Genomic DNA, 230,686 nt, shown 5'->3' with positions numbered 1-230,686 from the left:
GGACAGTCAGTAGTCCAACGTTTACGATTATGAAACAATACGAAGGTAACTATCCTTTTAACCATTTAGATGTTTATCGACTAGCGGGAAGTGATGAGGATCTCGGTTGGGATGAAATCTTTTATGGAGATGCAATTACTGTTGTTGAATGGGCACATTTAATAGAAGAGGATTTACCGGCAGAGCGATTAGAAATTCGAATAACCCGAGATGGAGAAAATCGTCGAACGATTACGCTTTTGCCAAAAGGAAAACGATATGAAAAATTGTGTGGGGAGCTACAAATATGATTTGGCTAGGAATCGATACTTCAAATACACCGCTTTCTGTAGCGATTGTGAAAGATGGTCAAGTACTAACTGAGGAAAATACATCTATACCGGTAAACCATTCATTGCGTGCGATGCCTGCAATTGAAGAGGTCATTAAAAAGGCGAAGTTGACTCCTGCAGATATTGATGCGATTGCGGTTTCTGAAGGCCCTGGTTCATACACAGGCGTGCGAATCGGTGTAACCATCGCAAAAACGCTTGCGTGGACATTGAAAAAGCCGCTTGTCGGTGTTTCAAGCATGAAAGTGCTTGCGATGAATGGCCTTTTCTTTAATGGTCTGATTTGCCCAATTGTAGATGCCAGAAGAAAAAATATTTATACGGGTGTTTATCAATCTAAGAACGACACGCTTACTTCTGTTATTGAAGATGGCCACTATTCTTTAGAGGATTTATTAGAAAAACTTCAAACTTATGATAAGCCGATTTTATTTATTGGGAAAGATGTCGCGATGCATGAAGAGCAATTAGTTGAAAGTTTGCGGGAGCGGGCAGTGATCGCGCCGTTTTCATTTAATCTTCCGCGCGCATCTTCTGTAATTTATACTGCACAACAAGTGGGTATTCAAGAGGACGTGCATCATTTTGTTCCTGAGTATCACCGAATTGCAGAAGCTGAGGCAAATTGGTTGAAGGCGCAAGGGAAGGATTAAGACAATGAACGACGTGATTAATTTTAGAGTGATGACAGAGCAGGATATTCCGGACGTCGTCAAAATCGAAGAAGAAGCATTTGCAACACCTTGGACAGCAGAGATTTTTGAGCACGAAATGAATGGGAACAATTACGCACATTATATCGTGGCCACGGACGGTGATGAGGTTATTGGGCATTGTGGCATGTGGATTGTGCTGGATGAGTGTCATATTACGAATATTGCAGTGTTAAAGCGTTACCGAGGCAATGGGATTGGAGAACAATTGTTGCGTGAGGGCATTAAGCTTTGTCGTGATCTGGACGTTCGACTCATGACATTAGAAGTTCGTGTCAGCAATAAAGTTGCCCAGAATATGTATCGAAAACTTGGATTTCAAGATGGCGGAATTCGAAAAAACTATTATACGGACGATCGTGAAGATGCGCTCGTCATGTGGGTGGAGTTATAATGAAAAAAGATCAATATATATTAGGCATTGAAACAAGTTGTGATGAAACTGCTGCTTCTATTGTTAAAAACGGCATTGAAATTGTATCTAATGTCGTTGCGTCACAAATTGAGAGTCAAAAGAGGTTTGGTGGTGTCGTACCGGAAATTGCTTCTCGTCATCACGTAGAGCAGATTACGATTGTGATTGAGGAAGCTTTGCAACAGGCGAACTTGAAACCGAGTGAGTTAGATGCAGTTGCGGTGACAGAGGGTCCTGGGTTGGTTGGAGCGCTTCTTATCGGCATTAACGCAGCGAAGGCATTTGCATTTGCCCATCAGTTGCCGATTATTGGCGTGCATCATATCGCCGGGCATATTTATGCGAACCAACTTGTCCAACGTATGGAGTTTCCCCTACTGGCACTGATTGTATCTGGTGGGCATACAGAGCTTGTCTTAATGAGAGAGCATGGTTCATTCGAGTTAATTGGTGAAACACGTGATGATGCAGCTGGAGAAGCTTATGATAAGGTTGCGCGGGTGTTAAACCTTCCGTATCCAGGTGGTCCAGAGATCGACCGTTTGGCAGCTGAGAGCGACGGTGAGATTGAGTTTCCAAGAGCTTGGCTAGAGCCGGATTCTTACGATTTTAGTTTTAGTGGATTAAAATCTGCAGTCATTAATTATAAACATAATCTAGAGCAGCGCGGGGGCACTGTTAATCCTGCGCATATGGCAGCTGGTTTTCAAAATAGTGTCGTGGATGTATTAACGACTAAAACAAAAAAAGCAGCAGAACAATACCAAGTAAGACAAGTGATTGCTGCTGGCGGTGTAGCGGCGAATAAACAGTTACGCGCATCGCTGACAGAAACTTTTTTAGAATTGAACATTCCATTTTATGTACCGCCAATTTATCTCTGTACAGACAACGCTGCTATGATTGCAGCAGCAGGCGCGTCTATGTATGAAAATGGTGTTCGAAGTAATTTATCAATGAATGGAAGACCGGGAATGGAGCTTGTTTCTTGGTCAAAATAAACGAACGCGGCAGTTGTTAAATTTAGACAACTTCCGCGTTTTTAATATTTCTTACAATGGAATTGTCAAGAGGAACATTCGTACTTATGCACATTTTGTGGATAAGTTGTTGATAAAAATCTGATAACTTAATTTATGCACGGTTATAAATGGATAACTTTGTGTATAACTCTATGTGTTTTTGTGGATAGTGTGGGTAACATCGTGGATTTACCGTAATTACACTATTCTCTGTGTGGATAAGATTGTGGAGATTTAATGCGCACAAATTGTATAAGATCTACGAATTTCGACAAAAAAAGATAAATCGTTCACTAAAAATGTTTTTAGTGAACGATTGAATTTCAAGAGAAATTTTCGAGTTGTTCCTGAAGATCTAGCCAATTCTCAGCTTCGCTATCATGCTTTTCCTGTAATGCATCAATTTCGGCTTGAATTTCCATTAATTTTACATGGTCATCAGCGTATACTGGGTTTGAAAGCTCGGTTTCAAACGCGGAGATTTTTTCATCAAGGGAAGCGATTGTTTTTTCGGCCTCTTCAATGGCTCTTGTGATTCTTCTAAGTTGTCTCTTTTCTTCTCGATCAAGTTCTTCCCGTACTTGCTTAACTGTGTTTGATTTATCGTCAAGTTGGCGTTTTTTTTCTTCCTGAATTTCAGCAAGTTCTTGCTTTTTTTCAACGAAATAGTCGTAGTCCCCTAAATATTCAACGGCACCATTTACGTTAAGGTCAATCACTTTTGTTGCGATTCGGTTAATGAAATAACGGTCATGGGAAACAAATAGGATGGTTCCAGGAAAATCATCGAGCGCATTTTCTAGGATTTCTTTACTGTCTAAGTCTAAATGGTTGGTCGGCTCGTCTAAAATGAGTGTATTGGATTGTTGAAGCATCAATTTAGCAAGGGCTAGTCTTGCTTTTTCGCCGCCCGATAAAGTGGAAACATGTTTATTCACATCGTCCCCTGAAAATAGGAAACGACCGAGTATGCCGCGAATGTCTTTTTCATTCATCATCGGCCAGTCACGCCACAGCTCTTCTAATACGGTACTATTGCCCGTAAGTGATGCTTGTTCCTGGTCGTAATAGCCAAATTGTACATTGGTTCCGTACCGTATTTCACCGGCAAGAGGTTGCTGTTTTTTAACGATTGTTTTGAGTAATGTTGATTTCCCAACACCATTTGGTCCGATGATCGCAATACGTTCCCCACGATACACGTGGATATCTAGATTTTTCGATACGGCTCCTTCCTCATAACCAACGGCGAGATTGTCAATGGCCAACACATCATTGCCGCTTTGACGCCCAATTGGAAAGGTAAAGCTTGCCGACTTTTCATCTCCATCGGGGGACTCCATCCATTCAGTTCGCTCTAACATTTTCCGTCTACTTTGTGCCATTTTGGATGTAGATGCACGAGCGATGTTTTTCTGGATAAAATCCTCCATCCTAGCTCTTTCACTCATTTCTCTTTCATATTGCTTCATGTCACGTTCGTAATTGCGTGCTTTTTCAATGAGATAGGCACTGTAATTGCCGTGATATTTGGTCATTTTTGTTCTAGAAATTTCGTATACAATTGTAACAATTTCGTCGAGAAAGTATCTATCGTGTGAAACGACAAGGAGGGCACCTTCGTACCCGACTAAGTATTTTTCTAACCAACTAAGTGTTTCGATATCTAAATGGTTTGTAGGCTCGTCCAGTATTAATAAATCCGGCTTACTGAGAAGCATTTTTGCTAGGGCTAATCTTGTCTTTTGCCCGCCTGATAAAGTATTGACACTTTTGTCAAAGTCATCTTGATAAAAACGCATCCCGTGTAAAACAGAGCGTGTATCAGATTCGTACTGATAACCATTGGCATTTTTAAACTCTGTTTGTAAGGCATCATATTCGTTTGTGACACGCGTAAATTCATCATGATTGGAGTAAACCGCAGGATTCGCCATGGTTTCTTCAAGCGCACGAATGCGTTTTTCCATTTCTTGAAGCGGCTTGAAAACAGTCATCATTTCTTCCCAAATCGTTAAGGGGGAATCGATACCAGAATGCTGCTCTAGATAACCAATTCGTGTATCTTTTGGGACGATAATATCCCCTGTATCGGCACTCATTTCACCCGCAATAATTTTTAATAGGGTAGACTTTCCTGCCCCGTTTCTGCCGACGAGTGCGATGCGATCGCGGCTTCGAACTTCTAATTGGATATTTTCTATTATATTCAATCCTGAAAAGGACTTCGTTAAACCATTCACTTGTAAAACGATCATTTTATTTACACCTCTATTCAATTATAGTCTAATTGAATCGCAAGTGGCGTGCAATGCGCAACTTTACAATAATCGACATATCTTGTACGATAGAATTGGTGAGAAGTACGTCGAGGAGGTTTAGCATGATAGATGAGACATGGAAAATCCCACAAGCGACTACAAGAAGATTGCCCCTTTATTATCGATTTTTACAAAACTTCGCGAATGCTAATAAGACGCGTATATCTTCTAGCGAATTAAGCGAGGCAATGAAAATTGATGCGGCGACAATTCGAAGAGATTTTTCGCATTTTGGCGCGCTCGGTCGTAAAGGGTATGGATATGACGTGCAATATTTACTTGATTTTTTTCGTAAAACGTTAGATCAAGACGAAGTAACAGATGTTGCGCTTATCGGGGTTGGTAGTTTAGGAACCGCTTTCTTAAAGTATAATTTTCACAAAAACCATAATACACGTATCGTCATAGCGTTCGATCCGAGAACACCCAAAGAGGGGATGATAAACAGTGGAATTCCTGTGTATCATTCGGACCAGATGACAGAAAAAATAAAGGAACAAGGCATTGAACTTGCCATACTCACTGTTCCTGCTGATGTTGCTCAATATGTGACAAATGACCTTGTAGATGTTGGGATTAAAGGAATTCTGAATTTTTCTCCAGTACGTCTGTCAGCGCCTGATTCTGTTCGAGTACATACGATTGATTTATCAGTTGAATTGCAAACACTTGTTTATTTTATGAAAAACGACGTCAAACAGTCACAATTGTAATGGCTTACACATAGCATCCGAAGTATTTTTCATGTAGTATAGAGAATACAGTATAGTTCGAAAAATGTTCTTTCAAACTAGGAGGTGTCGTCATGATAGGAGTACCAAGTTTAATCCTTATCGGAGTTGTTGCGCTACTTATATTTGGACCTAAAAAGTTACCTGAAATTGGAAAAGCATTTGGTTCATCTTTACGTGAATTTAAAAACGCGACAAAAGGACTTACCGATGACGAGGAGCCGAAAAACAATAAAGATGATAAGAAGTAAATAAGGATGTTAGTCCGATGTCAAATGAAAAACAATTAACGATCATTGAACATATAGATGAGCTGAGAAAACGGCTGATGGTCATCGTCGTTTTCTTTGTTATTGCATTAGTAGGCGGTTTTTTTATTGCCAAACCGCTTATCCACTATCTTCAGTATACTGAAGAAGCAAAAAGCTTAACGTTAAACGCATTTAATGTCACAGATCCGATTTTGATTTATTTAAAAGTCATTGTGATTGTCTCGTTTATCCTGATTTCACCAGTTTTATCGTATCAGTTATGGTCATTTGTGAGTCCAGGACTTCATGAGACAGAGCGTAAAGTGACATTGAGTTATATTCCCTTTGGATTTTTACTATTTCTTGGCGGAATTTCATTTTCATACTATATACTCTTTCCTTACATAATGAAGTTCACGATGGCTTTAGCGAATGAACTTGAAATCACACAAACGCTAGGGATTAATGAATATTTTAATTTTCTTATTCAAATTACAATTCCTTTTGGCTTGATCTTTCAAATGCCTATACTTACTTTATTTTTAACACGATTAGGTATTTTAAATCCTTCGATTCTCGTTAAGGTTAGAAAGTATGCGTTTTTCGTATTATTTATCATAGCGGCTATTATTACACCGCCAGATTTATTTTCACATTTATTTGTGACAGTACCCTTATTTTTACTGTATGAAATTAGCATACTTATTTCTCGAATGGGGTATCGAAAATATTTGAAGGCTGAACAACAGCGTCAAATTGAAGAAATGAATGAATAAAAAAACTTCCTTCCCAATGATTGAGAAGGAAGTTTTTTATTGGGAAAATCTTTTTTGAAAAAGAAGATTCAGCAACTGTTGATTTCCGTTCCGGGTGGACGCTTTCCGTGGGGCGGGCGGTGAGCCTCCTCCATCGCTGGCGCTCCTTCGGGGGTCTCACCTGTCCCGCTAATTCCACAGGAGTCGCCACCCTCCACTCCAATCAACGAAGACGCCTGTATTTTAATGAATGAAAACAAATTTCTACTTCATTAAATGAGTAATGAAGTAATTGACTTAACTCATTTTATTGGAAAAAGCTAATAATAACAGATTGTTGTAGTTTTTGAAGTTCCATAATTTTGTCTTGGTTGAGTTGGATAATCACGACGAATCCGTTCATCATGAAGTGCCCGATAATCGGCGCAAGTAATCGCTTTGTTTTGTAATAAACAAATGAGAACACAAGTGCAGGTGCCATATAAATAAGCGTATGTTCTAATTCGTTGTGGACAACCGCAAAGACAAGGGCGCTAATAATTGCAGCGATAATAAAGTTTGTTTTTTGATATAGTCCGCCGAATAATACACGTCTGAAAATCAATTCTTCTAAAAGTGGTGCAAAGATGACCATTGAGATGATAATAATGGGTGATACTTTTGCAATATCTGAAAGTAGTGCGGTATTATCGGAACCTGGTTCGATTCCAAATAGTGTCATTTCAATGATGCCCGCGAGCATTTGTCCAAATAGCGCAAGGAAGAAACTAATGATTCCCCAAACAATCGTCATCCCAATTGAAGCAGGTTTTCCATCAAAGATTTTAAAGAAATTCTTTTTGCGGAAGAAGAGTAAGTAAAAAACAATGGCGGCTAATAAGTTCGTTGTGAATAAAGACCAGGCAAAAGCATGGTATTTTGCTTCTTGTGCAGAAAGGGCCGCATCGCCATTAAAATATTGCGTTAATGGACTTGCAAGCACGACACTTGCCAATTGCATAATAATATATGTCAAAATTAAATACAGATAAATTTTCCAGTTTTTCAAGTTGAAACATCCTTTCGATCATCACTCTCGTTATTTTATCCTTTTTATAGCAGGGAAGCAAAGAGGAGGATAGTTTTGTTGATTTAAAATTTGTAATAAAAACTTTTTGAATTTGAATGGACGCCTTTTACTTGCAAAATTCTTAGATGTTTATTATGATGATTATTGTGTTAGCACTCGAGTTGACTGAGTGCTAAAATATTAATTATCATTTTGAGGAGGTTGTTTCACTTGTTGAAACCATTAGGTGACCGTATCGTAATTGAATTGGTTGAGGCTGAAGAAAAAACGTCAAGTGGGATTGTATTACCAGATTCTGCTAAAGAGAAACCGCAGGAAGGGAAAGTAGTCGCTGCAGGTACAGGACGCGTACTAGAGAACGGCCAGCGTATCGACTTAGAAGTAAAAGAAGGCGATCGGATTATCTTCTCAAAGTATTCCGGCACTGAAGTAAAATATGAAGGAAACGAATATTTAATTCTACGTGAAACTGACGTTTTAGCAATTATTGGCTAATTTTTATTCGAAAACCACACGTATAAACTCAGGAGGGAATTATATAAATGGCTAAAGAAATTAAATTTAACGAAGATGCACGTAGCGCAATGCAACGTGGTGTTGATACATTAGCGAATACAGTAAAAGTAACACTTGGACCAAAAGGACGTAACGTTGTTCTTGAGAAAGCGTTTGGTTCTCCATTAATTACAAATGATGGCGTAACGATTGCTCGTGAAATCGAGCTTGAAGATAAATTTGAAGATATGGGTGCAAAGCTTGTTTCTGAAGTTGCATCTAAAACAAACGAAATTGCTGGTGATGGAACGACAACAGCTACAGTTCTAGCGCAAGCAATGATTAGCGAAGGACTTAAAAACGTAACTGCAGGGGCAAACCCAGTAGGTATCCGTAAAGGAATTGAAAAAGCAGTTGCAGCAGCAATTGAAGAGCTAACTGTAATTTCTAAACCAATTGAAGAAAAAGAGTCAATTGCACAAGTTGCAGCGATTTCTTCAGGTGATGAAGAAGTAGGTACGTTAATTGCAGATGCAATGGAGCGTGTTGGCAACGACGGTGTTATCACAATTGAAGAATCAAAAGGCTTCACAACTGAGCTAGACGTTGTTGAAGGTATGGAGTTTGACCGTGGTTATGCATCAGCATACATGGCAACGGATACAGACAAAATGGAAGCTGTATTGGACAACCCTTACATTTTAATTACAGATAAGAAGATTACAAACATCCAAGAAATCTTACCAGTTCTTGAGCAAGTTGTTCAACAAGGTAAGCCAATCTTACTAATCGCTGAAGACGTTGAAGGTGAAGCGCTTGCAACACTTGTTGTAAACAAACTTCGCGGAACGTTTAACGCAGTAGCGGTTAAAGCACCTGGATTCGGTGACCGTCGTAAAGCAATGCTTGAAGACATCGCTATCCTAACAGGTGGAGAAGTGATTACTGAAGATTTAGGTTTAGATCTAAAGGAAACACAAATTACACAACTTGGAACAGCGGCGAAAGTAGTTGTGACAAAAGACCATACAACAATTGTTGAAGGTGCTGGAGACGCAGCTCAAATCGAAGGCCGTGTGAACCAAATCCGTACACAACTTGAAGATACAACTTCTGAGTTCGACAAGGAAAAACTTCAAGAGCGTCTTGCAAAACTAGCAGGTGGAGTAGCAGTAATTAAAGTAGGTGCAGCAACTGAAACTGAGTTGAAAGAGCGTAAACTTCGTATCGAAGACGCATTAAACTCAACACGTGCAGCGGTAGAAGAAGGAATCGTTTCAGGTGGAGGTACAGCGCTAATCAACGTTTACAAGAAAGTTGAAGAGCTTAACGAAACTGAAACTGGTGACGTAGCTACAGGTGTAAATATCGTTCTACGTGCACTAGAAGAGCCAGTTCGTCAAATTGCGAACAACGCTGGCCTTGAAGGTTCAATCGTTGTAGACCGTCTAAAGCGCGAAGAAATCGGCATTGGTTTCGATGCAGCTGAAGGCGACTGGGTAAATATGATGGAAGCTGGTATCGTGGATCCAACAAAAGTTACACGTTCAGCACTACAAAACGCAGCATCTGTTGCATCTATGTTCTTGACGACAGAAGCAGTTGTCGCAAACCTGCCTGAAGAAAACGCAGGCGGCGGAATGCCAGATATGGGCGGCATGGGCGGCATGCCAGGAATGATGTAAGGAAAACTCTAAACCCCTGTTTTACCAAGGGTTAGAGCGTACTTCATCATACAGTGGTCACTTCTATTGTTCATGATCCTACGACATTTAAATTAAAAAGGCCTTTCATCAATTCATTGAATTGGTGAAAGGCCTTTTTGCATTCCCTGTATTGTTTTATTCAATAGTGGCAGCACAGTTGGTCCACCTATTATCGAACAATCACGAGCTTGTTATAAATGTTTCTTTATTTGTGTTAACACTGCTGAAGCGAGTTCATTTGTATCTTTAAAGTTTCTTGAATCGATTGGCTCAGCGTAATGGACATGAACTTTTGCTGGTGTACATTTGCCCTTTTTCCCGATTAATTTATAGGAATCCTTTAAGGTTACAGGAATGACTTTGACCCCTGATTTAATCGCAATTCGTAAACTACCTGGCTTAAAGTCTCCCATCTCAGGACCTTTACTTCTTGTCCCCTCTGGAAAAACTGCTATTGAATTACCTGCTTTTAAACCTACGATTGCTTGGTTAATGGCCTTTAGGGAACTACGAGCGTTTTCCCGGTTGATAAATACACATCCTCGTTCTTTCATCCAATAGCCCAACATCGGAATTTTCTCCATTTCTTTTTTAGCTACAAAAGCCATTGTTTGAGGAGCTGTTGAATACAAAATGGGAATGTCCATATTCCCTTGATGATTGCTAACATATAATACTGGTTCATCTAAAGGAATATTTTCTGTACCTGTTACGGTCAGTTCTGCACCCGAGATTTTAATTAGGTTTTTGGTGCACTTTAAAATGATTTTATCCATCAGTTTTAGTTTATCTTTGTTCAACCCTGCTTTGTTTAATCTATTTATCGTAAATGATTTGTTTGCTTTACTTAAAATATACCCCCAAAGGTAGCCTTGAAATAATAGTGTACGCATGATTAATCCTCTTCTCAATCATATTTTATATCGTAATTATAGAGGATAGATGCAACTTAAATAAGTTATAAATGTCACTTGTTTTAGCTTGCAACTGTCATATTAGGAGGTTTGGTATGTGTACTGATAGGTTACTCCCAAAGCTACTTGACTAAAATTGAAATGATTCGTATAATCAAAAAGACTGATTAGTCGGAAGAGAAACAATTTAAAGTAAAGTGGAGTCAGGATGACCAGTACAGAATGCTTTGTTGAGGCATCAGTAAAAAGTCTGAAACGGGTGAGAATCGCTAAATGCAGCCGTCAAGACTTTTTCAGAAATAGTAATCATGCAACACGGGAGAGAATGGCATCTTTGGGGGAAGAGGCTTATTCCTTCGATAGGCACAGTGGCTGTGTAATCATTCTGAGAACCAAATTCAAAGGGGGAGAATTGGGGATTTTTAAAAATTTCAAGGGGTTTGGACGTACTTAGAAGCAAGCATTTTTAAAACATATCACCTTAGAAAAATAGAGAGATCAACAGAATTTAAAGACTCTTTTTACATAAAGAGTTTTCTTTTAGCCAAAAATAACTAACCAGTTAGTACTTATTCAGTTCCACGCCAAATTAAATTCAAGGACAAGCGATCAAAAATACGGAGTGGGGAAATGACGCATGAGGTATGAAATTTAAGGAACGAAGGGGATGTGTTCATTTGGAAGAGGAAAAATATATTATGACGGACGAGCCTTGTGAAACGATTGACATTAAAAAACTACCAAAATTAGATGATAAAACAAAATCTAGTGTGAGAACAGAATTTATAACTGGATTATCGCTATCAATCGTTTACTTTATCTTTATTCTTTCCGTTCCGGCATTAAACTGGTTTAAACCAGATTGGGCATTTGCAAGAATGTTAGGCGGCATGTCTTATAGCTGGTTTTTAACGACGATTGTTGCGATGGCAATGGCTTTTATAATTGCTTATCTTCACACGAAGCTTTATGAAAGATGGGAAATGAAAAGTTTACAAGCAAAACTGAAGGAGAAGAAGGAAAAGAGTATACAAGTCAGTCCTGTGTTAAAGAAGGAAGAAGTGGTAAGTGAGCAAGTCAGTAAGGAGGAATCGGTTCTATGATGCAACTATTATTGGATCCGAAATACCTTTTTACAATCCTATTATTGGGGACGATTGTCTATATTACGTACTTATCAAAAAAGAACGAAAGTGCGAGTGACTTCTTTGTTGGTGGTCGGGGGTTTGGCTGGTTTACAAATGGTTCGGCAATCGGTGGGGATTATTTAAGTGCCGCAACCTTTCTAGGGTTGGCAGGATTAACTTTTGCCATCGGTTATGATGGCGCTTTTTATACGTTTAGCTTTACGATTGGATTAACACTTTTGGCACTTTTTATTGCGGGGCCGTTACGAAAATTCGGTGCCTATACGGTTGCCGATTTTGTTGCATATCGTTTTCATAGTAAAAGAGCAAGAGTTGTAGCTGTCATCGTTGTTCTTGCCATATCAGGATTTTATGCAGCTCCCCAATTACTAGGGGCTGCTCAAATTTTAAGCATGTTTTTCGGGACATCCTATGAATTTGGCATCATTTTTACGAGTGTTGTTATGATTTTCTATGTCGGGGTTGGTGGTATGAAGGGGACAACCATTAACCAGGCGTTGGAGCTTTGGATTCGTTTCTTTGCTTTTGTTCTTATGGTAGCCGCCGCGATTTACGGAGGATTTCATTACCAGAAGATCTTAACTGCAATTAGTGAGTTCAGTGGTACTGTATTTGGTACAGGAGCTTATACAACGGATGGAAAAGATATCGCATTTGACGGTGAAACATGGGCAAAAGCTGGGGCATTCAATCCAAACTTTTGGCATTCCGCTTCGATGTTAATCGGACTATCGTTAGGTACACTCGGGCTTCCGCACATATTGCTTCGTTTTTACACGAATCCAGATGCGAAGGCTGCTCGAAAGTCGGCTGTAATGGCAATTGGGATTGCTAGTTTATTTTTCGCCTTTGCCATTTATCTTGGTGTTGTTGGACGGGCAATCTTTTTGGATGGAAATGCTAGTCCTGAGGTCATGCAAAACCTAGTTACCGGCGGGGACAATATGGTCATCCCATCGATTGCAACTGCTTTAGGTGGTAAATGGATGCTCGGGTTTGTCATTGCTGGTGCCTTTGCTGCAGTATTTTCAAACTTATCCGGGTTATTCATTGCCAGTTCAGGGGCAATCGCTCACGATTTATATGCAAAGTTTTCAAGAAAAGAATTATCACAGAAACAACGAGTGTTTGCTGCAAAACTATCAATTGTTTTCCTAGGTGTTTTTTACGGAGTGCTTGGTTTATTGGTCAAAGAGGCATCGATTGGACATCTTGTTGCCCTCGCCTTTACTGTTGGGGCAAGCACATTCGCACCTATTTTCATCCTCGGCATTTGGTGGCGCGGAATTACTGAAAAGGGCGCGATTGCGGGTCTAATTGTCGGATTTGCCGTTTCCATGTTTATGATTTTCTTTTCTTCGGTGTTACCGGAAGCATTACAGTTTAGGGTGCCGGGCATTATTACCGTACCAATTGGCTTCTTAACTGTTTATCTAGTTTCTATAATAGACGGTAAAGTACCAACAGACGTGAATGCCTTTATGCGTAAGGTTCATGCAAGTGAGGAATCTGCATAAATTTATTAAAGCAATTCGACCTTGATGTTAAGGTTGGATTGCTTTTTAATCTGTCAAAATTTGAAAGAATATGTCTGGAATTCTCTGAATATAGTGCAAAAGTGTTTGACAAGAATGCGCTTGCTATGCTTCAATCTAATATAGGTTAACTAAACTGATTAGCAGGTTAACGTATATTAAGTGAGGGTGGTCTAGGTGAAAAAGTTTACAGCTTATGATATTGCACAAATTGCTATGTTGGCTTGTTTTATTATTCTTGCTGGATACTTTAAAATTCCAACGGGGATTCCTGGGTCTGAATTTCAATTATCTGCACCCGTTGCAATTGCAATTGCGGCAGTATTTGGTTTTAAGCGTTATTTTCTTGCAGGTATGATTGCAAGTGTCCTTTTACTTTTACTTGGCATTCATACATTTATCAATGCTGAAATATCACTCATTTTTCGACTGACTGTTGGGTTGATCATTTTATTTTGTGGGACATCAATTCCTGTACTTATGCTTGCGGGGCCAATTGGGACAGCAGTAGCACGTATTGGGTTGGCTTTTACTTTAGATATTCCAATTTTACCGCTTCTCATTCCAGTCATTCCAGGAATGATTATTACGGCTTTATGTGTATGGCCGATAACGAAAATGATGCGGACCATTCATGAGAAAGTAGGTGCCAGAAACAGTGTACCCCGAGTATTTTAGTGTTCGTATGCGTGCAGCTGAAGGGAAAGCCCATGAGTTAGGTGGGAAGCATATATCTGGCGGTGAGCGGTTGTGCGATCATTCTCAGTTGGGAGCGATCGCTACGGAATTATTAGCGAAAGCATCTAATCATACTAGAGGAAGCGCTGATTTTATCCAACTTGTTGTTGAAAAAGTGCCGAGTGAACAACTTCAATTTATTCCTCCGTTAGACGTTTCGGCAATTGAAGTGGCGACGGTTCAAGAAGGGCATGACAAGGCGAAAGACCAATTGGCTGCCGCGGGTGTTTCAGAGCGAGCGATTGAACATGCTTTTTTTATATTAAATCATGAACGAAATCTTCGCGGGGCGGCAATTGTGAATTGCGAGACGGGTGAACGATTAGATGACCGGGAACAGAAAGGGGTCCGTGTGTCACGCATGGATTGGAACGATGGTGGACAAGTAGAGGATTCTGTTCGAGTTCGAGAGGCATTGGCTTTGGCGACGAAAGTAGCGCATTCCCCTTATACCGTTGCGGAACTTTGTTGGTCTGATGATCCGGATTATGTAACGGGGTATGTGAGTAGCCAACAATTAGGATATGTTAGGATTTCACCTTTGAAAAAGATGGGATGTGAAAGTGGGGGGCGTGTGTTTTTTGTTCATAACGACGTAGATATAGATTCGTATATGAACTTTTTAGAAAGGAAACCTGTGTTTATTCAAGGAGGAGATAGCGAATGAATGATTGGTTTCAACGTCAACTGCAAGCGATAGAAGCAGAAGGGTTAACAAGAAATTTGCGTTCATTGTCAACGGGAAATGATACGGAAGTGATGATAGAGGGAAACAAGTATGTATTGTTTTCATCGAATAATTATTTAGGACTCGCAACAGATTCGCGCTTAAAAGAAAGGGCGATGAATGGAATTTCTCTTTACGGGACGGGTAGTGGCGGTGCTCGACTGACGACTGGCAATATGGTGATTCATGAGCAATTGGAGCGTGAAATTGCCGAGTTAAAAGGGACGGAAGCGTCGATTGTTTTTAGCAGTGGTTATTTGGCGAACGTCGGATTCATTTCGAGTGTTATGGGAGAAGGAGACATTATTTTCTCGGATGCGTGGAATCATGCAAGTATTATAGATGGGTGCCGGTTAAGCAAGGCGAAAACGATCCGATACGCACATGCAGATATGTTAGATTTAGAAGAAAAGTTACGGGCATGGCAAGGGGAGGGGAAAAAGCTCATTGTAACGGATGGGGTTTTTAGCATGGACGGAGATATTGCGCCACTTCCTGAAATCGTCGCACTTGCTAAGAAGTACAATGCTTACATAATGGTTGATGACGCGCATGCAACAGGGGTATTGGGTGAATGTGGCGGTGGAACGATTGATTATTTCGGCTTGCAACATGAGGTTGATTTTATCGTAGGAACGTTAAGTAAAGCGGTCGGAACAGAAGGCGGATTTGTGGCCGGCTCCTCTCTTGCGATTCAATATTTACGAAATCGTGCCAGAACGTTTATTTTTCAAACCGCTTTATCACCAGGTGTGATTGAAGCTGCGCGAGAAGGGATTCGCCTCATTCAACATGAACCAGAAAGGCGTCAACGGCTGTTAAAGAATGCGCATTTCTTATATACGAACTTAGCGCGTCAGGGATTTACGATAAGTCCCTCAAATACTCCTATCATTTCGCTCCTAATTGGCGATGCAAATCAAGCCGTCGAGTTTTCCGAGCAACTGATGGAGGAAGGTATCTACATCCCCGCAATCCGTCCACCTACTGTGCCACAAGGTTCAAGTCGCCTGCGCATAACTGTCATGGCGACACATACAGAGGAACAGCTACGAATGGTTGTGGATCATGTGAGTGAGATTGGTCGCAGGATGGGTGTGATTAAAAGCTTTGTTAATCAGACTTAAATATCGTTGGGCATTGCTGAAGACTTTTTGTAAGAACTATACTTACAAAAGGTCTTTTTTAGTGCATTCTAATCTCTTCTGGAATGTTCATATATAAGGTAACTTCGTTGATTGGAGTGGAGGGCGGCTCCACGGAAAGCGTCCGCCCGGAACGGAAATCAACATTGTTTGTGATTTAATAAAGTTGATTAATCTTAAAATCACTCCTGAACGTGATATAATTCACAAAAAATTCCTTGGGATAAGTTATAATAAATATATAAGTTTAAACGATTGCCTGAAGGTATATAGGAAATGAGATGGGAAAACGATCTGGTTAATTTAAATTGATATGAGGTGAAGTCATGTTAAATATGCAATTTGATATCAAAAGAATGAGTGCATTAAAAGAAATCCTCTTATATATACGTGATGGTGGCTCGTTGGAAGCATTCCAAATCCACTATGAACAACATTTTAACGATGTGCGCCCGCTTGACCTATTGCTCATGCAGTTGGAATTAATCAATGGCGACTACGGTGTGACGATGGAGGACATTAAGAAGTTTTCAAGTATGCATGCCCAGTTATCTAGTCAATCATTGAATGAAAAGGACATATTGCCCGCCAATCATCCCGTTCAAATTTTTAAAGCGGAAAACACTGCTTTTCAAGTTGTTTTAAATCAGATTCAACAACTGTTGCAATTGCTTGAAGAGGACTCTGACCAAGCAATAGGTGATGAATTAACAGAGCACATTTTTCATTTAGGGGAATTCCACAATCATTATAATCGCAAAGAAAAGCTCTTCTTTCCGATTATGGAGCGATATGGCCACATTGCGCCCGCTCGAACAGTATGGCGGAAAGATGACCGCATTCGTGCCTTATACCAGGCGCTGAAAAAACAAATTGTTCGAGTTCCACTAGACGTTGAGCGTGTTCGAATGAGATATACCGCGTTTGAAAAAGAATTTAAAGAAATGATTTTTCAAGAAGAGGCGATTATTTTACCAATTCTTCAAAAGGTCTTTAGCGAGGCGGATTGGTTAGCGGTTGCCAATGAGAGTGATGCATTTGGCTATGCGCTCATTGATGGACCGGAAGAAAAATGTGCGCCTACATTTGAAGAGCAGACAAATGATACGCCACCTGCTGAAAATCTTGTGATGGGTGGCGGCGGATATTTAACGACAAAAGAAGCCCAGTTGATTTTGAACAACTTGCCACTGGAAATTACTTTTGTGGATAAAAATGATCTATTTAAGTACTTCAACGACATAACAGATGCTTCGGAAATGATGCTTGTACGGACGCCAAGTTCGATTGGCCGAAACGTAGCCAATTGTCACCCACCTAAGAGTTTGATGAAGGTCATGACAATCATACGTGACTTGAAAACAGGCCGGCGAACTTCTGAAAGTATGTGGTTTAAAATGAAGGGGAAATACATTCATATTACGTACAAATCCCTCTTTAATGATAAAGGTGAGTTTTTAGGAATTTTAGAATACGTCCAAGACATTCAACCTTTCTTTGAACTACCGAGCGAAGTCAAGATGGGACTAAGTGAACTTGAGAAATGAATCGGAAAGCCTCCACGAAAATCATACGTGGAGGTTTTCTTGGCTCTATATAACTTTCGCTTTCCGATAGGTTTCATACACTTCAATTACTACAGTCACGATGATCGTTATAACAATCGTCCATACAGCCCAATTCATAAAGTTATTCACTGAGGATAAACTAATCTCAAGTAAAGTAACCATATAAGGTGCAACTGCCTCGTTGATGAGGTTAGGGTTGCTTGCGATCACAATAAACGCAACGACACTGAACACTTTTATAACTGCATTAATTGTGACGAGCTTCATTGTCCATTGTTTTGTTTTCCATTTATAAATTCCAAGTCCGATTTCAAGGAGCGCAAATGGTAAAATGATTGGCCAATAGGAAAGTAAGACGGTTTGATCGAAAATTGGCATGATCATTTGCAAATCATGTCCATCTGTCGAACGATAAATTCCTGCCAGGCGGTCTGCATTGAAATAAAAACCGACCCAAATTGCTGTCCAAATAAAGCCAAAAACAACTTCGCCTTTTGATATGATTTTTTTCTTTGGAATAAGATTGACCTGTTTCAAATCTTCCGGTGTCCATATCGTTCCAAGTTTTGAATCGATGTTGCCGGCAAGGCCAAATCGTTCGATGGCAATAAAGACAAGTGTGACCCAAAAAAATGTATGGATGAGCGCTTGTATGATATTGGCGATAATCATTCCCAAACCTTTGATCATAACAGAGAGAATGCTTTGTTCTCCTGAAAAAAGGACGATGCTTTCAACCACGTAGACTAAAATGGTAATAAAAATAACCCAAGGAACGATAATTTTCATTGTTCGCATATAAGCATCATATACTTTGGGACCGATCAAAAATTTTGGTGTGTCACGGTAACTTGCCGCAAGCTGTGCGGGGTCGCCGAGTTTTGAAAGAGCCTCCATGACCTCTTTTTCAGTATAATCGTCTGGCAACATATCCTCGATAATCGTGTGTAGTTCAAGGGCAATATCATCCCTCGATTTTTCGGGTAATCTTCTTGTTACCTCATATGCATAAGCTTCAATCAGATTCATGATGTTCATCTCCTTCCAATAATGTTGTTAATTCTACTGTCATCGTTTTCCATTCGGTTTTTAGTTGCTCATAAAGTTCAATCCCATATTCATTCATAACGTAATATTTGCGGGGTCTGCTTTCCGAGGTATCCCAGCTACTCGTTAGGAGTTTCTGTTTCTCCAGTCGGCGAAGCAATGGGTATAACGTGCTTTGTTCAATCGTGACGCCTGCCTTTTCAAGACGTTGTACCAATGAATAACCATATTGTGGGACTCGTAATTGACTTAATACGGCTAAAGTTAAAGTCCCTCTTCTTAATTCAGTTGTGAAAGATTCTACTAATGACATGATCATCATCTCACTTTCTTATACTATGTATGATACAGTAATGTGTTTTAGGTAACAATATAATAAATCCAACATGATTGGATAAAAGCATATATTTTAGAAGATGCTGTGGATAATAAAACAATCATAGGGCAAAATATAACGAATAAATTAGATTGGAGGAAGAGGCATGAAATATAAAAAAGTCATCTTACCGTTTATGTCTGTTATGTTGTCGGCAGGCTTTCTTTTCGGTTGTAATGGCGTTGACGAAGACGAACCGGATCCAACGGAAGAACCGTCTGAACAGCGAGAAGATAACAGTCAATAAATTAGGGAGCGCATTGTTTTAAGCCGCTTTGGAAATAAAAGACAAGTATCATCTAAAGTAAATGGTACACATTATGAGGTGTAAGTGAAAAATCACTTAACAAAATTAAATGGAGTGGTGACAATGCCGAACAACAACCAGAACCAAAAAAATCAACGCAATCAACAACAGAATCAAAGAAATCGGAACCAAGAAGCACAGTATCAGAACAACACTGAATTTGGTGAAGGTTTTAACGCACAAGAATTCCAACAAAACAACCAACAACAAAATCAACAAAAAAATCGCAAACGCAATAAATAATGAATAAGAAAACCTGTGCCAACAGCTATTGTTGTGGCACAGGTTTCTTTTTCAATCGATTGTTGTTACTTTCTATCCCAAAAACGCATTTGTCCAATCGCAGCGACAAAGTCTTCACCAAAGTTCGGATTATCTTTTGCAAAAACAACCCCAGCTAAGTTATTTCTATCTGTGGCATGAATATGAGACTGACCATTTGAGCCGACACCAATTGGTTTGTAGTGCTTATAAGCTACATTTATATAATTCATAATGTCGGAGTTGAATCTTTCCATATTTTTAGCGCTTCCACCAACGACATAGATAGAGTCGAGTAGATAAGGGCTTGTTGTGAGAAATGTTTCATCAACTTTTAGTTTTGTACCATCATCACCTGTGACGGTACCAAGCGTGGCACCAACGATGACAACAAATACGCCATATTTCTTAAGGGTGTTAAGCGTATTGGTTACTTCGCTTCCATTAAAACCATCCCCGACGAGGACCCCTACTTTTAATGAATAAGCATACTTTGGGGTACTTGCCTGGCTAAGAGAAGGATAGCTGGTCGACACAGGGACGTGATCTCCAGTTGGACGATTAACCCCAATGTTATCTGCTACGATGGTAGCCATTTCTTTATCTACATTCACTAATAGATCAACGTTTTGCTGTCGGACCGACTCACTCTTACAACTTCCAATCTGATAGCTAAGCGCTTCAATCATATGCTGTTTCTCGATAGGTGTTAAACTATTCCAGAAAATTCTTGGCTGTGTAAAGTAATCATAAAATTTTTCGGGTACCTCGCGCGTAACATGCCCCTCCACTTTTGTAGGATAATGCTTATATCCTCCTTCTTCAGGTGGCGTTGTGTAAGGCGTATTGTTTGTTAGTGAGTTTCTATGATAACTCGTTTCGTCTACATCGATACGGTACTGCATATATCCTTTTCTCTGATTATTGTGGAATGGACAGAGTGGCCGGTTAATCGGTAACTGGTCATAGTTTTTACTGCCTAAACGGTGGTATTGTGCCGATCGGTAGGCAAGTAACCTACCTTGTAAAACAGGGTCGTTGGAAAAATCAATGCCGGGAACAATATTTCCCGGGTTGAATGCAGCCTGTTCAAGCTCCGCGAATTCATTGTCCACATTTCGATTTAACGTCATTTTGCCGATAATCTCGGCAGGGATTAGCTCTTCTGGCCAAAACTTTGTGGAATCTAGAATATCAAAATCATATTTATGTTCATCTTCCATTGGAATCATTTGAACGCCTAATTCATATTCAGGGTAGGCGCCCATATTAATCGCTTCTCTAAGGTCTCGCCTATGGAAATCTGGATCAATACCGCCAATTTTTTGCGCTTCATCCATCAGCAAAGAGTGCGATCCAAGAACAGGTTTCCATATAAATCTGACAAAAGTTGCGACGCCTTCCTCATTTACAAACAGGTACGTATTAACTGAAAACGACGGCATCATTCTATAACTTCTAATAAGACCCCAATCTGACATCACCCATAATGTCATATGAAGTGCTTCTGGGTTATTTGCGACATAATCCCAAAAAGTATCATGGGCGCCCGAAGCTTGCGGCATACCTGTACGGGGTTCCGGCTGATACGCATGTATGACATCAAGGAATTTCATTGCATCCTGGTTAATCAAAACAGGAAACGAAATCAACGTCATATCATAGTTTCCTTCATCTGTATAAAACTTAATCCCTAAACAGCGCAAATCTCTTGCTGTATCTTTGGATCCTTTGCTTCCTTGTACAGTTGAAAATCTGACAAATAGCGGCGTTTTTTTACCAGCCTCTTGTAAAAATCCGGCTTTCGTAAATTGTTTCATTGACTTGTAACATTCAAATTCTCCATGAGCCCCATACCCTCTCGCATGAACTTTTCTCTCAGGGATTTCTTCACGTACAAATGAAGTTATTTTCTCGAAAAAATGAACATCTTCCATTAGGCCTGGTCCGCGTTTTCCGGCCGTTAAAATCCTTTCATCATCTGAGATTTTTCTTGATACATTAGATGTCATCGGTTTCCCGGCATTTCTCACACGGAATTCGTCTAGTTGCTGTTGTTTTCTATTTTTGTTGTGATTTGATGAAGTATTCTCACTCATGTAAGCACCTCCATTAATTTTCAGCACCTTTTCATTTTATGATTGATTTATTTCATTCATGACAGAAAATAAAAAGGCTTCATCCCTGCGGTAAGCGGATGAAGCCTTTTGGTAGGGTTATTCATTGTAAACGATGGTGTACGCCGGAAGTTGGTCTGTTTGATTGTCTGATGAAAAGATGAATGTCCATGGCATCGTAGTTCTTTCAGGAACTTGTAAGGGGAGCGTAAACAGGCCAGTCATCGCTTGCTTGTCTTTTAAATAGTCAATCGCTATGTTTGCTAACTTGAGGGGCGTGTCTTCGACATTGTGAAGGAGCACAGTTACTAATCGCTCCTCTTTGTAATTGACTGCCTCCCATAGAAAGGAAAAATGGATGCCGTCTTTGAAATGCAGCGATTGAAAAAGATGGGTAATTTTTTCTCTATCAGCGGGTGCAATTGTTTGGTCCCATGCAGGTTGAAAAAATAATGTTTGCATTGTCAATTCCCCCTCGTAGGTAGGTGAAAGTAGTTCCTATTATAACAGGGACGATAGAAGATTTCTTTTAATGCTGTGTCAAAATATGATATGGTGAATTGTCGAAGATGAAAGATAGAAGGGTGAAGAATGTGCTAGAAGTATCAGAGGGTAAATTAATGCAATACATTATGCATGGAATAGATGATACGCTTATTTTAGGTGATGAAGTGTTCACTGAACCAGAAGTATTGATGGAGGCGGCTTTTACACAGTTAGCGTTTAGTAAAGTGCATTTTGATCAGCAATACGAATTTTTTCATGAGACGGATCTTGATTTACATGAAATCTATACCTATGCGAAGACGATTTTTCAAGAGGAAAGTAATTTCCTAGAGCAATCGCAGCATATCGCGACGCATTTGCATAGTGTATCGACCCATCCAAATATTAAGAGCGGGGATTTATTTATTGGGTTATTTAATAATATTTTAATGGGAACGGAGACGAAAAAAGTCCTCTCCATTGTCAAAATTGATGATAAAGAAATCTTTTTAGATGTAAAAAGTGAACAAAATAAAATGATTGTAAACGGTATTGATGGTATTAATGTAAGGAAAATTAATAATGCGGCTGTCATTGTCGATATGGGGCCTGATGAAGAGCCAGCTATTTTTATTCGAACGAGAAGGAAAGAAGATATTGTTTATTGGCAAGAGCGTTTTTTGAAAATTAAAGTCGCGGATGAAGCGTATGAAAAAACAGATTTGGCCTTACAGGAAGTTAAAAAAATCATTCTAAAAGAAGAAAATTTCACGAATACGGAGAAGTTAGGTTTATTAAACAAAACATTGGACTACTTTAGAAGTGAAGAGGAATTTCAAGTCGATGACTACATTGACACTGTTTTTGAAGCACCAGATGAAGTTCAAAGGGACTTGATTGTGAATTCGGTCAAGCCGTATGAAACGATTATTTCGGAAAGCGCCATTGAAAATGCCGAGAAAAAATTCAAGCGGAAAATAAAACTGGATGACAATATTGAAATTGTCGTTAATGTCCGTGATATTGAGCAAGTCGATGAACTCATTGAAGCGGGGTATGATGAGGCGACAGGTCGGAATTATTATAAGATATATTTTGAAGAAGAGGATTAATAAACGGTTGTATGGAAAGGCGTTCGAACACTTAAGTTTCGGACGTTTTTTATTTGACATTAATACCATTAGGGGTATATAATCGTAATAGATTGGAGCGGTTAGTAGCCGTGCTTTTTACAGGTTATCCTATCTTGTAGGGTTACCTTTTTTCGACAAAAATATAAACAAATATAACTTTGGAGGGATTAGCATGAAGGAAATTTCTACAAAAGAAGTATTGGAAAAACTAAATAATGGTGAAAAATTGAATATGATCGACGTGCGGGAAGCAGATGAAGTTGCACACGGAATGGTACCGGGCGCTAAGCATATTCCACTCGGTGACATACCAAATCGTTTGGATGAAATAGATAAGGATCATCAATATGTGATGATTTGCCGTTCTGGTGGCAGAAGCGGGAATGCGTGTAACTTTTTAAGTGAACAAGGTTACGACGTGATGAATATGACTGGCGGTATGTTGGACTGGGAAGGCGAAGTAGAAAAATAAGATTTAAAATAAAAGAAGCTCGCTTTGTGCGAGCTTCTTTTATTGAGTAATTACATACTTCCTTGCCGTTTTTGGAAGAGGAAGTTTCTTTGGGTCCAATTGGATTCGGTCATTAAAAAAGTTAATGGCGACCTGATTGAACTCTTTATCCTTTTCAATATTGCACACATGTCCGCATTGATCAATTACATGGATACTTGCACTTTTGTCCTTCACTGTATCTTCAAGAACAGGCCCAATAAACATATAATCTTGACTTCCCATAATATACATCTTTGGGATGACATGCTTTTCGGTATCTATTTTTGGATAAATCGCAGGAACTGTGGAGGCAAATTGATACCACCGAATAAACTCTTTTTGACGAAGTTTTTTCGCTTCTCGAATGAATAGATTTCTAGAGTGTTCATGATGCTTCTTTGGCATTAGAATCCAAGCAAACAGTTTGTACAGCCACATATATGGAACGAAATTTTTAATCAAATCTCCAGTTTTTAGAAGGGTGCGTGCAAGTTTTGTAAACCGAATAATTGCGCCGCCCAACACCATGCTTTTAATTCTGTGAGGGGCGTGTATGTGTAAGCTATGCAAAACAACAGATCCCAAACTAATTCCCGCAAAATGGGCTTTTTTAATGGAAAGATGATCTAATACGTTAACGACATCTCCTGCTAATCCTTCAGAAGTGTAATGAAGAATCTCAGGTTTATAATCAACAGAACCGCCGTGACCTTTTAAATCGATAAACAATAGATTGAAGTGCCGTTTAAAATCTTTAATTTGTTTGTACCAAATATTTGAATTTCCGCCGAGTCCGTGAAGAAAGACAACCCACTCATGTGATGGGCTTAAAACATGCGTTTTGTAATGTAGCAAATCAAACCCTCCGTTCGATACGTTTGCAGTCATCTACTCTAGACTTCATGGGAAAGAAACCTGACCAGCAGTGTATCATTTATCTTACAAACTCATAAATTATTATTCTTAAAATAATATTGTACCACAAGCTTTATCTGTTGATTTATTAAAGTTGTGTCAATTTAGACACTTTGGGACACTTTAGTGCCAGTCACTCAAACATTCCAGTTAATGAAAACAAACGTGAATGTTGTGAAATTCACGTTTGTTTGAGTGACTGGCACCACTTTATTCCACTTTATTTTATTTTACGCATCATATCAAATGGTTTAACAGGTGCATCTACTTTCATTTTCACCGTCATAAGCGCATTCGGGGCACGGTCGATTGGGTTTCCTTCTTCATCCCATAGTGACTCGATTGTTTGGTTTAGATGTGTGAAGCCAGGACCGTAAAATTCGATTTCGTCTCCTACACTAAAATGATTGCGCTGTTGAATCGTTGCGATTTGTGTTTCTTCGTCATAGTCTAACACTTGGCCAATAAAGGAATAGGCAGGGATTTTTCGACGAGCGCCAAATAATTGCTCATTTTCAGTTGGCGTTCCGTAATAAAATCCGACTGATAATTCGCGTTGCGCCACTTTCCATAGTTCATCTTCCCACTCTTGTTGGAACTCATAGTTATCCGGGTCATTACAATACGCATCAATCGCTTGACGATAAACATTGGAAACCGTGGATACATAATGTATCGATTTCATTCGCCCTTCAATTTTTAAACTATCTACGCCGTTTTCGACCAAATCTGGAATATGGCGAATCATAGACATGTCCACTGCACTCATCGAAAAGTCTTCAACGGGTTCACCTGCAAGGACGGATTTGCGTTCGTCTGGTAGAGGCATTTCAAATAATCCGTATTTCCAACGACAGGATTGTGAGCAGCCGCCGCGATTCGCATCACGGTTAGACATATGGTTGGATAATGTACAACGACCTGAATAGGAAATACACATCGCTCCGTGAATAAATGCTTCAATTTCTACATCTGTTTTTTGTTGGATTTTTTTAATTTCTTCCATCCCGACTTCTCTTGCCAACACGACACGCTCTAATCCTTCAGCTTGCCAGAAATTCAGTGTTTCGTAATTTGTTGCAGAAGCTTGTGTGGATAAGTGAATCGGTAAACCAGGCGCTTCAGTTGCACAAATTTCGATTAAGGCTGGGTCAGACACAATGACGGCGGAAATGCCGATGTCTCTGAGCGTTTGAAAGAATTCACCCGCACCGTCCGCATCTCCTTCATGCGTCACCATATTTGCCGCAACATACACTTTTGCATTGTGTGATTTGGCAAATGCGACACCTTCGCGCATTTCATCATACGTAAAGTTGCCTGCACGGGTTCTAAGTCCGTACTGATTTCCACCAATATAAACCGCATCTGCACCGTACCTTATGGCAGTTTTTAACTTTTCAAGTGTGCCAGCAGGTGCTAACACTTCCGGTTTTTTCGTAATTTTTCTCATTATGGTTCCCCTAACTATTTTACGTCGTTTGGATCTTTTAATAAAAATCCTTCATCTAGTGTTCTTTCCTTTGGATGTAAAGCGATAATTTGTTCGTTTAAGCTTTCTTGTAAGGCGGTTGTCCAGTCACTAGCTACGATTGCTCGTTTTGCTTCAATAAACAGTCGAGCGATTTCAACAAAATCGTTCCCACGTGTAAAGATGCCATCTAATTTCCAATGTGTCAGTCCCGCTTCAACTAATGCATCTAAATGGGGGAACAGATTGATATCATTTGTGGCAAAAACATGCGTGCCGTTTGTATCCTCGAAAATTGAGTAATGGGTATCAGGTTTTTTAGGTTCAGACAGGAAAAGTTCCTCCGTAGGTCCAGTTTCTTTCGTGAAATTAAAATAGTTCTCAATAAGCGGTCGTTTGGAGTGGTGAATACATGTTGCACCATATACCAATAGTTCAACGGGAACCGTTACTTGGGAACGGATTGATTTTAATTCCTCAAATGTAATTTCCCTTGCTAGAATAGCACCGACTGCACCACGTTTTGCCCAAAAGTTAACTTGTTTCGCACTGGTGACCAATGTTTGGGCATCGTAAACGTAGGGAATTTCGATGTCATGTTTTTTTAATAAATGAATTACACCCGGGTCACCAACCGTAATGGCATCGACGCCAATCTGTTGTAAAAACTCCAGATACGGAATGACTTCTTCAATCTGTTCATTATGCATAATTGCATTTACCGCTACACAAACGCGTTTATTGTGTATATGTGCAAACGATGTAATTTCTTTAATTTCATCTAGGGAAAATGCGGTAGGTAAGCGTAACCCAAATTGTTCTTCCCCAATATATAATGTATCAACCCCGGCATTGACCAACGCTTTCGCTTGATCAACCGACTCTGCAGTTGCAGTAAGTTCAATCATTCACAAACCTCTTTTCAATGAGTCTTTAAATTTGATAGAAATGATTTTAACATAAAAAAAGGATTGGCTACTGTGAGAAATGTCACGGTTTATTGTCAAAATGGTCGTGTTTAGCACACAATTCAAGGCTTAGGTTCCAGTCACTAAAACAATCACGTTAAATCAAAAAACATGAATATTACAATATCCATGTTTTTTTGAGTGAATGGCACCAAAAAAACAAAAAATATTTCCGTTGTGCGCATAACCTCTGCGGGCTTACTTTACTTGCGTATTCTATAGAAAGGAGAATTGTTGTGTTTTTTCTCTTTAATGATTGTGTAGGGAGGTGGAATGGACATGTTATTTTTTGAAGATGAAATAGAGAAGGTGCGTAAGATAGTTGGATCGACAGGAAGGAGTACGATGGACCGGCAAGATCCACGAATCAATGGCGAATTACAGTGGGAACTGAATGCCAGAAAGAGGGAGGCAAGGAACCTACGAGAACGGAGAAGTCGTTTGTTAAAAGGATATGATTGATAATGGAAAAGAAGTGTTGGAGTGTAAGCTTTAACCTTTGGTATGTTTTTGCACCACAAAACTCAATAATTGCGACTGAATTGTGCCGTGTACAGGCACGCGTTTTTTGATTTGCAGAAACAAAAACAAAATCCAGCATCTATTCTTGATGCTGGATTTGTAAGTATTGACCTAACGCTAGTTTACGATCATATTCAATGAAGGTGACACCGGGAATTGAAATTTCCAGATCAAGTGGTTCAATCCCTGCGGCTTGCCAAGCCTCCATTAAGTTATGCTTCTGCTCCGAGTCGTTTAAGAAAGCTATTCCGCAATCTCCGCCACCTGCTCCAGACAATTTGCCACTCCCGAACTTTTCAGCAATCTGACATAAATTAGTGAGTTCCGCTGTTTCAATTGGTACACCTGCATCCTCACCGAGACGTTTCAGCAATAGACGGTTTTCCTTTATCGCTGCTAACACGTCTTGTTGATGATCTGTTTTGATTCCCTGAATGAAACGGGTGACAGCAGCATGGCTTTCCTCTAAAAAGCGCGCATACATAAGCGGACTTTCCAGTTGAAAGGTCTGTATTTTATTGACCATTGGCCCGGTTGCAGCTGACTCTTTTGTCCAGCCGACAGACATGGAGAACGCTTCGGAAGGATTCAGCCGCTCAATCATAAGATCCGGCCAATGCTGCTCGACTAATGACGTGAATGGCTCGTCATGTTCCAATTTCTCCTTTAACCAATCGCTATTAAAAGTACAATAGGCGAGGAGTCCGCCATAAACGGCCGCGGCAATATCTGCTCCCGATCCATTTTGTTGTGTTAAGAAATGGGCAATCACAGCTAATTTAAAAATTTTATCCTGCGATATGTCATCCTCATCGTTAAGATGGAATTTTATCATTGCGGTCACAACCGCTACTGTGATTGCTGCACTTGAACCAAGCCCATATTTTACCCCTGAGTCTTTATCATCAAGTTCACTTAAGGTGGTTATCGAGCACTTCTGAATGGGCACATTCTTTTCGCGAAGAAAGCGAGTCGCAACAACCAGCGCATTTTGAATGAAGCGAAGCCGATGATCCTTCGTGCTCAATAGACATTCAGAATCATCACCCCATGTAATCTCTTTTAGCCCAAACGCTGGTATGGAGAGGGCGTTTTTCGTCCCATCCTCAATCCTGACAGTCACATAACGGGTAATGGCACCCACAACCGCTAGTTGTCCAGGTTCTAATACTGCATATTCTCCAGCAATCATCATTTTACCTGGAACTTTTATCCGGTAACTTGAAACAGTCATATCTATCCACCTTTATCTTCAATCGTTATTTTGCCAAGTAGGATACCCCAGGGCCGGGCTGGCAAACATATATTTTTTGAACTTCTTTAAGGGTAAGAAGCGTTTGCTCAACAACTTCTTTATCTCTTTGCTGACATAAAACAAATACATTTGGCCCTGCATCCATTGTAAAATATGCCGGAATCCCAGAATCCCTCAGTTTTCGTACTTGATTCATGACGGAGATGGTGCCTGGTTCCCAGTACCAATGAGGAGGATTTGCGCCCAAGGTAGTTGCGTGCATTTTTAACGCATTGGATTCGGTTACTTGACCAAGTTGTTCAAAATCCTTATGACGAAGCGCATCTTTTAGTGTCGCAAGATCCTTCCCGGCCTCTTTCACCCATAGTTCGTAATAGGGGGAAGTGTCAACTGTAAGTTTCATTCCCGCACGGCTTGAAAGGGACTTTTCTTCGGCAGATAATTGGATGGCAAGAATGCTTAAATCCCAATAGTCTTCGTTTTCAAGCTGTCTAGCATAACAATCAGAACCATCTTCTAAATCTCCTTTTGTCCATTCAACAAAACCGCCATAAATGGAACGACAGGCAGAACCTGACCCAATTCGTGCCACTTGCGTCAGTTTCTTCTGATCGATATCTAAATCAATTGCTCGTACAGCAGCGGATGCAAGTGCTGCATATCCAGAAGCCGAGGAAGCAAATCCAGCGGCGGTTGGCACGTGGTTAACTGACTGGACCATTGCATACCGCTCCACTCCTGCCATTTTTCGTATTTGGTTTAAGTAATTAGAAACCTTATTCGTTTCGGCTTCATCCGCAATATTGTTGTTAAAGATAAAAACATCTTTTTTTAATTTCCCACAAAACTGTACAGAAGTTTCTGTGTAAAATTTGTCTAGTGTGACCGAAAGACTGGAATTCATCGGTAGAAATAATTCTTCATCCCGTTTCCCCCAATATTTAATTAAGGCGATGTTCGCATGCGCCTTAGCAGTCACCTGTTCAAACTTTCTATGTTCAGGCATGTCATCTTTCCTTTCAAAATTAAAGATTTGCAAGCAGTGAAATAATCCACGGTGCAGAATAAAGTGTCATAAATTGTACCCCGTAATTGACCCCTGTACGATGTAGTGTTCCCGCAACAAATCCAACAAGAAAAACACCGGCCACATTCATCCAACCGCCATCCATAAAGGCGAGAAGGAGGACTAAACTAAAGAATAAACCGAGCATCGCTTCGTGTGGAATCCGTTTGAAAACAAAAATACAAATTTGCCTAGAATATTTGATCGTAAGGAAATAAGTAATGGCCAGGGCAACGATTGCACCAACTAAAGTAGCCGAAATAAAGTCACCATTTGAAAGAATATGGTGGAGATTATGATCGATGGTGAAAACGGGTGGTGCGTTAAATAAAGGATTACCAGGGCCCATTGCCGTCGGAGACAATGGAATTCCAAGCGCAATGAGTGGGATCAACACACCCGAAATATAAGTGGCATTTGCCAATGCATCCATAGAGGCAATGGCAAGAGACGCTTTCTTTACCGGGTCCTTTATTCTACTCGTAAACACTTCCCCGAGAAATGTCGTTAAACCGACAGGGCTCAGAATAAACGCAATGGAGCCAATCGCTGAGGATAAAGAACTGAATCCAATCTCCTTCTTAGTTAAAATGGTAAATGGATTTGCTTTTATTCCATCTATCTTCTCTTGTTTAAAATAGATGTCTTTTTTCCCAAATCGTTCTAATCGATCTCTTTTTTCCTTGTTTAACAATCCAAACAAAGTTACGATCATTGGACCAATTGTAATGCCGAGGAAGAAAGAAATAAATACATTCGTTCCCGCTGGTACTACGCCAGTATCCCAATAGAGATGGCGTAACCCTTCGATTAAAAGTGCGAAGGGGAGAATCGATACTAGTGCTACCCAGCGATTTTTACTTATGAGTGCTAGTATAATCGCGCCAGCAAAAAACAATGAGCTCCCGTATTCCTTAATGACATCAGCGAACGGGATGAGTGCATGAGCAAATAATAAACTCACAGGCACAGAAACGAGTGTCCCAATGACAGAACCCGAAGCCATTTTTCGAATCGTTACATCCGTTAGGCCATGTTTTTTTAAGATAAGTGCATGCTCTACTTGCGGGGTCGCCATGACGCCCCCGGGAATTCCAGCTAGAGCGACAGGAATGGAATCTGTCAATTTACTAGAAACAATGGCAGACATAAAGAAAGTAAGGACAAGGATTGGCTCTAGTCCGGATAATACTAGGACCAATATGACTGGGGCAATGGTTGCCGTCTCATCCGTTCCAGGCGCAACGCCAATAATCGTATAAATAATCGCCGCGAGCATTGCGATACCAACCATTTGCAAAAGTAAGGTTATATCCATATTATTTCTCCTCCTTTGTCCCATTAAAAGTTCGTTTCGGCTGTATGATTATACTCGTAATTAAAAAGCCAATCAAGGCTCCGAACAAACCAAAAAATAATGGTTTAGGGGGTTCACTTGGGGCAATAAAATAACCGCTGAGTGTCGTGACGGAACAGATTAGTAATGCTAAAAGCAAATCCTTTATATGAACGAGATCTTCCCATACCTCAATATTTTCTTTTTCATGATCTTGGGTATTTTGATGTCCTTTTTTATGATGACTCATAAAATGACACATCCTTTCTATGATATATCCTATTGTAAATGAAATTGAGAATCATTCTCAAGAGGGAAGATATGTGTAGTTTACATGAAAGGCATCAAAAAAACTTGACGTACATCAAGTTTGAAAAAAGAATCATCCATTTTGGAGGAATGAATGATTCGCCATAAATGTAAAACGTATTGTCTATTCTATTAAATCATTTACCTAAGATTCAATTGTAAAGCACCACGTTTGATGTGCGCCTGCAGAAGCTAGCGCACTTGAAATTTCTTCCGCTTTCTCCTTTGAGTCCGTCAAAGCAAGCATACAGCCCCCATCACCGCCACCTGTTAATTTGGCCCCAAGCGCTCCCGCTTTTTTCGCAGTATGGACAAGTTGATTCAACCCATCATCACTCACGCCAATTCGAATCAATTCAGAATGATTTTTATTAAGGAGTTTGCCGAGTTCCAGTATATCCCCTTTGGCCATGGCAGATTTAGCGGCAAAAGCAATTTCTTTCATTCTTCTCAATGAGTTTTCCTTTAAAACTTCATCTTTATCGTATAGCGCTCTGACCCGACTCACTGTTTTTTGCGTATTACCAATCCTTCCTGAATCAGCAATTACAAAATGGAGAGGGGAAGTGACTTCGAGACGAACAATGTCTCCGTTTTGAAACCAGATGGGTGTATCGCTCATCGCTGTAGCCATATCGATGCCACTTGGATTCCCGTGAGCATACACTTCAGCAGTATGTACAAAGGCTGCCAGTGTCTCGTCATCTAACTTCGTTTCGAAAAAGGAAAATAATCCTCTGACAATCGCGACAGCAATCGCCGCACTAGATCCAAGACCTTTCCCAATAGGAATTTGGGAATGAATCGTTATCTTTAGTTTGTCACAAGGACGATTTAAATCGCTCAAAACTTGTTGGATACAGGCGCTGATTCCTTTTAATTTTGTAGGAATCTGTTCCAACGGTCCGGTATAAAACGTAGATTCTACGATGATGTCACTTGTTATTTCTTCAATGATAGCCTCCACTTTGAGTGGAAATGGCAGCGCAATAGCCGGATTTCCATAAACAACTGCATGTTCTCCGGTCAAAATGATTTTACTATGTGAGAAACCACTTGTATTTCTTTTTGATGCTAAAAAATCTTCCAACTACAATCACCTTTTCTTTGCTTCAGCCGTCAGCAAATTTAATAAATTGATTTTAACTGAAGTAGTATATATAGATTACCCAAATTTAGACTTGATGTATATCAAGAATCCGTGAAATTTATACCTTTTCAAAAAAAGTTTCATCCTTTTCTAAAACGAACTTCTCTCTAGATAATGAACAACCCAATCAATGAACAAAAGCTGGGATTTTCGGCGAAAACATATGACGTTGATTTTGAGTGCTTGGTTCCAATGCAATTTTGTATTGTTTTAGAGGTGAGTTAATTTTTGTATATTCAGAATAACATTGACATTCAGTTAAAAGATATGTAAAGTATTCATTACCAACTTAATAAGCAACTTTCTTATCCAGAGAGGTGGAGGGACTGGCCCTTTGAAGCCTCAGCAACAGACTTTTAAAGTACTGTGCTAATTCCAGTAGCGTACAGCTTGGAGATAAGAAGAGTGAAACATTGATACCATCAACCTCTTCTTATCAAAAGAAGGGGTTTTATTTTTGGTAAATATAAAAAGCACGACTTATTAAAGAGGAGGAAATGAAATGAAACGCAGTTTGGAGCAAAGGTTAAAAGACGGTCCGGTAATTGTAGGAGAAGGGTATTTATTTGAATTAGAGCGAAGAGGTTATTTACAAGCAGGTTCATTTGTGCCCGAGGTTGCGCTAGATAATCCCGATGCGCTGAAACAGACTTATAGGGATTTTATGAATGCTGGCTCAGATGTTGTGTTGGCATTTACGTATAATGCCCACAGAGAAAAAATGCGTATTATTGGGAAAGAGGAATTATTGGAACCATTGAATAGAAATGCGATTCGTTTGGCGAAAGAAGTTGCCAAAGAACATCCGACAGAGGAAGCGTTGGTAGCGGGGAATATTTCAAATACGAATATTTTTGACCCAGAAGATCCGGCATCAAAAGACCAAGTGAGAAGCATGTTCGCTGAAATGGTAAAATGGTGTAAGGAAGAGGAAGTTGACTTCATTAATGGTGAGACGTTTTATTACCATGAAGAAGCTGTGATTGCTTTAGAGGAGATTTTAAAGCATGATTTACCTGCAGTCATCACGTTAGGATTGATGGGAGAAAATATTTTAAGAGATGGCTATACGGTGGAGGAATCTTGTAGAATCCTTTCTGAAAAAGGTGCGCTAGTTGTAGGGATGAACTGTTTCCGTGGTCCGGATACGATGCAACCATACCTTGAAAAAATCCGACAAAACGTGGAAGGCTATGTTGGGGCATTGCCAATCCCTTACCGTACGACAGAAGAAAATCCTACATTTTTCAATTTACCAGATGCAGGTTGCAGTTGTGAACTCCCATTAGAAACAACATTCCCAACTGCGCTAGACCCGCTTTATCATAACCGTTATGAATTAGCTGAGTGGGCAAAAGCGGCAAAAGAAATTGGTGTAAATTATATTGGGTTATGCTGTGGTGCCTCCCCGGCAATGTTGCGCGCTGTAGCGGAAGCGGTCGGCGTGGAAACAATCAACTCAAGATACTCCCCAGATATGGAGAAACATTTCCTATTCGGTGAAGATGAAACACTGAAAAAGCATAATTTGGAGTATCGCGTAAAGGCTTAAGAGAGGGTAGTTACCTATCCATGATTTATGCTGCAATACAGAGTTCTTATCGATATAAGTAATCAACAGAATATGCTACTATAATGACAAGCGACCAAGCCCATGCTCCTTACGAGGACAGGGCTCTTTTTTATTGATAAAAGTGCTAGGTTCCCATTGAATATCGAACTGTTCTAAAACCTAGCCATAAGTTTATAGAGAAAGGAGATGAGATGATGCAACCTTTTAGTCTAGCGGTTCTCGATTCACTAGTAGATCAAATCGCTGTATTGGATCACGAAGGGGTTATTATTGCCCAGAATCAATCGTGGGTTAGTTTCTCCAATGAAAATGGCGGTGATTTACGCAAGACTGGGGTAGGCGTTAATTACATTGCTGTTTGTCCTCAAGAGATTCAAAACGGCATTATAATATGCAAATGAGAAAGAATTATTTCGAAAAGCAGATCAGGCTTTGTATAGAGCAAAAAAGGATGGCAGAAACTGCGTGCGCTTTTAAATTCCGGTAATCTTCTCAGAAAAAATCACTCTGTTGTAAAACAGTCACAATTAGACTGTTTTTTTGTGCGAAGATGATATATAATAATCCCATCTATATTCGTGAATAGGTTTAATTGTAACGTTGAAAGGTTATTTTTATGTTCATTTTCACCCTAAAAGCGAATTAGTTTACAGTTTTAATTATTTATGTTCGTTATTATGGCGAAGGAAGAGGGATTGTTATATGGGTAGATTAGAGAATAAATGGATGCGTGCTGTACTGCCTGCGTTATTGATTCACTGTAGTATTGGTACAGTTTACTGCTGGTCGTTGTTTAAGAATGACATTGCTTCCTACATTGGAAAACCTATTGGTGAAGTGGAATGGGCATTTAGTTTAGCGATTTTCGTTCTGGGCATGTCCGCCGCTTTTGGTGGAAGATTCGTGGAAAAAGACATTCATAAGTCATCTCTGCTTGCGGCGCTATTTTTTGTCGTTGGAATGGCCGGAACAGGTTTCTTTATTTATCAAAAGTCACTGATTGGTATTTATATTTCCTACGGGATTGTGATGGGCATTGGTCTGGGGATTGGTTATTTAACGCCGGTGAAAACGTTAATGCTTTGGTTTTGGAAGCAAAAAGGGTTGGCAACGGGATTTGCGGTTGCAGGTTTCGGCTTAGCAAAAGTCATTGCAAGCCCACTCATGGAATACCTCCTTGGTGAAAGAAACAATGAGGGGATGTTAGTACATACAGCGAACGTCTATACCATGTTTTACATGTTAGCGGGTATCTATTTAGTAATGATGGTGATTGGGCATGTGTTGCTAAAGAAACCTGCTGGGTTTGAAGAAGAAAATGTACAAAGCCAAAGTTTTAGTTATAAAAAGGTGTTAACTAATAAAACATTTATTGGTATTTGGCTCATGTTCTACATAAACATTACATGTGGATTGGCGTTAATTTCACAAGAAAAAGGGATTTTAGCGTTCATTGGATTCGGGGCGATTGGCTTAGTAAGTTCATTAACAGCTGTTTTCAATGCAGGTGGACGGTTGATGTTCTCTTCATTAGGTGACCGATTACAAGATCGTAATACAGTGTATAAAATGATCTTTATATCATCGATTGCCGCCTTGTTCGCAACAATTGTGCTTGATGGGATTCAGCAGTCTAGTGCAATTCTGATTATCCTCTTACTTTGTGTTGTCAATGCAGGTTACGGCGGAGGTTTTTCATCATTGCCACCACTCTTGTCGGACCGTTTCAGTTTAAATAGTATTTCGACTGTGCATGGATTGGCTTTATCTGCTTGGGCAATCGCAGGACTATCAGGCAATCAGCTCAGCGCTCTTATTCTCGAAAAGACACACTCGTATGATGTCGTGTTGTATGTCATTATGGCCCTCTTCACAGTCGCTACTTTCATAAGTATGTTTGTCGTGAAGCCGGATAAAGTGTTTTTGGAAAGTGAAGAAGTAGATCGTGGAAAAGAAATGGTAGCTAGTAAAGTATTTAGTAAATAACAATAAACACCCCAAAAGTTAGTGTTGAAAACCTATCTTTTGGGGTGTTTTTATATGGCTAAAATCCGAAACTGTGTTTGACAACTTTGTACAAATAAAAAAAGTTTCATCTTTTTGTATCCTTTTTCGAATGAACACTCTATATAAAGAGTGAACGGACTACTCGTCAATGAAAAATTTGCTACGGCAAAATACATGAGGTTTTACAATCGAAAGGGGAATAAGGATGAATTTATTAATTAACGAATCTCCGCTAATCGTACTGCCATCTTTAGTGAAGGAAGTTGGGTTAAACGAAGCGATTTTATTACAGCAACTACATTACAAATCGCTCATCTCAAAAAACATTCGGGATGGGTATAAGTGGGTTTACAGGACATATGAAGAATGGAAGAACGAGGAATTCTTTTTTTGGTCCGAAAGAACAATCCAAAGAGTAATTCATCGGCTGGAGGAAAAAGGGTTTATCGTTTCAACAGATGCTTATAATCGCATGAAAATGGACAAGACAAAATGGTATCGAATTAATTATTCGATGCTTCAACATCAAACAGGACAAAATGACCTATCGAATGTAACAAAAAGTCCTGAAGGGGAAGCCCAATCTGTCATGTCTAGCGATGACAAAATGTCACTAGCAATAACCAAAGAGGTTAAGAGTATTAAAAAACATACTGTCGGGCAGCATCCCGATGCTGTGGCTGTGATTAACTATTTAAATGAAAAAGCTGGCAAGCAATATAAGGCATCTTCAAAAGCAACAGAGCGATTGGTGAATGCACGTTTTCGTGAAGGGTATGAACTTGCCGATTTCAAAAATATCATCGACACGAAAGTGAATATGTGGCTAAACAATACGCATTGGAATAAATATTTACGGCCTTCGACATTGTTCAATGCGACAAACTTTGAAAACTACTTAGAAGAATTTAGAAGTGCAAATGGAACACGAAGTGCAACAAATAATGGGCTGCCAATCCTACCGGAACTAGACTTCAGCAAGGGGGAAGAGTAAATGACGGAACGTAGCGAGCAGATTGAAAAAAGCGTGTTAGGGACGATGTTAGCGGAAAACTATTTAATCACCGATAGCGAAGTGAAGATTGATTTCTTTATTAGCCATATCCACAAAAACATTTTCAGTTGCATGCAAGATTGATTAGCCAAAAGACGCCCCGTCGATTATGTTACGCTCCTCACGATGATGGACCCGGCAGCACTTGGCGGCGCGAATTACTTGGCCGATTTGACGAGTTTTGCGAGTCCAACGAAGTTTGATAGTTATGTGGAAATGATGCTGGAAGAGTGGAAAAATCGTGAGAAGAATAAAATACTTTTCCAAGCGAAAGAAGGGGGTTGGGAGATTGGAGCCATCCAAAAAGCTTTTGAGGATTTAGAAAAAGAGGGCAGTGCGGGAATGGAAACGAGTATTCAAGCAGATTTAATTCGCATGGCTGAAAGGCCTTTCGAACCGATGGCACATGTACCAGGCGTTTCGACAGGACTGAATGCTTTGGACAAGCTCCTCGATGGTTTTCAACCTGCTGAACTCATCATTATCGCAGCGAGGCCCTCTATGGGAAAGACAGATACGTTGAACCATTTTGCATTGCATGCAGGAGTCGCTGGCTATAAACCAATCATCTTTTCACTAGAAATGAGCAAGGTGTCCATGATAGATCGGTTAATTGCCGTAACTGGGCGCTATAATCGACTACGCATGCGCGATCCTTACCAGCACTTTACAGAGAAACAAAAGTCGAACTGGATGCCTACTCTCAGTGAATTGGCTACAACCAATATCCATATCGATGACCGTGCGGGACTTAAAGTGTCACAAATGCGTTCCACAGCAAGAAAAATTATCAACACCGATCCACACCTGAAACCCATCATTTTCATCGATTATTTGCAAATCATCCAGGGTGAATACCCAAAGAATAATCGGACTGAAGTCGTGGGACAAATTAGCAACGACTTAAAGCAAATGGCGAAGGAGTTTAACTGTCCAGTTGTCTGTCTATCCCAGCTGAATCGTGGTGTCGAAGTGAGAGACGATAAAAGACCGGTCATGAGCGACTTACGTGATTCCGGAAATATTGAACAAGACGCCGATGTCATTGGCTTTTTATACCGGGATGATTACTATGACAAAGATACGGAAAAGCCGAATGTATTGGAAATCAATATTGCGAAACACCGCAACGGTCCAACTGGAACAGTAGCTGTCCGGTACGTGAAAGAAACGGGTGTTCTTTACAATATCGATTGGAATGCGGAAAGGTTGGCGTGACGATGGTAACTGTACAAGAAGTGCTTTCCTTAGCGATTGAAATCGATATGATTGGCCTCGCACATCGCGTTTTCTGGGCCGTTTCAGAAGGTAAAGTGTATGCAGACGACGCTTCCGAAAAGCTGGATGAGATTGAATATGATGAACAAGCGATTTCGGACATGGTGGAGCGGAACTTGTTGAACATCGGGAAAATAAAGCTGTATGCCGTCCAAACGAACCAACCAGGCTTGTTTGCCTTCTACTACAGTGAAGATGTATTGGACGCCTATTCGCTTCATCAGGAAATGTATCGTGAAAAGCCGAGGCGGTTAACAAATGCTTCCCATCTGATGGGGAAGAGCTTTGATTTTAATGAAACGGGTAAGTCTGAGATTTTGTATGTTCAGCGGAAGGAGGTTGTGGCATTTCCGTTTTATTTGGGGCATGCGTGGGCGGGGGAACGGAGGGTGTATCGTATGTATTAGATTGGATAGGTGCCCATGATCAAGCCCCTATTTTCCGGACACGATATATTAAGTGCCGCTTACCTGCGTACAGAATTATTCTGACAATAAATTACAATTGTGAGGGATATATTGGATAGTATGTAGTGTTGCCGTTGATTTGTATTGTAGTCGTATTTTGGGACTATTTACTTGTTGAATATTTATAATTGCATGTAACACGAGTATCCAACGAAATGTGGATTTAGAACCAGGTATCTTTGAACCGGTACTCATCATAAGCAGATTTATTTCCGTGAATAGAGCGCAAAAAACGTAAAACGATAGCTCGATTTATCAAGAAGTCGTTTTACGTTTTGGGATTAATTTAAATTATTCAAATGACACTTTTACCTCATGTTGAGCAATATCTTCAAATGAATCATAGTTAAATACGTGTAAATCCATTTCAAAGTCCTCTTTTAATTCAGGGAAATCATATCCCTCAAAATCCTCGATAGATAAAACGGCTTTCGCTTTTTTGCCAGCTGCCACCTCTTGAGACATACTTAAAATCGTTTCGTCGACCATATAACCGTCAGCTGATACGCTACGTGCTTGTACTCCGATAGCATAATCTAGTTTATTTTCAATCTCGAAAACAACTTGGATTGATTCACCGAATATAGGGTCTTTCTTTTTTACAATTTCAAGCAATGTCGCTTTATAATTTTCGTTATCGACAATCACTTGGTTAAATTCGTTTTCTTCTGTTTCCCCTTCAGTGTTATCGGTTTTTTCATTTTCTGTGCCTGTGTTGTCAGCGTTTTCTGAGACATTATTTTCAACAGTACCACCTAGGTTTTCTGTTTCAGTTTCTCCACAACCTGCAAGTACTAGAGATAGAATTAGTGCACTACTAAAAACTAATCTTTTCAAAAAGATCCCCTCCTAAACATAGTAATTCTATAGTACTATAAGATACAGATATTGACCAGTGTGGAATTCCGCTAAATATTCATGATTGAATTCTGAACATATTTAAAGAGGGAATTCAAATTATAAAAATAAGAGCATCAGATGAAAACAATTTTCTATTCCTGTGCAAGAAACTGTTCCGAAAATAAGCTGCAATTGTATTGAACACATTGGTTATGTAAGTAGTATTGCCATTCTTTTATTGGATGGTTAAAACATACATGAATATAAACAACTGGCGCCAAAAACAAATGGTGGAATAAATTTTCCCGTTCTATAATAAAGATTATCTAGTGTGTACAGATACGCAAAAACGAAGGCAGAAAGGAACCTTTAAATTGCAATTACTACTTACGTTTAGCATTTTAGGCGTTACGATTGTATTGTTCATGACGAATCGGTTACGCGCCGATCTTGTTGCATTACTTGCACTGTTGGCGTTTGTTGTGACAGGGATTTTGCAGCCGGCAGAGGCGTTATCGGGTTTTTCGAATTCCGTCGTCATTATGATTGCTGCACTTTTTGTTGTGGGTGCGGGCATTTTACGTACAGGGCTCGCGCAAATGGCGGGCAACCTTTTACTTCGGTATGCGGGAGATAGTGAAAAACGATTATTTTTGTTGCTTTTATTAATTGTCGCCTTTGTCGGTGCATTTATGAGTAACACGGGTACAGTTGCATTGATGATGCCGATTGTTGTTAGCATTGCGATTCGCATCGGAAGCAGCCCTTCGAAATATTTGCTGCCACTGTCGTACGTTGCCAGCTTTTCAGGTTTATTGACCTTGATTGCTTCACCGCCAAACTTAATCGTTTCGCAAATGTTACTGGAAAACGGTTTTGAGCGACTTAGCTTTTTTCAAATTACACCGATTGGCTTAATCGGCGTCGCGATTGGCATTATGTATTTGTACATGGTTCGGAATCGAGTCGTTCCGAAAGAGGCGCGCAAAGGAAGTGGTCAATCGTCGCATACTTTATCGCCGAAGCGATTGGCTAGGGACTATGCGCTAGGTGGCAAATTGTTGGTCGTGAAGGTGCCGCCTGCGTCTGCAATTGTCGGAAAGCGGTTGACGCAGTTGAAAATTCCTGTTCGTTTTCAGCTATGTGTGTTGAAAATTAAACGAAAATCACTTGAAGGAACGTTGAAATTTTTACCGATGACGTTTCACGAAATGGCAGGGCCATTAAGTGCAATCGAGGGCAATGATATTTTGTACATACAAGGAACGAAAGAACAGGCAACGCATTTTGCAGAGGCGTATGGACTTGAACTGTTGGGGGAACCGTCGGAGCCGGAGGAATTGGTATCCAAGGAATTGGGGATTGCGGAAGTGTTATTAACGCCAAACTCCAGCCTGATCAATCAAGACATACGTGCAGTTGGATTCCGAGAAAAATACAATTTGAATATTATCGGCTTGAAAAGACAAGGTAAACAAGTGATGCAAGACGTGACGAAATTGCGCCTGCGATTTGGTGACGCTTTACTTGTTCAAGGAACTTGGGATGCGATTGAGTTGCTAGCGCGTGAAACGAATGATGTCGTTGTTGTCGGACAGCCGCAAGAACATGCGAGTACTGCTTCGGCGAACGGAAAAGCATGGGTTGCGGGCATGATTATGGTTCTTATGGTTGTGCTGATGATTGCTGAAGTATTTCCGGCATTCGTCACAGTACTCATCGCTGCTGTACTGATGGTGTTAACAGGCTGCGTGCGAAATATGAACGATGCTTACGGGCAAATTAACTGGGAAAGTATTGTGTTAATTGCGGCCATGCTGCCAATGGCGACGGCACTTGAGAAGTCAGGCGGGATGCAGTTATTGGCGGATGGGATCATTCAGTTGCTCGGCGGATTCGGGGCGATTGGGGTCCTTGCCGGAATTTATTTTATGACAATGCTGTTTGGTCAATTCATTAGTAACACGGCAACCGCGGTTTTATTTGCCCCGATTGCTTTGAATGCCGCGATGGCGCTCGGTGCAAATCCATATGCGTTTCTGATTATCGTGGCGGTTGGCGCAAGCATGTCATTTGCAACACCGGTCGCCTCACCGACGAATGCACTTGTCATGACTGCAGGTGGCTATTCATTCCGCGACTTTGCAAAAATAGGTGTTCCGTTACAACTTATTATGTTCATCGTCATGATGATTGCGGTGCCGCTTTTGTTTCCGTTGTAGCTCTGTTCGATACATGCATACGCATTTTGATTTCGTGTAAAATATTGAAGAGAAGCGCGCTAACGCTTCTCTCTTGCAACCTCTACCGTCAGGGTGGGTGGTTGTCGAAAATTATTTAAGTTGTGTGAACCATCCTTTCGCTTCCGACGGCTAGGGTGGTTTTCTTTTTGTTCAAAAAAGTTTTTCGGAAAAGATGCGCGCTCATTGTACGTGTTATCCCTTCAAACATACTTAGGAGTTACGTTGCCATATTGTGAAATGAACGAATCCTTTTTCGGATTATTCCGTATCTATTACTGAGAGTTTTTTTATTAGCTCGTATAAGATGAATAGTGAAATGAACAAAGTATGGTAATTAGAGGGGAATTATTAATATGGCAGGCCAGTATTGCTGAACAAGATGCCAGGATATCTTTTCTTTGGGAGGAATAAAAATAATTATTAAATTGGAGGGGCCATATGCGAAAGTTATTTTTATTAATGGGGTGTTTTGTTTTCGTAGTTTTACTTAGTGGTTGTGATAGAAACGTAGACAATGCTGTGAAGTTTGGAGAGGAATTTATCAAAAAACTATACACTGTTGATAATTCAGATATGGATGTAAGCAAGATGAGTACCGAACAGCATATTGAATTTCAAGATGGATTTTCACCTTACCTGACAACAGATGCACTTCAAGACCTATCACTCAAAAGAACTCTTATAACCCCAAGGGAAGTTGCGTTTGCGCTAAATAATACGATTTCCGTTCAGAGTATTTCATTAGAAGAAGGCGGAGTCCAAGAAAAAGGTGAATCACTTTATTTTGACCATTCTTTCACTTTGATATTTAAAGATGAAGATGAAAATAAAGTGGATGAGATAGAAATAAAAGGGCAGATGACTATTGTCAATACAGGTGACGGGTTAAAAGTTGATCGATACCGTGATGATGAAAATTTGATGAACAGGTTGACCCCTATAAAGTGAAGTTGCATAAGTGAAATTAACTGAGTGATGTAAGAAAACTGGTGTAATTTGAAAGGGTGGTAATACTTTTTGTGCAGGTGCTGTAGCGGGATTTACATTTAGTGTGCTTACGGTAATTAACGCAATTGCATTTTTTATTGCAACATTTATTGTTAAAAAAAGTAAAGGACAGGAAACTTTAAATGCTCAATAATCGGGCCATTTAATGGAGTAATGAAGATGTTAAATTGATCTTTAACGTAGATAAAACCATATTGATTGGGAAAGGGGTATACCTGATGGAACCTAAATGGCTTGAATGGGCAAAACAGCTACAATCTATTGCACAGGTAGGATTAACTTATTCCAAAGACGTTTTTGATTTGGAAAGATTTGAGTTGATCAGGAATATAAGCGTTGAAATGATGTCGCAACAAACGGAAATAGACAAGACAGTAATAAAAGATTTGTTTGCTAATGAAACTGGCTATGCTACCCCAAAAGTTGATATTAGATCTGTTGTATTTAAGGATAATAAGATTTTAATGGTTAGGGAAAATACTGACGGAGATTGGTCTTTACCGGGTGGTTGGGGCGATATTGGATTAACTCCAAGTGAAGTTGCGGTCAAAGAAACAAAAGAAGAATCAGGGTTTGATGTTAAAGCAGTAAAATTGATAGGTATACTTGATAAGAAGTGCCACCCACATCCTCCTTCTCCATATCACGTTTATAAAATATTTATCCAATGTGAAATTATCGGAGGTCAACCAAAAGAAGGAATCGAAACAAGTGCGGTTGAGTTTTTTGCTGAAAATGAACTACCGTCATTATCAGTAGCTAGAAATACCAAATCACAAATTCAATTGGCTTTTAAACATTTATATAATTCACAAGAAGCTATATATTTTGATTGATTTTTAAAAGATCATGCCATTCTGCAAACGGGAAGTCTGTAGCGCTGCCAGAGGAGAGCATTTACATCCCTGAACTTTTTATGAAAGATTTCATATAGTACATACAGACGCCCAAAAAGGAGGCAGGATAATTGGACGCAACTTTTATCAAGACAGGACTGGAGCATCAAGGCTATCCGGTTTATGAGGATGACATTCCTTATATTGCTGATATGCTCAACCTCATTCATCAGCAAGAAGCTTTGCTTGAAAACTTTCCTTATGTAAACTTCGAAGTGCCGATAACAGTTTTTGATAAAGGAGTGATTGGATGGCAGAATTAGCATTTATGCCTGCCGCTAAGCTTGCTCCGTTAATAGAATCAAAACAACTCTCTCCGGTAGAGTTGACACGCTTAATGTTAGAACGTATCGACCAATACGACGGGGATATTAGGGCCTATATTACGCCTCTTCCCGAACATGCACTTGCGCAAGCGAGACTAGCGGAGCGTGAAATTATGTCAGGGATTTACAAGGGAGCTCTGCATGGAATCCCAATGGGTATTAAAGATAATTTTTATACAAAAGACATACACACGACTAACGGTTCAAAACTTTTTATGAATTTTATCCCTGGGCAAACGGCGACAGCTGCAGAGAAGCTACTAGGGGCAGGGGGAATCATGCTTGGAAAATTGAATATGCATGAACTTGCTGCTGGTTCAACAGGTACGAATCCATTTTTCGGGAATACGCGAAATCCGTGGAATTTAGAGTATATGCCTGGTGGTTCGAGCGGTGGAAGTGCCGCTTCTTTAGCAGCTGGGTTAGCAACGCTCGCAACGGGTACAGACACTTTCGGTTCGATACGCTTGCCGGCAGCTATGTGCGGTGTGTATGGTTTGAAGCCGACGTATGGATTAGTTAGCACCTACGGGGTTTTCCCGACTGCTTGGTCAATGGATACCGCTGGCCCAATGGCGAGGTCAGTTGCAGATTTAGCCATCATGCTCAATTACATGGCGGGTTTTGATCCAAACGATCCGGCAAGCTTGCATGTGCCGATGATAAATTATGAAGCAGATTTAAAGAAGGATATGAGCGGAATCAAGATCGGCGTGCCGACTCATTATATGGAGGGTTTAGATGCTGATGTAGAAAAACTTTTTCAACATGCAATGGAAACTCTAAACGGTTTAGGAGCTGAAATAAAAGAAATAGAGATACCAGAACTAACATTATCGACATTCGCAGGCTATGCGACGGTTACTGGAGAAGCCGCTACTTTTCATGAAGAGTGGTTAAAGAGTTACGCCGAAGACTATTCTCAAGATATCCGAACATTTTTTCTAACAGGCGCGATGACAATGAGTCCGCAATATAATAGGGCCCAGCAAATTAGAAGAAAAATGACACAAGCATTTGAACAAGCATTTTTTAATGTTGATATTTTACTTGGACCGACGATACCGATTGCAACGCCGCCTTACAGCGAGCATTGGGTCGACCAAAACTTAGAAATTGTGAAACGAATCATGCCATTCACCGCACCTATCAACCTAACAGGCGTACCAAGTCTGGCAGTTCCGATGGGAGTTGACCGGGAAGGATTACCTGCTGGCATGCAGTTTATTGGAAAGCATCTTTCTGAGAAGAAGTTGCTGCAAGTCGGGGCTACGTGGGAAGGGACTGAGCCGTTAAGGAAGACTTTGGCAATTAAATAAATTAGCACTATATAATAAAGGCCTTGAAACCCCATTTGAGAGATTACTGGTTTTACTTTGAAAGAAACTATAGCGGTTCAATCAATCAGTTAATTTTGGCCGCTAGGTTCCAATACCATTCGAATTGTTTTAGAACTTGGCAGTCTCTCGCTCATAGTACTGGCTTTTAGTAACCTCATGAATCCGCGTCTTTGCATTACGGACCAAAAGGAATTTTACCAGTAAACAATAAAAAGATTGTGATGATCCAAAATGCAATGAAAGAGGATGAAAGAATCAGTGAAATCATTGGAAGTATATTTTTCTTCGTTTTCTTAACTAACCCAATAACCGACAATATAATCCCTGCACCCGTAAGGAAAAACGTGATCGTATCCCCGATTAAATAACCTACGTTCGCTATTTTTGTAGGTTCTACAAACACAATAAAAAAACAAACGATACCGATAAATAAAGCTGTATAGCTAATTACACCATGTTTTTTGGATATACTCACTTCTTTTGTCAAAAAAAGACCTCCTCATTAATTCTTTAACACCATAAGCTGTTTGTAGAAGATTGATTACCCTAAAAATAAAAAATGTTTGTATAACAAGTGTATCATTTTCAATTCTAGAAGTATGAATAAATCAGGTATCGAACAATCACCAAACCGCTTGGGTGAATATATTGATATAAAAGATTAGGTAGGAGTGGTGAGGTGTGTATGTAAATAATCCCTATGGCTACAGACAAGGGGAAATAGTTAGCGGTGCTTATGGTGATGTGAATGGTGATGGGGTGACAGATTACGTATATTTGACGGCAGTACAGTCGGTAGATCCGTCGAGTCCCTATGTCGAGCAGATTACATTAAATATTCAAGATGGTTTAACAAAAAATGTATATGTCATTCCGCTAGATGAAAGCGGTAATTCAGGTTACGAACCAACTGTCTTCCTTGGGGATTTTACGAAGGATGGCATCATGGATATTCTGATTTCCATTCAATCAGGCGGATCCGGCGCATTTACGTTTAATTATATTTATTCATTCGTTAATAATCGAGCTAGGAAATTGTTTGACTTTGAGCAATATAATCAGCTAAATCAGTACACCGTCACTTATTTGAATCAATATAAAATCAGTGTTCAAAGTTTAGCAACAGGGCAAACGTATTTAATTGATATTAGTGGCAGAGGTGCTGATTATCTTTCGCGAATTTACAATGAAGATGGGATGTTAAAAGAACCAATTACAGGTATGGCTGATGGGGTTAGTGGATTCTATCCAGTTGATATGGACCGCGATGGTGTGTATGAAGTTCAGGCCTATCAAAAAATTAGCGGGCTTTACCATGCAGATTCATTTGGGTATGTCATTAATACATTGCAATGGGATGGACAAAAGTTTGCAATATGGCAGCAATGGATGGCGATTTTTGGCAATGAGTAACGCTAACAAAATTAAAGTGGTGCCAGGTTCCAACACAATTGTTAGGACCTGGCACCAAAAGAGTTAAGGTTCTCCAGTCGATTTTACGCCTTTCAACTTACTCAAGAGCCCATTCTGATAGGCAACTGCTCCGAGAACAATAATAATACCAATGACCTGAATAAAGTTCGGGATTTCACCGAAGAGAACGACGGCAATGATCGCGACCGTAGAAATCGGACTGAGCAACAAGAGTCCTGCGACAATTGTAGAATTCAACCGAACGGAACCATACTGGACAAACGTCCACGCCATAGCTTGTCCCGCTATAGCTAAGACAAACATCCAAAACCAGTTCATGGCGGTGATTGGATCACCAAGGGTGGTTTCTGGATTCATTGGAAGCACACCATTAACCATCACACCGTGCGTCACATCGAAGCCGCGGTGGGATAAAAATAACATGACAAACGCAGGGGCTACTAGTTGGGCAATACTCGCCCATAGCATTGGTTGGATAAACTGTCCCCTGTTCACCTTGGTTGCTTTACGGCTCGTATAGAGGTAGATCCCGTAGCAGATGCCGGATAAACTACCTTCAAGGGTCCCGATAAGGGCAATAGGCATTCCGTGTATGGTGGTTGGTCCTCCTGTTTCCCCACCGCCGCCAATGATGCCACCAGACAAAACAATGCCTAGTATCATAATCGGTGCAATAATAAAGAAGCTTCTTGGAACTCTTTCCTTGTCAATTAGAAATGCAAGTGCAGGTAAAATAATGATCTGTAGATTGAGCAGGATTGAGGCGATACCTGAGCCAACGTAGTAGATGGAATAGTTCCAGGCCGTAAAGTCTATTCCGAGAAACAGACCTGCGACAAGGGATAGAATGACCCCGGTTCTATTGAGCGGACCGAGTTTTTTTGCCTCTCTAATGGCGAATGGAAGTAGAGCTAGCCCCCCAATTGAACATCGTAGGATAACGGACGTTGCTGGGTCGAAATTCGATTGTTTCACCCAAGGGGCAGTAAACGCGAGAAAGATGATACCAATGATAAGGAGCAAGTACGCCTTACCAGTTGACCCACTTTTATTAACCATACGTTTCACTCCAAGTAAAATGATGTTAATGATGTGTTAATATGACCCTCTAAGTCACGGTAAATTCGAGCAAGCTCAATTGCTCAAAGTCGACATGTGCGGGAGAAAACAGAGGAAATGATAACTTATAAATTTTAGTATGATAACAGCAGCTTATTTTATGCGAAATATGCGACGATTTCATTTTGAGGCGGTTTTTGGACGAGCAATTGTAAAGAGGTAATCTGTTTTGCACTTCTAATGTGAGAATTCTTTAATTCAAAATGGTCCATATTAAATGCAATAGTTCCCAATTCGAAATTCCTTGCATAGCCTAATACGATGAAAAAATGATGTTTAGGAGGACAACAGTGTACTATTTAGGGAACTGTGTTTATCCAGGATACAATCCGCAAGAGTTTCAAAAGTCATTGGAATTGATGTTTGAGGCAGTTCAGGGAGAAAAGGAAGACCGGCTCTTTTACGAGTATTTGATATCCATCGCTCCGAAACAGGCAGATAAAGAGATAATTGCATCCATTCGAGATGATGAAATTAGACACAATTTAATGTTCAAGCAAATGTATTTATATTATACGGGTCAAGAAATAACGGATATCACTGAAGAAGATTTTAAGAAGCCAGCATCCTATGTAGACGGAATTCAACAAGCTCTTTTTGGCGAGTTAAAAGCGGTAGAAAAGTATAGGGAGATACGAAAAGGTTTGCCAGATCGTCATCATCGGGATTTAGTATTTGAAATACTAACTGATGAACTGAAACATGCGTCCAAATATAACTTTCTCTACACGGAAAATCGGACGAATGGTCGTGTCCAAAATGAACCAAATGCCGAAAAAACACCTGATGATTGGGTTAGATACACAGCATATTTAGTCGAGAAAGCGCAAGAAGATGTAAATAGGGGGATTAATTTAACCCACATTTTGCAAGAGTTTATCTTGATGGGGGTACTCGTGGGCAAAGGATATTCACCCCAGCAAGCATATGAAACTGTAGAAACTTGGGAGCGAACGGGAGAATCTAAGCTCCTACAGGAGAGTAAGGATAGAACCTGATATTTCTACCTGCAAAATCGCTAAAACGACTTTGAATTGTTATTAGAACCTGATAACGTTCACTCCAATAAATAATTTTAAAAAGTGACTATCCCAGATAGTCGCTTTTTTTTCGTGGATTATATATGTAATTGGAAACCCAAATGATAGTCGAACCGTCCCAATCATAACATTACAAAACAATAAAAGTTTATCGATATTCAATAAGTGTCGTTGTGATGTAAAAATGAATTGAGGTGCTTTTTATGAAACAAGTATCAACACTTTTTTTACGAATTGCCGTTATTTTTATTGGGCTTCCAGTTCTCGCGATGTGTATATTTTTAGTGCCTGGAATTGGGAATGTTGCAGGACAGTTATTACCGGAATTTGCATCTGTTAAATACTTCGTGTTCTTTCTTTTTTATGGTTCTGCGCTACCTTTTTACTTTGCCTTGTATCAGGCGCTGAAACTATTAAGTTACATTGACAAGGGTAAAGCCTTCTCGCAAATCTCCGTAGAAGCTTTAAAGAAAATAAAATACTGTGCCATTTCGATAAGTAGTTTCCATGTGCTTCTTCTGCCACTTTTTTATTTATTTGCCGAAATGGATGATGCCCCGGGAGTCATTTTTGTAGGGGTAGTTGTTCCGTTTGCTTCGATGATTATCGCTGTCTTTGCGGCTGTTTTACAGAGGCTTTTACAAGAAGCAATTCAAATAAAATCTGAAAATGATTTAACGGTCTGAGGTGAGAGAAATGGCGATTGTGATTAAAATAGATGTGATGTTAGCCAAAAGAAAAATGAGTGTTACCGAACTTACAGAGAGAGTTGGCCTCACGATGGCGAATATTTCTATTTTGAAAAATGGCAAGGCAAAGGCAGTCCGTTTATCAACATTGGATAAGATCTGTAAAGCTTTGGACTGTCAGCCAGGTGATATTTTGGAATATAAAGTGGAGGAAGAGATTGCGGGCGAAAAATAAATACGAGATGGGGCACTACTTATGGCTGTGACAATACAAAATGCTAGTAGAAAAAAGGCACGATTTGTGGGCGCATTCAAACAACTTTTTCATTTCGGTTGGGAGCAGGCTTTGTCTTGTGTATTTCCTGTTGTGATTTTCGGGAGTCTAGCTTTAACGAAAGTAATCTCCCTTCCTTTTTTGCCAAGGTATGATTGGCTGCTGATTATCTTTCTTTTCATGCAATGGTGGATGGTGCGTTCTCGGCTTGAAACGAAAGATGAATTAAAAGTGATTACGTTGTTTCATATCATTGGTTTAGCACTTGAAATTTTTAAAGTGAATATGGGCTCCTGGTCCTATCCCGAGGAAGGGTTTTTCAAAGTTTTTGGCGTGCCTTTGTATAGCGGATTTATGTACGCAAGTGTGGCGAGTTATCTTTGTCAGGCATGGAGGCGTTTGAACGTTGAACTCGTTAAGTGGCCGCCTTTTTTCGTCGTCGTTCCCCTTGCAACCGCGATATACTTGAATTTTTTCATTCACCACTTCTGGGTTGACATTCGATGGTGGTTAGCTGGGCTTGTCATGATTGTCTTTTTACGGTCCTGGGTTTTGTATGAGGTTAATGGAGCTCGTTATCGTATGCCGCTTGCCCTATCATTTGTGCTCATCGGATTTTTCATATGGGTGGCGGAAAACATTGCGACATTCTTTAATGCTTGGGAATACCCGAATCAAGCCGACGCATGGAGTCTAGTCCATCTGGGAAAAATGAGTTCGTGGGTATTATTAGTTATTGTTAGTTTTCTTATTGTGGCTACGTTAAAACAGATAAAGAAGAAGTATAGACATGGGTGAAAATCACGTAACTGTAGTTCTTGCGCCCAAAAGTTAGAGTTGAAAACTAACTTTTGGGGTGTATTTTCACTCCTCAACTTTGTTGTGAGACTTCTTCCATGTTTTGATGATTATTTCAGGGAGCATCACGAAGACCAGGACACCGATTGCCAATGACAATAGCGTTGCACCACTAATCACATTGAAAAGGTACAAAGTCAAAGTGACGATAGATAAAAAAATTCTCCAAAGTACTAAAGGTTTTTTCATCATTACCTCCGAGGCCTGTTTTATTTAAAATGCAACGTAAAATGGATGCATACTTTCATCCAAACAATATTCAATCCTTTGTCTAAAGTTGCTTACGTTAACTATTGCTAGTGCTTTTTCGATAGGGAAATACCCCACTTCCAAGCTTTCTGGGGAAGTTGTCGGCTTGCCGCCAATAGGTTTTGCAAGGAACAGGGTATTACAAATGGATCGTTCTACGTTTTGAAATATGCCACAAAACTTCAAAATCTCCACATCAATCCCAGACTCTTCTTTCGTTTCTCTAATGGCGGCGTCTTTCAAAGATTCTCCTTCCTCAACCTGACCACCTGGCATTTCCCATCCTCTTCGCGGTCCTTTAATTAATAGAATCTCATTTTCTTCATTCAGCACAATGGTTGCTGCTGAGAGGATATGTTTTGGCGGTGTGTAAACCATTTTTGTTTGTTGTTCCACTAGACAGCCTCCTTATCATTTACTCATATAATATATTCTTCCTCGCTACTAAGCTTCACTAAAAATGGAAACAGAAGTAAGACAATCACGGCTAAAAGAGGGATTGAGCTCAGAAGTACAATTTTTGGAATATCAAAGAAACTACGAAGTAGAAGTGGCAATAAAACAATAGCAGTTAAGAGGCTCACTTTGTTTTTTGACGATTGTGTTTGATATTGTTTTTCCCTGCAATTAGGACAAGCCATTGCAGGGTTCAATGTTGTCGTCTTTTTAATCGTTTGTTTCCAGCTCCACTTGCTCTTGCAATTTTCACAGACAGGCATTTGAATCCCTCCTTGTTAGATAATAATCTGCCTAGTTTCTCTAATAGCCTAATATTCCATATCTAGGTATCAGGTAATTAATAAAATATGCTGTAATATTTTTTGACTGACTACTCATCCTAGCTTTTGGAGGTGACAAAATGAAGAAACCAGAAAAATCAAAAGCTGTCGGTCAAAAATCCAGCGAAATGAATACTGTGGATCAGGGGTTAAACTTAGTTGCTCAAGTAGTGAATAATGCAACGGGTATTGACAAGGGGAATGATGGTAAAGTAAAAAATGAGAGTAAATGAAACGCCTAATTTTAGGCGTTTTTTTATGTGACGAAAGGACAGTTATATGAGCGTAATCTCTAAAACCTCAAACAATCCCGCTAGCGCCTGTAAAATAATTGGCGTAAGATTTGCTTATTTCAAAGCAATATTTATCCCATTATCGCATTGTGGTCTTTTAATCCTTACTCCCAATAAAGAATATAAGGGAATTGTTTACCCTCGGACGCCCTTGTTTCAGGGAAGACAGCTGTTACTGTCATCAGTACAAAACGCCCCATCACTGTCTGATGAAATGCTCTCCAAATTTGGTTCAGCATTTTCCTCTTCCCAAACTTTTTGAAGTATCCTCACAAATGCTTGTGTCGGCTGTGCACCTGAAATCGTATGTTTTTGATTGAAAATGTAATAAGGAACTCCGGTAATCCCAGATTGCTTCGCATCACTCTCGTCTAACCTGACGTCATTTGCATAAAGAGTCTTGTCACGTAGAACCTCTAAAGCTTCACTTCTTTCTAAACCTGATGCTTCCGCGATATCCGCAAGTATTTCAATATCCCCGATGTCCTTGGATTCAGTGAAGTAGGCATAATATAATTTTTCTATAATCGTTGTTTCTATTCCATGAAACTTGCCGAACTTTATTAAACGATGGGCATCGAACGTATTCGTTGATTTCAGCTCTTCAAAATTGAACTTTAAGCCAATATTCTCTGCTTGTAGGGCGATACTTGCAGAAAAGTGTTTTGCCTGTCCAATTCTCATGCCAGACTTCGAGGATAGTTTTTCGAAATAGCTTTTCCCATCGTATAATTGTGCATGTGGATCTAGTTCAAAGCTTTTAAACACTATATGCACTTGATTCTTATGGGGGAATTGATCCAACGCCTCTTCAAATTTACGCTTTCCAATATAACAAAATGGACATGCTACATCTGACCAAACCTCAACTTTCATAATAAGCACCTCCTGATTAAATCCTTGTATGATGATTCATCGGACGGAATCATTTATCGAAATAATTAATCTTTGTATAACAAGTATATCATTTTTGATTATAAACGTTGCGAATAAGACGTTGACGGTTATTTTGTGTGGATGGCTATGGCGACCCAAACATTCGAGTTAATCGCAATAAACGTGAATATCGTGAAATTCATGTTTGTTTGGGTGACTGGCACGAGACTGAGACTGACTACTTGCGAAAGTATACCCCCTATGGTATATTAAGTTTAACATAAAAAAACAACTAAATTGGAGGCGGAGAAAAAATGTTTTTTAAATCATTCACAGATCAAAACTTAGCGCAAAATGCTTACTTGGTAGGTTGTCAGAGAACAGGTGATGCGGTGATTATTGACCCTCCACGTGAGTTTGATCATATTTTAGCTGTTGCCAAAGAGGAAGGTTTACGTGTGACAGCTGCAGCAGATACACATATTCATGCGGATTATATTTCGGGTGCACGTCAGCTCGCTGTTGAACATGGAGCGAAATTGTATTTGTCTGATGAAGGGGATAAAAACTGGAAGTACGAATACACAGATGGCATCGATGTGGAATTGGTAAAAGAGGGGTCTACATTTTCTGTTGGGAACATCGACTTTGAAGTATGGCATACGCCAGGACATACCCCGGAGAGTATTTCGTTCATCTTAACGGACCGTGGTGGCGGTGCGACGGGGCCGATGGGGATTTTCACTGGTGACTTCGTTTTCGTTGGCGATGTAGGACGCCCGGATTTATTGGAAGAGGCGGCAGGCATTATGGGAACGGCTGATAGTGGGGCGCGTGACATGTTCCAGTCAATTGAACGCTTTAAAGAGTTACCAGATCATTTAGTTGTCTGGCCGGGCCATGGTGCAGGTTCTGCTTGCGGAAAGTCACTTGGGTCTGTTCCGATTTCAACAGTAGGATACGAAAAACAATTCAACTGGGCACTTCAGTTTGACGATGAAGAATTGTTCGTGAAGGAATTGTTGAAAGATCAGCCAGAAGCACCTGTTTATTTTGCAGAAATGAAAAAGCTAAACAAGGTTGGCCCTGCTGTTTTAAAGCATGAAGACATTGATGTGCTGTCAGATACGGCATCATTTGAAGCTGCAATGGTCCAAGACAATACCCTTGTCATTGATACAAGAGCGGCTGCTGTCGTGGAGAAAAACCTTGTACCAGGATCCATTAACATTCCTTTCAATAAATCATTTACAAATTGGGCGGGCTGGTTAGCAAAATACGATGAGCAATTGCTTTTAATTGCAGAGGAAGAAAATCGTGAAAAAGTCGTGATTGCATTACAGTCTATCGGACTGGATAATATTGTGGCTATCGTTGACCCAATCGCATTGGAAGGGTTGACGTTGCAATCCTATGACACACTGTCTGTTGAGGCATTTATGGAAGAAATGAAAGCACCGAACACATTTGTAGTGGATGTGAGAAACGATGCTGAGTGGCATGACGGCCATTTAGAAGAAGCGAACCATCTGTTTCTTGGGAAATTACGTACGACTGAAATTCCAGCGCAGAAAAAACTGCTCATTCATTGTCAAAGTGGTGTGAGATCCGCAATTGCCGCGACTGTGTTAAAAGCACGTGGTTTCAAGGATGTCGTGCAACTTGATGGCGGGTACAACGCTTTAGGGAGCTAGGAAACTTTAAATTAGATTTTAAATAGGTAGAAAGGGAACGGGTACGTCTAAGACGACCCGTTCCCTTTTTTAAATTCTTATTGTTGTGTGCGATCGCTTTGAATTTGCAAGGCGGGAAAATGCGGGATGACGTATTCGCCTAACTCTTGAAGCACATCTTCCATTGGTCTTGTTGCAAATTTGAGCGCGATAATGACATGATTGACACCGACCGCTTCAAGACCTTTTAAAAATTCAATTAAAAATCGATGGCCGCTTCTGAAGCCTAAGTGGATTGGCGTCGGATCAGCATCCGGGTCATCCAATAAATCTATGTAAAGAGATTGTGTAAAAGGTTTGAATTTATCCGTGAATGCTCTCCAGTCGCGGATGATTTTAGCTTGTTCATGGATTCCACGCGGGTACCCAATCCATCCGTCACCATTTTCCGCAATCCACTCAAGTGATTGCCCAGAACGTCCCGTAACAAATGTTGGGATATCTTTTAACATCGGTTTTGGTAAAATATCCGCTTCGCCATTTAGTGATACACGTTCTGTATTGATTGTTGGGTAAGATGTTGACCAAGCTTTCTTTGCTGCATAAAAAGTTTCTTGGAATAATTCAGCTCTATTTTCACGGTCCGCACCGAAAACATTAAATTCGATTGGACGATCTCCAGTTGCAAGGCCGAGTAATAGTCTCTCCCCTGAAATTCTATCAAAGGAAGCGGCAGATTTAGCAAGGTTTAATGGATGTTGGAAAGACGTGATTGCACTTGCGGTACCTAACGCAATGTCATTTGTATGTGCGGCAATATGGCTCAGATATACCCAGGGGTCATACATTTGCCCTGCATCTCCAAAAGTTGGATCATTTAACGGCACATCCCGGACGAATAAAGAAGCAAATTGCTGTTTTTCAGCAAGTTTTGCTAATTGAATTTGCTGTTCTAAATCCATTTCAGGAATACTGCTTTCGTAAGCTTCGATTGGAAAAATTAAGCCTAATGTCAGTTTCTTTTCCTCAAAAGTTCTTGCATATCCACGATGATTGTTAAATGTAGACATGTAACCTCTCCTTAGTATGTATTTATTAATAACAAGTTCAATAAGTATACATGTTTCATACAAGAGAATAGCAGACGCGGTAATAAGGTGCCAGTCACCCAAACTATCGAGTTAATCGCAATAAATATGAATGTCGTGAAATTCATGTTTGTTTGAGTGACTGGCACGCGGCCAATTCCACTAACTCTATCGTTAACTTCACCAGAAAAACAGTTGACACAAATGGCTGTTCACCGTATTATTGTGAATATTATCGTAATAGATTGGTGGGGGAAAGTATGAATGTTAGGGATTTAACATATGTCGCATTGTTTGCAGCAGTGATGGGGGTTTTAGGTTTAATGCCACCAATTCCAATTGGGGTTATGCCCGTGCCAATTACGTTACAAACGTTAGGCGTTATTTTAGCTGGGGGTATTTTAGGTGCTCGTTTAGGGGCGATGAGTCAAATTGTGTTTTTGCTAATTGTTGCAACGGGCATGCCGTTGTTGTCAGGTGGCCGCGGAGGAATAGGCGTTTTTGTAGGTCCGAGTGCAGGTTACTTACTTTCTTGGCCAATTACGGCATTTTTAATCGGTACGATTCAGTCACGTTTTTCTAAAATACGTCTAGGTAACGTATTGCCATTAAATTTGACGGTCGGTATTTTTGCCATCTATTTAATTGGTGTCCCTGTACAAGCCTTTGTCATGGACCTGGGTGTGTTAGATGTTGCAAAAGCTAGTTTACTATTTTTACCTGGAGACATTATTAAGGCGACGATTGCTTCTTTCTTAATTATTAATTTACAAAAATACCCAGTATTTAATAATCGGAGAATGTTGCCGAGTTAATTGAGGTGATTTCATGGCTTTTATTACGAGTACATATGAAATGCATGTCAAGAATCATCCAGAAAAAATCGCGGTTTATACAGAAAATCTGGCAATAAATTATCGCGATTGGGCAGAACTGATTCAAAAAACTGCGAATTGGTTAACTAACTCAGTAGGTAAAGAAGGGAATGTCGGTATTTTATTACCGAATGGCATTCCTTTTTTACAGTTGTTTGCGGGTGCATCGGCAGCGGGTTTAATTGTGGTTCCGCTCGATGTGAAATGGAAACGCGGCGAACTTGAACAGCGCCTAGCGTTAGCGAAACCGTCGATTGTTATCACTACGAAGGCTTTATCGCAACGTTTTGGGTTGAATTCCCATGAGGTTTTGATTTGGGAAGAGATTGCGGAAAACATTCAAGAGGCAGAAACGGTGATGCAAGTACAGAGTGTTGAAGAAACGCTGTTTTATATGGGCTTTACATCGGGAACGACGGGTGTACCGAAAGCATTTGTCCGTCATCATCAGTCGTGGATCAAAAGTTTCTCGAGTAGCCGAAATAATTTGGAATTGTCAGGAACAGACCATGTGCTCATTCCAGGGGCACTCGTTCATTCTCATTTTTTATACGGTGCAATTTGCACGTTGTATTTGGGCGGGACAGTTTATTTACAACCTACATTTTCGCCGCGCAACGTATTGGATTGGATGCAACGTTTGCCTATTACGGTAATTTATACAGTGCCGACGATGAATGAAGCTATTGTTGCGCAAAGTATTCAAATGAAACAGCCATTTAAAATCATTTCTTCTGGTGCCAAATGGAATGAAGCGTCGAAGAATAAAATTCGTAAGCGGTTTCCGAATATGATGATGTATGAATTTTACGGAGCAAGTGAATTAAGTTTTGTAACCTATTTACATGATGCGTGGAATCAAGAAAAGCCGATGTCTGTTGGAAAGGCTTGTGATGGTGTTCACCTTGAAATCCGAGATGCAAACGGAAATGAAGTTGAAAACGGTGTGATTGGAAAAATCTATGTGAAAAGTCCGTTGCTGTTTGCGGGTTATGTTCAACCGAATACCGACGTTTTACAAACACTTCAAGATGAGAATGGTTGGGTTACGGTTGATGATCTGGGCTACTTGGACGATGAGGGGTTCCTTTATTTGGTCGGCCGTGAAAAGAGTATGATAATTTGCGGCGGAGAAAATGTTTATCCCGAAGAAGTAGAAGCAGTGTTGCTTACACATCCCGATGTAGAAGAAGCCGCGGTCATTGGTGTTGAAAATCGTTACTGGGGACAAGTTCCGGTTGCATTTATTCAAGGAGATGTGCCCAGAAGTGAATTGCGAAAGCTTTGTCGTGATCAATTATCAACCTTCAAAGTGCCAAAGAAGTGGTATTTTGTTGAGGCATTCGACTATACAACGAGTGGAAAAATTGCACGGCATGCATTAGAAAAGCTTTTACCGGCGGAGGTGGGTCAACATTAAACGTGCAGTGATTGTGAGAGCGAAACGAACACCCATAGGTAGGAAAGGTGGCATGTTTAAAGATGTACCTCCCCATAAAATGGCCGCGCCGTTGCTACAAGGTTTATCCACTGGCATTGAAGACTGGATTGACGAAGTCATTTTGGGTAATGTGGTTGGACCTGGCGGGAATATCGCTCGTTTATCAGCTTTGGAAGCTGGACTTCCGTTATCGATTTCGGGCATGACAATTGACCGGCAATGTAGCGCGGGGCTTGAAGCGATTCGAACGGCTTCCCTATTTATTCAAGGTGGGGCAGGGGATTGCTATGTTGCGGGTGGCGTTGAAAGTGCGAGTACGTCGCCATTTCCTAAACGTGCCCAATTTGCGCCGACGCATATTGGGGATCCGGATATGGGCGTTGGCGCGGAGAACGTTGCCCAAAAGTATGGGATGACGAAAGCTGTGCAAGATGACTACGCGTTGGAAAGTTACAGGCGAAGTTGGTCGGCATACGATGAAGGCTTCTATACTGAGGAAATCATTGCTTATGATGGCATTACGCATGATGAAGTTTTTCGGAAAAAACGTGATATGGCGCGCATCGTAAACCGTGCGAAGCCGATTTTTGATTTGGAAAATGGAACGGTGACAGCGGCCAACAGTTGTGGCATTCATGACGGGGCGGCGGCCGTCGTTGTGATGGATGAGCAGTTGGCGAATGAACTCGGCATGCAACTGATTCTTCGTTTTCAAGATAGCGAAGTGAGCGGGATTCATCCAAATTATCCAGGCATCACTCCAGTTCCGGCGATTACAAAACTATTGCAACGCAATCAGTTAACGATAGATGATATTGATTTAATTGAAATTAATGAAGCATTTGCCTCCAAAATAGTTGCTTGTCAGGATGAATTAACAATTCCAGTTGAAAAGTTAAATGTATCGGGCGGTGCGTTAACGACAGGTCATCCATACGGTGCATCGGGGGCGATACTCGTAACACGCCTTTTTTATGAAGTGCAGAGAAGGAAAGATGTCCGGTATGTGCTTGCGGCAATTGGCAGTGCGGGCGGCGTCGGACTTGCTGTTTTATTCGAGGTGATTCAGTGAAAACATCGACAGAATCAATTGTCTTTACGAAAGAAGATGTGCTGCAGTATTGTGAAGCAATCGGCGAGGAAAATAAGTTATATACATGTGGGGACTATGCGAAATCGCACGGATTCCAAACGATTCCACTTCCATCGACGATGCCGCTGATAATGTATCGATTGTTTACGATTCCTTGGGAACATGACGGCGGCGTCATGATTCATCGGAAACAAGAATGTTCTACTTTTCGGCGGATGTTTATTGACGAAGAATATACGGGCGATATCACACTTACCAATGTTGTATCGAGAAAGTCGTATACGTTTCGTGAAGAAACTTTGTCGATTTACGACAAGTCTGGCGAACTTTGCTTTCAAGGGACTTCGCATCTTGTGGTAGGGGATACAACATGATGAAGTTTCAATTTCAAGTAACTAGAGGTGATATTGAACGTTATGCCGACGTGTCACATGATCGAAATCCGATTCATCTTAATGAAGCATCTGCGAAAGCGGCCGGTTTTTCAGGGGAAATCGCACATGGGATGCTAACGATGGCAAAAATGGTGAGCATCGTGGTGAATGAATGTTTAGAGCCACATCAATTTATGCAAAGCTATGAATTTACCTTCTTAGCGCCCGTTTATGTGGATGATTTTGTCACGGTGCAAGTCGTTCCTAAAGGAAAGGAATACCGTGTTAGTGGGATTTGTCGGGGAGAACTTGTTGTGAGGGGAATTGTTGTGGGGTAAGCGCCGTCAGTTATGGAAACTGGCGGTTTTATTTTGCCTTCAAATTATTTCTGCTAAGCTTGCTTTTGGGATATCCGGTGAATGCCCCGCAACCGCTCTAGAACACCGCGCCCGGCCTTTTGAATTCCGCGCAATCGCACGTGAACTCCGCTCCTCGTCGTGAATTCCTCTCCACGTCAATCGAATTCCACGCTCGGCCTTAGGAATTCCCCCTCCCCCTGGCTAAAAAACCCAAATAAATGGATAAAACAGTACTTCATCCAATTAATTGCTTATAAAGTATTAAGGATGTTAAAATAAACTATTAGATTAAAATTGATCGTTGTGATGTGAATGATTGCATATCATTGATAACAGGGGGGGGATAGGTATGAATGAGAAAACAGAGCAGTGGTCCTCTAAGTTAGGGTTTATTTTATCTTCCGCTGGAGCGGCCATCGGATTGGGGGCCATTTGGAAGTTTCCATATGTCACTGGAATGAGTGGCGGAGGCGCATTCTTCCTTATTTTTGTCGCGTTTACAGTCCTAATTGGTTTGCCGATGCTGATTTCAGAGTTTATTATCGGCAGAGGGGCAGGTAAAGAGGCGATTAGTGCGTATAAAAAGCTTGCCCCGGAAAGTTTGTCGGTTTGGATTGGAAGGCTCGGCGTTGTCGGGTGTTTTTTATTATTATCCTTTTATAGCGTTGTTGGCGGTTGGGTGCTCGTCTACAGTGTGATGTCTGTTTTTGGAAAAGTGATTGGCGGCGGGGCGGATTATCCTGTGTTGTTTGAAACTGTCATTGGAACGCCGTGGATTACTATTGTCGGTTTGGTTGCTTTTACATTGGCGAACATTTTTGTGGTGTCGTCGGGCATTCAAGCGGGAATTGAAAAAGCGAATAAATATATGATGCCCTTATTATTTATCTTCTTTGTCATTCTTGTCATCCGCGCGTTAACGTTGGACGGTGCATGGGAAGGCGTAAAGTTTTTCTTAGCGCCTGACTTTTCAAACATCACGGGTGAATCGTTATTGTATGCATTAGGCCAATCGTTTTTCTCGTTAGCTGTTGGATTTTCTTGTATGGTGACGTATAGCTCTTATTTGAAGAAAGATGTCAGCCTACCATCTTCCGCGGGCACAGTCGTCGGTTTAAATATTTTCGTATCGTTGTTGGCTGGTTTGGCGATTTTCCCTGTCGTCTTCGCATTTGGTTATGAGCCGGCAGAAGGACCAGGTTTATTATTTATTGTGTTACCATCTATTTTTTCTCAAATTCCATTAGGGGAACTATTTTTAGCGCTATTTTTATTATTATTTTTATTCGCGACGTTGACGTCCTCATTTAGTTTATATGAAATTGTCGTGGCTGCTGCAACCGAAAGTGGTAAACGTTCACGTAAATGGGTGACGTGGATGTCAGGCGTTGTCATCTTTATTGCTGCGATTCCAGCGGCTTTGTCATCGAGTAGCCTATCAACATTTACAATTTTTAATAAAAGTATCTTCGATGGGACAGACTACCTCGTAAGTAATCTTCTTCTTCCGTTTGGCAGTTTTCTAATTGCGCTGTTTATTGTTCATAAAATGGATAAGAAGCTAGTGAAGGAAGAGTTTTATTTGAATACGAAAGGCTCGCCTTCGCTGTATAGGACTTGGCGGCTTTTGATGAAGTGGGTTGTTCCTTTTACGATTGCAATTGTGTTTTTGAATATGCTCGGTTTTATTTGACGTTTCGATGTCGTACTTCTCACGATGCGGATGATTTAATGGTACAATAAAAAGAAGCGAATACTATAGAAGGTGACGAGATGAATCGTTCTTTATTGATTGATAACACATACAATTACACTAAAACCCTTGACTGGTGACGGTCAGGGGTTTTGTTGCCTAAGGGAAAGAATTTTTAAAGGGGGGCTAATAAATGATGCAAGAATTCCATGATCGGGCACCGATTCTCGCGGGTTGGATCAGTTTAATTAGCAATATTGTACTGACGATCGTAAAGATTGTTGTTGGAACGCTATTTAATAGTCCAGTATTGCTTGCGGACGGTTATCATAATGCGGGGGACGTGGTGGCGAGTGGCGCTGCATTGACATCGATGCGGATTTCTCAGCGCCCGGCGGATGAGGACCATCCATATGGGCACGGAAAAGCGGAAGTGATTAGCTCTGCGATTGTGGCGATTATCTTGGGATTGGCTGCAATTTATATTGCCTATGAGTCGATTTCAGCTTTCTTTGCGGAACCGGAAAAGGCGAGTATTATTGCATTTATTACAGCGATTGTGTCACTTGTGGCAAAACAAGTTTTATACGTATATACAATTCGGATTGGTAAAAGGGTCAATAGTAAAGGGTTAATCGCAACGGCTTATGACCATTTGGCGGATGTGTATGCATCACTGGCCGCAGTTGCAGGAATTGGACTCGCACTTGTTGGTGACCATTATGGGATTAAAATCCTATCTTACGGGGATCCAATTGCCGGCATCATTGTCACGATTTTAGTCTTCAAACTTGCTTATGGCATGGGGAAAGAAGCACTTGATACATTAATGGAGAAAAGTGTGGAGCAAGAACGATTGGACAGTTTTACAGAGCTAATACTGTCGGTTCCTGAAGTGAAAAGAATTGACCGACTTCGCGCTAGGGAACACGGCCATTATGTTTTGGTCGATTTGCGGATTGGTGTCGATGGGACGTTAACCATTCAAGAAGGACACGATATTATTCGTGAAATCAAGAAAACCATTATGGAACAAAATGAAGATGTGGACGAGGTACTCATTCATTTAAATCCGTGGTATGAGAAAGAGGAATAATCGTTTGCAATCTCTCAAGGCCTTTCATCGATAAAACTGGTGAAAGGTCTTTTCGTTTAATTCGCGCATCAATATGGGGACTATAAATGAGCAAAATAATTCCCTTTTCTAAAATAATATTGCATACTACTAATTAGTATGAATTCAAGACAGTTTTTCCGAGGAATCATATATAAATAGAAAAGGGAGTTTTGTAACATGACAATTAAAATAAAAGCAATTATCGGGAGTACTAGTTCAAGTTCATTTAACTTAAAGTTGGTTGAATATATGGGACAACGTTATGCGGATAAATTAGAAATTACACCTGTTTACTTGAATAATTTGGAAATGTACGGAGTCGACAATGAAAACAATCCATCAGACGACGTAGTAGATTTTAAAGCGGAAATTAAAGATTCCGACGCAGTTCTATTTGCAGTTCCTGAATACAATTTCTCTATTCCAGCACCATTGAAAAATGCAATTGATTGGTTATCACGCGGCGGTGACTACTTGCTGCAAAATAAACCTGCATTCATCGTAGGCTCGTCAATGGGTGTTTTAGGCAGTGTACGTGCCCAATTACACTTGCGTGAAATCTTGTCGAACCCGGCATTAGCCCCGAAAATTTTACCAGGAAATGAAGTATACATTGGTTCAATTCATGAAAAAATCAACGAAGCCGGAGAATTAACAGACGAAGCAACAATCGCTTACCTGGACAAAGTCGTCGAAAGCTTTGTGGCGTTTTATAACGAAACAAAAACAATAGTAAACGCATAATTATAATCAGGTTTCCTGAGTTGTAACGGCTTTAGTTCCGGAATGAATAACAATCAAAAGAGCACATCATTGCTGTGCTCTATTTTTGTTTGACTATTCCTTTTATTTTGATATAAAATAAAAACTTAATATTTCCTGTTACTAACCTAATGGGGCTTGGTATAACAGGTTTATCAATGTAAGGGACTATCGCGTTGTCTGACATTAACAATCGTCCAGAAAGGGGAACTCCGGTACAGCATCATGAGAAGTCTAACAGATGAAGAACTTATCAAGGCATATTATCAAGCTAAGAAATTAGGGCTTGATCCTAACTTTATTCAACAACTAGAATCAGCACTTAAACGACGCCGGATCTTTATGTATAAAGGCAGACCAAAATAAAGGGAGCAGTTGCGCTGTACAGGAAAAGGTGTGTACAGACGTGTGGTAGTTAATATGTAAATCGCAACTTTACACGTTTGTTTTTCACAAATCGGAACGTCTCTTGCATGTACTTCGTATAGTAGAATAATGACAAGGTGCGAGTTTAGTTGACAAGGTGTTGTCGATTTATTCGAAAATAAGCATTTTATTGACACAACTGGCCAATTTTCATGTACGCTATAATAGATGATAGATAATGATGGAGGTTTGAATCATGGACAACAAGATAGAAAGTTTCAAATCCGTTATGGGAAATTATCCAACGGGTGTCACTGTCGTAACAGCATTCAACGAACAAAATGAGCCGATGGGATTAACGGTGAACTCTTTTGCTTCTGTATCGCTAGACCCTTTGCTTATTTTATGGTCGATTGATAAAAATGCAGGATCCTATGAAGACTTTTTAAAAGTTGAGCGTTTCTCAGTGAATATTTTAGCTTCTGATCAAGGAGACATCTGTCAGTTATTTGCAAGTCGTGTTGCAGATCGTTTTGCACAATGTGAGTGGGAAAAGTCCGAACTAAGCTTACCAGTTCTGAAAGATTCATTAGCTACTTTACAATGTAAAGTTCATCAGAAAGTTGAAGCTGGCGACCATACAATTATGATTGGTGAAGTAGTAGATATCCAAAATAACGAGAAAGATCCTCTTCTCTATCATAAACGTACTTTTGGCCAAATTCCTAAAACGTTTTATCCACAATCTTAACTTTCAAAGCCGTCCAACCTGCCTATTTTGACTGGTTGGACGGCCTTTTTATTTCGCAGGCACAACGAAGTTTGCTAATTAACGACCGTTTGTTGATAGGCCTTGCGCTTTAATTTCGCAAAGACTTGTTTCAAATCCGCGATTAGATCATCGCAATCTTCTACACCGACAGAAAAGCGCAGTAGTTTATTACAAACCCCGCGACGTAATCGGTCTTCTTCCGGCATGCTCATATGGGTTTGTGTGGCAGGATACGTGATAAAACTTTCAACGCCACCAAGACTTTCAGCGAAAGTAATGAGGTTGAGATTTTGCAGAAACGGATTGACCCACTCGCTTTTTTGAAGACGAAAAGATACCATCCCGCCTTGCCCCGCATATAACACATCTTTCACGAGTGGCTCTGTTTTTAAATAAGCCACAATTTCTTTCGCATTTTCATCATGTTGTTTCATTCTCAAGTGGAGCGTTTTTAGTCCGCGAATCGTTAGCCAGGCATCGGTTGGAGAAAGAACTGCGCCAATCGTATTATGATTCTCGCCTAATTGCTGGCAAAGTGCATCCCCTTTCGCAACAACGAGTCCTGCGAGTACATCATTATGGCCGCCAATATATTTAGTAGCACTGTGTAAAACAATATGAGCACCAAGCTCAATTGGTCTTTGGAAATATGGCGTTAGAAACGTATTGTCTACGATAAGGAGTAACTCATACTTTTCAGCAAGTGCCGCGTATGCTTGAATATCAATCGTTTCCATGAGTGGATTTGTTGGCGTTTCAATAAATAGCGCTTTTGTTTTTGGTGTAATACATGCTTCTACCTGGGCAACGCTAGCAAAATCAGTATAGGTCGTTTGAATTGAATAAAAATCCGCGTAATCATCGAGTAAACGGTATGTGCCGCCGTAAATATCTTCAGGTACAATGAGTTCATCGCCCGAACGAAATATTGAAAGGACGAGCTGAATGGCGGCCATACCGGAGCTACAGGCAAACCCTGCATCACCACTTTCTAAATTGGCGATACCTTCTTCCAAAAGGGCACGCGTAGGGTTTTTCGTTCGAGAATAATCATAACCCGTGGATTCTCCAATGCCCGTATGTTCAAAAGCTGTCGATAAATAAATTGGGGCACTCACCGCACCTGTTTTAGCATCACTGCGATTTCCTAATTGGACAAGTTGAGTGGCTAACTGATTGTTTTTCAATATAATCCTCCCTTTCTATAATAAAAAAAGAGCACTCTATAAGAAGAGTGCTCCTAATCATCACGAAGTCAATCTTCTTATCTTCAAGGCGATCACACCTTTTGGAATTAGCACCAATGCCATCTGGCTGGTTGCTGAGACTTCATCGGGCCAATCCCTCCGTCTCTCTGGATAAGAAATGAAAATATTAAATTGTTGGAAGATACAGATTTATATTTATGCTATCACGACTTGATGAATTAAACAAGCAGAGATTCTGTTAAACATGTAAAATGATTATAAATTAGAGGATAGGAATGGGGGGGAGTACATATGAAACAAACGGTTTATTGGTTAGAGGTGCAACTTGCGGAATGGTCCATGTATATGGCTGCGACAGAAAAAGGATTATGTTACATCGGAACGCCGGATGCTCCTTTCGAAGAGCTCTCCAATTGGGTGGCGAAGCGTGTTCGCAATGCGCTTATGGAAGAAAATCAGGAGGTCATAGAGCCTTATGTAAATGAACTACGTGCTACTATAGATGGAAAAGGTCAAATTTTTACAGGTCAGCTTGATTTGTATGGGACACCTTTTCAGCAAAGTGTATGGGAAGTATTGCAAACAATCCCTTATGGAGACACGATTTCGTATACGGACGTTGCTGAACGCCTTCAAAAACCAAAAGCGGTTCGTGCGGTTGGGGGAGCCATTGGTGCAAACCCGGTCTTAATCGTCGTTCCGTGTCACCGGGTGTTGACGAAAGATGGTAAACTAGGCGGTTTTCGTGCAGGTTTGACGATGAAAGAACAATTGCTTGAATTAGAGCGGTCGGGAGGTACAAGAGGGGAGTAGGACATGGCAAAACAACATGACTTTACGGAAGGGAATATTGTTAAACAGCTGTTCATTTCTTCAGCACCTATTATATTGACAAATTTACTCCAAATTTCTTATCAATTTATTGATAGTTTATGGATTGGGAATTTAATCGGGGCGGATGCACTGGGGGCTGTGGCGATTTCAGGCACAATTGTTTTTACCGTCCTATCTTTTGTCATCGGTTTAAACAACGCCGCTTTGACGATTTTATCCCAACAAAAAGGGAAAGGAAGCGAAGAAGGACTCAAACGATACTTAAATGCCTTTGTCGTCATGCTTACATTGATGTCAATTTCATTAGGTATCGCCGGATATGTCTTATCAGAACATATTTTAAGTTGGCTTGGGACGCCCGAAACAATGGTCCCCATGGCTTCTGCTTATTTGAAAATTAACTTCATCGGGATGTTGTTTTTATTTGGCTATAATTTCATTGGAACGGTCTACCGCTCAGTAGGTGATTCAAAAACGCCCCTCTATTTTGTATTGACAGCCGTCATTTTAAATACGATCTTAGATCCCGTGTTTATTAGCGTATTCGGCTGGGGAATTGAAGGCGCGGCCTATGCGACAATTCTTTCTCAAGGTGTAGCGTTTGGCCTAGGTGTTTATTTCACGGTAACGAAGAATCTTGTCCCTTTTTCAAAACCTTCGTTGCCGTCAAAGCAGGAAGTAGGGAGTATTTTGAAGCTGGGAATTCCAGCAGGGCTTCAAATGAGTGTCATCTCTGCAGGGTCTATGGCCATTATGAGTGTCGTTGCTTCATTTGGTGCGCCGGTTGTTGCGGGGTACGGGGCGTCCCAACGTTTGGATAGTTTAATTATGCTGCCGGCACAGGCGCTTGGCGTAGCCGTGAATAGTATGGCTGGGCAAAATATTGGCGCGAATAAATGGGAACGTGTGCATAAAATTACGTTTTATGGATTCATTTATAATTTAGGTGTTATGATTGTTTTAGCTTCTATAATGTTTTTATTTGCTACTTATGGCATTCGTTTATTTATCCAAGAACCAGACGCAGTTGAATTCGGAACAAAGTATTTGAAAATGGTTGCTTTCTTCTATCCGTTTTTAGGTATAAACTTTATTTTAAATGGAGCGGTTCGTGCAGCAGGCGCCATGTTCCAAGTACTCATTTTGAATATCATTTCGTTTTGGATCTTGCGTTTCCCGCTCACGTATACGATGTCATCGATTTACGGTGAAAAGGGGATTGCTTTAGGGATTGGCATAAGCTTTGTCATCAGCAGCCTGTTTGCATTTTTGTATTACCGTTTTGGTCGTTGGAGACGCGCGAAAGTGATAAATTAAAGAAGATGAATTGAGAAATTGGAGGAAAAATCATATGAACGATTTACCAAATTGCCCGAAATGTCATTCGGAGTATACGTATGAAGATGGCAACCTCATAGTTTGTCCAGAATGTGCACATGAATGGACATTAGGGGAAGAAAATGAACCAGCTGAAGAGGAAAGAGTCTTTAAAGATGCGCATGGGAATATATTAGTAGACGGAGATACGGTCACAGTCATTAAAGACCTGAAAGTAAAGGGAAGTTCTCTCGTCGTTAAAAAAGGAACAAAAGTAAAAGGGATTCGCCTCGTCGAAGGAGACCATGACATCGATTGTAAAATCGATGGCATTGGTGCGATGCAGTTGAAAACAGAGTTTGTGAAAAAATTATAATTCATGGCGTCCATTGTTGAATTCTCTTGATCTACAATGGGCGCTTTTTGTGTTGCGCGTATTATTGAGGGAATCTTTGCACAAAGCTATGTTTATGGAACGGAGTTAATTCAAAGATTTGAAGCAATTTAGGTTCATTAGCAAAGGTTCTTTTTTATTTTAAAGGCTTTCTACATTTTAGTTCCAAGTGTGGAAAGCCTTACGTTGTTATAAGTAATTGAAGTGCATGTGGCTGAATTTTAATATGTAGCGGCATCGCTTGAATGATTTCTCCATCAAAAATTACTGGAATAGGTCTATCTGTTGAAATTGTAAGCTCTTTTCCAACCGCGTATGTTATCCCGTTTTTACGAATAGGTTTTCCGCTTAATAAAGCAGGAAAGACGCGAGTCATTGCTTTAAAACGGTTAATCCCGTGAAACATTGTGAGATTGAATTGCCCGTCTGCCGGATTTGCATCTGGACAAATCTTTAATCCGCCGCCATACGAAGTTGTATTGCCACAAACAATTAACCAAGCGTGAGGGACGAATTGTTTTTGATGGTCGATTGTTATTTTGGCATTAAAGGGTTTAAAGGTAAGTGCAGTTCCGATTGAAGCAATTAGGTAGGCGAGTGAAACCAATCCGAGCTTATTAAAAAATGGCAGATAAGATGCATGTTTAACTTTTTCTTCTATCGTCGTATCGATGCCAACTCCTGCAACGGTGATGCCGAAACGATCATTTAACTGGAGTAAATCGACACAAGTTGTTTTTCCATGTAGGATTCCTTGAATAAATTGTTCTGGACAGTTCGTCAGATTGAACATTCTTGCGGTGTCATTTCCCGAACCTGCCGGAAATATAGCGAGTGGAATCGATGTATTCGCAAGTTCTTGAATGACTGAACTAATTGTCCCGTCCCCTCCAATTACGCCGACGGCCCGCACTTGATGAGTTTTTAATGCATGGCTAACAAATTGTCTTGTTTCATGTGTTGATGTACTCACAAGTTTCTTAAATGGTACATTTTCCGTATGCAGTTTTTTCTCCAAACTTCGCCAAAAAGTAGTGGATTTTCCATTACCAGAAGACGGATTTATAATAAAGATGAACATAATATCCTCCTTTCTCTTTAATCTCCCCTGCAAAAGACATATTATTTCTAATAGTGTAACAATATTTAGTTGACGCGGGTATACTAAAATATAAAAACCTTCATATTTCGATAGAAAAGGGGGGTAAGAATGATGGATCCATCTAAACATGTACAAAGAGATGCAAAGATTCCGTTATGTCGACAGGAAATTAAAGAAGCAATCGAGCAAGATTTAGCTGGTGATCCAGGCATCTTAGCGGTCTTTTACGGCGGCTCGATTGGCAATGGGGATGCTGATCAGTACTCGACAATAGATCTTAGGATCATTGTGGCCGACGAAGCGTTCGACCAGTACTGGGCAGATAAACAAAACCGTGCAGGTCGATGGGGAAATATTCTTTTTTTTAAAGAAGTTGCTCATTTAAATTATAGTACGGCTCACTACGAACCATTCGTCAAAGTAGATATCTTTTATTATCGGCTAAAAGACATTCTTCCTTCTTTTTGGCTGAGGAATATTGAAGTTTTTTATGATTCAACCGGGATTTTGGTTGATATTGTTTCGAAATCTCGCCAATTAACATATAAACCTTCCGTTGAAGATATTGACTTATGGCGCACGAAGTTTTTTGCCTCTTTACATGAATGGTATCGGGGCATGATGCGCTCGGAATACTATTATGCGCTGAACTGCTTAGATCATCTGCGTTTATTCATGGCGATGGGTTGGTATATGGAAGCGGGAATCCAGCCGAACGCATTAGGGGATTGGGCAAAAATCGAAGGTCATCGTAGTCCATTGCAAAGCTGGCAGTTAGACGAGTTGGCAAGTTGGGATAGCAGCCGCAATCCCGATCACATGATGATTGTCGTACCAAAAGTAGTTGAAGCGTTTAAAAAAGTTCATCAATCTTTATGCGCCCAAGTCGGGCTGGATGAAAACCGGGCTTGGGTGGAAAATATTATAAGAAAAGTATTATGAGGTATAAAAATAAAAACAATCGTCTCCATGTAAGAGCGATTGTTTTTATTTTCTACTATTTTACTCAATAAACTCCCGAACATGTTGAAAGTCTGTTGGGACATGACAGCCTTCGTATGTCTGTCTATATTGATTGGGTGTATAGGTCGTAGTTCTTTTAAATACTCTACTGAAATAGGCTGAATTGGAATAGCCGACTTGTTCAGCAATCTCGGAAATTGGTAAATGAGTGAATTGTAATTTCTTTTTCGCTTGCTCAATTCGATAGTGTTGTAAATATTGTACAAATGACATGCCGACAACCTCCGTAAAGGAGCGGCTTACATAACATGGATGAAGGTGCATCAGTTTAGCGAGTTGTTCCAAAGATAACTTTTCATTGTAATGTTGATGAATATATTGAATCATTTTGTGGACGTTTTTTCCTTTTTCATTTTCTGCGGCAGAATGCTCAACATTTAACAATGAAACTTGGTTCAGTGAAACGAGGGCACGGTGAATAGCCGTTTGACATTCTCCTAGCCTCAAAGGTTTTACTAAGTAATCAATCACACCACAACGTAAAGCGGTTTGTAAATGGTCTGCATTTTTCTCATTATCCAATAAAATAACTTTTACATTGGGCTGTTGTTTTATAATTTTTGTTTTATAGTCGAACGTTAAATTTGCAAAATCGCTTAAATCTAAAATCATAATATCGATTTGTACTTCTTTCGCTAATCGATATGCTGCTTCGCTATCTATCACATCAGGTAAAAAAGTAAGGTTGAAAAAATGGGTCGTGATCATGTCCTTTAAAAACTGTCGTTCGTCTATAGTAGACATTGCTAATAGAACATTACACATGATGATCCCTCATTTCTAATTACATAATGAACGATATAAAGTTAACAAATTCTTCTGCATGCCTATCATTATACTTGAATAGTTAGTGGAAATGTAGGTGGTGAAAATAAAGTTTGTGAACGATTGTACAAACTTTCGCCTTTGCAGTGCAAGAAAAGACTAATTCAAGTTAAAAAAATCCTAACGTCCATCCATTAAAGCGCTTTACTATAGAAGAACAGTATACTGAGGAGGAATGGACATGCCACAAATTAAGTGTACAGAAGTAGAAGTGTTAATTAGCGAAGCGAAAGTAGCGCAAGAAAAGTATCAAACCTATCATCAAGCGAAAGTGGATCAGATTGTCGGTGCAATTGCAGCAGAATTAACAGAAGCGGCAACAGTACTGGCACAAATGGCACACGAAGAAACAGGATTTGGAAATGTAGAAGATAAGACGACTAAAAACTTATTTGCAAGTCAAGTAGTGTATGATTCGATTAAAGACAAGCGTACTGTTGGAATCCTTCGACATGACAAAGAAGAAGGTGTGATGGAAGTCGGGATGCCAATGGGGGTAATCGCAGCTTTAATTCCAATGACGAATCCAACATCTACCGTTATTTTCAAGGCATTAATTGCACTGAAAACAAGAAATGCAATTGTCTTTTCACCTCACCCTTCGGCAGTGAAAAGTATTGTTGAAACAGTTCGTCGTGTAGAAAAGGCTGCAGTGGAAGCAGGAGCGCCCGAAGGATTAATTCAAGTGATTGAGCAACCGTCCTTAAAAGAAACAGAGCAGATGATGCATCATGAAGATACGGCGTTAATTTTAGCGACGGGCGGTAGCGCAATGGTGAAGGCTGCGTATTCTTCAGGAAATCCTGCAATTGGTGTCGGAGCAGGAAATGGCCCAGCGCTTATTGAAAAGACAGCGGATGTAACGCAAGCCATCGATCGTATTATGGAAAGTAAGCTATTTGACTACGGCATGATTTGTACATCTGAGGAATCCATTATCGCGGAAGTTTCAGTAAAAGAAGAAGTGATCGAAACGCTGAAAGTAAAAGGAGCCTATTTCTTAAATGAAGCGCAACAAGAACAATTGAGCAAAGTGATTTTACGCGAAAACGGAACATTGAATCCTGCAATAGTCGGAAAATCTGCATCCGTTGTTGCACAGTTGGCAGAAATCGATGTACCGGAAAATACGAAATTGCTCGTTGCAGAACAAACAACCGTTTCCAAAGAGAATCCTTATTCTGGTGAAAAGTTATCGTCAATTCTTACAATGTACACAGTGAATAATTGGGAAGAAGGCATTGAAAGAGTGAGCCAGTTGTTAAATAACCAAGGGCTCGGGCACTCCGCAATGCTGCATACGACAGATCAACAGAAGATTGAAGCATTTGGATTAGCCATTAACGCATCTCGTATTATGGTGAATACAGGCGGGACATTCGGTGGAATTGGCATGACAACACTACTCGCACCTTCTTTAACACTAGGTTGTGGAACTGCGGGCGGAAGTAGTACGACGGATAATATTAGTGTTGAACATTTATTAAATATTCGCCGTGTAGCGACGCATTATGAGCGATAAACAGTCGAATTAAAAATAGGCAGTCAAAGATGCAATCGGGAAAATGTACTTTCCGGTTGCATCTTTTTTATTCACCTAGCAGCACATCCAATGTTTATTTATGTTTGCCAAGTAAACGTAAAAAATGGCTGAGGGTGCTTAATAGGGGGCAGATAACCTTACAGTTTCTAGGATATTTGGTAGGCTAGAAGTATAAGGAAATGAGAGGAGAGCATGAAACTTGGCTTAGGCAACTGTTTTTTGCGGTGATAGATTAAGGAAGAATTGCGAGGGCATTTCGTGTGAAAGAGCTGAAAATCTATAAAATTGTGTGGACTTTCTGCGAAATTGGGTTGGAATCATGTCTAAAACACAAGAAAAAGATTGAAATGCGTCGCAAAAGGTTAAATGATGTATACTAAGAGTATCTAAGAATGTGGAAGAAGGTAATTGTGATGAGTTCGAATTATGTAGATGACAGCAAGGTTTTACATACCGATTTATATCAAATTAATATGGCAGAATCATACTGGGCGGATGGCATTCACAATAAAAAATCGGTGTTTGAATTATTTTTCAGAAGTTTACCCTTTGGCAATGGCTATGCTATTTTTGCGGGATTGGAAAGGATATTAGATTATCTTCGAAATTTCCAATTTAGCGAAAGTGACATTGCCTATTTAAAAGAAGAACTAAGCTACAGCGATGATTTTTTAGCGTATTTAAAAGACCTTCGTTTTACAGGAGACGTCTATTCAATGGTAGAAGGTGAACTCGTTTTTGCAAATGAACCCATTATTCGGGTCGAAGCACCTTTAGCGGAAGCACAGCTTGTCGAAACCGCTCTCTTAAACATTGTAAATTACCAAACACTAATCGCAACGAAAGCGAGCCGGATTAAACAAGTTGCAAAAGATGAAGCAGTGATGGAATTTGGTACACGAAGAGCACAAGAAATGGATGCAGCTTTATGGGGCGCACGTGCTACTTTTATTGGCGGGGTTGAGGCAACGAGTAACGTACGGGCTGGGAAACAATTTGGAATTCCGGTAGCCGGCACACATGCGCACTCCCTCGTACAAGCGTATAAAAGTGAATATGAAGCATTTCACGCTTACGCGAAACGTCATAAAGACTGCGTATTTCTCGTAGATACATACAATACGTTGAAAATAGGTGTACCAACTGCGATTCGAGTTGCAAAAGAATTAGGCGATAAAATTAATTTTATCGGGATTCGTTTAGATAGTGGAGATATCGCATTTCTATCGAAAGAAGCTCGTCGCATGTTAGATGAAGCTGGTTTCCATGATGCACAAATTGTCGTTTCCAATGATTTAGATGAATACACAATCTTAAACCTGAAGGCACAAGGTGCAAAAGTGGATGTATGGGGAATTGGGACGAAACTCATTACCGCATACGACCAACCTGCACTCGGTGCTGTATATAAAATTGTTTCAATTGAAAATGAAGAGGGTGTAATGGAAGATACGATTAAAATCTCTTCTTCAGCCGAAAAAGTAACAACACCTGGTCAAAAAAATGTTTATCGAATCATTAATCGCGAAAATGGTATGGCAGAAGGGGACTATATTACGATGCATGATGAGGATCCGGCGTCGGAAGAGCGCCTTAAAATGTTCCACCCTGTCCATACTTTTATATCAAAATTTGTCACGAACTTTGAGGCGAAAAATTTACACGTACAAGTTGTGAAAAGTGGCGAGATCATTTATGAAAACCCAACGATTCAAGAAATTCAGAAGTATGCTACTGAAAGCTTAGATTTATTATGGGATGAATATAAACGATCATTAAATCCCGAAGAGTACCCAGTCGATTTAAGCCAGAAGTGTTGGGATAATAAAATGCGTCATATTCAAGATGTACAAGAAATGGTCGAGGAATATATTAATAAGGAGAGGTAATATATGACATTGCAAGGGAGAATTATCGCAGAATTAAAAGTGAAGCCAGAAATTGACGTGCAAGCAGAAATTCGAGGGTCCGTTGATTTTATGAAAGCATATGCGAGAAAAAATTCTTTCTTAAATGGCTTTGTCCTTGGCATTTCTGGTGGCCAAGACTCGACGCTTGTTGGGAAACTCGCACAAATAGCAGTCGATGAGTTGAATGAAGAAGACGAAGGGAATCGTTATCAATTTATTGCCCTACGACTTCCATACGGCACGCAATTTGACGAACAAGACTGTCAAGACGCATTAGATTTTATTCGTCCGTCAAAGATTTATACGATTAATATAAAAGAAGCCGTTGACGCAAGTGCCCGGACACTTGCGGAAGCGGGCGTCACGCTCTCTGATTATGCAAAAGGAAACGAAAAGGCACGCGAACGGATGAAGGCGCAATATTCAGTTGCGGCAATGCATCACTGTGTCGTGCTAGGAAGTGACCATGCGGCGGAGGCGATTACTGGATTTTACACAAAATTCGGGGATGGCGGCGCAGATCTAATGCCAATTTATCGTTTGAATAAAAGGCAAGGCACCGCGCTGTTAAAAGCGTTAGGCTGTCCACCGCATCTCTATACAAAAATCCCGACAGCCGATTTAGAAGAAGATAAGCCAGCATACGCCGACGAAGATGCACTAGGCGTCAGCTACGATGATATCGACGATTACTTAGAAGGAAAAGAAATCCCACAAGAAGCGCAAGCGCGACTCGAAGAACATTATCTTCGCTCCATGCATAAAAGACATATGCCCATTACAGTTTTTGATGATTTTTGGAAATGAACCCAAATCCACCTATCCATTGAATGTTTATTCAATGGATAGTTTTTTAAATTCAAGAACCTCGATAATTCATCGTCATATTCCGTCTCTTTGTCTAGGTTGTCGCTAAAACGGTTATCCTGTATGATAAAGATGATTTTGTTAATATTCGGACTTAAGTGGATTAAATGGGATAGGGGGACACTATGAAACATGAAGAGATGATTGCCAAAATCTTAAATAATATAGATCGCGTAATGATTGGTAAAAGAAATATTGCAGAGTTGAGTATCACTGCGCTTCTTGCGGGGGGACATGTTCTGCTCGAAGATGTGCCTGGCGTTGGGAAAACAATGATGGTGAGGGCGTTAGCGAAATCGATTAGTGCAGATTTTAAGCGAATCCAATTTACGCCAGATTTATTACCGTCAGACGTGTTAGGGGTTTCGATTTACAATCCGAAAGCGATGGAATTTGAATTTAGACCGGGGCCCATTATGGGGAATATTATTTTAGCTGATGAAATTAACCGGACATCGCCAAAAACGCAGTCTGCATTGTTGGAAGGGTTAGAAGAGGCTTCTGTCACAATTGACGGCAATACAATTCAATTGAAACAACCATTTTTTGTGATGGCCACACAAAACCCAATTGAATACGAAGGAACATATCCATTACCGGAAGCGCAACTGGATAGGTTTTTATTTAAATTAGAAATGGGCTATCCGGAAAAACGCGATGAGATTGAAGTGCTTAGACGTGTTGAAAAAGAAGTTCCGATTGAAAAAATTTCATCTGTGATTTCATTAGAAAAATTGCGAGAACTACAAGAGGCGGTTAAAAAAGTTGTTGTCAGCGACGCGATAAAAGAGTACATCGTTTCTTGTGCAGCAGAAACGCGACAACATTCATTCGTTTATTTAGGGGTGAGTCCGAGGGGATCTGTCGCACTCATGAAAGCTTGTCAGGCGTATGCGATTTTGCGTGGAAGAAATTATGTCGTTCCTGACGATGTTCAATATTTAGTGCCTTTTGTTTTTGGTCATCGCATGATTTTACGACCAGAAGCGAAGTATGAAGGCGTTACAACAGAAGAAATCATTGAACGCATTTTAACGAAAGTACCAGTTCCCATTGATAGGGTTTCTTTGTAATGAAGCTACGTAAATTTATCGCAAGTTTAGGGCGATTATTATTTGTGCTCCTTATTTTAGTTGGCGCTTTTGTTTTTGCGATGTTTCAAGGGGGACTTGTCAGTTGGACAATCTTTTATGCAATTCTTCCGTTTACAATTTATTCAATTCTTCTCTTCCTCTATCCACTTTCAAATTTCAAAGTGAAACGTATCGTAAAAGTAACACATCTCCAAAATGGAGAAAAGTTAAGGGTGAAGGTGTTTATAAAAAGAAAACTTCCTTTTCCACTTCTATATACCATCATAGGTGATGAATGGATGGACGAAGGGAAGAAGAAAACGATTGGACGAGTAAATAAAGTGCTCGTATTTGGCTGGAAACAGCAACTTGAATGGGATTATACGATAGACAAAATGCCGCGTGGAGAACATAGCGCGCGTCATATTCAGGTGGAAGTGACTGATTTCTTTGGTTGGATTCGAAAAACTGTTATGATATCGACAAAAAATACAGTGTTAGTTTATCCCCGAACGATGGACGTCGATTACATGCCTATTGAATCGCAATATGACGGGGGACTTGTAAATTCTCCTTTCAATATTGTAAAAGATACAACAATGGTGACGGGTGTTCGGGATTATCAATTTGGTGACCGTGTTTCATGGGTACACTGGAAATCTTTCGCAAGAACACAAACCTTAATGACGAAAGAATTTGACGACCGAAGTTCCCGAGATTTATCACTCATTTTGGACAATCGCGCTTCCAGTACATTCGAAGAACAAATAGAGTTTGCTGCATCGATTATGCAAGGAGCGATAAAAGAGCGCTCGAATATTCGTTTATTACCGATAGGTCGGGACGAGCCTTTTTCTGCATTGCATTCGGAAGAGCAATTTAGACTGGCACTAGCCTATTTAGCAAAAATTCAACCTGTAAATCAAGATGAATTCATACCCTCTACGGAATTTAAAAAAGAACTTGATAACGGCGGCAGTATCGTCATCATTACTGCGCGACCAACTTGGCATTTTCTTGAAGCAATTCTATCAAATGTAACGGGGACACGCACCATTATCTGTTTTGTTGTCATGAAAAATAAAGATTCGTTTACAGGTAATCTAGTAGAAGAAATAAAATATGCCGAGTCGAAGGGTGTTACTGTTCATCCGCTAGTCAGGCAACAGTTTTCCAAGGCGTTTAGTGAGGTGGCACAATCTTGAAAGAAATTCAGATGAATAAATGGCTGCTCACTTTTCTTTATTTTTTGGTCTTTATTTTATTAAGAGAATGGTTGTTGCCGGTAATGGAACTCACTGAAACTGGCTACTTGTCGCTTTTTTTAATTTTCATAGGCATCGCCTTTATCTTAGCACTCTTGAAGGCAAGATGGTGGTTATCGATTCCAATAAAAACGATTTATGTTTTGTGGGCTGTTCAATACATTTACATAGGCACAATCACAATACCAGTAAAAACGATTCCATTAGTTTTTGAAGATATGATGTCCAATATTCCATTAATCATTAGTGGGGAGTGGGGAGAACTATCCAACACATTAAGAACGATCTTGTTTTTCCTATTGCTTTGGATGATGACGTATTTGGTTCGTTATTGGTTAGAAGTAAAAAGAAGTATCTTTCTATTTTATGTGATTACGGTTGCTTTTATCGCGACGGTAGATACATTTACCACGTATTCCGCGGAAAGTTCCATCTTTATGATTATGGTCGTTGGTTTATTGTTACTTGGTATTCTTTCGATTTCCAGAATCTCTGCCAAATACCAAGCGTTTATCTCACTTCGGCAGATTACGCTGGTTTCTATTCCACTCGTATTTGTACTGATTATGAGTGGGGTTTTGATGATATTTTCACCGAAGTTCGCGCCGGTATGGGCAGATCCCGTCCCTTTTATTAAATCGATGGCCGAAGGTGGGGAAGATGGGCCGATAACCGTATCTAAAAGCGGTTATGATCCGAATGATTCACAACTCGGCGGTCCCTTTTTGCCGGATAACTCGCTCGTTTTTGAAGCAACTGTTGCGAATAAACAATATTGGAAAGTAGAAACAAAAGACACATATACGTCAAAAGGATGGGAACAATCTATTGTTAAAACGCCGCCAACAAATTTCACCTCTGGTTCTAATATGGCGGATGGAATGTCCCGACAACAAACAGAGGCATCTGAACCTAAATTTGCAAAAATGAACATGGTTGAAAAGTTTCCGTTTATTATTTATCCGTATGGGATGACGGCAGTCCACACAGACCGAGATGTGACAATTATTCACGATGTCGAGGCTAGTAAATACCGAACGGAAATTGAAGGTGAAAGCGGGAACCTTGATCAATACGATAATGAATTTATAGGGCAGTCATATAGTTTGAAGGAATTGCGAGATACTAAAATTAGTGCGTTGCCAAAGACAAATGAGTTTGCAGCGTATTTACAACTCCCAGACGGATTGCCGGACAGAGTTCGTGAACTTGCGGAATCGATTACAGAATCGAGTGAAAGCGTTTATGATAAGGCGAAAGCAGTGGAACGTTATTTTGGAAAAAGCGGCTTTGTTTACGACCAGAAAAACGTCGCCGTGCCGAGTGAAGAAGAAGATTACGTAGACCAATTTTTATTTGATACGAAAAGAGGATATTGTGATAATTTTTCATCCTCTATGGTTATTCTGCTTCGAACGTTGGACATTCCTGCTAGGTGGGTAAAGGGGTTTGCACCAGGGGAAGCTTCTCGAAACGATGAGGGAGAACGTGTTTATCGTGTCTCCAATAATGAAGCGCATTCCTGGGTTGAGGCGTATATGCCGGGTGTAGGATGGGTCCCTTTTGAACCAACGATTGGATTTAGTGGCGTATCGGACATAGACTATGACATCGAGCTGAACTTGGATGATCCTGAAGTTCGGGAAATGCCCGAACAAAAGCGGGAAGAACTTGAACGTGAAATTAAAGAGAAAGAAGCGCAGGAAAAGAGAAATGCAAACGATCGTAAAGTGTCAATCGCAATCAATGAATGGATCAAAGACAATGTTCGGCGGATGCTGCTAGGTGCAGCCATACTATTGATTCTTGGATGGTATCTGTATACGCGCAGAAGACGTTGGATGCTCAAAATCATCATTCCGCTGTATCGGTCTAAGGATGGAAACTGGGATTCATATGCTAAGCAATACCACAGTTTATTAAAGCAACTCGATCGGTTTGGATTAAAACGAGAACCAGGTGAAACGTTGTCGACGTATGCCGCAAGAGTGGATCACCACTTTGGTGGCAGTCAAATGCAAAAATTGACAACTGCATATGAAAAAAGAATTTACGGTGAAACAAAGGAAAGTCAAGATTGGCAACGTTTACAGGAGATGTGGGAAGATTTAGTCTTTAGGACTTCTGATTGATTTTCTGTTTTGTTAGCAGTAAAATTAAACAATAAGAATTGCTTGAATTACAATCCTATTCAACATGAGAAATGCTGAAGCTGGACAACGATGTGGAAACAGCATTGACTGTTAATGATTCAAGCAAAAATAGAATGAGGTGGGATTTGTGTCAACCGCTCCTTTATTAATTGAACAAGAGAAGATTGTCATTATTGATTATGGAAGTACGTACAACCAACTTCTTACAAGAACGATTCGTAAACTTGGTGTGTATAGTGAACTTCATCCACATACGATAACGGCCGAAGAACTAAAGCAGATGAACGCGACTGGCATTATTTTGTCAGGAGGACCACTGTCAGTCAATGGAGAAGATGCTTACGGCATCGACCCGAACATTTTGACGTCAGGCATTCCGTTATTGGGCATTTGTTATGGTACACAATTAATTGTGAATCATTTTGGTGGGACGATAGAATACTCCCCGGACCGTTCATATAAGGAGTCGGTAGTCACAATCGACGCTTCGCGTAAACTGTTCCAGGGACAAGCTGAAAAGCAAACAGTGTGGCAAAGTGTTGGTGATACAATTACTGATATACCTGAAGGATTCGATTCACTTGCGACAACAGAGGAAAATGAAATCGTTGCATTCGGTGACGATGCCCGTCAAGTGTATGGCATTATGTACCATCCAGAGGTTGAGCAATCTGTAAATGGCCGCGACTTCTTGAAACACTTTATTTATGAAGTGTGTGGAGTGGAAAATGAATGGACGATGGCTAGTTTTGCTGAAATCGAAATTGAAAAGATCCGTGCTACAGTCGGCGACAAGAAAGTTCTATGTGCGCTAAGTGGTGGGGTAGATTCTTCAGTAGTGGCTGCGTTAATTCACCGTGCAATTGGTGACCAGTTAACATGTATGTTTGTTGACCATGGACTTCTTCGAAAAGGTGAAGCGGAAAGTGTTGTTAAAACATTTGCTGAGAAGTTTAACATGAACTTTATCAAAATCGATGCACAAGATCGTTTCTTAAATAAGCTGGAAGGTGTTTCTGATCCAGAAGAGAAACGTAAAATTATCGGGAATGAGTTCATTTACGTGTTTGACGATGAAGCTGCAAAACTAGAAGGCATTGACTTTTTAGCACAAGGAACACTTTACACAGACATTCTTGAAAGTGGAACATTAACAGCTCAAACGATTAAATCGCATCACAACGTCGGCGGACTTCCAGAAGATATGGAATTTGAATTAATTGAACCACTAGAAGCTTTATTCAAAGACGAAGTTCGTGCGCTAGGAACAGAATTAGGTTTATCTGACGAAATTGTTTGGCGTCAACCTTTCCCAGGACCGGGACTAGGTATTCGTGTACTTGGAGAAGTTACGAGAGAAAAGCTAGAAATGGTTCGTGAATCCGACGCAATTTTACGTGAAGAAATTAAAAATGCAGGTCTAGATCGTGATATTTGGCAATATTTCACCGTGTTACCGAACATTCAAAGTGTTGGTGTGAAAAACGACCAAAGAACATACGATTATGCAATCGGGATTCGTGCGGTGACGTCTGTTGATGGTGTAACATCCGACTGGGCGAAAATCCCATGGGATGTGCTCGAGAAAATCAGTGCTCGAATTACTACTGAAGTACAAAACGTTAACCGTGTACTCTTTGATGTGACGAGCAAGCCACCATCCACAATTGAGTGGGAATAAAAGTGAATATGGAGTCGTATATATCCGGGAATATGGCCTGGACGTTTCTACCGGAACACCTTAAATGTTCTGACTACGCATGAAAAGTGTTTGCCGCCTATTATATATAGGCGGGTAAAAATCAATCGGAATTTGATTTTAATACTGATCTGTAATCGAAGTAGAAGGGGACCTTCCTTTCTACTTTGAAGTGGGGGCATATGGCGACAAAGCTATATGCTCTTTTTTTGTTTTGTTGGGCTGAAAGACGGGAAGGCTTTTCATTAAGTAACCAAACATAGACATCAGTCTACCTAATCTCATGTTCGACGTATTCATTCTTTGTAAAATAACTAATAAAAGGAAGTAAACTTATGAGAAAGTATTTTCAATTTGAAGAGTTAGGTACAAATTATCGTAGAGAAATCATCGGTGGGCTCACAACCTTTTTGGCGATGGCCTATATTTTAATCGTTAACCCACTCATGTTGTCATTAGATGGCGTGGAAGGTATTCCGGACGCAATGCGGATGGATAAAGGAGCGGTATTCGTTGCAACAGCATTAGCAGCAGCAGTAGGTTCCTTGTTTATGGGATTTATCGCTAGATACCCAATTGCATTGGCACCAGGTATGGGATTAAACGCATTTTTCGCATTCACTGTTGTGTTAGGGTATGGTGTGCCATGGCCAACAGCTTTAACAGGTGTTCTTTTTTCAGGACTTATTTTTATCGTATTATCTTTAACAGGTTTACGCGAAACGATTATTAATGCCATTCCAGCACAACTTAAATATGCGGTAGGTGCAGGGATTGGTTTGTTTATTACGTTTTTAGGGTTTCAAAATGCAAACATTATTGTAGGGGACCCGAATACACTAGTCGCACTTGGTGACTTAACTCAGGGATCTACTTTATTAGCTATTTTTGGACTTGTGATTACAGTAATTATGATGGTTCGAAAAATTAATGGTGCAATTTTTTATGGAATGATTGCAACGACGGTATTAGGAATGATTGTAGGACTTATCGGTTTACCAGAAAAGGTTGTCTCTGGAATACCAAGCGTAGCGCCAACATTCGGCGTTGCATTCGATGCAATTTTCCAAGACCCAGCTTCACTATTTACAGCTCAGTTCTTAGTCATTGTCATTACCTTTCTATTTGTAGACTTCTTTGATACAGCAGGTACACTGGTTGCAGTTGCAAATCAAGCAGGTCTTATGAAAAATGATAAATTGCCACGTGCTGGAAAGGCATTGCTTTCCGATTCACTTGCTACTGTGACCGGTGCTGTTTTTGGAACATCGACAACGACATCTTATATTGAATCATCTTCAGGTGTAGCTGCGGGAGCGAGAACTGGATTCGCATCGGTAGTAACGGGCTGTCTCTTTTTACTCGCACTCTTTTTCTCGCCATTGTTAATGGTCGTGACAAGCGAAGTAACCGCGCCAGCATTAATTATTGTCGGTGTGCTAATGGTTTCTTCATTAGGAAATATTGAATGGAAAAATTTCGAGATTGCGGTTCCAGCATTTTTCACGATTATTAGTATGCCACTTAGCTATAGTATCGCGACAGGTATTGCAATTGGATTTATCTTCTATCCAATCACAATGATTCTAAGCGGAAGAAGAAAAGAAGTTCATCCGATTATGTATGGATTATGGGTTATTTTTATTCTCTACTTTATATTTCTTAAGTAATGTCATTAGGAATACTAAAGCCACTCGGTTAAATCGAGTGGCTTTTAATGTTCTATTAAATGAATGTGGATGTAAGGTGGATAGGTTCCTTAGAATAATGATAATGGCATTCTAATTACTATATAATGAAGGAATGCAAAATAGATCGTAAAAATAGGCCGGATAATAGGTGTTTTCGTTCAGATGAATTAAACATTAAGAACGCGGTATATAAAGAAGAGTTCATCCAACCCTTTGCGCTATTTAATAAAGCTTTCGACAAAGTTCAACAAAAGTGTTGACATTATCTTTTAGGTGCGGTATATTAAATATCCGGCAAACGAAACCGACGTAATCAAACAACTTGAGATAAAAAAGTTCTAGAAAGTTGTTGACGACTGATGGGGCGTCTGCTATAATAAGAAGCACGCTAAAGAGTGGCGTGGTTATCAACTTCACCAATTCGAATGTCTGAAACAACGAAAAAAGAAACTTTAAAAAAGTTGTTGACATGATGTTTCGAGGTGTGGTATGATATAAAAGTTGCTTCGGAATTTAACGAAGTTGCCAGAGGGGCTTGCAAAAGTTTCTTCTATAATATGAACCTTGAAAACTGAACAGCAAAACGTCAAGATATAACAACTACAAATCAACTTGTTGGTTTGTAGGGAGTGAATCTTCGGATTCAAAATTGGACATCTTAATGATGCCAGCAAAGAAATCGAGCTAATCGAATTTCTCTATTATGGAGAGTTTGATCCTGGCTCAGGACGAACGCTGGCGGCGTGCCTAATACATGCAAGTCGAGCGAACAAGGAAGAAACTTGTTTCTTCCTTTGTTAGCGGCGGATGGGTGAGTAACACGTGGGCAACCTGCCCTGCAGTTGGGGATAACTCCGGGAAACCGGGGCTAATACCGAATAATCAGTTCCTTCACATGAAGGAACTCTGAAAGACGGCTATGCTGTCACTGCAGGATGGGCCCGCGGCGCATTAGCTAGTTGGTGAGGTAACGGCTTACCAAGGCGACGATGCGTAGCCGACCTGAGAGGGTGATCGGCCACACTGGGACTGAGACACGGCCCAGACTCCTACGGGAGGCAGCAGTAGGGAATCTTCCACAATGGACGAAAGTCTGATGGAGCAACGCCGCGTGAGCGAAGAAGGTTTTCGGATCGTAAAGCTCTGTTGTGAGGGAAGAACAAGTACAGGAGTAACTGCCTGTACCTTGACGGTACCTCATTAGAAAGCCACGGCTAACTACGTGCCAGCAGCCGCGGTAATACGTAGGTGGCAAGCGTTGTCCGGAATTATTGGGCGTAAAGCGCGCGCAGGCGGCCTTTTAAGTCTGATGTGAAAGCCCACGGCTTAACCGTGGAAGGTCATTGGAAACTGGAAGGCTTGAGTACAGAAGAGGAAAGCGGAATTCCACGTGTAGCGGTGAAATGCGTAGAGATGTGGAGGAACACCAGTGGCGAAGGCGGCTTTCTGGTCTGTAACTGACGCTGAGGCGCGAAAGCATGGGGAGCAAACAGGATTAGATACCCTGGTAGTCCATGCCGTAAACGATGAGTGCTAAGTGTTAGGGGGTTTCCGCCCCTTAGTGCTGGAGCAAACGCATTAAGCACTCCGCCTGGGGAGTACGGCCGCAAGGCTGAAACTCAAAGGAATTGACGGGGACCCGCACAAGCGGTGGAGCATGTGGTTTAATTCGAAGCTACGCGAAGAACCTTACCAGGTCTTGACATCCCGCTGACCGGTATAGAGATATACCTTTCCCTTCGGGGACAGCGGTGACAGGTGGTGCATGGTTGTCGTCAGCTCGTGTCGTGAGATGTTGGGTTAAGTCCCGTAACGAGCGCAACCCTTGACCTTAGTTGCCAGCATTTAGTTGGGCACTCTAAGGTGACTGCCGGTGACAAACCGGAGGAAGGTGGGGATGACGTCAAATCATCATGCCCCTTATGACCTGGGCTACACACGTGCTACAATGGACGGTACAGAGGGTTGCCAACCCGCGAGGGGGAGCTAATCCCATAAAACCGTTCCCAGTTCGGATTGCAGGCTGCAACTCGCCTGCATGAAGCAGGAATCGCTAGTAATCGTGGATCAGCATGCCACGGTGAATACGTTCCCGGGTCTTGTACACACCGCCCGTCACACCACGAGAGTTTGTAACACCCGAAGTCGGTGGGGTAACCCTTTTGGGAGCCAGCCGCCGAAGGTGGGACAGATGATTGGGGTGAAGTCGTAACAAGGTAGCCGTATCGGAAGGTGCGGCTGGATCACCTCCTTTCTAAGGATATTTAACGGAATGAAGAGAAAGTTCTCTTCAACTTGACGTTTTGCGTTCAGTTTTGAGGGTTCATTCATTTGAACTTTCATTACTTGTTCTTTGAAAACTGGATAAAACGACATTGAAATAAACACAAATGTAGTAATGTATGAATCAATTGTTGTATATCGCTATACAACGTTGGTTTTAAGGTTAAGTTAGAAAGGGCGCACGGCGGATGCCTTGGCACTAGGAGCCTATGAAGGACGGCACTAACACCGATATGCTCTGGGGAGCTGTAAGTAAGCTTTGATCCAGAGATTTCCGAATGGGGAAACCCACTGTTCGTAATGGAACAGTACATATACGTGAATACATAGCGTATATGAGGCACACCCGGAGAACTGAAACATCTAAGTACCCGGAGGAAGAGAAAGAAAATCGATTCCCTGAGTAGCGGCGAGCGAAACGGGAACAGCCCAAACCAGGAAGCTTGCTTCCTGGGGTTGTAGGACACTCTATACGGAGTTACAAAGGAATGCATTAGATGAAGCGACCTGGAAAGGTCTGCCATAGTGGGTAATAGCCCCGTAATCAAAAGTGTATTCTCTCCAGAGTGGATCCTGAGTACGACGGAACACGTGAAATTCCGTTGGAATCCGGGAGGACCATCTCCCAAGGCTAAATACTTCCTAGTGACCGATAGTGAACCAGTACCGTGAGGGAAAGGTGAAAAGCACCCCGGAAGGGGAGTGAAATAGATCCTGAAACCGTGTGCCTACAAGTAGTCAGAGCTCGATGCTGTTTCTTCGGAAACAAGCTGAGTGATGGCGTGCCTTTTGTAGAATGAACCGGCGAGTTACTGATTACATGCAAGGTTAAGCAGAGAATGCGGAGCCGCAGCGAAAGCGAGTCTGAATAGGGCGTTTTAGTATGTAGTCGTAGACCCGAAACCAGGTGATCTACCCATGTCCAGGGTGAAGGTAAGGTAACACTTACTGGAGGCCCGAACCCACGTATGTTGAAAAATGCGGGGATGAGGTGTGGGTAGCGGTGAAATTCCAATCGAACCTGGAGATAGCTGGTTCTCTCCGAAATAGCTTTAGGGCTAGCCTCAAACGTTAGAATCTCGGAGGTAGAGCACTGTTTGGACTAGGGGCCCATCCCGGGTTACCGAATTCAGACAAACTCCGAATGCCGATGATTTTTGTTTGGGAGTCAGACTGCGGGTGATAAGATTCGTAGTCGAGAGGGAAACAACCCAGACCACCAGTTAAGGTCCCCAAGTATTCGTTAAGTGGAAAAGGATGTGGCGTTGCCCAGACAACCAGGATGTTGGCTTAGAAGCAGCCACCATTTAAAGAGTGCGTAATAGCTCACTGGTCGAGTGGCGCTGCGCCGAAAATGTACCGGGGCTAAACGAATCACCGAAACTGTGGATTGACACCTTTGGTGTCAGTGGTAGGAGAGCGTTCTAGGGGCGTCGAAGCTAGACTGTAAGGACTAGTGGAGCGCCTAGAAGTGAGAATGCCGGTATGAGTAGCGAAAGAAGGGTGAGAATCCCTTCCACCGAATGCCTAAGGTTTCCTGAGGAAGGCTCGTCCGCTCAGGGTTAGTCGGGACCTAAGTCGAGGCCGAAAGGCGTAGACGATGGACAACAGGTTGATATTCCTGTACCACCTCCCCGCCGTTTGAGTAATGGGGGGACGCAGTAGGATAGGGTGAGCGCACGGTTGGTAATGTGCGTCTAAGCAGTAAGGTGTGAAACGAGGCAAATCCCGTTTCTATAACATTGAGCTGTGATAGCAAGGGGAATTTTCCCCGGAGTCCCTGATTTCACGCTGCCAAGAAAAGCCTCTAACGAGGCGGGAGGTGCCCGTACCGCAAACCGACACAGGTAGGCGAGGAGAGAATCCTAAGGTGATCGAGAGAACTCTCGTTAAGGAACTCGGCAAAATGACCCCGTAACTTCGGGAGAAGGGGTGCTCTGATAGGGTGTTAAAGCCCGAGAGAGCCGCAGTGAATAGGCCCAGGCGACTGTTTAGCAAAAACACAGGTCTCTGCAAAACCGTAAGGTGACGTATAGGGGCTGACGCCTGCCCGGTGCTGGAAGGTTAAGGGGAGAGGTTAGCGCAAGCGAAGCTTTGAACCGAAGCCCCAGTAAACGGCGGCCGTAACTATAACGGTCCTAAGGTAGCGAAATTCCTTGTCGGGTAAGTTCCGACCCGCACGAAAGGCGTAACGATCTGGGCACTGTCTCAACGAGAGACTCGGTGAAATTATAGTACCTGTGAAGATGCAGGTTACCCGCGACAGGACGGAAAGACCCCGTGGAGCTTTACTGCAACCTGATATTGAATTCTGATGCAGTCTGTACAGGATAGGTAGGAGCCTTTGAAACCGGAGCGCCAGCTTCGGTGGAGGCATCGGTGGGATACTACCCTGACTGTATTGGAATTCTAACCCATGCCCCTTAGCGGGGTAGGAGACAGTGTCAGGCGGGCAGTTTGACTGGGGCGGTCGCCTCCTAAAGAGTAACGGAGGCGCCCAAAGGTTCCCTCAGAATGGTTGGACATCATTCGTAGAGTGCAAAGGCATAAGGGAGCTTGACTGCGAGACCTACAAGTCGAGCAGGGTCGAAAGACGGGCTTAGTGATCCGGTGGTTCCGCATGGAAGGGCCATCGCTCAACGGATAAAAGCTACCCCGGGGATAACAGGCTTATCTCTCCCAAGAGTTCACATCGACGGGGAGGTTTGGCACCTCGATGTCGGCTCATCGCATCCTGGGGCTGTAGTCGGTCCCAAGGGTTGGGCTGTTCGCCCATTAAAGCGGTACGCGAGCTGGGTTCAGAACGTCGTGAGACAGTTCGGTCCCTATCCGTCGCGGGCGCAGGAAATTTGAGAGGAGCTGTCCTTAGTACGAGAGGACCGGGATGGACATACCGCTGGTGTACCAGTTGTCTTGCCAAAGGCATAGCTGGGTAGCTACGTATGGACGGGATAAATGCTGAAAGCATCTAAGCATGAAGCCCCCCTCAAGATGAGATTTCCCATTACGCAAGTAAGTAAAATCCCTCAAAGATGATGAGGTTGATAGGTCCGAGGTGGAAGCATGGCGACATGTGCAGCTGACGGATACTAATCGATTGAGGACTTATCCTTAAATACATTGCAGTTTGTTGAATTCAATGTTTTGTTTATCCAGTTTTGAGTGAACAATTTTTACTCAATAGTTTGGTGGCGATAGCGAAGAGGTCACACCCGTTCCCATACCGAACACGGAAGTTAAGCTCTTCAGCGCCGATGGTAGTTGGGGTTAGCCCCTGCAAGAGTAGGACGTTGCCAAGCACTAAAAGAGTCATTACCTGATGGTAGTGGCTTTTTTTGTTTATTTATATATATAATGCGAGAGATTGTAATATTTCGATATTCTTTTATCATCTCTTGCCATAATTATTGAATCCCGTTAAACTGGGGGGACTGAGAAAGGGGAGATAGCCTTGCAAATGGTGCTCATTATTTTTATAATTAACATTATTTACGTTACCTTTTTTACGATTCGTATGATTTTAACGTTAAAAGGGTATCGTTATATTGCAGCTGGTGTGAGCGTAGTAGAAATTATTGTTTATGTTTTAGGTCTAGGCTTAGTATTAGACAACTTGAACGAAATTCAAAATTTAATTGCTTATGCGCTCGGATACGGTTGTGGAGTCATTATTGGTACTAAAATTGAAGAGAAGATGGCATTAGGTTACATAACAGTGAATGTGATTACCGCAGACGTGGATAGAAGGCTTCCCCGTATGTTGAGAGATGAAGGTTACGGTGTGACAGATTGGTCGGCAAATGGCCTAGAGGGAAATCGTTCAGCTATTCAAATCCTAACGCCTAGAAGGTACGAACTGAAACTTTATGCGCGGATCAAAGAGTTGGATCCGAAAGCATTTATTATTTCATATGAGCCGAAAGCGATTCATGGTGGATTTTGGGTTAAATCTGTAAGGAGAGGGAATTTATTTAGATGAGCCGAAAGAAAACAGAATGGTTTGAAGTCGAAGAAGGCGAAAAAGTTGAAGATTGTTTAGAACGAATGGCTGCGGCAGGATATACGGTTGCTGGAAGACGAGAAGAGCCTCTATTTCAAGAAGTAGATGGTGAAGTCATCCCGGTACGTCAAGTCATTCAGTTTAAAGGAATACTTAAGGAGTCTTGAATGAATTGAAAGGCGAACGTTAAAGAATGTGATATCTTTAACGTTCGTTTTTTCGTTGACGAATTGTATAATACTTGTTAAAATGAATGTGTTGTTGAAAAATCCCCATATATGCTGAAGGATAGGCTTTAGCGTTTCTACCTAGACACCGGAATGTCTAGACTATGCGGGAAAGCGAACTTTCCAGGAATGATTGTGAAAGGTGTGTGTACTAATGATTGGTGCTGCTAATAAACACGCTTATTTCAAAGTCCTCGAATGCCCTGCTTTTCATGCGTAATGAGCAGGTTATTCGAGGATTTTTTAATTCCTGGAAAATATTGTATTATTCATTGTTCAAGTATCTGTCAGTTTTAAGTTTAAGGAGTGGAGAAATAGTGGAACCAAAAGTTGGCGTCATTATGGGAAGTAAAAGTGATTGGGAAACGATGAAACATGCTTGTGACATGTTAGAGGAACTTGAAGTACCGTATGAAAAGAAAGTCGTGTCGGCGCATCGAACGCCAGATTTCATGTTTGAGTATGCAGAGCAGGCAGAGGCCCGGGGGATTAAAGTCATTATCGCAGGCGCTGGCGGAGCGGCGCATCTTCCAGGCATGGTTGCATCGAAAACTTTGCTTCCGGTGATTGGTGTTCCGATACAGTCACGGGCTTTAAGCGGGAAGGATTCCCTTTTATCAATTGTGCAAATGCCAGGTGGTGTGCCAGTAGCGACAATGGCCATTGGTAAAGCGGGCGCAACAAATGCAGGGATTTTTGCGGCGCAATTACTAGGGATCACAGATACAGCGTTATCGAAACGCATTGAACAACATAGAGATCACATGCGTCAAAGCGCATTAGAAAGTAGCAGTGAGTTACGATGACAACAATTTTACCAGGACAGACGATTGGCATTATTGGCGGTGGTCAACTTGGACGCATGATGGGGCTTGCGGCAAAAGAAGCTGGTTTCCGAATTGCAGTACTTGACCCGATAGAAGACTCGCCTTGTGGACAAATTGCGGATATTCGAATTGTAGCTGACTACGATGATGAGCATGCCTTACAAGAACTGGCACAAGTGAGTGATGTCATTACGTATGAATTTGAGAATATCGATTATGAAGGATTAAAGAAGTTAGCTGAAACCGCACATGTGCCACAAGGAGCAGAACTCGTTCGTATTACACAAAATAGGATGAATGAAAAAGCGGAGATTAACACATCCGGAGCTCCTGTAGCAAATTACGTGACGGCCCACACATTTGAGGAGTTAGAAGCAAACATTGGACAAGTTGGTTTCCCCTGTATCGTGAAAACTGCTTTTGGCGGATATGACGGGAAAGGCCAAGTGAAAGTAGATACTTTGGAACAACTTGAAGAAGCACGTACCTTCTTTGAACACTCTACTTGTATCGCGGAGGCATTTGTTCCATTTGTGAAGGAGATTTCAGTCATTATTCAGCGCAATGCAGAAGGTCAATCGTATTGCCTACCAGTTGCTGAAAATATTCATAAAGATCATATTTTACACGAGTCCATCGTTCCAGCGCGCATTGATGAAGCCATTATAAAGAAAGCTGAAGAGGCTGCGGGGAAAATTGCCAATCATCTCGAGCTTGTAGGTACGTTAGCTGTAGAAATGTTTGTTTTGGAGGACGGCAATATTGTGATCAATGAACTTGCACCGCGTCCTCATAATTCAGGACATTATTCAATAGAAGCGTGTAATGTTTCGCAGTTCCATCAACATATTCGTGCGATTTGCGGATGGCCGCTTCGTAAGCCAAGATTATGGGCATCCTCTATTATGGTGAATGTACTCGGGGAACATGTGGAACCCTTACAAGAGATGCTGGTTCATTATCCAGAGTGGTCTGTTCACATGTATGGAAAAGCGGAAGCGAAAGAAAAGCGAAAAATGGGGCATGTCACGATTATGACAGATGACATCGATACCACTTTAGAAGAAATTAAAACATCAAATGTCTGGTTTAATAAATAAAGATCATCAAATGCCATTTAGGAGGAACAAAACATGAAAAAAGTTAATGTATATGTCACTTTACGCGAAAGCGTTGTAGATCCACAAGGAACAGCTGCTGAGCAAGCACTACACAATATGGGGTATGAAGAAGTGAAAAGCGTGCGTATTGGGAAGTTGATTGAACTAGAAATTGATGGAGCAGAATCCGAAATCGAATCACGTGTTGATGAGATGTGTAAAGAACTTCTGGTGAACCGAGTGATCGAAGACTACCGATTTGAAATTGAGGAGGCCTGAAGCAGATGAAGTTTGCAATTTTAGTATTTCCAGGCTCAAGTTGCGATGTTGATATGCATCGTGCGGTTCATGATGTACTAGGTGAAGAGGCTTCATATGTATGGCATACAGATAAAGAGGCAGAAGATTTATCAAACTTTGATGCCGTCCTTGTACCTGGCGGCGCGTCTTACGGCGATTATTTACGTCCAGGGGCACTTGCGAAAGGTTCTAAGGCGATGGCGAGTTTATGTGCATTTGCTGCATCTGGAAAGCCAGTATTAGGTGTAGGGAATGGCTTTCAAATTTTAACGGAAGCTCATTTGTTACCAGGTGCTTTATTGCAAAATAAAGGATTGAAATTTAAATCTGGGACGACTAAATTAAGCGTACAAAATGCAGATTCCTTATTCACTGCTGAGTATGAACAAGGGGAAGACATTACGATTCCATTTGCACATCAGTATGGGAATTATTATGTAGATGAAGAAACACTTGCAGATATGAAAGCAAACAACCAAATCGCATTTACTTATGCAGATCATCAAGATCAAGGAAGCACGGATAAAATCGCGGGCGTTTTAAATAAAGAAGGAAATGTGCTTGGCATGATGCCACTTCCTGAACGAGCAGTAGAAGAAGTACTAGGCCATGTAGATGGATTACGATTATTTAAGTCTATTTTGAAAAGGGTGGAATGAAAACAATGGAGCCGAACGCACAACAAGTTAAAGATGAAAAATTATATCGTCAAATGGGCATGACGGATGAAGAATTTGAACGTGCTGAGAAAAGTTTGGGACGACTGCCAAACTATACCGAAACCGGTTTGTTTTCTGCTCTATGGTCAGAGCACTGTTCATATAAAAGTTCAAAGCCAATCCTAAAGAAATTCCCGACAACAGGGGAACGCGTATTACAAGGACCTGGTGAAGGTGCAGGTATCGTTGACATTGGTGATAACCAAGCGGCTGTATTTAAAATGGAATCGCATAACTCGCCTTCTGCCATTGAACCGTTTATTGGTGCAGCAACAGGTGCGGGTGGCGTTTTACGAGATGTGTTTTCGATGGGTGCACGTCCGGTAGCCCTTGTGAATTCATTGCGCTTTGGTGATTTAACGAAAGCACGAGATCGCTTTTTATTTGAAGAAGCAGTTGCTGGAATTGCAAGTTACGGAAACGGAATCGGCATTCCAACAATTGCCGGAGAAGCACAGTTTGATAACTGTTATTCGACACGTCCATTAGTGAATGCAATGGCAGTTGGTTTATTGAACCATGAAGACATTCAAAAAGGGATTGCCGCTGGTATTGGCAATACAGTGATGTATGCAGGCGCTAAAACAGGAAGAGACGGCATTCACGGGGCGACAATGTCTTCTGCGGAATTAACAGTCGAAGAAGATGATGAGTTTCCGGTTATGCAAGCGGGGGACCCATTTTTAGAGAAACTCGTAATGGACGCTTGTCTTGAGTTAGCAAAATCAGATGCATTAATCGGTATGCAAGATATGGGCGCAGCCGGACTTTCTTCTGCATCAGCAGAAATGGCTTCAAGCGCAGGATATGGTGTTGAATTAAACTTAAATCTTGTTCCACAACGCGAAGAGGGAATGACAGCTTATGAAATGATGCTGTCTGAATCTCAAGAGCGTATGCTATTTGTCGTGAAAAAAGGACGCGAACAGGAAGTTATTGATCTTTTCGCGAAGTATGGTGTTGAATGTGTGGCAATCGGACGAGTAACAGATGATAAAATGCTTCGTTTGCTTCATAAAGGTGAAGTTGTCGCTGAAGTTCCAGCAGATGCGTTAGCTGAAGATGCGCCAGTTTACTATAAAGATTCAGAAGAACCGGCGTATTTTAAAGAGTTTCAAGCGATGGAAAAGACAGAACCTGTTGTATCAAATTATAAAGAAACGTTAAAAGCATTACTTGCTAGACCGACCATTGCGTCGAAAAAATGGGTGTATGAGCAATTTGATTCACATGCGCGTCGTAATACAGTCGTGGCACCAGGTTCTTCTGCGGGGGTCATTCGTGTAGAAGGTACGAATAAAGGACTTGCAATGACATCGGATTGTAATGCGCGTTATGTATATCTAGACCCTGAAACAGGTGGACAAATTGCGGTTTCTGAAGCGGCACGTAACCTTGTTTGTTCAGGTGCTGAGCCAATCGCGATTACGGATTGCTTGAACTTTGGAAATCCGGATAAGCCGGAAGTGTTTTGGCAATTTGAAAAGGCAGCAGACGGCATTTCAGCGGCTTGTTTAGCATTAGATGCGCCGGTTATCAGTGGGAACGTTTCAATGTCGAATGAAGTAAACGGGGTTGCAATTTATCCGACACCGACAATCGGTATGGTAGGGCTTGTTCACGATTTATCACATGTGACAACGACACCATTTAAACAAGCAGGGGATCGCATTTACTTAATTGGTGAAGCTGGCCTAGACTTTGGCGGTAGTGAGTTACAGCAAATGACGGATGGTGAAATTTCTGGACAAGCGCCGGCAATGGATTTAGAAGTTGAAGCCGCTCGTCAAAATGCTTTATTAACAGCGATTCAAAAGCAACTTATTGCATCTGCGACAGACTTAGCAGAAGGCGGATTTGCTGTGGCACTTTGTGAGAAGGCGTTCGGGCCAACAAAATTAGGTGCTGAAGTTACGATTTCAGGCTCAGCAGTCACAGCTTTATTCAGTGAAACGCAATCACGTTTCCTTGTGTCTGTGAAAGAAGAGAATGTTGAAGCATTTGAACAAATCGTCAAAGACGCAGTGAAAATCGGTGTTGTTACGAATGATGAAACAATTACGATTCACGGTGAGGACAACGAAGTGCTAATTGATGGAACTGTAGATGAGTTCCATTCTGTTTGGGAAGGGGCTCTCCAATGCTTGCTGAACTCAGAGGGATAAATGAAGAGTGCGGCGTATTCGGGATTTGGGGAAGCGAAGAAGCGTCACAATATACGTATTATGGACTTCATGCTTTGCAACATCGCGGGCAAGAAGGTGCGGGTATTGTATCGACAAATGGAAATGGTCTTCAAGTCATTAAAGGTGAAGGACTCGTAAACGATGTATTTTCGAATTTGAAATTGGATGATTTAGGGGGACATGCAGCGATTGGGCAAGTTCGTTATTCGACGGAAAGCGGGCGTGGCATTGAGAATGTTCAGCCCCTCGTTTTCCGTTCCACAACGGGCAGTTTAGCGGTTGCGATGAATGGAAACATCGTCAACGCCGCTGAGTTACGCGAGCATCTGGAGCGTCAGGGAAGTATTTTTCAAACTGCTTCCGATACAGAAGTGCTTGCGCATTTAATTAAAAGAAGTAGCGGATCGTTAACGCAGCGAGATCGTGTGAAAAAAGCATTGTCGATGTTAAAAGGGGCTTTTGCATTTGTTATTTTAACGGAAGATAGCTTAATGATTGCGCAAGATCCGAATGGGATTCGTCCACTCTCTTTAGGAAAAGTCGGAGATGCTTGGGTCGTTGCTTCTGAAACATGTGCATTTGATATTATTGGTGCGGAATGTGTTCGGTCCGTTGAGCCAGGTGAGTTGTTAATTGTGAATCGCGATGGTTTACACGCTGAGCGATTTGCACCGACGGCAGATTCGGCGATGTGTTCGATGGAATATGTGTATTTTGCGCGTCCTGACTCGGATATCGAAGGAATTAATATTCATATGGCCAGAAAGCGATGCGGGAAGCAATTGGCACGAGAAATTGGTGACATTGAAGCGGACGTCGTTACAGGTGTTCCGGATTCCAGTATTTCAGCTGCGATTGGTTTTTCCGAGGAAAGTGGGATTCCATATGAACTTGGGTTAATAAAAAGTCGGTACGTGGGCCGGACATTTATTCAGCCATCTCAATCATTGCGAGAGCAAGGGGTGAAGATGAAGTTATCCCCTGTGCATCAAGTAGTGAATGGAAAAAGGGTTGTAATGGTAGATGATTCAATTGTCCGTGGAACAACGTCTAAACGAATTGTGAAGATGTTAAAAGAAGCGGGTGCAACGGAAGTGCATGTCGTAATTGCTTCACCGCCACTTGTAAGTCCATGTTTCTATGGGGTAGATATTAGTACGGATTCGGAGTTAATTGCAACAGGGCGTACTGTAGAAGAAGTGCGCGAGTTAATCAATGCAGACACGTTAACGTTTTTATCGCCAGAAGGCATGTTGGATGCGATTGGACGACCAGATACGATGAAAAATTGTGGACAATGTTTAGCTTGTTTTACGGGAGAATATCCAACGGAAATTTATGCGGACACTGTATTACCACATGAAAAAGAAATAGGGAAATAGGAGGCTTTTCCATGTCAAATGCGTATGAAAAAGCAGGAGTGAATATTGAAGCAGGGTATGAATCTGTAAAGCGAATGAAATCACATGTGGAAAGAACGGCACGCCAAGGTGTATTAGGTGCATTTGGCGGATTCGGCGGCATGTTTGACCTATCTGCTTTAAATTTTAAAGAGCCTGTTTTGATTTCTGGAACAGATGGTGTTGGCACGAAATTGAAGTTGGCATTTATGGCAGAGAAACATGACACAATTGGTGTTGACTGTGTAGCAATGTGTGTCAATGATATCGTTGCACAAGGTGCCGAGCCACTTTATTTCCTTGACTATATTGCGCTTGGAAAAGCAGTTCCTGAAAAAGTTGAAGCAATTGTAAAAGGGATTGCAGATGGTTGTGTACAATCAGGTGCAGCGTTAATTGGTGGAGAAACAGCTGAAATGCCTGGTTTGTACGAAGAGGACGAATATGACCTCGCTGGGTTTGCGGTTGGCGCTTGCGAGAAAAGTGACATTGTAACGGGTGAAAAAGTTGTGGAAGGGGATGTCCTTGTAGGGATTGCTTCAAGTGGTATTCATTCCAATGGATTTTCACTCGTGCGTAAAATCGTGTTAGAAGACGAAGGGTATGACATTCATGACAAGATTGCAGGTTATGAAGAGCTTGGCACAGTTGGCGAAGCACTGTTAGAACCAACAAAAATCTATGCATTGCCAGTATTAGAAATGCATCGTGAGCTTGAAGTTCATTCAATGGGGCATATTACAGGCGGCGGATTTTTTGAAAACTTACCACGTATGTTACCGGATGGATTAGCCGCTGAAGTAAAACTAGGCTCATGGGAAGAGCTTCCTGTTTTTAAGATGCTAAAAGAAAAAGGAAAGCTAACAGATAAAGACTTATATAGCGTGTTTAATATGGGTGTTGGATTTGTCATAGCACTCCCTGAAGCACAAGCTGCTCGTGCAATTGAAATTGCTGAAAAAAACGGCGAAAAAGCGTACCAAATTGGTCGTGTTGTTGCAGGCGAAGAGGTAACATTTATCGGTGACCATGACGGGAGTTTAGAATAATGATTGAGAAAACGAAAATTGCCGTTTTCGCTTCCGGAAGCGGCAGTAATTTTGTTGCAATTGAAGAGGCATGTCGTAACGGAGAATTAAATGCGGAAATTGCTGTGTTAATTACAGATAAACCTGAAGCTTACGTTGCTGAACGTGCACGGGAGCTGAACATTCCAATATCCGTCTTCTCGCCAAAAGCGTATGGTTCCAGGGAGAAATATGAGGAAGCCATTTTACAAAAGTTAGAAGAAGATCAGGTTGAATGGCTCATCCTCGCTGGGTATATGCGTCTTATCGGACACACACTGTTAGATGCATTCCCATCACGTATCGTAAACATTCATCCGTCGCTGTTGCCATCGTTTCCAGGAAAAGCGGCGATTGAACAAGCAATCGAGCACGGTGTAAAAGTGACGGGCGTTACTGTGCATCTTGTCGACGAAGGAATGGACACAGGACCGATCCTCGCACAAGAAGCCGTTCGGGTTGTTGACGGAGACGTTAACCAAACAGCTGAAGCAATACACGCCGTTGAACATGTGCTTTATAAAGAGACATTACATAGGTTGTTTACGAATCAGTAAGTTGAAAATGTAAACAGCATTAAAGGTTAGCGATGGTGCCTTCCAAGTGGTAACCAAAGCGGAATTAGTAGGAATAATATTAATGGATAATTATTATTGAGGTAATTTTGTTGATTGAAGCGGAAGGCGGCGACTCCTACGGGAAAAGCGTGTCCAGGTGAGACCCCACAGGAGCGAAGCGACGAGGAGGCTCACGGACCGCCCGCGGAAAGCGTCCGCCTGTAGCGGAAATCAACCTAGGTCCAAATCAAAGTATTTCGATTCACAATAATTGGAGGGTTTACTCGTGAAAAAACGTGCACTGCTAAGCGTATCTGACAAAAGCGGTATCTTAGAATTTGCAAAAGCATTGGAAAGTCTAGACTATGAAATTTTATCGACTGGTGGAACGATGAAGCATCTTGCGGAAAATGGAGTTTCTGTAACTGCTGTCGATGAAGTAACAGGATTTCCAGAGATTATGGAAGGCCGCGTAAAAACATTAAATCCATTTATCCACGGTGGATTACTCGCAAAACGTGACAATCCAGCGCACCAAGCTCAAATGGAAGAACATCAAATTCACCCAATCGATATCGTTTGTGTCAATTTGTATCCATTCAAAGAAACGATTTCAAAAGCAGATGTCACGACCGAAGACGCAATTGAAAACATTGATATCGGCGGTCCAGCAATGCTCCGTGCTTCAGCGAAAAACCATGCATACGTAACAGTGATCGTCGACGCAACGGATTACGAGCAAGTTTTAGCAGAATTAAAAGCAGACGGACAAACAACAGATGAAACACGCAGACGTCTGGCAGCAAAGGTTTTCCGTCATACAGCTGCTTACGATGCACTCATTGCAGGCTATTTAACAGACCTTGCCGGCGAAGAATTCCCAGAGCAAGTGACGTATACGTACGAATTAAAACAGCCACTTCGTTACGGGGAAAACCCGCACCAAAAAGCTGCATTTTACAGTAAACCACTCGGTTCCGATTTCTCAATCGCGTATGCAGAACAACTGCATGGAAAAGAATTATCGTATAATAACATTCAAGATGCGAATGCAGCGATTCAAATCGTGAAGGAATTTGATGCACCGGCAGCAGTAGCTGTTAAGCATATGAATCCATGTGGCGTTGGGACTAGCCAAACGATTGAGGATGCGTTTCATAAAGCCTACGAAGCAGACCCAGTGTCAATTTTCGGTGGTATTATCGCACTAAACCGTGAAGTGGACGTAGCAACAGCAGAACATTTAAGCAAAATCTTTTTAGAAATTGTCATTGCTCCTTCATTCACAGAAGAAGCGATTGAATTATTAACGAAGAAGAAAAATATTCGTTTATTAACCATTTCATTCGAACAAAACAAGCAAGACAAATGGAACACGGTGTCTGTGGAAGGTGGACTCCTCATGCAAGAACCAGATTCATTTGGATTTAAAGACGCAGATATTCGTGTCGCAACAGACCGTGAACCGACAGAAGCTGAGTGGGAAGCGATGAAACTTGGCTGGGCTGTTGTAAAACATGTAAAATCGAATGCGATTGTTGTATCAGATAATGAAAGAACACTTGGCGTTGGTGCTGGTCAAATGAACCGCGTTGGTGCAGCAGGGATCGCACTTACACAAGCAGGAGAACGTGCAAAAGGCGCAGCACTTGCTTCTGATGCATTTTTCCCGATGGATGATACTGTTGAAGCGGCTGCAAAAGCTGGCATCACAGCGATTATTCAGCCAGGCGGATCCGTAAAAGACGAAGATTCTATTAAAAAAGCAAATGAATATGGCATTACAATGGTCTTTACAGGCGTTCGTCATTTTAAACATTAAAGGATTATGTTAGGAGGAAATCTGTTGAAAGTACTCGTTATAGGAGGTGGGGGACGCGAGCATGCAATTGCTAAGCAATTCAATGTCTCCCCTTCAGTTAAAAAAGTATTTGTAGCACCAGGCAATGATGGCATGAAAGAGGATGCTGAAATTGTCAATATTGATGCAACAGATTTTGAAGCACTTGTTGCATTTGCAAAAGAAAATGAAGTTGACTTAACCTTCGTAGGGCCTGAACAGCCACTTGCTGAAGGGATTGTTGATTATTTTGCTGAGCAGGGCTTACAAGCATTTGGTCCGACAAAAGCGGCGGCGCAAATTGAAGGTAGTAAGTCATTCGCAAAAGAAATCATGAAGAAATACAATATCCCAACGGCCGCGTATGGGACGTTTACAGATGCGGAAGAAGCGAAAGCATTCATCCGTGAAAAAGGAGCACCCATTGTTGTCAAAGCGGATGGATTAGCTGCAGGAAAAGGTGTTATCGTTGCGATGAAGCTAGAAGACGCTTTGCATGCAGTGGATGATATGATTGGCAATCAAAAATTCGGAGATTCATCTTCAAAAGTCGTAATTGAAGAGTTTTTAGATGGCGAAGAATTTTCATATATGTCATTTGTTCATAACGGACAAATTTATCCGATGGTTATCGCACAAGACCATAAACGTGCATATGACGGCGATAGAGGGCCAAATACGGGCGGGATGGGCGCTTATTCTCCAGTGCCACAAATTTCAGATGCAGTTGTGAAAGAAGCATATGACAAAGTGGTCGTTCCAACTGTCAAGGCGATGGCTGCAGAAGGAACTCCGTTTACCGGTATTTTATATGCGGGATTAATTTTGACGGAAGACGGCCCTAAAGTGATCGAATTTAACGCACGTTTCGGTGACCCAGAAGCGCAAGTTGTGTTACCACGAATGGAATCGGATTTCGGTGAATTTATGGCGGCGCTAATGGAAGGCGAGCCTTATGAATTAAAATGGAATGACGATGCCGTCCTGGGCGTTGTCATTGCATCTGAAGGGTATCCAGACAAGGTGATAAAAGGCGCGCGTCTACCGGAATTAAACGTGATTACTGCTCAAGGATTAGACGTTTTTCACGCTGGTACAAAATCTGACGGAAAAGATTTTGTCGGAAACGGCGGTCGCGTCCTCTTAGTCGCGGCTAGAGCGGAAACGTTAAAAGATGCACAAGCAGACGTTTATCACAGTTTGTCAGACTTAAAATGGGACGGGTTCTTTTACCGTACAGATATTGGTTGGCGAACATTTGAATAAAACTAAATCCACTCTCTCTCTTAGTTGAGCGAGTGGATTTTTTTCATCTTTTCCTGCTTTCCCATGAACACTGTTCAAACAGACAAAACCTGGCGTAGTCATTAAGTACCGAGGGATAAGGCGCACATTCCTTTATTTTCATTTTTAAATGAATGGTAATTATCACCTATATTTGAAGTTTTCGTCATTTTGGGTGAAAAATGGATTGCATTTTATATTTTATTTAGTATTGTAATTGATGTCGACAATACATAACAAATAAGAAAGCAAGGGATTTATCGAACATGAAAAAGAAAATTGTATATCCATTTTTAGCTGTATCGTTATTATTGGGCGCTTGCTCAGAACAAACGACGGAAACAACTGAACCCGAAAAAGAAGAAGTTGCTCATATAATAGAAAATGAGGAAACAGACGTTACCTCTACTGCTCAATGGGCTTACGATGCAGACATAGGCCCTGATCATTGGGGAGAACTGGACAACTCATACGGTGCTTGTATGAATGGTAGTGAGCAATCACCGATTAATATCGAATCCACTCAGGTGAAAACTAGTGAAGAACTAGAAAATATTGATATCCAATATGAATCGACACAGTTTTCAATTATGAATACCGGTCATGCCGTACAGGCTAATCCTGCGACAACTAACAACAGCATCCTTGTCGAAGGTAAAGAATACACACTTGCTCAGTTCCATTTCCATACACCAAGCGAGCACCAATTGAATAGTCAATACTTTGATATGGAACTCCACCTTGTACACCAGGATGCAAACGGTGATCTTGCCGTTCTTGGCGTAATGATTCAAGAAGGAGAAGAAAATGAAGCACTGGCATCCATTTGGGGCGTATTACCGGAGAATGAAACGGAAGAAGATGTTGACGTAGAAGAAGCGATTGATTTACAAGCTTTACTCCCTTCAAATCAAAAATCATTCCATTACAACGGTTCATTAACGACACCGCCATGTGCAGAAGCTGTTAAATGGATTGTGTTCGAAGAGCCGATTGAAATGTCGAAAGAACAAATTCAAGCTTATCAGGAAATCTTCCCGGATAACCAACGTCCTGTTCAGCCTTTAAATGACCGTGAAATCTTTGGATTAAATTAAGATAGATTACGTTCATTGCACCATCTAGTAAACAGGTAAGGATGACCTTTCACCAATTCAACGAGTTGGTGAAAGGTCTTTCATTCTTGTTATAAGGAATAGATACCCAAATTCTTACAATAATATACCAAGCGTAAAATCGATTTTGTCAATGTGTTCAGGAAAATCGATTAGGGGATTCCTGTTCTTTTGAATCTTGAATATCTCTTTGTTACGACGTTTTTCATAAATAGAAACCATATATTCACGATGCCAATCGATTAGCATTTCAATGTCCTCATGACTATAACGGCTAATTTCCCCTGGATACCTTAACAAAAAGTACAACGTGGCCCTAGCAACCTCACCTTTTCCATTTTCCGGTTCAAACTTATTGTCTTCGTATTTTCCACAGTGCATTTTAATCGTTTCCGTCGTCACTTCAGGAGGGTAATCTAGGAAATCAAAATAAGGATGATTAGATCTTAATGAATTGCAAGCTTTTTCGCATGTGAAAAGATGATGTAAATCTCCTCGCATTGGGTTATCCTTGTCAAACCATGACTGGGGAACAACATGTTCCGTATTATAAATGTTTTTACTTTCAATCGTTGCCATTGCCTTCTGTATTTCAGAATCGGTTTTCGAGGCGCTTTTTAATAACTTTCCATAAGCTTCTATTCTAATTCTTTCTGTTTCATAATCTTCTTTTATGACTTGTTCAGGCTCCTGATCTTTTCCAGAATAGATGCTTTTCAGCTTTCCGTTAGTCTGCAGGTCAACCCTTGAATAAAGATAAGTTCTAGTTTTAGAGTTATAAGGCAATTGGTTTTTATGTGTTCTACTAATTAACTGATTTAATATCTCAAATAATTCTTTTTTGTCGACGGCATAAAAATCAATTTGATCATAATAATCTTGAATTGCCTTCTGATCAGATTCCTCATCATAATACGCTTCGTTTTCAACTTTCTTTTTATTACGCTTTAGTTCAGCCAATGCAGCATTTAAATCTAAGTTGTGAATAAATTTAGTTTGAGACATCTTTATTCCTCCTTAGTAGAATCGCAGTAAAGTTAATTCTATGCTTGTTCCTTCAAAATGATGGATAAGCACGTTTCAAAGTATACTAAAAGGGGTAGATATACTTTGAAGTCAAGACCTAAAGGGAAGACAACCTTCCCTTTAAGGCGTGTCCCATTGCATGGTAATACTTGGTGATTATAGAGCTTAACTATTAAACTACAAATCATTTAGCTACTAAACATTCTAGTAAAACATGATCTACAAACTCTTGATCAAATATCTTTTCAAGATGTTCTAGAACTGTTAAGTAGATAACTCCGTTTCCCTCAAGCCTTGGCGAAAAACCGAGAGGAACAGTTCTTTTGATCAGTTGAGCGTATAACTCAGGCTCAGATAGCTTTCTTCCGAAATGATTATTTGCCCAAACCTTAATGAGAGCCAGTGCTCCAGAAATATGGGGGGCGGCCATAGAAGTTCCGGTTAGTCTAGCATACTTCCCGTTTAAATAGGTTGATAAGATTTCTTCACCCGGTGCAACTAAATCAATTTCATCATGAGAATTTGTGAAATCGCTAGAAAGACGTTCAAAATTAATTGCTCCTACACAAATAACTTCATTGTAACGTCCGGGATATGCGAATTCATCCGTACTTTCATTGCCATCTCCCTCATTCCCGGCAGCACAAACGACTAGGATATTATGAGCGATTGCAAGTTTTATCGCTTCATATAGTTTAGGGTTGTCAACAGGTCCTCCTAGCGACATTGAAATAATATCCACATTTTGTTCAATCGCATAATGAATCCCGTTGATGATCCAATCATATTGGCCAGACCCGCGTTTGTTGAGAACTTTTACTATCAATAAACTTGCTGCGGGAGCGACCCCAACTACGCCAATGTTATTTTCACTTGCTGCAATTGTCCCGGCGACATGCGTACCATGGCCATTATAGTCATTGTATTGTTCAGGATTACCTCCATCATCATCTGTGAAGTTTCTCCCACCAATAATGCGGTCTTTTAAATCCGGATGATCTATATCGCATCCAGTATCCAAAACCGCAATCGTCACACCTTCTCCTTTCGTTTCTTTCCAAATTTTCGGTGCTTGAATTAATTCAATGCCCTCCGGAACTTGACTTACTTCATTTAGCTGTTCATTTACAAGGAATGGGATTGCGCGAACTAATGGTTTCATTTTTACTCCCCCTCAGGATTTACTAATAAATGGTCTTAAACTAAGAAAATAAGATGAACTGAAACTTGAGCAACCCAAGACATAGAAGTTCAATAAATGTTTTTCTTAGAATCTTTTCCACTTGTACATCTATTATTTTTCAGTTTAAGGACTTCTAAATGAGTATATATTCCCCAACAGACAATTACTGACAGTATCCAGTATTTTTTAAAAATCTGTAAAATCAACGCGATGATTTCACCCATTTTTAAATAAGCAGCAGGAAACATAAGACTAGAAATGGTGGCAGTAACCCCGACCCATGGCAACCACCAGCTATTCGAATTTGCCCATTCTTTGAACTTCCTCACCCTGCTAACCTCCTTTCTAGTATGTGACTTAATGAGTCGTTTATCGTCGAAACCCAATGCCAGGCAACATATTAGAAAGGAAGCTGTAGATTAAAGAATGTTCCCACCCCCCTTATGAAAATGCCCAGTGACTTGTGTTCTATTTGGAAAGGAAATAGGAAATTGAATCATGAAGATAAAGATTTTACTGTACGTTTAGGAAACAAAATAAATGATCTGTACTATTTGAAGATTTTTTTCTGGGTATAAGCTTGGCCAAAGTAATTGTTAACAATCTGCTATTTAATTGTGTACTTATTGGGGTTAATCTTGAGGTTAGTGTTTGTATACCCAATTGGATGACCAGGAAACTAAATATTCTGAAAATAGTGCTTTGCATCTAGACAATACAAATATGCAATAAGACCTTAGGCTAATGCTTACTAGTAATAAAGAATTGCTAATTTTCCGATTTTATGACATCCCACGTTTTTCTTTCACTTCTATTAAATATAAAAGTCATATTTTCACGGTACTACTTAATTCGATAAACAACAGTCCAATATCTTTAAAATTTAACAAAGGCCAAAAGAAGGATTGAAAATACCTGCTCTATTTAGAATAATTGTTATTGAAGGTTCTCAACACTTGAACGGTTATGACATTCCAAGGAGGTGAAAAGTTGAAGGCAGATGCTGTCTTTGAAGGTGGAGGTGCAAGAGGGATTGCTTTTATTGGAGCCATTCAGGCTATGGAAGAGGAAAACGTGAAATGGGAAAGACTGGCTGGAACGTCTGCAGGTGCATTAATTGCTGCTCTTTTAGCAAGCGGATACAAAAGCCATGAAATCATGGAACGTGTCAGTAAAATCGAGTTTTCAAAATTTCGCGGTAAGACAATCTTAAATCGAATTCCAGTTTTCGGTGCATTGTTAGAGCTTATGATTAATCTTGGTATATATAAGAACGATTATTTGGAGTCCTGGGTGGATTCACTTCTTTCAGAAAAAGGAATTGAGACATTTGCAGATCTTCCAGAAGGAAAGTTAAAGATTATTGCCTCAGATATTTCAAATGGTCAAATGCTCATTTTGCCAGATGATTTGGGACGTTATAGGATGTCTCCTGCTGACTTAAAAGTATCGACAGCAGTAATGATGAGTGCTTCTATTCCTTTTTTCTATCGGCCAGTTATATGGAAATCAAAACAACGTTATAAATCCTATATTTTGGATGGCGGGTTACTTAGTAACTTCCCAATATGGATATTTGACACGAAGAAACCCCAGTTCCCAACGTTTGGATTTCATTTTGTGAAAAATCAGGTAAATATTGATGCTGTTATACCGACTCCACTTCACCTATTTAAAAATATTTTTAAAACAATGCTGCAAGCCCATGATTTACGCCATTTAGATGAAGAAACGCTAGAACGTACAATTCAAATTCCAACAGGTGATATCAACGCAACTGATTTTGAACTGAGTGATGAGGAAGTCGCTTTTCTTTATCAGTCAGGCTATACTTCTACGAAAGAATTTTTATCGAAATGGGATTTTGAACGACACAAAGAAAATCGACGACAAAGAGTAAGAAAATAGACGCGTAAATTTATTACACTAGAACACGCCCCAGATTCAAGCGGGGCGATGTTTTATGTGCATGTTAATTAGCTTTGCAAATCCAACCGCCAAACATATTTGTTGTGAAGAATTTGGCAATATTGCCGAAGCCAGCTTCTTGTAGCATATTTACAATTTTCTCTTCAGGTAGGAAAGAAAGGTTCCTAACGGCTTTTTCCATTTCATCAACATCTTCTTCAGTTAGGTCAGTTGAATCAAGCCAGTATGCTTTCCATAGCGCTAATTGTTCTTTGAATTCAGCGGATTCCGTGTTTCCAAACATTGTTGCAATGATGAATGGGGCTCCATTTGAGAGTCGTTCTCGAATGCTTTTTAATTGAGCAAGTTTCTCTTCGTCATGTTCAATAAAATGAAGGACAAGCATAAAAGTAGCAGCATCATATTGGGCGCATGAATTGACATCATCGATTGTTCCTTTGATAAAATGCAAGTCATTTTTCAACTCAAATTGTTGAGCTTTTTGCTTAGCTAATTCAAGCATTGGTGCGGATGGATCAACAGCCGTAAATGCCCATGCTGGGTTTTGTGGGGCCAATATTGCCAACTCATTTCCGCCGCCTGCTCCAACAATTAGAATTTGTGCATCATTTGAGACATGGTTGCGTAAATAAGTTTGGACGAGGCGAAATAACGCATCGTATGTAGGTAAAGTTCTGCGAACACCTTTGTCATATTCATTCGCCATTTCCCTATCAAAGTTCATTTGATTTGTCATGTGATCAACTCCAATCTAATTTGAGATACTAGTATCATTCGCGATAAATATGGGAAATCCCTTGTTGTTCATGTTTGAAAAGTCTGTTTAAATGAATAACGCTGTGCTACGATAAATAAAATAGAATGATAACGAAGGGACGAATGGTATGTGGACGCAGGAAGAGATATATGAACAAATCCAAATGATAAACGGTTCAGAATCACCAAGCCTTGTCATTACAAATGCAACATATTTACATTCAATCTATAAGAAATGGTTAACAGGAAATATTTGGATTCATCAGGATAGAATCATTTACGCAGGGGAAGAAATGCCAGAAATCACGAAGCAGACTGAAATTGTCGATGCAACTGGCAAAAAAATAGTGCCTGGCTATATCGAGCCGCATGTGCACCCATTCCAATTGTACAACCCTCAAACCTTTGCGGAATTTGCAGGTGCTTTAGGTACGACGACGTTTATTTCAGATAACTTGACGTTTTTTATGGGACTTGAGAATAAAGAAATCTTTTCATTACTAGATCAATTAAAAGAACTGCCATTTTCTTTTTATTGGTGGGCAAGAATGGACTCGCAAACGGCCTTACCAAATGAAGCAGAACAGTTTAATCCAGCAGAAATTAAACCGTGGCTTTTACGAGAAGATGTTTTATTAGCGGGAGAATTAACAGCTTGGCCAAGATTATTAGCTGGCGATGAAAATATTTTTGCAACGATGCAAGCTGCAAAAGAAACCAGTAAGAAAATTGAAGGGCATCTTCCGGGGGCTTCGGAAAAAACATTAGCAAGGATGAAATTGCTGGGGGTAGACGGAGATCATGAGGCGATGACATTCGAAGAAGTGAAAGCAAGGCTCCTTCACGGCTATGCGGTAACAATCCGCCATTCCTCGATTCGTCCTGACCTACCTCATATATTAAAAGACATAGTTGATCATAAATTAAATGCGTTTGATCATATCATGATGACTACAGACGGATCGACGCCTTCATTTCATGCGGACGGTGTTATCGATAAATGTATTCAAGCGGCATTAGATGCAGGCGTACCGCCAATAGATGCCTATTTAATGGCCTCTTATAATGTAGCGCGCTACTATAATATGACAGATATGCATGGATTAATCGCAACTGGACGCTATGCAACATTGAACTTATTAGAAGATGAGCAGCATCCTGTCCCAACAGATGTCTTATCTAAAGGTGTCTGGTTGAAAAGAGATGGACAAGCGATGGAGGCTTTTCCAACTGTTGATTGGTCTTCATTAGGTCAATTCAATCCTCAATTCGACCTGAACGAAGAAGATTTCACATTCGACCATGCATTTGGCATCGAGATGGTGAACGATGTGATTACAAAACCTTATGAAATTATGCTAGATTTGTCGCAAGAGACACTTGCAAATGACCATGATGAAAGTTTTATCATGTTGCTAGACCGCCACGGCAGTTGGCGTGTGAATACGCTGATTAAAGGATTTGCCGCGCATGTAGAAGGATTTGCGACTTCTTACTCGAATACAGGTGATGTCATCTTAATTGGGAAAAATAAAAAATCGATGTTACAAGCTTTCAATGAAATCAAAAGAATAGGCGGCGGCATGGTGTTAATTGAACAAGGCGAGCCGATTGTAACGCTTCCTTTACCTATCGGAGGCGGCCTATCAAATGAACCAGTTGAAGTGTTAATGGAGCAAGAAATAATGCTAAAAAGTGCATTAAAAGAACGAGGATATCATCACACAGACGCAGTGTATACATTTTTATTTTTACAATCCACGCATTTACCGTACGTAAGAATGACACCAATTGGGATTTACGATGTAATGAAAAACAAAGTTCTCGTACCCGTAACAGAAAGGTAGGAAATAAAACATGAAAATATCGATAAGATTGCTAGTAGTTATGACCGCGATGATGTTGATTATGGCAGCTTGTTCAAAGTCTAAGGAAGAAGAACAACCAAATCCGGAGGAGACAGGAAAAGAATCCGACTTGCCGGAAGAAGTCCAGCAGTATAAAGCGCCATTTACAGGTATGACAGTGAACGAAGAAAAGAAAATGCGTCCGGTTCTTGTAACGATTAATAATCATCCTGATGCAAGGCCACAATCCGGTTTAAGTGATGCGGATATGATTTATGAGTTGATGACGGAAGGAAATACAACGAGGTATTTGGCTTTATTCCAAAGCGAATTACCTGATGAAATTGGGCCAGTTCGAAGTGCAAGGGATATGTTTATTCATCTGGCGCAAGGGCTCGATGCTTTTTACGTAGCGCATGGTTACAGTCCCGATGCGCTAGCACTATTGAAATCGGGTGATGTAGACCATGTCAATGGCATGCAGCATGACGGAACACTTTTTAAACGTTCAACGGATCGTAAGGCACCTCATAACTCTTATATTTCTGGTGAAAATATTCGGATTGCTGTCGAGCAAGTAAACGCACCGATGATGATTGACAAAATGCCGTCACTTTCTTTCCATGAATCTATTGAAAGTGCTAAAATAGAACAGAGTGCATCAACGATTACCGTCCAAAATGGTTCACATCCAGTATTTACAAGTACGTATACGTATGATGAACAAACGGGGAGCTATGAACAATCGGTAAACAACGTTCAAACGATTGACCAAGCTAATGGTGAGCCGATTGAACTTGCGAATATTCTTGTTTTCGAAGCCGCACATCAAACAATTGATGCAGAAGGTAGACAAGCAATTGATCTTGAATCTGGCGGTAAAGCACGCCTATTCCAAGCAGGTGGCGTGAAAGAAATAGAATGGACGAACGTCGATGGGATGTTAGTGCCTGTTGAAAATGGTGTAACTGTTAAACTTGTTCCTGGGAAAACATGGATCCATATCGTTAAAACAGATCCTGGAATTGAGGCAAATGTTTCATATACACCTTAAATTTTATAAGAGAGTGGGAATGAAATATGCAATTAGATAAAATTCGTGGACCTCAAACGGACCAATTATTTGAAGCGATTTTACAAATAAAAAATGTTGAAGAGTGCTATGAATTTTTCGATGACCTTTGTACAATTAGTGAGATTCAATCACTCGCTCAGCGTTTAGAAGTCGCGCAAATGCTAAATTCAAAGAAAACGTACGACACAATACAACTCGAAACAGGCGCAAGCACCGCCACAATCTCACGTGTACGACGTTGCGTGGACTATGGGTCAGGTGGCTATAATAAAATTTTAGAGCGTCTAAATGCGAGTCGTGAAGAAGAGTAAAGATTCATAAGCATCCAATGAAAACATCTTTAAATGGTGTATTTCCTGTAATCCGGGGACCCATTGTTAAGGGTGTTTTTGTTATTTTTTAATAATCGTCATTTATATAAAGGTATTTTCGTTGATTGGAGCGGAAGGCGGTGAGTGCGCTCAAACGCTTCGCTTTTTGGTCGCAAAAGCCGCTCTTCGTGACGGCTCTTCCAGCGGGAACAGCGCGAGCTAGCCGAACAACGAAGGGTTCGGTTGTATAATTTTGCGGTCTTTGCGAAATTATACAGAAAGCTCTTGCCCCGCAGGAACGCAGTGACGAGGAGATTGAAGCCGTGCCCGCGGAAAGCGTCCGCTTGTAGCGGAAATCAACCTTGTAACATAATCCTAAAAAACAACCGGTCAGGGAAAGAATCTGATCGGCTTTTTTGGTATAATGGTTTGACGAACTTAAATGGTTAGGTGGATGACAATGGATTATACAAAATGGCGTCATGCCTTTAAATTAGACCCTGCCAAAGAAATTTCCGACGAAGACTTGGAACAAATCGCTGAATCGGGAACAGATGGCATTATTGTAGGGGGTACAGACGAAGTGACATTGGACGGGGTACTTGATTTACTCGTTCGGGTTCGACGTTTTTCCGTACCGCTGGCGTTAGAAGTGTCTACGGTTGAATCCGTGACACCAGGATTTGATTATTACTTTATCCCAACAGTATTAAACGCTACAGAAACAAAGTGGATAAATGGTCTTCATCATGCAGCGCTTAAAGAGTATGGGCATATGATGAACTGGGAAGAAATTATAGTAGAAGGTTATTGTATTTTAAACCCGGACTGTAAGGCGGCGAAAGTGACGAAAGCGAAGCCGATTACGGACGAAGAGGATTTAGTTGCTTATGCCCAAATGGCGGAACATCTTTTTAAGCTACCCGTCTTTTATATGGAGTATAGCGGTACATATGGTGATGTGGACATGGTCCGTGCCGCGGCCGATATGCTAGACCAAACGAAACTGTTTTATGGTGGCGGCATTAAAAATACCCAAGATGCTAAAGAGATGGCAGAACTTGCAGATACCGTCATCGTTGGCAATATTATTTATGAAGATTTAAAAGTAGCTTTATCAACCGTGAAAGCTGTAAAATCAGTTGTCCGTTCAGAGCACTTAGATGTACAATAAAGAACAAATGTTCCGAAAGGGCGGTTTTGAATGAAATCAATAGCAGAAAACTTATTGAACGGGATGAACCCTGAACAAGCGCGTGCTGTAAAAGCAACAGAAGGACCACTTCTAATTATGGCGGGTGCTGGTTCAGGGAAGACGCGCGTATTAACGCATAGAATTGCTTATTTAATCGTTGAAAAAAATGTGTATCCATCCAATATTTTGGCCATTACTTTTACGAATAAAGCAGCGCGTGAAATGCGTGAAAGAATTGACGGATTGCTTGGGCCAGGCACGGGAGAGCGCATGTGGGTATCAACATTTCACTCGATGTGTGTGCGAATTTTACGCAGAAATATCGATCAAATCGGGTATTCGAAATCCTTTTCCATCCTTGATACAGCGGACCAGCTCACCGCAATTAAAAATGTTTTAAAAGAACTAAACTTAGATCCAAAGCAATACGAGCCGCGCACGATGTTAAACGCGATTAGTGACGCGAAAAATGAGTGTATTGATGAAAATACGTACCGGGCGCAAATTAATAAATTTAACCCATATGAAACGAAAATTGCGGACGTATATGAAGGTTATGCGAAAAAATTGCGTCAAAACCAATCACTCGATTTCGATGATCTCATCATGAAAACACTTGAACTTTTTGACAAAGTACCAGAAGTACTTAGCTTTTATCAAAACAAATTTCAATATATTCATGTGGACGAGTATCAGGATACAAACAACGCGCAGTACCAATTAGTAAATCAACTAGCTGCTAAATTTAAAAACCTATGTGTTGTTGGCGACTCCGACCAATCGATTTATAGATGGCGTGGAGCGGACATTGGGAATATCTTGTCATTTGAAAAAGATTATAAAGATGCGGAAGTAATCCTACTTGAGCAAAACTATCGTTCCACGAAACGCGTCTTGCAAGCGGCGAACGACGTAATTCTCAATAACCGTTCACGTTACGATAAACAACTACGAACTGATAACGCAGAAGGAGACCCGATTTACGTCTATAAAGCAAGCGACGAAAAAGCCGAGGCACAGTTTGTTGTTGGAAAAATTCTTGAACTTCAAAAAGAAGAAGGCTTGTCACTCGACCAATTTGCTGTTTTATATCGAACGAATGCTCAATCACGTGTCATAGAAGAATTTCTGGTTAAATCGAATATCGATTATACAATCGTTGGCGGTACGAAATTCTATGATCGAAAAGAAATTAAAGATTTACTCGCTTATTTACGTTTAATTGCCAATAACGAAGATGACTTAGCGCTTAGTCGAATTATTAATGAGCCAAAACGCGGCATTGGTGCAACTTCCTTTGAACGAATGGCCAGATTTGCAATTGAGCATGACCGTTCGATTTTTGATGCATTACAAGAGTCCGATTTTATGGGGCTAACAGGACGTGCTGCGAATGAAGTGGCGAAGTTCCGTGAGATGATTGAAGGATTCACGAAGATGCAGGAATATTTACCGGTATCTGAGCTTGTCGAAGAAGTGCTCGATAAAACGGGCTACCGTGCGATGTTAAAGAGGGAGAAAACGATTGAAGCGGAAAGCAGATTAGAAAATATTGAAGAATTCCTTTCTGTTACGCAAGCATTTGAAAAGCGTTCTGAAGATGAAGATAAATCACTCGTAGCCTTTTTAACTGACTTAGCCTTAATCGCAGACATCGATTCGCTTGATAATGAAGAAAATAAAGAAGCTGAAAAAGTTGTCTTAATGACAATGCACGGTGCTAAAGGACTTGAATATCCAGTCGTGTTCATTATTGGTATGGAAGAAAATGTTTTCCCGCACTCTCGTTCGATGGATGACCATGAAGAAATGGAAGAAGAAAGAAGACTTGCGTATGTAGGCATTACGCGTGCCGAACAAAAGCTTTATCTAACGTCGGCGCGTTATAGAATGCTTTACGGGCGTTCAAGCTATAATCAACCATCTAGATTTATCGGGGAGATTTCTGAAGAGGTTATTGAAAACCTATCTGACGATCATGCTGTTTCATTCGGCGGCGGAATACAAAGCCGTTCAAAAGCGCCTGCTAGACGTTCGGCTGTGAAAAGACCTGCCTATCAAGCAAGTGGTGGCGAGAAGATGGGCTGGCGCGTTGGCGATAAAGCGAACCATAAAAAATGGGGCACGGGAATGGTTGTCAGTATAACGGGATCGGGAGAAGAGATAGAGCTCGATATCGCATTTCCAGACCCAATTGGTATTAAACGTTTATTAGCAAAATTTGCTCCAATTGAAAAGGTGTGAAAGATTTAGGAGGAACAGATGAATGGATAGAATTGAACTTGAAAAGCGAGTGGAAGAGTTAAATCGTCTCCTCCATAAGTACGCTCATGCTTATTATACGCTCGATAAACCACTCGTTTCCGATGCAGCTTATGATGAGTTGTTTCAAGAACTACTGGCAATCGAAACAGAGCATCCAGATTTACGGTTTCCAGATTCACCAACAGCACGCGTTGGTGGCGAGATACTTTCAGGTTTCGGTAAAGTCACGCACGAAAATCCGATGCTAAGTTTAGCGAATGCCTTTAATGAGCAAGACTTACGTGATTTCGACAGACGCGTCCAAGAAGCAACATCGCCAAACGTTTCCTATATTTGCGAATTAAAAATCGATGGCTTAGCCATTTCGCTTAGATATGTAGATGGGCGATTTGTACAAGGCGCAACCCGTGGTGATGGGACGGTCGGCGAAGATATTACGGAAAACTTGAAAACAATTCGTACCGTTCCGCTGCGTCTCCAAGAACCCGTATCTCTTGAAGTACGGGGAGAAGCTTATATGCCAAAAGGTTCTTTCGTCAAACTCAACGAAGCACGTGACGAGGCGGGAGAAGAACGATTTGCTAACCCTCGAAATGCGGCGGCAGGATCACTTCGTCAACTAGATCCGAAGATTGCGGCGAGTAGAAACTTAGCCATTTTTGTTTACGGAATAGGCGGAGATGGCAGCGAATATGGCGTCGATAGCCATTCTGATGCATTAGATTACACACATACATTGGGCTTCCAAACGAATAAAGAAAGACGTCGATGTGCCAATATCGATGAAGTCATTTCATACATCGAAGAATGGACTGAAAAAAGGACCTCTTTGGATTATGAAATTGATGGCATCGTTGTCAAAGTTGATTCATTTGAAGACCAGGAACAACTTGGATTTACAGCACGTAATCCGAGATGGGCAATCGCTTATAAGTTCCCGGCTGAAGAAGTGATGACAAAGCTAACAGATGTCGAATTAAGTGTAGGTAGAACAGGTGTCGTCACACCGACCGCAATTCTTGAACCAGTCCTCGTTGATGGGACAACAGTTGGACGGGCTTCCTTACACAACGAGGACTTAATTAAAGAAAAAGATATTCGGATTGGCGACACGGTCATTATTCGAAAAGCTGGAGACATTATTCCAGAAGTCGTTGCACCGATAATCGAAAGTCGAACTGGCGATGAAATGCCATTTGCAATGCCCGAAAATTGTCCGGAATGCGACTCTGAACTTGTTCGCTTAGATGAAGAAGTCGCATTACGCTGTGTGAATCCACAATGTCCTGCGCAGATGAAAGAAGCAATCATCCACTTCGTTTCACGGAACGCGATGAATATTGAAGGGATTGGCGAGCGCATTGTTGAGCAATTGTACCGCGCGGAGCTTGTCTATGATGTAGCCGATTTATATGCTTTAACCCGAGAGCAATTAATTGAGCTAGAGCGTATGGGCGAAAAATCTGTCTCTAATTTATTAACGGCAATTGAACAATCGAAAGAAAATTCATTAGAAAAACTGTTATTTGGTTTAGGGATTCGTCATGTTGGGGTGAATGCCGCTACGATTTTAGCTGAAGAATTTGGCACACTTGAAGCACTGATGCAAGCTGACGAAGAAAAACTTGTTTCGATTCATGAAATTGGCGACAAAGTAGCAGAATCTGTGACGACTTATTTTAATAACGAAGATGTACTTTCGGTCATCCAAAAATTAGAAAGCACAGGCTTAAACTTAAGGTATAAAGGATTGACGCAAGAAGATGTCCCAAGCGAAGGGCCATTTGTTGGCAAAACAATCGTTTTAACAGGTAAACTCTATGAAATGACACGCGGAGAAGCGAAAAAGCAAATTGAAGCACTTGGCGGGAAAGTAACAGGAAGTGTTAGTAAAAATACAGACATCGTTGTCGCTGGGGAAGCAGCGGGATCTAAACTTGTCCGTGCACAAGAGCTAGAAATTACCGTTTGGGATGAAGCGCAACTCATAGAAGCGTTAGGGGAAATTTAATGATGAGAAGATTATTAACGATACTAGGACTCGTTGCAGTGTTAATGATTTCCGGCTGTGTCCCTGGAATCGATAAAAGTGACGATGAAGTGGTACAGGATACTGAGGAAGCGGCTGAAGAAACAGTTATTATTCCTGATGTTCAGCTAAAAGGTGAATATTACCGAACGCTTCTCCCATTCAAGAAAAGTGCAAGTCGGGGGCTTATAGTTAACAATATTCATACAAAATATGATATGAGAGAAGTGGAAGAGGGACTTTTACGTCTCTCTACACAACGATTTTCGCCAGACGATCACTTCTTTCAAGAAGGACAATATATAACGCAAGAAATGGCCATGTCTTGGATTCGTAGAAAATCTGAAGATAATCCAGAAGGACTTAACCCGGCGGTTACAGCTAAAATGAAAGATGATGAAATTGCAGACAAAGCGCCCATTTATTTAGCGCATATTGTAGAGCAAAACTATCTTGTCATGACGAAAGAAAACAAAGTCCGCTTAGATGGTATATCTATCGGATTGGCCATGAACTCCATTTATTATGCAAGAGCTGGAAAAGAGACGGCTATTTCAGACAGTGTGCTTGAAGAACAAGGTATGTTGATGGGCGAGGAAATTGTGAAACGTCTACGTTCGATTGAAGGGTTAGAAGATATTCCAATTGTTGTCGGTTTATTTAAACAAGAAAGCAATAACTCAATTACTCCTGGCCACTATTTTGCGACTGTCGTTGCGGAAGGCGGAAAAGGGCCTTCGGGATGGAAAAAAGTCGATGAAAAGCATGTCATATTTCCATCATCGACTAATGATGAGAAGCACAGAGATGTAAATACTGCATTTCGTAATTTCAAACAGGCGATTGATGATTACTTCCCAAGTTTTGTAAATGTCATTGGACGGGGGCATTATGCAAATGGCTCATTGCGTTCATTGGAAATTGAAGTTCCAATTCAATTTTATGGAACGAGTGAAATTATTGGTTTTGTTCAATATTTAACGAGTCAAATTCCGAAGTATTTACCGGATGTGCATATTGAAGTAAGTGTAACATCAATTAATGGACCTGAAGCGCTCATTGTGAAGGAAAGTGGCGAGGAAGAGCCATATGTCCATATTTATGGCTATTAATTCTTTCCATCACTTTTCCCGAGTGCTATGATTAAGGATGCGAGTAATTGATAAGGAGGAGTCACCATGTCAAAATTAACAAGAGAAGAAGTGTTAGCAGTTGCCGATCGTGCAATGCTTGAACTAACGGATGAAGAAGCGGATATGTACGCAGAGGAGTTATCAACATTTATTAACTATGCTGATAAGTTGAATGAACTGAATACAGATCACGTTGAGCCGATGACACATGTGCTTCAACAAAAGAACGTAATGCGTGAGGATGTTGTACAAGATGTGTTAGCGCGTGAAGAAATGTTAGCGGGCGTTAAGGAACATAAAGACGGAGAAATTAAAGTACCGACAATCCTTTCATAATGATGCACAAGGAGGAAAAAAGATGACATTATTAAATAAAACAACAGCGGAACTTCAGGATCTGCTACATAATAAAGAAGTTTCGGTTAAAGAATTAACTGAAGCAACATATGAACGTGTTGAGAAAACAGACGAAGATGTGCAAGCATTCATTTCGTTAAATAAAGAGCAAGCGCTCGAACAAGCAGCACAATTAGACAACGAACCTGTTGAGAACCGCGGACCTCTTTTTGGGCTACCACTTGGGGTGAAAGATAACATTGTAACAAAAGGAATCACGACAACAGCTGCAAGTCGTATGCTAGAAGATTTCGTGCCTGTTTATGATGCGACAGTAGTTGAAAGATTGAACAAAGCAGGAATGGTTTCAGTTGGTAAATTAAACTTAGATGAGTTTGCGATGGGTTCGACAACAGAAACGTCGGCATTTAAAATAACACGCAATCCTTGGAATCTTGACCATGTCCCAGGAGGTTCTTCAGGCGGTTCTGCAGCAGCAGTAGCGGCAGGAGAAATTCCATTTGCACTTGGGACAGATACAGGTGGTTCTATCCGTCAACCTGCTGCATTTTGTGGCATTGTAGGTATGAAACCAACATACGGACGCGTATCCCGTTCTGGACTCATTGCACTAGCTTCATCGTTTGACCAAATTGGTCCAATGACACGTACAGTTGAAGATAATGCGCTTTTATTACAAGCGATTGCAGGTTTAGATGCGAAAGATTCTTCGTCTTCACCAATTGAAGTACCTAATTATAAAGAAGCTTTAACTGGTGACATAAAAGGCTTGAAAATTGGTGTGCCTACTGAATATTTAGGCGAAGGTGTGAGTGAAGAGGCGAAAGCAGCAACACTTGAAGCATTAAAAGTGTTGGAATCACTTGGCGCAATTGTTGAAGAAGTATCTCTTCCACATTCAACGTATGCATTGCCTGCTTATTATTTCGTTACCTCTGCTGAAGCATCTTCAGGCTTAGCGCGTTATGATGGTGTTCATTATGGATATCGTTCCGAAAACGCTAAAAACTTGGATGAGATTTATAGAAAATCACGTGCCGAAGCATTTGGTCATGACGTAAAACGTCGTATTCTACTTGGTACGTACACATTAGGTGCGGGACACTACGATGATATTTATAAAAAAGCACAACGCGCAAGAGCACTCGTTGCACAAGACTTTTCGGATGCTTTTGCAAAATATGATGTCTTAATTAGCCCTGCTGCACCTACGAAAGCAATGAAAATTGGTGAGGACTCTGTGGATATCGTAACGAAATTCATGAGCGATATTCTAACGACGCCAATTAACCTTGCAGGCGTACCGGCGATTTCAGTACCGTGTGGATTCTCAAATGAACTACCACTTGGGTTGCAAATTATCGGAAACCATTTTGATGAAGCATTGATTTACAAAGTGGCACATGCGTATGAACAAGCGACTGATTTTCATACTCGCACTCCAGCCATACGGGAGGAGAAATAATTATGAATTTCGAAACAGTCATCGGACTTGAAGTCCACGTCGAATTAAAAACGAACACAAAAATCTTTTCATCTGCACCATCCCATTTCGGTGCAGAACCAAATGCGAACATTCACGCAACAGACCTTGCATATCCAGGTGTACTGCCAGTATTAAATAAATCTGTAGTAGATTTTGGCATGAAAGCTGCGATGGCGCTTAATTGTGAAATTGCTGATGTGATGCATTTTGACCGTAAACATTATTACTATCCGGACAATCCGAAAGCTTACCAAATTTCACAAGAAGACCGTCCAATAGGTGAGCACGGTTGGGTAGAAATAGAAGTAGATGGCAAGAAGAAAAAAATCGGGATTACGCGTATTCACCTAGAAGAAGACGCTGGAAAACTGACGCATACAGATGAAGGGTATTCACTTGTCGACTTAAACCGTCAAGGAACACCACTCATTGAAATCGTATCAGAACCAGATATTCGTTCACCAGAAGAAGCGTATGCTTTCTTAGAAAAACTAAAAGCAATTATCGAATATACTGGCGTATCTGATGTCCGTATGGAAGAAGGATCACTACGCTGTGATGCGAACGTTTCTCTACGCCCATATGGTCAAGAAGCGTTTGGAACAAAGACAGAACTGAAAAACTTAAACTCTTTCAACTTTGTTCGTAGAGGACTCATTCACGAAGTTGCACGTCAAGCAGAAGTGTTACTATCTGGCGGCGAGATACTACAAGAAACACGTCGTTATGATGAAGCAACAGGGAAAACAGTTCTCATGCGTGTGAAAAGCGGAGTAGACGATTACCGATTCATCAATGACCCTGACTTACCGGAAGTTTATATTGATGAAGATTGGAAAAACCGTATTCGTGCGGAAATTCCTGAGTTGCCAGATGCACGTAAAGCGCGTTATATTAATGAGCTTGATTTACCTGAATATGACGCAATGGTTCTAACGTTAACGAAAGCAATGTCTGACTTCTTTGAGGCGACAGTTGCTGCGGGCGCAGATCCAAAACTTGCCTCTAACTGGCTCATGGGTGACGTTTCTGCGTATATGAATGCTGAACAAAAAGAACTTAGCGAATTAGCGCTAACGCCAGAAGGATTAACAGGCATGATTAAACTAATCCAAGATGGGACAATTTCATCTAAAATCGCGAAAAAAGTATTTAAAGAGCTCGTTGAAAAAGGCGGGGACGCAGAGGAAATCGTTAAAGCGAAAGGGCTTGTACAAATTTCCGACGAAGGCGCACTTCGCAAAATGGTCACAGAAGTACTTGAAGCAAATCCACAGTCAATCGTGGACTTCAAAGAAGGAAAAGGCCGTGCACTTGGTTTCTTAGTAGGACAAGTCATGAAGGCGTCTAAAGGGCAAGCAAACCCACAACTTGTGAATAAAATACTTGCAGAAGAAATTGAGAAACAATAAATGAGTTCAAACGTCCTATGTTAGTAGAGAATGCTAACATAGGACGTTTTTTTTCCTATCGTAATGTTTGAGAAGAATACATATGCTAAAATAAATGGAGAAATTGTGTACAATATAGGCAGATGGTTCTTTAGTAAGAACGAACAAGTTGCTTGAAACAAATGGAAAACGTACAATGAAAGAAGTATGAAGTGAACTTGAATAGTAAGATTTAATTTCAACATTAAATATATGCGTCTCTGTTTATTGAGTTATGCTCAGTTAAAATCGAAATAGTAAAGATGAAATTAAAAAGATGAAATAGGAAGGGATTAGACAAATGAAACGTGCACGAATCATTTATAATCCGACAGCTGGACGAGAAATTTTTCGGAAGCATATCGGCGAAGTGTTAGAAAAGCTTGAAATAGCTGGCTATGAAACATCTTGCCATGCGACAACAGCGGAAGGTGACGCCACTGTGGCGGCGAAGCTAGCTGTAGAACGTGAATTTGACCTCATTATTGCAGTAGGGGGAGATGGCACACTCAACGAAGTCATTGCTGGTGTAAGTCCCTTTGAAAAAAGGCCGCGTATCGGGCTCATTCCAATGGGAACGACAAATGATTTTGCAAGAGCATTAAAAATTCCTCGCGATATTGACGAGGCGGTCAATATCATTGTAAATGGCGATACGATTCCAGTCGATGTTGGGATGATGAATGAGCGATATTTTATTAATATTGCTGGTGGTGGACGCGTTACAGAATTGACGTATGATGTCCCAAGCAAGTTGAAAACAATGCTTGGTCAATTAGCTTATTATCTAAAAGGGATTGAAATGTTGCCGTCAATTAATTCATCACATGTCAAGATTGAATACGACGGCGAAGTATTTGATGATGAGGCAATGTTGTTTCTCGTTGGATTAACGAATTCAGTAGGCGGTTTTGAAAAATTAGCGCCTGATTCAAGTATCAATGACGGTAAATTTACCTTACTCATATTAAAGAAATGTAATATCGCTGAATTTATTCGCGTTGCTTCTCTAGCATTACGCGGAGAACATTTAGATGACCCACTGGTCATTTCCGCTAAAGCTGAAAAAATTACGGTAACTTCACCAGCAAAAGTTCTACTGAACCTAGACGGTGAATACGGTGGTGTACTGCCAGCGACATTCCGAAATTTACATCGTCATATTGAAATGTTTGCACCGATTGATTCTTTACGTCCTGAAGATTTAATTGATATTGAATCAGATAAAACTGTATAAGTATACGCAAAACAAAAGCTATATCCATGTGATTCATAAAGGAATCACATGGATATAGCTTTGTTAAATTAAAAGTGGAATTGCTTGGTCTTGGTTGGCCGCAAGATCCGGTAGCTGCTTAATCGGAATGAAGCGAAGGCAAAAAATCATATCCTTATCCTTTCCCTCTCCTTTTACGCGGTGCTCCCATGCGTCTAAATTTTTTCCAGTATAAGCTAAATGGAATATATTTCTTTCATAAATGGCTTCTTTGTTTTTTGGAAAATAATTGGTTTTATTTACTTTGCCTTTCAATTCGAGGTGTTCCCTAGGGATTCCTGTTTCCTCTTCAATTTCTCGGTAAAGCGCATCAATGACAAGCTCGTCGTTTTCAATTGTTCCACCAGGAACTTGCATGCCTGCGTCATGATGTTTATGTTCAAATACTAAAAGTTCCCAATTCGGTTCTTCCCCCCGCGTAATGTAGGCGAGTACCTTTCGTTTTCTTTTCATATTTGTCACCTCTTTTTATGTGTACATTTAACAATACCAAATATTCACTCTATTCTCAAGTGTTTTATAAGAAAGATTATTGTTGGTTTTGAAAGAAGAATTAACTAATCGTTTTATAACCTTTATTCAACATAGGTAAACCTATTTTCTGCTATTATATTGTGTTGAATTAAGGAAATTAAACGTAGGTTATGAAATCGTTTTTAGTGTCAAGTGCTAACAAATTAAAAAAGAGCTTAATACTTCGGATGTCGTCTGTATTTTCATACGTACCGTGGTAAACTAAAGGCAGAAGAATTTTGGAGGAAAAATAATGGCATATATTGTAAATAAAAATGACCGCCTAACGGTCTATGTGGAAGATTTAACACATGATGGTTCAGGTGTTGCGAAAGTTGATGGATATCCGCTTTTCATTCCGAATGCATTGCCGGGAGAAGAAGTAGAAGTACAAGTGACGAAACCGATGAAGAAATACGGTTTAGCAAAATTAATTGCAGTGAAAAAAGCATCTCCTGACCGAGTAGAGCCACCGTGTCATGTGTTTTGGGATTGTGGAGGCTGTCAGCTTCAACATTTATCTTATGAAGCACAACTTGTTCAAAAACGGAAAACCGTTCGCGATGTGATGGACCGAATTGGAAAACTGCCGCATGTTCCGGTTCATCCAGTTAAGGGAATGGAAAATCCATGGCGTTACCGCAATAAATCCCAAATTCCATTTAGCGAAAAAAATGGAGAAACGATTGCAGGATTTTACAAAACGCGAACGCATGATATTGTCGATACAGATGTTTGTATTATTCAAAGCGAAGAAGCCGATGAACTGATGTCTACACTCAAACATAAATTACACGAATTGGGCATTCGGGCATATGACGAAATCAATCATCGGGGAATGCTACGTCATCTCGTCATTCGAAAAGCGCGTGCAACTGGCGAATTAATGGTTGTCCTCGTTACGCGCACAAAAAAGTTTCCACAAAAAGAAGCAGTCATTGACGTCATTAAAAGTGTTGTTCCAGAAGTTACGTCAATTATGCAAAACGTCAACACACAAAAAACGAATGTCATATTCGGCGAGGAAACCATTTTATTACACGGAAAACCCTTCATCGTCGATACAATTGGAGATATCCAATTTGAGATTTCCGCACGTTCTTTTTATCAAATAAATCCTGAACAAACGGAGGTTTTATACGGACAAGCATTAGAATACGCTCAGCTTACAGGTAATGAAACCGTGATTGATGCGTACTGTGGGATCGGCACAATTTCATTGTTTTTAGCTAAACAAGCAAAAGAAGTATACGGTGTTGAAATTGTTCCGCAAGCGATTGAAGATGCAAAACGAAATGCAGAATTGAACGCAATTGACAATGCCTATTTTGAAGCAGGTCCCGCAGAAGTGGTCATCCCCAAATGGTACGAAGAAGGAAAGCGCTTTGACGTGCTCATGGTCGATCCACCACGTAAAGGTTGCGATGAAAAACTATTAGAAACAATATTGGAATATAAACCAAGACGAATCGTGTACGTATCCTGTAATCCAGCGACACTCGCAAGGGATTTACGAATTCTGGAAGAAGGCGGATACCGAACGCAGGAAGTGCAACCAGTTGAAATGTTTGCTCAAAGCAGTCATGTCGAGTGTGTGGCTTGGTTAGAGATTTAAAAGATGGGCATATGGTGACAGTGGTCAAGCCCCATGAAAATGGACACAGAATAATAACTTAAATTGTGCCACTAAGCACCCTTACAATACGTAGTTAGGAAAGACGATGGCGATAAATACCCAAGTCTTTTCTGACTACGTTTTTTCGCGAAAAATAAAGCGTATTTCGGTAAATCCTCTAACAGTTGCTTGATTGTAGAAACCGGAAATAAAAGCGGGAATTCAACTTTCAAGTGAGAAAAAAAGCATTCAACCAAGGCGTTATCATAACAGTTCCCTTTGCGTGACATGCTTGGTGTAAATTTCAACTCCCTTGACAGCTGGCGATAGCGATAAGAACGATAGACGTTCCCTTGATCCGTATGAATCGTTACTTGGCTTAAATCCTTTAATTGACGTTCTTCCATTGCTTGACGGATTGTGGCCTCCATCATTGTTATGTCAGAATGATAGCCAACTTGAAAACCAATCGGCTCCCGATTAAAGAGGTCTATTAGAGTCGATACATAAATTTTTGTATCGTCAAAAGTGATTTCTGTTACATCCATTGCCCATTTATGGTTTGGGAAAAACGCATTAAAATCACGTTTTAACAAATTCGGATAAATGTAACCAGCGGCGACCTGTTTCTTTTCCTGAGTTGTCTTTTTCTTTCTCACTTTAGCTTTAATGCACATTTCGTCCATCAAACGGGCAACCCGTTTATGATTAATCACATATTTCTCCTGCTCTTTCAAAGTACCTGCAATTCGCTTTGCACCATAGGTGCCACCTGTCTCATTGTAAAGTTTTTGAATCATCTTTTTGTCTTTCCAATCACGTTCAGTGAGCACTCTTTTAGGACGTTTTAAATATGCATAATAACCACTAGGAGATACACCGAATGCTTTAGCTAGCTGCCGAACTGTGTACTCCTTTCTCAAACGTGTGATAGCTTCATAATAAACAGACTTTACTTCTGTTTGAGAAAGGTTTGGAACTTTTTTAGAATTTCCACCTGAATCCGCTGCTCCTCGTAAGCAACTTCAATCGCCTTTAAACGCTCTAATTCTCCTACCTCTACAGTAGTGGTTGTATTAGTGTTCTTATCAGTTTTTAGAAATGATTGTGGTCCATGATTTTTATATTGCTTGACCCATTGTTGAATGCTAGTTTGACTTACGTTTATCTCTTCCGCCATCTGTTTTGTAGGTATATGCTCCCTTAAAATACGCTCAACTGCTTTTATTTTATCCTCAGGTGATGTATAAATGCTTCGTTTTCTACGTGGTCGGTAAACCATAAGATCAACCCCTTTTTATAATTTAGAAATATTGTTGGTACAATACTATACCCACTTTGTGTCCATTATAAGGGGGGCGACCACAGTCACTAAAACAGTCGTGTTAATTTGAATAAACATGAATTTCATGAATGTTTGGGTGACTGTCCCGCTTTTAAACATGGTGAAAAGTATCAAGTACTCGATCAATTCGAGCGCCTGATACTTTTGTTTTAAAACGTATTTTTTCTATATCAATCTGTCAGCAAAATTTCCTTTAACGCCCACGGTACAAATGGATGAGGTTTTGATTTTCTCCTCTGGCAAATACATCTGTCCGGTTAGGTCCCCAAGATACAGCTGCGGGAGCCGATGTAATTGAGCCGCCAAGGTCCTCCCAGTCTACCCAACGAGATCCATTCCATGTTCGTTTATACAGTCTTTGATTTGTTCCTCTTACAAATACATCGAGTCGATTTGGACGGCTTGAAGATACAGCAGGGCCACTTGTCAATACCCCGCCAAGGCTCTCCCAATTACTCCAACTAGATCCATCCCACCATTTATGAATTAAATCCTGATTTTGACCTCTAGCAAAAACATCAATCCGGTTAGGACCCCAAGATACAGCCGCTGGTTCAGAGGCTAGTGTACCGCCAAGGTCTTCCCAATCTTCCCAGCGAGAACCATTCCATGTTTTTTTATAGAGTCTTTGATTCGTTCCCCTTACAAATACATCCAGTTGATTCGGACGGCGTGACGAAACAGCGGGCCCACTCGTTAGGACACCACCAAGGCTCTCCCAATCGCTCCAACGACTTCCATCCCACCATTTATGATATAAACTATTGTCGGTTCCTCTTACGAAAACATCAATTCGATTAGGTCCCCAGGAAACTGCAGCAGGCGCTGAAGTTAATACGCCACCAAGCGTTTCCCAATTGCTCCAACCTCGACCATCCCACCATTTGTGATACAGGCTTTGGTCCGTACCTCTTGCAAATACATCGAGTCGATTTGGCTGCCAAGAAGCGACTGTAGGTGCTGATGTTAATACTCCCCCTAGGTCTTCCCATCCTATCCAGTCGCGACCAGGTTGTTGGCCGCCATCTCCAAGTTCATTCAACGTAATTTGGATGACCCTCACTAGGATTCGATCGACTACATTTTGCGGGATATTAAATTGCCTATACAGTAGATTTAACCATGGGAATTGGCGCTGAAATTGATTGTAGATTTGGGTTGCAGTTTGATTTGTGTTTGCCTGGTTGAGTGTGTAGTTAACTACGAGTAGAAATACATAATCAGTTATAGCACGGGGCATACCGGCTTGATCTAGCTCTGAATATAAGTTTCTGTGTTGCGAACGAAGTATTTGCATAATTTCCTGCGCAGTTGGGCGTTGATTCGAAATTAATTGTGGTTGGTTCACTGCCATATGCTGTGGATTTCCAAATGCCTGTTGTTGATTTGCATACATATACGGATGATTCGCATATAGATGCGGTTGATTATAATAATGTGGTGCTTGATATAAATATCTATACAACTTACTACCTCCTCTATTACAGAGTCAGTATATGCAAGGCAAGGCTTATTTGGTTACCTATGTCATGAACAAATCTAGCAGGTGACTAGGTACACTCTCAAACAGATGTGCATAGTATATTTTGATAAAACGTGAAAGGATTGAGAGCAATTTACTATTATCCGTATGGGGTTCAATATCAAAATCCTTATTATGTCAATGCGCATGCCCATGCCCATGCCCATGCCCAAATGTATAACTATGGTGGACAGTATGGATACTGGAATACTCCAGGTCATGTAGGACAAATAGACTTCAATGATAATGACGATGATTATGATGAAACAATACCCTTAAGGGATTATGGACCAAGGCCGTTTGTAGTGGATATCGATGAAGCAACCAAACAAAACAATACATTCCGCACGGCTTTATGGACTGGTCCACATTTACAATTAACGTTAATGAGTCTTCGGGTAGGTGAAGATATTGGATTAGAAATACATCCAGAATTCGATCAATTTTTACGTGTAGAACAAGGCAATGGTATTGTTAGAATGGGAAGTAGTCAAAATAACTTAGATTTTGTGAGGAATATTGAAGAGGACTCTGCGATTATCATTCCAGCTGGAACCTGGCATAATTTAACGAACACAGGGAATAGGCCACTTAAACTTTATTCAATATACGCACCTCCAGCACATCCGCGTGGCACTGTCCATGCTACAAAAAATGATGCGATGGAAGCGGAAGCGGGGTATGGGCAAAACAATTGATATACTCGGTATTAAAGGGTGACAGTCACTAAAAAAATCACGTTAATTGTAATAAACGTGAATGTCACGAATGTCATGAATGTTTGAGTGACTGGCACGGTTAAAAACAGAAAGATAAGTAAAAGTTAGTGGTCACCACTTTCTTTGCTTATCTTTTTTTGTTATTTCTGCATTAATTTAAACAATATGGGCAAAATAAATATGTAATCTTTATAAAGGGAGGTACAATTATGCATAATTTAACCGAATTAGAAGTTGAAAATTTACGACATCTTATCGGCGGCCATGGCTTAATCGTGAAAAAATTAGAAACGTATGCCCAAAATTGTTCAGACCCGGAACTGAAAACAATATTTGAAAGAGATGCCCAAGCGGCGAAGCAAGCAGAACAACAACTGATGTCATTTTTAGGATAGGAGGTTTTAAGATGTTACAAGATAAAGAAATGGTTAGCGATTATTTAGCTGGAATAAATGCAAGTCTCACTGGATATGCAAATATGATATCTCAAGCAAATAACTCAGAACTACGTCAGACTTTAATCAATATGAGGAACCAAGATGAATCACGGCAGAGAATCATCTATAAATATGCACTTGAAAAAGGATATTATACGCCAGCTGCCCCAGCTTCCCAAGAAGTCGTTCAACAAGTAAAAGCCCAGTTATCTTCTCCACAATAACGTTGTATTCACCAAAATAGCATACCCATTATGGTCAAACCGAATCTAGCTTTCATTAGATTCGGTTTTTTGGATTTCAAAGGCTTGACAACATACGGTGAGGGGTATATGATGATGCTAGAGTAAATACTTCAAAAAGCTAATTTTTATTTTGAATAAAATATACCCCTACAGGTAAAGCATGAGGGAAGATAATTTATAAAAGGAAAGGACGCGTTGTTAATGAGTAAAAAGATATTAATTGTTGGTGGAGTTGCAGGAGGAGCTTCCGCAGCGGCTAGAGTTAGAAGATTAGATGAACAAGCTGAAGTGATTATGTTTGAAAAGGGGCCACATGTATCTTTCTCAAACTGCGCCCTTCCTTATCATTTGAGCGGTGTTGTAGAAAATAGTGACGACCTTGTATTAATGTCACCAGAAACGTTCAAAAAGAGATACAATATCGAAGCTAGAGTTAGCCAAGAAGTTGTGGCAATTAATCGAGATGCGAAAACGATTACGGTTAAAAATGTACTAACTAATGAAACGTATGAAGAAAGCTATGATAAGTTGGTGCTTTCTACTGGCGCAGCACCGATTCGTCCAAACATCGAAGGCGTTCATAACGAAAATGTATTTACAGTACGTAACGTCGTCGATATCCAAAACTTAAATACATTTATTCAACATCGTGGTCTGAAAGATATTGCCGTGATTGGCGGTGGATTTATTGGTGTTGAAGTCGCTGAGAACTTAAAAAAGGCAGGATACAATGTTTCTTTAGTTGAATTTGCGAATCAAATTATGATGCCATTAGATCATGATATGGTGCAAATCTTGCATAAAGAAATGGTAGACAATGGTGTTCATTTAATTTTAAATGACGGTTTGGATAAAATCGGCGAAGGCTATATTCAAACTCAATCGGGTAAAGAAGTAAAGGCAGAGGCTGTTGTGATGGCGATTGGTGTAAGACCTGAAATTACATTAGCTCAAAAAGCAGACCTTGAAATTGGCAGTACAGGTGCGATAAAAGTTGACCATAATTATTTAACGAGCGATAAAGATATTTATGCTGTCGGAGATGCGATTGAAGTTTATCATAAACTAACGCATACACCTACGCGACTCGCATTAGCAGGTCCTGCGCAAAAGCAAGCAAGAGCGGCAGCAGACCATATGTATGGAATCCCGAACCAAAATAAAGGGGTCATTGGCTCATCTTCTATGCATTTGTTTAGTCTTAATACAGCGTCAACAGGATTGAATGCGCGTATGGCTGAAAATGCTGGCATTCGCTATGATTCTGTTTATATTATTCCAGCGGATAAAGTTGGTTTAATGCCTAATAGCAGTCCGATGCATTTTAAATTAGTGTATGAAGTGCCAACAGGGAAATTATTAGGTGCCCAGGCAATCGGTAAGGGAAATGTTGATAAACGAATTGACGTCATTGCGGCGATGATTACAATGAATGGAACTTTAGAGGATTTAAAAGATCTAGAACTATCTTATTCCCCAATGATGGGAACAGCAAAAGATGTCGTCAACCACGCGGCATTAGTGGCGCTCAATCAACTATACGGAAGATACAAAGAGGTTAAAGTGTCGCAAGTTCGTGAGTTAGTGGAAAATAATGCTTTCATTATTGATGCAAGAGAACAAGGTGAATACAATCGGGGCCATCTAAAAAATGCAGTCAATATTCCATTAAGTGAATTTAGAGACCGTCTAGATGAAATTCCAAAAGACCAACCTGTTTATATCCACTGTCGTTCAGGACAGCGCAGTTATAACATGGTCATTGCGCTAGAAAACTTAGGCTACAAAAATGTGTACAACATTTCAGGTTCTTATTTAGGCATCAGCCTGCATGAATACTACAATGATTTAGTTACTGGAAGAGAGAAGATTGTTACGGAATACAATTTTAAATAATTGATTGAGGGAAGTTAAAGCCGTTTTCGATAACGGCTTTAACACATATAAGGAGTGAAAAGTACTCAAATGGACATTATTCAATGGTTAATCATTATTCTGTTAGTTGTATTTGTTATGAGACGTTTTCTGCCAACAAAAGGCGTTACGAATATATCGGTGCAAGAAACGAAAGATAAATTAAAAGATAAACAAGTGCAATTTATTGACGTACGTACACCTGGTGAATATAAAGCGAACCACCAGCCGCAGTTTAAAAATATTCCGCTTGGGGACTTGCCAAGAAAAGCCGACCAACTAGATAAAAACAAAGAAGTCGTTGTGATTTGTCAAAGTGGCATGAGAAGTGCAAGGGCAGCATCAATTCTTAAAAAACAAGGCTTTGAAAAGGTTTATAATGTGACAGGCGGTATGGGTGCTTGGCGATAAGGAGGAGAACGTGATGGCGAAACAAATCACACCTGCAGAAGTAGAAAGGCAGTTACAAGACTGCAAGGACTTATCCATTATTGATGTTCGCGAATCGGCCGAGTTACTCAGTGGGAAAATTCCTGGTGCCAGGAACATTTCTTTCACTCAACTTGCATTGCGTAAAGATGAATTGGATAAAGAAACAAACTATGTCGTTGTTTGCCAATCTGGGAATCGCAGTAAAGCTGCTTGTGGAATTTTAGAAGCACTTGGATTCAACGCCGTAAATATGACAGGTGGAATGAATGATTGGCGAGGAGAACTGGAATAAAATGAATCATTAAAACCTGACAAGTATTAGGTACACTTTCCATTTTAAAATGGTTGTGTACTTAATACTTTTTTAGTCATCTTGATAGGTCTAGGGTTCCTGTGTTAAAAAAGATTCTTATCATACACTAAAATATTTTTAACACAGGTATCCTTACTTATCAGTCCTGATTCGGCCCATTAAATAATTGACGAAAGCATCGTCCCGCACAAGCCAAGCTTCGTGGTTTCTTTTAAGGAAACGTTCGCCTTCTTCGAAACTTGTAAAGGTCTGGTCCAACTTTTTGTTATTTTGTTTAATTGCCCATCCTTGTTCATTTTCCGGATAAAGGAAAAAGTTGTCTTCCATTCGATTTTTATATAGAGAACCGAACGAAGAATGTTTTAAATTATAGCGATTTCTTCTAGCATCTTCCCTTAATGGCTCTATGTGGAATGTGTCCACCACGAACTGTTGGAAAGCCACCTTGGTTAACGAGCATCCAGAAGCTTTTGCATGCCCGCCTCCGCCGAATTGTCCCGCTACTTCAGAGACGTCTATCTGATCATGTATGGTTCGAAAGCCAACTCGTTTACCCCCAATATTTAGGATTACAATATAATCAAGATGTGGATATTCTTTGCCAAGTTCATTGCCAAGCTCTGAATGGTAGGATTCCGCATAAACAACTCCAGCAAAATGATCGCCGGTTTTCAATTGGACGAGTTCTCGTCTTTTTCGGCGAATGTAGCGTTCGATTTTATCTTCTTCCATATCAAGTATTTTCTTTTCAAATTCATCGAAGTTAAAATGATCACTCGAATTCAGACGACTGATCATCTTATCTTCAAATTCTTCAATTGTCATGAGGAAGAAGAGAGCATTAAGACGTTGTGCAAAATGGTTATCATTCTTTTCCCATTCCCATGTATCATACTGTCTAACGAGTTCGACAAATTCAGCGATAGATTCTGAAGGTTCCAGAAGTTGATGTGTAACAAGGTATTGATGAAATAGTGAAGTCGCTGAAGTTAATTTTCCTTCGTTATCCTCTATTACGACATGACCCCACTCATAACTATTAAAGTGAAGTGCCGTTTTATGGTGATCAAGCAATTGTAGTTTTCCACCATCTTGATAAAACGCCTCAAGTCTCTTCTCGTTTTCCTCATTTACCGACAAATCCGTAATTAACAAAAATGTTTCTTTATCATCATTTTCCAAAAACCATTCAACCTCGCGATCGAGGCCAGAAACCGAGTTGTAGCGTACTTTGACCTGCTTTCCAAAAGCAATTTTCGCTAAAATACCGCATCCAACGCCGTCCAAATCATTATGCGTCAACAACTTATACATATCCTTCCCTCCTCGAATGACAGTATAGTCAAAATGTGGTGGTGACAGTCATCTAAAGAGTTGTATATTATTTGCCTATCAATTAGTTTAATGTAGCGAAATTCTCTAGAATTAGTTAGACTAAACTTAATTTCAACAAAACTAGCATTGAGTATATGTGGAGTGTGTATGAGGTGATAACAAATTAGCGTATAGGAGATAAAGTTCGCCGAACAAGAATGGAGTACGTTGAGTCTACTAAAATGAGCGAAACCAATAATCACGGACTTTGCACTGATGTGAAAGAGGTGTTTTTATGATAAGTGTAGGAATCATAGGTCCACATTCTACAGTTAAAAGAATCTTGCATACAGCACAACGCATGCATTTGGACATTTATTTTCAATCATTTCCATATGAAAAGGTTAAAGAAACCAGAAGAATAATAGAGGAGAATGGAAATAGTGTAGATTTTTGGATTTTTTCTGGAAAGATTTCTTATCATATAGCCTATCAAGAGATAAAAAATAAAGAGCGCCTGATTTACATAAATCATACGGAAGCTGGTATTTTCAAAGGTTTGATTGAATTTACGAACCAAACCCAATCCCCTTTTGATTACTTTAGTATTGACGAGATTTCGAAAAGTCATTTAGAAGATGCATTTAATCAACTTTCGATTAAACGTGAACATATCTTTCTTAAAACTTTTTCTGAGAAGACGTCAACGGAGGAATTAATTCACTTCCACCATCATCATTGGAAAAATGGAAAAACGAAAGGTGCCATTACTTGCTATGAGGAAGTTTATTTACAACTAAAAAAGATGGGTGTTCCAGCGTTTAGAATATCTACAAGTGACATAGAGATTAAGCATACGCTTACTCTTCTTTCAGAGAGAATTAAGACAATCTATTTTAAAGACTCGCAAGTTGCAGTGCTCTTATTTGAAATGGTTCAATTGGAAAATTATTTCAAAAGCTCTAAACAAACTTATGAACTCCAATTTTTGGAGTTGAAATTGAAAAAAATCCTTATTCTATTAAGTGAACAATTAAATGGTTCACTTGTTGAAAAAGGGCTTGGTCGTTATTTAATTTTTAGTTCTCGCGGAGACACTGACAGGGAAATTCAAAAAATTGAAGAGACTGTAAATGATCTCATTTTGGAATCTGGGTTGAAGGTTGGGATTGGCATTGGTTTTGGTGAAACGGTGTTTTTGGCGGAGTTAAATGCGAATCAAGCATTAAGAAAATCCAAAGAAGATGGCGGAATTATTCTAGTTCAAGAAAATGGTGAAGTAATCGAAGCGGAAAGTGAGAATGTAGATTCTGTTGAATTCCCAAATTTCAATGATAAAAATTTCATCAATACACTAAAAAAAGAAAATATCAATGTGAAGCATTACATAGAAACTTTCGCTTTAGTGAAAAAATCGGGAGTAAACGAGTTTACGGTGAAAGACATTTCAACTCAATTAGCTAGAGATGAAAGAAACACAAGGCGTTTCATTGAAAGTCTTTGTGAGGCAGGATTAGCTGAGTGCATTGGGCATGAAACTTTACAAACAAGAGGGCGACCGAGGAGAATTTACAAATTAGTATATGCGATTAAATAGTGGGGAAAGACTGTTGGGAATGATGATCTCAACAGTCTTTTTTAATGAACGAATCTCCTTTAGATTGAACTAGAACATTGTAAAAGTTAGATGATTTTATTTTCAGAAAAGATGTTGCTTTTCATGATTATATTAAATATAATCAATTTAGGGTATAGAGTGGTTAAATACCCTTATATGAGACATAAAGGGGAGAAGTTGCTTATGGAGCATCTAGGTTGGGTGTCATTAATTCCGCCTATTATTGCAGTTATTCTTGCAATTGTTACGAAAAATGTTTTAGTTTCACTGTTCTCAGGCGCTTTTATCGGGGTGCTCATTCTTGTCGGTGGGAATCCACTTAAAGCAACTACGGAAACGATTGGTAACTATTATTTTCCAATTGTAGCGGATGGATATAATGCTGCTGTCTTAGTTTTATTGTTTTTTATTGGTGGATTTGTTGCGTTGATGGAAAAGTCTGGGGGAGGAAGCGCGCTTGCTTCTAAAGTAACTAGATTTATTAATACGAGAGCGAAAACACAAATATCTGCTTGGATTGGTGGCATTGTCATCTTTTTTTCTGACTTAGGTACTCCGCTTATTGTGGGACCTGTCTTTGAAAAAATATTTGATAAAGCGAAGGTTTCACGCGAAAAGCTTGCGTGGATTATCGATTCGACGTCATCTCCAGTAGCTATATTAATCCCGTTCATCGGATGGGGCGTTTATATTATGGGATTGATTAGAACAGAATTCGATGCGTTAGGCATTGCGACTTCTGAGTTTAGTACGTTTATTCAAGTGATTCCCTTTCAATTTTATGCAATCTTAGCTGTTAGCCTTGTTCCGCTTGTCGCACTCACTAAATTAGATTTTGGTCCTATGGCAAGAGCGGAGAGAAGAATTCAACAAACAGGTGAACTATATTGGCCAGAGTCCAAGCCACTTAGAAGAGCTGAGAATATTGAAGAGGCGAATAAAGGGGGCCGAGCCATCTTTATTTGGTTGCCGTTATTAGTCTTGTTTGTTACATTATTCGGGTTGTTAATTTCATATGGATTTCCATTTGAGCCTGTTCCGGGTAGCGATTTCCGAGTATCTCTCAGTGCGGCATATTTATTTGCAGCAATTACAATAATTAGTTTAATGCTGTTCTATAAAGTAAGAAAGTTTGGAGAGGTATTTGATATTTATACGACAGGCATGCAAAAAATGGTTTACGTTGCACTGACGCTTGTTTTAGCATGGTCGCTTGGAAATGTTATTAAAGAAATGGGAACTGCTCAGTTTATTATTGAAGTGATGAGAGGCAATGTACCGCCGTTTATCATCCCGGCAATCTTGTTTATAGTTGGGATTGTTATTTCTATAGCATCCGGTACTTCGTGGGGTACATTCGCGATAATGCTACCACTTGCGATTCCGATGGCGGTAGGGTTAGATGCGCATATGCTAGTTTGTATTGGTGCTGTTCTCTCAGGAGGCGTGTTAGGCGACCACTGTTCACCGATTTCTGATACAACAATTTTAGCGTCAACAGGTGCGGGTGCGGATCATATCGATCATGTGAAAACTCAATTCCCTTATGCATTGTTAAATGCGAGCATTGCTTTTATTGGATTTATTGTTGCTGGTATTACAGGCAATGCTTATACGCTAGTGTTAATACTAGTCTTGCTTTTAGTGGCAGTATTTACACTATCGAAAATACAAAACGTGAAAATGAAGAAAGAGGTTGGAGTATAAGTGAAGCTATGGGGTGGACGATTCACAGGTAGAGAAGATAACATTATGAAAAAATTTAATACTTCCTTACCTGTCGATCGACGATTATATTTTGAAGATATTACTGGCAGTATCGCACATGTAAAAATGCTTGTAGCGTGTGAATTATTAACAGAAGATGAAGGAACTTTATTAGTGGATGGACTTGAATCGATTTTAAAAGATATTGAGTCTGGCGTCTTAAAAGTGGAAGGTGACTTTGAAGATATTCACTCTTTCGTAGAAATGAATTTAACGGAAAGAATTGGTGAAGTGGGAAAGAAACTTCATACAGCAAGAAGCCGAAACGATCAAGTTGCTGTCGATATGAGACAATATGCGAAAAATAAAGGACAAGAAGTAATGGTCGCACTGCAGCAATTAATTGATTCGTTAAATAAGAAAGCTGCAGAAAATAATGTCATCATGCCTGGTTATACGCATTTACAACGTGCACAAGTCGTGACATTTAATCACCATCTGGGTGCGTATGTTCAAATGTTTAGCCGAGACAAAAAAAGAATTGAAAATGCAGTAAATATTTTGGATGAAAATCCACTTGGTTGCGGTGCATTAGCAGGAACAACGCATAATATCGACCGTCAAATAACAACAGATTTACTAGGCTTTTCTAAACCAGTTGATAATTTCTTAGATGGTGTAAGTGATCGTGATTATTTACTTGAACTTATGTCTGGTTTTTCTATTACGATGATGCATATGAGCAGACTTAGTGAAGAACTCATTCTTTGGAGTAGCCAAGAATTCAAGTTTATTGAAATGGATGATGCTTATGCAACGGGAAGCAGCATCATGCCGCAAAAGAAAAATCCGGATGCTGCCGAATTAATCAGAGGAAAAACAGGCAGAGTATACGGCTCTCTCTTTGCATTGTTAACGACGTTGAAAGGTTTGCCATTAACGTATAATAAAGATATGCAAGAAGATAAAGAACAATTTTTCGATGCACTCGATACCGTGTTAGATTGTCTAGAGATTATGGCGAAAATGATAGATACACTTCATGTACAGGAAGAAAATATGAAGGCTGCAATTAAAGCAGGATTTTTAAACGCTACAGAAGTCGCTGATTATTTAGTGAGCAAAGGAACAGCCTTTAGAGATGCACATGAAATTGTCGGTAAAATCATTATTTATTGTGAAGAGCAGGAAAAAGCAATTGAAGATTTAACGATTGCAGAATTAGCGAAGTTCAGTGATCATATTGCAGAAGATATTTATGCGTATATTGACTATGACGCGATATTAGAAAAGGGAAATAAAAAGCTAATTAAAAAGACTAAGTGACCTAAGATAGAAAATAGCCTGTCTCTAAAAAAAGAGACAGGCTATTTTTTTATTGCACAAAAGTCACTTCAACTTCTCCAATATCCGAATATGACACTTTGTATGTACCTTCCTTTGCAACAAGCGGCGAAATAAACGTACCTGATGAGATAATCATATCTTTCTTTAAAGTTTTATTCTTCTTCGCCAATTTTCGAGCTAACCAAGCAACGGAAGAAACAGGATTTCCTAACACGGCGGATGAAAGTCCTTCACTAATTTTTTCACCGTCATGAAAAAGTTCCATTTTAATCTGTTCGAATGCTTTGATAGAAAAAGGTTCAATGGGTTCTGCTAAAACGACAAGACCTGTTGCTGTGTTGTCACAAAGTAAGTCAGACAAGGAGAAATTCGGAAACCAATCAATGTATCGCGCATCCGGAATTTCGATTCCCGCACAAATTTTACTCTTCTTAATGATTTCATCTTCACTGGCCCCAGGTGATAAATCATCTGTAAGAACGAACATAATTTCAGGTTCAATTAAAGGTGCAAACATAGAGGAAAGAGAAATAGATTCACCACTATGCAGAATATGGGTTGAAAGTAACGTCCCGTAAGCTGGCTCATCCGTGTTCGCAATCGCTTGTGTTTCAGCACTTGTCATACTAATTTTATAGCCAGCAACTTCGGTGTTTTTTGACGCACATTTTTGGTGAATTAATTTCTCCTGTACTAAATAAGCAGTCTCCTCATCCAGTGTATAACGATGTCGGATAAACTCGATAGGCTGTTTTGTTTCATGAGAATTTATGATTGTCCCAACAACTTCATCTACTACACTTGTCAAAATAGTCACCCCATTTAGATATGTATGACACTAAACATACTATATTATGAGATTTCTGTGAAGAGGTGATCACCTAGCTTAAAATCTCCAATCTATTTGACTTACGATAATTGTCATAAATGGCCTCCAAATGCTATCTAAAGTATACTACCATTATGGTAAGAAGTACTTTAACGGGTAACCAGTTACCCAACTAAGCAATAATAAGGAGCAGTCTAATGAAGAAGATTAGAATTCTTTTTATAACCCTTGCGGCAATCTTAGTCGTAGCAATGATTACAATTATGATAACGACAAATATGACAAAGAAAGACAAGGCCAGTGGATTGGATGAATATGAAAGTGGTAATCTTGAAGATTTGCCTGATAATCTTGTGGATGAAAGTTTAGATGTAGAATCTGGGATTGACGTGGGGCATCATGCACCTGATTTTGAATTAAAAACCTTAACCGGTGAAGTGGTCAAACTGTCCGATTACCGGGGGAAGACTGTCATGCTTAATTTCTGGGCTTCATGGTGTCCGCCATGTCGTGTTGAAATGCCCCATATGGAAACATATTACCAAGAATATAAAGATCAGGATAACATTGAAATACTTGCAGTGAATATGACAACACTTGAAAGAGGTAGCCAAGAGAAAGTACCCGAATTTGTCGATAAACATGGACTCACTTTTCCAATTTTAATGGACGAAAAAGGCGAGATTATGGATTTATATAAAGTGATGGTATATCCGACAACCTATATTGTGAATCCAGATGGCGTCATTACAGACAAAGTCATGATTCCATTGGATGTTGAAGTGATTAAGTGGTTAATTGAGAATAGTGATGAGTTTAGTGTGGAATAGAAATGTGCCCGTTTTCGTTTTGTGAGAACGAAAACGGGCATTTTTAAATGATGTTATCGAGTACATTTATGTTAAAATTAACCTATTAAAAAAGAACTATCGTTCTACTTAGAGGAGGACGCTTCATGAAATTCGAGTGGAGAAAGAAGGAAAAAGACTTATATATTCCTAAGCAAAAACCTGAACTAGTGACGGTGCCTAAACAAAAGTTTTTGATGATTCAGGGGAAAGGTAATCCGAATCATGAAGAGTTTGCTGAAAGGGTGGGCGTGCTTTATTCTTTGGCCTATGCGATTCGGATGATGCCTAGAAATGGCTACACACCTGAAGGTTACTTTGAGTATACTGTATATCCGTTAGAAGGGATCTGGGATTTAACGGAAGAGGGAAGGCAATTAGACGAACTCAATAAAGATGAGTTGGTGTATACAATTATGATTAGACAACCAGACTTTGTCACACTTGAAGTTGTTAAGCGGGCTTTTGAACGGGTCAGAGAAAAGAAACCACACCCATATCTAGAAGAGGTTAAGTTTGAAACGGTGGAAGACGGAATGTCGGTGCAAATGCTCCATGTAGGACCGTTTGATGATGAACCGCAAACTTTTGAAAAAATGGATGTGTTTTTGGAAGAACAGAAGTTAGAAAGAGTATCGTTAACACATCGAGAAATTTACCTCTCGGATATTAGAAGGGTCGAACCGTCAAAACTAAAAACAGTGCTCAGGTATCAAGTAAAACCTCGAGATTAAGTCTCCAAATAGGAGGCAATTCAATTTAGAAAGTAGGATTGACGAATGAAAGAGTGGACAAGGGATATTGAGATCAATGCGCCTATTGAAAAGGTTTGGGGTCTTGTTGATGGTTCTGTAGAAAACATGCAAAAAATCATGCCTAATGTCATTGAGCATAAACCGATTAAAGTAACCGATGATAAAGTTGGAAGTGTTTATCGTCAAAAATACAAAGAAGGCAAAAGAATCGAAGAGTATGATGTGGAGACATTGGACTATTTAAATACGCCTGAACAGAAAAAGTTGAAAGTTGGTTTTACAATAGCAGGCATGTTCGAGATCACAGCTTCATATGACATCGTAAAAATTAACGATGATAAAACTTTATTTACCTATACCGTAACGAATCGTCCTTTAAAGTGGTTTGTGAAAATATTTTTATTGTTTGCATCTGATAAAGTAGTTGTTGAGTTTTTAAAACGTGTGAAGAGAGTTGCTGAGGGTAGAGAGTGAAAATTGCTTCAAAATGATACCAATAAAGTACAATATGTGATTAACTTGATGATAATCGATTTCATTGTGTGTCTATGTCGCTTATGAATTTGTGAATCTTAGAAAATGGAACCCTTGAGAGATCTCAAGGGTTCAAAAAGTTTCAGTTTTTAATTCTATAAACCGTAATTTATCTCTTAAGGAAACTTAATAAAGCATCGTAACCCATTACTACCTGGTTGTAGTAACCGACTAATTTATCCCAAGTAGTTGTTTGGATTACCTGGTAAGTTGGTACTTCTTCAGTTTCATTAATTATAGTTGTTTCTTCGGCATCGACATCGACATCTGTTTGGTTAGTATCTTCAGTGATTTCCTCAGTTGGAATATCAACATTTTCATTGATTTCTTCCGTCACTTTATCGGTACTAGGGGCTTCCGTATTATCAACGTCATCAGAATTTTCCTCTTCAACTACAGGATCGTCAGAGTTTTTCACACCGTCTGCATTTTCATCATTTGCTATTTCTTCTTCAATGTCTGCAGTTGGAAACTCTATGATTTCATCACTTTCTAGGTATTCAACTGGTTCAATGACATCTTCATCTGGTAAAACCATGCCAAGATGATCTTGGATAATTGTATGATAGTAATCAATCAAACTTCCGTAATTTTGGAAGATAGCCCTATACTCATTTTTATGCTCTTCTGTTATAATCGAACTGTCAGTATTTTGGTCAGTTGACGTAGTATCCCCATTAATATTATCGTCAGCTGGCTTTTCTATTTCATTTACGTCTTCCGTTACAGGTTCCTCTGCGTTTTCCACATCATCAACGTTTTCATCCGTTGTTCCTTCTTCCTCAACTTGCGTTTCAGAGTCATCTTCTTCAGTTACAGGTTCCTCGGCGTTCTCCACATCATCAGCGTTTTCATCCGTTGTTCCTTCTTCCTCAACTTGCGTTTCAGAGTCATCTTCTTCAGTTACAGGCTCCTCGGCGTTCTCCAAAACATCAGCGTTTTCGTCCGTAGTTCCTTCATCAACTTGGGTTTCAGAGTCATCTTCTTCCGTTACAGGTTCCTCTGCGTTTTCCACATCATCAGCGTTTTCATCCGTTGTTCCTTCTTCCTCAACTTGCGTTTCAGAGTCATCTTTTTCAGTTACAGGTTCCTCAGCGTTCTCCACATCATTAGCGTTTTCGTCCGTAGTTCCTTCTTCCTCAACTTGCGTTTCAGAGTCATCTTCTTCAGTTACAGGTTCCTCGGCGTTCTCTACATCATCAGCGTTTTCATCCGTTGTTCCTTCATCAACTTGGGTTTCAGAGTCATCTTCTCCAACAACAGGTTCCTCGAATTTCTCCTCATCAGTTACTTCTTCTCCAACAACAGGTTCCTCGAATTTCTCCTCATCAGTTACTTCTTCTTCAGTAACAGGCATATTGGAAACTTCATCATCAATAGTAGGTTCTTCCAATTCTTTATCTTTATCAGTATCCGCATCTTCTATTTCTTCATCGTCTGTTTCATTTTCACCTGGCGTATCTTGCTGCCATTTTTCACTTGCGATTGTGCGCATAAATTTTCCTTTTTCAGGTGAACCTGGAATACTTGTTGCAAACGAAGATACTTCTTCACCATGGTTTTTAAATCCTGTTTCATCACCCTTTTCATCTGCCAGGGCAGCGCTGCTTGCTCCAAAAAATGCAGCAGTCAACATTGATGTGGACATCACAAAAGGTAAAATCTTCTTATTAGTGTTTTTCTCTTTTTCATTAATATCTTTTCTCATCATTCATCAAACTCCTCTCAATTTTAAATAAGTAATTTTGATTTGCATTTAAGCATGGCACGGTATTTCTGTTGTTAGACGTTTTGGATACCTCCTTTATGCCGTGACCTGTACAATCACAACAATAACAAAGCAATATAACAGGGATGTAACAATAGATAAACAAATCCCGGTGGAAAAATTAACCTTTGTTATAATAAAAAACCATCCTATCGGTCCTGAACATGAAGTAGCAGAAAAGGTGAAAACAGGGCCTATTTTATTAAATATAGAATAATGATAAGAAATCTTTCGACGTTAAAGATTGCATTGCAACAAACTTCTGGTTTGTTCTGTTACTTTTTCAGTGAACCCAAAAAGTGATGCGAAGGTCTAGTCTAAGAGGTGGAAAAATGTTACAGAAGGAAATCTTCTTGACATATTCGAGTTATGACTGTCATACATTGTAAACTAATCGCAGAATAGCTTATTTAGTATACAGAAAGTGTTTTTAGCAGAGTGTCAAAGCGGCAAGGAGCGAAATAAATGAACCTCTAGCGCGGGGGTGTTAGCTTTGGAAGAATTTGACGTAAGGTTGGAGGCGGAGTCATGATTCTATTTAACATGTTTGGAAATCAGTTAGATAGCGGTCGATATGATTGCATAGAAAAATCTCAGCTTATCCGATTTTTTGGAAAGGCTGAGATTTTTATTTATAGCGGATTAAAGATATTCACGTACTCGATCAAATAAGACGTTATTTTCAAGATGAACATGGTCGAATGTATCTTTTTCAAGTTGTTCTAAACGTGCATATACTGTTCGGTACGTTCCACATGCATCCGCAGGTGGTGTGAAGTCGTTTGTAATTTCCCTTAATTCATTTAATAAACGTCCTGCATTTTCATGTTCTTCTTCCAGTTCCAATACATGCGGTTTAATTTGTTCTTTTAGTTCGGTCGTTGGATTTTTTAAGAACTCAAGAATGAGCGGAAACACATTCTCATCTTCATCCTCTGTATGGGCTAATAGCTCATCCCGTAATTCTTTATAAATCTCCTCGATGCGTAGCAAATGTGGATTTGAATCGCCATGAACGCGTGCAACTCTCGTGACGTACGGTGCAATTGCTGGCAACTCTTCTCTTAATTCATCGTGGTATTTTTCTTGAATATAGGATACGAGCGTTCTGTCGCCGAAAGAAGCCGGGTGCATACTTTCACGTTGTTCTCGTTTATTTTCTAATGCTTTTACTTGATTGAATACTTCTTCAGGTCCAAGGTTGCGAGCTTCAGCTGCATCTTTAAGAGCGATTTTTCCACCGCAACAAAAGTCAATCCGTAATTTTCTAAATAAATCAGTACTTTGTGGTAACTGAGTAACGATATCGGAAACATGAGTATCTAATGTAATTTGAGTCATTTGGATTCCTCCTATTTATCACTGTATATATGTCATCATAAAACAAGCTTCACCAAAATTCTGTGATAAAAATCACAGTAAGGAGAAAAAGCATAACCATGCAAGTATGACACCCGCGCTTTGTTAGGTTCACCTGAACAATTTCCGAACATATAAATAACATAAGTGGTGAAAGCGGAATGCGTGCAAAAAATGATGAAAGGAAGGTGTGGATGAAGAGTAAACTGGAGATTGAGGCCATCATTCAACAGTTGGAAACCCATATTGCAGATGATTTTGAAGCACAAGATTTGGACTTCAAACAATGGAATGATAAAAGTATAGAAGAAAACATTAAAAAAATGATTCGATATGCTGTTTGTATGGCAAATGGTGGTGGGGGAAGTGTTGTTTTTGGCGTTGCTGATAAAGTAACGGGACTATCTAATGTCTTATTAGGCGTTCCGTTCAACGTAAACGTTCAGGCATTACAACAAAGGATACAAGACCATACAGTGCCGCCAATACTCCCTTTGTTCGATGAAATATTGTATGTAAATGGGGCAATCCGAATTTTAATCATGCATATTATTCCTGGAAATGCCTACTATACAACACTTGATGGAGACTCTACAGTGCGGCAAGGTAAAGAGTGTTTGCCCTTTGAATATCTAAAATAAAAGTATTTCATTACCTTGTATGTAAAGTGAATTACAATTATTACAAATTCATTAAAAGCGTTTATACTTGAATTTTTCCGGTTAATTACGAGAGTGTTAGAACAAAATAAAATGATTGGAGAGATTCAAAATGGCACAAAATGAAAACAAGAAAAATCGTAACAATGACCCAGGTGGAATGTCTCTAGAAGAAGCAGGGCGTAAGGGTGGCGAAGCAACTGCAAGGAACCACGATCAAGAATTCTATCAAGAGATTGGTAGAAAAGGCGGCGAAGCGACAGCTGAAAACCATGACCGCGAATTTTACGAAGAAATTGGTAAAAAAGGTGGCGAAGCTACTGCCAAGAATCATGATAAAGAGTTCTATGAGGAAATTGGTAAAAAGGGCGGCGAAGCTCGCGCTAAGCAAAGTGAGAACGATAATAACAAGAATAATAGAAATAACAATAACGACGATAACTAATGGCGTTTATCTAAAAAATATGACATGTAAATAATAAAGGAACTTGACACTTATTCTATTGGATCAATCAACCTTCAGCACAATATGTGATGAGGGTTGATTTTTTGGTGCAAAATAATTGAGCTATCTAGTCAATAAGAGTGCATTTACCAAAAGAATCATGTGAATTTAAATTGAAATAGACTATTTGAATTGTAAAGAAAGTTAAGGTTCTTGGAACTTATTTCAAAATCAGCATTTCCAATATGACAAAACTATCCTATAATAGTAGATAGGAATGATTACTGTTGCGGAAAAGACGCAGGCTTATTTGGGCGGATGGATTTAATTTTCTGCAAATAATAGGGTGTAGGGATGGGTGAGATAATGAGTATCAAACAAACAGACGTTATTTTAATTGGCGCAGGTGTAATGAGTGCGACGTTAGGGGCGTTGTTGAAAGAGTTGGCTCCGGATTGGAAGTTGACAGTGTTTGAGAAGTTGTCAGATGTGGGGGAAGAAAGTTCGAATGAATGGAATAACGCAGGCACCGGACATGCTGCACTTTGTGAATTGAATTATACGGTTGAAAATCCGGATGGTTCTGTTGATATTACGAAGGCGTTACAAATTAATGAGCAGTTTCAGCTTTCAAGGCAGTTCTGGGCTTATCTAGTCAACCAAAAGCTTATTCATAATCCGAAAGACTTTATTATGCCATTGCCACATATGAGTTATGTCAGTGGAGAAGACAATGTTCGTTTTTTGCAAAACCGTTTTAAAGCGCTTACAAAAAGCCCTCTTTTTCATGGCATGGAATATTCGGAGGATCCGGAGAAGCTTGCAGAGTGGATGCCACTTATGTTACAAAATCGTCCGCTTAATGAACCAATTGCGGCAACAAAAATCGATTCGGGAACGGACGTGAATTTTGGCGCGTTAACACGTATGTTATTTCACCATTTAAAGGATCAAAATGTTGATATACATAATAAACATGATGTAAAAGATATGAAGCGGACAAGCGATGGTTTGTGGGAAGTAAAAGTGAAAAACCTTGAAACAGGTGCGGTTGAACGGCATACGGCAAAGTTTGTTTTTATTGGTGCTGGCGGCGGCAGTTTACATTTATTGCAGAAGTCAGGAATTCCAGAAGGAAAACAGATTGGCGGATTCCCGGTAAGCGGCTTATTCATGGTATGTAACAATCCGGATATTGTAGAACAGCACCATGCAAAAGTCTACGGGAAAGCTTCAGTAGGTGCACCTCCGATGTCAGTTCCGCACCTAGATACGAGATATATCGACAACCGAAAGTCTTTATTATTTGGACCTTTTGCAGGTTTTACACCAAAATTTTTGAAGGAAGGTTCAATACTCGATTTACCAACTTCAATCAAGCCGCATAATATAATGACGATGCTAGCGGCGGGTGCGAAAGAAATGTCCTTAACAAAGTATTTAATTCAACAACTCTTATTATCAAAAGAACAGCGTATGGAAGAGTTGCGAAGCTTTATTCCAAATGCGAAAGCGGAAGATTGGGACTTAGTTGTCGCGGGGCAACGTGTACAGGTGATTAAAGATACGGTTAAGGGCGGAAAAGGAACCTTACAGTTTGGAACGGAAGTAGTGAGCGCGGAGGATGGCTCGATTGCTGCACTACTTGGTGCATCACCAGGTGCTTCGACAGCCGTTCATGTCATGCTTGAAGTCATTAGTAAATGTTTTCCAGAACATCTGGAAGCATGGGCGCCTAAAATTAAAGAAATGATTCCTTCTTATGGTGTATCCCTTGTGGACAACCCAGAACTTTTCCATGAATTACTCAATTCGACTGCGGAAGCGCTTGAACTAGTGGAGAAATCGGAAGTGACAGAAGCAGATGAAGCAAGAGTTTTAGAAAAGGTTTAAAAATGAATAATGATTAAATGAATTTGAGTAAAGCATCTAGAGAGACCGGGGGAAAAACATGATTACATTTATAGTAGCTATTGCTTTATTAATACTTGGCTATTTAGTTTATGGGAAATTTATAGAGAAAATATTCGGACCGACCGATTCGCGTAAAACACCGGCCTATGAAAATAGTGATGGTGTCGATTATGTACCGATGAATAAGCATAAAAATGCTTTAATTCAATTATTAAATATTGCAGGAACAGGACCCATTTTTGGGCCGATTATGGGGGCTTTGTTTGGCCCGGTAGCGTTTATATGGATTGTTCTAGGGTCAATTTTTGCAGGTGCTGTACACGACTACTTAACCGGAATGATTTCTATTCGTAATAGAGGCGCTCATATACCTGAACTTGCTGGCAGGTTTTTAGGAGCTGTCAGTAAGCATGTTGTAAATATTTTTGCGTTGTTACTTTTACTGTTAGTTGGAACCGTATTTGTCACAACACCAGCATCCTTATTAGCCATTTTACTGAATGGAAAAGTAGCAATTTGGATATTAATCACTGTCATTTTTATTTATTATTTCTTATCAACGATTTTACCAATTGATAAAATTATTGGCCGTTTTTATCCAATTTTTGGTGCTGTTCTTCTACTTGGATCATTGGGTGTTGGCGTTAGTCTATTATTCTCTGACTACAAGATTCCAGAGTTAACATTAGAAAATATGCATCCTGCAAATTTACCAGTATTTCCAATTTTATTCTTCACGATTACGTGCGGGGCATTGTCTGGCTTCCACGCAACACAGTCACCGATCATTTCTAGAACGGTGAAGAAAGAATCAGAAGGACGTTATGTTTTTTATGGCATGATGATTGCAGAGGCTGTAATTGCCATGATTTGGGCAGCAGCGGCGATGAGTTTATTAGATGGTCAAACGTTAAGCGAATTCATTAATACAGGAACACCTTCAGCGGTTGTGAATGAAGTGTCGATGACATTACTAGGTGCTGTCGGCGGAACAATTGCTGTACTTGGTGCGATTGTCCTTCCAATCACTTCAGGGGATACCGCATTTCGTGCAGCACGCTCGATAATTGCAGATTATTTAAAGATTGATCAAAAACGCGTTGCAAAACGTTTAGCGATTGCGATTCCATTATTTGCAATCTCCGCTTTGTTGACACAAATTGACTTCAATATTTTGTGGAGATATTTCTCATCGGCGAACCAAGCAACGGCTGCCATTGCACTTTGGATTGCGACAATGTATTTATTTGTCAAAGGAAAAAATTATTTTGTTTCACTCATACCAGCATTATTTATCTCTTACATGGTTCTCGTTTATATATTATCCGAAAAGATTGGTTTCAATTTAGACTTAAACGTATCCTTTATTGTTGCGATTCCTTTAATGATTATTCTAGTCGTTATGTTCTTGATCAAAGGTAATTCGAATAAAAAACATAAAATCAAAACAGATATTGCTGTAGATTGACATGATTATTTTATCTTTTTAAAACTCTCTAGCCGTTGTTGGCTAGGGAGTTTTTTACTCTTTAGAGATGAGTCATAGGTAGTGCTAAGTGTTGTGACAATTTCCATGCCATTCATTTAACATAGGATTCTTTTTTTTGGATAACTTAAGGTTATGTGAGGTGATGGCTTTGAAAATTGAAAGATCGGATGAGTGGAAAGAAGGATTTATTGAACGGTTGGAAAATCGAGCACCTTGGGATAATTGGACATTATATAAAATGAGTTATGATATTGCCAAAGCGAATTTGATTACTGATTTCAATGGACTTCAATCTCCAAAATATTTGCCGAATCTTACACCGTTAGCCCATCAACTGAAAGTAGCGGAAACGGTTATCGAAAGAATGAATGGGAAGGCAATTCTTGCTGATGAAGTTGGGCTTGGTAAAACCATTGAGGCAGGGTTAATTTTAAAAGAATACTTAATTAGAGGACTCGTGAAAAAAGCCCTTATTTTAGCCCCGGCTTCTTTGGTAAATCAGTGGATTGATGAGCTCAGTCAAAAATTTCATATTCCCGCCATTCAATATCGGAAAAACTATGATTTAAGCCAATGTCAAATTGTTGTGATGAGTATAGATATGGCTAAAAGAAGTCCTCATAAGGAAAATATTTACGCGCAAGATTATGATTTAATTATTATCGACGAGGCGCATAAATTAAAGAACCATAAAACTAAAAACTATGAGTTCGTACAAAACCTTAAGAAGAAGTTTTGTTTATTACTAACGGCTACACCTATCCAAAATAACGTGTTTGAGTTATTTCATCTCATTTCTTTATTGAAACCTGGACACTTAGGGAATTATGAGGCATTTCAATCTGCATTTTCCGCAAGTAAACACGATGTGGAACATGATGAATTTTTAAAAGAGCTCGTGAATCAAGTTATGGTCAGAAATCGACGAGAAGATACTGGAATAGAATGGACAAATCGTCAAGTTCAAATTATCCCGATTCAGTTTACGAATGAAGAAAAAGAAGTATATAACGAAATAAAATTATTGAAAGATCTATCTCCTGTTTTTTCGGCTGCTTTTTCAATGATTACGTTACAGCGGGAAATGTGCAGTAGTAAGGAAGCTCTCTGTTTGACCTTAACTAAAATGAAACAAAAATGTACAAAACAAGAGGAAATTTCACATGTAGATGCTCTCATCCAAAAAATCATGCAGCTTCAAATCAATTCAAAAGCTGAAAAAGTCTTTGATATTATTTCAAAAGTAAACGATAAAGTCATTATTTTTACTGAATATGAGGCAAGTCAAACCTATTTACAACATTACTTATATTCAAAAGGGATTGTAAGTGTACATTTTAATGGAAGGTTCAACAAAAATAAACGCGATTGGGCAAAGCAATTATTCCGTGATAAAGCGCAAGTGTTAATTGCAACAGAGTCTGGAAGCGAAGGGATTAACTTGCAGTTCTGTAGCCATGTTATTAACTATGACTTACCTTGGAATCCAATGAAACTGGAACAAAGGATAGGTCGTGTGCACAGAATTGGACAAGAAAATGACGTTCATATTTATAATTTAGCAATCCAAGATACAATTGAGGATCATATTCTCGATCTGCTTTATAAGAAAATTGGAGTGTTTGAAAAAGTAGTGGGTGAGTTAGATGATATTTTATCCTTCGTGAATGAGCAGCAAAATCCTAAATCAAAAACTTCCTAGCGATTATGGAAAGGAGGATATCAATGTATCCCCATCAGATTCACGATTATTTACGACATTTTTTTACAGAGACTGGTTGTCCCATATTGACAGAAAACGACCATTATATGATTGTTCAATTGACGGTTGATATGGATAAAAAGATTATGAATCGTCCATTTTACTGGCATTATATAGAGAGTACAGGCGGTGAACCGCAGCCGGCTCAGTTGACATTAATTACAGATAAAAATAAAATTGCAGATAATATTTTTGGAGAAGTTGTTCATTTTGGTTCTCCCAGACTTAGTCAATTATTTCAAACGACGAAAGAGATGGGGGCGTTTGTACAGTTGTATGAGGAGGGCTTCGGTAACCGTGAAGCGATATTAACGCCATGGTTAGGGGTAAATTATAAAGTATCGTATTGCTACAACCGAACGAAAGAAATGCTGTATTCGTTAGGGATTAATTTAATGACTGGACAACGAATTGAAGATTTTCATGAGGTATTACGTGATAAGGAGTTAAGGAATCGTCCACCAGAAAATACATTTACATTGCCGTACACGATAAAACCGTTACGTGCGTTAGACAGGTTAAATGATGTCGTCGAAAGATTTATACAGCAAGATGATCATTCCTGGGCAGAAGAAGCGAAAAAAAGATGGGTAAGGGAACAAAGAGTGTTGGACCATTTTTATGAAGGGGTAGAGGTGAAACCTGACAGTTATGAAGTAGAAAAAGAAGCACTTGAACAGCAGTACGAGCCGAAAATAAAAATAGATATTATTAATGGTGGGTTGTTTTATTTAAGGTGATGGGTTGGTTTATGATGATAAAAGACTGTTTAGCGTTAGCCAGTGAAAACTGGTAGCTAAACAGTCTTTTATCGGTGAAAAATAAATGAATTTATTATATAGAAAACATTTTGAATATTTGGTCTGGTTGTAGTAATATATATATTACTATTCGAAGTAATGGCTAGAGACCATTTTTTTGAATGATGAAAGCAGTAGCTCCATATCGTTTGATTTGTTTTTGGTGTTGTTAAAAAAGGGACGTCGAACATCGACAAGGGGGAAAATGATGACACAACAAACTACAATTCAAGAGAAGATGAACTTTAAGAATTATCCGCAACAGCCGCATGGAGGAAAATTGGTTGATAAAATAGTAAAGGGTAAAGAACTTGAAGCGGAATTGCTCAGGGCGGAGCAGTTGCCTAAAATTATGATTGATATGGAAGCAGTTATTACAGTTGAGATGATTGCAACAGGGGTTTTATCGCCGAATGAAGGATTTATGAATGAAGTCGATTATAAGTCCGTGCTCATGAAAGGGCGATTGGACAATGGGCTCGTATGGCCGGTTCCACTAAGCTTTGCACCTATTGGCAAGCGTAATGAAAAGATTGTTAAAACATTGTCTGTAGGGGATGAAGTATCACTTGTGGATGAACAGGGGCAAGCCATTGCCATTCTGAAATTGGATGATATTTTTGATTATGATAAAGAATTTCGTGCCTCACATTTATTTGGCACGACGGATAGAAACCATCCGGGCGTGGATGCAATTTATAGGCGTATGGGGGATACGGCACTTGGGGGACCGATAAAGTTATTACGTCGTGTCGATTGGGGACCATTCGAAAAGCTTCGATTGGAACCGAAAGATACGTGGCGCGAATTTTATGAAGAGAAAAAGTTTCGTTCGGCAGCGGGTTTTATTACTGGGGCAAATCCGCTACACCGCGGGCATGAGTATATTCATAAAAATGCGTTAGAAGAGATAGATGGTTTATTGTTACAACCATTAGTAGAAATGGCAAAGCGTGAGTATACACGTCATGAATTTCGTATGCTTTCCTATAGAAGTGTGCTAGAGACGTATTATCCACAGGGAAGGTCGATACTAGCGCCTTTAAGGGTGACTTATATTTTTGCAGGACCTCGAGAAACGGTTTTACATGCATTAATTATGAAAAACTATGGATGCACGCATGCACTTATCGGGCGAGACCACGCGGGAATTGGCGAGTATTATGACAAGTATGCGAGTCATACTATTTTTGATGAGTTTGATCCAGCAGAATTAGGGATAGACGTTCGATTGTTCCATGAAGTGTTTTATTGTACACGTTGTGATGCATCGGCCACGGAGCAGTCTTGTCCCCATGACAATCAGTATCGGATTAATATTTCTGGGACAGGTATTCGTGAAATGCTTCGTCACGGCATTATGCCACCAAAGGAAATTGTCCGTCCTGAGTCGGCACGCATCGCGATGCAAGGCGTCCAACCTAAAGGACTAGATGAGGAAGGCAATTCCGTATCGCCAGTCGGTAAAACAATCAAAAGTATGTTCCCTTTCTATTTGGAAAGAACGAGCCTTGGGGGGCGAAAACGTCCAGTTCCTCTCACAGTTGAAGAGTTGACGAACATTGATTTAGAGACGGTCAACTTAGACGTGCGAGCAAATGCGGATCGTATCTATCAAGAGATTTTTGAAGAGTTTAGTAGAGTCGGGGATGTGAATCGAGGGTTGCAGCCGGAATGGATCTCATCTGCGCGGGAATCTTTACACAAACAACAGCAAATGGTCATTCAAGACTTAGAAGAAAAAGTGGCACAAGCGCCAGAGATTGCGTCAGATGAATTCATGTATCAAGATAAAGAAGAAGCGAAACGTGAACTTGAAGTCGCTAAAAAGATTTTGGAAGATATCCCTGCAGCGCTTGATGATCATCATCTAGCATACCGAACGTGGAATGTCCTGCCGTATAAGCGTTACTGTGGTAGCGACGAGCCGACAGATGAAGATAGGAAATAATATAAAAAACTCAGCCATTTTTAAAAGCGGCTGAGTTTTTTAGCAGGCCTGGTTGAACTGAATGGTTAGGTGTAATTCCATCAAAATTGTTTTTGGAATTTATTTCTAATGATAATCGCAGTAGAATTCAAGACGAGCAGGCAAAGTAACAAGACAATAATCGTTGCCGCCGCTAAGTTTGCGTATTCTGCCGTCAGAGATGAATCTAGCGTCCAATAGTAAATCTGCATTGGAAGTACGGTAAACTTATCAAAAATACTTCCAGGGAAAGGAATTAATAAAGCTGGAATCCCAATGACGACGAGTGGCGCGGTTTCGCCAATCGCTCGTGAAAGCGATAAGATTGCACCAGTCAATATGCTAGGCAATGCAACAGGCAGGATGACGCTCTTTATCGTTTGCCATTTCGTTGCACCCATTCCATAAGAAGCTTCACTTAAGGGACTAGGCACAGCACGTAGCGCCTCTTGACTTGCGACGATCACAATTGGAAGAATTAACAATGACATGGTTAATCCGCCTGCTAAAGCAATATTACCAAGGTTCATTGCACGAGCAAAAACCGTTAATCCTAAAATTCCGTACACAATTGAAGGGACACCTGCCAAGTTTGATATATTTGTTTCAATAAAAGATTGTACTCTTCCTTTTTTGGCGTACAGTTCCAAATAGATTGCTGTTCCGACACCTAAAAACATTGTGACTGGGGTGACGACGAGCATGAGCCAAAATGTACCTAAAATGGCTCCCATAATTCCTGCTCGTTCAGGTTGAGTCGATAATTTACCTGTGAGAAAATCAAAATTCAACCAACCAATTCCATCAACGACGACGCGATAGATGAGTACAGAAAGGACAAGAAGCCCAAAAAGTGTTGCAAGAAGGAAAATATACTTTGAAAGATTGTCTAGTACTAAACGAAATTTTGTTCTTCTGACCATTTTATCTTGAATTTGTTGATTCACAGTTAATATTCCTCCCTAAATTTACGAGAAATCCTTCTAGCTAACAGATTCATAAGCAGTGTGAAAACAAAGAGTGTCATCGCAACTGCATAAAGACTGTAGTAAATTGTTGATCCTGTCGCTGCATCGCCACCCGTTACTTCCACAATATAAGCCGTCATTGTTTGCATAGACTGCGTAATATCAAACGTGAAGTTTTTTGTACTTCCACTGGCGATTGTTACAATCATCGTTTCACCGATTGCACGTGAGATGCCAAGGACAAAGGAAGCGATAATGCCTGATAAAGCCGCGGGAATCACAACTTTTCTCGTTACTTCTAATTTCGTTGCACCTAATCCTAAAGCACCTTCACGCATTGCGTTATGCACAGAACTCATCGCATCTTCAGAGAGGGAAGCAATCATTGGAATAATCATGACACCCATCACAATCCCAGGGCTTAAAATATTTGTCGCTTCGAGCCCTGGAATAAATTGACGTAGTAACGGTGTAACAAAAGTAAATGCGAAGAACCCATAAACGATTGTAGGAATTCCCGCAAGAAGTTCTAATAACGGCTTGAAAATTTTCCTTACTTTATCTGAAGCGTATTGACTTAAATAAATGGCAGACATCAATCCAATTGGGGCCGCGACCAACATGGCAATGACTGAAGAAGTCAGCGTCCCCATAATGAGGGGAAGAACACCGAACTCTGGTGTTTGACTCAATGGCTTCAATACGGTTCCTGTGAAAAAATCTGTCATTGGTACACGCTTGAAAAATTCGATTGTTTCGGATAATAACGTGTAAATAATCCCGATTGTTGTAAGAATGGATATGCTCGCTATTAGAAAAAGAAAGGTTGGAATGGATTTCTCAAACATTTCTTTGAAATTACGTTGTTGACGTTTTTGTTCAATTAATTCTCGAATACTTTTCTCGCTGTTTTCGGTAATATCATGATTGATGTGCATATTGTAGTGCACTCCTTCTATAAGGTTTAAAGAAGATGAAGGCTTGATGACCTCATCTTCTCTATTTTGTACCAATTATTTTGTTAAACCATTTAAGAACTCTATATTTTCTTCAACCTCAGCTTCAGGAATGGGTGCAAAACCTGTTTCACCAGCAAAATTGTTAACGTTGTTCATTAAGTAAACCGCATAGTCCAGTACTTGTGGTTTATCAGCTGCATGATTGACATTTAAATATGTGAAAACTGGGCGAGTAAAATCTGCGTAATCACCGTCTTCTGCGATTGTGTCAAGTGATGGTTCAACCGGTCCGTTACCAAAGTCAACATGGACAGCTTGTAATTTATCTGTGTTGTTTACATAGTAACCAAATCCAAAGAAGGCAATTCCGTTTTTATCTTCAGCAACTAAGTTGACAAGTGTTGAATAATCTTGTTGTAAGTTTACTGTATCTGCTAAGTCTTGTTTTTCTAACACATTTTCGTAGAAGAATTCATAAGTTCCGTGGTTTTCATTCGGTCCCATTGGCTTAATATCTTCATCGGGCCATTCAGGATTAATATCCGACCATTTCTTTACGCCGCCATCCGCTTTGAAAATAGCAATAAGTTGTTCAGGCGTTAATTCTTTTGCCCAATCATTTTCTTTGTTAATGACAAAAGTTAATCCGTCCAGTGCCACTTTTAGTTCTTTAACTTCGATTCCAAGTGCATCAGCTTCTGCAGCTTCTTCGTCTTTAATTTGACGAGATGCATCATTAAAGTCTGTTCCGTTTTCTACTAGGAATTTTTTGAATCCTGCGCTTGTACCAGCACGGCTTACTTCAACTGAAACATTTTCTTGTTCGTTTATCATATATTCTTCAGCAATTTTGGCCATTAAAGGATAAACTGTTCCTGATCCATCAATGACGACGCTGCCTTCTAACTCTGTTGCGTTACTGTTTTCGCTCTGGTTTTTTTCTGTTCCGCATGCTGCGACAATCATCGTGATTGCAGCAATGACTAGCAATAAGAGATACTTTCTGAACTTCATTTCAATTGTCCTCCCCAAATTACTCTATTATTAGAAAGAAGTGTTTTAACCTCTATCTAATTGCTAGTATAGTGACTGATTGTTAAGCGAGTATATGAATAGTGTAAATAAATTGTAAAAGAACCAAATAAAGTAAATAAAATCCCATGATTAAATGAGCTTGTGCAGATGCTCATTTAATCATGGGAGTAGTCATTAGCCGAAACGGCCATTAATATAGTCTTCTGTCAGTTTGTCCGAAGGGTTGTTAAAGATTTTGGATGTTGCATCACATTCGATAACGTCGCCGTTTAAGAAAAATGCTGTTCGGTCAGATATTCTCGCGGCTTGTTGCATGTTATGCGTGACAATGGCAATCGTGACATCATTTTTAATGGAATCAATTAATTCTTCCACTTTAAGTGTTGACACTGGATCAAGTGCTGAGGTCGGTTCATCCATCAAGATGACTTCAGGGTCTACTGCTAGGCAACGTGCGATACAAAGTCGTTGTTGTTGACCGCCAGATAAGCCATATGCACTCGTATGAAGTCGGTCTTTTACTTCATCCCAAAGGGCCGCTTTTTCTAAACTTTCTTGAACAATTTTTTCGAGCATCGCTTTATTACGGATGCCGTGAATTTTGGGCCCAAATGCGACATTTTCAAAAATTGATTTTGGGAATGGATTTGGTTTTTGGAATACCATGCCGACTTTCGAACGAAGTAGTTCAACTGGCATCGATTTATCCAAAATGTTTTCTCCTTTAAATGAAAGGTTACCTGAAATGTGCACGTTAGGCACCATTTCAACCATTCGATTCAGTGTCTTTAAGTAAGTTGATTTACCGCATCCAGAAGGTCCAATGATTGCAGTGACTTCTTTTTCATTGATCGAAAGATCTATATTTTTTAACGCATGCGTTGTTCCATACCAAAGATTAAGGCCGTGTGTCTCATATACGGGTTTACGCCAGCTTTTATTTTCCATAACACCAAATTGTCTATCTTCTTTTCGGTCAATTAATAATGTCATAAAAATCCTCCGCTCGTTTTTTGTAACATACCTTTATTGTAGAGCTAGATTGTTGAGGAAGTATAAAGGTACTGTAAAGGTTTTGTAAAGGTGCCTAGGATTCCAGGATTGAACATTCGTGAATGCTTGGGGGGAAAAAGAAAAGCCATAATACAATTAATCTCCGTTCCAATCGGACGCTTTCCGCGGGCACGGCCTCAGCCAATCGCACAACGAAGAGTGCGATTTGTATAATTTTTTGTTCTTTAAAAAATTATACAGAGTATTATATCCGTGCTCTAAAACGCTTCGCTTTTTGGTCGCAAAAGCCGTTCTTCGTAACGGCTTTCGCTTCGCTCAGTCTAGGGTCTTCGGCCAGGGAAAAGTGAACTACCTTTTCCCCAGCTGTTCCCGCTGGAGTCGCCGATTTCCACTCCGATTAATTGGTACCCACATGGAATAGTTTTGAATTCGATGTATAAAAAATAGGCTGTCTACTTGTATAGTGAAGTTTGCACACAAACACTACAGGAGAGAAACCACATGACTAAATATGACATGAATTTACCTATATGGTTAGAGATTGAAACAGGTTTTTTTAGAGCGCTTCAACAAACTTATTCAGACGCGTTCACCCAGCTTTTAACGGAGCTAGATTGACCTGCTCTTAATTCAAGGACAAAGGAGACCTGTTCTTTTCATTAAAGTCGACAGATTTTAGACAACTTGAAAGCCTGTTTATCAAGAATTAAAAGGACACCAGGGATATTGAGTTAACGAAGTATTTATAAACAAGATTCGTGTGTTAGATGCGTTTATAAAAATTATATCTAAGGAATTTCTGTTGATTGGAGTGTAGAGCGGCGACTCCAGTGGGATTTAGCGGGACAGGTGAGACCCCGCAGGAGCGAAGCGACGAGGAGGCTCACCTCCCGCCCCACGGAACGCGTCCGCTCGAAACGGAAATCAACATAGTTTATTTGACATTATTAAAAATGGAATACCTAACTATTCAAGAAGAGAAAGCCTCTGCTTAAAATAGTACCCACAAAAACATGGCTCAATCTGAAATGCTTGGGTGACTGTTACCTGAAGCATATATCCTTTATAATGAAAGAAAGAGAGTAGAAAAGAACTGGGGTGATTGTCATGCTAACGACGAAAGCGTTTTTAGAAATGTACATATGTAAAGCAGGAGAGTCCGTCGTACAAATCAGTGATGATGAGTGGGAAATTCAAAAGTGGACAGTACGTACTTTTAAAACGTTGGGCAATGTTTTCGCTGCTAATGCGTATGAGATCACACCAAATGATGAAGTGACTATAATGAACTTGAAACCGAACTCGCGTCGGGAATCACTATCTTTATCTGAAAGTAAGAAGGAAGAAGCGCTTGAGAAGGCTGGTTAATTCAAGAAGTACGGTTTAAGAAAGATGGAAGAACACCACTGTCTACACAGTACCGTATGGGTCCCGGATTGTTTATCTATCAAAAATTAAAAGCAGAAGAACAATTGAGAGCGGATGACAGCTTGAAGGAAATGTTGCAAGCGGAAATTAGAAAGTCAGAAAAAGATTTACCAATGCATTTTGTCCAACAGCTTAAGCAGTTTACGACTGAAAAGAGCGATAGTGAATCGTGGGGGAAAGAGAGAGTTCGGAAGTTCACTCACTTCTTAATGGCTTATTTGCGACTGAGAAGACGACAAGAACGTATGGAATACAAGGAAATTGGCGCAACGTATTATCAAAAAATCGGCGGATCTAAAGAGTTCGATCGTTATCGTGATGTTTTTATTCATCGATTAGAAAAATGGCTTGGGGCGCCCATACAGACGTTAGGGATTATCAGTGTTGGGTCAATTGTTCCTATTTATTTCACAGGTCCTGTATTGGGGAATTATTCAAAGTATCGTATTGGAACTTTGCATGCGACAACAGATATTGCGGTTGCCGAGGAAGATTTTCGCACGGACGCGCGCATTTTATGGTTGGTTGAAAACCGTGCGGTGTTAACTCGAATGGCAATGGAGGTTCCATTTTTAGAAGATACTCAGTCTATCATTATAGGTGTAGATGGCCAGATTAAAGGAGCACACCGAAAAATGATTCAGCAACTTTGCGGTAACGGATCCATTCAAAAGGTACTGATTTGGGTTGATTATGATAAGGCCGGAGATGTGATTGCTAGAGACTTGGTCAATTTAATTGGCAAGCTTCCTTTTAGAATTATCGGAAATGAGGGAAATCTTTTTGCGACCTATGAAGCGTTTGTTGATTGGTCACAGACAGTGCCGCATGCAGAACAGGAAATGACGTTAGGGGGAGAGGAACATTGGAGGAAATGGATAAGTCTGTAGTTTCCATATTTAAAACTGCCCAGCATCAGCCCGAGTTGACGAGGGCAATGCGTGACATTATTTCTTTAGCCGGCGTTATGAAGGATCTCTCATCAGAAGCAGTATTCGATTCGCCACTGGAAATGCTCCGTTTTCTACGAATTATTGAGTTGATTCATGAAGAATCATTTGGGTTGACCGAACAAATTGATGATGCTGAAATGCTTTATTATCGTTATGTAGCGCGTTATGAAGACGTAGAACCGCCAACGAAAGAGCGTATAACGCAAATTGTAAAAATCTTAGTGAAAAATAATTGGGTAAGTAAGCAAACGCATCAAATTAAAATGATGAGTGTCGGAAAGCGGATGATGGATGCATTAACAAGACTGGCAAATGATTCCCTCGCTTATTATTTGGAAGATGAAATCGGGCGCTCATTATTTCAGGCGAGACGAGATGCTGAAATTAGTGAAGCGTATGATGATAAAGGGATTTCTGGTGGAAATCGAATTGCGAGTATGATTCGGAATGTAAAAGACGCAATAGAAAAGTTAAGAGAGCGGGAACTAGAATTGCTGGCAGACCGGAATGCATTTCCACAGCTAGAGTTAATTCATACGTTAATGGAAGATTTAGCAGAGAAATTAGATGAGCGGCTAAAGCAATTTGAAACGATTGAAGATAGTCTTGTTTTAAGTAATTTAATGCAAATTGGAACAGGCGCGCTAAATGAAGGGACAAGCCTTTCGATTGGGATGATTAATAAATACCTCCAATTTATGAACGTGCAGCAAACGCCACTTCAAACAGCCATTTCACCGGAAAAGGTACGTTTATTTATTACGAAAATGTTTAATCCGCCTCCAGAATCAGAAATCCCTAACGCCCACCAGTTATTCAGTTTTATGGACCAAGGACAATATGACGGAGAACAATTGGATGGCATTTGGATCCCCGTAAAATATGCGAGTCCGTTATCGTATACAGAAATTGAAAAAGGGATTGATTTTCTAGAAAACTATGAGCCAGCCGTTGCGGATATTGAAGAGGTGATTCAACCAACATTCTACCAGGAAAATATCGAGGCGGATTCGTTAGAAAATCTTATGGATGAAGCAAGTTGGTTGTTAACGAAAGCGAGCATTGACACAGAAAAGATTGAACGATATTTAGAGCAAAAACAGGAAGCGGATATAGAAGAAACAATTATTGAAACGAGTTCGGTGTCATGGAGCGATGCCATTCGCCAATTATTAGGCGTCGCAGCGCTTGAAGCGAATAAAAAAGTCCAAGTACAGCCGAAGCAACATGTAAAAGAATTTGATAAAGAATGGGAGTGGATTCAAGATGACGACAGAAAATCAAGCATACGAAGAAGAACATGATGACTTGTCCTTAAATCGTTTACAAACGTTACGAAGTGTCCTCACGACACGAGAAGAACAAGCATTTATGTCGATTTTATTTTCCTCCAGTGCGACCATTCGAGCGAATAATTTTGGATTGCCTCGTAAAGAAGTGGAAAAATTACTAGGCGTTTCCCGTGAAGATAATTATTTTCATTCTTTCCTCTCGCGAGTCAATCAAGCGGTCGGTAGGTATTATCGACTCATTTATGACGAAGGGCGTGACCAAGTCGTTGTCATGCTGCGTGTTCCTGCTCGTTCTGCCCGCCATACGTTATCTTCAGAAGCACTCGCTGTCTTATTGTTTATGTTTTATCAGCAAGAGGTGTTAAAACATGAATACACATTATTAACTCAATTACTGGAAGCGTTCGGGCATGAAGTCATGAAAGGCAGTCGACGTATTCAACTCGCAATCGATACATTAAGGAAAATCGGTGCCCTTGAAAATCAACAGTTATCGGATAAAGAAGATGCGTATCGATTAACAGCAATCGGTGTTCACATGTTTTCTGATTCGTTTTTGCGCAGAATGGTGGAGTTTAGCCATTCCAATCAATTATCAAAGGAAGACGTGATGAAGTTTTTTAATCGGTACAATTTGTATGAGCGGGAGGGGTTAATTTGATCCCTAAACGCTTACGGATTTCAGGCATTCGAGACTACGGGCCAACAGAGATGAATTTAGGAAATGCAGATGAGCATATTTTAATTACCGGTCCGAATGGTGCTGGAAAATCTACTATTTCATTTTGTATGGGCGCTGTATTACGCTCAAGTAAGGTCGATATTGAAGGATTGAAATCTCAAAATCTACCGGAAGATGAAACTTGGCGGGCAACCATTCACTTTTTATATAAAAATGAAGGTGCATCCCGTATCGATGCGCCACTTTATATTGAATTTCGATTAATTTGTGAACAACTCCCGAAGCAACCGATAAAATTACAATATGAAATTTACGATGGCGATGAAGTAGAGGAACTGGCATTGCGCCAAACGTATCGTTCAGGAGATGCGAATAAAAATAACTTCACCGCGTACCGGAGAGAACTACAGTATAAATATAAAATCCATCCAGATTTGTATTATTTAATCTGGTATCAGCAAGAAGTCAATCAGTTCTCGGTCATGGCTCCAGAAGAGCGATTTCGCATTTTTAGTGAAATGCACCGGATTGACAGCATTCAAAAAGATTGGGAAACAAGTTTAGAAGTCGTTAAAGACGCGAGAGAAGCTTTTAACGATGCGACAATTAAACAAAAAGGGTATGAATTTGAACTGAATGTAGCAAGGGACCATAAAGAACGTTTTGAAGATAATAAACGTCGGCTTGAAGAAAATGGCTATCAGTATGCATTGACGACGAATGAATTGAAGCGAAACGCAGAAAAGGCACGTTTAGAAATGGAAAGATATATTGAGGAACGTCGCATTGAATTAGAGGATCTGGCCGAAAAGGAAAAACTGATTGTTAATCAGTTGGAAGCAGCGAAAGAAAAGCAAGTGGTTTTATTGCAGAACCAAAAAACGTCTGAAGAAGAACTTGTTACAGTGGCAAACGACTTAACTAAGAAAGATTATAAGTTAGCTGAAGTTGTTTTGGAAGTAGATGCACTACAGGAAGTATTAAGTGAACTACAAGAGGCGTATGTCAAATTGCCATTTTCTGAACAGGAAACAAAGCAAAGATGGGAAACCGCGACAAAACAAGTCGTCATTTTACAAGAAAATGAGCAAACAATCCGAGACCGTATTCAGCGTTGTGAAGAAGAAATGGAAACTACTCGACAGGAGCAATCGAATATCCAAGCGGACATCGACCAATGGGAAAAGCAAAGTGAAGGCGCTATCGAACTTCTTGGACGATATACTTCCAGTTATCAGTTAAATAACCGCATTGCGGAATTGGAAGCTTCCTTACAAACCGATAGAGCACTACGAGACGAGTTAAGAGGACGCCTTCAGAAATACAAGGAAGAATTCATGATGTTGCAGCGAAATCAAATCGAATCACCTAGACAGCACGCAGCGATACGCTATTTGAAACGACAAGGTATTCAAGCGTACACATTACGTCATTTTGTAAAATTGATGGACAATCAGTCGATAGAGAAAGAGCGTTTATATGATGCAATAAAACATTCAATATTTTACGATGCATCTACTTGCCAGCCTTTCAATGATTTATACCACGTCTCACTTAAGAAATTAATTCCTACACGTTCGATTACATCGTTGCCGCAATATGGGCTAACGATGCAAGAGGGGTTGTCTACCAATGAGCAAAATGATGCAGCCCGTGTTCTTTGGTGGATTGAGCAATTTTTTTCAGAAGAAGCACCTTTTCTACAAAATGGTTTGTTAATTGATTCGCGTGGGAGTCGCGGACCAGAGGAAAGAGATACGTATATTTTAAGTGAAAAAGCTTTAGATGAAAGAAGAAGTGTACTTGAGCGTAAGATAGAAGAAATTACGAAGGAAATCGATGTACTGACTGAAAAAATCGACGAGGATAATGAAAAATATCGCTTATGGAATGCAGACGTTCATAAAGTGGAGGAAGCTGAAGCATTATTATCCAAAAGAGTGGAGCAACAATATCGTCTTGAGCAACGAGAGAAATTAACGGAGCATTTAACGTTGCTGCAGCACAGTAAAAGGGAGTTCGAGAAAGAAGCGCAAGACGTTTGGAAACAAGCGTATGAAGAGAGAGAAGAAATAAAAGCTCGTGAAGCAGACTTATCGGTTTATGAACAATTCGGGCAACAAGCGGACAAAATTGACCGTTTGCAACGCTTAGAACAGGAAAGTAAAACGATAAGGCAGGAAATCTCTTCGTTAAAGCGGACCGAGAATTCAATTCAAGATCAATTGGATGACATCCATGGAAAATCACGAGAAAATCAGCGGGATATCGAAAGTTTGGGGGATAAATTGGACCAAGCAGAAAGAGTCAAAGGTCAGATTACTGAACAAATTAACGAAAAAGAAAACGAGCGGATTGCAATATCGAACATAGGAATGGGTTATAAAACGGAATTAGACGAGTTACGTTTATTAATTCCTGATTTGGTCGATCGCGCAATCGCTGATGAGGAGAGCACTGACTCTAAATTCGACTTACAACATCGACAAAACCAAGCAAAGGTTGAATTTCATAATGCGCTAAATGAAAAGAATATCGATCCGAATGCGGTTGAAAACTATTTCACGTTGGAAGCGGAAGTTGCGCGTAAACAAGATGAATTACAATCCGCCAAAAACTTATTAGAAGAAAATGAAGAACGCGCCGTGCTAAATGAACAACGTTTGGAAACGGCAATTGCGATGCAAGTTCAAAGGTTAAACTTGCTGTTTGGGGAATATATGGGCATGTTCCAGTTTGAAGGACAAATAAAATATGAAAAGCTGATGGACAAGCAAGGACGTCCGATATTTAAATTGTTTATCCACGTAAGAAAAGAAGGACATCGTGGAAAGCTAGTAGATGTAAGTTTGAAAGCTCGGGGAGGCCGAGTTGGAAAAGGTGTTTCAGGCGGAGAAGAATCCTTAAGCTCGTTGTTATTTGCGTTATCGCTCCTGCAAAACCTTGAAAATCAAGCAGGTTTTATCGTACTAGATGAGTTTGACAGTGCATTAGACGATACGCGTAAAGCGAAAGTATTTGAGCTATATGAAGAGAAATTAGCGCGGAAGTTGATCATTCTATCACCTAAAGCACATGAAAATGAATATTATGAGCAGTTTCGAAAAGCTTTTATTGTCTCACACGATCCAGCACAATTGAAGAGTGTAATCAGAGGGTTAGAGATGAAGAAGGTAGGATTGAAGACCAAAGTCAAAGTCGATTGAACAATCGATACAGATATGTTCGACTTGATTGTAAATATATGGATTAAATAGTTAGGATGGAGAGAAGTTCATGAATGAAAAGGAAAGAGATCGTTTACTCCATATCCAAACGAGGAGTGTCGGCGAGCGGATTGATCAATCTGCACATTACCATCATTACGAAGCCACGCCTTATTGGATGTTGGATGAATTATTCAAAGCATACACAGTCAATCAAGCAGGTGCATTTGTTGACTTCGGATGCGGCAAAGGGCGTGTTTTATTTTACGTTCATCATCGATTTCAAGTGCCTGTTGTCGGCATTGAAATGAATGTCCAATTATATCGTGAAGCTTTATTAAACGAAGCAACTTATCTACAGAAAAAGAAGAAAGTAAGCAAGCCAATTCGAATTGAACATGAATATGCGGAAAGCTATCGAGTTGCGGACAATGACAGTTGTTTCTTTTTGTTCAATCCTTTCTCCTTGCCAATCTTTATAAAAGTGATTCACCGTATTCTACAATCTGTCGAAGCAAACAATCGAACGGTTGATATGATTCTTTACTATCCGGCAGAAGAATATATTGATTACCTAGAAATGAAAACGCCATTTACTCTATTTAAAGAAGTGAAAATGCCGAGATTATCTGAGATTAATGCGAGAGAAAGGTTTTCAATTTATCGATTGGTTGGCTGAAAAGAAATCTAAAAGAGTGCCCAACATGGAATTGGGCACTCTTTTTTCAATCAGTGGCTTCTATTACGGGGAGCATTCTTTGTTTCATTAACAATAAAATACCAATTAAAGCTAGTAGGTTTACTGCTAAGCCGAGCCAAACGAGTGACGTTAAACCGAATACGATATAGCCAATGAGAGAAGTAAGAGCTGCTGTGAGTGCATATGGAATCTGAGTAGAAACATGGTCCATTAATTCACATTCAGCACCTATGGCCGATAAAATCGTAGAATCGGAAATGGGCGAACAATGGTCACCGAAAACAGCGCCGGCCATAACAGCGCCTATTGCTGGCAATATCCATTCGGGATTTGTTGAACCAACAATGGTTGCTGCAATTGGAATCATAATGGCAAAAGTTCCCCAAGATGTTCCGGTTGCGAATGACATCAAACAACCAAGTACAAACAAAATACTAGGAATTACCCAAAAAGCCACATTGCCATCGACGAGAGATGCTAAAAAGTGACCTGTCTCAAGGCGCCCAACAATATCTCCGATTGACCAAGCAAGTACGAGAATCAGTGCGCCTCCAAGCATATTTTCCATTCCTTTTGTAAACGTTGAAATAAATTCCTTCGCTTTCAATTTTTTACGGGGAACATAAAGCAGTGCTGACACTATGACAGCTACGACAACACCATAAACGAGTGCTAATGTAATATTTCCTTCTCCAGAAGCCTCCATTAAACTATTTCCACCTTTAAAATAGCCACCGGTATGAAGAAAAAATCCAATTGTTGCAACGATTAATACAAAAATAGGAATGAGCAAATCTAATGCTTGTGAAAAAGAAATTTGTACATGTTCAGTCATTAATTTTTTGTCGCCGTGTCTTCTATCAACTGCCTGCTGCTCATGCTTCCTCATTAATGGAAAATCGACACGCATCCAAATCACTAAAAAGACAATGAATAAAGAAGAAATGGCATAATAATTAGCGGGCACAACACTAAAAAAGGCGGACACTGGACTATGGCCAAGCCCGTATGTTTTAATCGGCTCCGCAAGTAAAGAAAACACATAAGCGCCCCAACTAGATAGAGGGATGAGCACACAAATCGGCGCACCTGTCGAGTCAATTAAATAAGCTAATTTTGACCTCGATACACCGTGTTCATCTGTAATTGGCCGTGCAATTTGGCCAACTGCTAAACTATTAAAATAATCATCGATGAAAATTGCATAACCTGTTAACATCGTCACAAACTGCGCACCAACACGTGTTTTTACTTTGGACATCGCCCACTTTCCAAACTGTTCTGTAGCCCCTGACTTTCCAAAAAGAGCTGTAATTCCCCCCAACATGAATACAAAAATAAGGATTGGTACGGTCCACTCTGGATCAGCCACTTGCACGAAGATTGTTTGGAACGAATCACTTAGTCCCCCGGCAATTGAAAAATTCGCCAAGATAAGTGCACCACTGAGCACCCCGAGTAATAAGGATAATAAAACTTCCCGAGTGATGATGGCACAGGTAATCGCTAGCAGTGGCGGAACAATTGACCACCAAGTTGCTTCCATCCTATCCCCCCCTTTTTTTTAAAAAACACTTCATTATAACGTTGTGACCTTTAATTAAAGTGTTGCGAAGTTTTCGAAGAATGTTGCAAACTTTTATACTGTGACTCGTGCTTTATCATATGAACGCAATTTGAAATATATTTATTTAGTAAGAGGGAAGGGGGCATGCTCTATTGCTATCGGCTATATTTTGTGTCGTAAAGTATAAATTCTTTCGGCATGATACGGAGAGCTCGGGCATAAGATATAGAAACCTTGCCCTAATTGGAGGGGATAAGATGGATATTTTAAATGAAGTGAAGCGATTTAGAGAAGAAGAAGACAGTTTAAAATGGGAAGGTACTTTTGCAGAATACTTGGACATTGTGAGAGAAAGAAAAGAAGTTGCACAAACGTCACATTCCCGTGTCTATAATATGATTAAAAGCGCTGGAATTACAGAGAAAAATGGGAATAGGACGTACCACTTTTTTGATGACGAGATATTTGGGCTAGAAAAATCAATTGAAAAGTTAGTAGAAGAGTATTTTCATCCCGCTGCCAAAAGACTTGATGTGCGAAAAAGAATCTTATTGTTAATGGGACCAGTTAGTGGTGGTAAGTCGACGATTGCGACAATGTTGAAACGTGGATTAGAGGCTTATTCGAAAACTGACGAGGGTGCGGTATATGCAATTAAAGGTTGTCCGATGCATGAAGATCCACTGCATCTCATCCCGCATCATTTACGAGAGGATTTCTTTAAAGAGTATGGCATTCGAATTGAAGGAAGTTTAACGCCACTCAATACGATGCGACTCGAACAAGAATACGGCGGACGAATTGAAGATGTCCAAGTGGAAAGGATATTCTTCTCAGAAGATAAGCGTGTCGGTATTGGAACATTTACCCCGTCTGATCCAAAATCACAAGATATTGCAGATTTAACGGGAAGTATCGACTTTTCAACGATTGCCGAGTACGGTTCAGAATCAGATCCACGTGCGTATCGTTTTGATGGGGAGTTTAATAAAGCGAACCGCGGCATTATGGAGTTCCAAGAAATCTTGAAGTTGGATGAGAAATTTTTATGGCATTTATTGTCATTGACGCAAGAAGGGAATTTTAAGGCAGGAAGATTTGCGTTAATTAGCGCTGATGAACTTATTATCGCGCATACAAACGAAACGGAGTATCGTTCATTTATAGCGAATAAAAAGAATGAAGCGCTCCATTCGAGAATTATTGTTATGCCAATTCCTTACAATCTAAAAGTGACTGAAGAAGAGCGGATTTACGAAAAAATGATCAAAGAAAGTGATATGTCGCACGTTCATATTGCACCTCATGCCCTTCGTGTCGCAGCGATTTTCTCAGTGTTAACGAGGTTATCTGACTCGAAAAAACAAGGCATTGATATCGTTAAGAAAATGCGGATGTACGACGGAGAAAGTGTTGAAGGGGTTAATCAAATAAGCGTTGACGAACTCCGAAATGAGTTTCCAAATGAAGGTATGGAAGGGATTGACCCACGATATGTCATAAACCGGATATCTTCCGCAATTATACGGAAAGAAGTCCCTTCAATTAATGCGCTGGATGTTTTACGTGCAATTAAAGATGGATTGGACCGACATGCTTCGATTTCAAAAGAAGATAAAGAGAAGTATATGAATTACATTTCAATTGCAAGACGTGAGTTTGATGAAATTGCGAAAAAAGAAGTACAAAAGGCATTTGTTTATTCGTACGAAGAATCAGCGAAAACATTAATGGACAATTATCTCGATAATGTGGAAGCGTTTTGTAATAAACATAAAATCCGAGATCCATTAACGGACGAGGAAATGAACCCAGATGAGAAATTAATGCGTTCAATTGAAGAACAAATCGGTATTTCCGAAAATGCCAAAAAAGCCTTTAGAGAAGAAATTCTCATTCGAATTTCCGCGTTTGCACGAAAAGGAAAGCGCTTTGACTTCCGTTCCCACGATCGTTTACAAGAGGCGATTCAGAAGAAATTGTTTGGTGATTTGAAGGATGTCGTGAAAATTACAACGTCTTCCGCAATGCCAGATGAAGCGCAATTAAAGAAAATCAATGAAGTCGTTGCAAGGTTAATAGATGAGTATGGCTATAATTCAACTTCTGCCAATGAACTTTTGCGTTATGTTGGAAGTTTACTAAATCGATAAGGAAGCTTAACGGAAAAAACAAGACGACTTTTGGTAGTTGGTCTTGTTTTTTCTCTCATATAGCGAAGCACAAGCATATACTATAGTACATTATTATTAAAGTAGGGATAAAATTGAATGAAAAACAAAATGAACAGTTTATTATCTCGCAAGAAAATTGGTCCCTGCACCGTAAAGGGTATCAAGACCAACAACGCCATTTAGATAAAGTGAAAGATGCCATTCGGAATAATTTGCCTGATTTAATCAGTGAAGAAAGCATTATTATGTCAGATGGAAAAGATGTTATTAAAATTCCAATACGTTCGTTAGATGAGTACAAAATCAGATACAATGCTGACAATTCAAAGCATGTCGGACAAGGAGATGGGGATAGCGAAGTAGGAGATGTCGTCGCAAGGGACGGGGAGCAAGGAAAAGGCGGCGCTGGAAAAGGAAGTAAACCTGGGGAACAGCCGGGTGAAGACTATTATGAAGCGGAAGTTTCTTTGGCGGAAGTTGAGGAAGCATTATTTAAAGAGCTTGAATTACCAAATTTAAAGCGGAAAGAACAAGCTGAAATCGTCATTGAAAAAGTTGAGTTTAATGATATTCGTAAAAAAGGTCTAATTGGTAACATTGATAAAAAACAAACGATTTTAACGGCAATCAAAAGGAATGCGATGAAAGGGAAACCGTCAATTACGCCAATTCATAATGACGATTTACGATTTAAAACATGGGATGATGTGACAAAACCTGAGTCGAAAGCGGTTGTCCTTGCGATGATGGATACGAGTGGTTCCATGGGCACATTTGAAAAGTATATTGCAAGAAGTTTCTTTTTCTGGATGACGAAATTTTTACGCTCCAAATATTCAACAGTAGAAATCGAGTTTATCGCCCATCATACAGAAGCGAAAGTCGTTTCGGAACATGACTTCTTTCATAAAGGGGAAAGTGGTGGCACAAGATGTTCTTCAGCGTATCTAAAAGCGTTGGAATTAATTGAACAAAAATATAATCCTTCTAGTTATAATATTTACCCTTTCCATTTCTCAGACGGTGAAAATATTTCTTCTGATAATGCAAAATGTATTGAACTAGTTAACCAGATTATGGAAGTTTCCAATATGTTCGGATATGGAGAAGTCAATGCCTATAGCCGCTATTCGACATTGATGAATACGTTTAAAAAGATAGACGACCCGAAGTTTCGCTATTATGTCTTAAAGGAAAAAGGAAATGTCTATGACGCATTGAAATGCTTTTTCCGTCCGGAGTTATCGTCTTTGTAAGGGAGGGAATGAATTGTCTGATATAAAAGCGTTACACAATGCAATCGATGAAATTACTGAGATTGCAAATGGTTTTGGCTTAGATTACTACCCGATGCGCTACGAAATTTGCCCGGCCGATATTATCTATACATTTGGTGCATATGGAATGCCGACTCGTTTTACACATTGGAGCTTTGGTAAACAATTCCATAAAATGAAGCTTCAATATGACTTAGGATTAAGTAAAATTTATGAGTTGGTCATTAATTCCGATCCGTGTTATGCATTCTTATTGGATACAAATAGTTTAATTCAAAATAAATTAATTGTTGCTCATGTACTTGCGCATTGCGATTTCTTTAAAAATAATATTCGTTTCATGAATACGCGTCGTGATATGGTTGAAAGTATGACCGCGACGGCAGAACGAATCGCAGCGTATGAGATAGAATATGGAAAAGAGGAAGTCGAAACCTTTTTAGATGCTGTCCTTGCGATTCAAGAACACATCGATCCTTCTATTGTCAATCGGAGGTTAACGGCGGAGGAAGAAGAGGAATATATAGCGGAGGATGTTGTTCGTAAAACGGAATACGATGACTTGTGGCAATTAGACGCAGAAAAAAAGCCTTATGAAAAAAAGAAAAAGAGTAAGAAATTCCCGCTTATACCGGAAAAAGATATATTATTATTTATTGAACAACATAGTCGTCAATTAGAGGATTGGCAACGAGATATTTTGACCATGATGCGGGAGGAAATGCTCTACTTTTGGCCTCAGCTCGAAACGAAAATCATGAACGAAGGATGGGCTTCCTATTGGCATCAAAGAATTTTAAGGGAAATGAATTTAACTGCAGATGAAACGGTGGAGTTTGCCAAATTAAATGCCAATGTCGTACAACCATCTAAAACCTCGATTAACCCTTATTATTTAGGATTGAAAATATTCGAGGATATTGAAAAACGTTATAATGATCCAACAAAAGAGATGCAGGAAAAAGGCATTGTCCCAAATTCCGGAAGAGAAAAGATTTTTGAAGTAAGAGAGATCGAGTCAGATGCTTCATTTATTCGGAACTATTTAACAAAAGAATTAGTGCAGCGTGAAGATATGTATTTGTTTCAAAAGCAAGGCGGAGATTATAAAATTACCGATAAAGATTATGAAAATGTACGTGAACAACTCGTTTCAATGCGTGTGAACGGCGGGTTTCCTTATATTGTCGTTGAAAATGGAGATTATTTATTGAACGGTGAATTGTATTTAGTGCATAGATATGAAGGGACAGAGCTCGACGTTCCTTATTTGGAAAATGTTTTGCCTTATATTTATCGGCTATGGGGACGCATTGTGCATATGGAAACAGTTGTAAAAGGGAGAGACATTGTCTATTCGTATGACGGGAAAAAGGTGTCTAGACATTTTGTAGGTTAAGAAAATGAAGCGTTGGTACTAAAGTGTGCTAGCGCTTTTTTAATTTGCTGAGTCGCGAATTCCTTTCTTTGTCAGGTTATTAGATGTGTTACAATTATCTAAAGATTTGTTTAGAAGAGGGGAAGAGTACTATGAAGCCAAAAGTTTTTTTGACCTATCCAGTTTCAGAAGAGGTAGAGAATTATATTGCCGAGCATTGTGAACTTCATAAGTGGGACGGAGAAGGCAGAGTACCTGAAGAAGTACTGTTAGAAGAAATAAAAAACATTGATGGACTTTACACGTCAGGAAGCACAACGGGAAGAATCGATGAACGTCTATTAAGTCATGCACCAAACTTAAAAGTCGTCAGTAATGTGTCTGTTGGCTACAACAATTTTGATGTTGAGGCGATGCGTAAAAGAAATGTAATCGGCACGAATACACCGCATGTATTGAACGAAACTGTTGCAGATTTAGCTTTTGCATTACTTTTAGCGTCTGCTCGTAGAATTGTTGAGTTAGATAAATTTGTGAAAGCAGGAAATTGGAAGCCTACAACTGTTTATTCGGATACATATGGAAAAGATGTGCATGGTGCCACATTGGGGATTATTGGAATGGGACGAATCGGTGAAGCGATTGCAAGGCGAGCTAAATTCGGTTTTGAGATGGATGTTCTTTATCATAACCGTACGAGAAAACCTGATGCGGAAAAGAAATATGAGGCGGCGTATCGAGATTTACCAACACTTTTAGCGGAATCCGATTATGTGATATTAATGACACCTTTAACGTCGGAGACTTTCCAATTAATTGGGGAAGAAGAGTTTAAAGTGATGAAAAAATCCGCCGTCTTTATTAATGTATCACGAGGACAAACTGTTGACGAACAAGCATTAATTCGCGCATTGAAAAATGGAGAAATTTTAGCAGCTGGACTTGACGTGTTTGAAAAGGAACCAGTTAATGCGGATAATCCATTATTAACGTTGCCAAACGTCATCACAGTTCCACATATTGGCTCTGCGACAGCAAAAACAGAAGAAAAAATGGCTATGCGGGCAGCGGAAAACTTAGTAGCGGTTTTAACTGGAAATCAACCGCAAGACCCAGTGTGGGAGTAAATTAGGGGGATTGCTAAAGTGGGAAAAGGTGATAGAATAGCCTTCTCCCACTTTTTTTGATTGTTTAAACATAGTGAAATGGTTACAAACTGAACTTTAAGGGAATAGAAAAACGAACCCAATAAAACATTTCTGTAAGTAAAGGCTATCTTTATGTAAAAACTCCTTGTTGTATTACAATAAATAGCGAGATAAGGTTTATTAATTAAAGGAGTATCAAGTGAATGAAAATTAATATTTTATATGAAGATAATCATCTACTTGTCGTAGAAAAACCGGTGAATATTCCGGTGCAAGAAGACGCGAGTAGAGATAGAGATCTGCTAACGATTTTAAAAGAAGACATTAAAGTTCGTTATAATAAGCCAGGAAATGTTTATTTGGCGCTCGTTCACCGCTTGGATCGCCCAGTTGGCGGCGTCATGGTATTTGCGAAAACGTCGAAGGCGGCATCAAGATTATCGGATGTTATTCGTAGAAACCAATTAGAAAGAAGATATTTAGCGGTCGTAAGAGGAACGCCGAAAAAGGAAAAGGCGAAACTAGAACATTTTCTATATAAAGACACCTCAAGGAATATCGTTCGTTCCGTTCCAGAAAATTATAAAGGAGCGAAGAAAGCCGTTCTGGAATATGAGCTGTTGGGAAGTCGGGAAGGACTTAGTTTATTAGCGGTGAAACTACATACGGGTCGTTCTCACCAAATACGGGTTCAACTTTCTACAATTGGCCATCCATTGTTTGGAGATCAAAAGTATGGGCAACAACAGAACCAAAAAGGGCAGCAGATTGCATTATGGGCAAATTTGCTTGAATTTCCGCATCCGACGACCAAAGAATTGGTCAGTGTACAATCGCCGCCACCAAGCGAATATCCATGGAATTTATGGTGATCGTTTAGGCATGAAAACTTTTAAAGGCCATTATCTCGAATTTGATGACAATGAATGGTATCTTAATCATGTGGAGAGTATAGTATTTAGTGCATAGGAGGAAGATAAATGAATTTATTACAAGTAAGAAGAGGACAATTTGTCTATTATAAAAACGAGCTACACAAAGTGTATTCTGTGCGACCTCTCTCAAGGCTGCCAGTCCTCATGTACCGTATCAAAGATATGGAACAAGTAGCGTCTAGAGCAGAAAATCTCACATTGCATAGACCGCAGCATCTGGACTCTTTCATGTTATTAGGGAATAGATATACATTGCGAAAAGATAAGCAGGCCGAGGTAGATGGTTATATTTTAATTACCCATCCGGATCCAGGTCACTTAGACAATTACTCGTTAAATGAATTTGAAAAAGTAGCTGAATTAATTGATAACAAAGTGTATACCACTTTGCTGAATACAGTAAAACCAAAAGAATTTATGGTGATGTCTCCAGGAGTAGATCCTGATAGCCGCAATATCGATTATAAAGACCATGCACAAATTACTGAGGAACAACGTGAAGAGGAACGTATGTTAGAAAAGAAAGCAGCAGAAGAAGCCGCTGTAAAACCTTCCGTTGGAGACATTTACATCAATTTAGATAATGGCATAAAAGCGATGATTGTCGCAGTGATTGATGATGAAGTCGTTCTTGGTCATGGGGAACGTATGAAGAGTGCTGATTTGGTTGAATCAGATAGCTGGAACCTAATTTATATTACGAATGAAGAAGATTTTTAACTGATCATAATCAAAGCATTGTTTCCTCGAAATGACTTCGGTCCTTTCGGGACAATGCTTTTTTGTGTCTAATCCTTCATTACTTCGTATTTGAAGTGAAGGCAAATTCCTCTCGAATTAAGAGTTATCCTATTCTTTTTTTGTTTTTGAAAAGACGGAGGCCATTTTTTTTGGTAAAATGAACAAGTTGAATGGAATGGAGGAATTTTGGCTTATGATTCGCGAATTTAAACAATCGGTTACTTTTGAATACATACAAATTATCGTAGGGGCAGCGCTCGTTGGTTTAGCATATAACATCTTTTATTTGCCGGCACGTCTGGCAGCTGGCGGTGTGTCGGGCATGAGTACGATTCTATATGAGCTCTTTCAATTCAACCCTGCGTATGTTCAATGGTTAATTAATATTCCGCTTCTCATTATCGGCGTTATTTTTGTCGGTAGAGAGTTTGGTGTTAAAACTTTTGTTGGTACATTGTCCGTCCCATTTGTGATTTGGATAACGGGGGACATGGCATTGACTGTTGAGAATCCCTTGTTAAGTGCCATTTATGGTGGGGCTGTTTTAGGCGTTGGCTTAGGAATTGTTTATCGTGGGAACGGGTCAACGGGCGGAACGACACTCATTGCACAAATATTAAAGAAGTACACTGGACTATCAAGCGGGTTTTCACAACTTGTTGTTGATGGATTTGTTGTTGTCACATCAGCGTTTGTATTTGATTTTGAACTTGCATTGTTTGCTTTAATGTCAATCTATGTGACAAGTAAAGTAATTGACTTCGTTCAGTTACAAACATCGCCAACAAAATTAATTCTTATTATTACGGACAAGGATGAAAAAATACAATCCATTATTAAAAATGAAATGAACCGCGGATTAACAAAAGTAAAAACAATCGGTGGCTATTCAAATGCAGAAAAAACAATGATTCTATGCGTTGTTGAACAGTCAGAAGCGGTCTATTTTAAGAAGCTACTGCAAGAAGAAGAACCCGAGTCATTTGTCATTTTCTTAAATGCATCGGAAATTTTAGGACGTGGATTTTCAAGAGCTCAATTTGACAGAGATGAATTAAAGAAGGTGGACTAACATAAAAAAATCCAGCACTTATAGAAAGTGCTGGATGTTTGTTATTTTAAGTTTGGTTTATTTTTATTGAATTCTTCTTGTGCTTCTTTCTTGATTTTATTGATTTCTGCCTCTGCTTTTTTTGCCGCATTTTCTGCGTTTTGCGCCCAATCATAATGTGCGGATTTATCATTTTTCGTATTCTCGCTCATCAATGTACCTCCATTCTATTTATGGATGTACAATTACTTTCTCCAATTCGCAAAAAATTAAACACCTCAAATGAGCAAGAGTGCATTTAGTCATTAAGGTCAAAATAGGCATTGATAATCATTTTTAATGTATCATGAGACATATTAAGATGCGATATTTGCGTGTCTTGTATAAGTTTTTGTGTATTTGTATCGTCAAAATCAAATGACCTAGACAAGTACACATTAAAAACGTCAATCATCTCATTTAATCGCTCTTCTTCTGGCCTTAATATCGTATTTTTCGTGTCTTCAATAATTTCCAATTGATTAAAATCAAGGGCATTTTTAATAAGCGTTAAGATATCATAGTTTGTAGCCGGCTTAGGGTTTGTAATATGATAAATCGTATTTGGTTCGGCTTTACTTTCAGCGATTGCCAATATATCAGCCACGTAATTGACAGGTACAAAGTTAGAGGTAGCATCTTTACTGCCGATTACATGGTAAACGGTATTGGTGCTTTCGGATGCCCGTGCTATACGTCTTTTAAATACATCGAGTGCACGCATAAAGCCGTACAAAGTAAATTCCGAATCGGCTTCTCCGGTATTGGAGTCACCAACAATAATGGATGGACGGAAAATTGAAACGTCAAAATCATTGGCATAAGAAAACGCTAGATGTTCAGATTTTACTTTGCTTTCCTCATAAGGATTATGACCTTTTGCCTCAATTGGATACAATTTCTCTACGCCGTAATCATGTTTCCCAATCGTATAGGCTGTACTAATATAATAGAACTTAGAAACGCCAAGTTGTTTAGCAAGTTCTAGTACTTGTCTTGTCCCATCATAATTAATTGAAAATAGTTCGTCTCGTAACGCTTCGTCAAATTTGACTAGAGCAGCAAGATGGTAAACAATATCCACGTTTCCTTTAATTTCTTCAATGTCTGCTTGTGACAAACCGCAATTTTCTTGCGTAATATCACCTTTAAAAAGACGAATACGCTCTGCAGATCCATCTGGTAGTTTACGAATCGTTCGTTCTGCTCTTTCAAAGTTTCGGACAAGTACATATAATGTATGGTCAGTCGATTGTAATAAATTATTAAGTAATTTGCCACCGAGAAATCCTGTTGAGCCTGTTAAGAAAATTGTCAAACTTATCCCTCCAAATTGGAATGAGAGGCAACCACTTCTGATTGCTCAATTTTGATTATAGTATAGTTCGACTATAAATTGAAAAGTATATCCCTTCAAACTGTAAAAAAGTGCGTTCAATTATTGACGAAAGGCGACAGCTTATGGAAGAAAGAAAACAGGAAAGGAGATACATAGCGCTCTTGAATTGCTTATGATAAAATTAGATAGTATCTTAACTGAATGGTAAAATGTAAAATCCTGAATTCTAACGAACAGAATACAGGAAACTAATAGTAACTTAAAGTTAATTTCCCTAAATATTATTTTCGATTATTTTAGAAATGAGTGACGATAAATGACAGTTGGAAACGAAATATTTGTTCCTGTATTACTAGGATCGGATATGAATGCTTATGGAATGGCTCGTTCGTTTCATGAAGCATATGGGATAAAATCGCTCGTCCTCGGGCGTGCCACACTTACTGCAACGGCAAATAGTAATATTATTGAAATTCGTGAGATTCCGAAGCTAAATGAACAAGATGTATTCTTACCAGCGATATTAAAAATTGCAGAGGAGTACAAAGATAGGAAATTATTATTGTTGGCATGCGGAGATGACTATGCAAAACTGATTATTAACAATAAGGAAAAGTTAACCCAGCATTTTGCAATTCCTTATATTGATAAATCGTTAATGGAACGACTTGTACTGAAAGAGAATTTTTATGAGATTTGTGAGCAATACAACTTTGCTTATCCCAAAACAACGCTTTGTACGTATGAAAATAAAGATACTTTTGAAATGAATTTCGATTATCCAATCATTATTAAAGCATCGAACTCTGTTGCTTATTGGAATTGTTCATTCCCAGGAAAGAAAAAAGTTTTTGTTGCACATGACGAAGCAGAAAAAAAGGCAATCATTGATGCTATTTATAGTTCTACTTATAAAGATAATTTAACAATCCAAGAGTTCATTCCGGGGGATGATTCCTATATGCGAGTATTAAATGCATATGTGGGAAAAGATGGAAAAGTTAAGTTAATGTCTCTTGGAAATCCAATATTAGAAGAACATTCACCTGAAGGAATTGGAAGTTATGCTGCCATTATTAATACCTTTGATAAGGAACTATTAGATAAGGTTCGTATATTTTTGGAGGATATCGGGTATACAGGCTTCGCCAATTTCGATATGAAATATGATGAACGTGATGGTCAATATAAATTATTCGAGATAAACTTAAGAAATGGTCGTAGTAGTTATTACGTCTCCGCTAGTGGACATAACTTGATGAAGTATGTAACAGAAGACCATATCTATGATAAAGAATTACCGCTAACTTACGCAAAAGATGAGCATTTATGGTTAATTATTCCAAAGGGAGTTCTTTTTAAGTATACACAGAATGCAACGTTAAAACGTAAAGCGAAACAATTAATTGCAGCAGGCAAGTCTACAAACTCGCTTTTTTACAATAAAGATTTTAACATTGTTAGATGGATTAAATTGACACTAAACAGATTAAATTACTACAGGAAATACAAAAAATATTTTAACAACAAAGGTTTGTCTTAATAAATGAAGAAAAAAACATTAGGAATTATCGGTGGTGTAGGTCCGCTTGCAACCATGTTTATCGGCGAAATTATCGTAAGGCGTACAGCCGCAGAGAAGGACCAAGACCATGTAAATATGGTTATTACAAATAATACGAACATCCCCGACCGAACAGCTTTTATTTTAGGTGAAAGTAGAGAAAATCCAGTTCCAGTCATCGTATCAGATGCGAAACGACTACAAGAGGCGGGTGTAGAAATTCTTGCGATTCCTTGTAATACTGCTCACTCATTTTTGAATGAAATTCAGCAAGGGATTGAACTTCCAGTCATCGATATGATTCAAGAAACAGCGATGAGGGCCAAAGAAAAAGGAGCACGTCGTGTTGGCATACTAGGTACAACTGGAACAATCTCAACAGGTATTTACCAAGCGGCTTGTGAGCGTTTTGATATGGAGGCAGTCGTACCTCATGAAGACGTACAAGCAGTCGTCATGTCAATGATTTACGACGATATTAAAGCTGGGAAACCAGCTGATCCAGAAAAATGGGCAATCATCCGGCAAGCGATGGAAGACGCTCAATGTGATGAAGTAATTCTTGGGTGTACAGAACTCTCCATTGTCAGTCAAGAGTTACAATTGCAGGATTGTATTGATTCATTACTCGTATTAGCGGAAACAGCAATCCAACGTTGTGGTTATAAAGTAAAATAAAAAAAGACATCCAGTAGCGCCTAAGGTCGGTTACTGGATGTTTTTTCAGCAAAGGCTTCAATGTAGCGGATCTATTAAGATTGAATCACTAGGAGAAAGTAGGGATAACAATGTCTTTTGTAGAAAAGATGGATACAGTTTTTCAAGAGAAGTGGAAGTTTAAAAATGAAATGCCCATCCAAACAAAGATGGTGCCTGAAGTACTTGATGGAAATGATATCGTTGCCGAGTCGCCAACTGGAACAGGGAAAACGCTCGCTTATGTACTGCCAATTTTGCATCTTGTCGATGGTACAAAAAAGCAAACACAAGCGTTAATCGTTGTGCCTTCCCAAGAACTCGCGATGCAAATTACCGATGTCATTAGAGAGTGGATTGCAGGTACTGCGATAACAGTTGCACCATTAATTGGAGGCGCAAACGTTAAACGCCAAATCGAACGCTTGAAAAAGAAACCCACAATCGTTGTCGGAACACCAGGGCGATTAATGGAATTAAGTCAATCTAGAAAGTTGAAGCTATTTGATATACGGCATATTGTGCTTGACGAAGGTGATGTCTTATTATCACGTGAACACCGCGTTAAAATTAAAAACATGATTAGCGGAGCAAATCCAGATAGGCAGGTTATCGTTGTCTCGGCAACAATTACGGATGAAATCGAACGTGTTGCGAATGAATTTATGGATGAACCGCTACACATCAAGCTGGCGGCAAAACATATTCCGCGCGCAGGCACAGTCACACATTCATATATCGAAACACCAGTACGTGATAAAACGGATCTCTTAAGAGGGCTTTCTCACTTACCAAATATCCATGCGCTCGCTTTTGTAAATAATGTAGATCAAGTTTGGATGAAAGAGGCAAAGCTGCTTTATAATAAAGCGCCGATTGTTGTTTTACATTCTAATATGCGATCAGCTGAGCGACAACAAGCATTGGAAAGCTTCCGTAAAGGAAAGTCAAGCATTTTAATTGCCACCGATTTAGCTGCTCGAGGTCTAGATATCGAAGGGCTAACACATGTCATTCATGTAGATGTACCCCATACAATTGAGCAATATTTACATCGTTCAGGAAGAACAGGACGCGCTGGAGAGGATGGAGAAGTATTGACATTACTTGCGCCTCACGAAGAAGGAGATTATCGCAAACTTACGAAAGGTTTACATCCAACTGAAAAAACTTGGCGACATGGGAAATTACAAGAAAAACCAAATATAAGAAGAAAATAAAAAAAGCTATCATTGAATTGAATGCACTGACTTAAGAAAATGAGACAAATAAAAGCACCTTTCGTTGAAAAACGGGTATACCATACCTAAATACAACGTGGAGGTGCTTTTTGTATGGGAACAAGAGTGAGTTATCCTTATGAGGTGAAAATGAAGGCGATTGAAATGCGTTTAGCAGGAGTACCAGTAAAACAAGTATTAGAAGAGCTGAACATCAAAAATCATTCACAGTTAAAAGTTTGGATGAAATGGTATCGAGAGGGCGAAATTCACCGACTTTATCAACCAGTTGGCAAGCAATATAGTTTTGGAAAGGGACCAGAATATGGGTCAAACGAACAACGTTTAGCAGCCGAAAATCGTTATTTGAAGCAACAAATCGAAGTTTTAAAAAAGTACAAAGAGTTGGAGAGGAAGTGGTTGGACAAGCATTTGTAGAACTGGTTGAAGAACTTAAAGATAAGATGCCAATTAAGGAAATTTGTATACACATGGGAGTCGCTCGATCAACTTATTATCGTTGGAAAAAAGAGAGTAGAAAAGAAAATAGTAAGGCAAAGCGTGATGAAGAGATTGGAAAGCTATGCACGGAACATAAATTCAGATATGGATACAGAAAAATCGCTGCATTAATGCCTGGAATCAGCGAGAGAACCGTCCAGAAAGTGATGCAAAAATATGGTTGGTCATGTCGTGTTAAGGTGAAAAAACGTAAGGTTACAGGTCAGCCTGCTTATGTAGCGGATAATATACTACATCGGGATTTTCACGCCACAGCACCTTTACAGAAATTAGTGACTGACATTACTTACTTGCCTTTTGGACAATCGATGTTATATCTTTCAAGTATTATGGATTTATACAATGGAGAAATTATTGCTTATACGATTGATGGTAAACAGAATTTATCATGTGTTTTAGACACACTTAATCAACTTGATTCACTACCAGAAGATATTATATTACATAGTGATCAAGGAGCTGTTTATACTTCTTATGAGTATCAAAAACAGATAAAAGAAAAAGGAATTACCATGAGCATGTCCCGCAAAGGCACGCCTGTTGATAATTCCCCAATCGAAGCGTTTCATTCCACCCTAAAGTCTGAAACGTTCTATCTCGACGACATACATAGCACAACCAATGCCTGTGTTATTCAAATCGTCGAAGATTACATTAACTATTATAACAATATCCGAATTCAAACGAAACTAAACAACCAATCGCCGGTAGATTACCGACAATTGGTTGCCTAAAAAGGTGTTTTCTTTGTGTCTCATAAACGGTCCCCAGTGCCTGAATTTCAATGATAGCTTTTTACATGTAGAAAGGCTGAACGTCGCCTTCCGCTTTTGATTCATCTAGCTCCAGGCAACAGCCTCTCGGGACACTTCAGCCTTTCCAAAAAGGCGGAAAGATGCCTTTTGTGGTAAGTCTTCCAGTGCCTGTCGAGGCTGAACGTCGCCTTCCGCTTTTGATTCATCTAGCTCCAGGCGACAGCCTCTCGGGACACTTCAGCCTTTCCAAAAAGGCGAAAAGATGCCTTTTGTGGTAAGTCTTCCAGTGCCTATCGATGCTAAACGTCGCCTTCCGCTTTTGGTATTATAGTTGTGTTAAAATAATCGGCTTATCTTTTGTTACGATAATTGTATGTTCAACTTGGGCAACTAATGATTTATCCGGCGTAACGAATGTCCAGCCATCTCCCAGTTCAACGATGTTTTCCGCTTTTTCAGAGATAAATGGCTCAACTGCAAGAACCATGCCATCTTTTAAAAGCGTTTTATCCCATGCATCATAATAGTTTAAAATATGTTGAGGTTCCTCGTGCAAGGCAGTACCAATGCCGTGACCTGTTAAATTACGAATTACGTTAAGTCCGTGGCTTTTCGCTTCTCGCTCAACTGCTTTTCCAATACCACTTAGATTAGATCCTGCTTTTACACGTGTCATTGCACGATCAAACGCGCTTTGCGCAACATCACATAATTTTTGTTTACGCTCATCTGGCGTCCCAACGACAAAAGAAATACCCGTATCAGCAAAGTACCCATCGCAAGATCCAGAAACGTCGATATTTACAATGTCCCCATCCTTAATCACGCGCGATCCAGGAATGCCGTGTGCAACTTCATGTTCAACGCTAATGCATGTATATCCCGGAAAGTCATATTGGGAAATTGGCGCAGAAACAGCACCTTTTTCTTTGAAAAGACGGCCACCCAGCTCATCTAATTCTTTTGTCGTTATGCCAGGGACTGCTGCATTTTTCATTGCATCTCTTATTTCTGCAACAATTTTACCGATTTTTTTAAGTCCATTTATATCTTGTTCTGTTTTAGCAATCATTCAAAACAAATCCTTTCTTACCGTTCATTTAATTACATCCTACACTATACCATATAAAAATTAGAAATAAAAAAAGCCTGTACTCTAAAAAAAGAGTTCAGGACCAATTTTGAATGAAGTTGTTATTTTAACACCTTTACACCTTGAAAGACATTCCAAATAATAATCACAATAAATAACAAGCTATAAATAAGCGTGAATAGAAAAGGGGCTATGCTCCAAAAGTCAAAACTACCGTTGACAATCGTCATCATTCTCTTCTCAACAGTAAGCATGGAAAAGGAGAAAATAATCACACCACAAATCAATATAACAACTGGAACAAAGTGTGAAATAAGGGAGCGTTTTGCATGATATTTAACTTCTAGTTCCTCAGAAACGAAATAGATTACAAACGGTAATAATAAAGGAAAAAAGAATACACTAAAATAACAAAGGGCACTTAATATTTTTTTATTCGACATAAAAATGAAAACCTCCTTCCAAAGCTAGGGGCATATAAGTATAGCTTGCTTAATATAGTGAACTCTTATACAATTAAACTGATAAGTATTACCACAAGGGGAGCCTATTGGCTGAGAAAGAACAATCTGTTCTGACCCTTTGAACCTGTAAGTTCATACTTGCGTAGGGATGTGGATGGAAACAGACATGTTGTCGAAGTGAAGCACACTTCGCCTTATATGAAGATGTTCCGTTCTACACGGGATGTCTATTTTTTTTGCTTAAGACACGATAAAGTTTGGAATACCTTTGTAAATCTTGATGTAGTGCGTAGGTACCCTACTGCGCTGTTAGATTTAAAACATTAGGCAATTTATTACGGCTTTAAGATAAATGGTGTCGAGAAAATATAAGAGAACGGGTTTGTTCATTACATCTCTACAAGACATGTAGGGAGGAAAATTGTTATGCAAAGGAAAAGATTACAGTTTTTAATGGAGGTAGCCATACTCGGGGCTTTATCATTTATTTTAGATAAACTTACGGTTTTTGTCATGCCACAAGGTGGTTCAATTACACTGTCTATGCTACCAATTATTGTCATGGCATTCCGTTGGGGCATCAGTGGTGGTTTACTAACAGGATTTCTAAGCGGTTTATTACAACTGATTACTGGTGGGACGATATTTCATTGGGCGCAGGCTTTAATGGATTATACGTTAGCTTATACATTGGTTGGGATTGCAGCAATTACTGGAATTTGGTTAGCAAATAGTATGGCCAAAGGGCGCAAAGGGAGTATGGTTGCAGCGATTGTCATCGGTTCGGTTATTGGTGGTCTTCTACGATTCTTTATTCATTTCGTTGGAGGAATTGTATTCTTCGGAGAATATGCTCCTGCTGGCCAGCCGGTTTGGTTATATTCTTTAGTCTACAATGCAAGTTACATGATACCTTCTATTTTATTATGTAGCATTGTGGCGAGTTTGCTATTTACAAGCGCACCAAGATTATTAAAAACAGCATAAAAAAACGTCTTTCTCTATACTTTTGGAGAAAGGCGTTTTTTAAAATACATATTGTGTCATTCGCTGGCAGATACCTGTTTATTTTTGAATAGATAAAAGCATGCACCAATGACGGCGGTTAAGAACAATGCAGCAGTAGTCACGAATAGAGAATCGAATCCATTTTTTACTGCGATTCCAATAAATCCCCACATAAAAACAATATTAAATGCCTTATCTTCATAATGATATAAAAAATGAAGGGCGATTGCGGTTGCTAGTGTTAAAAAGATGACGGCCCATAATGATTGGCTAATTCCAAAGCCACTCCATTCGACAAATACCAACGTATAATTAATTAAAATAATAAAAGAAAATACACTCCAACCGAAAAATATTGAAATTGGTACGCGAAACAAAATGAGGTTTTCGGTTTTGGGATATGAAAAATAAATGGCAGAGATGGTAAGTAACAATCCAACCATTATAATAATTGCCCACATAAAGAACTCATAATGCCATAGGAGAATCAAAAGCATATTGAATAGTAAGCTTATGATGAAAAACAAAAATCTAATGTTGAACACTTTTCCTGATTGTCGTCGTTGATGTCGCCAGAATCCGAGGAGCCAAGTCACTAAGAAAATATATATTAGGATCCAAATCAGAAACACATAGCTTGCAGGTGTTAACAGCACAGGGAGTCTATTCATAATTTCAATAGCGGTGATTCCATTAAAAGGAACGATTTCTGCAGTGCCAATAACGATAAGACTAACGAAAAGAATTATTGCCATACTAAAAAATCGAATCATGTTAAAATCCTCCTATCTATAAGTATACAGAGGAAAATTGTGTTTTACGGTAAAAAGTGTGAAGTTTTCGTCACAAATATCAGTTCGTAGCAAAATGTATTGGTTCGCATATCGAAATTACATGCTACAATAGAAGTATCTATTTAGAAAATTGGAAACGTAAGAGGGGGAAAAATACAGATGAAGTATTCGGAAGTTTGGGATTTAGATGTTTTCTTTAAAGGTGGGAGTAGTTCACCCGAATTACGTACACATCTTGATAATGTGAAAGAAAAAATAAATGTGGTAAAAGAAAATATTGATATATTTGATATACCAACATCAGTGAATGAATCGCAAGAAGTCTTTCGCTTAATTGAATTGGTAAAAGACACAGCCGTGAATTTAAGGCAAGCGGGAGCAGTCATTGGATGTTATTTAGCTGCCGACACTACGGATAAAAAGGCATTGCTTTTACAAGGTGAAGTAGGGGCACTCGGTGCAGAATTTCAGACGGTTATGTTGAAATTTCAACAAAAACTCGCCAAGGTAGACAGTGATGTATGGGCAAAATTAATGGAATCCACGGAATTGAACGAATTCAGTTTCGTGTTAAATGAATGGCGGGAAGAGGTAGCGATAAAACTATCTGAAGAAGAAGAAAGTCTAATCACAGCATTAAGTGTAGATGGTTATCATAGTTGGGGACAACTTTATGACCAACTTGTTGCGGATATTAAAGTAAAAGTTGAAGTTGATGGTGAAGTAAAAGAGTTATCTGTTGGTCAAGCGTCTAACTTAAGTTCAAGTCAACACGCAGCTGTTCGAAAAGAGTCCTTTGAAAAATTAGAAGTTGCCTGGAAAGACAAGGAAGAGTTCTTTGCTACAACACTTAACCACCTAGCTGGCTTCAGATTAGCAGTTTATGAAAAACGTGGGTGGAATTCCGTATTAAAAGAACCACTTCTTCGTAACCGAATGAGTGAAGACACATTAAATGCGATGTGGGGAGCAATCGGAGCGAATAAAGAACCATTCGTAAATTATTTGAACGTGAAAGCAGAAATGCTCGGAACGGAAAAGATGAATTGGTATGACTTAGAGGCACCGGTTACAGAATCAACGAAAACGATGCCTTACCAAGAAGGAGCAGAATTCATCCTTAAGCATTTTGGAGAGTTCGGATCTGAACTTGAATCATTTTCAAGAATGGCATTCGAGGATAGTTGGATTGAGGCAGAAGACCGTGCGAATAAGCGACCAGGCGGTTTCTGTACAGGGATGCCGATGTCAGAACAATCCCGAATCTTCATGACGTATAGTGGCTCGATGTCCAACGTTGCGACACTCGCTCATGAGCTTGGACATGCTTTCCACTCCTATGTGCTTCGTCCTGTACACTGGTTAAATAGAGGCTATGCGATGGGCGTTGCAGAGACTGCATCGACTTTTGCAGAGATGATTGTTGCAGATGCGGCCGTGAAAGCAGCAGAAACGAAAGAAGAAAAGATTGCATTACTCGAAGATAAAATTCAACGTAGTGTTGCATTCTTCATGAACATTCATGCAAGATTTTTGTTTGAGACGAGATTTTATGAAGAACGTCGTAAAGGGATTGTTTCAGCCGCTCGTTTGAACACGCTAATGGAAGAAGCACAACGAGAAGCATATGGTGATGCGCTTGATACAACACATCCGCATTTCTGGGCTTCAAAATTACATTTCTACATTACTCAAGTTCCGTTTTACAATTTTCCATATACGTTTGGGTATTTATTCTCGTTAAGTATTTATGCAAAAGCACTTGAAGAAGGCGCAGGTTTCGAAGAGAAGTATATGGCGTTGTTGCGCGACACGGCAGTGATGACTGTAGAAGAACTTGCGATGAAGCACCTCGGTGAAGATATCACACAAGAAGCTTTTTGGGCAAAAGGTGTCGCACTTTGTGTGAAAGACGTTGAGGAATTTTTAGAACTAACAGCCGAAGAAGGTTGATTTAGATGATTTTATTAGAAGGTGAAAAATGTTATTTACGCATTTTGACTGAAGACGATGCAACAATGTTTACGAAAGTATTAATCGCCAATAAAAAATATTGGTCTGTATTTGAACCTCGTCAAGAACCTGGTTTTTACACAGTATCGAGACAGCGGGAGAAAATAAGAGAATCAATTTATCAAATGCGAGATCGGCGAGAATACAATTTCGGGATTTTTGATGCGAAAACAAGTGAGTTAATCGGACATATATCACTTTATAGTATTAAGCGGCTTCCTTTTTCAAGTGGATTTGTCGGTTACTCAATAGATGAAAGACAAATTGGACGAGGAATTGGCACCGAAGCATTACGCCTGGTGACAGCATTTGCATTTAACTCAGTGGCACTTCATCGGGTAGAGGCGTATGTGTCACCAAGAAATGCTGGCTCGATAGCTGTGCTGGAAAAATCGGGCTATTTGCGCGAAGGGTTATTGAGGAAAATTCTTTATATTAACGGGGTTTGGGAAGACCATTATATGTATGCAATCCTCGAAGATGATTTCTGAAAGGGTAAGACTGTTTTACGGAAATTAATAGCAAAAATAAAAGGCCGATTCCTTTAACGAGGAGTCGGCTTTTTAAATCAGTGTTTAAGAGTATGCAAGTTTGTCGTTAGGCGAACAGATAAATTTAATCGCAAATTTACTGTCGATTTCCCGGGAAATATCAGATAGAAATAAGGGGGATTTATTCATATCCATTGATGATCGTGTCTAATTTCCCTGTTTCAGGATCAATCACGAGGCCATGCACAGGAACTTCAGGATCCATTAATGGATGATTTTTTACCAAGTCAACACTGTTCTTCACGCTTTCAGTGACATCATTAAAGCCGTGGAGCCATTCTTTCATATCGATACCTGAATATTTAAGCGTATTAAAGAGACTACTGTCGATACCGCGGTCAACCATATGCCCAATGATTTTCTTTGTGTCAATTGAGCTCATACCACAATCGTGATGCCCAACGATAAAGACTTCATCAGCTTGAAGCTCGTAAACTGCAACGATAAGACTTCGCATAATACCGCCAAAGGGATGAGTGACGACTGCGCCGGCACTTTTAATCAGTTTGACATCTCCATTTTTAAAATTCATTGATTTGAGAAGTAACTCAGTTAGACGTGTATCCATACATGTTAGGATGACAATGCGTTTATCAGGAAACTTTGTTGTCACGTACTGTTCATATTGTTTTTCTTCCACGAACATTTCGTTAAATTGAAGAATTTCTGTAAGAAGTGCCATAATCGTGCTCCAATCTATATGTGATTCTTTTATTGTACAAAAAGATAAGAAATATTAAAAGAGACAGTATTAAAAAAAGTGTACGATTGGTGAGTTCAGTTTATTTAGCGTTACTAGAAAAAGAAAAAGCGCCCAATATCGAAAAGTCGATAATGAACGCGGTTACATAAATATTAGTAATCTGTATCTGGTTTTGAATCTATAATAGTCGCTTGCTTAGAATCGAACGCTTGAATGAGGTAGTGCATGATAAATCCTGCAGATAGACCCATTAATACCATATATCCGATTACTGTTAAGTACATTAAGCCCATTTCTTTGACCCCTCTCTATCATCCTAATCTCTTTAATTTTATTATACAATAGAATGTTGGAAAAATTAAGGGGGGGATACGATATATTTTAGAATTGTGACAAAATGCAAACATTCCCGTTATCGTTCTGTTAAAATGCCCAGTTACCATTACGGAATATCGGTTCGGCAGTTCCATCTTCTAAAATGCCATCAATATCCATATCTTCTGAGCCAACCATAAAGTCCACATGTGTAATACTTTGATTTAACCCATGTTCTTCCAATTCCTCGCGTGGCATTGTTTTCCCACCTTCTAAACAAAACGCATAGGCACTTCCTAATGCGAAGTGATTCGATGCATTTTCATCGAAAAGTGTGTTGAAAAATAAAATGTTGGACTCGGAAATTGGCGATGCATGTGGAACGAGCGCAACCTCGCCAAGATATTTGGCACCTTCATCTGTATCAATAAGTTGCTGAAGAACATCTTCGCCTTGTTCTGCTTTAATTTCTGTAACTTGTCCATCTTGAAATGTTAATTTAAAATTATCGATAATGTTTCCACCATAACTTAAAGGTTTTGTGCTTGATACGTAGCCGTTTACACCTGTTTTATGCGGGACGGTGAATACTTCTTCCGTTGGCATATTGGCCATAAACGAATGACCTTGACGATTGACACTCCCAGCGCCACACCAAAGATGACCTTTAGGAAGATCTACTATTAAATCTGTTCCTGGTGCACGATAATGTAGTTTTGCATAGCGTTTATCATTTAAATAGTCTACTTTTTCATGTAAAGTTTTATCGTGTTCTACCCATGCTTCCACTGGATTTTCAGTGTTGGCGCGCACAGCTTTAAAAATGGCATTCCATAATGCAGGAATTTGTTCTTCAGTTGGTAAATTCGGAAAAACTTTTGCAGCCCATGCTGGAGAGGGGGCTGCAATTACTGTCCAGCTAAATGTATCAGCTTGTAGCAATTGGCGAAACTTATCAAGTGCTTGGCCAGAAGCTTTTTGAGCAGTAGCAATACGTGTTGGATCGATACCGCTAAGTAAATCAGGACTTTGAGACACGATGCTCATAAATGCTGCACCCTTTTCAGCAAGCTTTTCTCGTTCAAGTACTTTCCATTCCGGAAACTCAGCAAAAGAATCCTCCGGCGCTTTTTCAAAACGAAGACGTGATAAAACATCGTCACTAAAGTCCACCATGACTTGGCGAGCCCCTGCGTCGTATGCTTTTTCAGTAATGAGTCTAACGAATTCAACAGAATCTGTGGAAGCATTGATAAAAAGAATCTGGTCGGGTTGAATGTTGACCCCGACTTCTACAGCTAATTCGGCATAATGATGAAGTTGTTGTTCAAATGTAGGCAATGATGAATATCTCCCTTCTTTATTGGCAAGTACATAAAAGTCTGACTAGATTTGTATGGACTTGTTCGATATGATTCATTTAATTTTCTTGAAGTGTTGGTTCCTTCAGTATAATAGTACAATTTAGAAAGTTGCTGTGCAACGTATATTGTGAATGAAATGTCATATTTTAAAAAGAAATATACCGAATTCGATCGACTGTTCTAAAGAATGTCGAATTTAAGCCGAAATAAAAATAAGAATGGAATATTTGGGGGGCTTCAGATGGATTTTTCAACAGTAATCGGTCTCGTAATTGGGATCGTTGCGCTTGTCGTTGGAATGGTAATGAAAGGCGTTATGCTAGAGAGTTTATTTAATATGGCGGCAGTTCTCATTATTTTTTTAGGAACTGCAGCGTCAGTCATTATTGCATTTCCGACAAGTGAATTGAAGAGAGTGCCTAAACTATTTGGGATACTTTTTAAAGAGCAAAAACTAGCATCAGATTCTGAGGTTGTCCGTATGTTTTCGAGATGGGCCGATGTGGCGCGACGTGAAGGCTTATTATCTTTAGAAGCAAAAACGGAAGATATAGATGATCCATTTTTAAAAAATGGACTTGGTCTCGCAATAGATGGGCAAAACGCGGATTATATTCGAGATGTACTGAGTGAAGAAGTGGAAGCGATGGAGGATCGACATGCTTCGGGTGCCCTCATATTTTCACAAGCCGGTACATACGCACCTACGCTCGGTGTATTAGGTGCGGTTGTAGGGCTGATTGCCGCGCTAAAGGATTTAAATGATATTAACGTATTAGGCGCAGCAGTTTCAGCAGCATTTATTGCAACGCTACTTGGGATTTTCACAGGTTATGTGCTTTGGCATCCATTTGCGAATAAACTTCGACGAAAATCGGCTGAAGAATCACGCCAAAAGATGATGATGATTGAAGGAATATTATCCGTACTTGAAGGTGAAGCTCCTCGTGTCATCGAACAGAAACTATCATCTTACCTTTCATTGGAAGAAAGACGCAAATTGGCTACAAGCGATCGGGATGAAAGGGAGGCTGGCCAAGTTGTCGAGGAGACGTAAGAGAAGAAAGAAGGATTCTGGAAAAATAGATGAATCTTGGCTATTACCTTATGCTGATTTAATGACACTGCTTTTGGCATTATTTATTGTCCTTTTTGCATCCAGTTCAATAGACGCGGAAAAATTAGAAGAGATGTCTGCCGTTTTCAATGAAATATTTGATGGCGGAAAGGGGATTATGGATCATTCTGCACCAAGTTCTGCACCAATCCCAAAAGAATATATAAGTGATCGGGAAGAGATAAACTCCTACATCGAGGATCAGAAATCTTTAGAGGGAATTCGGAACCGCGTAGATGAGTATATAGCAGTACACGAACTGGAAAATCAATTTGAAACAACAATGACAGAAGAGGGACTCCTCGTTACCATTCGGGATAGTATTTTATTTAATCCGGGAAGTGCGGCTATTAAAGAAGAATATTTGCCGCTTGCGGCTGAATTAGCGGAGTTGTTAGTATTCGATCCGCCACGACAGATTGTGATAGCAGGGCACACAGATAATGTACCGATGAATAGTGCGGAGTTTTCATCGAACTGGGATTTGAGTGTTATGCGTGCCGTTAATTTATTAAAACTGATCATGAAAAATGAACACGTAGATCCTTTATTGTTTAGTGCAAAAGGATACGGGGAATTTCAACCGATAGGTGATAATGACACAGCGGAAGGTAGAAGTAAAAATCGTCGTGTAGAAGTGTTAATTAAACCACTTATATTACAAGATGGTACGATAAATCCAATTGAATAAAACAATGATCTAGGAAGAAAAAAAGGGTATCCCATAACCGTAAGTAGAACAGCTTGGTGGCGACCCTATTTTTTTATTCCGCAGACGCTAAGCATATGTAGAAGATTAACAGCCTGTAACAGCCCGATAAATTCAACTAACACTCAGTGGGGGATGAAACCCCTCCGCTGAGTGAAGTTGTACTTTATTTACGCAATGCCCCAAGTTCGGCAGCGATTGCTTCTACTTCATTGGAACTGATGTGTTGACGTTTCATAACCATTTCATACATGAACAGTAATTCGTCATACTTTTCAGTTTTAAAACTTTCAGGTTTCATCGCATCGACGTTAGCCATACGAAGTTTTTCTTTTATTTGTTCAACTATAAATGAAATGTTCTCATAGGTAGGTTTTGTCAAGTCCATGATTCGTAGCCACCTTTCCTTAATTGCTACTAATCATTACATGATTTCTATTAGCTGTCAAATAGATTGAAAATTATTCCTTCGTAGTATTCTCTCTTTCTGCTTTTAGTTTGTCTTGGAATCGCTTTGTTTCTAAAATAATGACACCAGACAATCCAAGAAGTCCAATTAAGTTCGGAATTGCCATGAGTCCATTTAGTACATCAGCTAAAGCCCAAATGACGTCAAGCGAAGCTGTTGCACCAACCAAGATAAAGCATACGAATACGGCTCTATAACCCATAACTGCCTTTTCATTTGGAAATAGGTACTGGAAACATTTTTCCCCGTAGTAACCCCAACCAAAAATCGTCGATGTAGCAAAGAATATTAATCCGATTGCTACAATGATCGGGCCGGCTCCTCCTAGAAATGTTCCAAATGCTTCTGCTGTTAGCGCACCTGCTTGAATTGAAGTATCTTTCCACTGTCCAGACATGACAATCGTTACCCCAGTAATCGAACAAATAATTAATGTATCAAATAGAACTTGTGTCATCGAGACGAGTGCTTGACGACCAGGTAAATCTGTTTTAGCCGCTGCCGCTGCAATTGGCGCTGAACCAAGACCTGCTTCGTTGGAGAAGAGTCCACGTGCGACCCCAAAACGAATTGCTGCTCCGATCGCTCCACCTGCGGCTGCTTCTCCTGTGAAAGCAAACTTGAAAATAATCCCGAATGCTTCAGGCACCAGGTGAATGTTCATCACCATGACAATTAGACCTGCAATGATATAGAAAAGAGCCATAATTGGAACGAAAAAAGAAGTAACGCGTCCAATTACTTTTATTCCACCTAAAAGAACCATTCCAGCAATGACAAAGAGTACAACACCTGTTATCCAATGTGGAACTGAAAATGTACTCGACATAATGTCTGCTACTGCTTTGGATTGTGTCCCGTTTCCAATCCCGAACGCAGCAAGGGCGCCAAATATTGCAAATAAAACCCCTAACCACTTTTGCTTTAAGCCGTGTTCAAGATAATACATTGGCCCCCCAGCCATTTGTCCTTTTGCGTCTTTCACACGGTATTTCACTGCTAATATTGCTTCACCGTATTTCGTCGCCATCCCGAAAAATCCAGCTACCCACATCCAAAAGATTGCCCCAGGACCACCTAAGACTACCGCTGTTGCAACTCCGACAATATTACCAACTCCGACTGTTGCAGCCATTGCGGTCATTAACGCTTGGAAGTGGGAAATATCTCCTTCCGACGATTTGTCTTGGTTTTTCGAGAAGACGAGCTTTAAAGAGTACGGTAATAACCTCAGTTGAATGACACCGAGCTTAAATGTTAAAAAGATACCTGTTCCGACAAGTAAAATAAGTAAAGGCGGCCCCCATACAAACCCACCGATTCTATCGAGTAATTCTAGCATTCTTTTTCCCTCCTGTTTTCTTATTAAATTTCTATCATCTGCTCATCACTTAACTTGCCGATAATGTTTTTTGGTGAACGAAATATCTCTAGCTCGTGTCGATTTTCATATACTTCCTCCTTGATCTTCTATTTCTTGAAAACTTATTTCAATTTTACGAAAATTGAGTGAGTAGTCAAGCTTTTTTTTATGATAAGATAAATATGTTTTCTTCTGACTTGTAAAGGGTATAATGAAATCATTGAAAATGTTGAAAATTGGAGGACTTTTAATGGGAAAAAATAAATTTGGTACGTATATTGTTTTAGGTGCACTTCTTGGTGGTGCGGCAAGTTTATTAGACAGATCAACCCGTAATCAAGTAGTAGGAAAATCCAAGAAAATGTTCTCGACAGTTCGTTATTATTCACAAAATACAGATGCTTTGAAGTTAAAAATCCAAGAGAAAAAGGACAAGTACGAAACTATGTATGAGAAGTTTTCTGAGGACGCGTCCTATATAAAAGAAAAAGTTGACGAAATCAAGCAGCTTACACCTCAAGTGAAAGAGTTAGTTGTTGATACAAAAGAAGCTTTTGTTGAATCGAAAGATGAATATAAAGCAATTGTCAATGAACAAACCCAAGACGAATTAGGAAAGCACTAGACAAAGAAAGGAGTGGTAAAACGATGGAAAGGGACGTTTCAACAACTCCTAAGACCAAAAAGAAATCAGCATCATCACAACTTAAACACAAAGAACACGTTAAAAATCAAAAGGCAAAATTTATGAATGATTCCGCTGTCGGTAGATTTTTGAATGATGTGAAAGATGGCGAGCTTGACCAATTTGATGTCACAACGCTTAACGGTTTTATGAAGGAATTATTGACTAGAATTAAGAAAGTTGATGTGACTGGTCTTGCATCACAGCTCGCTTTCTTTTTTCTATTATCATTATTTCCTCTATTAATCTTTATGATTACACTGTTGCCCTATTTAAATCTTGATCAGTCTGAAATCTTTCTTTTTATAAGAGACTATGCGCCAGTAAGCGTCGCAACGCTCATTGAAAAGACATTAGGTGAAATCTTAAATAATCGTAATGGTGGATTACTTTCCTTTGGTATACTCGCAACGATTTGGTCTGCTTCTAAGGGAATGAATGCATTAACCAAGGCATTGAATCGATCCTATTTCCAGGAAGAGTCCCGGTCATTTATTATCGCACGGGGCATGTCGGTTGTGTTTACCATTATGCTAATCGCCGTACTTGTTGTAGCGCTTGTATTACCGGTATTTGGTCGACAAATTGGTGTGTTTGCCTTTTCATATTTAGGTTTAGAGGCAGGGTTTTTAAAGTTATGGACGAGTTTAAGATGGGTGATCCCGCCGATTCTCATATACTTTGTATTTTCACTTATTTACTGGATTGTGCCGAATTTGAAGTTGCACTATAAAAGTGTCATACTTGGATCTGCCTTTTCGACAATTGGATGGATTGTGACAACGTTAGGTTTTTCATTCTATGTTGGAAGTTACGGGAATTATTCCACTACTTATGGAAGTATCGGTACAATTATTGTATTAATGATGTGGCTCTATCTCTCTGCGATCATCCTTATGCTTGGTGGACAAATAAATGCTGTTATGAGTGAGAGAAAGCAAGCGCTAAACGCAAAAGAAAAAAGTAAAGCAATCGTTTGAGTTGAAGCTTTTGAACAATCAACAAGAAGACCATTTGCTAGTTCTGTCTACAGTTTAGAGTAGTCTACTAGTTACGAAGGTCTTCTTTTTTTAATGTACCTGTCTCAATAATGTGAAAACGTCGTTACGGTGATACTCAAATCCGTGTACAGGCATAAAAAAGCGCATGACTTGGCTTTCGGATATGTTAGAATGAGACAAGATTTCATCGTAACTGGGAGCGGAATATTTATGGAGATTGAAAAAACAATTAGTAAAAGTAGATTTAGTATCCTGGTCATCATTGTGGCCATTTCGGGTTTTTCGCAAGGGATGTTGTTGCCATTAATATCTGTCATTTTTGAACGTGATGGCGTGTCGAGTGCAATGAATGGCTTAAATGCAACAGGGTTATATATTGGGACATTACTCGTTTCACCGTTTATGGAAGCACCGCTTCGTCGATTTGGATATAAGCCGGTCATTGTCATAGGTGGATTGATTGTATTTATTTCTTTATGGCTTTTTCCTTTATGGAAAAGTATTGTTTTTTGGTACATACTAAGGTTACTGATTGGTATTGGGGACCATGCACTGCATTTTGCATCGCAAACTTGGGTAACAAGCTTTTCACCTACACATCGTCTAGGTCGAAATATTGCCGTATATGGTCTGTCATTTGGGCTAGGTTTTGCAGTAGGTCCCTTATTTGTTCCGCTTATCAATATTTTTGAAGGATTGCCCTTTATCATTTCAGGGTTTTTATGTATGCTCGCTTGGTCACTCGTATTTTTCTTGAAAAATGATTTTCCAGATGTCATAAAAGGTAAACAGGAAAAAGGGGGAACCATTAAGCGTTTTAAAATGACGATTGCAGTTGCTTGGCTCGCATTTTTGGGGCCGTTTGGTTACGGGTTTTTGGAGTCTTCTCTAAATGCCGTCTATCCTGTGTATGCATTAAGGAGCGGATTCGCTGAAACGTCGGTATCATTTTTACTAGCCTCATTTTCAGTGGGCGGACTCGTCTCACAGTTACCTTTAGGGATGCTTTCTGATCGAATTGGAAGAAGGGCTGTTTTTTTAATTACACTTAGTGGCGGAGCAACAGCCTTTCTAATTGCTAGTTTTTTAGAAGCATCATTAATCGGTGTGCTTGGCATGTTCTTTACAGCTGGACTATTTGTTGGTTCCATTTATTCTTTGGGGATTTCTTACATGTCTGACTTAGCACCAAAAGAGTTGTTACCGACCGGGAATTTACTTTGTGGTATTTTTTTTAGTTTGGGAAGCTTATTAGGACCTACTTTAGGCGGTTTATTTTTAGAGTTGGAAGTATCTTTCAGCTTTTTATTACTTGTGTCATTGTTTTTAGCAACACTTTTCTTTATTTCAGTCGGCGTTAGACCAAAAATAAGAGGAAAAGCGTTCAATTAGAACGCTTTTCGATAGGGGAATTAAAATACGGGGAAGATTTCTTCATATTCCATGACGAGGTCATCTAATGATTTAAATGTGTATCCTTCTTTTTGTGCATCTTGTATAAAAGAAGGGAGTGCTTCCGCATTGTCTGGAGAAACGGTATGCATCAATATAATTGCCCCCGGATGGATTTGTTTCATTAATTCACGATAAGCATAGTCTTTTCCTTTTGGTTTATCTTCATGCCAATCAACAAAAGCGACGGACCAAAAAATATGCCGATAGCCTAATTCATTTCCAACAGACAAGAGCTTCTCGTTGAAGATGCCTTTCGGCGGTCTTACGTAAATGGTCCGTTCGACTCCCGTTAGTTCTTTTAGTTTTTTGTCGAAACGTGTCCATTCATCTTCCATCCCTTTTGCAGATAAGTTCGCCATATTTGGATGGTCATAGGAATGGTTCCCAATAATATGTCCATCCGAAACCATTCTTTTTACTAATGAAGTGGCACTCGTTAAGTAATGGCCAGTTAAAAAGAAAGTTGCAGGAACGCCTTCTTTATCCAATGTATCTAAAATTGACTCTGTGTAGCCAGCTTCGTAACCGTTATCGAACGTTAAATAAAGTATCTTTTCCTCTGCATTCCCTTTATAAATAGCTCCGTGTTTGTCTAATATTTCATTAAACGGTGAGCCAGCATCTGAGGGAACCTCATCTTTTGCTTTTTTAAATCCCCAGTGCAATTCCTCTGCATTGGCGGAAAAAGGATTTATTAATATTCCGACCAAAATGATCAATATTCCCATAAGAATGCCTTGTGCGTGTTGTTTTATCATAGGAATAGCATCCTTTCTCTAGGTGTTTTCTAAAAAAAGTGATTGTAAATAAGGGGCATTTTGTGACATTCTAAGGTTATGCAATATTAGGATGCTAATAATCCAAATTCCTATACATTTATTTTTTTATTTTTAGAATGTTGGCCATTTATGTGTGCGAAATATGTATTAAACAATAAAACCGGTTCTTCATAAGTGAAGAATCGGTTTTATTGAATGTCTAGTTTAATAGTTTTTTAGCAAATTATCGAGAGCAGACTCTAATGTCGGGTACAAAAACTCAAATCGATGATCTTGAAGTTTTTGAGGTTTAACGTATTGACCTTCCAAGACGAGTTTGCTTTTTTGACCCAATACTAGTTGAAGAGCAAAAGTAGGCACAGGTAGCCAATGTGGTCGATTTAATGCAGCACCAACTGTTTCACCGAAATATTTCATTCTTTTTGGAAATGGTGCTGTAACATTAATTGGGCCGTGTAAATCCTCATTGATTATCGAAAATTCTACTGATCGAATTAAGTCATCAATATGTACCCATGACAACCATTGCTGACCAGAACCAACTGTACCGCCTGCGTATAATTTATAGGGTAAGACGATGGGCGGAAGTGCACCACCTTCTTTTCCTAGAACGACACCAAACCGCAGACAAGCAACACGTACGCCATCATTTTTAGCTGTTAAAGCAAGTTGTTCCCAGTCATGAACAGTTCTTCCTAGAAAATCGTTTGCGATTGCTTTGGTGTTTTCAGTATATATGGTTGTTTCAGATGTAGGATAAATACCAATTGCACTTGCATTAATAAGCGTAAATGGTTTTTGAGGCATTTGTTGAATGATGCGTAATAGTTCTTGTGTTGCAGTCATTCGACTTTCGTAGATCTCTTTTTGATGTGCGGTTGTCCAACTACCTTTATTAATGGATACACCGGCCAGATTAATGAAAACATCTGCATATCCAATTTCATTTTCAGGATTGTTTTCTAGTTGTAGCCATTGTACATAATTAAACTTTGAATCTTGTTCTTTTTTATTTCGTGACAAAATCATCACTTCATGTCCACGTTGTACTAAGTATTCAGTGAGTTTTTGCCCAATAAAGCCAGAGCCGCCAGCAATCACAATTTTCATCATAACCCCTCCAATTAAATGATTGGAAAAACTGTTCGGATGAATCGCTTTCAAAGAACATGTATACTAAATGAAAGAACAGGAGGTAATTAGGTATGCCTGTTATTACTAAGATAACACAACAAAAAAGGGATTCCGAAAGATATAATATTTTTTTAGATGAAAAATATGCATTTAGTGTCCATGAATCAGTACTTGTGAAATTTGGTTTGACAAAAGGAATGACGCTTGAAGATTGGTCAGTCGACGACATGGTGTATGAAGATGAAATTCAAAAAGCCTTTAACCGAGCACTTCATTATTTAGGCTTTAGAATGCGAAGTGAACATGAAGTTAAACAGAAACTTTTAGAGTTAGGGTACGGGGAAGCGGTCATTATGGAAGCGATTGTAAAGCTTCGTAACTTAGGCTTTTTAAATGATAAAACCTTTTCTAAGGCTTTATTGGAAACACAAAAAAATACATCTGGACAAGGGCCAAGAGCGATTCAGCAAAGACTTCAACAAAAAGGAATCGATAAAGAGCTGCAAGAAAAAGTGCTTAATGAATACTCAGAGTCGGAACAGATAGAGGTTGCTAGAAAGATGGCCGAAAAAGAAGCGAGACGAAACCGAACTGAGTCTCCGCAACAAAAAGAAAGGCGCATTCAAAATTCTCTTTTACGAAAAGGGTATTCCTATGACATTATTAAAGATGCTCTCTCGTCTATTGAATTTGAAATAGATGAGGAAGAGTGGGATGAAGTGACGACTTCTATTGGTGAAAAAGCTTGGCGTCGATATAGTTCTAGATATAGCGGAAACGAATTACATCAACGTGTCAAACGGTCTATGTATCAAAAAGGTATTCCGTTTGATAAAATTGATATGTTTATAGAACAAAAGGAGCTCGAAGAAAATGACTGAGAAGCATTATAGTGATATGACCGAACATGAATTAAGAACAGAAATCGCGAACTTACGTGAAAAGGCTCGAAAAGCGGAGCAACTAGGAATTATTAACGAATTTGCAGTGTATCAGAGAAAAATGGTCATGGTCGAATCCTATTTAATCGATCCAAGTACAATAGAACCTGGCGAGATTTACCGTATTGAGGGTGATGAGGGGATGTATTTCCAAGTCGATTATTTAAAAGGTCGTTTCGCTTGGGGGCATCGTCTCGGTGGAAAGCTTGCCGAGGAAGCCTTGCCGATATCCATGTTGAAGTCTGTAAAAACGGGGAAGTAATTACAGAGTAGGTGAAGGAAAGCTATGGATGATGACGTATCCATAGCTTTTCGCATCTACCGGGCACCTTCAGCCTTTCATTAGATCCAGCTTCAGGTGCCAGATACTCGAGTCATAAGCCAATACGACTACGTGGCAAAGTTCGCCACTTCGTCGTCTCGTCTTATGCTTGTCGTATCTACCCGGCACCTTCAGCTTTTCATTAGTAAGGTATAAAGTTTAGTTTTTTCTTTAGTTTTGCCTCGGAGAAAATCCACCCAGTATATGAATTGACGACATTTAATTCTTCATCGATATGGGCGACTGCGACAAATGGGTAATAGTCATTGCTACGGTATCGTAAATCGATTAAACGTACTTCATATATATCTTGGATCTTTGTAATTTCCCATCTGTATATCGGTGAAAACTCGGTGAATGCTTTTACGTTGCTATCTTGCATGGCTGCCTCGACCTCGGGTAAGTCTGGTATTGGGTCCCGTGTAAATCGGTCATAAATCGTAATGGCTCGTCCATAGGCACGTCCAACGTAATGACATGTTTCGGAAGAGGCGACGATTCTCCATTGAAAAAATCGAATCGTTGGAGAAATAATAATTTCCGTAGCATCGGGCAATGTGTTGGCCACTGCATGCTTCACTGCAGCTTTTACTGCAAAGCGGAGTAAATAGTAAAAGAAAATAATCGTATAGAGTATAGTGAAAACTAGAAGTGGATTAATCCCAAAACTCCATATTCCGATCGCCAACACATGCAAAACAAAAATATTAGGATCAAACGTATTAATCACGCCTATCGCAACCCATTTTTGGGAAAATGGGCGTAATGCTTGCGTCCCGTAGGCATTAAAAATATCTACAAATACATGAAGGAACACGGCAAGAAGTGTCCAAGCCCACACATGTAAAAAATTAGCACTAGGCATGAAAAGTGACAATAAAATTGTGAGTACAAGTGGCCAAAGGAGAACTGCTGGTATGGAGTGTGTAATTCCTCGATGATGGCGAATGTATACCGCATTATTTCGCAATTTTAATACCGTATCAATATCTGGAATTAAAGAACCAATCATAATCCCTCCAATTGCGGCATGCATTGTTGCTGTTTCAGAGGCTATGACGGGATCCGCTAATGCAATCCCACTTATCGCCACGCCCATAACGATGTGAGTACCGGTATCCAAAAAATCATCTCCTTTTGTTTGGAAGAAGACAGTTAATTCTTTTCCTCACAGTTTTTAAAAACATAAGAACCTATATTATATGATATACCCTTTTTCGATTACGAAGAAACGAAAAGGTCCAGGTTTCGACACCGTTTGACAATAAAAGTTTATCAAAAATTGTATACAGTTATGCTAAAGGAGAAAAATATGCACATCTTAGAAAACAAAGAAGGATTCCGCCACTCTCTACTTCATTGGTATCGAACTGAAAAGAGAGATTTACCATGGCGTAGAACGTCAAATCCCTATTATATTTGGGTGTCCGAGGTCATGCTGCAACAAACCCGAGTTGATACTGTGATTCCTTATTATGAACGTTTTATTGCAAAATATCCAACGATGGAAAAGCTCGCAGAAGCAGAAGAAAATGAATTATTAAAAATGTGGGAAGGCCTCGGTTATTACTCGCGCGCAAGAAATCTACAAGCAGGTGTGCGGGAAGTTGTGGCGAACTACGAAGGGAACGTTCCAACAAATCGTAAAGAAATATCCACATTAAAAGGAGTCGGTCCTTATACAGCAGGTGCTGTTTTAAGCATCGCATTTGGCATTCCGGAACATGCGGTAGATGGAAATGTTATGCGCGTTTTATCTAGAATATTGCTAATCGAAGAAGATATTACGATTCCACGTACGAAACGAATCTTCGAAGATGTTGTGATGGATCTTATTGATAAACAAGATCCTAGCTCTTTCAACCAAGGTTTAATGGAACTCGGCGCAACAATTTGTACACCAAAACCAAAGTGTTTACTTTGTCCAGTTCGAGAATATTGCCAAGCTTATGATGAAGGAAGACAAGAGGAATTACCTGTACGAACAAGAAAAAAACGTGGAAAGGTAATTCCAGTTGCAATCTTTTCAGTACAAAATGAACAAGGTGAATGGTTACTACGACAACGTCCGGAAAATGGGTTGTTAGCAAATCTTTGGGAGTTTCCGATGGTAGAATTAACGACGAATGAATCTGCTGAGGAAACTTTATTTAAGCAACTTGGATTAAAAGTTGATGCAGTTTCTGATATTATGTCATTTAAACACATTTTCACCCATTTAACATGGGAGGTAAAGAGCTATTGTGCGGTTTTGAAAAATGGTAAACGTGTACCAGATGGATACAAGTTTTTCACAGCTACAGAAGTAGAGGAGCTACCAAAGCCAGTACCAGTTGTAAAAGTGTGGGATATGATAAACGGGGGAGAGAATGAAAATGACAAAAAGTAAAGTTGCGCTTGTAACAGGAAGTTCTAGAGGATTAGGAAAAGCAATTGCACTCGAACTTGCAAAAAATGGATACGACATCGTTGTGAATTATGCGCGTAGTAGATCGGCAGCGGAAGAAACTGCAAAAGAAATTGAAGCACTTGGACAAAAGGCGCTTATTATCCGTTCAAACGTTGGCGATGTGAAGAAGTTAAGAGTGATGTATGAAGAGATTAAACAAGAGTTTGGTCGACTTGATGTATTTATTTCTAATGCGGCTTCAGGCGTTTTACGACCAATTATGGAATTAGAAGAATCTCATTGGGATTGGACGATGAATATTAATGCCAAAGGAATGTTATTCGGGGCACAAGAAGCAGCAAAGTTAATGGATAACGGTGGAAAAATTATTGGCATTAGTTCGCTCGGTTCCATTCGCTATTTAGAGAACTACACGACAGTTGGGGTTTCAAAAGCTGCAATTGAATCATTAACACGTTATTTAGCCGTTGAACTTGCACCAATGGGAATTGCAGTAAATACTGTTTCTGGCGGCGCATTAGACACGGATGCATTAAAACATTTTCCAAATCGTGAAGAGTTATTAGAAGATGCACGTATCAATACACCAGCAGGAAGAATGGTCAAAATTAATGATATGGTTCAAACTGTGATGTTCCTTGCTTCAGATGACGCCAATATGATTCGAGGACAAACGATTATTGTGGATGGCGGACGTTCATTAACATTGTAAAAGTTTCCAGTGAATAAATAGTCCTTATGTGCACATGATAGTTAGCACGGAGGTGAATATCCATTGACAAACAATCGACAACCGAATCAAACAGACGTTCAACAAGTTCGTCAACAGAATCAACAGTCTATGCAGAAGCAAGGAATGCAAGGACAACAATTCCAAACCAACATGGCAGAGGAATTTGGTTCTGAAACTGATGTGAACCATGTGAAACAACAAAACCAACAATCTGAAGCGAACAAGCATAAAGCTTCAGGTCAACGTGCCAATCAGTTTGAAAACGGTTCTAGATAAGTAAGTGGATGTACACACCGGCTGGCAGAAGCATTAGGCTTCTGCCAGTTTTTTTATCAGTGGTGGCTTGTAAAAGCTTCCGTCTACTATAAGGCATCTAATTAAAATACATAATCCATTTAACTTTATCTAGAAAATTGCTATACTAAGGAGATAAAAATGAACGTATAAATTTTTAGGCAACTAAAAGGTGGGTTAAAGATGACAATTCCTAAGGAAGGGGAAAAGATACAAATACATAGTTACAAACATAACGGCAATATTCACCGTGTGTGGCAAGAAACGACCGTATTAAAAGGCACGAGAAATATTGTTATCGGTGCAAATGACCGAACGTTGGTGACAGAATCAGATGGAAGAACTTGGATTACGCGAGAGCCGTCAATTTGTTATTTCCATGCTGAACATTGGTTTAATATTATTTGTATGTTGCGCGAAGATGGTGTTTATTATTATGTGAATATAAGTTCGCCATTCGTTTATAATAACAAAACGTTAAAGTACATAGATTACGATCTGGATGTAAAAGTTTTTCCAGACATGGGATATATGATATTAGACGAAGATGAATACAAGCTGCATAAAAAGCAAATGAACTATCCAGAAGTAATTGATCAAATTCTGCATAATAATCTTGATAAATTACTCGGTTGGATAAAACAACGAAGGGGACCGTTTGCATCTGATTTTATAGAAGCATGGACAGCCCGCTATGAGTTTCATAAATCAGTACAAGAGGAAAAGTAAGGCACTACATGGTATGTAGGCTTGATATTTAAATATGAATTTCATGTGATTTTGTAATCCTTCTTCAATGATCTAGCGTATATTTCACGAATAGAGTGGAAGGCGGCGACTTCTTTTTGAAATAGGAGGAACGAATTTGGGAAATAGTATTAAACGATATTTAAAATTTGTAAAGCCATATAAGTGGTTAATTGCGTTGACAATTGTAATTGGGATCATTAAATTTGCAATTCCTCTTTTTATGCCACTTTTAATAAAAATTGTGATAGATGATATAGTAGGTTCGACAACATTAACCGCGAAAGAGGCAACACGACAATTATTTTACTGGATTGGCGGAACGATGTTACTATTCTTTATTGTTCGTCCTCCAGTCGAATATTATAGACAATATTATGCGCAATATGTGAGCAATAAAATTTTATACGATATACGTCAAAATTTGTATCATCATCTACAGAAATTAAGCCTTAGCTATTATTCAAATACCCGCGCAGGAGAAGTGATCTCTAGAGTTATTAATGACGTTGAGCAAACAAGAAATTTCGTTATGATTGGCCTTATGAACGTTTGGTTAGACATTGCCACAATTCTTATCGCCGTAGGGATTATGTTAACGATGGATATTCCACTAACAATTGTAACGTTATTAGCATTTCCGTTTTATGGCTATAGTGTAAAACACTTCTTCGGGAAACTACGTTTGCTGACCCGAAAACGTTCGCAAGCTTTGGCGGACGTACAAAGTTATTTACATGAACGTATCTCTGGTGTCAGTGTCATCAAAAGTTTTGCATTGGAAGATGTGGAACGAGAACGGTTTGATGAAACAAATGGAAAATTCCTAGAAAAAGCAATTGACCATACAAAATGGAATGCAAAAGCTTTTGCAGTTGTAAATACAATAACGGACGTTGCACCTCTATTGGTCCTCGGTTACGCAGGCTATCAAGTAATTAACGGGAATTTGTCAGTTGGAACGATGGTGGCGTTCATTGCATTCATTGAACGAGTATACAGTCCGCTTAGAAGACTCGTAAACTCATCAACAGCCCTTACACAATCATTTGCATCGATGGATCGTGTATTGGAACTAATGGAAGAAAAATATGATATTGTCGATAAGAAAAATGCCAAAACATTACCACCGATTAAAGGGAAAGTTGAATTTGAAAATGTCAGCTTTGCTTATGAAAAAGACGGGGAACATGTATTGAAGAATGTACGATTCCAAGTGCAACCTGGCGAAACAGTCGCTTTTGTCGGCATGAGCGGCGGTGGGAAGTCCACGATTGTTGGCCTCATACCACGTTTTCACGATGTAACCGATGGAGCAGTTCTCATTGATGGTCACGATATAAGAGATGTACAAATAAATTCAATACGAGATCAAATTGGCATCGTATTACAAGATAATATTTTATTTAGCGATTCCGTGAAAAGCAATATTTTAATGGGAAAGCCCGATGCAACTGACGAAGAAGTAATAGCGGCAGCCATTGCAGCAAATGCACATGACTTTATACAAGAACTTCCAGAGGGATATGAAACGACAGTGGGAGAACGGGGTGTAAAGCTCTCAGGCGGACAAAAACAGAGAATCGCGATTGCCCGAGTTTTCCTGAAAAATCCACCTCTACTCATTTTAGATGAAGCAACTTCTGCGCTCGATTTAGAAAGTGAAGCACTCATTCAAGAATCTCTTGAGAGACTGGCTAAAGATCGGACAACATTGATTGTTGCGCATCGATTATCTACCATTACACATGCAGATAAAATATTTGTTATAGACGATGGAGAAGTAAAAGAAATGGGAACTCATGAAGAATTAATGGCTCAAAGAAGTATTTATTATGAATTGTTCCAAATACAACATGTTTAAAGTTAAAACACGCGCTCTGCTAGGACTAGTAGAGCGCGTGTTTTTTAAATTCCTAATTAACTCATCAAGACTCCCTAGGTTGTAATCTTCCTTAACTTGCAGACTATAACATTCCTACTCAATGAAAAAATCCTTTAAAATAGTATCCTAGCAAAAATGATGTTGCATTTTTCCGAACACTCCGTATAATTATATTACAAAGATAAGTCGGAAAAGGGTGAAAAGATGGGGAGTCGTAAAATCATTTTAGGTGTAAAAAATCTACAAACGACCTTTTTCACAGATTCGGGAGAAGTACCAGCTGTCGATCATATTAATTTTCATGTGAAAGAAGGTGAGGTGCTCGGGATTGTCGGTGAATCCGGTTGCGGAAAAAGCGTAACTTCGCTTTCTATAATGGGGTTAGTCCCAAATCCTCCGGGAAAAATAGTGGGCGGAGAAATACGATTTGAAGATAAAGATTTATTGAAAATGACTGAGCGGCAAATGCGTCAAGTACGCGGCAATGAGATTGCAATGATTTTCCAAGAACCGATGACGTCGTTAAATCCACTGTTTACAATTGGTAGTCAGATGGTAGAAGCCATTTTAATTCATGAAAAGAAAATGTCTAAAAAGCAAGCGCATAAAAGAGCTATAGATATGTTGAAGCTTGTCGGACTTCCGCGAGCGAATGATTTGATGAAAGAATATCCTCATCAACTATCAGGTGGGATGCGACAACGTGTCATGATTGCAATGGCACTCGTATGTGATCCGAGAGTTTTGATTGCAGATGAGCCGACGACTGCATTAGATGTAACCATCCAAGCGCAAATTTTGAAGTTAATGAAAGAGTTGAATACAAGATTAAATACAGCAGTATTGCTCATTACCCATGATCTTGGGGTCGTAGCGGAAACGTGTGAACGAGTAATCGTTATGTATGCTGGTCAAATTATTGAAGAAGCACCTGTGAAAACGATATTTGAAAATCCTCAACATCCTTATACGAAGGGACTTATTCAATCTGTACCAGATATGAGGTATAAGAAAGAACGACTTTATTCAATTGCGGGAAATGTACCGATTCCAGGAACAGTAAAGCAAGGGTGTCGATTTGCGGCGCGGTGTGAATTTGCATTTGACCGATGTCTCAGCGAAAATCCTGAACTCTATGAAACGTCCGTTGTACAAAAAACACGGTGTTTCTTGTATGACGAAAAAGGAGTGAAGGCGGATGACGAAGCCCTTATTAAAAGTTAAAGGCTTAAAAAAATATTTCCCTGTGAAAAAAGGTTTGCTAGGTAGAACGGTCGGCCACGTAAAGGCAGTTGATGATGTTTCATTTCACGTCAATGAAGGGGAAACGTTAGGGATTGTAGGGGAATCAGGTTGTGGTAAATCTACAACAGGTCGTATGCTGATGCGATTGCTTGAACCTACTGAGGGCAGTGTCGAATTTAATGGTAAGGAATTGACGACACTGTCAGCGGATGAAATGAGGAAAACGCGACGCGATATTCAAATGGTGTTTCAAGATCCTTATGCATCCTTAAATCCGCGCCATACAATCGAAAGAATATTAAGTGAGCCGCTACTCGTTCATGGTGTCAAAGATCCGAAAGAACGAAGAGAAAAAGTGCATAGATTTCTTGAGGTTGTTGGATTAAGTGCCTACCATGCAAGGCGTTATCCACATCAGTTTAGTGGAGGGCAGCGGCAAAGGATAGGCATTGCCCGGGCTTTGATGACAAATCCAAAATTGATTATTGCTGATGAACCTGTTTCTGCACTAGATGTATCGATTCAAGCGCAAGTTTTGAATCTTATGCAAGATTTGCAGAAAGAATTTAATTTAACGTATATTTTCATTGCCCATGACTTAGGGGTCGTTCGCCATATTAGCGATAGGGTCGGTGTGATGTATTTAGGAAAAATGGTTGAAGTGGCGGAAAGTGAACAACTATACGCGAAGCCATTACATCCGTATACGCAGGCGTTGTTATCCGCAGTTCCTGTTCCAGATCCCGAGCATCAGAAGCGAGAAGTTTTACTAGAAGGGGATATGCCCAATCCTGCAAATCCACCGACCGGTTGTACATTTCATACGAGATGTCCATTTAAAATGGATATCTGCGGACAAGTCGTTCCGCAGTTGGTTAATTTGGGAGAAGGTCATTCTGTTGCTTGCCATTTATACAACGAGGAAAGCGACAATGATATAAAAGAGAAAGAGGGGGTTATTACATGAGAAAAGGTAAAGTTTGGTCTTTAGCAATCATGTTGCTACTTGTCTTTTCGACAGTTCTTGCTGCATGTTCTGGGGGAGATAATGAGAGCGGGGAGAAGGACAAAGGAAAGAATACTTCAGAGCAATCTAGTTCAGGAAGTGGTGAAACGTTAGTATTTGGTCGAGGTGGGGATTCGACTTCATTAGACCCGTCAAGAACGACAGAGGGAGAAACATTTAAAGTAACGATTAACCTTTTTGAAACATTATTAACTTTTGAAGATGAGGGGACAGCTGTTGAACCAGGACTTGCGAAGTCTTGGGAGCCATCTGAAGACGGATTAACGTATACATTTGAACTTCAAGAAGGCGTTAAGTTCCACGATGGTACTGATTTTAATGCGGAAGCTGTTGTGAAAAACTTTGAGCGTTGGGCTTCAGGAGATGCGGAAAAGTTCCCATACTATAACTCTATGTTTGGTGGATTTGAAGGTGACGAAGGGCATGTCATTGAATCAGTTACTGCAGAAGGTGAGCATACGGTCGTCATCAAATTAACGCGTCCACAAGCTCCTTTCTTGAAAAACCTTGCAATGGACATGTTCGCAATTGCGAGTCCAACAGCGATTGAAGAACAAGGTGACGATGATTTTGAACGAAATCCAGTCGGAACAGGTCCATTCAAATTTGTTGAGTGGAAACCAAATGATTCCATTACAATAGAGCGTTTCGATGATTATTGGCAAGAGGATTTTCCTAAGTTAGAAAAAGTTATTTTCCGTTCTATTCCAGATAACGCTGCTAGATTGAATGCGTTAATGGCAGGAGAGATTGACTTAGCGGATGGTATTAACCCTTCTGACGGTGCGTCAATCGAAGGCAATCCAGATTTACAGTTATTTGAACGTCCATCTATGAACGTTGGTTATTTAGGATTAACAGTTACACGTGAACCGTTTGACAACAAACTTGTACGACAAGCAATGAACCATGCAATTGATAAACAATCGATCATCGATGCATTTTTTGAAGGGCGCGCAGATATTGCAGTTAACCCGATGCCGCCATCCGTTTCAGGCTATAACGATGAGATTGAAGGGTATGAATACAATCCAGAAAAAGCTAAAGAACTTTTAGAAGAGGCTGGATATGGTGATGGATTTGAAATGGAACTATGGGCAATGCCTGTACCACGTCCTTACATGCCAGACGGCGAGAAAGTTGCAGAAGTGATTCAGAAAAACTTAGCTGACATTGGTATTACAGCGAAAATTGTGTCACACGAATGGGCAACTTATTTAGAGCTTGCAAGTAAAGGTGACGCTGATGCATTTATGCTTGGATGGACTGGAGATAATGGTGACCCAGATAACTTCCTATACGTTCTTCTAGATGAAGATAATATCGGAAGTAATAACTACACGTATTTCAAAAACGATGAAACCCACGAGTTATTTATTGAAGCACAAACAGAAGTTGATGAAGAGAAGCGTATTGAGCTTTATAAAAAAGCACAAGAAATTCTTCATGAAGAAGCACCATGGGTACCACTTGCACACTCAATTCCACTATTAGCAGGGTCGAAAGATATTACAGGATTCTTACCTCATCCAACAGGGTCAGATTTACTTTCAAATGTTGACATTGAAAGATAAGCGTGAGAAGAAAAGTGTCAGGTAGAATAATTTATAAGATTGTCTAAAAACGTTCTAGAATTAGGATTCTCTAGTAATGGAGAAGGGGAGAAGTCTGCTAGATTTCTCCCCTTTTTTTATTAGGCACTTTGGTATATAGGAAGAGTTAGAGAGGTGAAGTTAATGCTTAGCTATATTGGGAAAAGATTACTGCAGCTAATTCCGGTCCTGCTTGGGATGACGTTTATTGTCTTTATGATCATCCGGGCAATCCCAGGTAATCCTGCACAAGTAATCCTTGGTCAACAAGCGACAGAAGAAGCGGTTGCGGCATTGACAGCTAAACTTGGGTTAGATAAACCGTGGTATACACAGTACTTTGATTATTTAAAAGGAATTCTGACAGGTAATTTTGGAGAGTCGATGCGAACGCGTGCGCCTGTTGCAGAAGAAGTATGGCCTTATTTGGCGGCGACATTTGAACTTGCCTTATTTGCAATGATTATTGCTGTTGTCATTGGTATTAATGCAGGCATTATTTCGGCCTGGTTTCAAAACTCTTGGTTTGATTATATGGCGATGGTTCTTGCGCTTGTCGGTGTGTCCATGCCAATCTTTTGGTTAGGATTAATGGGACAATGGGCATTTGCGTTGGAATTATCATGGTTGCCAACAACAGGGAGAGAGCCGGTCCGAGATCCAGTGACGGCCATTACGCATTTATATGTGATCGATACCATTATCGCGGGACGGTTTGATCAATTGGTGCAAGTGCTACGACATTTAGTTTTGCCAGGACTTGCGCTTGCCACAATCCCGATGGCGATTATTGCACGAATGACACGGTCCAGTATGCTTGAAGTGATGCGTTCAGATTATGTTCGAACCGCTAGAGCAAAAGGGCAGAAAATGTTTTTCGTTGTGTACAAACATGCGCTTAAAAACGCGATTATTCCTGTATTAACAATTATCGGATTGCAAATGGGAATGTTACTTGGTGGCGCGATTTTAACGGAAACCATATTCGCATGGCCAGGCATTGGGCGATATATATACGATGCAATAGGCTTTAGAGATTATCCGGTCATTCAATCAGGTATTTTAATCGTTGCATTCTTTTTCGTCATGATTAACTTAATTGTAGACTTATTATATAGCTTTATCGATCCGAGAATTAAATATGATTAAGGAAGGGGGAAGCGAATGTGTCTGAACTAGCTCCGAAGGTAGATGGAATTGCTGAAGTGGAAGTCAGTCAAAGTGTTGGGCCTTGGCGTGAAGCTTGGAGAGGATTTCGAAAAAGTAAGGTAGCGGTTGTTGGTGCATTTATCGTCTTGTTTTTTATTTTACTTGCTGTTTTTGGACCGCTACTTGCAAAAGAAGGCATTAACGACCAAGTGATGGCTGATCGCCTGCAACCCCCTTCAGCTGAATACTGGTTAGGAACCGATGATTTTGGCAGAGATATTTTATCTCGAATTATTCATGGAGCCAGGATTTCACTGTGGGTTGGGTTTTCATCAGTCATTGGCTCTGTCATTATCGGAAGTATTCTCGGCATTGTTGCAGGATATTATGGGCGCTGGGTGGATGTCGTCATTTCAAGAATCTTTGATATTATGCTTGCGTTTCCATCGATTTTATTAGCCATTGCAATTGTTGCCGTACTTGGACCATCCTTACAAAATGCGCTTATTGCAATCGCAATTATTAACGTGCCAAACTTTGGCCGGCTTATTCGATCGAAGGTTTTAAGTATTAAAGAAGATGAATACATTACCGCTGCGAAAGGGATTGGCATGCGGGATGTTAGAATATTATTTGCGCATATCCTTCCGAACTCAATGGCACCAGTCATTGTCCAAGGAACACTTGCGATCGCGACTGCGATTCTTGAAGCGGCAGCTCTCGGATTTTTAGGGCTAGGTGCACAAGCGCCAATGCCTGAGTGGGGCAAAATGCTAGCGGATTCAAAAAACTATATGCAATCGGCACCTTGGACAATGATTTTCCCAGGGCTTGCGATTATGTTGACGGTACTTGGCTTTAACTTAATGGGTGATGGATTGCGCGATGCAATGGACCCGAGAATGAAAAATTAAAAAATAACCCACAAAGTTTGACGGTGCAATCAACTTTTGTGGGTTATTTTTAATAAATATCTTCTTGTATTTCTTTACTTACTTCACTTTCATGGTTCTTTTGGATATAAGTAATTAGTTTATCCAAATGCTCTAGTTGTTCTTCGTAATTTAAAATTGCTGATAAAATATGAAGTAAATGATAAGTAGAAAAGTCTTCAATTTCTTTTGTCACACTGATTTCCTTCGCGAAAATCTCCATCACTTCATGACGCTGAATATAGTTTTCCAAGTTGGATTCAAGGTTTTCAGCTTTTAATTTGCCAACAAACTTTAAATGCAATTGTTCGTGAAAAGTAAGTAATATATCCAGTCTCTCTTGCACCATGATTCGGAAATGTTCCGGTAAATTAATCAGTTCGTTTTCATACTGATGTAGTTTTTTTAGTACTTCATAACTACTTCTTGAGGTAGCAATCATTTGCCTGTAAATCACAAGTTTCCTTGTTTTTGTTCGCGTTATTTTTTTGAAATAGCTTCTTTCCTCTTTAAAAAACAAATAAGTTTGATCGATTTCAGTCAGACGATCTTTTAATTTCTTTATTGATTTTTTAGTCGCAATATGTTCAGATGCTTGACGACCTGCTAGTCGTGTCCAACGGATAATTTCATCCTGTGTTTCGTGAATGGATTGGAAAAGCTTTGTTTCATATTTTGGTGGCATAAATAACAAGTTTACAAGAAAAGCTGAAAGGACACCGACTACAATTGTAAAGAAGCGAAGCAGTGCAAATGAAAGAAATTCATCGCCTTTAATTTCCATTATGGCAATCATCATGACGAGCGCCATTGAAATCGACTTTTCTAGACCGAGTTTATTCATGAGTAAAATAATGACAACAGCTGCTAAACCAATGATGATTAACTGATGACCAAAAATTAGAACGAAAGTAACCGCAATAATCGCGCCAATAATATTTCCTTGGATTTGTTCGACTATCCTTAAGTAGGAGCGATAAATGGATGGTTGAATTGCGAAAATAGCCGCGATACCAGCGAATACGGTGGTTGGTAATTTGAGCAACTCGGCTATGAATAAAGCGAGTACAATTGCAACACCTGTTTTTAAAATACGAGCCCCAAGTCTCATAAGGTTATTCCTTTCTGTTCAAAAATGAAATACTGAATCTGCAAAACTTCCAAAGAACGCGGATAATCATTGACACAAAATTATCCGCGCCTACTAAGTTTATTTGAAGCTATTATACGATAATTTACTGATTCAGTGTTGCTGAAAGTTCTTCAAATGATTTATCGACCGCAGAAATCGTTTCTTTAATATCTTCTTCAGTATGTTCAGTTGTTAAGAACCAAGCTTCGTATTTAGATGGAGCGATATTAATACCATTTTTCAATAATAACTTGAAAAACTTCCCGAAAACTTCGCCGTCTGTTGCTTCTGCTTGTTCGTAGTTTTCAACCTTTTCGTCTGTGAAGAAAAGTGTCAGTGCACCGCCTAGACGATTTGTCGTTAGGGTAACACCGTGCATTTTAGCAGATTGTAGAATGCCTTCTTCAAGCATCGCACCAAGTCTATCCATCTCTTTATAAACGCCTTCCGTCTGTAGCACTTCAAGACATGCGATTCCAGCAAGCATCGATGCAGGATTTCCAGCCATTGTTCCTGCTTGGTAGGCAGGGCCAAGCGGTGCAACTTGTTCCATAATTTCTTTTTTACCGCCATAAGCGCCGATTGGTAAACCTCCGCCGATTACTTTTCCGAGTGCAGTTAAGTCAGGTGTTAATCCGAGCATATCCTGTGCACCGCCGTAATGGAATCGGAAAGCTGTAATCACCTCATCATAAACGATGAGCGCGCCTTTATCTGCAGCTAGTTCATGAACAAGTTCTAAAAATCCTTCGTTTGGTTCAACGATTCCAAAGTTCCCAACAATTGGTTCTACTAATACACAGGCTACTTCATGTCCCCACTTTTCCATCGCTTCTTTGTAAGCTTCTGGATTATTAAAAGGAATGGTAATCACTTCTTCTGCAATTGAAGTAGGAACACCTGCAGAATCAGGTGTACCAAGTGTTGCCGGACCCGAACCTGCTGATACAAGCACGAGATCCGAATGTCCGTGATAGCAGCCAGCAAACTTCATGATTTTCGTTCTGTTTGTGTAGGCTCTTGCAACACGAATTGTCGTCATTACAGCTTCTGTTCCTGAGTTTACGAAGCGAACTTTATCCATTTTCGGCATTGCTTCTTTTAACATTTTGGCGAATTTCACTTCGTGTCGTGTTGGTGTTCCATAAAGAAGTCCCGTTTCAGCTGCATGCGTCACTGCTTTTGTAATATGCGGATGCGCATGACCCGTAACGATTGGACCATAGGCTGCTAGATAATCGATATATTTATTGCCATCTACATCCCAAAAGTAGGCACCCTTTGCACTTTCCATAACTGTCGGTGCGCCGCCACCTACTGCGTGATAGCCGCGGGATGGACTGTTAACGCCGCCTACAATATGCTCCGTAGCTTCTTTATAAATGATTTCTGATTTTGTTCTATTCATATTGATTTCCTCCGTTCATCTGTTACTTCTTCTATTCTAAACAAAATTTCCTCAATACGCCAAAGAAATTGAAAGTCTAAGATTCCTCGGGTACGATAATGAAAGAGTTTATTCATAATTAGGGGAGGAAATGACAATGACAGTTCTTGAAGGAAAAAAAGCACCATCATTTTCACTACGTAATGAAAAAGGAGAGCTTGTTTCGTTAGAAGATTTCGCGAATGAAAAATATGTAGTTTTATATTTTTATCCGAAAGATTCAACGCCAGGTTGTACAACGCAGGCTTGTGATTTCCGAGATAACTATGAAGAATTTAGTAATTTGAATGCTGTAATCTTAGGTATTAGCCCTGATAACGAAGCATCTCATCAAAAGTTTATTGGTAAACATGGACTTCCTTTTTCACTATTAATTGATGATGAACATGAAGTTGCAGAAAAATATGGTGTTTGGAAATTAAAGAAAATGTTCGGACGTGAATTTATGGGCATTGAACGATCAACATTTTTAATTAATCCACAAGGTGAAGTTGTAAAGGAATGGCGTAAAGTGAGAGTGAAGGGGCATATCGATGAAGCGTTGGCAACATTAAAGCAAATTGTAAATGGCTAATTGACAATGGGGGTGTCTTGATGGATATATTATTTACATTTAATATAGAAGAACATCAAAAAGCAGCGTTAGTCCAGAATTTTCCTGCGTGTACTTTTTACTTTAAAAGAACTGCATCTTGTGAAGAGGCAAACATTGCGGATGTCATTGTCACATATGGCGGAAATATTAACCGTGAACTGTTGGCGCGTGCAGAACAATTAAAGTGGATTATGGTTGCTTCAGCGGGGATAGACAAGATGCCACTAGAAGCATTAGAAGAACGAAATATTTTGGTGACAAATGTGCGTGGGATCCATAAAACGCCAATGGCAGAATCGGTGTTAGGACATATATTAGGTTTGAAACGTTCAATTCCAGAGATTTATGCGATCCAAGAAACGAAAGAGTGGAAAGGGGATTTTCATTCCACAGAGTTACGCGACTCGACTGCGATAATTTTAGGACCTGGTGCAATTGGTGGGGAAATTGGTAGATTGCTACAAGCGTTTGGCGTTTATACTGTAGGTTGCAATCGTTCTGGAAGAAAAGCCGATTATATGGATGAAACAATTACATTTGAACAACTAAAAGGCAAGTTGCCACAAGCGGATTTTGTTATTTCCGTATTGCCAAGTACTCCAGAAACAAAAGGGTTATTAACTGCCGAGCATTTTAAGGTTATGAAAGAATCGGCGATATTTTTAAACTTCGGTCGTGGTGACGTACTGAATGAAGAAGTGTTAATTGAGGCCTTAAAAGAGAAAGAGATTCTTCATGCGGTACTTGATGTATTTCAAACTGAACCTTTACCTGAGAACAGTGAGTTTTGGACATTGTCGAATTGTACCGTGTCCCCACATGTATCGGGTAAATCGGGGAAGTATATCGAACGTGCCTTAGATATTTTCCAAGAAAATCTTGAAAAATATCTAAATAAGGAAAAAGACTATCGTAATGTGGTGAATCTAAAGCAAGGGTATTGAATTGGATTCGCGGGGAAGTATAAGCATGAGGGTAGTTCTCAATTGGATTGGTTTGGATGATATAATTTTTACAGATAAGCATCGCTTTAGTTGACAAACTGACCATCAATTAAGTAAACTGATTATAATGATTACAAAGTAATAATCTTTATAGGATTGAGGTGCAGAGCGATGTCTGAAATTACGTTAAAAGACGCGCTGGACACGTTGAAACAAAGTGGAGTTAGAATCACTCCTCAAAGACATGCTATTTTAGAATATCTTGTTACTTCTAAATCACACCCAACTGCCGATGAAATATATAAATCGCTTGCTAGCAACTTTCCTAACATGAGTGTAGCGACCGTCTATAATAATCTTCGTGTTTTTCTAAGCGTAGGACTCATTAAAGAACTCACGTACGGTGATGCTTCGAGTCGTTTCGATTTTATCACACATGATCATTATCATATTATTTGTGATGATTGTGGGAAGATTGTAGATTTTCACTATCCGGGCTTAGAAGAAGTTGAACAACTTGCCGCTCATATTACAGGATTTAAAGTGAATTCACATCGGCTAGAAGTATACGGTACGTGTCCGACGTGTTTGGCAAAATAAGAAAATCATCATGTTAAAAAACAACCCTAAGTTTTATACAAGTAAAACTTAGGGTTGTTTTTATTTTACTAAACATGGATTATTTATAATTCAAGGTAAATTTACGTGGAACTGTGTATGATTAATGAGTTCATAAGCCAATGTGTTAATGGCTAGTTGAATTTTTGTTACTCCTTGATTTACTTGGCTTGTTGTAGGATTCATCAAACTCTTTACCTTCGAGTAATGGGTCCATTGTTAAGGGTTCGCGACAATGTCCACACATATCGACACGTCCAACTATTTTTGTAAGGCCTCCGCATTCAGGACAAACAACTTGAGCTGCTCGAGTCGATATGGCACCAATCCAAGCATAAGTAATGGTGCTTGCGACAATGCACAACACACCGAGTGCCATAAAAATCAACATAATAATTTCATATTTTCTGAAGAAAATCCCTGCGTACATAATGACAACACCGATAAATATTAATGAAAGGGCAAAGGAACGAATGCGGTTTATCTTATTTTTATACGGTTTCATACGAAATAATCCTCCTTAACTATCAACAATTACTATAGCATAATTTTAATTTTTTCGATATATTTAGAACTTGAATAAAGGAGTTTACGTCTAAATGTCGAAGTGTAATTTAGAACAAGGAGGTGGGGAGAATGGAGCAAGTTTTAAGGTCGATTTATCAAGAACGAGCAAGTGATCCGACAACACTTGGTGTGCTCCTCGTTGAAAAAAGAGAAGAAGAGGATCCGAATACAGATACGTTCGATGCAATCCTCCTAATAATTACCGCTGATGAGACAACCCCAATCTATACAAAACATTATATGTCCGACGCGGGAAATGCTGCTATGCACGTAATTAGTGATAGTCAACTTAAAAAGTGGTTAGTAGTAGGCTCGAAAAGAAAAGTCGTAGAATGGTTATTTAACGGTACTGTCTACTTCGATCGCAATGAGTATGTGGAAAATATGAAACGTGAATTGATAGAGTATCCTTATTATGGTCAGAAAATAAAAATGGGATTAGAACTTTCTAGGTTAGTTCGGGCTTATATAGAAGGAAAAACTTTTTATGAGAAAGAAAACTATTTAGATGCTTATAATCATGTCGTAAATTCATTACACCATTTAGCAAGACTTGCGGTTATTGAGAAAGGTTTATTCCCAGAAGTGAAAGTATGGAATCAAGTAAAAAGAATAGACCCAGCTATTTATAAGCTTTATGAAGAATTAATTATGAGTGAAGAACCATTGAAACAACGTTTGGAACTGCTCTTCCTGGCAAGTGAGTTCTTTATCTATAACCGGACAGCAGATGGTGCACAACATATTTTAGAAGTGATGGTTACTCAAGAACTTTGGGAGATACAGGAGTTACATGAGCATGAGGAGTTAAAGTTATACTCAGTTGAATTAGAAGTGTTCATTGAGTTTCTAATTAAAAAAGGGTTTATTGGAGTTGTAGAAAGTCCATCTAAAAATAGTTTAATCTATCATAGAATGTATAAGGTTATCTAACAGGGATATAGCTTAGATGGGGTGCTATTCAGGCATCCCATTATTTTTTTAGAAAAGATGTTGACATTTTAATTGATACTATGTTATTCTATTAATCGTCGCTTCAAACGAACGAAAGAAACAGCAAGCAACTTTAGATGAAAAACTTTTTCAAAAAAGTTCTTGACTCTTTTGTTACGCGATGTTATATTAAAGGAGTCGCTTCGGGCGACGGACTTGAAAAAGAGTAGTTTTAATCAACAAGTATGAACCTTGAAAACTGAACAGCAAAACGTCAAGATATAACAACTACAAACCAACTTGTTGGCTTGTAGGAAACGGATCTTCGGATTCGAAATTTGGACATCTTAATGATGCCAGCAAAGAAGTCGAGCTAATCGAATTTCTCTATTATGGAGAGTTTGATCCTGGCTCAGGACGAACGCTGGCGGCGTGCCTAATACATGCAAGTCGAGCGAACAAGGAAGAAACTTGTTTCTTCCTTTGTTAGCGGCGGATGGGTGAGTAACACGTGGGCAACCTGCCCTGCAGTTGGGGATAACTCCGGGAAACCGGGGCTAATACCGAATAATCAGTTCCTTCACATGAAGGAACTCTGAAAGACGGCTATGCTGTCACTGCAGGATGGGCCCGCGGCGCATTAGCTAGTTGGTGAGGTAACGGCTTACCAAGGCGACGATGCGTAGCCGACCTGAGAGGGTGATCGGCCACACTGGGACTGAGACACGGCCCAGACTCCTACGGGAGGCAGCAGTAGGGAATCTTCCACAATGGACGAAAGTCTGATGGAGCAACGCCGCGTGAGCGAAGAAGGTTTTCGGATCGTAAAGCTCTGTTGTGAGGGAAGAACAAGTACAGGAGTAACTGCCTGTACCTTGACGGTACCTCATTAGAAAGCTACGGCTAACTACGTGCCAGCAGCCGCGGTAATACGTAGGTGGCAAGCGTTGTCCGGAATTATTGGGCGTAAAGCGCGCGCAGGCGGCCTTTTAAGTCTGATGTGAAAGCCCACGGCTTAACCGTGGAAGGTCATTGGAAACTGGAAGGCTTGAGTACAGAAGAGGAAAGCGGAATTCCACGTGTAGCGGTGAAATGCGTAGAGATGTGGAGGAACACCAGTGGCGAAGGCGGCTTTCTGGTCTGTAACTGACGCTGAGGCGCGAAAGCATGGGGAGCAAACAGGATTAGATACCCTGGTAGTCCATGCCGTAAACGATGAGTGCTAAGTGTTAGGGGGTTTCCGCCCCTTAGTGCTGGAGCAAACGCATTAAGCACTCCGCCTGGGGAGTACGGCCGCAAGGCTGAAACTCAAAGGAATTGACGGGGACCCGCACAAGCGGTGGAGCATGTGGTTTAATTCGAAGCTACGCGAAGAACCTTACCAGGTCTTGACATCCCGCCGACCGGTATAGAGATATACCTTTCCCTTCGGGGACAGCGGTGACAGGTGGTGCATGGTTGTCGTCAGCTCGTGTCGTGAGATGTTGGGTTAAGTCCCGTAACGAGCGCAACCCTTGACCTTAGTTGCCAGCATTCAGTTGGGCACTCTAAGGTGACTGCCGGTGACAAACCGGAGGAAGGTGGGGATGACGTCAAATCATCATGCCCCTTATGACCTGGGCTACACACGTGCTACAATGGACGGTACAGAGGGTTGCCAACCCGCGAGGGGGAGCTAATCCCATAAAACCGTTCCCAGTTCGGATTGCAGGCTGCAACTCGCCTGCATGAAGCAGGAATCGCTAGTAATCGTGGATCAGCATGCCACGGTGAATACGTTCCCGGGTCTTGTACACACCGCCCGTCACACCACGAGAGTTTGTAACACCCGAAGTCGGTGGGGTAACCCTTTTGGGAGCCAGCCGCCGAAGGTGGGACAGATGATTGGGGTGAAGTCGTAACAAGGTAGCCGTATCGGAAGGTGCGGCTGGATCACCTCCTTTCTAAGGATATTTAACGGAATGAAGAGAAAGTTCTCTTCAACTTGACGTTTTGCGTTCAGTTTTGAAGGTTTATAAAAAAGTGGAAACTAAGTGTTTCGAAATTTAATAAATACTTCATATAATTTTCGGAAGGGCCTATAGCTCAGCTGGTTAGAGCGCACGCCTGATAAGCGTGAGGTCGGTGGTTCGAGTCCACTTAGGCCCACCATTTTCGAAAGTGATATGGGGCCTTAGCTCAGCTGGGAGAGCGCCTGCCTTGCACGCAGGAGGTCAGCGGTTCGATCCCGCTAGGCTCCACCATATAACTTGTTCTTTGAAAACTGGATAAAACGACATTGAAATAAACACAAATGTAGTAATGTATGATTCAATTGTTGTATATCGCTATACAGCATTGGATTTTTAAGGTTAAGTTAGAAAGGGCGCACGGCGGATGCCTTGGCACTAGGAGCCTATGAAGGACGGCACTAACACCGATATGCTCTGGGGAGCTGTAAGTAAGCTTTGATCCAGAGATTTCCGAATGGGGAAACCCACTGTTCGTAATGGAACAGTACATATACGTGAATACATAGCGTATATGAGGCACACCCGGAGAACTGAAACATCTAAGTACCCGGAGGAAGAGAAAGAAAATCGATTCCCTGAGTAGCGGCGAGCGAAACGGGAACAGCCCAAACCAGGAAGCTTGCTTCCTGGGGTTGTAGGACACTCTATACGGAGTTACAAAGGAATGCATTAGATGAAGCGACCTGGAAAGGTCTGCCATAGCGGGTAATAGCCCCGTAATCAAAAGTGTATTCTCTCCAGAGTGGATCCTGAGTACGACGGAACACGTGAAATTCCGTTGGAATCCGGGAGGACCATCTCCCAAGGCTAAATACTTCCTAGTGACCGATAGTGAACCAGTACCGTGAGGGAAAGGTGAAAAGCACCCCGGAAGGGGAGTGAAATAGATCCTGAAACCGTGTGCCTACAAGTAGTCAGAGCTCGATGCTGTTTCTTCGGAAATAAGCTGAGTGATGGCGTGCCTTTTGTAGAATGAACCGGCGAGTTACTGATTACATGCAAGGTTAAGCAGAGAATGCGGAGCCGCAGCGAAAGCGAGTCTGAATAGGGCGTTTTAGTATGTAGTCGTAGACCCGAAACCAGGTGATCTACCCATGTCCAGGGTGAAGGTAAGGTAACACTTACTGGAGGCCCGAACCCACGTATGTTGAAAAATGCGGGGATGAGGTGTGGGTAGCGGTGAAATTCCAATCGAACCTGGAGATAGCTGGTTCTCTCCGAAATAGCTTTAGGGCTAGCCTCAAACGTTAGAATCTCGGAGGTAGAGCACTGTTTGGACTAGGGGCCCATCCCGGGTTACCGAATTCAGACAAACTCCGAATGCCGATGATTTTTGTTTGGGAGTCAGACTGCGGGTGATAAGATTCGTAGTCGAGAGGGAAACAACCCAGACCACCAGTTAAGGTCCCCAAGTATTCGTTAAGTGGAAAAGGATGTGGCGTTGCCCAGACAACCAGGATGTTGGCTTAGAAGCAGCCACCATTTAAAGAGTGCGTAATAGCTCACTGGTCGAGTGGCGCTGCGCCGAAAATGTACCGGGGCTAAACGAATCACCGAAACTGTGGATTGACACCTTTGGTGTCAGTGGTAGGAGAGCGTTCTAGGGGCGTCGAAGCTAGACTGTAAGGACTAGTGGAGCGCCTAGAAGTGAGAATGCCGGTATGAGTAGCGAAAGAAGGGTGAGAATCCCTTCCACCGAATGCCTAAGGTTTCCTGAGGAAGGCTCGTCCGCTCAGGGTTAGTCGGGACCTAAGTCGAGGCCGAAAGGCGTAGACGATGGACAACAGGTTGATATTCCTGTACCACCTCCCCGCCGTTTGAGTAATGGGGGGACGCAGTAGGATAGGGTGAGCGCACGGTTGGTAATGTGCGTCTAAGCAGTAAGGTGTGAAACGAGGCAAATCCCGTTTCTATAACATTGAGCTGTGATAGCAAGGGGAATTTTCCCCGGAGTCCCTGATTTCACGCTGCCAAGAAAAGCCTCTAACGAGGCGGGAGGTGCCCGTACCGCAAACCGACACAGGTAGGCGAGGAGAGAATCCTAAGGTGATCGAGAGAACTCTCGTTAAGGAACTCGGCAAAATGACCCCGTAACTTCGGGAGAAGGGGTGCTCTGATAGGGTGTTAAAGCCCGAGAGAGCCGCAGTGAATAGGCCCAGGCGACTGTTTAGCAAAAACACAGGTCTCTGCAAAACCGTAAGGTGACGTATAGGGGCTGACGCCTGCCCGGTGCTGGAAGGTTAAGGGGAGAGGTTAGCGCAAGCGAAGCTTTGAACCGAAGCCCCAGTAAACGGCGGCCGTAACTATAACGGTCCTAAGGTAGCGAAATTCCTTGTCGGGTAAGTTCCGACCCGCACGAAAGGCGTAACGATCTGGGCACTGTCTCAACGAGAGACTCGGTGAAATTATAGTACCTGTGAAGATGCAGGTTACCCGCGACAGGACGGAAAGACCCCGTGGAGCTTTACTGCAACCTGATATTGAATTCTGATGCAGTCTGTACAGGATAGGTAGGAGCCTTTGAAACCGGAGCGCCAGCTTCGGTGGAGGCATCGGTGGGATACTACCCTGACTGTATTGGAATTCTAACCCATGCCCCTTAGCGGGGTAGGAGACAGTGTCAGGCGGGCAGTTTGACTGGGGCGGTCGCCTCCTAAAGAGTAACGGAGGCGCCCAAAGGTTCCCTCAGAATGGTTGGACATCATTCGTAGAGTGCAAAGGCATAAGGGAGCTTGACTGCGAGACCTACAAGTCGAGCAGGGTCGAAAGACGGGCTTAGTGATCCGGTGGTTCCGCATGGAAGGGCCATCGCTCAACGGATAAAAGCTACCCCGGGGATAACAGGCTTATCTCTCCCAAGAGTTCACATCGACGGGGAGGTTTGGCACCTCGATGTCGGCTCATCGCATCCTGGGGCTGTAGTCGGTCCCAAGGGTTGGGCTGTTCGCCCATTAAAGCGGTACGCGAGCTGGGTTCAGAACGTCGTGAGACAGTTCGGTCCCTATCCGTCGCGGGCGCAGGAAATTTGAGAGGAGCTGTCCTTAGTACGAGAGGACCGGGATGGACATACCGCTGGTGTACCAGTTGTCTTGCCAAAGGCATAGCTGGGTAGCTACGTATGGACGGGATAAATGCTGAAAGCATCTAAGCATGAAGCCCCCCTCAAGATGAGATTTCCCATTACGCAAGTAAGTAAAATCCCTCAAAGATGATGAGGTTGATAGGTCCGAGGTGGAAGCATGGCGACATGTGCAGCTGACGGATACTAATCGATTGAGGACTTATCCTTTTAAATGTTACGAGTTTGTGTCATCAAATGTCACGTTTATCCAGTTTTGAACGAACAAAACTAATTAATTTACAAAAAAGGCTTGCATTCCTAGCAGGATTTGATATAATTAGAGTTGTCGTGTTAATAGAGTCCAGTGGCGATAGCGAAGAGGTCACACCCGTTCCCATACCGAACACGGAAGTTAAGCTCTTCAGCGCCGATGGTAGTTGGGGTTAGCCCCTGCAAGAGTAGGACGTTGCTGGTCTCGCAATCCTTATCCACACATATAATGTGAATGGACAGACATTGATAATATTATTCCGCAGTAGCTCAGTGGTAGAGCAATCGGCTGTTAACCGATCGGTCGTAGGTTCGAATCCTACCTGCGGAGCCAATTGGAGAGCTGTCCGAGTGGCCGAAGGAGCACGATTGGAAATCGTGTAGGCGGTTTGCGCTGCCTCAAGGGTTCAAATCCCTTGCTCTCCGCCAGATTTTTAAAACAGTAACTATATACATAAAGGCCCCTTGGTCAAGCGGTTAAGACACCGCCCTTTCACGGCGGTAACACGGGTTCGAATCCCGTAGGGGTCACCATATTTACTATATGAAATAGTGCAGTACTACAAAGTATCGCAATTTTAACATGGAGGATTAGCTCAGCTGGGAGAGCACCTGCCTTACAAGCAGGGGGTCGGCGGTTCGATCCCGTCATCCTCCACCATATATTATTATCGCGGGGTGGAGCAAGTCGCATCACAACGAATGCGATTAGCACCGACGTGACAAAGTCACGAAAGGTGTCAAACTCATCATAAGCGTAGAAAGTCAATTTGATTTAATTCATATTATTGTCGCGGGGTGGAGCAGTGGTAGCTCGTCGGGCTCATAACCCGAAGGTCGTAGGTTCAAATCCTTCCCCCGCAACCAAATGGTCCCGTGGTGTAGCGGTTAACATGCCTGCCTGTCACGCAGGAGATCGCGGGTTCGATTCCCGTCGGGACCGCCATTTTTATAATAAAGGCTTAGTAGCTCAGTCGGTAGAGCAAAGGACTGAAAATCCTTGTGTCGGCGGTTCGATTCCGTCCTAAGCCACCATTTTTATTCGCCGGAGTAGCTCAACTGGTAGAGCAACTGACTTGTAATCAGTAGGTTGAGGGTTCAAGTCCTTTCTCCGGCACCAAGAAAACTCTTATTTAATATGGTGGGGTAGCGAAGTGGCTAAACGCGGCGGACTGTAAATCCGCTCCCTCAGGGTTCGGGGGTTCGAATCCCTCCCCCACCACCATTCTAGGGGCATAGTTTAAGGGCAGAATAGAGGTCTCCAAAACCTTTGGTGTGGGTTCGAATCCTACTGCCCCTGTTATTTTCTGAAATCAGAAACATTCCTTTATTAATCGTATTGGAATTATTTTTATGTTATGGCGGTTGTGGCGAAGTGGTTAACGCATCGGATTGTGGTTCCGACACTCGAGGGTTCGATTCCCTTCAGCCGCCCCATTTTTCAAGATATAAACATTTAATAGTATTATGGCGGTTGTGGCGAAGTGGTTAACGCATCGGATTGTGGTTCCGACATTCGAGGGTTCGATTCCCTTCAGCCGCCCCATTTTTTTGGGGTATAGCCAAGCGGTAAGGCAACGGACTTTGACTCCGTCATTCGTTGGTTCGAATCCAGCTACCCCAGTTATGCGGAAGTAGTTCAGTGGTAGAATATCACCTTGCCAAGGTGGAGGTCGCGGGTTCGAATCCCGTCTTCCGCTCCAATTTTATAGAGGCGGCATAGCCAAGCGGTAAGGCACGGGTCTGCAACACCCTTATCACCGGTTCGATTCCGGTTGCCGCCTCCAAATTTGACTTTATATGATCATTTAAATATTTCTTAGCCCGAGTGGTGGAATGGCAGACACGTCGCACTCAAAATGCGATGCCGTAAGGCGTGCCGGTTCAAGTCCGGCCTCGGGTATCAATAAAGACACAACTTCGGTTGTGTCTTTTTTTGATATAAATTATAAGTGTTTTATCTAATACTCGAAAAAGAAAAGGCTCCTAAAAGAAGGAGCCTTTTCCATAAAGGAAACTATCGGAAGCATTAGAGGATTGTTTGGAATGCTCTAGATGCAGATTAATAATTGGTTACAAAGTAAATAGGAAAAGGTTATTGGTTAGGCTATGTTTACCCTCTCATGCCTTCATTAAAATATTAATCTAGAATAGTAGAAGGCTGTTCTTTATGCAAAATCTTTGAGCACACTTCACCGCCATGAACATTCGTAAACATTTTCCCCGCGGCTGTTAATAGTTTAGCTGCTTCTTCCGTGTCCATAGAAGGACGCAGGAAGAACACATGAACAGCGGATGTTGTAATTTCAGAAACAGCAGTCCGTTTTGAATCAACAAAAGGGCTCCCGAAAGGACCGATGTTATCGGACAGAACGATCATATTATTCACATGGTTTAGACGTCCGTTTAGTCCTTCTAAAGTTGTTTTACTTGTTCCAATGTTAAATGCAATATCACCCTGAATACGCTGCGTGTCATAAATCCCCATCGGAATTTCATATTGCAAAGAGAAAAAATTATTCATGTCAACAGACGAATTAACAGGTTGTAAATAATTTTGTTTGCCTATTCTTCTCAGTAACGCTTCAATTGAAGAACGATAACGGCTTGGGTTTGCGCCAAATGCTTTCCATACTTCACGCCATTCCTGAACACCTTGAAATTCTGTGACTGCCTTGTCATCAAGTTCAAAGAAAAGTTGTTCTTGAAATAATTGTAAGCGTCCTTTTAGCATTTGAGGAGATTCTGAGACCGTAATTTTGGTATAATGGTTAAGGCCTATTTTAAATGCGGGCAAAGTCTTTACTATTTCTTTGTCTATACTTACTTTCAATATTATCATCCTTTATATAGTATCGTTTTTATTTTACCACAGAGGAGGTGTTTGGAGATGAATATACTCGAACTGCAAGAGGAAGTAAAAAAATATGCTGCTACAATCGGAATTGATAAAATAGGATTTACGACGGCAGCTCCCTTTCACGAATTAAGAAACCGATTAGTCCGTCAACAAGAACTCGGTTTTCAATCAGGATTTGAAGAAAAAGATATTAATAAGCGTACAGAACCAGCACTTCTTCTTGATAGACCAGAAAGTATTATAGCGATTGCAATCGCGTATCCTTCTAGAATGGAAAATTCTGTGCGTGGAAAAAAAGGAGAGCGGCGTGGGATTTTTTGTCGTGCTTCTTGGGGAACGGATTATCATATTGTTCTACGTGAGCGTTTAAAGTTACTGGAGGAGTTTATATTAGCCCGTGTACCGACCGCAAAGCTACGTTCTATGGTAGATACAGGAGAACTTGCTGACCGGGCAGTAGCAGAGCGGGCGGGAATTGGATGGTCAGGAAAGAACTGTTCAATTATCACGCCTGAATTTGGGTCGTATGTGTATTTAGGTGAGATGATTACAAATATCCCATTCGCACCAGATGAGCCGATGGAAGACGAGTGTGGAGACTGTACGTTATGTTTAGATGCTTGTCCAACGGGTGCATTAATACAAGGCGGACAGCTTAACGCGCAGCGCTGTATCGCATTTTTAACACAGACGAAGACATCGATTCCTGAAGAGTTTAGGGCGAAGATTGGAAACCGTGTATACGGTTGTGATACATGCCAAACAATTTGTCCGAAAAACAGGAAAAAGTATAACATGCATCAGGAAGCATTTGAACCAGAACCAGAACTTGTGAAACCTATTTTGGAGCCGATGTTGGATTTATCAAATCGCCAATTTAGAGAGCAATTTGGACATATGGCAGGATCATGGAGAGGGAAAAATCCGATTCAACGGAATGCAATCATCGCACTGGCACATTTTAAAGAAGAAGCGGCAATACCTAAATTAATGGAAATGCTATTAAATGATCAACGACCTGTTATGCGTGGGACGGTTGCTTGGGCACTTGGTAAAATTGGAACAACAGCAAGTTATGAAGCAATCCAAGCAGCTTTAGAAACAGAAGAGCATGCAGATGTTCGACTAGAATTAGAAAAAGCGCTTGAAAATTGGCAAGAAGAGACTCATATTTAGAACAGAGGAAGTGCTGAAATGGCAATACATGTGGCGTTATTTGAACCGCAAATTCCTGCGAATACGGGAAATATCGCGAGAACCTGTGCAGGTACAGGTGTAAAATTACATTTAATTAAACCATTAGGATTTTCAACAGAAGATAAAATGTTAAAAAGGGCAGGGCTTGATTATTGGCAGCATGTGGATGTCACATATCATGATGGAATTCGTCAGTTTATCGATGCTTATCCTGAAGGTAAGTTTTATTTTATCACGAAATTTGGACAGAAATCTTATGCGTCCTTTGATTATTCAAATTCAGAGGAGGATATTTTCTTTGTATTTGGGAAGGAAACAAAGGGATTGCCTGATGAAATTCTTGCTGAATATGAAGAGAACTGTTTACGGGTTCCGATGAATGACAATATACGTGCGTTAAACTTATCAAATACCGCCGCGGTGTTAGTATATGAAGCACTTCGACAGCAATCCTTTAATGGTTTGAAGTAATAAAAAAGGGCTTCCAATGAATCAGATACAATCATTGGAAGCCCTTTTTGTATACATTTGGACATCGCTTTTTTAATTCAGCAATAAAACCCATCTGATCTTCAGGTGAAATTTTCACGCTTCCTAGTAAGCTAGGCGTATAAAAGATTTCAATCGCATCTTTTGACGTTAGAATTCTGTACCCTGTCAATATATCTGAAGTCGGGGTGATTTTTGTGATTTGATCATACGGAATCCGACTTCTAAACGGTCCACCTTGCAAGAATAAAAAATCTTCGTAAAAAATATATTTAACATTGAACGTACTCCAAAGAATTAAACCTACTGTAAATAGAAACGTTGAAATTAATATAAGAACTGTTGCTAATTCGGCATTATCTAAAAATAGAGGCACTAATGCAACCACGCCAATGATCAGTGTGACAATTAACATGAACATAATAAAAAAAGTATCGACTTTTGAACGGAAAGTTATGAATATCACCCCCTATCATTAGCTACGGATTAGAACGAATTAAGTTTCATATATAAAAAGCAGATGGCGAAAAACAATTTGTTTTTCGCCATCTGCTTTATTCTTTGAGACTGCTCAAATTAAGTCGGCTGATTACCGCGCTTTTTCTTTTGGTTGGTACCAGGCTTGTCCTCGTATCCACCTGTAAGAATTGCTGAAAGGAATGCAACACAAACACCTAGAACTAAAATAAGTTTCATGACTTATCCCTCCTATGAGACAGCTGTTGTCTACTGTTAAGTATACCTCATATACTAGGAAAATGAAATATGCTAGATTTGTTTAATTGTGACATTTCTTAATGCGCTAAAAATAACAGTTGATACGCGAATAAGATTGCAAAAACGTAAAGAAGAATTGGCACTTGTCTCCATTTTCCTTTTACGACTTTCAAAATTGGATACGTGATAAATCCAAGCGCAATTCCAGTTGCAATACTAGAAGTGAGCGGCATCGTTAAAATAATTAGAAATGCAGGGAAGGCTTCGTCGAAGGATTCCCACTCTATTTCTTTCACAACACTAATCATTAAGCTTCCTACGATGATTAGTGCTGGCGCTGTAATTGCAGAAACGCCGGATAATGCACTTACGAGAGGCCCAAAAAAGGCTGCAATCATAAAGAGTATCGCTACTGTTAATGTAGTAAGTCCTGAACGTCCTCCTACAGCGACACCAGACGATGATTCGATATAAGCTGAAGTTGGGCTCGTCCCGAACATTGAACCGATTGTAGCGGCTACAGAGTCGGCCAGTAATGCATGACGTGCTTTAGGCATAGAGCCGTCTTTTTTTAATAAACCAGCTTGTTTTGCGACACCAATCATTGTGCCTGTTGTATCAAACATTGTCACAATGAGAAAGGCGAAGACAACACCGTATAAACCGTGTGAAATGACGTCTGAGACCGCTGTAATCGGATTCCAAACAATAATCCCTTCAGGTAATGTAGGCAGTTTCCATAAACCCTCTGTGAATGATAATTGGCCCGTAAAAACGGCAACGATACCAGTTACAATCATTCCGATAAAAATTGATCCGTAAACATTTAATGTCATCAAAATCACCGTGATGATTAGACCAAATAATGCAAGAAGAACTGTCGGGGAGGTTAAATCGCCGAGTTGAACGAGATTTGTTTCATGATTTGCAACAAGTCCTGAAAGTTTTAATCCAATAAAGGCAATAAATAATCCAATTCCCGCAGTAATTCCATGTTTTAAATTTTGTGGTATGGATGCAATAAGCTTTTCCCTGAAAGGTGTTAGCGATAAGATTGTAAATATTATTCCTGCTATAAATACTGCCGAAAATGCAGTCATATAATCTAGTTGTCCATCGGATGCAATGACGACGGAAGTAAAGTACGCATTTAACCCCATGCCTGGTGCGATGGCAATTGGGTAGTTTGCAAAGAGCGCCATCCAAAGTGTACCTACAGCTGCAGCAATAATTGTTGCAAGGAATACTTGATCGAATGGAACACCGGCATCGGCTAAAATAATCGGGTTGACAATAATGATGTACGCCATCGTTAGAAATGTTGTCATACCGGCCAATATCTCAGTTTTAGGATTTGTTTTTAACTGTTTTAATTGAAACAAAGAAATTCTCCTTTCTAAATACGAACAATAAAAAACTCCGCTATCAATAATATTCGTTTTTAGATTAAATTTCAATCTTTTTTTAAGAAAAATATTAAATTTGTTTATTTGTGACAATAATACAGACCAATATATTTTCAAAAATAACAAAAAAAATCCCAAAGCTCGAATGGCTTCGGGGTTTTTTTACATTATTGAACTGTGATCTGTTCTTTTGTAAATGGATGGATAAATGATAGTGCTGTTGCAGTGAGGTGGAAGTTTCCGTCTTCAGTTTCACTACCCTCATACAACGTATCGCCAGTTACAGGGTGACCTAGATGGGCGAAGTGAACACGAATTTGGTGTGTTCTTCCTGTTTCTAGTTTTGCTTCAACAATCGTTGTCTGCGCTTTACGCTCCAAAACTTTAAAGTGTGTAATTGCTTGTTGACCTGTTGGAGAGACTCTTCTTCTTGCTGAATGATGACGGTCTTTCCCGATTGGACGGTTAATCGTGCCACGCGGTCTTTTTAACGTACCATCCAATTCGGCCTCATATGTGCGTGTGATTTCATTGTTTTCAATCATACGATCAAATATGGTTTTCGCAATTGGATGTTTAGCAATAAGCAGTACACCGGCTGTACCTTTATCTAGTCTGTGTATATGTTCTGCGTATTGGCCACCATTCTTAGAGATATACGCGAATACAACATTCATCAGAGTGTCATTTTCGGTCTCTTTCGTCGGATGGGTTGCCATGCCAGCAGGTTTCCAAACGGCAATGATATGTTCATCTTCGAAAAGAATTTTTAGTGGGACTTGTTCGTTTGATAAGTAATTAGAACGTGCATCGGGTACTGTGAATTGGATAGTGGTTCCAGCTTTCAATGGTGTACGCCAATCAATTGGGGTACCTTTCATATCGACTACACTTTTTTCCATTCTCATGAGATGAACTGTCTTTTTTCCGGCTTGCCATTCTTCGCGTAGTAATTGTTCGACGGTTATCCCATCATCGCTAATTTGATAGTGAAAAGAACTCATTTAGTTTCTCCTTTTACAGCGTCAAAAAATGCGCGGATATTTTCTTCTGGTTGTCCGCCGACCATTCGTCCGACCTCTTTACCGTTTTCGAAATAAATCATCGTTGGAGTTGCTTCAATGTTATATGTTTGTGCATCCTCATTAAATTCGAGAGTGTTAAATTGG

212 protein-coding genes, 18 tRNA genes, 6 rRNA genes and 5 riboswitches (2 of these 241 running past the window's edge) are annotated in these 230,686 nt (G+C 40.1%); of the genes, 173 read left to right on the top strand and 63 right to left on the bottom strand.

Annotated features, from left to right (window positions below):
* The 4 genes in view from tsaE to tsaD are tightly spaced (at most 4 nt apart) and all read left to right on the top strand, a layout consistent with a single transcriptional unit that may run on beyond the window.
* Positions 1 to 290, top strand: the 3' portion of a protein-coding gene (gene tsaE / locus AB1H92_RS14185; RefSeq protein ID WP_115363332.1) for a tRNA (adenosine(37)-N6)-threonylcarbamoyltransferase complex ATPase subunit type 1 TsaE. It extends 163 nt beyond the left edge of the window; the window shows 290 of its 453 coding nt (coding positions 164-453); its start codon lies off the left edge, out of view; its stop codon occupies positions 288 to 290.
* Complete coding sequence (tsaB, locus tag AB1H92_RS14180; protein ID WP_115363330.1) at positions 287 to 985, top strand: tRNA (adenosine(37)-N6)-threonylcarbamoyltransferase complex dimerization subunit type 1 TsaB; 699 nt, start codon at positions 287 to 289, stop codon at positions 983 to 985. The genes tsaE and tsaB overlap by 4 nt, the downstream gene beginning before the upstream one ends.
* 4 nt (positions 986 to 989) lie before the next feature.
* The gene (gene rimI, locus AB1H92_RS14175) at positions 990 to 1,439 is read left to right on the top strand and encodes a ribosomal protein S18-alanine N-acetyltransferase (protein ID WP_115363328.1); all 450 of its coding nucleotides are present in this window, start codon (positions 990 to 992) and stop codon (positions 1,437 to 1,439) included.
* Positions 1,439 to 2,461, top strand: a complete 1,023-nt coding sequence (gene tsaD, locus AB1H92_RS14170) for a tRNA (adenosine(37)-N6)-threonylcarbamoyltransferase complex transferase subunit TsaD (RefSeq protein WP_115363326.1) — start codon at positions 1,439 to 1,441, stop codon at positions 2,459 to 2,461. Before rimI ends, tsaD begins: the two co-directional genes overlap by 1 nt.
* Positions 2,462 to 2,805: 344 nt before the next feature.
* Here tsaD and AB1H92_RS14165 read toward each other — a convergent pair whose 3' ends face one another.
* Entirely contained in the window at positions 2,806 to 4,740 is a 1,935-nt protein-coding gene (locus tag AB1H92_RS14165) for an ABC-F family ATP-binding cassette domain-containing protein (RefSeq protein WP_115363324.1), read from the bottom strand.
* A 125-nt stretch (positions 4,741 to 4,865) separates the two neighbouring features.
* On the opposite strand from AB1H92_RS14165, the gene AB1H92_RS14160 reads away from it, so the two are divergent.
* The 3 genes from AB1H92_RS14160 to tatC all read left to right on the top strand — a co-directional run bounded on the left by AB1H92_RS14160 (position 4,866) and on the right by tatC (position 6,561).
* Positions 4,866 to 5,516, top strand: coding sequence for a redox-sensing transcriptional repressor Rex (locus tag AB1H92_RS14160; RefSeq protein WP_115363322.1), 651 nt, complete (start codon positions 4,866 to 4,868; stop codon positions 5,514 to 5,516).
* 92 nt (positions 5,517 to 5,608) lie between these two features.
* Entirely contained in the window at positions 5,609 to 5,785 is a 177-nt protein-coding gene (locus AB1H92_RS14155) for a twin-arginine translocase TatA/TatE family subunit (protein ID WP_115363320.1), read from the top strand.
* 17 nt (positions 5,786 to 5,802) lie between these two features.
* Positions 5,803 to 6,561 (top strand): twin-arginine translocase subunit TatC, encoded by a 759-nt coding sequence (tatC, locus tag AB1H92_RS14150; protein ID WP_115363318.1) that lies wholly within the window; start codon positions 5,803 to 5,805, stop codon positions 6,559 to 6,561.
* Positions 6,562 to 6,847: 286 nt separating this feature from the next.
* Here the strand turns inward: tatC and AB1H92_RS14145 are convergent, their stop codons facing one another.
* Entirely contained in the window at positions 6,848 to 7,588 is a 741-nt protein-coding gene (locus AB1H92_RS14145; RefSeq protein WP_115363314.1) for a CPBP family intramembrane glutamic endopeptidase, read from the bottom strand.
* 231 nt (positions 7,589 to 7,819) lie between these two features.
* Between AB1H92_RS14145 and groES the strand changes: the two genes are divergently transcribed.
* Both groES and groL read left to right on the top strand, forming a co-directional pair.
* Positions 7,820 to 8,104, top strand: coding sequence for a co-chaperone GroES (gene groES / locus AB1H92_RS14140; protein WP_115363312.1), 285 nt, complete (start codon positions 7,820 to 7,822; stop codon positions 8,102 to 8,104).
* 47 nt (positions 8,105 to 8,151) lie between these two features.
* Positions 8,152 to 9,789, top strand: coding sequence for a chaperonin GroEL (gene groL / locus AB1H92_RS14135; RefSeq protein ID WP_115363310.1), 1,638 nt, complete (start codon positions 8,152 to 8,154; stop codon positions 9,787 to 9,789).
* Between the two features lie 212 nt (positions 9,790 to 10,001).
* Here groL and AB1H92_RS14130 read toward each other — a convergent pair whose 3' ends face one another.
* Positions 10,002 to 10,703 (bottom strand): 1-acyl-sn-glycerol-3-phosphate acyltransferase, encoded by a 702-nt coding sequence (locus AB1H92_RS14130; RefSeq protein ID WP_115363308.1) that lies wholly within the window; start codon positions 10,701 to 10,703, stop codon positions 10,002 to 10,004.
* Between the two features lie 698 nt (positions 10,704 to 11,401).
* On the opposite strand from AB1H92_RS14130, the gene AB1H92_RS14125 reads away from it, so the two are divergent.
* The 6 genes from AB1H92_RS14125 (at position 11,402) to AB1H92_RS14100 (ending at position 17,564) form a co-directional block, all read left to right on the top strand.
* A complete protein-coding gene (locus tag AB1H92_RS14125) occupies positions 11,402 to 11,827 on the top strand; it encodes a hypothetical protein (RefSeq protein WP_243835655.1) in 426 nt (141 codons plus the stop codon).
* Entirely contained in the window at positions 11,824 to 13,389 is a 1,566-nt protein-coding gene (locus AB1H92_RS14120) for a cation acetate symporter (RefSeq protein ID WP_115363304.1), read from the top strand. Before AB1H92_RS14125 ends, AB1H92_RS14120 begins: the two co-directional genes overlap by 4 nt.
* Before the next feature lie 195 nt (positions 13,390 to 13,584).
* A complete protein-coding gene (locus AB1H92_RS14115) occupies positions 13,585 to 14,085 on the top strand; it encodes a hypothetical protein (RefSeq protein ID WP_115363302.1) in 501 nt (166 codons plus the stop codon).
* Positions 14,054 to 14,812 carry a 6-carboxyhexanoate--CoA ligase gene (bioW, locus tag AB1H92_RS14110; protein ID WP_134268517.1) on the top strand — a complete coding sequence of 253 codons (759 nt, stop codon included), beginning with the start codon at positions 14,054 to 14,056 and terminating at the stop codon, positions 14,810 to 14,812. The genes AB1H92_RS14115 and bioW overlap by 32 nt, the downstream gene beginning before the upstream one ends.
* On the top strand, positions 14,809 to 15,999 hold the full coding sequence (bioF, locus tag AB1H92_RS14105) for an 8-amino-7-oxononanoate synthase (RefSeq protein WP_115363298.1): 1,191 nt from the start codon (positions 14,809 to 14,811) through the stop codon (positions 15,997 to 15,999). Before bioW ends, bioF begins: the two co-directional genes overlap by 4 nt.
* A gap of 344 nt (positions 16,000 to 16,343) precedes the next feature.
* Positions 16,344 to 17,564: a DUF438 domain-containing protein gene (locus AB1H92_RS14100; protein WP_115363295.1), complete on the top strand. Its 1,221-nt coding sequence runs from the start codon at positions 16,344 to 16,346 to the stop codon at positions 17,562 to 17,564.
* A 45-nt stretch (positions 17,565 to 17,609) separates the two neighbouring features.
* Here AB1H92_RS14100 and AB1H92_RS14095 read toward each other — a convergent pair whose 3' ends face one another.
* Together AB1H92_RS14095 and AB1H92_RS14090 are read right to left on the bottom strand one after the other, a co-directional pair.
* Positions 17,610 to 18,614: an HAAS signaling domain-containing protein gene (locus AB1H92_RS14095; protein ID WP_115363293.1), complete on the bottom strand. Its 1,005-nt coding sequence runs from the start codon at positions 18,612 to 18,614 to the stop codon at positions 17,610 to 17,612.
* Positions 18,601 to 18,951, bottom strand: coding sequence for a PadR family transcriptional regulator (locus tag AB1H92_RS14090; RefSeq protein WP_370475107.1), 351 nt, complete (start codon positions 18,949 to 18,951; stop codon positions 18,601 to 18,603). Before AB1H92_RS14090 ends, AB1H92_RS14095 begins: the two co-directional genes overlap by 14 nt.
* A 163-nt stretch (positions 18,952 to 19,114) precedes the next feature.
* Between AB1H92_RS14090 and AB1H92_RS14085 the strand changes: the two genes are divergently transcribed.
* Both AB1H92_RS14085 and AB1H92_RS14080 read left to right on the top strand, forming a co-directional pair.
* Entirely contained in the window at positions 19,115 to 19,255 is a 141-nt protein-coding gene (locus AB1H92_RS14085) for a hypothetical protein (protein WP_166739584.1), read from the top strand.
* 123 nt (positions 19,256 to 19,378) lie between these two features.
* Positions 19,379 to 19,558: a hypothetical protein gene (locus tag AB1H92_RS14080; RefSeq protein WP_075526812.1), complete on the top strand. Its 180-nt coding sequence runs from the start codon at positions 19,379 to 19,381 to the stop codon at positions 19,556 to 19,558.
* Positions 19,559 to 19,623: 65 nt separating this feature from the next.
* Here AB1H92_RS14080 and AB1H92_RS14075 read toward each other — a convergent pair whose 3' ends face one another.
* Entirely contained in the window at positions 19,624 to 21,675 is a 2,052-nt protein-coding gene (locus AB1H92_RS14075) for a catalase (protein WP_115363291.1), read from the bottom strand.
* Positions 21,676 to 21,792: 117 nt separating this feature from the next.
* Positions 21,793 to 22,155, bottom strand: coding sequence for an SLAP domain-containing protein (locus AB1H92_RS14070; RefSeq protein WP_115363289.1), 363 nt, complete (start codon positions 22,153 to 22,155; stop codon positions 21,793 to 21,795).
* A 131-nt stretch (positions 22,156 to 22,286) separates the two neighbouring features.
* Here AB1H92_RS14070 and AB1H92_RS14065 point away from each other — a divergent pair, with 131 nt between their 5' ends.
* A complete protein-coding gene (locus AB1H92_RS14065) occupies positions 22,287 to 23,291 on the top strand; it encodes a nucleoid-associated protein (protein WP_115363287.1) in 1,005 nt (334 codons plus the stop codon).
* A 193-nt stretch (positions 23,292 to 23,484) separates the two neighbouring features.
* Entirely contained in the window at positions 23,485 to 23,784 is a 300-nt protein-coding gene (locus AB1H92_RS14060; RefSeq protein WP_115363285.1) for a rhodanese-like domain-containing protein, read from the top strand.
* Between the two features lie 39 nt (positions 23,785 to 23,823).
* Here the strand turns inward: AB1H92_RS14060 and AB1H92_RS14055 are convergent, their stop codons facing one another.
* The 3 genes from AB1H92_RS14055 to AB1H92_RS14045 all read right to left on the bottom strand — a co-directional run bounded on the left by AB1H92_RS14055 (position 23,824) and on the right by AB1H92_RS14045 (position 27,099).
* Positions 23,824 to 24,660 carry an alpha/beta fold hydrolase gene (locus AB1H92_RS14055; protein ID WP_208407976.1) on the bottom strand — a complete coding sequence of 279 codons (837 nt, stop codon included), beginning with the start codon at positions 24,658 to 24,660 and terminating at the stop codon, positions 23,824 to 23,826.
* A gap of 280 nt (positions 24,661 to 24,940) precedes the next feature.
* The gene (locus AB1H92_RS14050) at positions 24,941 to 26,173 is read right to left on the bottom strand and encodes a U32 family peptidase (protein ID WP_115363281.1); all 1,233 of its coding nucleotides are present in this window, start codon (positions 26,171 to 26,173) and stop codon (positions 24,941 to 24,943) included.
* A gap of 14 nt (positions 26,174 to 26,187) precedes the next feature.
* Complete coding sequence (locus AB1H92_RS14045) at positions 26,188 to 27,099, bottom strand: peptidase U32 family protein (RefSeq protein ID WP_115363279.1); 912 nt, start codon at positions 27,097 to 27,099, stop codon at positions 26,188 to 26,190.
* Positions 27,100 to 27,432: 333 nt separating this feature from the next.
* Between AB1H92_RS14045 and AB1H92_RS14040 the strand changes: the two genes are divergently transcribed.
* The gene (locus AB1H92_RS14040; RefSeq protein ID WP_134268518.1) at positions 27,433 to 27,621 is read left to right on the top strand and encodes a hypothetical protein; all 189 of its coding nucleotides are present in this window, start codon (positions 27,433 to 27,435) and stop codon (positions 27,619 to 27,621) included.
* Positions 27,622 to 27,760: 139 nt separating this feature from the next.
* On the opposite strand, the gene AB1H92_RS14035 is transcribed toward AB1H92_RS14040, so the two are convergent.
* From AB1H92_RS14035 to mvk, 5 genes are all read right to left on the bottom strand, one after another.
* Positions 27,761 to 28,915 carry a phosphomevalonate kinase gene (locus tag AB1H92_RS14035; RefSeq protein WP_115363275.1) on the bottom strand — a complete coding sequence of 385 codons (1,155 nt, stop codon included), beginning with the start codon at positions 28,913 to 28,915 and terminating at the stop codon, positions 27,761 to 27,763.
* 25 nt (positions 28,916 to 28,940) lie between these two features.
* On the bottom strand, positions 28,941 to 29,942 hold the full coding sequence (gene mvaD, locus AB1H92_RS14030; RefSeq protein WP_115364174.1) for a diphosphomevalonate decarboxylase: 1,002 nt from the start codon (positions 29,940 to 29,942) through the stop codon (positions 28,941 to 28,943).
* Between the two features lie 19 nt (positions 29,943 to 29,961).
* Complete coding sequence (locus AB1H92_RS14025) at positions 29,962 to 31,320, bottom strand: tripartite tricarboxylate transporter permease (RefSeq protein ID WP_115363274.1); 1,359 nt, start codon at positions 31,318 to 31,320, stop codon at positions 29,962 to 29,964.
* A 1-nt stretch (position 31,321) separates the two neighbouring features.
* Positions 31,322 to 31,588: a hypothetical protein gene (locus AB1H92_RS14020; protein WP_115363272.1), complete on the bottom strand. Its 267-nt coding sequence runs from the start codon at positions 31,586 to 31,588 to the stop codon at positions 31,322 to 31,324.
* A 204-nt stretch (positions 31,589 to 31,792) separates the two neighbouring features.
* Entirely contained in the window at positions 31,793 to 32,737 is a 945-nt protein-coding gene (gene mvk, locus AB1H92_RS14015; RefSeq protein WP_115363270.1) for a mevalonate kinase, read from the bottom strand.
* A gap of 362 nt (positions 32,738 to 33,099) precedes the next feature.
* Positions 33,100 to 33,200, top strand: a riboswitch (SAM riboswitch).
* Between the two features lie 99 nt (positions 33,201 to 33,299).
* Here mvk and AB1H92_RS14010 point away from each other — a divergent pair.
* The 7 genes from AB1H92_RS14010 to AB1H92_RS13980 all read left to right on the top strand — a co-directional run bounded on the left by AB1H92_RS14010 (position 33,300) and on the right by AB1H92_RS13980 (position 39,116).
* Positions 33,300 to 34,349, top strand: coding sequence for a homocysteine S-methyltransferase family protein (locus AB1H92_RS14010; protein WP_115363268.1), 1,050 nt, complete (start codon positions 33,300 to 33,302; stop codon positions 34,347 to 34,349).
* A 215-nt stretch (positions 34,350 to 34,564) separates the two neighbouring features.
* A complete protein-coding gene (locus AB1H92_RS14005) occupies positions 34,565 to 34,771 on the top strand; it encodes a hypothetical protein (protein ID WP_115363266.1) in 207 nt (68 codons plus the stop codon).
* A 301-nt stretch (positions 34,772 to 35,072) separates the two neighbouring features.
* Positions 35,073 to 36,356, top strand: a complete 1,284-nt coding sequence (locus tag AB1H92_RS14000) for an OFA family MFS transporter (protein WP_115363264.1) — start codon at positions 35,073 to 35,075, stop codon at positions 36,354 to 36,356.
* Between the two features lie 226 nt (positions 36,357 to 36,582).
* Positions 36,583 to 37,371 carry a conserved phage C-terminal domain-containing protein gene (locus AB1H92_RS13995; RefSeq protein ID WP_115363263.1) on the top strand — a complete coding sequence of 263 codons (789 nt, stop codon included), beginning with the start codon at positions 36,583 to 36,585 and terminating at the stop codon, positions 37,369 to 37,371.
* Positions 37,372 to 37,515, top strand: coding sequence for a DnaB-like helicase N-terminal domain-containing protein (locus AB1H92_RS13990; protein WP_115363261.1), 144 nt, complete (start codon positions 37,372 to 37,374; stop codon positions 37,513 to 37,515).
* A 42-nt stretch (positions 37,516 to 37,557) separates the two neighbouring features.
* Positions 37,558 to 38,649 (top strand): DnaB helicase C-terminal domain-containing protein, encoded by a 1,092-nt coding sequence (locus tag AB1H92_RS13985; RefSeq protein WP_115363259.1) that lies wholly within the window; start codon positions 37,558 to 37,560, stop codon positions 38,647 to 38,649.
* Between the two features lie 2 nt (positions 38,650 to 38,651).
* Positions 38,652 to 39,116: a hypothetical protein gene (locus AB1H92_RS13980; RefSeq protein WP_115363257.1), complete on the top strand. Its 465-nt coding sequence runs from the start codon at positions 38,652 to 38,654 to the stop codon at positions 39,114 to 39,116.
* 351 nt (positions 39,117 to 39,467) lie between these two features.
* On the opposite strand, the gene AB1H92_RS13975 is transcribed toward AB1H92_RS13980, so the two are convergent.
* Positions 39,468 to 40,013 carry a hypothetical protein gene (locus tag AB1H92_RS13975; protein WP_115363255.1) on the bottom strand — a complete coding sequence of 182 codons (546 nt, stop codon included), beginning with the start codon at positions 40,011 to 40,013 and terminating at the stop codon, positions 39,468 to 39,470.
* A gap of 428 nt (positions 40,014 to 40,441) precedes the next feature.
* On the opposite strand from AB1H92_RS13975, the gene AB1H92_RS13970 reads away from it, so the two are divergent.
* The 5 genes from AB1H92_RS13970 (at position 40,442) to AB1H92_RS13950 (ending at position 45,808) form a co-directional block, all read left to right on the top strand.
* Complete coding sequence (locus tag AB1H92_RS13970) at positions 40,442 to 42,238, top strand: SLC13 family permease (protein WP_243835849.1); 1,797 nt, start codon at positions 40,442 to 40,444, stop codon at positions 42,236 to 42,238.
* A 459-nt stretch (positions 42,239 to 42,697) separates the two neighbouring features.
* Positions 42,698 to 43,207 carry a hypothetical protein gene (locus tag AB1H92_RS13965; protein ID WP_115363251.1) on the top strand — a complete coding sequence of 170 codons (510 nt, stop codon included), beginning with the start codon at positions 42,698 to 42,700 and terminating at the stop codon, positions 43,205 to 43,207.
* A 278-nt stretch (positions 43,208 to 43,485) separates the two neighbouring features.
* Positions 43,486 to 44,103, top strand: coding sequence for an NUDIX hydrolase (locus tag AB1H92_RS13960; RefSeq protein WP_115363249.1), 618 nt, complete (start codon positions 43,486 to 43,488; stop codon positions 44,101 to 44,103).
* Between the two features lie 131 nt (positions 44,104 to 44,234).
* The gene (locus AB1H92_RS13955) at positions 44,235 to 44,426 is read left to right on the top strand and encodes a hypothetical protein (protein ID WP_115363247.1); all 192 of its coding nucleotides are present in this window, start codon (positions 44,235 to 44,237) and stop codon (positions 44,424 to 44,426) included.
* Positions 44,414 to 45,808, top strand: coding sequence for an amidase (locus AB1H92_RS13950; RefSeq protein ID WP_115363245.1), 1,395 nt, complete (start codon positions 44,414 to 44,416; stop codon positions 45,806 to 45,808). The genes AB1H92_RS13955 and AB1H92_RS13950 overlap by 13 nt, the downstream gene beginning before the upstream one ends.
* Before the next feature lie 196 nt (positions 45,809 to 46,004).
* On the opposite strand, the gene AB1H92_RS13945 is transcribed toward AB1H92_RS13950, so the two are convergent.
* Positions 46,005 to 46,316, bottom strand: coding sequence for a hypothetical protein (locus AB1H92_RS13945; RefSeq protein WP_115363243.1), 312 nt, complete (start codon positions 46,314 to 46,316; stop codon positions 46,005 to 46,007).
* Between the two features lie 194 nt (positions 46,317 to 46,510).
* Here AB1H92_RS13945 and AB1H92_RS13940 point away from each other — a divergent pair, with 194 nt between their 5' ends.
* The gene (locus AB1H92_RS13940; RefSeq protein WP_115363241.1) at positions 46,511 to 47,242 is read left to right on the top strand and encodes an FG-GAP-like repeat-containing protein; all 732 of its coding nucleotides are present in this window, start codon (positions 46,511 to 46,513) and stop codon (positions 47,240 to 47,242) included.
* A 63-nt stretch (positions 47,243 to 47,305) separates the two neighbouring features.
* Here AB1H92_RS13940 and AB1H92_RS13935 read toward each other — a convergent pair whose 3' ends face one another.
* Positions 47,306 to 48,322: a DMT family transporter gene (locus AB1H92_RS13935; RefSeq protein WP_115363239.1), complete on the bottom strand. Its 1,017-nt coding sequence runs from the start codon at positions 48,320 to 48,322 to the stop codon at positions 47,306 to 47,308.
* A 350-nt stretch (positions 48,323 to 48,672) separates the two neighbouring features.
* On the opposite strand from AB1H92_RS13935, the gene AB1H92_RS13930 reads away from it, so the two are divergent.
* The 4 genes from AB1H92_RS13930 to AB1H92_RS13915 all read left to right on the top strand — a co-directional run bounded on the left by AB1H92_RS13930 (position 48,673) and on the right by AB1H92_RS13915 (position 51,183).
* Positions 48,673 to 49,380 carry a ferritin-like domain-containing protein gene (locus tag AB1H92_RS13930; RefSeq protein WP_243835657.1) on the top strand — a complete coding sequence of 236 codons (708 nt, stop codon included), beginning with the start codon at positions 48,673 to 48,675 and terminating at the stop codon, positions 49,378 to 49,380.
* Positions 49,381 to 49,625: 245 nt separating this feature from the next.
* On the top strand, positions 49,626 to 50,108 hold the full coding sequence (locus AB1H92_RS13925) for a DUF2975 domain-containing protein (RefSeq protein ID WP_115363235.1): 483 nt from the start codon (positions 49,626 to 49,628) through the stop codon (positions 50,106 to 50,108).
* Between the two features lie 10 nt (positions 50,109 to 50,118).
* Complete coding sequence (locus tag AB1H92_RS13920) at positions 50,119 to 50,346, top strand: helix-turn-helix transcriptional regulator (RefSeq protein ID WP_115363233.1); 228 nt, start codon at positions 50,119 to 50,121, stop codon at positions 50,344 to 50,346.
* 66 nt (positions 50,347 to 50,412) lie between these two features.
* Positions 50,413 to 51,183 (top strand): DUF817 domain-containing protein, encoded by a 771-nt coding sequence (locus tag AB1H92_RS13915; protein ID WP_172481083.1) that lies wholly within the window; start codon positions 50,413 to 50,415, stop codon positions 51,181 to 51,183.
* A gap of 273 nt (positions 51,184 to 51,456) precedes the next feature.
* Here the strand turns inward: AB1H92_RS13915 and AB1H92_RS13910 are convergent, their stop codons facing one another.
* Together AB1H92_RS13910 and AB1H92_RS13905 are read right to left on the bottom strand one after the other, a co-directional pair.
* Positions 51,457 to 51,870, bottom strand: a complete 414-nt coding sequence (locus AB1H92_RS13910; RefSeq protein ID WP_370475597.1) for an NUDIX hydrolase — start codon at positions 51,868 to 51,870, stop codon at positions 51,457 to 51,459.
* Between the two features lie 41 nt (positions 51,871 to 51,911).
* On the bottom strand, positions 51,912 to 52,211 hold the full coding sequence (locus AB1H92_RS13905) for a TIGR04104 family putative zinc finger protein (protein ID WP_115363225.1): 300 nt from the start codon (positions 52,209 to 52,211) through the stop codon (positions 51,912 to 51,914).
* 140 nt (positions 52,212 to 52,351) lie between these two features.
* Between AB1H92_RS13905 and AB1H92_RS13900 the strand changes: the two genes are divergently transcribed.
* Positions 52,352 to 52,504 (top strand): hypothetical protein, encoded by a 153-nt coding sequence (locus AB1H92_RS13900; protein ID WP_166739585.1) that lies wholly within the window; start codon positions 52,352 to 52,354, stop codon positions 52,502 to 52,504.
* A gap of 216 nt (positions 52,505 to 52,720) precedes the next feature.
* On the opposite strand, the gene AB1H92_RS13895 is transcribed toward AB1H92_RS13900, so the two are convergent.
* Positions 52,721 to 53,440, bottom strand: coding sequence for a DsbA family oxidoreductase (locus tag AB1H92_RS13895; protein WP_115363223.1), 720 nt, complete (start codon positions 53,438 to 53,440; stop codon positions 52,721 to 52,723).
* 314 nt (positions 53,441 to 53,754) lie between these two features.
* Here AB1H92_RS13895 and AB1H92_RS13890 point away from each other — a divergent pair, with 314 nt between their 5' ends.
* Complete coding sequence (locus tag AB1H92_RS13890) at positions 53,755 to 55,134, top strand: rhodanese-like domain-containing protein (RefSeq protein WP_115363221.1); 1,380 nt, start codon at positions 53,755 to 53,757, stop codon at positions 55,132 to 55,134.
* Between the two features lie 77 nt (positions 55,135 to 55,211).
* Here AB1H92_RS13890 and AB1H92_RS13885 read toward each other — a convergent pair whose 3' ends face one another.
* Positions 55,212 to 56,183 (bottom strand): LLM class oxidoreductase, encoded by a 972-nt coding sequence (locus AB1H92_RS13885; protein ID WP_115363219.1) that lies wholly within the window; start codon positions 56,181 to 56,183, stop codon positions 55,212 to 55,214.
* A 278-nt stretch (positions 56,184 to 56,461) separates the two neighbouring features.
* Here AB1H92_RS13885 and AB1H92_RS13880 point away from each other — a divergent pair, with 278 nt between their 5' ends.
* The 10 genes from AB1H92_RS13880 (at position 56,462) to AB1H92_RS13835 (ending at position 65,032) form a co-directional block, all read left to right on the top strand.
* Positions 56,462 to 57,016, top strand: a complete 555-nt coding sequence (locus AB1H92_RS13880; protein ID WP_115363217.1) for a biotin transporter BioY — start codon at positions 56,462 to 56,464, stop codon at positions 57,014 to 57,016.
* Positions 57,017 to 57,029: 13 nt separating this feature from the next.
* Positions 57,030 to 58,496, top strand: coding sequence for an AMP-binding protein (locus tag AB1H92_RS13875; protein WP_115363215.1), 1,467 nt, complete (start codon positions 57,030 to 57,032; stop codon positions 58,494 to 58,496).
* A complete protein-coding gene (locus AB1H92_RS13870) occupies positions 58,492 to 59,589 on the top strand; it encodes an acetyl-CoA C-acyltransferase (RefSeq protein ID WP_115363213.1) in 1,098 nt (365 codons plus the stop codon). Before AB1H92_RS13875 ends, AB1H92_RS13870 begins: the two co-directional genes overlap by 5 nt.
* Complete coding sequence (locus AB1H92_RS13865) at positions 59,586 to 59,984, top strand: MaoC family dehydratase (RefSeq protein ID WP_166739586.1); 399 nt, start codon at positions 59,586 to 59,588, stop codon at positions 59,982 to 59,984. Before AB1H92_RS13870 ends, AB1H92_RS13865 begins: the two co-directional genes overlap by 4 nt.
* A complete protein-coding gene (locus AB1H92_RS13860) occupies positions 59,981 to 60,322 on the top strand; it encodes a MaoC/PaaZ C-terminal domain-containing protein (RefSeq protein ID WP_115363209.1) in 342 nt (113 codons plus the stop codon). The genes AB1H92_RS13865 and AB1H92_RS13860 overlap by 4 nt, the downstream gene beginning before the upstream one ends.
* 370 nt (positions 60,323 to 60,692) lie before the next feature.
* On the top strand, positions 60,693 to 62,036 hold the full coding sequence (locus AB1H92_RS13855; RefSeq protein ID WP_115363208.1) for a sodium-dependent transporter: 1,344 nt from the start codon (positions 60,693 to 60,695) through the stop codon (positions 62,034 to 62,036).
* Between the two features lie 193 nt (positions 62,037 to 62,229).
* Positions 62,230 to 63,132: a cation diffusion facilitator family transporter gene (locus tag AB1H92_RS13850; RefSeq protein ID WP_243835661.1), complete on the top strand. Its 903-nt coding sequence runs from the start codon at positions 62,230 to 62,232 to the stop codon at positions 63,130 to 63,132.
* Positions 63,133 to 63,330: 198 nt separating this feature from the next.
* Entirely contained in the window at positions 63,331 to 63,897 is a 567-nt protein-coding gene (locus AB1H92_RS13845; RefSeq protein ID WP_172481056.1) for an NADPH-dependent FMN reductase, read from the top strand.
* 243 nt (positions 63,898 to 64,140) lie between these two features.
* Positions 64,141 to 64,281: a sporulation histidine kinase inhibitor Sda gene (locus tag AB1H92_RS13840; protein ID WP_115363206.1), complete on the top strand. Its 141-nt coding sequence runs from the start codon at positions 64,141 to 64,143 to the stop codon at positions 64,279 to 64,281.
* 256 nt (positions 64,282 to 64,537) lie between these two features.
* On the top strand, positions 64,538 to 65,032 hold the full coding sequence (locus AB1H92_RS13835) for a flavin reductase family protein (RefSeq protein WP_115363204.1): 495 nt from the start codon (positions 64,538 to 64,540) through the stop codon (positions 65,030 to 65,032).
* A 74-nt stretch (positions 65,033 to 65,106) separates the two neighbouring features.
* Here the strand turns inward: AB1H92_RS13835 and AB1H92_RS13830 are convergent, their stop codons facing one another.
* Positions 65,107 to 66,240, bottom strand: a complete 1,134-nt coding sequence (locus AB1H92_RS13830) for a methionine biosynthesis PLP-dependent protein (RefSeq protein WP_115363202.1) — start codon at positions 66,238 to 66,240, stop codon at positions 65,107 to 65,109.
* 74 nt (positions 66,241 to 66,314) lie between these two features.
* Positions 66,315 to 66,418: riboswitch (SAM riboswitch) on the bottom strand.
* Between the two features lie 134 nt (positions 66,419 to 66,552).
* Here AB1H92_RS13830 and AB1H92_RS13825 point away from each other — a divergent pair.
* The 3 genes from AB1H92_RS13825 to AB1H92_RS13815 are packed head-to-tail and all read left to right on the top strand — an operon-like array spanning position 66,553 to position 68,788.
* On the top strand, positions 66,553 to 67,074 hold the full coding sequence (locus tag AB1H92_RS13825; RefSeq protein WP_115363200.1) for a methylated-DNA--[protein]-cysteine S-methyltransferase: 522 nt from the start codon (positions 66,553 to 66,555) through the stop codon (positions 67,072 to 67,074).
* Between the two features lie 3 nt (positions 67,075 to 67,077).
* Positions 67,078 to 68,412: an MATE family efflux transporter gene (locus tag AB1H92_RS13820; RefSeq protein WP_115363198.1), complete on the top strand. Its 1,335-nt coding sequence runs from the start codon at positions 67,078 to 67,080 to the stop codon at positions 68,410 to 68,412.
* 34 nt (positions 68,413 to 68,446) lie between these two features.
* Positions 68,447 to 68,788, top strand: a complete 342-nt coding sequence (locus tag AB1H92_RS13815; RefSeq protein ID WP_115363196.1) for a zinc ribbon domain-containing protein YjdM — start codon at positions 68,447 to 68,449, stop codon at positions 68,786 to 68,788.
* A gap of 199 nt (positions 68,789 to 68,987) precedes the next feature.
* Here the strand turns inward: AB1H92_RS13815 and AB1H92_RS13810 are convergent, their stop codons facing one another.
* Positions 68,988 to 69,887, bottom strand: a complete 900-nt coding sequence (locus tag AB1H92_RS13810; protein ID WP_166739587.1) for a diacylglycerol kinase family protein — start codon at positions 69,885 to 69,887, stop codon at positions 68,988 to 68,990.
* Positions 69,888 to 70,016: 129 nt separating this feature from the next.
* On the opposite strand from AB1H92_RS13810, the gene AB1H92_RS13805 reads away from it, so the two are divergent.
* Positions 70,017 to 70,850 (top strand): aminoglycoside 6-adenylyltransferase, encoded by an 834-nt coding sequence (locus AB1H92_RS13805; protein ID WP_115363195.1) that lies wholly within the window; start codon positions 70,017 to 70,019, stop codon positions 70,848 to 70,850.
* A gap of 60 nt (positions 70,851 to 70,910) precedes the next feature.
* Here AB1H92_RS13805 and AB1H92_RS13800 read toward each other — a convergent pair whose 3' ends face one another.
* Positions 70,911 to 71,696 carry a helix-turn-helix domain-containing protein gene (locus tag AB1H92_RS13800; protein WP_115363193.1) on the bottom strand — a complete coding sequence of 262 codons (786 nt, stop codon included), beginning with the start codon at positions 71,694 to 71,696 and terminating at the stop codon, positions 70,911 to 70,913.
* 241 nt (positions 71,697 to 71,937) lie between these two features.
* Between AB1H92_RS13800 and AB1H92_RS13795 the strand changes: the two genes are divergently transcribed.
* The 24 genes from AB1H92_RS13795 to AB1H92_RS13680 all read left to right on the top strand — a co-directional run bounded on the left by AB1H92_RS13795 (position 71,938) and on the right by AB1H92_RS13680 (position 102,844).
* Complete coding sequence (locus tag AB1H92_RS13795) at positions 71,938 to 73,278, top strand: aldehyde dehydrogenase family protein (protein WP_115363191.1); 1,341 nt, start codon at positions 71,938 to 71,940, stop codon at positions 73,276 to 73,278.
* Positions 73,279 to 73,712: 434 nt separating this feature from the next.
* Positions 73,713 to 75,188: a nicotinate phosphoribosyltransferase gene (locus AB1H92_RS13790; RefSeq protein ID WP_115363189.1), complete on the top strand. Its 1,476-nt coding sequence runs from the start codon at positions 73,713 to 73,715 to the stop codon at positions 75,186 to 75,188.
* A 3-nt stretch (positions 75,189 to 75,191) separates the two neighbouring features.
* On the top strand, positions 75,192 to 76,016 hold the full coding sequence (nadE, locus tag AB1H92_RS13785) for an ammonia-dependent NAD(+) synthetase (protein WP_115363187.1): 825 nt from the start codon (positions 75,192 to 75,194) through the stop codon (positions 76,014 to 76,016).
* A 185-nt stretch (positions 76,017 to 76,201) separates the two neighbouring features.
* Positions 76,202 to 77,149, top strand: coding sequence for a MoxR family ATPase (locus tag AB1H92_RS13780; protein ID WP_115363185.1), 948 nt, complete (start codon positions 76,202 to 76,204; stop codon positions 77,147 to 77,149).
* Positions 77,149 to 78,354 carry a DUF58 domain-containing protein gene (locus AB1H92_RS13775; RefSeq protein ID WP_115363183.1) on the top strand — a complete coding sequence of 402 codons (1,206 nt, stop codon included), beginning with the start codon at positions 77,149 to 77,151 and terminating at the stop codon, positions 78,352 to 78,354. The genes AB1H92_RS13780 and AB1H92_RS13775 overlap by 1 nt, the downstream gene beginning before the upstream one ends.
* Positions 78,351 to 80,546, top strand: coding sequence for a DUF4129 domain-containing transglutaminase family protein (locus AB1H92_RS13770; RefSeq protein ID WP_115363181.1), 2,196 nt, complete (start codon positions 78,351 to 78,353; stop codon positions 80,544 to 80,546). The genes AB1H92_RS13775 and AB1H92_RS13770 overlap by 4 nt, the downstream gene beginning before the upstream one ends.
* A 148-nt stretch (positions 80,547 to 80,694) precedes the next feature.
* Positions 80,695 to 82,248 carry a glutamine-hydrolyzing GMP synthase gene (gene guaA, locus AB1H92_RS13765; protein WP_115363179.1) on the top strand — a complete coding sequence of 518 codons (1,554 nt, stop codon included), beginning with the start codon at positions 80,695 to 80,697 and terminating at the stop codon, positions 82,246 to 82,248.
* A riboswitch (purine riboswitch) is annotated at positions 82,243 to 82,344 on the top strand. It overlaps the preceding gene by 6 nt.
* Positions 82,345 to 82,601: 257 nt before the next feature.
* Positions 82,602 to 83,936: an NCS2 family permease gene (locus AB1H92_RS13760; protein ID WP_115363177.1), complete on the top strand. Its 1,335-nt coding sequence runs from the start codon at positions 82,602 to 82,604 to the stop codon at positions 83,934 to 83,936.
* Between the two features lie 721 nt (positions 83,937 to 84,657).
* A 16S ribosomal RNA gene (locus tag AB1H92_RS13755) occupies positions 84,658 to 86,211 on the top strand.
* Positions 86,212 to 86,401: 190 nt separating this feature from the next.
* Positions 86,402 to 89,353, top strand: a 23S ribosomal RNA gene (locus tag AB1H92_RS13750).
* 71 nt (positions 89,354 to 89,424) lie between these two features.
* Positions 89,425 to 89,539 (top strand): 5S ribosomal RNA (gene rrf, locus AB1H92_RS13745).
* Together the 16S, 23S and 5S rRNA genes form the textbook arrangement of a ribosomal RNA operon.
* Positions 89,540 to 89,697: 158 nt before the next feature.
* Positions 89,698 to 90,219, top strand: coding sequence for a DUF2179 domain-containing protein (locus tag AB1H92_RS13740; protein WP_115364170.1), 522 nt, complete (start codon positions 89,698 to 89,700; stop codon positions 90,217 to 90,219).
* Positions 90,216 to 90,407, top strand: coding sequence for an NETI motif-containing protein (locus AB1H92_RS13735; RefSeq protein WP_115363175.1), 192 nt, complete (start codon positions 90,216 to 90,218; stop codon positions 90,405 to 90,407). Before AB1H92_RS13740 ends, AB1H92_RS13735 begins: the two co-directional genes overlap by 4 nt.
* Positions 90,408 to 90,492: 85 nt before the next feature.
* Positions 90,493 to 90,592: riboswitch (purine riboswitch) on the top strand.
* 192 nt (positions 90,593 to 90,784) lie between these two features.
* Positions 90,785 to 91,273: a 5-(carboxyamino)imidazole ribonucleotide mutase gene (gene purE / locus AB1H92_RS13730; RefSeq protein ID WP_115363173.1), complete on the top strand. Its 489-nt coding sequence runs from the start codon at positions 90,785 to 90,787 to the stop codon at positions 91,271 to 91,273.
* Positions 91,270 to 92,394 (top strand): 5-(carboxyamino)imidazole ribonucleotide synthase, encoded by a 1,125-nt coding sequence (purK, locus tag AB1H92_RS13725; RefSeq protein WP_115363170.1) that lies wholly within the window; start codon positions 91,270 to 91,272, stop codon positions 92,392 to 92,394. The genes purE and purK overlap by 4 nt, the downstream gene beginning before the upstream one ends.
* A 33-nt stretch (positions 92,395 to 92,427) precedes the next feature.
* Positions 92,428 to 92,673, top strand: coding sequence for a phosphoribosylformylglycinamidine synthase subunit PurS (gene purS / locus AB1H92_RS13720; protein WP_115363168.1), 246 nt, complete (start codon positions 92,428 to 92,430; stop codon positions 92,671 to 92,673).
* Positions 92,674 to 92,678: 5 nt separating this feature from the next.
* Positions 92,679 to 93,353, top strand: a complete 675-nt coding sequence (gene purQ / locus AB1H92_RS13715) for a phosphoribosylformylglycinamidine synthase subunit PurQ (RefSeq protein ID WP_115363166.1) — start codon at positions 92,679 to 92,681, stop codon at positions 93,351 to 93,353.
* The gene (gene purL, locus AB1H92_RS13710; RefSeq protein ID WP_115363163.1) at positions 93,350 to 95,578 is read left to right on the top strand and encodes a phosphoribosylformylglycinamidine synthase subunit PurL; all 2,229 of its coding nucleotides are present in this window, start codon (positions 93,350 to 93,352) and stop codon (positions 95,576 to 95,578) included. Before purQ ends, purL begins: the two co-directional genes overlap by 4 nt.
* Entirely contained in the window at positions 95,554 to 96,981 is a 1,428-nt protein-coding gene (gene purF / locus AB1H92_RS13705; RefSeq protein ID WP_115363161.1) for an amidophosphoribosyltransferase, read from the top strand. The genes purL and purF overlap by 25 nt, the downstream gene beginning before the upstream one ends.
* An 11-nt stretch (positions 96,982 to 96,992) precedes the next feature.
* On the top strand, positions 96,993 to 98,048 hold the full coding sequence (purM, locus tag AB1H92_RS13700) for a phosphoribosylformylglycinamidine cyclo-ligase (RefSeq protein ID WP_115363159.1): 1,056 nt from the start codon (positions 96,993 to 96,995) through the stop codon (positions 98,046 to 98,048).
* Positions 98,048 to 98,623, top strand: coding sequence for a phosphoribosylglycinamide formyltransferase (gene purN / locus AB1H92_RS13695; RefSeq protein ID WP_115363157.1), 576 nt, complete (start codon positions 98,048 to 98,050; stop codon positions 98,621 to 98,623). The genes purM and purN overlap by 1 nt, the downstream gene beginning before the upstream one ends.
* 286 nt (positions 98,624 to 98,909) lie before the next feature.
* On the top strand, positions 98,910 to 100,445 hold the full coding sequence (purH, locus tag AB1H92_RS13690; protein ID WP_115363155.1) for a bifunctional phosphoribosylaminoimidazolecarboxamide formyltransferase/IMP cyclohydrolase: 1,536 nt from the start codon (positions 98,910 to 98,912) through the stop codon (positions 100,443 to 100,445).
* Between the two features lie 24 nt (positions 100,446 to 100,469).
* Complete coding sequence (gene purD, locus AB1H92_RS13685; RefSeq protein WP_115363152.1) at positions 100,470 to 101,729, top strand: phosphoribosylamine--glycine ligase; 1,260 nt, start codon at positions 100,470 to 100,472, stop codon at positions 101,727 to 101,729.
* A 284-nt stretch (positions 101,730 to 102,013) separates the two neighbouring features.
* Positions 102,014 to 102,844 carry a carbonic anhydrase gene (locus tag AB1H92_RS13680; protein ID WP_115363150.1) on the top strand — a complete coding sequence of 277 codons (831 nt, stop codon included), beginning with the start codon at positions 102,014 to 102,016 and terminating at the stop codon, positions 102,842 to 102,844.
* A gap of 114 nt (positions 102,845 to 102,958) precedes the next feature.
* On the opposite strand, the gene AB1H92_RS13675 is transcribed toward AB1H92_RS13680, so the two are convergent.
* The 3 genes from AB1H92_RS13675 to AB1H92_RS13665 all read right to left on the bottom strand — a co-directional run bounded on the left by AB1H92_RS13675 (position 102,959) and on the right by AB1H92_RS13665 (position 105,400).
* Complete coding sequence (locus AB1H92_RS13675; RefSeq protein WP_115363148.1) at positions 102,959 to 103,867, bottom strand: endonuclease I family protein; 909 nt, start codon at positions 103,865 to 103,867, stop codon at positions 102,959 to 102,961.
* 205 nt (positions 103,868 to 104,072) lie between these two features.
* Positions 104,073 to 105,050 (bottom strand): S8 family peptidase, encoded by a 978-nt coding sequence (locus AB1H92_RS13670; RefSeq protein WP_115363146.1) that lies wholly within the window; start codon positions 105,048 to 105,050, stop codon positions 104,073 to 104,075.
* Between the two features lie 89 nt (positions 105,051 to 105,139).
* Positions 105,140 to 105,400, bottom strand: a complete 261-nt coding sequence (locus AB1H92_RS13665) for a hypothetical protein (RefSeq protein WP_115363144.1) — start codon at positions 105,398 to 105,400, stop codon at positions 105,140 to 105,142.
* A 661-nt stretch (positions 105,401 to 106,061) separates the two neighbouring features.
* Between AB1H92_RS13665 and AB1H92_RS13660 the strand changes: the two genes are divergently transcribed.
* Positions 106,062 to 106,979 carry a patatin-like phospholipase family protein gene (locus AB1H92_RS13660; protein WP_115363142.1) on the top strand — a complete coding sequence of 306 codons (918 nt, stop codon included), beginning with the start codon at positions 106,062 to 106,064 and terminating at the stop codon, positions 106,977 to 106,979.
* Positions 106,980 to 107,043: 64 nt separating this feature from the next.
* On the opposite strand, the gene AB1H92_RS13655 is transcribed toward AB1H92_RS13660, so the two are convergent.
* On the bottom strand, positions 107,044 to 107,736 hold the full coding sequence (locus AB1H92_RS13655) for a bifunctional 2-polyprenyl-6-hydroxyphenol methylase/3-demethylubiquinol 3-O-methyltransferase UbiG (RefSeq protein ID WP_243835664.1): 693 nt from the start codon (positions 107,734 to 107,736) through the stop codon (positions 107,044 to 107,046).
* Between the two features lie 148 nt (positions 107,737 to 107,884).
* Here AB1H92_RS13655 and AB1H92_RS13650 point away from each other — a divergent pair, with 148 nt between their 5' ends.
* The 11 genes from AB1H92_RS13650 to AB1H92_RS13600 all read left to right on the top strand — a co-directional run bounded on the left by AB1H92_RS13650 (position 107,885) and on the right by AB1H92_RS13600 (position 122,121).
* Positions 107,885 to 109,603 (top strand): adenine deaminase C-terminal domain-containing protein, encoded by a 1,719-nt coding sequence (locus tag AB1H92_RS13650; protein ID WP_115363140.1) that lies wholly within the window; start codon positions 107,885 to 107,887, stop codon positions 109,601 to 109,603.
* Between the two features lie 10 nt (positions 109,604 to 109,613).
* Positions 109,614 to 110,657: a DUF3048 domain-containing protein gene (locus AB1H92_RS13645; RefSeq protein WP_115363138.1), complete on the top strand. Its 1,044-nt coding sequence runs from the start codon at positions 109,614 to 109,616 to the stop codon at positions 110,655 to 110,657.
* A gap of 26 nt (positions 110,658 to 110,683) precedes the next feature.
* Positions 110,684 to 110,989, top strand: coding sequence for a YerC/YecD family TrpR-related protein (locus AB1H92_RS13640; RefSeq protein WP_115363136.1), 306 nt, complete (start codon positions 110,684 to 110,686; stop codon positions 110,987 to 110,989).
* Between the two features lie 460 nt (positions 110,990 to 111,449).
* Positions 111,450 to 112,163, top strand: coding sequence for a heptaprenylglyceryl phosphate synthase (locus tag AB1H92_RS13635; protein WP_115363134.1), 714 nt, complete (start codon positions 111,450 to 111,452; stop codon positions 112,161 to 112,163).
* 30 nt (positions 112,164 to 112,193) lie between these two features.
* Entirely contained in the window at positions 112,194 to 114,428 is a 2,235-nt protein-coding gene (gene pcrA, locus AB1H92_RS13630) for a DNA helicase PcrA (RefSeq protein ID WP_115363132.1), read from the top strand.
* A gap of 22 nt (positions 114,429 to 114,450) precedes the next feature.
* Positions 114,451 to 116,460, top strand: coding sequence for an NAD-dependent DNA ligase LigA (gene ligA / locus AB1H92_RS13625; protein ID WP_115363130.1), 2,010 nt, complete (start codon positions 114,451 to 114,453; stop codon positions 116,458 to 116,460).
* Entirely contained in the window at positions 116,460 to 117,590 is a 1,131-nt protein-coding gene (locus tag AB1H92_RS13620; RefSeq protein WP_311157255.1) for a CamS family sex pheromone protein, read from the top strand. Before ligA ends, AB1H92_RS13620 begins: the two co-directional genes overlap by 1 nt.
* A gap of 66 nt (positions 117,591 to 117,656) precedes the next feature.
* Positions 117,657 to 117,947 (top strand): Asp-tRNA(Asn)/Glu-tRNA(Gln) amidotransferase subunit GatC, encoded by a 291-nt coding sequence (gene gatC, locus AB1H92_RS13615; protein ID WP_115363128.1) that lies wholly within the window; start codon positions 117,657 to 117,659, stop codon positions 117,945 to 117,947.
* 22 nt (positions 117,948 to 117,969) lie between these two features.
* Positions 117,970 to 119,433 (top strand): Asp-tRNA(Asn)/Glu-tRNA(Gln) amidotransferase subunit GatA, encoded by a 1,464-nt coding sequence (gene gatA / locus AB1H92_RS13610; protein WP_115363126.1) that lies wholly within the window; start codon positions 117,970 to 117,972, stop codon positions 119,431 to 119,433.
* A 2-nt stretch (positions 119,434 to 119,435) separates the two neighbouring features.
* Entirely contained in the window at positions 119,436 to 120,866 is a 1,431-nt protein-coding gene (gene gatB / locus AB1H92_RS13605) for an Asp-tRNA(Asn)/Glu-tRNA(Gln) amidotransferase subunit GatB (protein WP_115363124.1), read from the top strand.
* Positions 120,867 to 121,185: 319 nt separating this feature from the next.
* Entirely contained in the window at positions 121,186 to 122,121 is a 936-nt protein-coding gene (locus AB1H92_RS13600; protein WP_115363122.1) for a diacylglycerol kinase, read from the top strand.
* Positions 122,122 to 122,184: 63 nt separating this feature from the next.
* Here the strand turns inward: AB1H92_RS13600 and AB1H92_RS13595 are convergent, their stop codons facing one another.
* Positions 122,185 to 122,613: an NUDIX domain-containing protein gene (locus AB1H92_RS13595; protein ID WP_115363120.1), complete on the bottom strand. Its 429-nt coding sequence runs from the start codon at positions 122,611 to 122,613 to the stop codon at positions 122,185 to 122,187.
* A gap of 313 nt (positions 122,614 to 122,926) precedes the next feature.
* On the opposite strand from AB1H92_RS13595, the gene rlmD reads away from it, so the two are divergent.
* Entirely contained in the window at positions 122,927 to 124,288 is a 1,362-nt protein-coding gene (gene rlmD / locus AB1H92_RS13590) for a 23S rRNA (uracil(1939)-C(5))-methyltransferase RlmD (protein WP_115363117.1), read from the top strand.
* Positions 124,289 to 124,359: 71 nt separating this feature from the next.
* Here the strand turns inward: rlmD and AB1H92_RS13585 are convergent, their stop codons facing one another.
* The 3 genes from AB1H92_RS13585 to AB1H92_RS13575 form a co-directional block, all read right to left on the bottom strand.
* Positions 124,360 to 125,211, bottom strand: coding sequence for an IS3 family transposase (locus tag AB1H92_RS13585; protein ID WP_243835666.1), 852 nt, complete (start codon positions 125,209 to 125,211; stop codon positions 124,360 to 124,362).
* Positions 125,212 to 125,240: 29 nt separating this feature from the next.
* A complete protein-coding gene (locus tag AB1H92_RS13580) occupies positions 125,241 to 125,570 on the bottom strand; it encodes a helix-turn-helix domain-containing protein (RefSeq protein WP_115363113.1) in 330 nt (109 codons plus the stop codon).
* A gap of 256 nt (positions 125,571 to 125,826) precedes the next feature.
* Complete coding sequence (locus AB1H92_RS13575; protein WP_243835668.1) at positions 125,827 to 127,098, bottom strand: DUF346 domain-containing protein; 1,272 nt, start codon at positions 127,096 to 127,098, stop codon at positions 125,827 to 125,829.
* Between the two features lie 149 nt (positions 127,099 to 127,247).
* Between AB1H92_RS13575 and AB1H92_RS13570 the strand changes: the two genes are divergently transcribed.
* From AB1H92_RS13570 to AB1H92_RS13545, 6 genes are all read left to right on the top strand, one after another.
* Entirely contained in the window at positions 127,248 to 127,853 is a 606-nt protein-coding gene (locus AB1H92_RS13570; protein WP_115364166.1) for a cupin domain-containing protein, read from the top strand.
* A 230-nt stretch (positions 127,854 to 128,083) separates the two neighbouring features.
* Positions 128,084 to 128,269 (top strand): hypothetical protein, encoded by a 186-nt coding sequence (locus AB1H92_RS13565; RefSeq protein WP_075526903.1) that lies wholly within the window; start codon positions 128,084 to 128,086, stop codon positions 128,267 to 128,269.
* 11 nt (positions 128,270 to 128,280) lie between these two features.
* Positions 128,281 to 128,535: a spore coat protein gene (locus tag AB1H92_RS13560; RefSeq protein ID WP_115363111.1), complete on the top strand. Its 255-nt coding sequence runs from the start codon at positions 128,281 to 128,283 to the stop codon at positions 128,533 to 128,535.
* Positions 128,536 to 128,757: 222 nt separating this feature from the next.
* Positions 128,758 to 130,452, top strand: coding sequence for an FAD-dependent oxidoreductase (locus tag AB1H92_RS13555; protein WP_115363109.1), 1,695 nt, complete (start codon positions 128,758 to 128,760; stop codon positions 130,450 to 130,452).
* 69 nt (positions 130,453 to 130,521) lie between these two features.
* Positions 130,522 to 130,881, top strand: coding sequence for a rhodanese-like domain-containing protein (locus AB1H92_RS13550; protein WP_115363107.1), 360 nt, complete (start codon positions 130,522 to 130,524; stop codon positions 130,879 to 130,881).
* A 13-nt stretch (positions 130,882 to 130,894) separates the two neighbouring features.
* The gene (locus tag AB1H92_RS13545; protein WP_115363105.1) at positions 130,895 to 131,194 is read left to right on the top strand and encodes a rhodanese-like domain-containing protein; all 300 of its coding nucleotides are present in this window, start codon (positions 130,895 to 130,897) and stop codon (positions 131,192 to 131,194) included.
* Between the two features lie 153 nt (positions 131,195 to 131,347).
* Here AB1H92_RS13545 and AB1H92_RS13540 read toward each other — a convergent pair whose 3' ends face one another.
* Complete coding sequence (locus AB1H92_RS13540) at positions 131,348 to 132,529, bottom strand: DHH family phosphoesterase (protein ID WP_115363103.1); 1,182 nt, start codon at positions 132,527 to 132,529, stop codon at positions 131,348 to 131,350.
* A 295-nt stretch (positions 132,530 to 132,824) separates the two neighbouring features.
* On the opposite strand from AB1H92_RS13540, the gene AB1H92_RS13535 reads away from it, so the two are divergent.
* The 3 genes from AB1H92_RS13535 to argH all read left to right on the top strand — a co-directional run bounded on the left by AB1H92_RS13535 (position 132,825) and on the right by argH (position 137,180).
* A complete protein-coding gene (locus AB1H92_RS13535; protein ID WP_115363101.1) occupies positions 132,825 to 134,126 on the top strand; it encodes a hypothetical protein in 1,302 nt (433 codons plus the stop codon).
* A gap of 204 nt (positions 134,127 to 134,330) precedes the next feature.
* Positions 134,331 to 135,854, top strand: a complete 1,524-nt coding sequence (locus AB1H92_RS13530; RefSeq protein WP_115363099.1) for a Na+/H+ antiporter NhaC family protein — start codon at positions 134,331 to 134,333, stop codon at positions 135,852 to 135,854.
* Entirely contained in the window at positions 135,855 to 137,180 is a 1,326-nt protein-coding gene (gene argH, locus AB1H92_RS13525) for an argininosuccinate lyase (protein ID WP_115363097.1), read from the top strand.
* Between the two features lie 49 nt (positions 137,181 to 137,229).
* On the opposite strand, the gene AB1H92_RS13520 is transcribed toward argH, so the two are convergent.
* Positions 137,230 to 138,009 (bottom strand): 2-keto-4-pentenoate hydratase, encoded by a 780-nt coding sequence (locus AB1H92_RS13520; protein ID WP_115363095.1) that lies wholly within the window; start codon positions 138,007 to 138,009, stop codon positions 137,230 to 137,232.
* A gap of 218 nt (positions 138,010 to 138,227) precedes the next feature.
* Here AB1H92_RS13520 and AB1H92_RS13515 point away from each other — a divergent pair, with 218 nt between their 5' ends.
* From AB1H92_RS13515 to AB1H92_RS13505, 3 genes are all read left to right on the top strand, one after another.
* Positions 138,228 to 138,860 (top strand): peroxiredoxin, encoded by a 633-nt coding sequence (locus AB1H92_RS13515; protein WP_115363093.1) that lies wholly within the window; start codon positions 138,228 to 138,230, stop codon positions 138,858 to 138,860.
* A gap of 125 nt (positions 138,861 to 138,985) precedes the next feature.
* A complete protein-coding gene (locus AB1H92_RS13510; protein ID WP_115363091.1) occupies positions 138,986 to 139,612 on the top strand; it encodes a GyrI-like domain-containing protein in 627 nt (208 codons plus the stop codon).
* A gap of 45 nt (positions 139,613 to 139,657) precedes the next feature.
* Positions 139,658 to 140,107: an SRPBCC family protein gene (locus AB1H92_RS13505; RefSeq protein ID WP_115363089.1), complete on the top strand. Its 450-nt coding sequence runs from the start codon at positions 139,658 to 139,660 to the stop codon at positions 140,105 to 140,107.
* A gap of 169 nt (positions 140,108 to 140,276) precedes the next feature.
* Here AB1H92_RS13505 and AB1H92_RS13500 read toward each other — a convergent pair whose 3' ends face one another.
* A complete protein-coding gene (locus tag AB1H92_RS13500; RefSeq protein ID WP_115363087.1) occupies positions 140,277 to 141,878 on the bottom strand; it encodes a hypothetical protein in 1,602 nt (533 codons plus the stop codon).
* Positions 141,879 to 142,577: 699 nt separating this feature from the next.
* Positions 142,578 to 143,276 carry an iron-sulfur cluster repair di-iron protein gene (gene ric, locus AB1H92_RS13495; protein ID WP_115363085.1) on the bottom strand — a complete coding sequence of 233 codons (699 nt, stop codon included), beginning with the start codon at positions 143,274 to 143,276 and terminating at the stop codon, positions 142,578 to 142,580.
* Between the two features lie 212 nt (positions 143,277 to 143,488).
* On the opposite strand from ric, the gene AB1H92_RS13490 reads away from it, so the two are divergent.
* The 7 genes from AB1H92_RS13490 to AB1H92_RS13460 all read left to right on the top strand — a co-directional run bounded on the left by AB1H92_RS13490 (position 143,489) and on the right by AB1H92_RS13460 (position 152,314).
* Positions 143,489 to 143,935, top strand: a complete 447-nt coding sequence (locus tag AB1H92_RS13490; RefSeq protein ID WP_166739454.1) for an ATP-binding protein — start codon at positions 143,489 to 143,491, stop codon at positions 143,933 to 143,935.
* A gap of 130 nt (positions 143,936 to 144,065) precedes the next feature.
* The gene (locus AB1H92_RS13485) at positions 144,066 to 144,398 is read left to right on the top strand and encodes a KGG domain-containing protein (RefSeq protein WP_115363081.1); all 333 of its coding nucleotides are present in this window, start codon (positions 144,066 to 144,068) and stop codon (positions 144,396 to 144,398) included.
* Positions 144,399 to 144,764: 366 nt separating this feature from the next.
* Positions 144,765 to 146,291 carry a malate:quinone oxidoreductase gene (locus AB1H92_RS13480; RefSeq protein ID WP_115364165.1) on the top strand — a complete coding sequence of 509 codons (1,527 nt, stop codon included), beginning with the start codon at positions 144,765 to 144,767 and terminating at the stop codon, positions 146,289 to 146,291.
* Positions 146,292 to 146,349: 58 nt separating this feature from the next.
* The gene (locus AB1H92_RS13475) at positions 146,350 to 147,780 is read left to right on the top strand and encodes a carbon starvation protein A (RefSeq protein WP_115363079.1); all 1,431 of its coding nucleotides are present in this window, start codon (positions 146,350 to 146,352) and stop codon (positions 147,778 to 147,780) included.
* A gap of 163 nt (positions 147,781 to 147,943) precedes the next feature.
* Positions 147,944 to 149,503, top strand: a complete 1,560-nt coding sequence (locus AB1H92_RS13470; RefSeq protein ID WP_115364164.1) for a DEAD/DEAH box helicase — start codon at positions 147,944 to 147,946, stop codon at positions 149,501 to 149,503.
* Positions 149,504 to 149,526: 23 nt separating this feature from the next.
* Positions 149,527 to 150,303, top strand: coding sequence for a YqhG family protein (locus tag AB1H92_RS13465; protein WP_115363077.1), 777 nt, complete (start codon positions 149,527 to 149,529; stop codon positions 150,301 to 150,303).
* A gap of 268 nt (positions 150,304 to 150,571) precedes the next feature.
* Positions 150,572 to 152,314 (top strand): sulfate adenylyltransferase, encoded by a 1,743-nt coding sequence (locus tag AB1H92_RS13460; protein ID WP_115363075.1) that lies wholly within the window; start codon positions 150,572 to 150,574, stop codon positions 152,312 to 152,314.
* Between the two features lie 80 nt (positions 152,315 to 152,394).
* On the opposite strand, the gene pstA is transcribed toward AB1H92_RS13460, so the two are convergent.
* The 4 genes from pstA to pstB all read right to left on the bottom strand — a co-directional run bounded on the left by pstA (position 152,395) and on the right by pstB (position 156,242).
* Positions 152,395 to 153,255 carry a phosphate ABC transporter permease PstA gene (gene pstA, locus AB1H92_RS13455; RefSeq protein ID WP_115364163.1) on the bottom strand — a complete coding sequence of 287 codons (861 nt, stop codon included), beginning with the start codon at positions 153,253 to 153,255 and terminating at the stop codon, positions 152,395 to 152,397.
* Between the two features lie 26 nt (positions 153,256 to 153,281).
* Positions 153,282 to 154,238 (bottom strand): phosphate ABC transporter permease subunit PstC, encoded by a 957-nt coding sequence (gene pstC, locus AB1H92_RS13450; protein ID WP_115363073.1) that lies wholly within the window; start codon positions 154,236 to 154,238, stop codon positions 153,282 to 153,284.
* Positions 154,239 to 154,313: 75 nt separating this feature from the next.
* Positions 154,314 to 155,273, bottom strand: a complete 960-nt coding sequence (locus tag AB1H92_RS13445; RefSeq protein ID WP_115363071.1) for a PstS family phosphate ABC transporter substrate-binding protein — start codon at positions 155,271 to 155,273, stop codon at positions 154,314 to 154,316.
* Positions 155,274 to 155,468: 195 nt separating this feature from the next.
* Positions 155,469 to 156,242, bottom strand: coding sequence for a phosphate ABC transporter ATP-binding protein PstB (pstB, locus tag AB1H92_RS13440; RefSeq protein ID WP_243835858.1), 774 nt, complete (start codon positions 156,240 to 156,242; stop codon positions 155,469 to 155,471).
* A gap of 1,173 nt (positions 156,243 to 157,415) precedes the next feature.
* Here pstB and AB1H92_RS13435 point away from each other — a divergent pair.
* The 6 genes from AB1H92_RS13435 (at position 157,416) to AB1H92_RS13410 (ending at position 164,548) form a co-directional block, all read left to right on the top strand.
* The gene (locus AB1H92_RS13435; protein ID WP_115363065.1) at positions 157,416 to 157,676 is read left to right on the top strand and encodes a hypothetical protein; all 261 of its coding nucleotides are present in this window, start codon (positions 157,416 to 157,418) and stop codon (positions 157,674 to 157,676) included.
* Positions 157,677 to 157,744: 68 nt separating this feature from the next.
* Positions 157,745 to 158,626, top strand: coding sequence for a DUF2399 domain-containing protein (locus AB1H92_RS13430; RefSeq protein ID WP_166739455.1), 882 nt, complete (start codon positions 157,745 to 157,747; stop codon positions 158,624 to 158,626).
* Positions 158,611 to 159,993, top strand: coding sequence for a hypothetical protein (locus AB1H92_RS13425; RefSeq protein ID WP_166739588.1), 1,383 nt, complete (start codon positions 158,611 to 158,613; stop codon positions 159,991 to 159,993). The genes AB1H92_RS13430 and AB1H92_RS13425 overlap by 16 nt, the downstream gene beginning before the upstream one ends.
* Positions 159,956 to 160,642, top strand: a complete 687-nt coding sequence (locus tag AB1H92_RS13420) for a hypothetical protein (protein ID WP_115363059.1) — start codon at positions 159,956 to 159,958, stop codon at positions 160,640 to 160,642. The genes AB1H92_RS13425 and AB1H92_RS13420 overlap by 38 nt, the downstream gene beginning before the upstream one ends.
* On the top strand, positions 160,639 to 163,869 hold the full coding sequence (locus AB1H92_RS13415; RefSeq protein WP_115363057.1) for a chromosome segregation protein SMC: 3,231 nt from the start codon (positions 160,639 to 160,641) through the stop codon (positions 163,867 to 163,869). The genes AB1H92_RS13420 and AB1H92_RS13415 overlap by 4 nt, the downstream gene beginning before the upstream one ends.
* Positions 163,870 to 163,939: 70 nt before the next feature.
* On the top strand, positions 163,940 to 164,548 hold the full coding sequence (locus tag AB1H92_RS13410; protein ID WP_115363055.1) for a class I SAM-dependent methyltransferase: 609 nt from the start codon (positions 163,940 to 163,942) through the stop codon (positions 164,546 to 164,548).
* A gap of 46 nt (positions 164,549 to 164,594) precedes the next feature.
* Here the strand turns inward: AB1H92_RS13410 and AB1H92_RS13405 are convergent, their stop codons facing one another.
* A complete protein-coding gene (locus tag AB1H92_RS13405) occupies positions 164,595 to 166,115 on the bottom strand; it encodes a Na+/H+ antiporter NhaC family protein (protein WP_115363053.1) in 1,521 nt (506 codons plus the stop codon).
* A 278-nt stretch (positions 166,116 to 166,393) separates the two neighbouring features.
* Here AB1H92_RS13405 and AB1H92_RS13400 point away from each other — a divergent pair, with 278 nt between their 5' ends.
* The 7 genes from AB1H92_RS13400 to AB1H92_RS13370 all read left to right on the top strand — a co-directional run bounded on the left by AB1H92_RS13400 (position 166,394) and on the right by AB1H92_RS13370 (position 174,861).
* Positions 166,394 to 168,289 (top strand): PrkA family serine protein kinase, encoded by a 1,896-nt coding sequence (locus AB1H92_RS13400; protein WP_115363051.1) that lies wholly within the window; start codon positions 166,394 to 166,396, stop codon positions 168,287 to 168,289.
* Between the two features lie 113 nt (positions 168,290 to 168,402).
* The gene (gene yhbH / locus AB1H92_RS13395; RefSeq protein ID WP_115363049.1) at positions 168,403 to 169,566 is read left to right on the top strand and encodes a sporulation protein YhbH; all 1,164 of its coding nucleotides are present in this window, start codon (positions 168,403 to 168,405) and stop codon (positions 169,564 to 169,566) included.
* A 13-nt stretch (positions 169,567 to 169,579) separates the two neighbouring features.
* The gene (locus tag AB1H92_RS13390; RefSeq protein WP_115363046.1) at positions 169,580 to 170,986 is read left to right on the top strand and encodes a SpoVR family protein; all 1,407 of its coding nucleotides are present in this window, start codon (positions 169,580 to 169,582) and stop codon (positions 170,984 to 170,986) included.
* 131 nt (positions 170,987 to 171,117) lie between these two features.
* A complete protein-coding gene (locus AB1H92_RS13385; RefSeq protein ID WP_115363044.1) occupies positions 171,118 to 172,092 on the top strand; it encodes a D-glycerate dehydrogenase in 975 nt (324 codons plus the stop codon).
* Positions 172,093 to 172,316: 224 nt separating this feature from the next.
* Entirely contained in the window at positions 172,317 to 172,985 is a 669-nt protein-coding gene (locus AB1H92_RS13380) for an RluA family pseudouridine synthase (protein ID WP_115363041.1), read from the top strand.
* Positions 172,986 to 173,093: 108 nt separating this feature from the next.
* Positions 173,094 to 173,768 (top strand): hypothetical protein, encoded by a 675-nt coding sequence (locus AB1H92_RS13375; RefSeq protein ID WP_115363039.1) that lies wholly within the window; start codon positions 173,094 to 173,096, stop codon positions 173,766 to 173,768.
* A 214-nt stretch (positions 173,769 to 173,982) separates the two neighbouring features.
* Complete coding sequence (locus tag AB1H92_RS13370; RefSeq protein ID WP_115363037.1) at positions 173,983 to 174,861, top strand: YitT family protein; 879 nt, start codon at positions 173,983 to 173,985, stop codon at positions 174,859 to 174,861.
* Positions 174,862 to 174,902: 41 nt separating this feature from the next.
* On the opposite strand, the gene AB1H92_RS13365 is transcribed toward AB1H92_RS13370, so the two are convergent.
* Positions 174,903 to 175,052 carry a hypothetical protein gene (locus tag AB1H92_RS13365; RefSeq protein ID WP_166739456.1) on the bottom strand — a complete coding sequence of 50 codons (150 nt, stop codon included), beginning with the start codon at positions 175,050 to 175,052 and terminating at the stop codon, positions 174,903 to 174,905.
* Positions 175,053 to 175,138: 86 nt separating this feature from the next.
* Entirely contained in the window at positions 175,139 to 176,197 is a 1,059-nt protein-coding gene (locus tag AB1H92_RS13360; RefSeq protein ID WP_115363035.1) for an SDR family oxidoreductase, read from the bottom strand.
* A 337-nt stretch (positions 176,198 to 176,534) separates the two neighbouring features.
* Here AB1H92_RS13360 and AB1H92_RS13355 point away from each other — a divergent pair, with 337 nt between their 5' ends.
* From AB1H92_RS13355 to AB1H92_RS13340, 4 genes are all read left to right on the top strand, one after another.
* The gene (locus AB1H92_RS13355; protein WP_115363033.1) at positions 176,535 to 177,761 is read left to right on the top strand and encodes an ATP-grasp domain-containing protein; all 1,227 of its coding nucleotides are present in this window, start codon (positions 176,535 to 176,537) and stop codon (positions 177,759 to 177,761) included.
* 3 nt (positions 177,762 to 177,764) lie between these two features.
* Positions 177,765 to 178,460, top strand: a complete 696-nt coding sequence (locus tag AB1H92_RS13350) for an aspartate/glutamate racemase family protein (protein ID WP_115363031.1) — start codon at positions 177,765 to 177,767, stop codon at positions 178,458 to 178,460.
* Between the two features lie 110 nt (positions 178,461 to 178,570).
* Complete coding sequence (locus AB1H92_RS13345; RefSeq protein ID WP_115363029.1) at positions 178,571 to 179,698, top strand: DEAD/DEAH box helicase; 1,128 nt, start codon at positions 178,571 to 178,573, stop codon at positions 179,696 to 179,698.
* A 114-nt stretch (positions 179,699 to 179,812) separates the two neighbouring features.
* A protein-coding gene (locus AB1H92_RS13340; protein ID WP_370475002.1) for an IS3 family transposase occupies positions 179,813 to 180,954 on the top strand; the annotation gives its coding sequence in 2 pieces (ribosomal slippage) (positions 179,813 to 180,086 and positions 180,086 to 180,954; 1,143 coding nt in all).
* A gap of 346 nt (positions 180,955 to 181,300) precedes the next feature.
* On the opposite strand, the gene map is transcribed toward AB1H92_RS13340, so the two are convergent.
* The gene (gene map, locus AB1H92_RS13335) at positions 181,301 to 182,047 is read right to left on the bottom strand and encodes a type I methionyl aminopeptidase (RefSeq protein WP_115363027.1); all 747 of its coding nucleotides are present in this window, start codon (positions 182,045 to 182,047) and stop codon (positions 181,301 to 181,303) included.
* Positions 182,048 to 182,169: 122 nt separating this feature from the next.
* Complete coding sequence (locus tag AB1H92_RS13330; protein ID WP_115363024.1) at positions 182,170 to 182,511, bottom strand: DUF4870 domain-containing protein; 342 nt, start codon at positions 182,509 to 182,511, stop codon at positions 182,170 to 182,172.
* 86 nt (positions 182,512 to 182,597) lie between these two features.
* Positions 182,598 to 182,698, top strand: a riboswitch (TPP riboswitch).
* A gap of 260 nt (positions 182,699 to 182,958) precedes the next feature.
* On the opposite strand from AB1H92_RS13330, the gene thiT reads away from it, so the two are divergent.
* Positions 182,959 to 183,519: an energy-coupled thiamine transporter ThiT gene (gene thiT / locus AB1H92_RS13325; RefSeq protein ID WP_115363022.1), complete on the top strand. Its 561-nt coding sequence runs from the start codon at positions 182,959 to 182,961 to the stop codon at positions 183,517 to 183,519.
* 56 nt (positions 183,520 to 183,575) lie between these two features.
* Here the strand turns inward: thiT and AB1H92_RS13320 are convergent, their stop codons facing one another.
* Entirely contained in the window at positions 183,576 to 184,313 is a 738-nt protein-coding gene (locus tag AB1H92_RS13320) for a tryptophan-rich sensory protein (protein WP_115363020.1), read from the bottom strand.
* A gap of 180 nt (positions 184,314 to 184,493) precedes the next feature.
* Between AB1H92_RS13320 and AB1H92_RS13315 the strand changes: the two genes are divergently transcribed.
* Together AB1H92_RS13315 and AB1H92_RS13310 are read left to right on the top strand one after the other, a co-directional pair.
* Positions 184,494 to 186,287 (top strand): M3 family oligoendopeptidase, encoded by a 1,794-nt coding sequence (locus AB1H92_RS13315; RefSeq protein WP_115363018.1) that lies wholly within the window; start codon positions 184,494 to 184,496, stop codon positions 186,285 to 186,287.
* A gap of 5 nt (positions 186,288 to 186,292) precedes the next feature.
* Positions 186,293 to 186,838, top strand: a complete 546-nt coding sequence (locus tag AB1H92_RS13310; RefSeq protein ID WP_115363016.1) for a GNAT family N-acetyltransferase — start codon at positions 186,293 to 186,295, stop codon at positions 186,836 to 186,838.
* 181 nt (positions 186,839 to 187,019) lie between these two features.
* On the opposite strand, the gene AB1H92_RS13305 is transcribed toward AB1H92_RS13310, so the two are convergent.
* The 3 genes from AB1H92_RS13305 to AB1H92_RS13295 form a co-directional block, all read right to left on the bottom strand.
* On the bottom strand, positions 187,020 to 187,580 hold the full coding sequence (locus tag AB1H92_RS13305; protein WP_115363014.1) for a carbonic anhydrase: 561 nt from the start codon (positions 187,578 to 187,580) through the stop codon (positions 187,020 to 187,022).
* 173 nt (positions 187,581 to 187,753) lie between these two features.
* Positions 187,754 to 187,894: a hypothetical protein gene (locus tag AB1H92_RS13300; protein ID WP_166739457.1), complete on the bottom strand. Its 141-nt coding sequence runs from the start codon at positions 187,892 to 187,894 to the stop codon at positions 187,754 to 187,756.
* 130 nt (positions 187,895 to 188,024) lie between these two features.
* Complete coding sequence (locus tag AB1H92_RS13295) at positions 188,025 to 189,257, bottom strand: aminopeptidase (protein ID WP_115363012.1); 1,233 nt, start codon at positions 189,255 to 189,257, stop codon at positions 188,025 to 188,027.
* 264 nt (positions 189,258 to 189,521) lie between these two features.
* Here AB1H92_RS13295 and motA point away from each other — a divergent pair, with 264 nt between their 5' ends.
* A complete protein-coding gene (motA, locus tag AB1H92_RS13290) occupies positions 189,522 to 190,337 on the top strand; it encodes a flagellar motor stator protein MotA (RefSeq protein WP_115363010.1) in 816 nt (271 codons plus the stop codon).
* Positions 190,321 to 191,088, top strand: a complete 768-nt coding sequence (gene motB, locus AB1H92_RS13285) for a flagellar motor protein MotB (protein WP_115363008.1) — start codon at positions 190,321 to 190,323, stop codon at positions 191,086 to 191,088. The genes motA and motB overlap by 17 nt, the downstream gene beginning before the upstream one ends.
* A 184-nt stretch (positions 191,089 to 191,272) precedes the next feature.
* On the opposite strand, the gene AB1H92_RS13280 is transcribed toward motB, so the two are convergent.
* A complete protein-coding gene (locus AB1H92_RS13280) occupies positions 191,273 to 191,494 on the bottom strand; it encodes a DUF1128 domain-containing protein (RefSeq protein ID WP_115363006.1) in 222 nt (73 codons plus the stop codon).
* Between the two features lie 73 nt (positions 191,495 to 191,567).
* Entirely contained in the window at positions 191,568 to 192,917 is a 1,350-nt protein-coding gene (locus AB1H92_RS13275) for a sodium:alanine symporter family protein (protein ID WP_115363005.1), read from the bottom strand.
* Positions 192,918 to 193,188: 271 nt separating this feature from the next.
* Here AB1H92_RS13275 and AB1H92_RS13270 point away from each other — a divergent pair, with 271 nt between their 5' ends.
* The 3 genes from AB1H92_RS13270 to AB1H92_RS13260 all read left to right on the top strand — a co-directional run bounded on the left by AB1H92_RS13270 (position 193,189) and on the right by AB1H92_RS13260 (position 196,016).
* Positions 193,189 to 193,563 carry a YtxH domain-containing protein gene (locus tag AB1H92_RS13270; protein WP_115363002.1) on the top strand — a complete coding sequence of 125 codons (375 nt, stop codon included), beginning with the start codon at positions 193,189 to 193,191 and terminating at the stop codon, positions 193,561 to 193,563.
* A gap of 122 nt (positions 193,564 to 193,685) precedes the next feature.
* Positions 193,686 to 194,603 carry a YihY/virulence factor BrkB family protein gene (locus AB1H92_RS13265; RefSeq protein ID WP_115364162.1) on the top strand — a complete coding sequence of 306 codons (918 nt, stop codon included), beginning with the start codon at positions 193,686 to 193,688 and terminating at the stop codon, positions 194,601 to 194,603.
* Between the two features lie 231 nt (positions 194,604 to 194,834).
* The gene (locus AB1H92_RS13260) at positions 194,835 to 196,016 is read left to right on the top strand and encodes an MFS transporter (protein ID WP_115363000.1); all 1,182 of its coding nucleotides are present in this window, start codon (positions 194,835 to 194,837) and stop codon (positions 196,014 to 196,016) included.
* 20 nt (positions 196,017 to 196,036) lie between these two features.
* On the opposite strand, the gene pdaA is transcribed toward AB1H92_RS13260, so the two are convergent.
* The gene (pdaA, locus tag AB1H92_RS13255; protein WP_115362998.1) at positions 196,037 to 196,837 is read right to left on the bottom strand and encodes a delta-lactam-biosynthetic de-N-acetylase; all 801 of its coding nucleotides are present in this window, start codon (positions 196,835 to 196,837) and stop codon (positions 196,037 to 196,039) included.
* Between the two features lie 225 nt (positions 196,838 to 197,062).
* Complete coding sequence (locus AB1H92_RS13250) at positions 197,063 to 197,968, bottom strand: TIGR01777 family oxidoreductase (RefSeq protein WP_115362996.1); 906 nt, start codon at positions 197,966 to 197,968, stop codon at positions 197,063 to 197,065.
* A gap of 95 nt (positions 197,969 to 198,063) precedes the next feature.
* Between AB1H92_RS13250 and recX the strand changes: the two genes are divergently transcribed.
* Positions 198,064 to 198,873: a recombination regulator RecX gene (recX, locus tag AB1H92_RS13245; protein ID WP_115362994.1), complete on the top strand. Its 810-nt coding sequence runs from the start codon at positions 198,064 to 198,066 to the stop codon at positions 198,871 to 198,873.
* The gene (locus AB1H92_RS13240; protein ID WP_075526958.1) at positions 198,866 to 199,195 is read left to right on the top strand and encodes a YfhH family protein; all 330 of its coding nucleotides are present in this window, start codon (positions 198,866 to 198,868) and stop codon (positions 199,193 to 199,195) included. Before recX ends, AB1H92_RS13240 begins: the two co-directional genes overlap by 8 nt.
* A 202-nt stretch (positions 199,196 to 199,397) precedes the next feature.
* Here the strand turns inward: AB1H92_RS13240 and AB1H92_RS13235 are convergent, their stop codons facing one another.
* Positions 199,398 to 200,378, bottom strand: coding sequence for a metal-dependent hydrolase (locus AB1H92_RS13235; protein WP_115362992.1), 981 nt, complete (start codon positions 200,376 to 200,378; stop codon positions 199,398 to 199,400).
* A gap of 189 nt (positions 200,379 to 200,567) precedes the next feature.
* On the opposite strand from AB1H92_RS13235, the gene mutY reads away from it, so the two are divergent.
* From mutY to nikC, 10 genes are all read left to right on the top strand, one after another.
* Complete coding sequence (gene mutY, locus AB1H92_RS13230; RefSeq protein WP_115362990.1) at positions 200,568 to 201,644, top strand: A/G-specific adenine glycosylase; 1,077 nt, start codon at positions 200,568 to 200,570, stop codon at positions 201,642 to 201,644.
* Complete coding sequence (fabL, locus tag AB1H92_RS13225; RefSeq protein WP_115364161.1) at positions 201,631 to 202,377, top strand: enoyl-[acyl-carrier-protein] reductase FabL; 747 nt, start codon at positions 201,631 to 201,633, stop codon at positions 202,375 to 202,377. Before mutY ends, fabL begins: the two co-directional genes overlap by 14 nt.
* A 63-nt stretch (positions 202,378 to 202,440) precedes the next feature.
* Positions 202,441 to 202,674, top strand: a complete 234-nt coding sequence (locus tag AB1H92_RS13220; RefSeq protein WP_115362988.1) for a gamma-type small acid-soluble spore protein — start codon at positions 202,441 to 202,443, stop codon at positions 202,672 to 202,674.
* A gap of 201 nt (positions 202,675 to 202,875) precedes the next feature.
* Positions 202,876 to 203,421 carry a DUF402 domain-containing protein gene (locus AB1H92_RS13215; protein WP_115362986.1) on the top strand — a complete coding sequence of 182 codons (546 nt, stop codon included), beginning with the start codon at positions 202,876 to 202,878 and terminating at the stop codon, positions 203,419 to 203,421.
* 136 nt (positions 203,422 to 203,557) lie between these two features.
* Positions 203,558 to 205,303 carry an ABC transporter ATP-binding protein gene (locus AB1H92_RS13210; protein ID WP_115362984.1) on the top strand — a complete coding sequence of 582 codons (1,746 nt, stop codon included), beginning with the start codon at positions 203,558 to 203,560 and terminating at the stop codon, positions 205,301 to 205,303.
* Positions 205,304 to 205,528: 225 nt separating this feature from the next.
* Positions 205,529 to 206,548, top strand: coding sequence for an ABC transporter ATP-binding protein (locus tag AB1H92_RS13205; protein WP_115362982.1), 1,020 nt, complete (start codon positions 205,529 to 205,531; stop codon positions 206,546 to 206,548).
* A complete protein-coding gene (locus AB1H92_RS13200; RefSeq protein ID WP_115362980.1) occupies positions 206,523 to 207,536 on the top strand; it encodes an ABC transporter ATP-binding protein in 1,014 nt (337 codons plus the stop codon). Before AB1H92_RS13205 ends, AB1H92_RS13200 begins: the two co-directional genes overlap by 26 nt.
* Positions 207,533 to 209,170, top strand: a complete 1,638-nt coding sequence (locus AB1H92_RS13195; protein WP_115362978.1) for an ABC transporter substrate-binding protein — start codon at positions 207,533 to 207,535, stop codon at positions 209,168 to 209,170. The genes AB1H92_RS13200 and AB1H92_RS13195 overlap by 4 nt, the downstream gene beginning before the upstream one ends.
* 162 nt (positions 209,171 to 209,332) lie before the next feature.
* A complete protein-coding gene (locus AB1H92_RS13190; protein ID WP_115362976.1) occupies positions 209,333 to 210,337 on the top strand; it encodes an ABC transporter permease in 1,005 nt (334 codons plus the stop codon).
* A gap of 17 nt (positions 210,338 to 210,354) precedes the next feature.
* Complete coding sequence (gene nikC, locus AB1H92_RS13185) at positions 210,355 to 211,251, top strand: nickel transporter permease (protein ID WP_115362974.1); 897 nt, start codon at positions 210,355 to 210,357, stop codon at positions 211,249 to 211,251.
* A gap of 49 nt (positions 211,252 to 211,300) precedes the next feature.
* Here nikC and AB1H92_RS13180 read toward each other — a convergent pair whose 3' ends face one another.
* Positions 211,301 to 212,380 (bottom strand): aromatic acid exporter family protein, encoded by a 1,080-nt coding sequence (locus AB1H92_RS13180; protein WP_115362972.1) that lies wholly within the window; start codon positions 212,378 to 212,380, stop codon positions 211,301 to 211,303.
* A 124-nt stretch (positions 212,381 to 212,504) separates the two neighbouring features.
* Positions 212,505 to 213,809, bottom strand: coding sequence for a glutamate-1-semialdehyde 2,1-aminomutase (locus AB1H92_RS13175; RefSeq protein WP_115362970.1), 1,305 nt, complete (start codon positions 213,807 to 213,809; stop codon positions 212,505 to 212,507).
* A 136-nt stretch (positions 213,810 to 213,945) separates the two neighbouring features.
* Between AB1H92_RS13175 and bcp the strand changes: the two genes are divergently transcribed.
* From bcp to perR, 3 genes are all read left to right on the top strand, one after another.
* Positions 213,946 to 214,422 carry a thioredoxin-dependent thiol peroxidase gene (bcp, locus tag AB1H92_RS13170; RefSeq protein ID WP_115362968.1) on the top strand — a complete coding sequence of 159 codons (477 nt, stop codon included), beginning with the start codon at positions 213,946 to 213,948 and terminating at the stop codon, positions 214,420 to 214,422.
* Positions 214,423 to 214,442: 20 nt separating this feature from the next.
* Positions 214,443 to 215,387, top strand: a complete 945-nt coding sequence (locus tag AB1H92_RS13165) for a D-2-hydroxyacid dehydrogenase (RefSeq protein ID WP_115362966.1) — start codon at positions 214,443 to 214,445, stop codon at positions 215,385 to 215,387.
* Between the two features lie 171 nt (positions 215,388 to 215,558).
* Entirely contained in the window at positions 215,559 to 215,987 is a 429-nt protein-coding gene (gene perR / locus AB1H92_RS13160) for a peroxide-responsive transcriptional repressor PerR (protein WP_115362963.1), read from the top strand.
* 145 nt (positions 215,988 to 216,132) lie between these two features.
* Here the strand turns inward: perR and AB1H92_RS13155 are convergent, their stop codons facing one another.
* Entirely contained in the window at positions 216,133 to 216,510 is a 378-nt protein-coding gene (locus AB1H92_RS13155) for a YgzB family protein (protein WP_115362961.1), read from the bottom strand.
* A gap of 131 nt (positions 216,511 to 216,641) precedes the next feature.
* Between AB1H92_RS13155 and AB1H92_RS13150 the strand changes: the two genes are divergently transcribed.
* The 22 genes from AB1H92_RS13150 (at position 216,642) to AB1H92_RS13045 (ending at position 224,751) form a co-directional block, all read left to right on the top strand.
* Positions 216,642 to 217,505 carry a nucleotidyltransferase-like protein gene (locus AB1H92_RS13150; protein WP_115362959.1) on the top strand — a complete coding sequence of 288 codons (864 nt, stop codon included), beginning with the start codon at positions 216,642 to 216,644 and terminating at the stop codon, positions 217,503 to 217,505.
* A gap of 389 nt (positions 217,506 to 217,894) precedes the next feature.
* Positions 217,895 to 219,448 (top strand): 16S ribosomal RNA (locus AB1H92_RS13145).
* 131 nt (positions 219,449 to 219,579) lie between these two features.
* Positions 219,580 to 219,656, top strand: a tRNA-Ile gene (locus AB1H92_RS13140).
* A 16-nt stretch (positions 219,657 to 219,672) separates the two neighbouring features.
* A tRNA-Ala gene (locus AB1H92_RS13135) sits at positions 219,673 to 219,748 on the top strand.
* Positions 219,749 to 219,854: 106 nt separating this feature from the next.
* Positions 219,855 to 222,806, top strand: a 23S ribosomal RNA gene (locus AB1H92_RS13130).
* Positions 222,807 to 222,938: 132 nt separating this feature from the next.
* A 5S ribosomal RNA gene (gene rrf / locus AB1H92_RS13125) occupies positions 222,939 to 223,053 on the top strand.
* A 54-nt stretch (positions 223,054 to 223,107) separates the two neighbouring features.
* A tRNA-Asn gene (locus AB1H92_RS13120) sits at positions 223,108 to 223,182 on the top strand.
* Between the two features lie 3 nt (positions 223,183 to 223,185).
* Positions 223,186 to 223,277: transfer RNA gene (locus AB1H92_RS13115), tRNA-Ser, on the top strand.
* A gap of 30 nt (positions 223,278 to 223,307) precedes the next feature.
* Positions 223,308 to 223,382: transfer RNA gene (locus AB1H92_RS13110), tRNA-Glu, on the top strand.
* A 51-nt stretch (positions 223,383 to 223,433) separates the two neighbouring features.
* Positions 223,434 to 223,509: transfer RNA gene (locus tag AB1H92_RS13105), tRNA-Val, on the top strand.
* Positions 223,510 to 223,640: 131 nt separating this feature from the next.
* A tRNA-Met gene (locus AB1H92_RS13100) sits at positions 223,641 to 223,715 on the top strand.
* A 3-nt stretch (positions 223,716 to 223,718) separates the two neighbouring features.
* A tRNA-Asp gene (locus tag AB1H92_RS13095) sits at positions 223,719 to 223,794 on the top strand.
* A gap of 13 nt (positions 223,795 to 223,807) precedes the next feature.
* A tRNA-Phe gene (locus AB1H92_RS13090) sits at positions 223,808 to 223,883 on the top strand.
* A gap of 9 nt (positions 223,884 to 223,892) precedes the next feature.
* Positions 223,893 to 223,968: transfer RNA gene (locus AB1H92_RS13085), tRNA-Thr, on the top strand.
* A gap of 20 nt (positions 223,969 to 223,988) precedes the next feature.
* Positions 223,989 to 224,073: transfer RNA gene (locus tag AB1H92_RS13080), tRNA-Tyr, on the top strand.
* Between the two features lie 4 nt (positions 224,074 to 224,077).
* Positions 224,078 to 224,148 (top strand) — tRNA-Trp (locus tag AB1H92_RS13075).
* 61 nt (positions 224,149 to 224,209) lie between these two features.
* A tRNA-His gene (locus AB1H92_RS13070) sits at positions 224,210 to 224,285 on the top strand.
* Between the two features lie 33 nt (positions 224,286 to 224,318).
* A tRNA-His gene (locus AB1H92_RS13065) sits at positions 224,319 to 224,394 on the top strand.
* 6 nt (positions 224,395 to 224,400) lie between these two features.
* Positions 224,401 to 224,472, top strand: a tRNA-Gln gene (locus AB1H92_RS13060).
* A gap of 4 nt (positions 224,473 to 224,476) precedes the next feature.
* Positions 224,477 to 224,551: transfer RNA gene (locus AB1H92_RS13055), tRNA-Gly, on the top strand.
* Between the two features lie 10 nt (positions 224,552 to 224,561).
* Positions 224,562 to 224,635, top strand: a tRNA-Cys gene (locus AB1H92_RS13050).
* Between the two features lie 35 nt (positions 224,636 to 224,670).
* Positions 224,671 to 224,751: transfer RNA gene (locus tag AB1H92_RS13045), tRNA-Leu, on the top strand.
* A 237-nt stretch (positions 224,752 to 224,988) separates the two neighbouring features.
* On the opposite strand, the gene AB1H92_RS13040 is transcribed toward AB1H92_RS13045, so the two are convergent.
* Positions 224,989 to 225,681: a B3/4 domain-containing protein gene (locus tag AB1H92_RS13040; RefSeq protein WP_115362957.1), complete on the bottom strand. Its 693-nt coding sequence runs from the start codon at positions 225,679 to 225,681 to the stop codon at positions 224,989 to 224,991.
* A 57-nt stretch (positions 225,682 to 225,738) separates the two neighbouring features.
* Here AB1H92_RS13040 and queG point away from each other — a divergent pair, with 57 nt between their 5' ends.
* Positions 225,739 to 226,884: a tRNA epoxyqueuosine(34) reductase QueG gene (queG, locus tag AB1H92_RS13035; RefSeq protein WP_115362955.1), complete on the top strand. Its 1,146-nt coding sequence runs from the start codon at positions 225,739 to 225,741 to the stop codon at positions 226,882 to 226,884.
* An 18-nt stretch (positions 226,885 to 226,902) separates the two neighbouring features.
* Positions 226,903 to 227,376, top strand: coding sequence for a tRNA (uridine(34)/cytosine(34)/5-carboxymethylaminomethyluridine(34)-2'-O)-methyltransferase TrmL (trmL, locus tag AB1H92_RS13030; RefSeq protein WP_115362953.1), 474 nt, complete (start codon positions 226,903 to 226,905; stop codon positions 227,374 to 227,376).
* Positions 227,377 to 227,407: 31 nt separating this feature from the next.
* Here the strand turns inward: trmL and AB1H92_RS13025 are convergent, their stop codons facing one another.
* From AB1H92_RS13025 to AB1H92_RS13010, 4 genes are all read right to left on the bottom strand, one after another.
* A complete protein-coding gene (locus tag AB1H92_RS13025) occupies positions 227,408 to 227,860 on the bottom strand; it encodes a PH domain-containing protein (protein ID WP_341785910.1) in 453 nt (150 codons plus the stop codon).
* Positions 227,861 to 228,188: 328 nt separating this feature from the next.
* Positions 228,189 to 229,493, bottom strand: a complete 1,305-nt coding sequence (locus AB1H92_RS13020; protein ID WP_115362951.1) for an NCS2 family permease — start codon at positions 229,491 to 229,493, stop codon at positions 228,189 to 228,191.
* A gap of 191 nt (positions 229,494 to 229,684) precedes the next feature.
* Positions 229,685 to 230,521 carry an RluA family pseudouridine synthase gene (locus AB1H92_RS13015; protein WP_115362949.1) on the bottom strand — a complete coding sequence of 279 codons (837 nt, stop codon included), beginning with the start codon at positions 230,519 to 230,521 and terminating at the stop codon, positions 229,685 to 229,687.
* A protein-coding gene (locus AB1H92_RS13010) for a co-chaperone YbbN (RefSeq protein WP_115362947.1) crosses the window boundary here: on the bottom strand, positions 230,518 to 230,686 show its 3' portion. It continues 308 nt past the right edge of the window; only the last 169 of its 477 coding nucleotides appear in the window; its start codon lies off the right edge, out of view; its stop codon occupies positions 230,518 to 230,520. Before AB1H92_RS13010 ends, AB1H92_RS13015 begins: the two co-directional genes overlap by 4 nt.

It is taken from the genome of Sporosarcina pasteurii, assembly GCF_041295575.1.
Taxonomy (GTDB): domain Bacteria; phylum Bacillota; class Bacilli; order Bacillales_A; family Planococcaceae; genus Sporosarcina; species Sporosarcina pasteurii.
Note: the sequence above shows the minus strand (reverse complement) of the source record. Positions and strands in the feature narration are given on the sequence as shown.

Coding starts and splice junctions, on each gene's coding strand:
- tsaB (WP_115363330.1), top strand. CDS start 287: ATGATTTGGCTAGGAATCGATACTTCAAATACACCGCTTTCTGTAGCG.
- rimI (WP_115363328.1), top strand. CDS start 990: ATGAACGACGTGATTAATTTTAGAGTGATGACAGAGCAGGATATTCCG.
- tsaD (WP_115363326.1), top strand. CDS start 1,439: ATGAAAAAAGATCAATATATATTAGGCATTGAAACAAGTTGTGATGAA.
- AB1H92_RS14165 (WP_115363324.1), bottom strand. CDS start 4,740: ATGATCGTTTTACAAGTGAATGGTTTAACGAAGTCCTTTTCAGGATTG.
- AB1H92_RS14160 (WP_115363322.1), top strand. CDS start 4,866: ATGATAGATGAGACATGGAAAATCCCACAAGCGACTACAAGAAGATTG.
- AB1H92_RS14155 (WP_115363320.1), top strand. CDS start 5,609: ATGATAGGAGTACCAAGTTTAATCCTTATCGGAGTTGTTGCGCTACTT.
- tatC (WP_115363318.1), top strand. CDS start 5,803: ATGTCAAATGAAAAACAATTAACGATCATTGAACATATAGATGAGCTG.
- groL (WP_115363310.1), top strand. CDS start 8,152: ATGGCTAAAGAAATTAAATTTAACGAAGATGCACGTAGCGCAATGCAA.
- AB1H92_RS14130 (WP_115363308.1), bottom strand. CDS start 10,703: ATGCGTACACTATTATTTCAAGGCTACCTTTGGGGGTATATTTTAAGT.
- AB1H92_RS14120 (WP_115363304.1), top strand. CDS start 11,824: ATGATGCAACTATTATTGGATCCGAAATACCTTTTTACAATCCTATTA.
- bioF (WP_115363298.1), top strand. CDS start 14,809: ATGAATGATTGGTTTCAACGTCAACTGCAAGCGATAGAAGCAGAAGGG.
- AB1H92_RS14100 (WP_115363295.1), top strand. CDS start 16,344: ATGTTAAATATGCAATTTGATATCAAAAGAATGAGTGCATTAAAAGAA.
- AB1H92_RS14095 (WP_115363293.1), bottom strand. CDS start 18,614: ATGAATCTGATTGAAGCTTATGCATATGAGGTAACAAGAAGATTACCC.
- AB1H92_RS14090 (WP_370475107.1), bottom strand. CDS start 18,951: ATGATCATGTCATTAGTAGAATCTTTCACAACTGAATTAAGAAGAGGG.
- AB1H92_RS14085 (WP_166739584.1), top strand. CDS start 19,115: ATGAAATATAAAAAAGTCATCTTACCGTTTATGTCTGTTATGTTGTCG.
- AB1H92_RS14080 (WP_075526812.1), top strand. CDS start 19,379: ATGCCGAACAACAACCAGAACCAAAAAAATCAACGCAATCAACAACAG.
- AB1H92_RS14075 (WP_115363291.1), bottom strand. CDS start 21,675: ATGAGTGAGAATACTTCATCAAATCACAACAAAAATAGAAAACAACAG.
- AB1H92_RS14070 (WP_115363289.1), bottom strand. CDS start 22,155: ATGCAAACATTATTTTTTCAACCTGCATGGGACCAAACAATTGCACCC.
- AB1H92_RS14060 (WP_115363285.1), top strand. CDS start 23,485: ATGAAGGAAATTTCTACAAAAGAAGTATTGGAAAAACTAAATAATGGT.
- AB1H92_RS14050 (WP_115363281.1), bottom strand. CDS start 26,173: ATGAGAAAAATTACGAAAAAACCGGAAGTGTTAGCACCTGCTGGCACA.
- AB1H92_RS14045 (WP_115363279.1), bottom strand. CDS start 27,099: ATGATTGAACTTACTGCAACTGCAGAGTCGGTTGATCAAGCGAAAGCG.
- AB1H92_RS14040 (WP_134268518.1), top strand. CDS start 27,433: ATGGACATGTTATTTTTTGAAGATGAAATAGAGAAGGTGCGTAAGATA.
- AB1H92_RS14035 (WP_115363275.1), bottom strand. CDS start 28,915: ATGACTGTTTCAAGTTACCGGATAAAAGTTCCAGGTAAAATGATGATT.
- mvaD (WP_115364174.1), bottom strand. CDS start 29,942: ATGCCTGAACATAGAAAGTTTGAACAGGTGACTGCTAAGGCGCATGCG.
- AB1H92_RS14025 (WP_115363274.1), bottom strand. CDS start 31,320: ATGGATATAACCTTACTTTTGCAAATGGTTGGTATCGCAATGCTCGCG.
- AB1H92_RS14020 (WP_115363272.1), bottom strand. CDS start 31,588: ATGAGTCATCATAAAAAAGGACATCAAAATACCCAAGATCATGAAAAA.
- AB1H92_RS14010 (WP_115363268.1), top strand. CDS start 33,300: ATGAAACGCAGTTTGGAGCAAAGGTTAAAAGACGGTCCGGTAATTGTA.
- AB1H92_RS14005 (WP_115363266.1), top strand. CDS start 34,565: ATGCAACCTTTTAGTCTAGCGGTTCTCGATTCACTAGTAGATCAAATC.
- AB1H92_RS14000 (WP_115363264.1), top strand. CDS start 35,073: ATGGGTAGATTAGAGAATAAATGGATGCGTGCTGTACTGCCTGCGTTA.
- AB1H92_RS13995 (WP_115363263.1), top strand. CDS start 36,583: ATGAATTTATTAATTAACGAATCTCCGCTAATCGTACTGCCATCTTTA.
- AB1H92_RS13990 (WP_115363261.1), top strand. CDS start 37,372: ATGACGGAACGTAGCGAGCAGATTGAAAAAAGCGTGTTAGGGACGATG.
- AB1H92_RS13985 (WP_115363259.1), top strand. CDS start 37,558: ATGATGGACCCGGCAGCACTTGGCGGCGCGAATTACTTGGCCGATTTG.
- AB1H92_RS13980 (WP_115363257.1), top strand. CDS start 38,652: ATGGTAACTGTACAAGAAGTGCTTTCCTTAGCGATTGAAATCGATATG.
- AB1H92_RS13970 (WP_243835849.1), top strand. CDS start 40,442: ATGACGAATCGGTTACGCGCCGATCTTGTTGCATTACTTGCACTGTTG.
- AB1H92_RS13965 (WP_115363251.1), top strand. CDS start 42,698: ATGCGAAAGTTATTTTTATTAATGGGGTGTTTTGTTTTCGTAGTTTTA.
- AB1H92_RS13960 (WP_115363249.1), top strand. CDS start 43,486: ATGGAACCTAAATGGCTTGAATGGGCAAAACAGCTACAATCTATTGCA.
- AB1H92_RS13950 (WP_115363245.1), top strand. CDS start 44,414: ATGGCAGAATTAGCATTTATGCCTGCCGCTAAGCTTGCTCCGTTAATA.
- AB1H92_RS13935 (WP_115363239.1), bottom strand. CDS start 48,322: ATGGTTAATAAAAGTGGGTCAACTGGTAAGGCGTACTTGCTCCTTATC.
- AB1H92_RS13925 (WP_115363235.1), top strand. CDS start 49,626: ATGAAACAAGTATCAACACTTTTTTTACGAATTGCCGTTATTTTTATT.
- AB1H92_RS13920 (WP_115363233.1), top strand. CDS start 50,119: ATGGCGATTGTGATTAAAATAGATGTGATGTTAGCCAAAAGAAAAATG.
- AB1H92_RS13910 (WP_370475597.1), bottom strand. CDS start 51,870: ATGGTTTACACACCGCCAAAACATATCCTCTCAGCAGCAACCATTGTG.
- AB1H92_RS13905 (WP_115363225.1), bottom strand. CDS start 52,211: ATGCCTGTCTGTGAAAATTGCAAGAGCAAGTGGAGCTGGAAACAAACG.
- AB1H92_RS13900 (WP_166739585.1), top strand. CDS start 52,352: ATGAAGAAACCAGAAAAATCAAAAGCTGTCGGTCAAAAATCCAGCGAA.
- AB1H92_RS13895 (WP_115363223.1), bottom strand. CDS start 53,440: ATGAAAGTTGAGGTTTGGTCAGATGTAGCATGTCCATTTTGTTATATT.
- AB1H92_RS13890 (WP_115363221.1), top strand. CDS start 53,755: ATGTTTTTTAAATCATTCACAGATCAAAACTTAGCGCAAAATGCTTAC.
- AB1H92_RS13885 (WP_115363219.1), bottom strand. CDS start 56,183: ATGTCTACATTTAACAATCATCGTGGATATGCAAGAACTTTTGAGGAA.
- AB1H92_RS13880 (WP_115363217.1), top strand. CDS start 56,462: ATGAATGTTAGGGATTTAACATATGTCGCATTGTTTGCAGCAGTGATG.
- AB1H92_RS13875 (WP_115363215.1), top strand. CDS start 57,030: ATGGCTTTTATTACGAGTACATATGAAATGCATGTCAAGAATCATCCA.
- AB1H92_RS13860 (WP_115363209.1), top strand. CDS start 59,981: ATGATGAAGTTTCAATTTCAAGTAACTAGAGGTGATATTGAACGTTAT.
- AB1H92_RS13855 (WP_115363208.1), top strand. CDS start 60,693: ATGAATGAGAAAACAGAGCAGTGGTCCTCTAAGTTAGGGTTTATTTTA.
- AB1H92_RS13850 (WP_243835661.1), top strand. CDS start 62,230: ATGATGCAAGAATTCCATGATCGGGCACCGATTCTCGCGGGTTGGATC.
- AB1H92_RS13845 (WP_172481056.1), top strand. CDS start 63,331: ATGACAATTAAAATAAAAGCAATTATCGGGAGTACTAGTTCAAGTTCA.
- AB1H92_RS13840 (WP_115363206.1), top strand. CDS start 64,141: ATGAGAAGTCTAACAGATGAAGAACTTATCAAGGCATATTATCAAGCT.
- AB1H92_RS13835 (WP_115363204.1), top strand. CDS start 64,538: ATGGACAACAAGATAGAAAGTTTCAAATCCGTTATGGGAAATTATCCA.
- AB1H92_RS13825 (WP_115363200.1), top strand. CDS start 66,553: ATGAAACAAACGGTTTATTGGTTAGAGGTGCAACTTGCGGAATGGTCC.
- AB1H92_RS13820 (WP_115363198.1), top strand. CDS start 67,078: ATGGCAAAACAACATGACTTTACGGAAGGGAATATTGTTAAACAGCTG.
- AB1H92_RS13815 (WP_115363196.1), top strand. CDS start 68,447: ATGAACGATTTACCAAATTGCCCGAAATGTCATTCGGAGTATACGTAT.
- AB1H92_RS13810 (WP_166739587.1), bottom strand. CDS start 69,887: ATGTTCATCTTTATTATAAATCCGTCTTCTGGTAATGGAAAATCCACT.
- AB1H92_RS13805 (WP_115363195.1), top strand. CDS start 70,017: ATGATGGATCCATCTAAACATGTACAAAGAGATGCAAAGATTCCGTTA.
- AB1H92_RS13800 (WP_115363193.1), bottom strand. CDS start 71,696: ATGTGTAATGTTCTATTAGCAATGTCTACTATAGACGAACGACAGTTT.
- AB1H92_RS13795 (WP_115363191.1), top strand. CDS start 71,938: ATGCCACAAATTAAGTGTACAGAAGTAGAAGTGTTAATTAGCGAAGCG.
- AB1H92_RS13790 (WP_115363189.1), top strand. CDS start 73,713: ATGAGTTCGAATTATGTAGATGACAGCAAGGTTTTACATACCGATTTA.
- nadE (WP_115363187.1), top strand. CDS start 75,192: ATGACATTGCAAGGGAGAATTATCGCAGAATTAAAAGTGAAGCCAGAA.
- AB1H92_RS13780 (WP_115363185.1), top strand. CDS start 76,202: ATGAAACATGAAGAGATGATTGCCAAAATCTTAAATAATATAGATCGC.
- AB1H92_RS13775 (WP_115363183.1), top strand. CDS start 77,149: ATGAAGCTACGTAAATTTATCGCAAGTTTAGGGCGATTATTATTTGTG.
- AB1H92_RS13760 (WP_115363177.1), top strand. CDS start 82,602: ATGAGAAAGTATTTTCAATTTGAAGAGTTAGGTACAAATTATCGTAGA.
- AB1H92_RS13740 (WP_115364170.1), top strand. CDS start 89,698: ATGGTGCTCATTATTTTTATAATTAACATTATTTACGTTACCTTTTTT.
- AB1H92_RS13735 (WP_115363175.1), top strand. CDS start 90,216: ATGAGCCGAAAGAAAACAGAATGGTTTGAAGTCGAAGAAGGCGAAAAA.
- purK (WP_115363170.1), top strand. CDS start 91,270: ATGACAACAATTTTACCAGGACAGACGATTGGCATTATTGGCGGTGGT.
- purS (WP_115363168.1), top strand. CDS start 92,428: ATGAAAAAAGTTAATGTATATGTCACTTTACGCGAAAGCGTTGTAGAT.
- purQ (WP_115363166.1), top strand. CDS start 92,679: ATGAAGTTTGCAATTTTAGTATTTCCAGGCTCAAGTTGCGATGTTGAT.
- purL (WP_115363163.1), top strand. CDS start 93,350: ATGAAAACAATGGAGCCGAACGCACAACAAGTTAAAGATGAAAAATTA.
- purF (WP_115363161.1), top strand. CDS start 95,554: ATGCTTGCTGAACTCAGAGGGATAAATGAAGAGTGCGGCGTATTCGGG.
- purM (WP_115363159.1), top strand. CDS start 96,993: ATGTCAAATGCGTATGAAAAAGCAGGAGTGAATATTGAAGCAGGGTAT.
- purN (WP_115363157.1), top strand. CDS start 98,048: ATGATTGAGAAAACGAAAATTGCCGTTTTCGCTTCCGGAAGCGGCAGT.
- AB1H92_RS13680 (WP_115363150.1), top strand. CDS start 102,014: ATGAAAAAGAAAATTGTATATCCATTTTTAGCTGTATCGTTATTATTG.
- AB1H92_RS13675 (WP_115363148.1), bottom strand. CDS start 103,867: ATGTCTCAAACTAAATTTATTCACAACTTAGATTTAAATGCTGCATTG.
- AB1H92_RS13670 (WP_115363146.1), bottom strand. CDS start 105,050: ATGAAACCATTAGTTCGCGCAATCCCATTCCTTGTAAATGAACAGCTA.
- AB1H92_RS13655 (WP_243835664.1), bottom strand. CDS start 107,736: ATGACAAATCAAATGAACTTTGATAGGGAAATGGCGAATGAATATGAC.
- AB1H92_RS13650 (WP_115363140.1), top strand. CDS start 107,885: ATGTGGACGCAGGAAGAGATATATGAACAAATCCAAATGATAAACGGT.
- AB1H92_RS13645 (WP_115363138.1), top strand. CDS start 109,614: ATGAAAATATCGATAAGATTGCTAGTAGTTATGACCGCGATGATGTTG.
- AB1H92_RS13640 (WP_115363136.1), top strand. CDS start 110,684: ATGCAATTAGATAAAATTCGTGGACCTCAAACGGACCAATTATTTGAA.
- AB1H92_RS13635 (WP_115363134.1), top strand. CDS start 111,450: ATGGATTATACAAAATGGCGTCATGCCTTTAAATTAGACCCTGCCAAA.
- pcrA (WP_115363132.1), top strand. CDS start 112,194: ATGAAATCAATAGCAGAAAACTTATTGAACGGGATGAACCCTGAACAA.
- ligA (WP_115363130.1), top strand. CDS start 114,451: ATGGATAGAATTGAACTTGAAAAGCGAGTGGAAGAGTTAAATCGTCTC.
- AB1H92_RS13620 (WP_311157255.1), top strand. CDS start 116,460: ATGATGAGAAGATTATTAACGATACTAGGACTCGTTGCAGTGTTAATG.
- gatC (WP_115363128.1), top strand. CDS start 117,657: ATGTCAAAATTAACAAGAGAAGAAGTGTTAGCAGTTGCCGATCGTGCA.
- gatA (WP_115363126.1), top strand. CDS start 117,970: ATGACATTATTAAATAAAACAACAGCGGAACTTCAGGATCTGCTACAT.
- gatB (WP_115363124.1), top strand. CDS start 119,436: ATGAATTTCGAAACAGTCATCGGACTTGAAGTCCACGTCGAATTAAAA.
- AB1H92_RS13600 (WP_115363122.1), top strand. CDS start 121,186: ATGAAACGTGCACGAATCATTTATAATCCGACAGCTGGACGAGAAATT.
- AB1H92_RS13595 (WP_115363120.1), bottom strand. CDS start 122,613: ATGAAAAGAAAACGAAAGGTACTCGCCTACATTACGCGGGGGGAAGAA.
- rlmD (WP_115363117.1), top strand. CDS start 122,927: ATGGCATATATTGTAAATAAAAATGACCGCCTAACGGTCTATGTGGAA.
- AB1H92_RS13580 (WP_115363113.1), bottom strand. CDS start 125,570: ATGGTTTACCGACCACGTAGAAAACGAAGCATTTATACATCACCTGAG.
- AB1H92_RS13565 (WP_075526903.1), top strand. CDS start 128,084: ATGCATAATTTAACCGAATTAGAAGTTGAAAATTTACGACATCTTATC.
- AB1H92_RS13560 (WP_115363111.1), top strand. CDS start 128,281: ATGTTACAAGATAAAGAAATGGTTAGCGATTATTTAGCTGGAATAAAT.
- AB1H92_RS13555 (WP_115363109.1), top strand. CDS start 128,758: ATGAGTAAAAAGATATTAATTGTTGGTGGAGTTGCAGGAGGAGCTTCC.
- AB1H92_RS13550 (WP_115363107.1), top strand. CDS start 130,522: ATGGACATTATTCAATGGTTAATCATTATTCTGTTAGTTGTATTTGTT.
- AB1H92_RS13545 (WP_115363105.1), top strand. CDS start 130,895: ATGGCGAAACAAATCACACCTGCAGAAGTAGAAAGGCAGTTACAAGAC.
- AB1H92_RS13540 (WP_115363103.1), bottom strand. CDS start 132,529: ATGTATAAGTTGTTGACGCATAATGATTTGGACGGCGTTGGATGCGGT.
- AB1H92_RS13535 (WP_115363101.1), top strand. CDS start 132,825: ATGATAAGTGTAGGAATCATAGGTCCACATTCTACAGTTAAAAGAATC.
- AB1H92_RS13530 (WP_115363099.1), top strand. CDS start 134,331: ATGGAGCATCTAGGTTGGGTGTCATTAATTCCGCCTATTATTGCAGTT.
- AB1H92_RS13515 (WP_115363093.1), top strand. CDS start 138,228: ATGAAGAAGATTAGAATTCTTTTTATAACCCTTGCGGCAATCTTAGTC.
- AB1H92_RS13510 (WP_115363091.1), top strand. CDS start 138,986: ATGAAATTCGAGTGGAGAAAGAAGGAAAAAGACTTATATATTCCTAAG.
- AB1H92_RS13505 (WP_115363089.1), top strand. CDS start 139,658: ATGAAAGAGTGGACAAGGGATATTGAGATCAATGCGCCTATTGAAAAG.
- AB1H92_RS13500 (WP_115363087.1), bottom strand. CDS start 141,878: ATGATGAGAAAAGATATTAATGAAAAAGAGAAAAACACTAATAAGAAG.
- ric (WP_115363085.1), bottom strand. CDS start 143,276: ATGACTCAAATTACATTAGATACTCATGTTTCCGATATCGTTACTCAG.
- AB1H92_RS13490 (WP_166739454.1), top strand. CDS start 143,489: ATGAAGAGTAAACTGGAGATTGAGGCCATCATTCAACAGTTGGAAACC.
- AB1H92_RS13485 (WP_115363081.1), top strand. CDS start 144,066: ATGGCACAAAATGAAAACAAGAAAAATCGTAACAATGACCCAGGTGGA.
- AB1H92_RS13480 (WP_115364165.1), top strand. CDS start 144,765: ATGAGTATCAAACAAACAGACGTTATTTTAATTGGCGCAGGTGTAATG.
- AB1H92_RS13475 (WP_115363079.1), top strand. CDS start 146,350: ATGATTACATTTATAGTAGCTATTGCTTTATTAATACTTGGCTATTTA.
- AB1H92_RS13470 (WP_115364164.1), top strand. CDS start 147,944: ATGGCTTTGAAAATTGAAAGATCGGATGAGTGGAAAGAAGGATTTATT.
- AB1H92_RS13465 (WP_115363077.1), top strand. CDS start 149,527: ATGTATCCCCATCAGATTCACGATTATTTACGACATTTTTTTACAGAG.
- AB1H92_RS13460 (WP_115363075.1), top strand. CDS start 150,572: ATGACACAACAAACTACAATTCAAGAGAAGATGAACTTTAAGAATTAT.
- pstA (WP_115364163.1), bottom strand. CDS start 153,255: ATGGTCAGAAGAACAAAATTTCGTTTAGTACTAGACAATCTTTCAAAG.
- pstC (WP_115363073.1), bottom strand. CDS start 154,238: ATGCACATCAATCATGATATTACCGAAAACAGCGAGAAAAGTATTCGA.
- AB1H92_RS13445 (WP_115363071.1), bottom strand. CDS start 155,273: ATGAAGTTCAGAAAGTATCTCTTATTGCTAGTCATTGCTGCAATCACG.
- pstB (WP_243835858.1), bottom strand. CDS start 156,242: ATGGAAAATAAAAGCTGGCGTAAACCCGTATATGAGACACACGGCCTT.
- AB1H92_RS13435 (WP_115363065.1), top strand. CDS start 157,416: ATGCTAACGACGAAAGCGTTTTTAGAAATGTACATATGTAAAGCAGGA.
- AB1H92_RS13425 (WP_166739588.1), top strand. CDS start 158,611: ATGGATAAGTCTGTAGTTTCCATATTTAAAACTGCCCAGCATCAGCCC.
- AB1H92_RS13420 (WP_115363059.1), top strand. CDS start 159,956: ATGACGACAGAAAATCAAGCATACGAAGAAGAACATGATGACTTGTCC.
- AB1H92_RS13410 (WP_115363055.1), top strand. CDS start 163,940: ATGAATGAAAAGGAAAGAGATCGTTTACTCCATATCCAAACGAGGAGT.
- AB1H92_RS13405 (WP_115363053.1), bottom strand. CDS start 166,115: ATGGAAGCAACTTGGTGGTCAATTGTTCCGCCACTGCTAGCGATTACC.
- AB1H92_RS13400 (WP_115363051.1), top strand. CDS start 166,394: ATGGATATTTTAAATGAAGTGAAGCGATTTAGAGAAGAAGAAGACAGT.
- AB1H92_RS13385 (WP_115363044.1), top strand. CDS start 171,118: ATGAAGCCAAAAGTTTTTTTGACCTATCCAGTTTCAGAAGAGGTAGAG.
- AB1H92_RS13380 (WP_115363041.1), top strand. CDS start 172,317: ATGAAAATTAATATTTTATATGAAGATAATCATCTACTTGTCGTAGAA.
- AB1H92_RS13375 (WP_115363039.1), top strand. CDS start 173,094: ATGAATTTATTACAAGTAAGAAGAGGACAATTTGTCTATTATAAAAAC.
- AB1H92_RS13370 (WP_115363037.1), top strand. CDS start 173,983: ATGATTCGCGAATTTAAACAATCGGTTACTTTTGAATACATACAAATT.
- AB1H92_RS13365 (WP_166739456.1), bottom strand. CDS start 175,052: ATGAGCGAGAATACGAAAAATGATAAATCCGCACATTATGATTGGGCG.
- AB1H92_RS13355 (WP_115363033.1), top strand. CDS start 176,535: ATGACAGTTGGAAACGAAATATTTGTTCCTGTATTACTAGGATCGGAT.
- AB1H92_RS13350 (WP_115363031.1), top strand. CDS start 177,765: ATGAAGAAAAAAACATTAGGAATTATCGGTGGTGTAGGTCCGCTTGCA.
- AB1H92_RS13345 (WP_115363029.1), top strand. CDS start 178,571: ATGTCTTTTGTAGAAAAGATGGATACAGTTTTTCAAGAGAAGTGGAAG.
- map (WP_115363027.1), bottom strand. CDS start 182,047: ATGATTGCTAAAACAGAACAAGATATAAATGGACTTAAAAAAATCGGT.
- AB1H92_RS13330 (WP_115363024.1), bottom strand. CDS start 182,511: ATGTCGAATAAAAAAATATTAAGTGCCCTTTGTTATTTTAGTGTATTC.
- thiT (WP_115363022.1), top strand. CDS start 182,959: ATGCAAAGGAAAAGATTACAGTTTTTAATGGAGGTAGCCATACTCGGG.
- AB1H92_RS13320 (WP_115363020.1), bottom strand. CDS start 184,313: ATGATTCGATTTTTTAGTATGGCAATAATTCTTTTCGTTAGTCTTATC.
- AB1H92_RS13315 (WP_115363018.1), top strand. CDS start 184,494: ATGAAGTATTCGGAAGTTTGGGATTTAGATGTTTTCTTTAAAGGTGGG.
- AB1H92_RS13310 (WP_115363016.1), top strand. CDS start 186,293: ATGATTTTATTAGAAGGTGAAAAATGTTATTTACGCATTTTGACTGAA.
- AB1H92_RS13305 (WP_115363014.1), bottom strand. CDS start 187,580: ATGGCACTTCTTACAGAAATTCTTCAATTTAACGAAATGTTCGTGGAA.
- AB1H92_RS13300 (WP_166739457.1), bottom strand. CDS start 187,894: ATGGGCTTAATGTACTTAACAGTAATCGGATATATGGTATTAATGGGT.
- motA (WP_115363010.1), top strand. CDS start 189,522: ATGGATTTTTCAACAGTAATCGGTCTCGTAATTGGGATCGTTGCGCTT.
- AB1H92_RS13280 (WP_115363006.1), bottom strand. CDS start 191,494: ATGGACTTGACAAAACCTACCTATGAGAACATTTCATTTATAGTTGAA.
- AB1H92_RS13275 (WP_115363005.1), bottom strand. CDS start 192,917: ATGCTAGAATTACTCGATAGAATCGGTGGGTTTGTATGGGGGCCGCCT.
- AB1H92_RS13270 (WP_115363002.1), top strand. CDS start 193,189: ATGGGAAAAAATAAATTTGGTACGTATATTGTTTTAGGTGCACTTCTT.
- AB1H92_RS13265 (WP_115364162.1), top strand. CDS start 193,686: ATGAATGATTCCGCTGTCGGTAGATTTTTGAATGATGTGAAAGATGGC.
- AB1H92_RS13260 (WP_115363000.1), top strand. CDS start 194,835: ATGGAGATTGAAAAAACAATTAGTAAAAGTAGATTTAGTATCCTGGTC.
- pdaA (WP_115362998.1), bottom strand. CDS start 196,837: ATGATAAAACAACACGCACAAGGCATTCTTATGGGAATATTGATCATT.
- AB1H92_RS13250 (WP_115362996.1), bottom strand. CDS start 197,968: ATGAAAATTGTGATTGCTGGCGGCTCTGGCTTTATTGGGCAAAAACTC.
- recX (WP_115362994.1), top strand. CDS start 198,064: ATGCCTGTTATTACTAAGATAACACAACAAAAAAGGGATTCCGAAAGA.
- AB1H92_RS13240 (WP_075526958.1), top strand. CDS start 198,866: ATGACTGAGAAGCATTATAGTGATATGACCGAACATGAATTAAGAACA.
- mutY (WP_115362990.1), top strand. CDS start 200,568: ATGCACATCTTAGAAAACAAAGAAGGATTCCGCCACTCTCTACTTCAT.
- fabL (WP_115364161.1), top strand. CDS start 201,631: ATGACAAAAAGTAAAGTTGCGCTTGTAACAGGAAGTTCTAGAGGATTA.
- AB1H92_RS13215 (WP_115362986.1), top strand. CDS start 202,876: ATGACAATTCCTAAGGAAGGGGAAAAGATACAAATACATAGTTACAAA.
- AB1H92_RS13205 (WP_115362982.1), top strand. CDS start 205,529: ATGGGGAGTCGTAAAATCATTTTAGGTGTAAAAAATCTACAAACGACC.
- AB1H92_RS13200 (WP_115362980.1), top strand. CDS start 206,523: ATGACGAAGCCCTTATTAAAAGTTAAAGGCTTAAAAAAATATTTCCCT.
- AB1H92_RS13195 (WP_115362978.1), top strand. CDS start 207,533: ATGAGAAAAGGTAAAGTTTGGTCTTTAGCAATCATGTTGCTACTTGTC.
- AB1H92_RS13190 (WP_115362976.1), top strand. CDS start 209,333: ATGCTTAGCTATATTGGGAAAAGATTACTGCAGCTAATTCCGGTCCTG.
- AB1H92_RS13180 (WP_115362972.1), bottom strand. CDS start 212,380: ATGAGACTTGGGGCTCGTATTTTAAAAACAGGTGTTGCAATTGTACTC.
- AB1H92_RS13175 (WP_115362970.1), bottom strand. CDS start 213,809: ATGAATAGAACAAAATCAGAAATCATTTATAAAGAAGCTACGGAGCAT.
- bcp (WP_115362968.1), top strand. CDS start 213,946: ATGACAGTTCTTGAAGGAAAAAAAGCACCATCATTTTCACTACGTAAT.
- AB1H92_RS13165 (WP_115362966.1), top strand. CDS start 214,443: ATGGATATATTATTTACATTTAATATAGAAGAACATCAAAAAGCAGCG.
- perR (WP_115362963.1), top strand. CDS start 215,559: ATGTCTGAAATTACGTTAAAAGACGCGCTGGACACGTTGAAACAAAGT.
- AB1H92_RS13155 (WP_115362961.1), bottom strand. CDS start 216,510: ATGAAACCGTATAAAAATAAGATAAACCGCATTCGTTCCTTTGCCCTT.
- AB1H92_RS13150 (WP_115362959.1), top strand. CDS start 216,642: ATGGAGCAAGTTTTAAGGTCGATTTATCAAGAACGAGCAAGTGATCCG.
- queG (WP_115362955.1), top strand. CDS start 225,739: ATGAATATACTCGAACTGCAAGAGGAAGTAAAAAAATATGCTGCTACA.
- trmL (WP_115362953.1), top strand. CDS start 226,903: ATGGCAATACATGTGGCGTTATTTGAACCGCAAATTCCTGCGAATACG.
- AB1H92_RS13015 (WP_115362949.1), bottom strand. CDS start 230,521: ATGAGTTCTTTTCACTATCAAATTAGCGATGATGGGATAACCGTCGAA.